This is a genomic window from Ruegeria sp. CDSA193, assembly GCF_059611885.1.
The window spans coordinates 280671-509728 of the sequence record NZ_JBXWPN010000001.1 but is presented as its reverse complement, the minus strand read 5'-3'; the positions used below and the strand labels follow the sequence as shown (position 1 = coordinate 509728).

At 56.6% G+C, this 229058-nt stretch carries 217 protein-coding genes, 2 tRNA genes and 1 pseudogene (2 of these 220 cut by a window edge); 106 read left to right on the top strand and 114 right to left on the bottom strand.

The features are described from left to right. Positions 1–24 carry the 5' end (the start) of a histidine utilization transcriptional repressor HutC gene (hutC, locus tag AC2FLG_RS02530; protein WP_142634498.1) on the bottom strand. It extends 678 nt beyond the left edge of the window, so the window shows 24 of its 702 coding nt (coding positions 1–24); it begins with the start codon at positions 22–24; its stop codon lies beyond the left edge, outside the window. Positions 25–253: 229 nt separating this feature from the next. On the opposite strand from hutC, the gene AC2FLG_RS02525 reads away from it, so the two are divergent. Beyond that, a complete protein-coding gene (locus AC2FLG_RS02525) occupies positions 254–1381 on the top strand; it encodes an aminotransferase class V-fold PLP-dependent enzyme (RefSeq protein ID WP_496704865.1) in 1128 nt (375 codons plus the stop codon). 10 nt (positions 1382–1391) lie between these two features. Here the strand turns inward: AC2FLG_RS02525 and AC2FLG_RS02520 are convergent, their stop codons facing one another. The 3 genes from AC2FLG_RS02520 to AC2FLG_RS02510 form a co-directional block, all read right to left on the bottom strand. Next, positions 1392–2588, bottom strand: coding sequence for a UbiH/UbiF family hydroxylase (locus tag AC2FLG_RS02520; protein WP_496704863.1), 1197 nt, complete (start codon positions 2586–2588; stop codon positions 1392–1394). A gap of 74 nt (positions 2589–2662) precedes the next feature. Continuing rightward, positions 2663–2911, bottom strand: coding sequence for a hypothetical protein (locus tag AC2FLG_RS02515; protein WP_496704862.1), 249 nt, complete (start codon positions 2909–2911; stop codon positions 2663–2665). A gap of 85 nt (positions 2912–2996) precedes the next feature. After that, positions 2997–3641, bottom strand: coding sequence for a pyrimidine 5'-nucleotidase (locus tag AC2FLG_RS02510; RefSeq protein WP_496704860.1), 645 nt, complete (start codon positions 3639–3641; stop codon positions 2997–2999). Positions 3642–3740: 99 nt separating this feature from the next. On the opposite strand from AC2FLG_RS02510, the gene AC2FLG_RS02505 reads away from it, so the two are divergent. After that, complete coding sequence (locus tag AC2FLG_RS02505; protein WP_142634488.1) at positions 3741–4388, top strand: GntR family transcriptional regulator; 648 nt, start codon at positions 3741–3743, stop codon at positions 4386–4388. 3 nt (positions 4389–4391) lie between these two features. On the opposite strand, the gene AC2FLG_RS02500 is transcribed toward AC2FLG_RS02505, so the two are convergent. Further along, positions 4392–6263, bottom strand: coding sequence for a glycosyltransferase (locus tag AC2FLG_RS02500; RefSeq protein ID WP_496704858.1), 1872 nt, complete (start codon positions 6261–6263; stop codon positions 4392–4394). A 73-nt stretch (positions 6264–6336) separates the two neighbouring features. Continuing rightward, on the bottom strand, positions 6337–7503 hold the full coding sequence (gene carA / locus AC2FLG_RS02495; RefSeq protein ID WP_496695060.1) for a glutamine-hydrolyzing carbamoyl-phosphate synthase small subunit: 1167 nt from the start codon (positions 7501–7503) through the stop codon (positions 6337–6339). Between the two features lie 184 nt (positions 7504–7687). Here carA and AC2FLG_RS02490 point away from each other — a divergent pair, with 184 nt between their 5' ends. Beyond that, positions 7688–8167 (top strand): GatB/YqeY domain-containing protein, encoded by a 480-nt coding sequence (locus AC2FLG_RS02490; protein ID WP_142634482.1) that lies wholly within the window; start codon positions 7688–7690, stop codon positions 8165–8167. A 21-nt stretch (positions 8168–8188) separates the two neighbouring features. Here the strand turns inward: AC2FLG_RS02490 and AC2FLG_RS02485 are convergent, their stop codons facing one another. The 3 genes from AC2FLG_RS02485 to ctaD form a co-directional block, all read right to left on the bottom strand. Next, on the bottom strand, positions 8189–8680 hold the full coding sequence (locus AC2FLG_RS02485) for a DUF2244 domain-containing protein (protein WP_496704856.1): 492 nt from the start codon (positions 8678–8680) through the stop codon (positions 8189–8191). Positions 8681–8724: 44 nt separating this feature from the next. Next, on the bottom strand, positions 8725–9324 hold the full coding sequence (locus AC2FLG_RS02480; RefSeq protein ID WP_142634478.1) for a 2-hydroxychromene-2-carboxylate isomerase: 600 nt from the start codon (positions 9322–9324) through the stop codon (positions 8725–8727). Between the two features lie 139 nt (positions 9325–9463). Further along, the gene (ctaD, locus tag AC2FLG_RS02475; RefSeq protein ID WP_142634476.1) at positions 9464–11137 is read right to left on the bottom strand and encodes a cytochrome c oxidase subunit I; all 1674 of its coding nucleotides are present in this window, start codon (positions 11135–11137) and stop codon (positions 9464–9466) included. 188 nt (positions 11138–11325) lie between these two features. Between ctaD and AC2FLG_RS02470 the strand changes: the two genes are divergently transcribed. Both AC2FLG_RS02470 and AC2FLG_RS02465 read left to right on the top strand, forming a co-directional pair. Beyond that, a complete protein-coding gene (locus AC2FLG_RS02470; protein WP_496678137.1) occupies positions 11326–12081 on the top strand; it encodes a glutathione S-transferase family protein in 756 nt (251 codons plus the stop codon). A gap of 81 nt (positions 12082–12162) precedes the next feature. Continuing rightward, positions 12163–12582 (top strand): HIT family protein, encoded by a 420-nt coding sequence (locus AC2FLG_RS02465; protein ID WP_496704854.1) that lies wholly within the window; start codon positions 12163–12165, stop codon positions 12580–12582. 15 nt (positions 12583–12597) lie between these two features. Here the strand turns inward: AC2FLG_RS02465 and AC2FLG_RS02460 are convergent, their stop codons facing one another. Next, on the bottom strand, positions 12598–13011 hold the full coding sequence (locus tag AC2FLG_RS02460; protein ID WP_281972282.1) for a MerR family transcriptional regulator: 414 nt from the start codon (positions 13009–13011) through the stop codon (positions 12598–12600). An 81-nt stretch (positions 13012–13092) separates the two neighbouring features. Between AC2FLG_RS02460 and AC2FLG_RS02455 the strand changes: the two genes are divergently transcribed. Next, entirely contained in the window at positions 13093–14019 is a 927-nt protein-coding gene (locus tag AC2FLG_RS02455; RefSeq protein WP_282021359.1) for a cation diffusion facilitator family transporter, read from the top strand. Positions 14020–14311: 292 nt separating this feature from the next. Here AC2FLG_RS02455 and lipB read toward each other — a convergent pair whose 3' ends face one another. After that, entirely contained in the window at positions 14312–14971 is a 660-nt protein-coding gene (gene lipB, locus AC2FLG_RS02450) for a lipoyl(octanoyl) transferase LipB (protein ID WP_496690741.1), read from the bottom strand. Positions 14972–15009: 38 nt separating this feature from the next. Beyond that, positions 15010–15669 carry a DsbA family oxidoreductase gene (locus tag AC2FLG_RS02445; RefSeq protein ID WP_496678127.1) on the bottom strand — a complete coding sequence of 220 codons (660 nt, stop codon included), beginning with the start codon at positions 15667–15669 and terminating at the stop codon, positions 15010–15012. Positions 15670–15811: 142 nt separating this feature from the next. Between AC2FLG_RS02445 and AC2FLG_RS02440 the strand changes: the two genes are divergently transcribed. After that, positions 15812–15898 (top strand) — tRNA-Leu (locus AC2FLG_RS02440). A 164-nt stretch (positions 15899–16062) separates the two neighbouring features. On the opposite strand, the gene AC2FLG_RS02435 is transcribed toward AC2FLG_RS02440, so the two are convergent. The 4 genes from AC2FLG_RS02435 to AC2FLG_RS02420 are packed head-to-tail and all read right to left on the bottom strand — an operon-like array spanning position 16063 to position 19175. Further along, positions 16063–16833: an ABC transporter permease gene (locus AC2FLG_RS02435; RefSeq protein WP_425471946.1), complete on the bottom strand. Its 771-nt coding sequence runs from the start codon at positions 16831–16833 to the stop codon at positions 16063–16065. After that, positions 16833–17546 (bottom strand): ABC transporter permease, encoded by a 714-nt coding sequence (locus tag AC2FLG_RS02430; RefSeq protein WP_496691035.1) that lies wholly within the window; start codon positions 17544–17546, stop codon positions 16833–16835. Before AC2FLG_RS02430 ends, AC2FLG_RS02435 begins: the two co-directional genes overlap by 1 nt. A gap of 47 nt (positions 17547–17593) precedes the next feature. Then, the gene (locus AC2FLG_RS02425; RefSeq protein ID WP_142634460.1) at positions 17594–18367 is read right to left on the bottom strand and encodes a transporter substrate-binding domain-containing protein; all 774 of its coding nucleotides are present in this window, start codon (positions 18365–18367) and stop codon (positions 17594–17596) included. 31 nt (positions 18368–18398) lie between these two features. Further along, on the bottom strand, positions 18399–19175 hold the full coding sequence (locus AC2FLG_RS02420) for an ABC transporter ATP-binding protein (RefSeq protein ID WP_282021356.1): 777 nt from the start codon (positions 19173–19175) through the stop codon (positions 18399–18401). Between the two features lie 96 nt (positions 19176–19271). Between AC2FLG_RS02420 and AC2FLG_RS02415 the strand changes: the two genes are divergently transcribed. From AC2FLG_RS02415 to AC2FLG_RS02375, 9 genes are all read left to right on the top strand, one after another. Beyond that, complete coding sequence (locus AC2FLG_RS02415; RefSeq protein WP_271946462.1) at positions 19272–19922, top strand: TetR/AcrR family transcriptional regulator; 651 nt, start codon at positions 19272–19274, stop codon at positions 19920–19922. Continuing rightward, the gene (locus AC2FLG_RS02410) at positions 19919–21106 is read left to right on the top strand and encodes a pyridoxal phosphate-dependent aminotransferase (protein ID WP_496704852.1); all 1188 of its coding nucleotides are present in this window, start codon (positions 19919–19921) and stop codon (positions 21104–21106) included. Before AC2FLG_RS02415 ends, AC2FLG_RS02410 begins: the two co-directional genes overlap by 4 nt. Further along, positions 21103–22698, top strand: a complete 1596-nt coding sequence (locus tag AC2FLG_RS02405) for a 5-guanidino-2-oxopentanoate decarboxylase (protein WP_496704850.1) — start codon at positions 21103–21105, stop codon at positions 22696–22698. Before AC2FLG_RS02410 ends, AC2FLG_RS02405 begins: the two co-directional genes overlap by 4 nt. An 18-nt stretch (positions 22699–22716) precedes the next feature. Further along, complete coding sequence (locus AC2FLG_RS02400) at positions 22717–23499, top strand: dimethylarginine dimethylaminohydrolase family protein (protein ID WP_271946472.1); 783 nt, start codon at positions 22717–22719, stop codon at positions 23497–23499. Positions 23500–23765: 266 nt separating this feature from the next. Beyond that, positions 23766–24749, top strand: a complete 984-nt coding sequence (locus tag AC2FLG_RS02395) for a glycosyltransferase family 2 protein (RefSeq protein WP_496690735.1) — start codon at positions 23766–23768, stop codon at positions 24747–24749. 5 nt (positions 24750–24754) lie between these two features. After that, on the top strand, positions 24755–25690 hold the full coding sequence (locus AC2FLG_RS02390) for a hypothetical protein (RefSeq protein WP_496704848.1): 936 nt from the start codon (positions 24755–24757) through the stop codon (positions 25688–25690). Next, entirely contained in the window at positions 25687–27705 is a 2019-nt protein-coding gene (locus AC2FLG_RS02385) for a hypothetical protein (protein ID WP_496704846.1), read from the top strand. The genes AC2FLG_RS02390 and AC2FLG_RS02385 overlap by 4 nt, the downstream gene beginning before the upstream one ends. A gap of 106 nt (positions 27706–27811) precedes the next feature. Next, positions 27812–28810, top strand: a complete 999-nt coding sequence (locus AC2FLG_RS02380; protein ID WP_271946483.1) for a glycosyltransferase family 2 protein — start codon at positions 27812–27814, stop codon at positions 28808–28810. Between the two features lie 47 nt (positions 28811–28857). After that, positions 28858–29820: a hypothetical protein gene (locus tag AC2FLG_RS02375; protein ID WP_496704845.1), complete on the top strand. Its 963-nt coding sequence runs from the start codon at positions 28858–28860 to the stop codon at positions 29818–29820. Between the two features lie 4 nt (positions 29821–29824). Here the strand turns inward: AC2FLG_RS02375 and AC2FLG_RS02370 are convergent, their stop codons facing one another. Beyond that, a complete protein-coding gene (locus AC2FLG_RS02370; protein WP_496700097.1) occupies positions 29825–30127 on the bottom strand; it encodes a DUF6476 family protein in 303 nt (100 codons plus the stop codon). Here AC2FLG_RS02370 and AC2FLG_RS02365 point away from each other — a divergent pair. The 5 genes from AC2FLG_RS02365 (at position 30126) to AC2FLG_RS02345 (ending at position 34368) form a co-directional block, all read left to right on the top strand. After that, positions 30126–31160, top strand: coding sequence for an RluA family pseudouridine synthase (locus AC2FLG_RS02365; protein ID WP_496704843.1), 1035 nt, complete (start codon positions 30126–30128; stop codon positions 31158–31160). The two genes, AC2FLG_RS02370 and AC2FLG_RS02365, sit on opposite strands and share 2 nt — an antisense overlap. A 145-nt stretch (positions 31161–31305) precedes the next feature. Next, positions 31306–32202: an RNA polymerase sigma factor RpoH gene (rpoH, locus tag AC2FLG_RS02360; protein ID WP_142634432.1), complete on the top strand. Its 897-nt coding sequence runs from the start codon at positions 31306–31308 to the stop codon at positions 32200–32202. A gap of 130 nt (positions 32203–32332) precedes the next feature. Further along, positions 32333–33310, top strand: coding sequence for a Gfo/Idh/MocA family protein (locus AC2FLG_RS02355; protein WP_496704924.1), 978 nt, complete (start codon positions 32333–32335; stop codon positions 33308–33310). 59 nt (positions 33311–33369) lie between these two features. Further along, positions 33370–33639 carry a DksA/TraR family C4-type zinc finger protein gene (locus AC2FLG_RS02350; protein WP_496704841.1) on the top strand — a complete coding sequence of 90 codons (270 nt, stop codon included), beginning with the start codon at positions 33370–33372 and terminating at the stop codon, positions 33637–33639. A 198-nt stretch (positions 33640–33837) separates the two neighbouring features. Beyond that, the gene (locus AC2FLG_RS02345; RefSeq protein WP_496690729.1) at positions 33838–34368 is read left to right on the top strand and encodes a dihydrofolate reductase family protein; all 531 of its coding nucleotides are present in this window, start codon (positions 33838–33840) and stop codon (positions 34366–34368) included. Positions 34369–34453: 85 nt separating this feature from the next. On the opposite strand, the gene AC2FLG_RS02340 is transcribed toward AC2FLG_RS02345, so the two are convergent. The 3 genes from AC2FLG_RS02340 to AC2FLG_RS02330 form a co-directional block, all read right to left on the bottom strand. Then, positions 34454–36274, bottom strand: a complete 1821-nt coding sequence (locus AC2FLG_RS02340) for a M3 family oligoendopeptidase (protein WP_281972269.1) — start codon at positions 36272–36274, stop codon at positions 34454–34456. A gap of 102 nt (positions 36275–36376) precedes the next feature. After that, entirely contained in the window at positions 36377–37318 is a 942-nt protein-coding gene (locus AC2FLG_RS02335; protein ID WP_281972268.1) for an alpha/beta fold hydrolase, read from the bottom strand. Then, a complete protein-coding gene (locus AC2FLG_RS02330; protein WP_142634424.1) occupies positions 37318–37608 on the bottom strand; it encodes an SCP2 sterol-binding domain-containing protein in 291 nt (96 codons plus the stop codon). Before AC2FLG_RS02330 ends, AC2FLG_RS02335 begins: the two co-directional genes overlap by 1 nt. A 69-nt stretch (positions 37609–37677) precedes the next feature. On the opposite strand from AC2FLG_RS02330, the gene AC2FLG_RS02325 reads away from it, so the two are divergent. The 5 genes from AC2FLG_RS02325 (at position 37678) to AC2FLG_RS02305 (ending at position 42667) form a co-directional block, all read left to right on the top strand. After that, positions 37678–38247 (top strand): tetratricopeptide repeat protein, encoded by a 570-nt coding sequence (locus AC2FLG_RS02325; RefSeq protein WP_496704840.1) that lies wholly within the window; start codon positions 37678–37680, stop codon positions 38245–38247. A gap of 22 nt (positions 38248–38269) precedes the next feature. Then, entirely contained in the window at positions 38270–41089 is a 2820-nt protein-coding gene (locus AC2FLG_RS02320) for a helicase-related protein (protein ID WP_496704839.1), read from the top strand. Between the two features lie 6 nt (positions 41090–41095). Beyond that, positions 41096–41461, top strand: coding sequence for an RNA-binding S4 domain-containing protein (locus AC2FLG_RS02315; RefSeq protein ID WP_496704837.1), 366 nt, complete (start codon positions 41096–41098; stop codon positions 41459–41461). 66 nt (positions 41462–41527) lie between these two features. Further along, entirely contained in the window at positions 41528–41866 is a 339-nt protein-coding gene (fdxA, locus tag AC2FLG_RS02310) for a ferredoxin FdxA (RefSeq protein WP_085821728.1), read from the top strand. A 282-nt stretch (positions 41867–42148) separates the two neighbouring features. After that, entirely contained in the window at positions 42149–42667 is a 519-nt protein-coding gene (locus AC2FLG_RS02305; RefSeq protein ID WP_142634416.1) for a CarD family transcriptional regulator, read from the top strand. 83 nt (positions 42668–42750) lie between these two features. On the opposite strand, the gene cobS is transcribed toward AC2FLG_RS02305, so the two are convergent. Then, positions 42751–43515 (bottom strand): adenosylcobinamide-GDP ribazoletransferase, encoded by a 765-nt coding sequence (gene cobS, locus AC2FLG_RS02300; RefSeq protein ID WP_281972265.1) that lies wholly within the window; start codon positions 43513–43515, stop codon positions 42751–42753. A 79-nt stretch (positions 43516–43594) separates the two neighbouring features. Here cobS and cobT point away from each other — a divergent pair, with 79 nt between their 5' ends. Next, positions 43595–44608 carry a nicotinate-nucleotide--dimethylbenzimidazole phosphoribosyltransferase gene (cobT, locus tag AC2FLG_RS02295; protein ID WP_496704835.1) on the top strand — a complete coding sequence of 338 codons (1014 nt, stop codon included), beginning with the start codon at positions 43595–43597 and terminating at the stop codon, positions 44606–44608. A 28-nt stretch (positions 44609–44636) separates the two neighbouring features. Here cobT and AC2FLG_RS02290 read toward each other — a convergent pair whose 3' ends face one another. Together AC2FLG_RS02290 and AC2FLG_RS02285 are read right to left on the bottom strand one after the other, a co-directional pair. Beyond that, the gene (locus tag AC2FLG_RS02290; protein WP_142634410.1) at positions 44637–46517 is read right to left on the bottom strand and encodes a monovalent cation:proton antiporter-2 (CPA2) family protein; all 1881 of its coding nucleotides are present in this window, start codon (positions 46515–46517) and stop codon (positions 44637–44639) included. A gap of 19 nt (positions 46518–46536) precedes the next feature. Then, the gene (locus AC2FLG_RS02285; protein WP_142634408.1) at positions 46537–46992 is read right to left on the bottom strand and encodes an Lrp/AsnC family transcriptional regulator; all 456 of its coding nucleotides are present in this window, start codon (positions 46990–46992) and stop codon (positions 46537–46539) included. A gap of 146 nt (positions 46993–47138) precedes the next feature. Here AC2FLG_RS02285 and hppD point away from each other — a divergent pair, with 146 nt between their 5' ends. Next, on the top strand, positions 47139–48236 hold the full coding sequence (gene hppD, locus AC2FLG_RS02280; RefSeq protein ID WP_142634406.1) for a 4-hydroxyphenylpyruvate dioxygenase: 1098 nt from the start codon (positions 47139–47141) through the stop codon (positions 48234–48236). A 43-nt stretch (positions 48237–48279) separates the two neighbouring features. Here the strand turns inward: hppD and AC2FLG_RS02275 are convergent, their stop codons facing one another. Then, positions 48280–50157, bottom strand: a complete 1878-nt coding sequence (locus AC2FLG_RS02275; protein WP_496704833.1) for a hypothetical protein — start codon at positions 50155–50157, stop codon at positions 48280–48282. A 164-nt stretch (positions 50158–50321) separates the two neighbouring features. Here AC2FLG_RS02275 and AC2FLG_RS02270 point away from each other — a divergent pair, with 164 nt between their 5' ends. Next, on the top strand, positions 50322–51017 hold the full coding sequence (locus AC2FLG_RS02270) for an SIMPL domain-containing protein (protein ID WP_282021349.1): 696 nt from the start codon (positions 50322–50324) through the stop codon (positions 51015–51017). Here the strand turns inward: AC2FLG_RS02270 and AC2FLG_RS02265 are convergent. From AC2FLG_RS02265 to AC2FLG_RS02255, 3 genes are all read right to left on the bottom strand, one after another. After that, positions 51014–51730, bottom strand: a complete 717-nt coding sequence (locus AC2FLG_RS02265) for a GNAT family N-acetyltransferase (protein ID WP_496704831.1) — start codon at positions 51728–51730, stop codon at positions 51014–51016. The two genes, AC2FLG_RS02270 and AC2FLG_RS02265, sit on opposite strands and share 4 nt — an antisense overlap. A 3-nt stretch (positions 51731–51733) precedes the next feature. Continuing rightward, a complete protein-coding gene (locus AC2FLG_RS02260; RefSeq protein WP_271946534.1) occupies positions 51734–53026 on the bottom strand; it encodes an O-acetylhomoserine aminocarboxypropyltransferase/cysteine synthase family protein in 1293 nt (430 codons plus the stop codon). A gap of 72 nt (positions 53027–53098) precedes the next feature. Then, complete coding sequence (locus tag AC2FLG_RS02255) at positions 53099–54094, bottom strand: GT-B fold glycosyltransferase domain-containing protein (protein WP_496704829.1); 996 nt, start codon at positions 54092–54094, stop codon at positions 53099–53101. A gap of 171 nt (positions 54095–54265) precedes the next feature. Between AC2FLG_RS02255 and AC2FLG_RS02250 the strand changes: the two genes are divergently transcribed. From AC2FLG_RS02250 to preA, 3 genes are all read left to right on the top strand, one after another. After that, complete coding sequence (locus tag AC2FLG_RS02250) at positions 54266–54898, top strand: cupin domain-containing protein (RefSeq protein WP_496704828.1); 633 nt, start codon at positions 54266–54268, stop codon at positions 54896–54898. Positions 54899–55055: 157 nt separating this feature from the next. Continuing rightward, positions 55056–56390 (top strand): NAD(P)-dependent oxidoreductase, encoded by a 1335-nt coding sequence (locus AC2FLG_RS02245; RefSeq protein ID WP_496704827.1) that lies wholly within the window; start codon positions 55056–55058, stop codon positions 56388–56390. 45 nt (positions 56391–56435) lie between these two features. Then, positions 56436–57740, top strand: a complete 1305-nt coding sequence (gene preA, locus AC2FLG_RS02240) for an NAD-dependent dihydropyrimidine dehydrogenase subunit PreA (RefSeq protein WP_496704825.1) — start codon at positions 56436–56438, stop codon at positions 57738–57740. Positions 57741–57992: 252 nt separating this feature from the next. Here preA and AC2FLG_RS02235 read toward each other — a convergent pair whose 3' ends face one another. Further along, positions 57993–58601: a TetR family transcriptional regulator C-terminal domain-containing protein gene (locus AC2FLG_RS02235; protein ID WP_142634388.1), complete on the bottom strand. Its 609-nt coding sequence runs from the start codon at positions 58599–58601 to the stop codon at positions 57993–57995. A 169-nt stretch (positions 58602–58770) separates the two neighbouring features. Between AC2FLG_RS02235 and AC2FLG_RS02230 the strand changes: the two genes are divergently transcribed. From AC2FLG_RS02230 to AC2FLG_RS02190, 9 genes are all read left to right on the top strand, one after another. Beyond that, on the top strand, positions 58771–60021 hold the full coding sequence (locus tag AC2FLG_RS02230) for a Zn-dependent hydrolase (protein WP_496704824.1): 1251 nt from the start codon (positions 58771–58773) through the stop codon (positions 60019–60021). A gap of 93 nt (positions 60022–60114) precedes the next feature. Continuing rightward, entirely contained in the window at positions 60115–61569 is a 1455-nt protein-coding gene (gene hydA / locus AC2FLG_RS02225; RefSeq protein ID WP_496690715.1) for a dihydropyrimidinase, read from the top strand. 54 nt (positions 61570–61623) lie between these two features. Beyond that, positions 61624–62418 (top strand): ABC transporter ATP-binding protein, encoded by a 795-nt coding sequence (locus AC2FLG_RS02220; RefSeq protein ID WP_271946553.1) that lies wholly within the window; start codon positions 61624–61626, stop codon positions 62416–62418. Then, positions 62411–63343, top strand: a complete 933-nt coding sequence (locus AC2FLG_RS02215) for an ABC transporter permease (RefSeq protein WP_142634380.1) — start codon at positions 62411–62413, stop codon at positions 63341–63343. Before AC2FLG_RS02220 ends, AC2FLG_RS02215 begins: the two co-directional genes overlap by 8 nt. Beyond that, positions 63340–64185 (top strand): ABC transporter permease, encoded by an 846-nt coding sequence (locus tag AC2FLG_RS02210; RefSeq protein ID WP_142634378.1) that lies wholly within the window; start codon positions 63340–63342, stop codon positions 64183–64185. The genes AC2FLG_RS02215 and AC2FLG_RS02210 overlap by 4 nt, the downstream gene beginning before the upstream one ends. Before the next feature lie 60 nt (positions 64186–64245). Beyond that, complete coding sequence (locus AC2FLG_RS02205; protein WP_496704822.1) at positions 64246–65235, top strand: ABC transporter substrate-binding protein; 990 nt, start codon at positions 64246–64248, stop codon at positions 65233–65235. A 153-nt stretch (positions 65236–65388) separates the two neighbouring features. Next, positions 65389–66102 (top strand): ABC transporter permease, encoded by a 714-nt coding sequence (locus AC2FLG_RS02200; protein ID WP_281994749.1) that lies wholly within the window; start codon positions 65389–65391, stop codon positions 66100–66102. Next, entirely contained in the window at positions 66095–66829 is a 735-nt protein-coding gene (locus AC2FLG_RS02195) for an ATP-binding cassette domain-containing protein (protein ID WP_496704821.1), read from the top strand. The genes AC2FLG_RS02200 and AC2FLG_RS02195 overlap by 8 nt, the downstream gene beginning before the upstream one ends. Before the next feature lie 18 nt (positions 66830–66847). Then, a complete protein-coding gene (locus tag AC2FLG_RS02190; protein ID WP_496704820.1) occupies positions 66848–67663 on the top strand; it encodes an ABC transporter substrate-binding protein in 816 nt (271 codons plus the stop codon). Positions 67664–67665: 2 nt separating this feature from the next. Here the strand turns inward: AC2FLG_RS02190 and AC2FLG_RS02185 are convergent, their stop codons facing one another. The 10 genes from AC2FLG_RS02185 to AC2FLG_RS02140 all read right to left on the bottom strand — a co-directional run bounded on the left by AC2FLG_RS02185 (position 67666) and on the right by AC2FLG_RS02140 (position 76847). After that, positions 67666–68538: a substrate-binding domain-containing protein gene (locus AC2FLG_RS02185; protein WP_496704818.1), complete on the bottom strand. Its 873-nt coding sequence runs from the start codon at positions 68536–68538 to the stop codon at positions 67666–67668. Then, positions 68539–68664 carry a hypothetical protein gene (locus AC2FLG_RS02180; protein WP_271946568.1) on the bottom strand — a complete coding sequence of 42 codons (126 nt, stop codon included), beginning with the start codon at positions 68662–68664 and terminating at the stop codon, positions 68539–68541. Between the two features lie 13 nt (positions 68665–68677). Continuing rightward, complete coding sequence (locus tag AC2FLG_RS02175; RefSeq protein ID WP_496704817.1) at positions 68678–69940, bottom strand: c-type cytochrome; 1263 nt, start codon at positions 69938–69940, stop codon at positions 68678–68680. Continuing rightward, the gene (locus AC2FLG_RS02170; protein WP_496704816.1) at positions 69941–71122 is read right to left on the bottom strand and encodes a formate dehydrogenase subunit gamma; all 1182 of its coding nucleotides are present in this window, start codon (positions 71120–71122) and stop codon (positions 69941–69943) included. It lies immediately after the preceding gene. A gap of 121 nt (positions 71123–71243) precedes the next feature. Next, positions 71244–71837 (bottom strand): formate dehydrogenase FDH3 subunit beta, encoded by a 594-nt coding sequence (fdh3B, locus tag AC2FLG_RS02165; protein ID WP_085821701.1) that lies wholly within the window; start codon positions 71835–71837, stop codon positions 71244–71246. An 11-nt stretch (positions 71838–71848) separates the two neighbouring features. Further along, positions 71849–74743: a formate dehydrogenase subunit alpha gene (locus AC2FLG_RS02160; RefSeq protein ID WP_496704814.1), complete on the bottom strand. Its 2895-nt coding sequence runs from the start codon at positions 74741–74743 to the stop codon at positions 71849–71851. Positions 74744–74850: 107 nt separating this feature from the next. Further along, positions 74851–75039 carry a ubiquinol-cytochrome c reductase iron-sulfur subunit N-terminal domain-containing protein gene (locus AC2FLG_RS02155; RefSeq protein ID WP_281994743.1) on the bottom strand — a complete coding sequence of 63 codons (189 nt, stop codon included), beginning with the start codon at positions 75037–75039 and terminating at the stop codon, positions 74851–74853. Positions 75040–75098: 59 nt separating this feature from the next. Next, on the bottom strand, positions 75099–75710 hold the full coding sequence (locus AC2FLG_RS02150; protein WP_496704813.1) for a TorD/DmsD family molecular chaperone: 612 nt from the start codon (positions 75708–75710) through the stop codon (positions 75099–75101). 4 nt (positions 75711–75714) lie between these two features. After that, positions 75715–76296 (bottom strand): DUF3306 domain-containing protein, encoded by a 582-nt coding sequence (locus tag AC2FLG_RS02145; RefSeq protein WP_496704812.1) that lies wholly within the window; start codon positions 76294–76296, stop codon positions 75715–75717. Beyond that, positions 76293–76847: a DUF3305 domain-containing protein gene (locus AC2FLG_RS02140; protein ID WP_142634353.1), complete on the bottom strand. Its 555-nt coding sequence runs from the start codon at positions 76845–76847 to the stop codon at positions 76293–76295. The genes AC2FLG_RS02145 and AC2FLG_RS02140 overlap by 4 nt, the downstream gene beginning before the upstream one ends. Positions 76848–77078: 231 nt before the next feature. Between AC2FLG_RS02140 and AC2FLG_RS02135 the strand changes: the two genes are divergently transcribed. Continuing rightward, positions 77079–79031: a 4Fe-4S binding protein gene (locus AC2FLG_RS02135; protein WP_496704810.1), complete on the top strand. Its 1953-nt coding sequence runs from the start codon at positions 77079–77081 to the stop codon at positions 79029–79031. Here AC2FLG_RS02135 and AC2FLG_RS02130 read toward each other — a convergent pair. Beyond that, positions 79025–79753, bottom strand: a complete 729-nt coding sequence (locus AC2FLG_RS02130; RefSeq protein WP_496704808.1) for a hypothetical protein — start codon at positions 79751–79753, stop codon at positions 79025–79027. The two genes, AC2FLG_RS02135 and AC2FLG_RS02130, sit on opposite strands and share 7 nt — an antisense overlap. Before the next feature lie 110 nt (positions 79754–79863). Between AC2FLG_RS02130 and AC2FLG_RS02125 the strand changes: the two genes are divergently transcribed. Genes AC2FLG_RS02125 through AC2FLG_RS02115 form a run of 3 tightly spaced genes read left to right on the top strand, consistent with a single transcriptional unit; the run spans position 79864 to position 82096 of the window. Further along, positions 79864–80925 (top strand): Mrp/NBP35 family ATP-binding protein, encoded by a 1062-nt coding sequence (locus AC2FLG_RS02125; protein WP_142634347.1) that lies wholly within the window; start codon positions 79864–79866, stop codon positions 80923–80925. Then, the gene (locus AC2FLG_RS02120; protein ID WP_496704806.1) at positions 80922–81617 is read left to right on the top strand and encodes a biotin/lipoate--protein ligase family protein; all 696 of its coding nucleotides are present in this window, start codon (positions 80922–80924) and stop codon (positions 81615–81617) included. Before AC2FLG_RS02125 ends, AC2FLG_RS02120 begins: the two co-directional genes overlap by 4 nt. Continuing rightward, entirely contained in the window at positions 81617–82096 is a 480-nt protein-coding gene (locus tag AC2FLG_RS02115) for a DUF6505 family protein (protein WP_496690706.1), read from the top strand. The genes AC2FLG_RS02120 and AC2FLG_RS02115 overlap by 1 nt, the downstream gene beginning before the upstream one ends. Before the next feature lie 3 nt (positions 82097–82099). On the opposite strand, the gene AC2FLG_RS02110 is transcribed toward AC2FLG_RS02115, so the two are convergent. The 8 genes from AC2FLG_RS02110 to acs form a co-directional block, all read right to left on the bottom strand. Further along, a complete protein-coding gene (locus AC2FLG_RS02110; RefSeq protein ID WP_496690705.1) occupies positions 82100–82600 on the bottom strand; it encodes a flavin reductase family protein in 501 nt (166 codons plus the stop codon). A gap of 88 nt (positions 82601–82688) precedes the next feature. Continuing rightward, positions 82689–84101, bottom strand: coding sequence for a 3'-5' exonuclease (locus tag AC2FLG_RS02105; RefSeq protein WP_142634338.1), 1413 nt, complete (start codon positions 84099–84101; stop codon positions 82689–82691). A gap of 1 nt (position 84102) precedes the next feature. Then, entirely contained in the window at positions 84103–84621 is a 519-nt protein-coding gene (locus tag AC2FLG_RS02100; protein WP_142634335.1) for a hypothetical protein, read from the bottom strand. Positions 84622–84647: 26 nt separating this feature from the next. Next, positions 84648–86471: a DUF294 nucleotidyltransferase-like domain-containing protein gene (locus AC2FLG_RS02095; protein ID WP_496704803.1), complete on the bottom strand. Its 1824-nt coding sequence runs from the start codon at positions 86469–86471 to the stop codon at positions 84648–84650. Positions 86472–86582: 111 nt separating this feature from the next. Then, the gene (locus tag AC2FLG_RS02090) at positions 86583–88367 is read right to left on the bottom strand and encodes a sodium:solute symporter family protein (protein ID WP_142634331.1); all 1785 of its coding nucleotides are present in this window, start codon (positions 88365–88367) and stop codon (positions 86583–86585) included. A gap of 6 nt (positions 88368–88373) precedes the next feature. Then, positions 88374–88658, bottom strand: coding sequence for a DUF4212 domain-containing protein (locus AC2FLG_RS02085; protein WP_142634329.1), 285 nt, complete (start codon positions 88656–88658; stop codon positions 88374–88376). A 184-nt stretch (positions 88659–88842) separates the two neighbouring features. Further along, a complete protein-coding gene (locus tag AC2FLG_RS02080; protein WP_496704801.1) occupies positions 88843–89526 on the bottom strand; it encodes an adenylate kinase in 684 nt (227 codons plus the stop codon). A gap of 7 nt (positions 89527–89533) precedes the next feature. Then, positions 89534–91498, bottom strand: coding sequence for an acetate--CoA ligase (acs, locus tag AC2FLG_RS02075; protein WP_142634325.1), 1965 nt, complete (start codon positions 91496–91498; stop codon positions 89534–89536). Positions 91499–91926: 428 nt separating this feature from the next. Between acs and AC2FLG_RS02070 the strand changes: the two genes are divergently transcribed. The 3 genes from AC2FLG_RS02070 to AC2FLG_RS02060 all read left to right on the top strand — a co-directional run bounded on the left by AC2FLG_RS02070 (position 91927) and on the right by AC2FLG_RS02060 (position 95045). Further along, positions 91927–92943, top strand: a complete 1017-nt coding sequence (locus tag AC2FLG_RS02070) for a C4-dicarboxylate TRAP transporter substrate-binding protein (RefSeq protein ID WP_496695146.1) — start codon at positions 91927–91929, stop codon at positions 92941–92943. 65 nt (positions 92944–93008) lie between these two features. After that, the gene (locus AC2FLG_RS02065) at positions 93009–93638 is read left to right on the top strand and encodes a TRAP transporter small permease subunit (protein ID WP_142634321.1); all 630 of its coding nucleotides are present in this window, start codon (positions 93009–93011) and stop codon (positions 93636–93638) included. Between the two features lie 3 nt (positions 93639–93641). Further along, complete coding sequence (locus AC2FLG_RS02060; RefSeq protein WP_496690699.1) at positions 93642–95045, top strand: TRAP transporter large permease; 1404 nt, start codon at positions 93642–93644, stop codon at positions 95043–95045. Between the two features lie 67 nt (positions 95046–95112). On the opposite strand, the gene ocd is transcribed toward AC2FLG_RS02060, so the two are convergent. Genes ocd through rocF form a run of 3 tightly spaced genes read right to left on the bottom strand, consistent with a single transcriptional unit; the run spans position 95113 to position 98003 of the window. Continuing rightward, positions 95113–96153: an ornithine cyclodeaminase gene (gene ocd / locus AC2FLG_RS02055; RefSeq protein WP_142634317.1), complete on the bottom strand. Its 1041-nt coding sequence runs from the start codon at positions 96151–96153 to the stop codon at positions 95113–95115. A gap of 9 nt (positions 96154–96162) precedes the next feature. Then, complete coding sequence (gene ctlX / locus AC2FLG_RS02050) at positions 96163–97083, bottom strand: citrulline utilization hydrolase CtlX (RefSeq protein WP_142634315.1); 921 nt, start codon at positions 97081–97083, stop codon at positions 96163–96165. Continuing rightward, positions 97083–98003, bottom strand: coding sequence for an arginase (rocF, locus tag AC2FLG_RS02045; protein ID WP_496700147.1), 921 nt, complete (start codon positions 98001–98003; stop codon positions 97083–97085). Before rocF ends, ctlX begins: the two co-directional genes overlap by 1 nt. A gap of 86 nt (positions 98004–98089) precedes the next feature. Here rocF and AC2FLG_RS02040 point away from each other — a divergent pair, with 86 nt between their 5' ends. Continuing rightward, positions 98090–98518, top strand: a complete 429-nt coding sequence (locus tag AC2FLG_RS02040) for an Lrp/AsnC family transcriptional regulator (protein WP_142634311.1) — start codon at positions 98090–98092, stop codon at positions 98516–98518. A 98-nt stretch (positions 98519–98616) separates the two neighbouring features. After that, positions 98617–101226, top strand: coding sequence for a bifunctional lysylphosphatidylglycerol flippase/synthetase MprF (mprF, locus tag AC2FLG_RS02035; protein ID WP_496704799.1), 2610 nt, complete (start codon positions 98617–98619; stop codon positions 101224–101226). A 3-nt stretch (positions 101227–101229) separates the two neighbouring features. On the opposite strand, the gene AC2FLG_RS02030 is transcribed toward mprF, so the two are convergent. The 6 genes from AC2FLG_RS02030 to AC2FLG_RS02005 all read right to left on the bottom strand — a co-directional run bounded on the left by AC2FLG_RS02030 (position 101230) and on the right by AC2FLG_RS02005 (position 105982). Beyond that, entirely contained in the window at positions 101230–102792 is a 1563-nt protein-coding gene (locus AC2FLG_RS02030; protein ID WP_142634308.1) for an efflux transporter outer membrane subunit, read from the bottom strand. Between the two features lie 11 nt (positions 102793–102803). After that, a complete protein-coding gene (locus AC2FLG_RS02025) occupies positions 102804–103949 on the bottom strand; it encodes an HlyD family secretion protein (protein WP_142634305.1) in 1146 nt (381 codons plus the stop codon). A 21-nt stretch (positions 103950–103970) separates the two neighbouring features. Further along, on the bottom strand, positions 103971–104333 hold the full coding sequence (locus AC2FLG_RS02020) for a DUF3302 domain-containing protein (RefSeq protein ID WP_142634304.1): 363 nt from the start codon (positions 104331–104333) through the stop codon (positions 103971–103973). A gap of 34 nt (positions 104334–104367) precedes the next feature. Continuing rightward, positions 104368–104937 (bottom strand): disulfide bond formation protein B, encoded by a 570-nt coding sequence (locus tag AC2FLG_RS02015; protein WP_142634301.1) that lies wholly within the window; start codon positions 104935–104937, stop codon positions 104368–104370. A gap of 9 nt (positions 104938–104946) precedes the next feature. Continuing rightward, positions 104947–105102, bottom strand: a complete 156-nt coding sequence (locus tag AC2FLG_RS02010) for a DUF5993 family protein (protein WP_271946630.1) — start codon at positions 105100–105102, stop codon at positions 104947–104949. Positions 105103–105199: 97 nt separating this feature from the next. Beyond that, positions 105200–105982, bottom strand: a complete 783-nt coding sequence (locus AC2FLG_RS02005; RefSeq protein WP_496704796.1) for a DeoR/GlpR family DNA-binding transcription regulator — start codon at positions 105980–105982, stop codon at positions 105200–105202. A 203-nt stretch (positions 105983–106185) separates the two neighbouring features. Between AC2FLG_RS02005 and glpD the strand changes: the two genes are divergently transcribed. After that, positions 106186–107763: a glycerol-3-phosphate dehydrogenase gene (gene glpD / locus AC2FLG_RS02000; RefSeq protein WP_496704794.1), complete on the top strand. Its 1578-nt coding sequence runs from the start codon at positions 106186–106188 to the stop codon at positions 107761–107763. A gap of 38 nt (positions 107764–107801) precedes the next feature. Here the strand turns inward: glpD and AC2FLG_RS01995 are convergent, their stop codons facing one another. From AC2FLG_RS01995 to metG, 3 genes are all read right to left on the bottom strand, one after another. Continuing rightward, on the bottom strand, positions 107802–110939 hold the full coding sequence (locus AC2FLG_RS01995; protein ID WP_496690692.1) for an efflux RND transporter permease subunit: 3138 nt from the start codon (positions 110937–110939) through the stop codon (positions 107802–107804). A 3-nt stretch (positions 110940–110942) separates the two neighbouring features. Continuing rightward, positions 110943–112121, bottom strand: coding sequence for an efflux RND transporter periplasmic adaptor subunit (locus AC2FLG_RS01990; protein WP_496704792.1), 1179 nt, complete (start codon positions 112119–112121; stop codon positions 110943–110945). A 289-nt stretch (positions 112122–112410) separates the two neighbouring features. Continuing rightward, entirely contained in the window at positions 112411–114129 is a 1719-nt protein-coding gene (metG, locus tag AC2FLG_RS01985) for a methionine--tRNA ligase (protein ID WP_496704791.1), read from the bottom strand. Positions 114130–114385: 256 nt separating this feature from the next. On the opposite strand from metG, the gene AC2FLG_RS01980 reads away from it, so the two are divergent. Together AC2FLG_RS01980 and AC2FLG_RS01975 are read left to right on the top strand one after the other, a co-directional pair. After that, positions 114386–115102: an OB-fold-containig protein gene (locus tag AC2FLG_RS01980; protein WP_496687695.1), complete on the top strand. Its 717-nt coding sequence runs from the start codon at positions 114386–114388 to the stop codon at positions 115100–115102. A gap of 34 nt (positions 115103–115136) precedes the next feature. Continuing rightward, positions 115137–116807 (top strand): flotillin family protein, encoded by a 1671-nt coding sequence (locus AC2FLG_RS01975; RefSeq protein ID WP_496704789.1) that lies wholly within the window; start codon positions 115137–115139, stop codon positions 116805–116807. Between the two features lie 33 nt (positions 116808–116840). Here AC2FLG_RS01975 and AC2FLG_RS01970 read toward each other — a convergent pair whose 3' ends face one another. The 7 genes from AC2FLG_RS01970 to AC2FLG_RS01940 form a co-directional block, all read right to left on the bottom strand. After that, complete coding sequence (locus tag AC2FLG_RS01970) at positions 116841–118064, bottom strand: MFS transporter (protein ID WP_496704788.1); 1224 nt, start codon at positions 118062–118064, stop codon at positions 116841–116843. A gap of 70 nt (positions 118065–118134) precedes the next feature. Continuing rightward, the gene (locus AC2FLG_RS01965; RefSeq protein WP_496704787.1) at positions 118135–118731 is read right to left on the bottom strand and encodes a YceI family protein; all 597 of its coding nucleotides are present in this window, start codon (positions 118729–118731) and stop codon (positions 118135–118137) included. Further along, entirely contained in the window at positions 118728–119942 is a 1215-nt protein-coding gene (locus tag AC2FLG_RS01960) for an MFS transporter (protein WP_282021326.1), read from the bottom strand. Before AC2FLG_RS01960 ends, AC2FLG_RS01965 begins: the two co-directional genes overlap by 4 nt. A gap of 61 nt (positions 119943–120003) precedes the next feature. Then, on the bottom strand, positions 120004–120630 hold the full coding sequence (locus AC2FLG_RS01955; RefSeq protein WP_496704785.1) for an ImuA family protein: 627 nt from the start codon (positions 120628–120630) through the stop codon (positions 120004–120006). Positions 120631–120678: 48 nt separating this feature from the next. Next, positions 120679–121260: a retropepsin-like aspartic protease family protein gene (locus tag AC2FLG_RS01950; RefSeq protein ID WP_142634277.1), complete on the bottom strand. Its 582-nt coding sequence runs from the start codon at positions 121258–121260 to the stop codon at positions 120679–120681. A 40-nt stretch (positions 121261–121300) separates the two neighbouring features. Continuing rightward, the gene (locus tag AC2FLG_RS01945; protein ID WP_142634274.1) at positions 121301–121921 is read right to left on the bottom strand and encodes a MarC family protein; all 621 of its coding nucleotides are present in this window, start codon (positions 121919–121921) and stop codon (positions 121301–121303) included. After that, entirely contained in the window at positions 121918–123771 is a 1854-nt protein-coding gene (locus tag AC2FLG_RS01940; protein ID WP_496704784.1) for an ABC-F family ATP-binding cassette domain-containing protein, read from the bottom strand. The genes AC2FLG_RS01945 and AC2FLG_RS01940 overlap by 4 nt, the downstream gene beginning before the upstream one ends. 106 nt (positions 123772–123877) lie before the next feature. Between AC2FLG_RS01940 and AC2FLG_RS01935 the strand changes: the two genes are divergently transcribed. Together AC2FLG_RS01935 and ndk are read left to right on the top strand one after the other, a co-directional pair. Further along, positions 123878–125080: a multidrug effflux MFS transporter gene (locus AC2FLG_RS01935; RefSeq protein ID WP_496700815.1), complete on the top strand. Its 1203-nt coding sequence runs from the start codon at positions 123878–123880 to the stop codon at positions 125078–125080. A gap of 116 nt (positions 125081–125196) precedes the next feature. After that, the gene (gene ndk, locus AC2FLG_RS01930) at positions 125197–125619 is read left to right on the top strand and encodes a nucleoside-diphosphate kinase (RefSeq protein WP_142634270.1); all 423 of its coding nucleotides are present in this window, start codon (positions 125197–125199) and stop codon (positions 125617–125619) included. A 54-nt stretch (positions 125620–125673) separates the two neighbouring features. Here ndk and AC2FLG_RS01925 read toward each other — a convergent pair whose 3' ends face one another. The 10 genes from AC2FLG_RS01925 to AC2FLG_RS01880 form a co-directional block, all read right to left on the bottom strand. Then, complete coding sequence (locus AC2FLG_RS01925; protein WP_496687709.1) at positions 125674–126021, bottom strand: TfoX/Sxy family protein; 348 nt, start codon at positions 126019–126021, stop codon at positions 125674–125676. Between the two features lie 74 nt (positions 126022–126095). Beyond that, positions 126096–127466 carry a sensor histidine kinase gene (locus AC2FLG_RS01920; RefSeq protein WP_496704782.1) on the bottom strand — a complete coding sequence of 457 codons (1371 nt, stop codon included), beginning with the start codon at positions 127464–127466 and terminating at the stop codon, positions 126096–126098. Then, positions 127459–128139 (bottom strand): response regulator transcription factor, encoded by a 681-nt coding sequence (locus AC2FLG_RS01915; protein ID WP_142634264.1) that lies wholly within the window; start codon positions 128137–128139, stop codon positions 127459–127461. The genes AC2FLG_RS01920 and AC2FLG_RS01915 overlap by 8 nt, the downstream gene beginning before the upstream one ends. A gap of 183 nt (positions 128140–128322) precedes the next feature. Next, complete coding sequence (locus AC2FLG_RS01910; protein ID WP_282021323.1) at positions 128323–129759, bottom strand: Do family serine endopeptidase; 1437 nt, start codon at positions 129757–129759, stop codon at positions 128323–128325. Between the two features lie 753 nt (positions 129760–130512). Then, positions 130513–131112 (bottom strand): nucleotidyltransferase family protein, encoded by a 600-nt coding sequence (locus AC2FLG_RS01905; protein ID WP_496704779.1) that lies wholly within the window; start codon positions 131110–131112, stop codon positions 130513–130515. A 31-nt stretch (positions 131113–131143) separates the two neighbouring features. Next, the gene (locus tag AC2FLG_RS01900) at positions 131144–133561 is read right to left on the bottom strand and encodes a GcvT family protein (protein WP_496704777.1); all 2418 of its coding nucleotides are present in this window, start codon (positions 133559–133561) and stop codon (positions 131144–131146) included. 93 nt (positions 133562–133654) lie between these two features. Continuing rightward, the gene (locus tag AC2FLG_RS01895) at positions 133655–134962 is read right to left on the bottom strand and encodes an HlyC/CorC family transporter (RefSeq protein WP_142634257.1); all 1308 of its coding nucleotides are present in this window, start codon (positions 134960–134962) and stop codon (positions 133655–133657) included. A gap of 63 nt (positions 134963–135025) precedes the next feature. Next, positions 135026–135979 (bottom strand): site-specific tyrosine recombinase XerD, encoded by a 954-nt coding sequence (locus AC2FLG_RS01890; protein ID WP_496677775.1) that lies wholly within the window; start codon positions 135977–135979, stop codon positions 135026–135028. A 2-nt stretch (positions 135980–135981) separates the two neighbouring features. Further along, on the bottom strand, positions 135982–137505 hold the full coding sequence (locus AC2FLG_RS01885) for a hypothetical protein (protein ID WP_496690678.1): 1524 nt from the start codon (positions 137503–137505) through the stop codon (positions 135982–135984). After that, positions 137495–137644 carry a hypothetical protein gene (locus tag AC2FLG_RS01880; RefSeq protein ID WP_185956616.1) on the bottom strand — a complete coding sequence of 50 codons (150 nt, stop codon included), beginning with the start codon at positions 137642–137644 and terminating at the stop codon, positions 137495–137497. The genes AC2FLG_RS01885 and AC2FLG_RS01880 overlap by 11 nt, the downstream gene beginning before the upstream one ends. A gap of 79 nt (positions 137645–137723) precedes the next feature. Between AC2FLG_RS01880 and AC2FLG_RS01875 the strand changes: the two genes are divergently transcribed. Both AC2FLG_RS01875 and aroB read left to right on the top strand, forming a co-directional pair. Further along, positions 137724–138311, top strand: coding sequence for a shikimate kinase (locus AC2FLG_RS01875; RefSeq protein ID WP_281972216.1), 588 nt, complete (start codon positions 137724–137726; stop codon positions 138309–138311). Beyond that, the gene (aroB, locus tag AC2FLG_RS01870) at positions 138312–139418 is read left to right on the top strand and encodes a 3-dehydroquinate synthase (RefSeq protein ID WP_496700826.1); all 1107 of its coding nucleotides are present in this window, start codon (positions 138312–138314) and stop codon (positions 139416–139418) included. Here aroB and AC2FLG_RS01865 read toward each other — a convergent pair whose 3' ends face one another. Together AC2FLG_RS01865 and ssb are read right to left on the bottom strand one after the other, a co-directional pair. Next, entirely contained in the window at positions 139419–140489 is a 1071-nt protein-coding gene (locus tag AC2FLG_RS01865; RefSeq protein ID WP_496695193.1) for a site-2 protease family protein, read from the bottom strand. It abuts the gene before it with no gap. 18 nt (positions 140490–140507) lie between these two features. After that, on the bottom strand, positions 140508–141005 hold the full coding sequence (gene ssb / locus AC2FLG_RS01860; protein WP_142634245.1) for a single-stranded DNA-binding protein: 498 nt from the start codon (positions 141003–141005) through the stop codon (positions 140508–140510). 207 nt (positions 141006–141212) lie between these two features. Between ssb and AC2FLG_RS01855 the strand changes: the two genes are divergently transcribed. After that, positions 141213–141791: a lytic transglycosylase domain-containing protein gene (locus tag AC2FLG_RS01855; protein WP_142634243.1), complete on the top strand. Its 579-nt coding sequence runs from the start codon at positions 141213–141215 to the stop codon at positions 141789–141791. A gap of 141 nt (positions 141792–141932) precedes the next feature. Here the strand turns inward: AC2FLG_RS01855 and AC2FLG_RS01850 are convergent, their stop codons facing one another. The 5 genes from AC2FLG_RS01850 to miaA all read right to left on the bottom strand — a co-directional run bounded on the left by AC2FLG_RS01850 (position 141933) and on the right by miaA (position 149638). Continuing rightward, the gene (locus AC2FLG_RS01850; protein WP_142634241.1) at positions 141933–144020 is read right to left on the bottom strand and encodes a dipeptide ABC transporter ATP-binding protein; all 2088 of its coding nucleotides are present in this window, start codon (positions 144018–144020) and stop codon (positions 141933–141935) included. A gap of 92 nt (positions 144021–144112) precedes the next feature. Further along, positions 144113–145576: an ABC transporter permease gene (locus tag AC2FLG_RS01845; RefSeq protein WP_142634239.1), complete on the bottom strand. Its 1464-nt coding sequence runs from the start codon at positions 145574–145576 to the stop codon at positions 144113–144115. 13 nt (positions 145577–145589) lie between these two features. Continuing rightward, positions 145590–146636: an ABC transporter permease gene (locus AC2FLG_RS01840; RefSeq protein WP_142634237.1), complete on the bottom strand. Its 1047-nt coding sequence runs from the start codon at positions 146634–146636 to the stop codon at positions 145590–145592. A gap of 117 nt (positions 146637–146753) precedes the next feature. Beyond that, a complete protein-coding gene (locus AC2FLG_RS01835; protein ID WP_496690672.1) occupies positions 146754–148424 on the bottom strand; it encodes an ABC transporter substrate-binding protein in 1671 nt (556 codons plus the stop codon). 320 nt (positions 148425–148744) lie between these two features. Next, positions 148745–149638 carry a tRNA (adenosine(37)-N6)-dimethylallyltransferase MiaA gene (miaA, locus tag AC2FLG_RS01830; protein ID WP_496700175.1) on the bottom strand — a complete coding sequence of 298 codons (894 nt, stop codon included), beginning with the start codon at positions 149636–149638 and terminating at the stop codon, positions 148745–148747. A gap of 95 nt (positions 149639–149733) precedes the next feature. Between miaA and pyrH the strand changes: the two genes are divergently transcribed. From pyrH to AC2FLG_RS01760, 14 genes are all read left to right on the top strand, one after another. Continuing rightward, positions 149734–150486, top strand: coding sequence for a UMP kinase (gene pyrH / locus AC2FLG_RS01825; protein WP_271946712.1), 753 nt, complete (start codon positions 149734–149736; stop codon positions 150484–150486). A gap of 250 nt (positions 150487–150736) precedes the next feature. Continuing rightward, positions 150737–151963 (top strand): aminotransferase class V-fold PLP-dependent enzyme, encoded by a 1227-nt coding sequence (locus tag AC2FLG_RS01820; RefSeq protein WP_496704775.1) that lies wholly within the window; start codon positions 150737–150739, stop codon positions 151961–151963. A gap of 48 nt (positions 151964–152011) precedes the next feature. After that, positions 152012–153436, top strand: a complete 1425-nt coding sequence (locus AC2FLG_RS01815) for a cryptochrome/photolyase family protein (RefSeq protein WP_496704773.1) — start codon at positions 152012–152014, stop codon at positions 153434–153436. Between the two features lie 69 nt (positions 153437–153505). Further along, complete coding sequence (locus AC2FLG_RS01810; RefSeq protein ID WP_496687748.1) at positions 153506–154714, top strand: class I SAM-dependent methyltransferase; 1209 nt, start codon at positions 153506–153508, stop codon at positions 154712–154714. A 16-nt stretch (positions 154715–154730) separates the two neighbouring features. Then, complete coding sequence (locus AC2FLG_RS01805; protein WP_142634225.1) at positions 154731–155171, top strand: TrgA family protein; 441 nt, start codon at positions 154731–154733, stop codon at positions 155169–155171. Positions 155172–155199: 28 nt separating this feature from the next. After that, on the top strand, positions 155200–156318 hold the full coding sequence (locus AC2FLG_RS01800) for an NUDIX domain-containing protein (RefSeq protein ID WP_496704771.1): 1119 nt from the start codon (positions 155200–155202) through the stop codon (positions 156316–156318). Positions 156319–156384: 66 nt separating this feature from the next. After that, on the top strand, positions 156385–157419 hold the full coding sequence (locus tag AC2FLG_RS01795; RefSeq protein ID WP_142634220.1) for a cysteine synthase A: 1035 nt from the start codon (positions 156385–156387) through the stop codon (positions 157417–157419). Further along, entirely contained in the window at positions 157419–159845 is a 2427-nt protein-coding gene (locus tag AC2FLG_RS01790) for a DUF3772 domain-containing protein (protein ID WP_496690667.1), read from the top strand. Before AC2FLG_RS01795 ends, AC2FLG_RS01790 begins: the two co-directional genes overlap by 1 nt. An 88-nt stretch (positions 159846–159933) precedes the next feature. Next, positions 159934–160023, top strand: a tRNA-Ser gene (locus AC2FLG_RS01785). 363 nt (positions 160024–160386) lie between these two features. Then, positions 160387–161346 (top strand): glycosyltransferase family 2 protein, encoded by a 960-nt coding sequence (locus AC2FLG_RS01780; protein WP_271946727.1) that lies wholly within the window; start codon positions 160387–160389, stop codon positions 161344–161346. After that, entirely contained in the window at positions 161343–161729 is a 387-nt protein-coding gene (locus tag AC2FLG_RS01775) for a GtrA family protein (RefSeq protein WP_496704769.1), read from the top strand. The genes AC2FLG_RS01780 and AC2FLG_RS01775 overlap by 4 nt, the downstream gene beginning before the upstream one ends. A 9-nt stretch (positions 161730–161738) precedes the next feature. Then, positions 161739–162488: a methyltransferase domain-containing protein gene (locus AC2FLG_RS01770; RefSeq protein WP_282021316.1), complete on the top strand. Its 750-nt coding sequence runs from the start codon at positions 161739–161741 to the stop codon at positions 162486–162488. Further along, positions 162485–163894, top strand: a complete 1410-nt coding sequence (locus AC2FLG_RS01765) for a hypothetical protein (protein WP_496704767.1) — start codon at positions 162485–162487, stop codon at positions 163892–163894. The genes AC2FLG_RS01770 and AC2FLG_RS01765 overlap by 4 nt, the downstream gene beginning before the upstream one ends. A 40-nt stretch (positions 163895–163934) precedes the next feature. Then, positions 163935–164612 carry a YrbL family protein gene (locus tag AC2FLG_RS01760; protein WP_496700182.1) on the top strand — a complete coding sequence of 226 codons (678 nt, stop codon included), beginning with the start codon at positions 163935–163937 and terminating at the stop codon, positions 164610–164612. A gap of 3 nt (positions 164613–164615) precedes the next feature. Here AC2FLG_RS01760 and AC2FLG_RS01755 read toward each other — a convergent pair whose 3' ends face one another. After that, positions 164616–165494 (bottom strand): LysR family transcriptional regulator, encoded by an 879-nt coding sequence (locus tag AC2FLG_RS01755; RefSeq protein WP_496704764.1) that lies wholly within the window; start codon positions 165492–165494, stop codon positions 164616–164618. A gap of 211 nt (positions 165495–165705) precedes the next feature. Here AC2FLG_RS01755 and AC2FLG_RS01750 point away from each other — a divergent pair, with 211 nt between their 5' ends. Both AC2FLG_RS01750 and AC2FLG_RS01745 read left to right on the top strand, forming a co-directional pair. Further along, positions 165706–165954, top strand: coding sequence for a hypothetical protein (locus tag AC2FLG_RS01750; RefSeq protein ID WP_142634203.1), 249 nt, complete (start codon positions 165706–165708; stop codon positions 165952–165954). Between the two features lie 43 nt (positions 165955–165997). Next, positions 165998–167002, top strand: a complete 1005-nt coding sequence (locus tag AC2FLG_RS01745) for a GlxA family transcriptional regulator (protein WP_496704763.1) — start codon at positions 165998–166000, stop codon at positions 167000–167002. Positions 167003–167009: 7 nt separating this feature from the next. Here the strand turns inward: AC2FLG_RS01745 and AC2FLG_RS01740 are convergent, their stop codons facing one another. The 5 genes from AC2FLG_RS01740 to AC2FLG_RS01720 form a co-directional block, all read right to left on the bottom strand. Further along, on the bottom strand, positions 167010–167570 hold the full coding sequence (locus tag AC2FLG_RS01740; RefSeq protein ID WP_496704761.1) for a sarcosine oxidase subunit gamma: 561 nt from the start codon (positions 167568–167570) through the stop codon (positions 167010–167012). Beyond that, positions 167563–170508: a sarcosine oxidase subunit alpha family protein gene (locus AC2FLG_RS01735; RefSeq protein ID WP_496704759.1), complete on the bottom strand. Its 2946-nt coding sequence runs from the start codon at positions 170506–170508 to the stop codon at positions 167563–167565. Before AC2FLG_RS01735 ends, AC2FLG_RS01740 begins: the two co-directional genes overlap by 8 nt. Continuing rightward, positions 170505–170792, bottom strand: coding sequence for a sarcosine oxidase subunit delta (locus AC2FLG_RS01730; RefSeq protein ID WP_496690657.1), 288 nt, complete (start codon positions 170790–170792; stop codon positions 170505–170507). Before AC2FLG_RS01730 ends, AC2FLG_RS01735 begins: the two co-directional genes overlap by 4 nt. A gap of 14 nt (positions 170793–170806) precedes the next feature. Then, positions 170807–172057, bottom strand: a complete 1251-nt coding sequence (locus tag AC2FLG_RS01725; RefSeq protein ID WP_496695231.1) for a sarcosine oxidase subunit beta family protein — start codon at positions 172055–172057, stop codon at positions 170807–170809. A gap of 85 nt (positions 172058–172142) precedes the next feature. Further along, a complete protein-coding gene (locus AC2FLG_RS01720; protein ID WP_496704758.1) occupies positions 172143–172991 on the bottom strand; it encodes a LysR family transcriptional regulator in 849 nt (282 codons plus the stop codon). A gap of 108 nt (positions 172992–173099) precedes the next feature. On the opposite strand from AC2FLG_RS01720, the gene AC2FLG_RS01715 reads away from it, so the two are divergent. The 6 genes from AC2FLG_RS01715 to AC2FLG_RS01690 are packed head-to-tail and all read left to right on the top strand — an operon-like array spanning position 173100 to position 178788. After that, positions 173100–173699 (top strand): amino acid synthesis family protein, encoded by a 600-nt coding sequence (locus AC2FLG_RS01715; protein ID WP_496690654.1) that lies wholly within the window; start codon positions 173100–173102, stop codon positions 173697–173699. Next, positions 173671–174450: an alpha/beta fold hydrolase gene (locus AC2FLG_RS01710; RefSeq protein WP_496704756.1), complete on the top strand. Its 780-nt coding sequence runs from the start codon at positions 173671–173673 to the stop codon at positions 174448–174450. Before AC2FLG_RS01715 ends, AC2FLG_RS01710 begins: the two co-directional genes overlap by 29 nt. Next, positions 174447–175355: a flavin reductase family protein gene (locus AC2FLG_RS01705; RefSeq protein WP_496700855.1), complete on the top strand. Its 909-nt coding sequence runs from the start codon at positions 174447–174449 to the stop codon at positions 175353–175355. The genes AC2FLG_RS01710 and AC2FLG_RS01705 overlap by 4 nt, the downstream gene beginning before the upstream one ends. A 12-nt stretch (positions 175356–175367) precedes the next feature. After that, positions 175368–176402 (top strand): LLM class flavin-dependent oxidoreductase, encoded by a 1035-nt coding sequence (locus tag AC2FLG_RS01700; RefSeq protein WP_496704754.1) that lies wholly within the window; start codon positions 175368–175370, stop codon positions 176400–176402. 8 nt (positions 176403–176410) lie between these two features. Next, positions 176411–177889, top strand: coding sequence for an aldehyde dehydrogenase (locus AC2FLG_RS01695; protein ID WP_496704752.1), 1479 nt, complete (start codon positions 176411–176413; stop codon positions 177887–177889). Positions 177890–177921: 32 nt separating this feature from the next. Then, positions 177922–178788 (top strand): urea carboxylase-associated family protein, encoded by an 867-nt coding sequence (locus tag AC2FLG_RS01690; protein WP_496704751.1) that lies wholly within the window; start codon positions 177922–177924, stop codon positions 178786–178788. Here the strand turns inward: AC2FLG_RS01690 and argE are convergent. From argE to AC2FLG_RS01675, 3 genes and pseudogenes are all read right to left on the bottom strand, one after another. Continuing rightward, positions 178785–179942 (bottom strand): acetylornithine deacetylase, encoded by a 1158-nt coding sequence (gene argE, locus AC2FLG_RS01685; RefSeq protein ID WP_496704749.1) that lies wholly within the window; start codon positions 179940–179942, stop codon positions 178785–178787. The two genes, AC2FLG_RS01690 and argE, sit on opposite strands and share 4 nt — an antisense overlap. After that, positions 179939–180184, bottom strand: a pseudogene (locus AC2FLG_RS01680) (ectoine hydrolase DoeA); the annotation flags it as partial. The pseudogene AC2FLG_RS01680 and the gene argE, both read right to left, overlap by 4 nt. Before the next feature lie 70 nt (positions 180185–180254). Next, positions 180255–180455: an aminopeptidase P family N-terminal domain-containing protein gene (locus tag AC2FLG_RS01675; RefSeq protein ID WP_465160558.1), complete on the bottom strand. Its 201-nt coding sequence runs from the start codon at positions 180453–180455 to the stop codon at positions 180255–180257. A gap of 86 nt (positions 180456–180541) precedes the next feature. Between AC2FLG_RS01675 and AC2FLG_RS01670 the strand changes: the two genes are divergently transcribed. The 6 genes from AC2FLG_RS01670 (at position 180542) to AC2FLG_RS01645 (ending at position 188387) form a co-directional block, all read left to right on the top strand. Continuing rightward, positions 180542–181585: a pyridoxal-phosphate dependent enzyme gene (locus AC2FLG_RS01670; RefSeq protein ID WP_496704747.1), complete on the top strand. Its 1044-nt coding sequence runs from the start codon at positions 180542–180544 to the stop codon at positions 181583–181585. 576 nt (positions 181586–182161) lie between these two features. Continuing rightward, positions 182162–183253 (top strand): ABC transporter ATP-binding protein, encoded by a 1092-nt coding sequence (locus tag AC2FLG_RS01665; protein WP_496700864.1) that lies wholly within the window; start codon positions 182162–182164, stop codon positions 183251–183253. Between the two features lie 101 nt (positions 183254–183354). Beyond that, on the top strand, positions 183355–184443 hold the full coding sequence (locus tag AC2FLG_RS01660) for an extracellular solute-binding protein (RefSeq protein WP_142634172.1): 1089 nt from the start codon (positions 183355–183357) through the stop codon (positions 184441–184443). Positions 184444–184513: 70 nt separating this feature from the next. Beyond that, positions 184514–185788 (top strand): ABC transporter permease, encoded by a 1275-nt coding sequence (locus AC2FLG_RS01655; RefSeq protein ID WP_142634170.1) that lies wholly within the window; start codon positions 184514–184516, stop codon positions 185786–185788. Between the two features lie 5 nt (positions 185789–185793). Then, a complete protein-coding gene (locus AC2FLG_RS01650) occupies positions 185794–187005 on the top strand; it encodes an ABC transporter permease (protein WP_496704745.1) in 1212 nt (403 codons plus the stop codon). A gap of 161 nt (positions 187006–187166) precedes the next feature. Continuing rightward, positions 187167–188387, top strand: a complete 1221-nt coding sequence (locus AC2FLG_RS01645) for an aminopeptidase P family protein (RefSeq protein ID WP_496704743.1) — start codon at positions 187167–187169, stop codon at positions 188385–188387. 21 nt (positions 188388–188408) lie between these two features. On the opposite strand, the gene speB is transcribed toward AC2FLG_RS01645, so the two are convergent. Beyond that, the gene (gene speB / locus AC2FLG_RS01640; protein ID WP_496704741.1) at positions 188409–189383 is read right to left on the bottom strand and encodes an agmatinase; all 975 of its coding nucleotides are present in this window, start codon (positions 189381–189383) and stop codon (positions 188409–188411) included. A gap of 132 nt (positions 189384–189515) precedes the next feature. On the opposite strand from speB, the gene AC2FLG_RS01635 reads away from it, so the two are divergent. From AC2FLG_RS01635 to AC2FLG_RS01625, 3 genes are all read left to right on the top strand, one after another. After that, positions 189516–190358 (top strand): glycosyltransferase family 25 protein, encoded by an 843-nt coding sequence (locus AC2FLG_RS01635; RefSeq protein WP_496704739.1) that lies wholly within the window; start codon positions 189516–189518, stop codon positions 190356–190358. Between the two features lie 94 nt (positions 190359–190452). Further along, a complete protein-coding gene (locus AC2FLG_RS01630; RefSeq protein ID WP_345741800.1) occupies positions 190453–190854 on the top strand; it encodes a group I truncated hemoglobin in 402 nt (133 codons plus the stop codon). Beyond that, on the top strand, positions 190851–191909 hold the full coding sequence (locus tag AC2FLG_RS01625) for an adenylate/guanylate cyclase domain-containing protein (protein WP_496695256.1): 1059 nt from the start codon (positions 190851–190853) through the stop codon (positions 191907–191909). The genes AC2FLG_RS01630 and AC2FLG_RS01625 overlap by 4 nt, the downstream gene beginning before the upstream one ends. A gap of 5 nt (positions 191910–191914) precedes the next feature. Here AC2FLG_RS01625 and AC2FLG_RS01620 read toward each other — a convergent pair whose 3' ends face one another. The 8 genes from AC2FLG_RS01620 to guaA form a co-directional block, all read right to left on the bottom strand. Next, positions 191915–192529 carry a TetR/AcrR family transcriptional regulator gene (locus AC2FLG_RS01620; RefSeq protein WP_142634158.1) on the bottom strand — a complete coding sequence of 205 codons (615 nt, stop codon included), beginning with the start codon at positions 192527–192529 and terminating at the stop codon, positions 191915–191917. Between the two features lie 104 nt (positions 192530–192633). Continuing rightward, positions 192634–193503 carry a polyphosphate kinase 2 gene (ppk2, locus tag AC2FLG_RS01615; protein ID WP_496695258.1) on the bottom strand — a complete coding sequence of 290 codons (870 nt, stop codon included), beginning with the start codon at positions 193501–193503 and terminating at the stop codon, positions 192634–192636. Positions 193504–193552: 49 nt separating this feature from the next. Continuing rightward, entirely contained in the window at positions 193553–194512 is a 960-nt protein-coding gene (locus AC2FLG_RS01610) for an alpha/beta fold hydrolase (RefSeq protein WP_496704923.1), read from the bottom strand. Next, positions 194496–195413 carry a homoserine O-acetyltransferase MetA gene (gene metA / locus AC2FLG_RS01605; protein WP_496677757.1) on the bottom strand — a complete coding sequence of 306 codons (918 nt, stop codon included), beginning with the start codon at positions 195411–195413 and terminating at the stop codon, positions 194496–194498. The genes AC2FLG_RS01610 and metA overlap by 17 nt, the downstream gene beginning before the upstream one ends. A gap of 39 nt (positions 195414–195452) precedes the next feature. Further along, positions 195453–196325: an ATPase gene (locus AC2FLG_RS01600; protein ID WP_496704738.1), complete on the bottom strand. Its 873-nt coding sequence runs from the start codon at positions 196323–196325 to the stop codon at positions 195453–195455. Positions 196326–196558: 233 nt separating this feature from the next. Further along, positions 196559–197683 (bottom strand): OmpP1/FadL family transporter, encoded by a 1125-nt coding sequence (locus AC2FLG_RS01595; protein ID WP_142634147.1) that lies wholly within the window; start codon positions 197681–197683, stop codon positions 196559–196561. 125 nt (positions 197684–197808) lie between these two features. Next, the gene (locus AC2FLG_RS01590; protein WP_142634145.1) at positions 197809–198708 is read right to left on the bottom strand and encodes a DMT family transporter; all 900 of its coding nucleotides are present in this window, start codon (positions 198706–198708) and stop codon (positions 197809–197811) included. 96 nt (positions 198709–198804) lie between these two features. Next, entirely contained in the window at positions 198805–200364 is a 1560-nt protein-coding gene (guaA, locus tag AC2FLG_RS01585) for a glutamine-hydrolyzing GMP synthase (RefSeq protein WP_281994698.1), read from the bottom strand. Between the two features lie 276 nt (positions 200365–200640). Between guaA and AC2FLG_RS01580 the strand changes: the two genes are divergently transcribed. Beyond that, the gene (locus AC2FLG_RS01580) at positions 200641–202185 is read left to right on the top strand and encodes a trimethylamine methyltransferase family protein (protein WP_142634141.1); all 1545 of its coding nucleotides are present in this window, start codon (positions 200641–200643) and stop codon (positions 202183–202185) included. Here AC2FLG_RS01580 and AC2FLG_RS01575 read toward each other — a convergent pair. After that, the gene (locus AC2FLG_RS01575) at positions 202178–202486 is read right to left on the bottom strand and encodes a DUF6477 family protein (protein ID WP_496704736.1); all 309 of its coding nucleotides are present in this window, start codon (positions 202484–202486) and stop codon (positions 202178–202180) included. The genes AC2FLG_RS01580 and AC2FLG_RS01575 overlap by 8 nt on opposite strands. 241 nt (positions 202487–202727) lie before the next feature. On the opposite strand from AC2FLG_RS01575, the gene AC2FLG_RS01570 reads away from it, so the two are divergent. Then, a complete protein-coding gene (locus tag AC2FLG_RS01570; protein WP_496704734.1) occupies positions 202728–203834 on the top strand; it encodes a DUF6456 domain-containing protein in 1107 nt (368 codons plus the stop codon). 52 nt (positions 203835–203886) lie between these two features. Further along, positions 203887–204807, top strand: a complete 921-nt coding sequence (locus AC2FLG_RS01565) for a hydrogen peroxide-inducible genes activator (RefSeq protein WP_496700205.1) — start codon at positions 203887–203889, stop codon at positions 204805–204807. 46 nt (positions 204808–204853) lie between these two features. Here AC2FLG_RS01565 and AC2FLG_RS01560 read toward each other — a convergent pair whose 3' ends face one another. Further along, a complete protein-coding gene (locus tag AC2FLG_RS01560; protein WP_496704732.1) occupies positions 204854–205402 on the bottom strand; it encodes a peroxiredoxin in 549 nt (182 codons plus the stop codon). A gap of 265 nt (positions 205403–205667) precedes the next feature. Between AC2FLG_RS01560 and lipA the strand changes: the two genes are divergently transcribed. Then, the gene (gene lipA, locus AC2FLG_RS01555) at positions 205668–206618 is read left to right on the top strand and encodes a lipoyl synthase (RefSeq protein ID WP_496704730.1); all 951 of its coding nucleotides are present in this window, start codon (positions 205668–205670) and stop codon (positions 206616–206618) included. Continuing rightward, a complete protein-coding gene (locus AC2FLG_RS01550) occupies positions 206615–207757 on the top strand; it encodes an amidohydrolase (protein WP_496704728.1) in 1143 nt (380 codons plus the stop codon). Before lipA ends, AC2FLG_RS01550 begins: the two co-directional genes overlap by 4 nt. Before the next feature lie 4 nt (positions 207758–207761). Here the strand turns inward: AC2FLG_RS01550 and AC2FLG_RS01545 are convergent, their stop codons facing one another. Next, positions 207762–208121 (bottom strand): hypothetical protein, encoded by a 360-nt coding sequence (locus AC2FLG_RS01545; protein ID WP_496700207.1) that lies wholly within the window; start codon positions 208119–208121, stop codon positions 207762–207764. A gap of 131 nt (positions 208122–208252) precedes the next feature. Then, complete coding sequence (hpt, locus tag AC2FLG_RS01540) at positions 208253–208795, bottom strand: hypoxanthine phosphoribosyltransferase (RefSeq protein WP_142634125.1); 543 nt, start codon at positions 208793–208795, stop codon at positions 208253–208255. A gap of 72 nt (positions 208796–208867) precedes the next feature. Here hpt and AC2FLG_RS01535 point away from each other — a divergent pair, with 72 nt between their 5' ends. Both AC2FLG_RS01535 and AC2FLG_RS01530 read left to right on the top strand, forming a co-directional pair. Continuing rightward, on the top strand, positions 208868–209314 hold the full coding sequence (locus tag AC2FLG_RS01535; protein ID WP_142634123.1) for a type II toxin-antitoxin system RatA family toxin: 447 nt from the start codon (positions 208868–208870) through the stop codon (positions 209312–209314). Between the two features lie 38 nt (positions 209315–209352). Continuing rightward, positions 209353–210648 carry an MmgE/PrpD family protein gene (locus AC2FLG_RS01530; RefSeq protein WP_496704726.1) on the top strand — a complete coding sequence of 432 codons (1296 nt, stop codon included), beginning with the start codon at positions 209353–209355 and terminating at the stop codon, positions 210646–210648. On the opposite strand, the gene pyrC is transcribed toward AC2FLG_RS01530, so the two are convergent. Then, complete coding sequence (gene pyrC / locus AC2FLG_RS01525; protein ID WP_496704724.1) at positions 210645–211682, bottom strand: dihydroorotase; 1038 nt, start codon at positions 211680–211682, stop codon at positions 210645–210647. The genes AC2FLG_RS01530 and pyrC overlap by 4 nt on opposite strands. 161 nt (positions 211683–211843) lie before the next feature. Between pyrC and AC2FLG_RS01520 the strand changes: the two genes are divergently transcribed. Together AC2FLG_RS01520 and AC2FLG_RS01515 are read left to right on the top strand one after the other, a co-directional pair. After that, positions 211844–212752: an AAA family ATPase gene (locus tag AC2FLG_RS01520; protein ID WP_271946832.1), complete on the top strand. Its 909-nt coding sequence runs from the start codon at positions 211844–211846 to the stop codon at positions 212750–212752. Then, positions 212752–214008 carry a vWA domain-containing protein gene (locus tag AC2FLG_RS01515; protein WP_496704723.1) on the top strand — a complete coding sequence of 419 codons (1257 nt, stop codon included), beginning with the start codon at positions 212752–212754 and terminating at the stop codon, positions 214006–214008. The genes AC2FLG_RS01520 and AC2FLG_RS01515 overlap by 1 nt, the downstream gene beginning before the upstream one ends. 3 nt (positions 214009–214011) lie before the next feature. On the opposite strand, the gene AC2FLG_RS01510 is transcribed toward AC2FLG_RS01515, so the two are convergent. Beyond that, positions 214012–214512, bottom strand: a complete 501-nt coding sequence (locus AC2FLG_RS01510) for a hypothetical protein (protein ID WP_246097135.1) — start codon at positions 214510–214512, stop codon at positions 214012–214014. A 225-nt stretch (positions 214513–214737) separates the two neighbouring features. Here AC2FLG_RS01510 and AC2FLG_RS01505 point away from each other — a divergent pair, with 225 nt between their 5' ends. From AC2FLG_RS01505 to AC2FLG_RS01485, 5 genes are all read left to right on the top strand, one after another. Further along, positions 214738–215706 (top strand): XdhC family protein, encoded by a 969-nt coding sequence (locus AC2FLG_RS01505; RefSeq protein WP_496704721.1) that lies wholly within the window; start codon positions 214738–214740, stop codon positions 215704–215706. Next, entirely contained in the window at positions 215703–216704 is a 1002-nt protein-coding gene (locus AC2FLG_RS01500) for a molybdopterin-binding protein (RefSeq protein ID WP_142634111.1), read from the top strand. The genes AC2FLG_RS01505 and AC2FLG_RS01500 overlap by 4 nt, the downstream gene beginning before the upstream one ends. A 147-nt stretch (positions 216705–216851) precedes the next feature. Further along, complete coding sequence (locus tag AC2FLG_RS01495; RefSeq protein WP_142634109.1) at positions 216852–217337, top strand: (2Fe-2S)-binding protein; 486 nt, start codon at positions 216852–216854, stop codon at positions 217335–217337. 54 nt (positions 217338–217391) lie between these two features. Further along, positions 217392–219752 carry a xanthine dehydrogenase family protein molybdopterin-binding subunit gene (locus AC2FLG_RS01490; RefSeq protein ID WP_496704719.1) on the top strand — a complete coding sequence of 787 codons (2361 nt, stop codon included), beginning with the start codon at positions 217392–217394 and terminating at the stop codon, positions 219750–219752. A gap of 94 nt (positions 219753–219846) precedes the next feature. After that, positions 219847–220638: an FAD binding domain-containing protein gene (locus AC2FLG_RS01485; protein WP_142634105.1), complete on the top strand. Its 792-nt coding sequence runs from the start codon at positions 219847–219849 to the stop codon at positions 220636–220638. A gap of 52 nt (positions 220639–220690) precedes the next feature. Here AC2FLG_RS01485 and AC2FLG_RS01480 read toward each other — a convergent pair whose 3' ends face one another. Then, positions 220691–221590, bottom strand: coding sequence for a MurR/RpiR family transcriptional regulator (locus AC2FLG_RS01480; protein WP_496704717.1), 900 nt, complete (start codon positions 221588–221590; stop codon positions 220691–220693). 84 nt (positions 221591–221674) lie between these two features. Here AC2FLG_RS01480 and AC2FLG_RS01475 point away from each other — a divergent pair, with 84 nt between their 5' ends. The 3 genes from AC2FLG_RS01475 to AC2FLG_RS01465 all read left to right on the top strand — a co-directional run bounded on the left by AC2FLG_RS01475 (position 221675) and on the right by AC2FLG_RS01465 (position 224218). Further along, entirely contained in the window at positions 221675–222442 is a 768-nt protein-coding gene (locus AC2FLG_RS01475) for a beta-keto acid cleavage family enzyme (protein ID WP_496704715.1), read from the top strand. Further along, positions 222439–223755: an aspartate aminotransferase family protein gene (locus AC2FLG_RS01470; RefSeq protein WP_496704713.1), complete on the top strand. Its 1317-nt coding sequence runs from the start codon at positions 222439–222441 to the stop codon at positions 223753–223755. The genes AC2FLG_RS01475 and AC2FLG_RS01470 overlap by 4 nt, the downstream gene beginning before the upstream one ends. A 73-nt stretch (positions 223756–223828) precedes the next feature. Continuing rightward, a complete protein-coding gene (locus tag AC2FLG_RS01465; protein ID WP_496704711.1) occupies positions 223829–224218 on the top strand; it encodes a hypothetical protein in 390 nt (129 codons plus the stop codon). A 48-nt stretch (positions 224219–224266) separates the two neighbouring features. Here the strand turns inward: AC2FLG_RS01465 and infC are convergent, their stop codons facing one another. The 6 genes from infC to AC2FLG_RS01435 form a co-directional block, all read right to left on the bottom strand. After that, positions 224267–224848, bottom strand: coding sequence for a translation initiation factor IF-3 (gene infC, locus AC2FLG_RS01460; RefSeq protein WP_246097134.1), 582 nt, complete (start codon positions 224846–224848; stop codon positions 224267–224269). Between the two features lie 123 nt (positions 224849–224971). Beyond that, the gene (locus AC2FLG_RS01455; protein ID WP_496700434.1) at positions 224972–225805 is read right to left on the bottom strand and encodes a ferredoxin--NADP reductase; all 834 of its coding nucleotides are present in this window, start codon (positions 225803–225805) and stop codon (positions 224972–224974) included. 109 nt (positions 225806–225914) lie between these two features. Further along, complete coding sequence (locus AC2FLG_RS01450; RefSeq protein ID WP_496695306.1) at positions 225915–226322, bottom strand: DUF934 domain-containing protein; 408 nt, start codon at positions 226320–226322, stop codon at positions 225915–225917. Continuing rightward, positions 226319–227080, bottom strand: a complete 762-nt coding sequence (locus tag AC2FLG_RS01445) for a phosphoadenylyl-sulfate reductase (protein ID WP_496691317.1) — start codon at positions 227078–227080, stop codon at positions 226319–226321. Before AC2FLG_RS01445 ends, AC2FLG_RS01450 begins: the two co-directional genes overlap by 4 nt. Then, a complete protein-coding gene (locus AC2FLG_RS01440; RefSeq protein WP_496704709.1) occupies positions 227070–228734 on the bottom strand; it encodes a nitrite/sulfite reductase in 1665 nt (554 codons plus the stop codon). The genes AC2FLG_RS01445 and AC2FLG_RS01440 overlap by 11 nt, the downstream gene beginning before the upstream one ends. Positions 228735–228799: 65 nt before the next feature. Next, positions 228800–229058, bottom strand: the 3' portion of a protein-coding gene (locus AC2FLG_RS01435; protein WP_142634089.1) for a DUF2849 domain-containing protein. Its footprint extends 56 nt past the window's final position; only the last 259 of its 315 coding nucleotides appear in the window; its start codon lies off the right edge, out of view; the stop codon is at positions 228800–228802.

Below are 229058 nucleotides of genomic sequence, written 5' to 3'. Positions count from 1 at the left end.
ACTGATCCGCTTATGCGCAGTCACGAGTGAAAATACCTTTCTTCTCCAAAGTGTATGTATCTGGTCAGAAACACGTAGGGGTGTAAAGGGTTGCTGACACTGTTTGGCGTCATTAGTTGTCGATAGGGCCTTTGAGGCGTTAAAATTTTCTTAGGAAACCGGGTTCCGTCGGGTCAATTTTCAGTAATAACTGAGAGGCAGTGAGCGAAGTTGCGAACACCCGCTCGTTTCGTGAAATTTGAAAGGAATACCAATGCCCCCGCTTTTGGACAAAATTGACCCCAATGGGTTAGAGGAGTTTTCGGTCGTCTTCACCGATCGCTCGCTTAATCACATGTCGGTTCAGTTTCAGCATGTGATGCGCGACATCTCTGAGATGCTGAAAGGCGTTTACAACGCTGACGGTGTGGCCGTTATCCCGGGCGGTGGTACCTATGCAATGGAAGCAGTCGCGCGCCAGTTTGCCCGCAATGCCAATGTTCTGGTGGTCAGGAATGGCTGGTTTTCCTATCGGTGGAGCCAGATCATCGAGTCCGGTGGGTTGACGGCGTCGGCAACAGTTCTGAAGGCGCGCCAGACCGGCAACTCGGCAACGTCCCCATTTGCGCCTGCTCCGATCGAGGAAGTAATCGAAACGATCCGCGATGGGCGCCCGGATGTTGTCTTTGCGCCGCATGTCGAAACGGCGGCCGGGGTCATTCTGCCCGACGACTATATTTCGGCGATGGCAGCCGCAGCCCACGAGGTTGGGGCGCTGATGGTTCTGGATTGCATCGCTTCGGGCTGCGCATGGGTGGATATGAAGGCGACGGGTGTGGATGTCCTGATCTCGGCCCCTCAGAAAGGGTGGAGCGCATCGCCTTGCGCGGGTCTTGTCATGCTGTCCGAACAGGCTGAGGCAAGGCTGGAGGAGACGACTTCGGACAGTTTTGCCATCGACCTGAAGAAATGGCGTCAGATCATGCAAGCCTATGAAAATGGCGGTCACGCCTATCACGCCACGATGCCAACAGATGCGCTGAAAGCCTTCCGCGACACGATGGCTGAGACTCGAGACTATGGCTTTGACAAACTGCGTGACGCCCAGTGGGCATTGGGGGACGGTGTACGGGCAATGCTGAAGGAGAAGGGCATTGTTTCTGTCGCTGCCGATGGGTTTGGTGCGCCGGGTGTGGTGGTCAGCTATACCTCGGATCCCAATATCCAGAACGGCAGCAAATTCGCCGCCTTGGGCATGCAGATCGCTGCTGGTGTACCCTTGCAATGTGATGAGCCAGACGGGTTCAGCACCTTCCGTCTGGGCCTGTTCGGTCTGGACAAGCTGTACGATGTTGACGGCACAATCGCGCGTCTAAAGCGCGTGCTGGACCAGGTTTTGTGACCATCGGGCTTTAGCGGACGCCGAGACCCATCTGCATCAGCGTCTTGCGCACGGTCGGCAGCGAATACAGCGCGTTCAACCCCATTGCACGTATGTCCCGTAAAGGCCGCGCTTCGATCATCGAGGCGCGGTTCAGCAAGTCGATACCCTTGACCCGGGCCTCGATCTCGGCATGACGCGCTTTGTGATAGGCATCCAACATCTGCGCGTCACCCAGGCCCTCGGGACGGGCCTGTGCCAAATCCAGCAGGCATCGCAGATCACCCAAGGACATGTTCAGCCCCTGCGCACCGATGGGGGGCACGACATGGGCGGCTTCGGCCATCAGGGCCACGCGTTCGCCCGACAGACGCTCTGCCGATTGGCTGATGATCGGCCAGATGGTCCGACGAGAGGCCAGTTTCAACGGACCGAACAACCCGCAGGACCGTTCGGTCATCAGCGCTTCAAAGCTTTCCGGATCGGTGTTCAACAGCTCTACCGCGCGCGGGCCACGCTCCATCCATACAATCGCGGACGAGGGCTGACCCTGCCAGTCGGGCAGGGGAACGAGCGTGAACGGGCCGCCGGACCTGTGAATCTCGGTCGAGACGTTCTGATGCGGGATCGAGTGTGTAACCGCGAAGGCCAACGCCTTTTGCCCATAGCGCGTGGTGTGCACGTTGATCCCGGCGGCCTCTCGCATGGGCGAGTTGCGACCATCTGCGGCGATCACCAGTTTACAGCGGATGCGCGTCCCGTCGCTCAGGCCAACGCGGGCTTCGGCTGTACGGGTGAACAAGCTGACCGTGCCCGTTCCGGGGCGAAAATCGACATTGGGCAGTTCAGCGAGACGGGCCACCATTTCACGCCGCAAGAGCCAGTTTGGCAGGTTCCAACCAAAGGGCTGGTCCGAGATATCCGCGGCATTGAAGTCGCGCACAACGCGCGGCTCGGGCACATCGCCGCCTGCATCCACAATCCGCATGATCTGAAGAGGGGCGGCATGCGCGTCGAGTTTTTCCCACAGCCCGCATTGTTCCAAAAGACCGTGGGCTGGTTGCAAAAACGCGGTGGTCCGTAAATCCGATCCGTCCACGTCCCGCTGGGTCACAGGTTGGGTAGGATCAACACAGACCACATTGAATCCAGCCGCGCCAAGGGCCGCCGCTGCGGTCAAACCGGCAATTCCGCCGCCGGAAATCAGGATGTCACACTGGTCGTTCATGGCGCCCTCTTTGGTTCTGAGCCGACCCTAGAGCGGTTCGACTTCCCGCGCCAAGTGACATCCTGTCTCGCAGGTCAGCCGCGCGAGATCAGGATGAGGATCAGGAATATCACGGGCACCATCACGACGGCGGGGATATACAAGCCCGGCAAGCCAAACAGCATCACTGAACAGCCCCACATGCTGAAGATGGCGGCGGCGGTGTAATACCAGTCGTCCCCATCTGCATCGGCCGCATCGCGCGCCATCCAGCCAAACAGAGGAACAGCAAATAGCAGGCGCTGCCAGATGGGTGAGCGCGCGGGTATTTCGATTGCGGACATCTGGGTCTCCGTTCTGTTCGTCGCAGTTGGGATATAGGGGCGGCGCCTGGGTCGCAGTACGTGCAGATCGTCGCAGTGTGACAGCCTATCGCAGGCGGGCCAGAAAGGCGGTCAGGTCGTCTGTATGATGGTGGATGTGATCGGCCATGTGCGGTTCGGGCGCGACATGAACTGTGCGCATCCCCATCTCATGCGGGGCCGCCAGATTGCGCGGATCGTCTTCGAACATGGCCGCTTTTTCTGCCTTGATTCCGTCTTGCGCAAAGATGGCCTGGAATGCGGCCTTTTCGGGTTTAGGACGGTATCCCGCATGCTCAACCCCATAGATGGCATCGAACAAACCGCTGAGGCCACGCGCCGCAAGGACGCGTTCGGCATAGGGCGCGCTGCCATTGGTATAGACAATGCGGCGACCGGGCAGAGCACGAATATGTGCCGCCAGATCCACGTCCGGGTCCATATGGCTCATATCCACCTGATGCACGGCATGCAGGTAAGGGTCGGGATCCAGATCATGTTCGGCCATCAGCCCGGCCAGCGTGGTGCCATATTTGCGCCAGTAATGGGATCGCAGCCGGTCGGCTTCGGCCCGGTCGACGCCGATGGCCTGGACCACATAATCCGTCATCAGCACCTCGATCTGATCGAACAGGCGCATATGCGGCGGGTACAGGGTGTTGTCCAGATCGAACACCCATTGGGAGACATGGCTGAAGGCAGGTTTGACCATGCCTGCCGTTTAAGCCGCGCGGCGCAGGTTTTCAATGCAGTACTTGATTGTGCGCACTGCAGACGGATAGACATGTCCGAACGAGGAGAAAAACAAAAGATGCCCCAATCCAAGCAGTCCAACAGCGACGCCTACAGCCTTATTCTCGAAGCGATTGATGTGGGCATCTACAAGCCCGGTGACAGGCTGGTCGAAAGCGAGCTGGCCGAAAGGTTCGGTGTTTCGCGCACGCCAATCCGCGAGGCATTGCAGCGGTTAGAGACCCAATCCTTGCTTGAACGCGACGGGCGTTCGCTGATTGTGGCCTCATTGGACCACAATCAGATGGCAGAGCTATATGTCGTTCGCCGTGAACTTGAAGGTCTCGCTGCAAGTTTGGCCGCCAAGCACGCGACCGAGGAAGAGATCAAGGTGCTGCAGGAAATGGTTGCCGAAGATGATGCGCTGGTGGACAATCCAAACGCCCTGTCTCGGGCGAACCGGCGGTTTCACGAACAGATCCATCTGGCCTCGCACAACCGCTATTTGGTGCAACAGCTGAACCTTGTGCACCGTACAATGGCCTTGATGGCAACGACATCGCTTGCGGTTTCCGGGCGCGGTGAGATCGCGCAAAGTGAACACAAAGGCATCGTCGAGGCTATTGCCGCCCGTGACGAGCAAGCCGCGGAACGTGCGTTGAAAGAGCATATCTCGGTCGCTTTCATGACGCGTCTCAAGCAGGATGCGGTTCGTCGCGAAAGCTGACGGTCACATGTCGAAGGCTTCTTCACTAGCTTGACCGTGTTGGGTTTTGTCCCAGAAAAACGGGTTGATAGCCAATTCCCAAAGGGCTTTGTAAGCTGCCAGCACACCCAAGGGGAAATACAACGGCATTGTCGGCACCCACGGCATCAGAAACCGTCTTTCACGGGCAGAGACAGCCAATATCCCGATGGTCACATTCGTGATCTCTGCAAATACGAACAGAGCTATCAGTATGGTCATGACCTTGCCCGGAATGACGGGATCCAGCGGGCTGGCCAATCCGAATGTGGTAAGCCAGAACAGCCACAAAACCGGGGCCAGCAGGAATTGTCCGACGGTGCCCAGAAAAAACGCCTGAAGCCCAAGGAAGCGCAGCACACCCAGCTCTTTCAGCAGATGGATCGGTGCGCGCATGTGGACAAGATATGTGACCATAAAGCCCTTGAGCCATCGTGAACGCTGTTTGACCCAAGGCCAGGCCCGAAAGTTTGCTTCTTCGAAAGTGGCGGTATCAACCATCTCGGTCCGATAACCCGCGCGGCTGAGGCGGACGCCCAGATCCGCGTCTTCGGTCACATTATGGGCATCCCAACCGCCCAGTTCCAACAGCTTTTCGCGACGAAAGAAAAAGGTTGTACCACCAAGTGGAACCACCAGTCCCAACCGGGCAATGCCAGGCAGAATGACCCGAAACCAACTGTTATACTCGATGGTAAAGCAGCGAGACCGCCAGTTGGTGCGCGGGTTGTAATAATCCAGAACGCCTTGCAAGCAGACGACGTCTTCACTGGCTTGGGTGAAATGTCCGACGACGCGTTCGATTTGATCGGGAAGAGGGGCGTCCTCGGCATCCCAAACGCCTAGAATGTCACCACGACAGAAATCCAGCGCATAGTTCATCGCGCGCGGTTTTGTCGTCAGCCCGCTTAATGCCGGTACTTCGATCGTGCGGATCCAACAGGGCAGCTCGATTTTGGCCAGGGTTGCACGGGTTACCATATCCGTTTCTTCCAAAACCAGAATGACGTCCAAAAGAGCTTTGGGATATGTCAGACGCCGCAATCGACGGATCAGAGCGCCAGCAATCTCTCGCTCTTTGTACAAAGGGACCATGATGGAAACGCGAGGCAGTCGAAGAGGAAGCGTGGTGGCGGTCTGACTATGGCGTTTTTCTTTGTAACACAGAAACGAGAGCAATCCCGCCAGTCGCAATGTCAGGAATAATACAAGCGACGTAACGGCCAAAACGACCAGAGCCAGCAGCCCCGGAATGGGTTGCGCCAGGAACAGTGTGGCGAGGCCAAGCACTATGGCAATCGGCCCAATACGCGAGTGCCGAGTCCAGGATCGGCAACTCTGAGCTATTGCCACACGGGTTTCAGCCTTTTCAGCAAGGCTTTCCGAGAAAATTCTGGCGATCGCGTCGTCGATCCGGTCCGCATCGGCAAGCACGGGTATGATCGTTTGCTTTTCCTTTGCCAACTGCTTGCGAACTGCGTCGAACTGATCGGGATTGGCGGTAGCGACCAGCAGAATGGGACCGATGCGCATCCAGGGAATGATGTTGTGATCCAGCCAAAAGCTGGCGGGGCGGGTTTTGCAAAGGTCCGGATTTGGTGGATGCAGATCCAGGTCCGCGATCTGCAATCCTGTTTGTTCAGACAGCGCCGTCAGAACCTCGGACCGATCTACCCAGCCTTCGCCGACCAGGATTTCGCCCAGTGCAACATTTTGTCTGGATTGCAGGTGCAGGGCTTTTTGCAACTGATGGTTCGAAAGTAGCCCGCGGTCGATCAGGCAAGCCCCCAAAGGCTTGCGCACCGTTGTAGAAATCGGCGCGGCCGATGCGAAATGCTGCAGGTTCAGTTCAACCATTCAATCAACCCAGACGTGGTAATCTGCGTCAGGGTGGAGCGATTAAGGTTAATAGGCCGTTAAGACTGTATGATTATGCCTGTGCCTTCCGGGCGGCCATCGCATGCGAGAACCGCTCGAACAGGTAGAAGCTGTCTTGTGGACCTGGAGATGCCTCTGGGTGGTACTGTACCGAATAGACCGGTCGATCCGTCATGCGAATTCCGCAGTTTGAACCATCAAACAACGAACGATGAGTCTCAACGACACCGTCGGGAAGGGTTTGAGCGTCTACCGCAAACCCATGGTTCATAGACGTTATTTCCACCTTCCCAGTCTCGAGATCTTTTACCGGGTGGTTCGCCCCGTGGTGGCCGTGATTCATCTTGACAGTCTGACCGCCAAGGGCCAGCGCAAGCATCTGATGACCAAGGCAAATCCCGAATACGGGTAGGTCGGTGGTGTCCAATACCTCTTTGATCATCGGTACTGCGTATTCACCCGTAGCCGCTGGATCACCGGGGCCATTGGACAGGAATACGCCGTCGGGACTATGGGCCAGAACCTCAGCCGCGGTTGCTGTTGCGGGCAGCACAGTGACATCGCACCCGGTCGAGGCAAGGCATCTCAGGATATTGCGCTTTGCCCCGAAATCCAGTGCCACAACCTTATGTACTGGGGCCTCTTGCCGTTTATAGCCATCTGGCCAGGCCCAACGCATCTCATCCCAGCGATAGCTTTGCGCACAAGTCACTTCCTTGGCCAAATCCATACCTTCAAGCCCGGCAAAGCCACGCGCAGCCGAAACCAGAGCTTCGATGTCAAAATTGCCCTCAGGATCATGGGCCAATGCCACATGAGGTGCGCCTTGCTGGCGAATTGCGCGGGTCAACCGGCGGGTATCGACACCGCCAATGGCAATACGCCCACGCTGGGCAAGCCATGATTTCAGCTCTTCTGCAGACCGCCAGCTGGACGGTTCGGTTGGGTCCCATTTGACGACCATTCCGGCCGCGACAGGATCACCGGTTTCGTCATCCTCGGGGTTCACGCCAACATTTCCGATATGAGGGAAAGTGAAGGTCACGATCTGCCCGGCATAAGAAGGATCGGTCATGATCTCTTGATAGCCAGTCATTGCGGTGTTGAAACACAGCTCGGCCACGGTCTGGCCTGTGGCGCCGAAACCGACCCCGTAGAACAGTGTTCCATCGGCCAAAGCCAGACATGCGGTGGGCTTGGACGGGGCGTTCTGGGCCATAGCGCGACTCTCCTGCAGGGTAAATCGGCGCATACCTAAGGGGGTTATGCGCTTGGGTCAAGTGTGTTCAATTTTTGGGCTATTGAGCAATATCAATGACTTAGATGTTGAGGCCCCCGGTTGTATCACGCTTTTTGTTTCGATATGGTCGGGGTTCCTTTTGTCATGGGGATGGACAAACTAAATGGATATGCGATCACGGGTGAATTCCGCCCTGAAGCAAGCAATGAAAGACAAGAACGCCGAGCGTCTGTCGACCCTACGTCTGATCAATGCAGCAATCAAGGACCGGGATATCGCGTCTCGTGCTGCGGTCAACGAGGAAGCCAAGGGTTGCGGTGATGCCGAAGTTCTTGAAATTCTAGGGAAAATGTCCAAGCAGCGTAAGGAAAGTGCGCGTGCTTACGAAGAGGGTGGACGCCTCGATCTGGCGGAGCGTGAACTGCGCGAGATAGAAGTCATAGAAGAATTCCTGCCCGAGCAACTGGACGACGATGAGGTGACGAAAGCCATCCAATCAGCGATTACGGCCACTGGTGCCGGGTCGATCCGGGATATGGGCAAGGTCATGGGCGAGCTCAAGACACGCTATACTGGCCAGATGGACTTTGGGAAAGTTGGGCCCATGGTCAAAGATCAGCTTTGTGCGGCTGCCAGCGGCTGACTGCCATGACATGCTGAGAGTTTACTGCGCGGCTGGTTCGCGCAGTTTTTCTTTGAGGTCATCATATAGCGCAATCCGCTCTTCCTCGGACAGGAATGCGCCGATTTCGACTTCGCGACCTTCACCCTTGAGGGTGACGTAGTTCGGAACCGGGCCGCCGCTCTGATGGATCTCGGGGCGGGCCCAATAGCGATTACAGGCCCATTCCTGCTGCCCCCGTCGCGGGTCATGATGTATCAGATGCGCCTGTGTTCCGGTCAGCGTCAGGACTTCGAATATGCTGCGGGCCCGATAGTTCGACCGGATCGCCAGCCAAAGACCCGTGACCGTCAGCAGCAGGAACGGCAGCAACCACCAAAGCAGGGCCGAGCCGAGCACCGCCAAAAGCGGGGTCAACCCGAACAGAAAGACACTAAACACAACCCGAACTGCCCAATGACGCGGCAGCGAGTTATGCGGCCACAAGCGCAGCTCAAGTTCTGATGTGGTGGTTTGATTCCATCTGTAGGGCATGGCCGGAAGATAGCTCAAAGAGTGTCCGAGTCGACGCTGAAAATTCAGATGACGTGCCCGACGCGGGCCCACGAAAGGGCATCGTCCAGCCGATCATCCCCCCAAAAGACTTCGTTCCCCACAACCAGGCTTGGGGCGCCAAAAATGCCCAGCTTGATTGCGCGTAGTGTTTCCGCCTCAAGTGCGGCGACAATGTCGGGGCTGCGCGCGCGGGACAGGATCAGTCGGGGATCCTGCTGACTGCGATGTAGCGCTTCGGACAAGGCGGTTTCGCTGCCGGCCTCTACACCTTCTTCGAACCAGATCCGATATAGAATTTGCGTAAAGTTCTTGCCCCAGCCTTCTTCCATTCCCAACAGCGCTACTTGATTTGCCAAGGCAAGGTCAGAAATGGGGTAGGGCGCAGGAAGCTGGGCGTGCATATGGTACTTGGCCGCCCGACGCTCAATATCGCGCCACATATAGGCGGATTTGACGGGTTTCCCTGCAAAGGGGATGTTCTTCTGCTGCGACATCACTGTGCGTACATTGAACGGCCGCCATGTGACGGAGGCATCGTGCTCAGAACACCAATCGTCCAGGCGCATGATCGTCAGAAAGCTGTAGGTGCTTCCGATAGAGTACCAGAAATCAAGATCGGGCATATGAACCCTCGGGGTTGCCGATTGTTTTGCCTTTACCAGAGTACCCTATTTTGACCGATCTGGCGAATTTCCGGTGGCACGCCACTTAGAAATGAAAAACCCCGCCAAGTTGGCGGGGTTTTCTGTTGGTTCAGAGGGATCAGTGCGCGTGGCCCTTGTCCCAGTCTTCTTGCTTGGGCAGCTGCTCGAACGTGTGTTCGGGCGGCGGCGAGGGCAGGGTCCATTCCAGCGTATCCGCGTATTCGTTCCACGGGTTGTTCCGGGTCTCACGTGCGCCACGGAACAAGGCGTAGAACACGATACCAAAGAACAGCAGGAACGAGGCGAAGGATACAAAGGCACCAATCGACGAGACATAGTTCCACTGCGCGAACGCTTCGGGATAATCGATGTAGCGACGTGGCATGCCCTGACGGCCCAGGAAGTGCTGCGGGAAGAAGGTCAGGTTGGCGCCGATGAAGAACAGCCAGAAGTGAACCTTGCCCCAGAACTCTGAATACTGACGGCCTGTCATCTTGGAAAAGTAGAAGTAGATTCCGGCAAAGATCGCAAACACAGCGCCCAGCGACATCACATAGTGGAAGTGTGCAACCACATAATATGTGTCGTGATAGGCGCGGTCGATACCAGCCTGCGACAGAACCACACCGGTCACACCGCCAACGGTGAACAGGAAGAGGAAGCCGAAGGCAAACAGCATCGGTGTCTTGAACTCGATCGAGCCGCCCCACATGGTGGCGATCCACGAGAAGACCTTAACGCCGGTAGGAACCGCGATGACCATCGTTGCCAGCATGAAGTAGGCTTGCTGCTGGACCGACATGCCAACTGTGTACATGTGGTGTGCCCACACGACAAAGCCCAGTACACCGATCGCAATAAGTGCCCAAACCATCGGCAGGTAACCGAAGACTGGCTTGCGCGAGAAGGTCGCGATGATGTGGCTGATAAGGCCAAATCCAGGTAGGATCACGATGTACACTTCTGGGTGGCCAAAGAACCACAGGATGTGCTGATACAGAATCGGATCACCACCACCGGCCGGATCAAAGAAGGTGAAACCAAAGTTGCGGTCCATTAGCAACATGGTGATCGCACCTGCCAAAACCGGCAGCGACAGAAGAATCAGCCACGAGGTGATGAAGATCGACCAGCTGAACAGCGGCACCTTGAACAGGGTCATGCCCGGGGCACGCATGTTCAGGAAGGTGGTGATCATGTTGATCGCGCCGAGGATCGAGGAGGCGCCCGATACGTGCACGGCAAAGATCGCAAGGTCCATGGACATGCCGCCCTCGCTCGTCGACAGCGGCGGGTACAAAACCCAGCCGACGCCCGAACCAAGCTGGTCGTTACCACCGGGGCTCAGCAGCGAGGCCACGCCCAGCGAAGTACCGGCGACATAGAGCCAGAAGGACAAGTTGTTCATCCGCGGGAACGCCATGTCCGGCGCGCCAATCTGCAACGGCATGAAATAGTTGCCAAATCCGCCAAATAGGGCAGGGATGACCACGAAGAACATCATCAGAACACCGTGATAGGTGATCATCACGTTCCACAAATGCCCGTTCGGAGTACAGAGCTCGGCACCGCTGCCGAACAAGCGGAACCCTTCCATGCACATGTGCTGTACCCCGGGCTCCATCAATTCGATCCGCATGATAACAGTCATCAGAACCGAGATTAGACCGGCCAGGGCCGAGACGATCAGGTACAGAATCCCGATGTCCTTGTGGTTGGTCGACATGAACCAGCGGGTAAAGAACCCGCGCTGGTCTTCATGGTCGTGACCATGAATGGCTGCGTCTGCCATTAGGTGCCTCCTGTTGCAACTACACCGCGCTGTCGGACCTCTCCAACGCGCGGGATTCCTGCTGGTTTTAGATTGCGTGGGGGCGACCTTCAATGGTCGAGTTTGATCTGGATCAAGATTAATTGTCGCGGGTGCCGGTTGCAGGGCTTCGAAAAAGAGCACAACTTTCGGCAAATGGAGGAGACCGGATGGTTCTGAACTACGTGACGACCGAAAAGGCTCAGGCGGCCACCGGGCTACGCATGATCGTTGTCGGAGGTGTGCCAAGCCCCTGGAGCGAAGCCGCAAAGAGTATTTTTCACGTAAAACGTCTGCCTTGGCTGCCAGTTTATCTGGACCATCAGGACCGGGCGCAGACCATCTGGGCGCAAACGGACAGCGCACCGGTTGTGTTCTGGAAAGATGAGGCACCGCTTTCCGAAACGGCCGATATTGTCGCCTTGGCACAACGAATCGCGCCTGAACCAGATTTGTTGCCAGCATCAATGGCGCCCGACATTCTCGCCTTCATTGACTTACTGGCGGCCCCCAATGGATTGGGCTGGCAAAGGCGGCTTCAGAAAATCCATGCTGGTATGCGAGGCCAAGAAGGTGGGTTCCATCCCAAGATTGCCGACTATCTTGGCAAGAAATACGGTTATGATACAGAAGCAGGTGAAATGGCTGCCGGTCGCGCTGATGGAATATTGAAACGCGTCAGTAGCAAGCTCGCAGAAAGTGGTGATTTTCTGTTTGGCAACACGCTCACTGCAGCAGATATCTATTGCGCTGCCTTCATGGCTTTGTTCGCACCGTTGCCGGAAGAGTTGTGTGCTATGCGGCTGAGTACCCGAAGGGTTTTCGAGCATATATCCGATCCTGTACGGGATACTCTTTCGGCAGGTTTGCTGTTGCATCGGGACAGGGTATACCGCGATTTTCTGGAAACACCTTTGTCGCTCTGATCGCATGTGCATTGCGTCTTGACCGCCAAGGTGCGGCACCGCACAAACACCTCATGAAAAACGTCCAAACGGAGGCCGAGTATGCCTGCCTATGATCCCGATAACATTTTCGCCAAAATCCTGCGTGGTGAAATCCCTGCAAACCGGGTTTATGAAGACGACGACACACTGGTCTTCATGGACATCATGCCGCGCACGGACGGGCATCTGCTGGTGATCCCGAAAACGCCTTGTCGCAACGTGCTGGATGCCAGCCCAGAACAGCTTGCTTCTGTGATCTCAACGGTTCAGAAGATGGCGCAGGCGGTGAAAGCGGCCTTTGACGCGGATGGCGTCACCATCCAGCAGTTCAACGAGGCTGCAGGTGGGCAAGAAGTGTTTCATCTGCATTTTCACGTTCTGCCGCGGCACGACGGCGTTTCGATGCGACCACCGGGCAATATGGGTGATTTTGACCTGATCGCCAAAAACGCCGGTAAAATCAAAGACGCGCTGGCCTGATCACCCGCTACAGGATCAGTGCGATCCAAGGCATTTGCTATGGTCGCCAAACGCGTTCAGCACTTCACATACATGGTCGTGGGTGCCGTCACAGGCGGCTGTGATGCGTTCCAGTTCGGCCTCAAGGCTGCGCAGCAATGTTATCCGGTTGCGCAGTTCAGTCAGCTGACGATCCGCGATTTCATGAACATGGTCCAGATCCGCCCCCTGCGCCCCTTCCAAAGAAAGCAACGCCTCGACATCCGGCAAAGGCAGGCCCAGATCACGCGAGTGGCGGATAAATTGGAGGCGTTTCAGAGCAGTCTCGTCATATCTGCGCTGATTGCCCGCCGTCCGATACGGTTTGGCCAACAAGCCTTTTTCCTCATAGAAACGGATCGTGGGCACCTTGACCCCGGTTTGCCGCGACAAATCTCCGATTGAGTACATTTTGTGCTTTTTGCCTCTTGAACCTCTAGTGACTAGAGGAATTACATAAGATGGCAGTTCTAAACAAGGATCTGATCTGCCATGTCACATAACCACACCCACTCTCACATTGATCCGAATGCCGGTGACCGGAGGGTGGTCGGAGCGATCGGCGTCAATATGGTATTGACGCTTGCACAAATAGTGGGGGGCATTTTGTCTGGCTCACTGGCCTTGATCGCAGATGCCTTGCATAATTTTTCAGATGCCATCGCGCTGATCATCGCGTTTTTCGCTCGTAAGATTGCGCGACGCCCGGCAGATCCACGGATGAGCTTTGGTTATGGTCGGGCAGAGGTTGTGGCCGCTCTTGTTAACTACACCACTCTTGTCGTTCTTGCCGTTTATCTGATGTACGAAGGTGTCATGCGGTTTATCGAGCCCGAACCGGTGAATGGCTGGATCGTCGTCTGGATCGCAGCGCTGGCCCTGATCGTCGATCTGATCACGGCTGCCCTGACCTATTCGATGGCAAAGGACAGTATGAATATCAGGGCGGCCTTTCTGCACAATGTGGCAGATGCATTGGGCTCGTTGGCAGTAATCGTCGCCGGAACCTTGGTCATCGTGTTCAACTGGACATGGGTGGATCCCGCCGTAACTATTCTGATCTCGGTCTACATCCTTTGGCATGTGAAATCTGAAATTGGCGAAACCATTCACGTCTTGATGTTGGGTGCACCATCCGACCTTGACCCAGAAGAGGTCGCTTCGATGATCGAGGCCACCGAGGGCGTTGTTTCGGTCCATCACGTTCATCTGTGGAGTATGCAGGAGCATGAACCTGCCCTGACTGCACATGTGGTTGCGACCAGCCACGCAGACGAAGATGCCAGGTGGCTTTCCACAACCATCAAGAATGCGCTGCAGGATCAGTTCGGGATCGGCCATGCAACGCTTGAAATTGAAAGTGGGGAAGAGGTTTGTGGCCATCCGGCCCGGTTTGGACATGACAAACACGAGCACTAAAAAAGAAATTGCCGTTCCGATTTGGGGTCGGAACGGCAGACTCGTAACCAAAACACTTACCTGTTTTCCCAGGGGATACCTGCGATCACCGGCTTAACACACCACTCACTCTAGAACGGTAAATCCATACTAGGCGTTAATGGGACCCAAGTATTCATATTTGTGAAATTTAACTAGATTCCGTCGGAAACCAGACGGACCAATCGGGAATTGTTTCCAAATTTTGAAACAGAGCGGATCTGACGGCTGGATTGTAGTCGGTGCCGGGCTGTTTTTCGATTCGTGATCCGAGTTAATCCGCCCCCGCGGGTCCAAAAACCTCAGCGAAGGTTTTTCTAAGCGCGTTGTCCACATCATCCATCGCGACCGGAAGACCCAGATCGACCAGAGAAGTCACACCATGGTTCGAGATGCCGCAGGGTACGATCCCAGAGAAATGGCTCAAATCCGGTTCGACATTGATCGAGATGCCGTGAAAGCTGACCCATTTACGCAATCGCAGGCCGATCGCCGCGACTTTGTCCTCGGCTTTTTCGCCTGCTGGCGTCAGCGGCTTGTCATCCCGTTGCACCCAGACACCAACACGGCCGTCGCGGATTTGCCCGGTCACGTTGAACTCGGCCAAAGCTGCGATCACCCAATTCTCAAGCTGCTTTACAAACTTGCGCAGATCCCTGCCGCGTTTGTTCAGGTCCAGCATGACATAAGCAACGCGCTGCCCCGGACCATGATAGGTGTATTCACCACCGCGTTTTGACGTATAGACTGGAAATCTGTCCGGGTCTTTCAGGTCTTCGACCTTGGCTGAAGTGCCCGCTGTGTACAGGGCAGGGTGCTCAAGTAGCCAGATACACTCATCCGCCTCACCCGCCGCGATATCGGCCACGCGCGCCTCCATAAAGGCGATGGCCTCATCATAGTCGGTCAATCCGTCAGTAATCTTCCATTCCATGTCGGCTCCTTAGCGGCTGGATGCATGGATGGAAAGACCTAGGCTGCTTCGGTCAAACAGCGCTGCAGGACCTGCGCATAGGTGTCCGCCCCCTGCGCCCCAGTCAGCAGATACTTTCCGCCAAACACCATTGCGGGAACGCCGGAAATACCACGACCGGTCCAGTATTGCTGCTTCTCTCGAACCGGCGCGGCATGAGCACCTGATTCAAGCACCCTGCGCGCAGCATTCCGATCCAGACCGGCAGTTTCCGCGGCCTCAAGCAGAACTTCAATATTCGAAACGTCCATTTGCTTGGTGAAATAGGCCTCGAACAAAGCCAGTTTCAGTGGATGCTGGCGACCCTGAGCCTCAGCCCAGTCAAGAAGCTGATGTGCAGCAAATGTGTTTACGATGCGACTTTCTTCATCAAAGGCGAAGGTAAAGCCCAAGTCAGCCCCGATTTGCGTCAATCGATCCCGCATCGCTTGGCTTTGTTCCGTCGAGGAGCCGTATTTCTCGGCAATGTGCTCACGCAGGTTCTGACCCTCGGACGCCATGTTTGGGTTCAATTCGAACGGATGCCAGCGCAGCTTTGCCAGAATATTTTGCTGTTTGAGCGCCAGATCCAACTGCCGGAATCCAACAATGCACCAGGGGCAAACCACATCCGAGACTATGTCGATCTGAACGATGGGGCGAGGGTCGGGCGAGGTCATGGCGGGGCTCCTGACGGGGTCATTTGGACGACAACCTGTTAAAGATAAGAGCGCCGAATGGGAATTCAAACCAACGTGATTTTTGCCTCTTCACATCTTGATCATCAAGGTCTATACGCCCCACTACCAAGTCACTAACAGTGCGGTCGTGGCGGAATTGGTAGACGCGCAGCGTTGAGGTCGCTGTGGGGTAACACCCGTGGAAGTTCGAGTCTTCTCGACCGCACCAAGTCATTGGATTTCATTCTTTTTAGGCCGAAATTCGCGACGCCTTCGGTGCGTTCAGTCGACGTGTCAAAGCCGGTCGCCAGCCGCCCGCTGTTAAGCAAGGTAAAGGCGCTGGCAGCCAGGATTCTGACCAGGTGTCAGGTTTCTTAGGTGTCCGGCGTTGCGTTACCGGGCAGGGACCTGCAGCTCAATACGGCGGAAGATCAGTGTGATAATGCCTGCAATGATCAGATAGATCAGTGCCAACAGCAGCAGCGGCTCATAGACAACAAAGGTGTCCGCTCGAATTCTTGACGACACAGCGTAGATCTCAACCACTGTTATCGTCGCCACCAGCGGGGTTGCTTTCAGCTGTAGGATTGTCTCACCGCCTAGTGTCGGCAGCACGCTGCGAATGGCCTGAGGCAGCCAGATCCTGCGGAACATGGTAAACCGAGGCATGCCAAAGGATTGCGCCGCTTCGAGTTGACCCTTCTTAACGCTGGCAAAGGCACCGCGCATGATTTCGCCCTCGTAGCCTGCGTACGACAAGGTCAGGGCCAGAACCGCATAGGGCCAAGCCTGTCGCAGATAGGGCCACAGCTCGCTGCCGCGTATCCATGGAATCTGAGGGAAAAGCGATCCAAGCCCATAGTATAGCAGCCAGATCTGCAAAAGGATGGGCGTGCCACGAATGATCGTGCAGAACACCCGCGCCGGTGCCGACAGATACCAGGGCCCAATCGCCTGAGCGAGGCCCAGCGGAACAGCCAGCAAGAACCCAAGCACACAGGTGACGGCCAACAGCCAGATGGTTCTCCACAGACCTTCAAGTGCCAGGGGCGCATAGGTTGGAATCCAATCCCAGCGCAGTGAGACGGCGCACCAGATAACGAAAGCAGCAAAAAGTGCCATCAGCACGATCCGATGCGGCTGCATGAGTGCTCGCCAGTCCATTATCGGCTTCCTCCCTTCAACGAAGGCTGCCCACGACGGGCCCATTTCTCGATACGCGCGAACACGACACCGGAACAAAGCGTGACGATCAAGTACAAGGCACCTGCAGCAAGGAAGAAGGTGAAATAGGCGCGGGTGCTGGCCGCGGCCTGACGGGTCTCCAGCGTCAATTCGCTAAAGCCGACAATGGCCAGCAGGGCCGTATCTTTAGTTGCAATGAGCCACAGATTGGCCAATCCAGGCGTGGCAAAAGACATCATCGCGGGAATTGTCACCCGCCGCATCAGCAGCAGCGAGGGCATGCCATAGGCGCGGGCGGCTTCGATCTGTCCGGTTGGAACCGCTTTGATTGCGCCCCTGAGAACCTCGGTCGCATAGGCGCCCTGAACGATGCCCAAAACCCAGATGCCGGCAACGACGCCGCTGATTTCGACGCGGTCATACCCCATTGCCTGCGCGGCCTGATTGATCAGGTCGGTCCCGACGTAATACAGGATCAGGATCAGCACCAATTCAGGCACGGCGCGCATTACAGTCGTATATATGCCGAGCAGGTCACGTGTGACCGGCCCGCCATATAGTTTTCCATAGGCCCCGAAAAGCCCGATGATCAACCCGAACCCGAACGCTCCAAAAGCGATCTGCAACGAGTTAGCGAGGCCACGCAGAAGGTTGCCGCCCCATCCCGGAGGACTAAGGGCAAGCAACTCCATGCTTTGGGCCAAACCCAGGCTTTCGAGGATAGCTTCCACGGCGAACCTTACTCGCTATAGATGCTGGCTGTGAAATAGCGCGAGGTGATTTCGTCATGCGTGCCGTCGGCAAGAATTGCCGCGATACCCGCATTCAGCTTTTCACGCAGCGCGTCATCGCCCTTGCGGACACCCGCGCCGACGCCGCGACCTAGGATCGAGACGTCATTTTCGACCGCGCCTTTGATTTCACAGCAGGCACCGGTGTCAGATGAGACGAAATCCGCCATGGCGATGCTGTCGGCCTGGGTCGCGTCGATACGGCCGGCGAACAGATCCTGGTTGGCTTCGTCCTGAGTCTGATACACCCGGATTTCTGCGGCATCTTTGAAATGCTCATTGGCATAGGCCTGATGGATCGTGGACGCCTGAATGCCGATGATCTTACCGGCCAGAGATTCTGGTGTCGGTTCAATGTCCATCGACTTGTCGGCGACGATAACGGCCGGAGTGTTGTAGTAAGGATCGCTGAAATCGATCGTTTTCATGCGCTCTTCGGTGATCGACATCGACGCCATCAGGGCATCAATCTGCTGACCGGTCAGTGATGGGATGATCCCGTCCCACGCAACCGGAGTGATCACACACTCAAGCTCGGCGGCGGCACAGACCGCATCAATAACCTCGATCTCCCAACCGACCCATTTGCCAGAGGCATCCAGCGATGCGAAAGGCGGATAAGGCTCGGCTGCGATCCCGATCTTGACTTCATCTGCGCCAGCCGTTCCAGCCGAAAGCACAGCAGCAGCCAATGCGGCCACGATTAGCTTTTTGTTTTTCATTGATATTCTCCCTGTTTGATATTTTGTTTGTTCAGCCGACTGATTTTAGGAATTGTTGCAGCCTTGCGGATTTCGGATTGTCGAAAAGTTCGTCGGGTGGCCCCTGTTCCTCGATCTTTCCTTCGAAAAGATACACAACATGGGTCGCAACCTCGCGCGCAAACTTCATCTCATGCGTGACCAGCAACATGGTTCGGCCCTCGGCCGCCAGATCGCGAATTACGGTCAGTACTTCACCAACAAGTTCTGGATCTAACGCGCTGGTTGGCTCGTCAAACAACATTACGCTGGGATCAACGGCAAGAGCACGCGCAATCGCAGCGCGCTGTTGCTGACCGCCTGACAGAAAGGAAGGGAAGGTTTCCGCCTTGTCGCCAAGCCCGACGCGCTCCAGCAACTGGTGCGCGCGCTTGATCGCCTCGTCCCGCGGCACTTTCAGCACGTGAACGGGCACCTCGATGACATTTTCCAGCAGCGTCCGGTGGGTCCAAAGGTTGAAGGCCTGAAACACCATTGCCAGTCGGGTGCGGATGCGTTCCAGCTGACGCCGGTCCTTAGGCGTGCCATCCGGGCGCATCTCAATCGGCTCGCCGTTTACGACGATTTCTCCGGAACTGGGCGTTTCAAGGAAATTGATACAGCGAAGGAACGTGGATTTCCCCGAACCACTGCCTCCGATGATGGCGACGACATCACCCTGATGGGCAGTAAGTGAAACGCCTTTGAGAACTTCGAGCGAGCCAAAAGACTTGTGCAAGTCAGTGACCCGAATGGCTTCATCCGGCGTGGTTTCTGGGTCAGCGTTCATTTTGCAGTTTCATCCCTCTCAACCGTTTTTTTACTTGCAGCTTTAGCAAATCCCTACAATTATGCAACTGTATAATTATAATTTCTGGAAAGATAGATGTCGGATCACGCAACAAAATTCAAGCGAGAACCCGCGGAGCAGCGCAAAGAGGCGTTGATCCAGGCCACGCTGTCTTTGATCGCCGAGCAAGGTTTGCAAGGTGCGACCGTTCGGGCGATTGCCGAGCGGGCCAGTGTAACTCAGGGTCTGATCCGGCACTATTTTTCTTCGAAAGAAGATTTAATTACAGCAGCTTATGACTTTCATATGCGGCGACTGACGGATATGACGTCGGCCCCTGCTGACGGAGATTATAGCACAGCCAGATTGCGGCTGGCGACGTTTGTAACGACCGGGCTGACCCATCCGGTGGTCGATCCGGGGTCAGTGTCCCTATGGGCGGGCTTTTTGAACAAAGTTCTGGCGGACGACAAAATGCAGGCGATCCATGAACAGACATATCGGGATTTTCGTGACCGCTTGGAATCACTCATTGCAGATGCGCTGAACGAGGTAGGCATACCAGCCAGCCCGGCGGAACTGCGCAGGTTGGCTATCGCATGCAACGCCGTGGTCGACGGCTTGTGGATGGAAGGCGGCGCCCTGCCATACGCCTTTGAGCCGGATGAGCTGCCCGAGATTGGGCTGGCATCGGTTGGGGCAATTATCGGTGTTGAATTGACGGATCTTGAGCAGAGGCAGACATGAAGAAAACAGCGATTACCGAACGCCTTGCCGGCCTGGGTGGCGCCAAATGGGAAGTTTATCTCAAGGCCAAGGAACTTGTCGAGCAGGGGCAGGATATCATCGAATTGACCATTGGCGAGCCGGATGTGCCAACGCCTACCGAACTGGTGGAAAGCGCTGTGGACGCTTTGCGCGCCGGGCGTACCAACTACTCCAATGGGCGTGGTGAGGCTGGACTGCGCTCTGCACTGGCCGACCGTTATTCGGCCAGATACGGGCGCACGATCACGGATAATCAAGTGTTGTGTTTTCCAGGCACCCAGACCTCGCTTTTTACCGTCCTGATGGGCGTGGCCGAGGCGGGTTGTGAGGTGCTGGTGGGCGATCCAATGTATGCAACCTATCAAGGTGTGGTACGCGCAAGCGGTGCGGATATTGTGCCGGTTCCATTGCGGCCGGAAAACGGTTTTCGTATTTCTGCGGATGATATTGCGGACAGGATCACCGCGAAGACCACTGCGCTTTTGTTAACCACACCGCATAATCCTACCGGGTCGATCCTGACACGCGAAGACATAGATGCAATCGGCAAGCTGGCTATCGAGCATGATCTATGGATCATTTCTGATGAGGTTTATGAAGAACTGATCTTTGACGGATCTGTGTTTACCTCACCCCTGTCGCGGTCCGAGTTGGCGGATCGGGTAATCGTCGTCTCGTCGATATCAAAATCCCATGCCGCCCCCGGATTCCGCAGCGGTTGGTGCATTGGTCCCGAGGAATTTACCGCGCGCCTTTTGGCGCTGTCGGAAACCATGCTGTTTGGAAATCAGCCCTTCATCGCCGACATGACCGAGACGGCTATTCGCAACGGTTCAACCGTGGCTGAAGGCATGGCGCAACGGTACGCCCGCCGCGCCCGGATGCTGAACGACAGGCTGCCGAACGAGACACATCTGCGTGTGCATCTTCCACAGGCAGGTATGTTTGCGATGATTGATGTCTCGGCCACAGGGATGAACGGAAACGAGTACGCCTTTAATCTGCTCGAACATGGCAAAGTCGCGGTGATGCCGGGGCCGTCTTTCGGTGACACGGTTGATGACTGGGTCCGTATCGCGCTGACGGTGGACGACGCGATCTTTACCGAAGCCTGTGACCGGATCGTTGCCCACGCGACCCAACTGCAACTGGAAAACGCATGACGAGCATTGGTGAGGCGCTGGTTGATCAACTGGTCAGGCGCGATGTGGATACCGTGTTTGGCATCCCCGGCGTGCATACGGTCGAACTGTACCGCGGGCTGGCCGCATCGGGCATTCGCCATGTCACCCCACGACACGAGCAGGGGGCAGGGTTCATGGCTGATGGCTATGCCAGGGTATCCGGCAAGCCTGGCGTGGCCTTTGTGATTACCGGCCCCGGTCTGACCAATACACTCACGGCGATGGGGCAGGCTCGGGCAGACAGCGTTCCGATGCTGGTTGTGTCTGGGGTCAACACGTTGTCCAGTCTTGGCAAAGGGCTTGGTCACTTGCATGAGTTACCGGATCAACGAGCGATGGCGCGAGCAGTCGCTCTGTCATCGGACCGAGTTGAAAAGTCAGTTGAACTAGCAGCCGCGTTGGACCGCGCCTTCGCCCCGTTTCAATCCGGTCGCCCAGGGCCAACACATATCGAAATCCCGCTAGACGTTGCGGGGGACGAGTTTGCTGGTCCGACCGATGCTGCGAAAGGTCCTGTCGATAAGTCTCTTGATCCGGCGCTTCTTGACCGTGCGGCCAAGCTACTGGGGTCGGCAAAAGCGCCGGTCATTCTGGTCGGCGGCGGTGCGCGCAGCGCGGGCAGGCCGATCCGGCAGCTGGCCGAAGCGCTGGACGCGCCGGTTGTTCAAACCGTGAATGCGCGCGGGTTGATGTATGATCACTCGTTGAGCGTGCCTGCAAGCCCAAGCCTGAATTCAGTGCGTGCTTTGATCGAACAGTCCGACGTGGTTCTGGCTTTGGGGACTGAGCTGGGCCAGACGGACTACGATATGTACGCCACCGGCACGATGGCTGAAATGCCATCCCTGATCCGTGTGGACCTATGCCCCGATCAGCTGAAGCGCCACGCGGCGGACATTGCCATTGTTGGTGATGCGGCGATGGCAGCGGCCGAGCTTGTGGATCGGTTTGCCGCATCGCCCAAGTCGGCAAACGGTGTCGCGCGCGCAGCTACTTCGCGGCAGAACGCGGTCGAAGAAATCGGGCCGGAAATGCAGGCGTTACTGGCTGTGCTGAACGCCATGCGCGATGCAGTCCCTAACGCGATCATGGTGGGCGATTCTGCTTATCCGATCTATGCAGGAAACCTTTACTACGATCATGATCGGCCCGGCGGGTGGTTCAACGCCGCGACCGGGTTCGGAGCGCTTGGATATGGCATACCCGCCGCGATCGGCGCTGCATTGGCGGACCCTGACGCTCCGGTCATTTGTATCGCAGGCGACGGCGGGGCGCAGTTCAGCCTTCCTGAGCTGATGTGCGCCGTTGATGAAAAACTGCCGATCACCTTCGTGATCTGGAACAACCACGGTTATCAGGAAATCGCCAAGTCAATGCAGGCGGTCGGTGTGACTGTGCTGGGATGCGATCCGACCCCACCGGATTTTGAAAGCGTCGCCCGGTCGTGCGGCATGCCGTTCTGGCGCACTGGCCCCGACCCGTTGGACGTGGCCCAAGCTTTGTCGTCTGCACAATCCCAAGATGGCCCGCGGCTTGTTGAAATCCGCGCGCCAAACCAATCACACTCTTGATTAAAAGTGAGACCGAAAATGACTGACCCGACCTATGAATTCTCGCGCGCGATCACCCGTCGCCCAGCAGCGTCCATCACCGATGGTCTGCGTGCAGAAGATATCGGTACGCCGGACCTAGACCGAATGCTTGCATCTCATGCGCATTATGTTGAAACCCTCAAGAAAACCGGAGCAGAGGTTATCGAACTGGCTCCCCTTGAGACGTATCCGGATGCCGTCTTTGTCGAAGATACCACACTGTGTCTTCCTCAGGGTGCGGTGATGATGCGCCCCGGTGCACCCAGCCGCATGGGTGAGGTGGCCGAGATGGAGCCGACAATCCGCGGCGTTTATGACGAGGTTCGGCAGATCGCTGGGCCCGGCCATATTGAAGGCGGGGACATTCTGGTAACGGGTCGCGAAATTCTGGTTGGCCGGTCAGATCGGACCGATGCGGCCGGTGTCACAGAGCTGACCGAAATCGTTTCCGACTGGGGCCACACCGTACGCGAGGTTTTTACACCACCGGGCGTGTTGCACTTCAAAACGGATTGTTCGTTGCTGGATGGGGAAACCATCCTGTCCACGAAGCGGCTGGACGCATCCGGCTGCTTCGAAGGGTATCGGGTTCTGCATGTGGCAGAAGGCGAAGAAGCCGCTGCAAACTCGATCCGGTTCAACCAATTTGTCCTGGCTCCGGCCGGCTTCCCGCGTACCACCGAGATGTTGCGCCAGAACGGTTATGATGTGGTCGAAATCGACAATGTGGAATGCGCCAAATTGGATGGCGGAATGTCATGTCTGTCGCTGAGATTCTGACCTGGTTCACGACGATTCAGAACCGACTAACCTTGAACCAGCCAAATGCGTCCTGCTGCAACCAAAGAAAGAGTGGGCGCATTTTGGCGTGATTAAGGTTAGCCGCTTCAACCACTTGGATATTCATTCGAACTAGTATGATCCCTACCCAGTGGGTGTAGCTTTGCACCAGTTTCGCGCAGTATTTCTTTTGCACCCAAATCCCATCTCGCCCGTGCTTGCCGGGTTGTGTATGACTTGGGCAAAGAAGTTATGGCAGGAAATACATGTCTCAGGCGCTCACCGTATTCACGACGATGAAGAACGAAGGCCCCTATATGCTGGAATGGGTCGCATTCCACAAAACACTGGGAGTCGATCACTTTGTGATCTTCACCAATAGCTGTGAAGACGGCACGGATGCCATTGCCCGCAGGCTGCAGGAATTGGGTCTTGCCACACATGTCCCGAACGAGGTCAAAGAAGGGGGAAACCCGCAGCATCAGATGCTACGGCGCGCGCGGCGTCAGCCCAAAGTGAAAGAGGCCGACTGGCTGATGTGTCTGGATGTTGATGAATTCTGGAACATCCGCTGCGGTGACAACAGCTTTGCGGCGCTGATCGCAGAAACCGAACAGCGGGCCGGAAAGCCGGTGGATGCGATCTCATTCGCGTGGAAATTGTTTGGTAGTTCGGGGAATATCAGCTTTGAAGACAAACCTGTGACCGAGTCCTTTTCGATGGGGGATCAGGAATTCCCGTATCATTCCGGCCGGGCCTATGGTCTGAAAACCCTGTTTCGTAACAACGGAAAATTTACGCGGTTCGGCCCGCATCGCCCGAAAGGGGTCGAAGAAGGGAAAGAAAGCGAAATCGCTTGGTCCGATGCCGGTGGCAGGCTGTTTCCGTCCGAGAAGGTCGGGTGGCGCGCATGGAGGAAATTTGATCATTCGCTGGGGCGGATTCATCACTATTCCGTCCGGTCTTTGGATGGGTTTCTGGTCAAAAGGGATCGGGGCCGGACCAATCATATCCGCGTAGACCAAGGGCAAGCCTATTGGCAGGACATGAATGCCAACAAAGAAACAGATCACTCGATACTGCCAGCAGCGCATCGCGCGGCCCCATTGCTGGCCGAACTGAAAGCCGATGAAGAACTCGGCTGCCTGCACGCGAAGGCATGTGACTGGCATCGCACCAAGATATCAGAGATCAAGTTGCGGCCTGACTGGGTGGATTTCCGCCTCTGGCTTGCGGAAAATCTGGTCTGATCACTATGGCAGAAGACCTTTCAAAAGAGCAGCTCAAGCCTGATCACCCCGATCGTAAGACGGGGTATGAACGGATTCTGACAGACCCTGCGCCCCCTTGGTTTGTCGAGCTGTATCCAGGTGGGGACGGGACCGGGTTTCTGCAAAAGCTGAACAGACACTCGGTTTTGTTTCATCAAAGGTCTGCGTCCCGGCTTGTGGTCAGCTTTGACAACATTGCCAATGCCAACGACCTGTCTTTTTCCCGCGAACCTTGGGGCTGGAAGTTCTTCCGTGACGAAGGCTGGTCCCATATGGGGATATTTGCGCGGACCAAAGCCTGGTACCGCGATCCCGAGATCATCTCGTATTTTCAGACCCAAGCGGATCAGGGTTTTTTTGCACAGTTTGATCAGGTTGTGTTTGCGGGCGCTTCGATGGGCGGATTTGGAGCGCTGACATTCTCGGCCCTTGTTCCCGGCGCCAATGTCATCGCTTTCAATCCGCAGACAACGCTGGATGAACGGCTGGTCCCGTGGGAGACCCGGTATCGGTTCGGGCAGGTGCAAGACTGGGATCTTCCCTTTAGCGATGCCACGCAAACCGTTGAAAATGTGGGGAAAGCATACGTTTTCTATGATCCCTTTTTTGATCTTGATCGCCAGCAGGTGACTCGATTGAAAGGCGATAATGTCGTGCTGCTGAAGACATGGTTTTCAAACCATTTCGCGGCCCCGATGCTGCGCAAATTGGATATACTGAAGCCGGTTATGCTCGAGGCGATGGACGGCACACTGGAACCCCAGGCCTATTACCGAATGATGCGGGCACGGCGGCGACTGCCTTTGTATATGCGCGGGATCGAGGCGATTGGCGGCGAACGTCACCCACAGCTTGTTACGCAAGCAAGGCAGAGGTTCCGACGGCTGCGGCGCGCAGCCTTGGCCGAAGCAGCCTCATGAAGCCCGAAAAGGGGGTCTTTATCGGCCAGCGCAAAGACCGGATGGGTGCCCGGTTGCTGATGATGCTGACCTGCATCCGGTTGGCCGAGGATTTTGACACCAGCTATCGGGTCAACTGGTTTCCCAAAGGTGCGGATGCGCCAGAGCTGGACCAGCCGCAAGAATTGTTCTCACAAGAGTGGATGGATGCTCATTTCCTGAGCACCGAATCCTTTGATGCTCTAGGCGAGAACGCCCTGCCGATATGGTCGTTTCAGGGCGATGCGACACCGGATCGGCTGATATCCCATCTGAATTCCGGCCGCTCTGTTGTCGTCGAGGAAGGCTTTGAGGTTCTGGCCTTTCAATGGGAAGATGTCGAGCAGATCCGCCCCCGGTACCGAGAGTTCATCCATCAGATCGGGTTCACGGATGAAATCCGGAACATTATGGAAAAGGCAGATGCCAAACTAAGTGGCAAGGGGGTGTCGGCCTATCACATTCGCCGTGGCGACATCCTGAATGGTCTGCCGTGGAAGCATACGACCTGGCCGGCAAAGATCGAACCGGAAGAACTGTATGCAGCGCATCTTGAAAAAAACGCAGGGTGTGCCGCGATCATGTTTTCAGATCAGCCCGAGCTTGTGGCCCGATTCCAAGTGCAGTTTCCGCACCTTATGCAAATGTCAGATATCGCGGATCTTTCCAGTCTGACCCGCGCACAACGAGACTTTCTGGAGCTCTATACCATGTCGCGCGCGGATCAGGTGATTGCACCGTTTATCTCGGCGTTTTCCATGGCAGCAGCGCGGATTTCCGGGCAACAAAGGAAGGTTTTTCGGGATGTTTTAGCGGAAAAGGACATCAACCAGGCCAACGAACAGATGATTGAACGGTTGCGCCTTGGCCCGGAAGAATTTCTGAATCTCTCAGAAGCCGCTCATATCTATTCCAAAGCGTCCTTTTATCTTCATGGTTTGGGCGCTGGAGATCGGGCTGAAGAGGCATTGGAACTCGTTCAGCCGCTGATGGATGCAGGTTCTGATAATGCTTTTGTGCCGCTGCTTCAGGCATTGAATTACTTTTACCTGAACCGATGGGCTGAAGCGTTGGAATTGACGGAAGAGGCCCTGAAGAACCCACATATCTGGCCGGAAGATTTTGCAGTCGCTACGGCACTAAAGGCAGCAATCTTGGGGGGGCAGAAAAAGCGCTGGATGGCAGCGCAAGTGCTTAGCCGGGCGTTCTGGACCAAGCCAATGCGCCCGGATGTCATCATATTTGGCTCTCGGCTTTTGTATCGCGATCAAATCGCCCATCGCGCTATGCCGCCGATAGATTGGGCAATGCAAAAGATTATTCGGAGACCTTGGTTCAACTATAATTCCCACGTTGCCCAAAGAAAAGTTCTGGTGCGCTTGCCCTGTAATTTTGACCTGATCCTATTGGATTGGGCTAGTCTGTCCGTAGATCAAAGGGCGCGCCGTCTAACCTCCAACAGATCCCGTTTGCAGACTTTGGCTGACGGGCTAGAAAGCTCAACTCAGTTGCCCGAGGACGTTCGCATTTCACGCGAAGACCCGCGCTTTGAAGGGGTCCAATCTTTGCTGCGTTTGCATTTGGGAGATACATCTTTGGCGCAGTCTTTGGATATTGCGCGGAAAGTGGCCAAGCGCCTTCCGGATAACCCGTTATACTTAAAGCGACTGGCCGAACTGTATGAGAAAGATGGAGATTTTGCAAACGGAAGGCTGGCCATGGCAGATGCGTTGGCCTGTGATCCGGGCAACCCATTTCTGGTTTTTGCGATGGGGCAATACCTTGAAAGGAACGGGGCTGAAGAACAGGGGCAAAACCAAATTATTCAGGCTGCGGAACTGGATGACAATACAGCGGCGATTCAAGGCGAGGCCGGCAGGATATATCTGCAACGAGGTGAAAAGCAGAATGCGCGCGTTCATCTTTCCAAGGCCCACGCGCTGTGCCCAACCCTAAAACGATATTCCAATCAGCTGAAACGTGCGGGTGGAAAATAGACGGAATTCTCTTGGTGACCGGCTTGAATACCGGTAGTTTGCGGTCAAAATCTTAAACAAATCTCCGATACCACCGGGGCAATGAAAACAAGCAGGGCAGTCAGGTATGGCCGAACAGGATCCTCGATATATCAGCGTTACCCCTATGAAGAACGAAGGACCATTCGTTCTTGAATGGATCGCCCATAATCGTGCCATTGGTGTGGACCAGATTGTGGTCATGACCAATGACTGTACCGATGGTACAGATGCCTTGCTGCAGCGATTGCATGACCTTGGCATTGTCACGCATGTCGACAACAACTCGAGACGTCAGACCAGCCCGCAAAAACGCGCCTATAACGCCTTTCTGAAAATGGAAGTGGCCCGTCCACAGGATTGGGTGATCGTTATCGACGCGGATGAACATATTAACGTCAGAACCGGCGACCATACATTGCGTGCGCTGACGGGTGCCATGCCGGATGCAAAAACGATTTCAATGACTTGGCGTCTATTCGGAAACGCCGGCATTGTTCGGTACGAGGACCGTTTCCTGTCGGATCAGTTTCGCCAAGCTGCACCTGAGCGTATTTTTCGACCGCCGCAAGCTTGGGGCTTTAAGACCATGTTCCAACGCGGCCTGTGGGATGCGCTCGGTGTCCATCGACCGAAAAGGCCGACCGTTGAAACGATGGAAGAATGCCATTGGTACAACGGATCCGGTCAACCGATGCCCGAAAGGTATTTTACTGCCAGTTGGCGATCGGCGCGGGACTCCGTCGGGTACGAGCATGTTCAGATCAATCACTATGCTTTGAAATCCTGTGAAAGTTATCTGGTCAAGAAAATGCGTGGTCGGGCCCATCATCTGGGGGAAAGCCTTGGGATGGAATATTGGAACATGATGAACCAAAACGCCGAAACTGAGACCTCGATCGACACAATCCTCGATCGGAAACGGGCTTTGTATTACGAAATGCTGTCAGACGCTGAGACGGCCCGCCTGCACCATATGACCTGCGATCTGCATCGCCAACAGGTTGCCCAGTTGCGCGAACAACCCGAGATGCAAGACCTCATGCGTCAGATGACCGCCGGGTTCTCAGCCAAGGCCGAGACCTGAGGTCGCTTGGCGAATAGGAACGTTTCATGCTCTGGCTACACATAGGAATGCCCAAGACTGGGTCGACTGCGTTACAGGGGTTTGTTCGCAAAAACGGTCAAGTGATGGCTGGGGCCGGATTACACTATATGGAAACGGGCCGCAGGCGAACCGAGGGGCAGGGGCGTCTGGCCAGCAGTCATAACCTGATTGCCTTCCACATGAACCAAACCGAACAGCCGGTCACCGCCCTGCGCGAAGCGATGGCAAGGGAATATGTTGAGCATGAGGATAAGGCATGCTTGGTATCGTCTGAGATGTTGTATTCAGTCGATCTGCACAAACTGGCCGAGATTTTCGCTGAGATCCCCGCGCGTGAGATGAGGATTGCTTTCTACTGCCGTAGATATTCTGACTTTTTCGAAGCCGACTACAAACAAAGGGCAAAGAACGGCAGGCTTGCCGGGGGCGGTTCTGAATATATTCGTACCCAGCTGGACGAGATACGTGCGCATCCTGAGCGTTTCAGCTTTGCCAGTGCTGCGGCTCGGATAAGGTCAGCTTTTCCGGGCGTCTCGTTGGTGCCTATGCTGTATGAGCGCTCTGAAATGGCTAATGGCAACATTATCGATGATTTTCTGAATCGCATCGGCGTCCAACTGCCCTTGGACAGCAAGACCGAAACATCGTCCAATCCTTCGCATTCAAGAGCCGCGTGTGAGGCGTTTGGTGTGGTCACTAGGGCTATGGGACGCAAGAAAAGTCGCCAGTTGCGACGTCGGGCTGTCGATGATCCCGTGATGATGCGTAAGAATGATGTGCTTGAACCGGATGAACGCGCCTGGCTGGACGCGTTTATGGCAAATGAAGATGTGAGTTTTCATCAAGAGTTTTTTCCCGACCGGACGCAGCTTTTTGCCCCTGTCAGGTTGAGCATGCATGATCAGTCGTTTCGCCGGGACACAGCTGCGGAATATCAGGCGCTGCGCCAGGCATCCGAGATCGTGTTTCGCATGGCGCTAGAGGGTTAAGCCCTTATTCGACGGTAATTTCCTGGCGCTGCCGGCCAGTGGTTTTGTCAAAGATCAGGATGCGATTGTCATCAGTCACAACCGCAAACCAGTTGTTTCCAATGGTGACCGCCTGCGCTGTTGCGCCATCGGGCAACTCAACCTGATCGGGCAGGGTGGGGGTCCGGTCCGATAGCCGGATGACAATCAGTGCGAATGTCACTAGAACCCCGCCAATCATCACCGCGGTCAGCAGCATGACCATTCTCCGCAGCAGGCGAAGCTGCGGCGTTTCCTGCGGTTCTTGGGGTTCGGAAGGGACAGTCATGGGCACTCGCCAGATTGAGTTTCAAATCGCGGCCGATCCGCCGCCCCGCCTTGATAAGGCGCTTTCCCGCGATGTGCCAGCGGGGGAAAGCCTGTCGCGGACCCGATTGGGGAAGCTGATCGAAGACGGGGCCGTGATGATCAACGGAACCGCTGCCCGCGACCCCAAGGCCCAGGTGGCCGAAGGCGCAGTGGTGGCGATCACTGTGGCCGAGGCCGAAGACAGCCATATCGGCCCGGAAGACATCCCGCTGGAGGTCGTATTCGAGGATACCGACCTGATCGTGGTCAATAAACCTGCGGGTATGGTCGTGCATCCTGCGCCCGGCTCTCCGAACGGGACATTGGTCAATGCGTTGCTGCATCACTGCGGTGATGACCTGTCTGGCGTAGGCGGCGTAAAGCGCCCCGGCATCGTGCATCGTATCGACAAGGAAACCAGCGGGTTGCTGGTGGTGGCCAAATCCGACGCGGCCCATCACGGGCTTGCCGCACAGTTCGAAGCACACAGTGTCGAACGCTATTATCGCGCCATTTGTTACGGTGTCCCGGATGCCAATGATCCCCGGTTGCGCGGCGTCAAAGGTGTCAGTTTTGAACCCGGAAATATTATGCGGATCACCACTCAGCTGGCCCGTCACAAGACAGACCGGCAACGACAGGCTGTGCTGTTTCACGGTGGGCGCCACGCTGTCACGCGCGCCCGTCTGGTCGAAACGTTTGGGGCCCCGCAAGGGCTGGCTCTGATCGAATGCTGGCTGGAAACAGGTCGCACGCATCAGATTCGGGTTCACATGACCCATGCCGGTCATGGTCTGGTCGGTGATCCGGTCTATGGGGGCAAGCGGAAACTCGCAGCTAAAGCCTTTAGCGCGTCTGCCGCCGAGGCCGTACGAGACTTTCCTCGTCAGGCGCTTCATGCTGCGGTTTTGGGTTTTGAGCACCCGATATCGGGTGAAAACCTTCGCTTCGAGGCTGTGTTGCCGGATGATATGGAAAATCTGATTGAACAGCTGCGCACACCGCTGACATAATAAGCAAAGTTACGTGAATAACGTTTTCTTAGGTTTCCTTTATCAAACGTTAATTTCAAACTGTTAACGGTACCTCTTGAACGGATCGGGACGACCTCCCATATCCATGTTAACGACTTAAACATTTGTCGGAGGGACAAGAAACATGGCCAATTACGCAAATCTCCCCGCGCCGACGCCGGAAGGCGGGCTGAACCGCTATATGCAGGAAATTCGGAAGTTTCCCCTGCTGGAGCCAGAAGAAGAATACATGCTGGCCAAAAGCTGGGTTGAGAAGCAAGATACTGAAGCTGCACATAAAATGGTGACCTCCCACCTACGGTTGGCGGCCAAGATCGCTATGGGTTATCGCGGTTATGGGCTGCCACAGGCCGAAGTGATCTCCGAGGCCAATGTCGGTCTTATGCAGGCCGTGAAACGGTTTGATCCGGAAAAAGGGTTCCGGCTGGCGACCTATGCCATGTGGTGGATTCGCGCCTCGATTCAGGAATACATTCTGCGGTCATGGTCTTTGGTCAAACTGGGTACAACCTCGGCGCAAAAAAAGCTGTTTTTCAACTTGCGCAAAGCTAAGGCACGCATCGGTGCGCTGGAAGAGGGCGACCTGCGTCCGGAAAACGTGGCCCGGATCGCAAATGACCTTGGTGTGACCGAAGCAGAAGTGATCAGCATGAACCGCCGGATGTCCGGTGGCGACGCCTCTCTGAATGCGACCGTCGGGTCCGAGGGCGAAGGCACCATGCAATGGCAGGACTGGCTTGAGGACGAGGATGCCGATCAGGCGGGCGACTATGAGGCCCGCGATGAGCTCGACGCCCGCCGCGAGCTGTTGGCGGCTGCTCTTGAAGTTTTGAATGACCGGGAAAAAGACATTCTGACCCAACGCCGCCTGATGGATCAGGCCGTCACACTGGAAGAGCTGAGTACGCAGTACAATGTCAGTCGCGAACGCATTCGCCAGATTGAAGTCCGCGCTTTTGAGAAACTTCAGAAGAAGATGCGAGAGCTTGCCCGCGAAAAAGGGATGCTGGCCACAGCCTGACCTCTTCGTTTATTGAACGGGCCCGGTGCGACATTGGTCGTGCCGGGTTTTCTATTTGTGTTAGCGCTAATGACACTCGGACTGAGGGCGATTACAACAGACCGGATCAAAGCCATAAGGGGTGTCCATGATGCAGAATCCAGTGAATTGGGGCGTATTGGGAGCTGCGAAATTCGCGCGGCAATATATGGCCCCTGCAATCCACGCAGCTGAGGGCGCGCGTCTGGCAGGCCTTGCGACGTCCGATTCCGCCAAAGGCGAACCGTTTCAGGCCTTTTGCCCGGATTTGACGGTCTATGACAGCTATGATGCGTTGCTGAACGACCCGCAGATTGAGGCCGTTTACATCCCGCTGCCCAACCATTTGCATGTCGAATGGAGCCTCAAGGCACTGGACGCCGGTAAGCATGTGCTGTGTGAAAAGCCGATGGCGATGACGGTGTCCGAATTTGCCCCATTGATCAACAAACGGGATGAGACCGGATTGTTGGCGGCCGAGGCTTATATGATCGTCCAACACCCTCAATGGAAGTTTGTACGCAAGCTGATTGCCGACAAGGCGATCGGGAATTTGGCCCATGTGACGGGTGCGTTCAGCTTTGACAGCCGGGCGGATACGGCAAACATTCGCAACCGGGCTGAGACCGGCGGAGGTGGGCTGCGTGATATTGGCGTCTATGTGATTGGCAGCGCGCGCTTTGTCACCGGGCAGGAGCCGATTCAGGTCGAATCCGCCATCCGGTGGGAGGATGGGGTCGACGCTTTTACCGAGATTCGCGCTCAGTTCCCGGATTTCACCTATTCCAGCTATGTCTCGATCCGAATGCATCCGCATCAAGAGATGGTGTTTCATGGCGACCGCGGCATGATCCGGCTGACTGCGCCGTTCAATCCGCGTGTATTCGGAGAGGCGCGTGTCGAATTGCACCGCCCCGGCCTGGAAATACAGGTCACACGTTTCCCCGCAGACGATCACTATAAGCTGCAGGTCGAAGCTTTTTGTCGGTCGGTCCGTGAGGGTGCCGAATATCCGTGCCCGCTTGAGTTTTCACGCGGCACGCAGGAAGTGATTGACCGTGTGCTGGAGAATGCAATGGCGCTGCCATGACTTGCCACGCTTCTTGAACCGCTGCAAAATCGGCTAACACCTTTACAGGAGGCATCCCGATGGCAGGTGGCTGGGCGCGCGACGGAGCAGTAAGCGAACAGATCGAGGCATCCATTTCGGATGAGCTGGCCCGAATGCAGGCCCAGAAACGGCCCGTAGGCGAAAGCCTGACCCAATGTGCCGAATGCGAAGAACCAATCCCCGAAAAGCGCCGCACAGCACTGCCTGGCGTGAAACTGTGCCTCGAGTGCCAGCAAGAACGTGACGGGGCGCACAAAATGCGCGGCGGTATCAACCGGCGCGGGTCGAAGGACAGTCAGTTGAGGTGAGTTTATTATGTTTGCTTTGAGCCCAAAGTAGAGGATGCTGCTTTTTGCTCGAATGCCCATTTGACGCAACGTTGACCAGACCACGAAACTCATCTAGTGACGCGTTCAATCTGAGGAGTGCCCTGTCAGTGATCAAGTAATTTCCACCCTGCACGAAGCTAACTGGCTTCATTGGAAATCATTGTACAGGAGCAGCAGATGCATCCCATTATTTATGACGTCGCCGTATCGCTTGACGGGTTTATCTCTGGTTTGTCTGGCGACATTTCGAAATTCGCCCATGAAGGGCCCGTTGTCGACGACTATGCCAATCGGCTTGAAGGCTACAAGACAGCAATCATGGGCCGGAAGACCTATGAGTTTGGCTATGAATACGGACTAGAACCCGGACAGAACCCATATCCGCACATGAACACGATTGTGTTCTCAAACACGTTTCAGTTGCCTGAGAAATCCGAGGTATCGGTTCTAAAGCGGCCAGATCCAGACGATATTAGGCAGATAGCCCGAGAATCTGATGGCCCGGTATATTTGTGCGGCGGAGGAGAGTTCGCAGGATGGATGCTCGTCGAAGGATTGATCGACAGGCTGATCCTCAAGCGAGCGCCGTGTATCTTGGGAACCGGAGTTGGATTGTTTGGCAGCAATACATCGGCCTTGAGCCTGTCTCGGACCAAAACCGAAATATATGAAAACGGGTATACTCTGGAAGAATTCGTAGGTTTCTGACTTCTTGAAGCGGACATTCGGACTATTTGTTCGTTTGTCCGCTTTGTCCGCGAAGCAGACATCACAGTCTCCGCTTCAGGCGGCTTCAGCCCTCCATCGCCTCCAACTCGTCAATAAAGCCCGAGATCATCGACAGGCCTTTGTCCCAGAACTTGGGATCGCTAGCATCCAGACCGAACGGGGCCAGCAGCTCTTTGTGGTGTTTTGACCCACCGGCGCGCAGCATGTCGAAATACTTGTCCTCGAACCCGTCGGCGCCGCTTTCGTAGACGGAATAGAGCGCGTTCACGAGGCCGTCGCCAAAGGCATAGGCGTAGACGTAGAAGGGCGAATGCACGAAATGTGGGATATAGGCCCAGAACGTCTCATACCCTTCCATGAATTCAAATGCGGGGCCGAGGCTTTCGGCCTGAACGCTCATCCACAAGGCGTTGATGTCGTCCGGGGTCAACTCGCCCTCGCGGCGTGCGGCGTGCAATTTGCATTCGAAGTCATAGAAGGCGATTTGGCGCACGACCGTGTTGATCATGTCCTCGACCTTGCCAGCCAGCAGAATCTTGCGCTGCTCAGGGGTTTCGGCCTTGTCCAGCATTTTGCGGAAGGTCAGCATTTCACCAAAAACCGAAGCGGTTTCGGCCAGCGTCAGCGGGGTGGAAGACAGCATCTCACCTTGATCGGCGGCCAAAACCTGATGAACGCCATGGCCCAGCTCATGCGCCAGGGTCATCACATCGCGGGGCTTACCAAGATAGTTCAGCATCACATAGGGGTGGACGTCAGTTACGGTGGGATGCGCAAAGGCGCCCGGCGCCTTGCCCGGTTTCACCGCGGCATCAATCCAACCCTTCGAGAAGAACGGCGCGGCGATCTCACCCATACGCGGATCAAAGGCCTCATAGGCATCCATCACGGTTTTCTCGGCGTCATCCCAGCCGACAATCTGCGTGTCTTCCATCGGCAGGGGTGCGTTGCGATCCCAGACCTGCATCACGTCCAGACCCAGCCATTTGCGCTTTAGCTCGTAATACCGGTGGCTCAGCTTGGGGTAAGCGGCCACGACCGCCTCGCGCAGGGCCTCGACGACCTCGGGTTCGACGTCATTCGACAGATGGCGACCAGTCTGCGCGGTCGGCATATTGCGCCAGCGGTCGACGATTTCCTTTTCCTTGGCCTGCGTGTTGTGAACGCGCGCGAAGGTCTTGACGTTGTCCTGAAACACGCGGGCCAATTCGCGAGAAGCCGCTTCGCGTTTGCTGCGGTCCTGCTCGGTCAGCAGGTTGAGTGTGCCTTCGATGTTCAACTCTTCTCCGTCAACATCAAAGGTCAAGCCTGCGATGGTCTCGTCGAAAAGGCGTTCCCAGGCATCGCCAACAACGCCCAGATCGTGCAGGAATTTTTCAAGCTCGTCAGATAGCTGATAGGGTTTCATCGCGCGGATGCGGCGGAATACGGGCTCGTAACGGGCCAGATCGGTGTTGGCGTCGAAATGCGCTTTTAGCGCGTCGTCGTCGAGGCGATTGATTTCCAGCGTGAAGAACACCAGCGGCGTGGTAAAGACAGTGATCTTTTCCTGCATGTCCGAGAGGAACTTGGCGCGTTCGGCGTCGGTTGTCAGCTGATAATAGCGCAGTCCGGCAAAGGACATGATACGCCCGGCGATCGAGTTGATCTTTTCGTTCCGCAACACGCAGGTCAGCAAGCCCTGGGCATCAAGATCCGCCAAATTGCCTTCGTAATCTGCGGCAAAGGCGGCGCATTCGGTTTCCAACCAGTCCAGGTCACGCGCAAGCTCGGCCGCGTCTTCCGAAGCATAGAGATCCGTCAGATCCCATTCCGGCAGGTTGCCAAGATTATCGGCCCCGCCGACCGCGTTTGCGTCACGTAGTGGAAAAGGAAGGTCGCGCATGGATCACCTCGAAAATCTGCTTTGGCAAACATCTAGGCGCGACCGGCGAGGATCACAAGCGGACAGTCAAAGAGAAAGCGCCGGTTCCAGGGGGTGATCCGTCTATGCAGCTTTGAAATGCGCGGCGATTTGGTCAAATGCAGGGTCGCGCACCTCTGGCGGTTCCATCAGGACTTCGTGTTCACCGTCTGGAATTTCGATCAACGTGCTGTTCGGCCAGTTTGCCATGCGTGCGCGGATGGCCTTGCGGTCCACAATCTGCTCGTGGGAGCCAAGATATGTCAGGCATGGGACGGCTGGGGCAGTCTGCACCATCAACCAGTCGCATTCATCTAATGCCTCGCGCAGCCAGATCGTCGACGGTGCACCAAGGGAAAGTTCGGGATACTTGGCCAGATGATCCTGCATCATTTTGTACATGGCAGGATCGCGCGTCAGGCTATTGCCTTCGAAAGGCTGTGTCAGAACATAGCTGTCCAGTGAAGTGGTCGGGGGGGTCTTTTCGCCAAACCCCAGACGCGGGGCCCAATTTGCGGTCAACCGGCTGATGGGTTTCATAAGGGGCGTAAAGAAAATCCCCCACATCGGACCGGTAAAAACACAGGTAGCAAAACAATCGTTTTCCAAAACTGCCCGCAATCCAATGGCACCACCCATAGAGTGGCCGATAACATGCCAGGGCCTGGGCAGATCAAGCTTTGTGGCCAGCTCTAGCGACACATCTACGTCTTGCTGATAGTCAGTGAATTTATTGACATGGCCAACCCGCGGATCGTCAAGCAACCGGTCTGCCAATCCCTGACCCCGCCAGTCGATCACCAGCACGGCAAAGCCACGCTTGACGAATTCACTCGCTGCATCACCGTATTTTTCGATGTATTCAGTGCGACCGGGAAACAGCATGACAGTCCCGTTCGCTGTACCTTCGGGGCGCCAATGCGCCACGCGAATTCGGGTACCGTCGGCGGTGTTCAACCAATGTGCAACACCGCCAGCGGGGCCGCCAGCCACGTCTTCGAACAAAGGGGCCGACGGGTATTCCATCAGGCCAGGGCCGAGGCGAGTTTCATTGCCGCGCCCATGTCGCCGTCAATGCTCAGTTTTCCGGCCATGAAGGCGCTTGTCGGGTCCAGATCACCATTGAGAATTTGCTCGAACGTGTCCGCATCAGCGTTCAAAGTCACGTCCGTTTCTTCATCGCTGATGCGCGCGCCGCTTGCATCAACTACGATCGCGCCCAAATCCGCGATGGCAAATTTAGCCGATGCGTCGAAATCGCCGCCCGACAGTTTCTCATTCAACACTGCTGCGGCTTTTTCCAATGAATCGCTCATGATCTTCCTCATTTTGTTAGTACGCCGTGAATGGACATCCTCGGTCGCAACGCTACACTGACACTTGTTATGAGCAATGCAATCAACAATCTCAAAGGTACCGTTGCGGCACTTTCTGTCCTAGTCATGTTTTCCTCCACTTGCCTTGCGCAGCAGGAGGATTCCCGCGACGAGGCCGAGTTGTTGCAGAACCTTGCGCAGGCCACACCGGACCTGGCGACTGGAATCGACCGCCAGTTACGGGCGCTCTGGTCGCAATCTGGTTCGGCCTCCGCCGATCTGCTGCTGGAGCGTGGGCGCGAAGCACTGGATGATGGTGACACCTATGCCGCGATCGAGCATTTGACGGCCCTGACAGACCACGCGCCTGATTTCGCCGAAGGCTGGCACGCGCGGGCCTCTGCGTTTTTTGGGATCGAAAGGTTCGGGATGGCTGCCGCAGATCTGGAACATGCCCTGACGCTGAACCCGAACAACTATGAGGCCATCTACGGGCTTGGATTGATATTTGAGATTCTGGGTCAGCCCGAAAAAGCATTTGCGGCCTATTCCCATGCCTTGGCTATACATCCCCATTACGAAGAAGTAACCAATGCAGTGAATCGACTGAAAGCCCAGGTCGAGGGCTCGGCCCTCTGAGAACCGGGGGCAGGGGGCAAAGGTGAGCGGGTCATCCCGAATCGTGGCCGTACTTGGCCCAACCAATACAGGCAAAACCCATTACGCAATCGAACGTATGCTGGGGTACCGCACGGGGGTGATCGGCCTGCCGCTGCGCCTGCTTGCGCGCGAGGTATACGACAAAATCGTCGCCATTCGCGGACCGTCGGTGGTGGCGCTGATCACCGGGGAAGAACGTATCGTACCGCCACGTGCTAAATATTGGGTCTGTACGGTCGAGGCGATGCCCGAAGGCATGGGTGCCGATTTTGTGGCTATCGACGAAATCCAACTCTGCGCCGACCCGGAACGCGGCCACGTCTTCACCGACAGGTTGCTGCGCGCGCGCGGCACTAATGAAACCCTGTTTCTGGGATCCGATACCATGCGCGGTCCCATCGCGGCACTTGTGCCCGAAGCACAATTCGTCCGGCGAGAGCGGATGTCGCAACTGGTCTATGCCGGCTCCAAGAAAATCAGCCGCATGCCACCGCGCAGCGCCATCGTCGGGTTTTCGGTCGACAACGTCTATGCCATCGCCGAGCTGCTACGCCGTCAAAAGGGTGGGGCAGCTGTGGTCATGGGGGCGCTTAGCCCGCGTACACGGAATGCACAGGTTGAGCTCTATCAGAATGGTGAGGTCGACTATTTGGTTGCCACCGATGCCATCGGGATGGGGTTGAACCTGGATGTGAACCATGTTGCGTTCTCGTCCCTGACCAAATTCGATGGCCGGCGGATGCGGCCCCTGGCCCCGAATGAGCTTGCCCAAATTGCTGGCCGCGCAGGGCGCGGAATGTCCGATGGAACCTTCGGCGTGACCGGCGAGGCGCCGCCTCTGGACGATGGTGTCGCGCAGGCCATTATGGACAGCCGCTTTGCGCCGATGAAAAAACTGAATTGGCGGAATGCCGCCTTGCAGTTTGGTTCGATTGACGCTCTGATCCACACGCTCGAGATTAGCCCGGATAGCGAACACCTGATCAAAGCCCGTCCGGCAGATGATCTGAATGTGCTTAAATCCTTGTCGCAAGTTGCCGAAATTGCGGCCCGTGCCAGTGATCCGCAATCCGTTCGTTTGTTATGGGATGTGTGCCGAATCCCCGATTTTCGCGGCATCAGCCATGCCGAACATGCCAGCCTGCTCGAAGTGATTTTTGGCCACCTGCATGAAGGTGGTTCGATCCCAGATGACTTTATGGCGCGGCAAATCCGCCGGATCGACCGAACGGATGGCGATATAGATGCACTGTCAAAAAGGTTGGCATATATTCGCACCTGGACTTACGTTGCGCAACGAAATGGTTGGGTGCGTGACGAATCCCATTGGCGTGATGAGACGCGCATTGTAGAAGACAGGCTGTCAGACGCTCTGCATGACCGTTTGACTCAGAGATTTGTGGACCGGCGCACATCCGTTTTGTTGCGCCGGCTCAAACAGAAGGAGGCCCTTTTGGCCGAAGTAAATGACAAGGGTGAAGTGACCGTCGAAGGTGAATTCGTCGGTCGACTGGAAGGGTTCCGGTTCAGTCCGGACAAAAGCGCGCAAGGAGCCGAGGCGAAAGCCTTGAAATCGGCGTCCTTGCAAGCCCTCGCGCCGCAATTCCATCTGCGTGCCGATCGCTTCTATAATGCGCCCGATACCGAAATTGATTTTACCGATCAGGGTGGCCTGATGTGGGGTGAATATGCCGTTGGCAAGCTGGTTGCCGGGGCAGAGCCTCTCAAGCCGCTGGTCGAGGTTTTTGTGGACGAGGCCGCGGGCCCCGATGTTGAACAGAAAGTTCAGCGTCGCCTGCAGCATTTCATCGACCGTAAAGTGGCCGCACTGTTCGAGCCGCTGCTGAACCTGTCGCGCGATGAAGAACTCAATGGGCTGGCCAGGGGCTTTGCCTTCCGCATGGTTGAGGCGCTGGGCGTATTGCCGCGCGCAGGTGTCGCGCAAGACGTCAAGGATCTGGATCAGGACGCCCGTGGCGCGCTGCGCAAACACGGTATCCGCTTTGGTCAGTTCACCATTTTCATGCCGCTGCTGCTGAAACCGGCCCCAACGCGTCTGCGTCTTGTTCTGTGGGCCTTGGCAAATGGCCTGCAGGAATTTCCCGACGCGCCGCCTCCGGGTCTTGTTACTGTGCCCATCGCCAAAGGCGCACCTGACGGTTATGACACTATGTGTGGTTATCGCGATGCGGGCGAACGCTCGATCCGGATCGACATGCTGGAACGTCTGGCCGACATGCTGCGCGCTGAAGACAGCCGTGGTGGGTTCGAGGCCAAGCCTGACATGCTGTCGATCACCGGTATGACGCTGGAACAATTCGCCGACCTAATGCAGGGGCTGGGCTACAAGGCCGAACGCGCCGAGCGTGAAAAGGTTAAGCCCGCACCGGCAGAGCTACCTGCCGCAGAGGCCACGGAAGCAGCTGCCTCCGAGGAAGTGCCCGCACCAGAGGGAACCCCCGAAGAGGTCGCCGCGCCCACCGAGGCGTCAGCCGAGGCCACCGAAAGCACCGAGGCAGCAGCCGAGGCCACCGCGCCGACAGCCGCAACAGATGAACCCGAAGTTGAGGTCTTTTATACCTTCACTTGGGGCCGTCAGCGTCAGGCCAACCAAGGCCCACGCCGCGAACAGCGACAGGGGCAGGGCAAAGGTAAGCCGCGCGGTAAGCCTCAGGATGGCCGGGGCAAGCCGCAGGGCAAGAAAGGTGGCAAGCCGCAGGGTGCCAAGACCTTCTCGTCTCGTCCGCCGAAAAAGGAAAAGCCCATTGATCCCGATAACCCGTTCGCGGCCGCGCTAATGGGTTTGAAGGAAGGCAATTAACGCCTGATGACCGAGGCCCGGCTTCGGATCGATAAATGGCTGTGGCAGGCTCGGTTCTTCAACACCCGAAGCCTGTCCGCCAAACAGGTCAGTGGCGGCCATGTCCGCGTCAACGGAAACCGGATCCTGAAACCGGCGCAGCCTGTGGCCCCCGGTGATGTTCTGACCTTCCCTCAGGGGCGGATTGTGCGCGTTGTGCGTATCGAAAAACTGGGTGATCGGCGCGGACCGGCAACCGAGGCGCAGACACTATATACCGATTTGACCGAAAAGCAGGACACGCAGCCGCGAAATCCAGGGTTTGAGGGAAAAGGTCGTCCCACCAAGAAGGATCGGCGTGTACTTGATCTTTCTCGCAATCAAGATAGCTGAACATATCTTGAAGCTGACGCCATACTGATTTAGCTAGACGCCCAAACCGCAAACGGGAAATTCACCATGACCTATGTTGTCACTGAAAACTGCATCGCCTGCAAATACACCGACTGTGTCGAAGTGTGTCCGGTGGATTGTTTCTACGAAGGTGAGAATACACTGGTCATCCATCCCGATGAATGCATCGATTGCGGAGTATGTGAACCTGAATGTCCCGCTGATGCGATCCGTCCGGATACTGAGCCGGGCATGGATCAATGGGTCGAGTTTAATCGCAAGTTCTCCGAGCAGTGGCCGGTGATCGTGACCAAGAAAGACCCGCTGCCTGATGCAGAAGAGCGTGATGGCGAAGAGGGTAAGATGGAGAAATACTTCTCTGAGGCCCCCGGCGAAGGCGGCTAAGCGATTCGCGCTCTGAACTTGTCAGTTCAGCAGTGGGATGGCGCCTTATCTATCTGTTTCTTAACACCTTTCTTTCATGTGGAAAGGGGCAGCCTTTCGAGTGTCTCAATTTTGTGATATACTCGGAAATTGAACGTTGATTGAGATGGGGATGACTCCGTAAGTATGCTCGCTTTGGAGTTCTGATTAGTTGAAAACACAGCAACCTGACCGGGCCGTACTGGCACGGGGTGGGTCGTTTTGTTGTCTGTCCCGCGCTCTCGTAACCAAGGAAGAACCTGTATGTCTAAGTCGAAGAAGCTTGAGTTTCGCCCCAACGACTATGTTGTTTACCCGGCCCATGGTGTCGGTCAGATCATTTCGATCGAAGAACAGGAAGTTGCGGGATACTCGCTCGAGCTGTTCGTCATTTCCTTTGAGAAAGACAAAATGACCCTGCGCGTGCCGACCAACAAGGCGACCGAGTCCGGTTTGCGCTCGCTCAGCTCGCCAGATGTCATCAGCCAGGCCATGAAGACACTGAAGGGCAAGGCCAAGGTCAAGCGTGCCATGTGGTCCCGCCGGGCACAGGAATATGAACAAAAGATCAACTCGGGTGATCTGATCTCGATTGCCGAAGTTGTCCGCGATCTGCACCGCACCGATGATCAGCGCGAACAGAGCTATTCCGAACGTCAGCTTTATGAAGCCGCGCTTGAGCGTCTGACCCGCGAAGTCGCGGCAGTATCCGGCGCAGGCGAAGTGTCTGCGGCCAGGCAGGTGGATGAGGTTCTGACCTCGCGCGCGGCAGCGGCGGCCTGAACCTGCTAAAATCAAAGTTTTAAGGCCATCCCCGCAAGGAGGTGGCCTTTTTATATTGCAGTCACCTATTGAAATCGGGGCCACTAAACCTGCGTAGCTACGGCCATAAGAAACCCTATCTCGGCCAGTTGTTGAGTGGCGCCCAGTATGTCACCGGTCTGACCCTCGATCTTGGCCTTGGCTAGCATCGCCATTGCCACCGCAGACAAAGCGGCAATCAGCGCAGGGAAAACCACCTGCAACCCGATCATTGGCAGAGTGAGCAGCAGCGCCATGGCCCCGCCGAGTATCACCGCGGTCGATCCGGGTGCGCCCACTGAATGGCTAAGGCCCGATTGGCGGGCATTTGGAAGGACGGACATAACAACAGGCATCATAGCCCGCGAAACGATGCATGCGGCCAATATGGTGGCAAAACCCGCATTCGAAAGGATCGCAGCAATCAACGACACGCGCAGCAGTTGCGAAGAAATCAGGGCAAGGACGCCATAGGTGCCGATGTGGCTGTCCTTCATAATCTCTAGCCGCCGTTCAGGCGTGAAACCGCCCCACAGCCCGTCAGCGGTATCTGCAAGCCCATCCTCGTGCATCGCGCCGGTGGTGATGGTCAGGACAAGAACGACAAGTATGGCACACGCTATCGACGGCAGCCCCATAGCCGTCGCCATCCATCCCACGGCACCGGCCAACATGCCGACAACAAGCCCCGCCAATGGAAAGGCCCAAACGGCGCTGGCCTGACGCGAGAACACTCTGTCAGGCAGCCGCGGCACGGGCAAACGCGTCAACAGGACCAAAGCCAGCGGAATATCCCAGGCAGAAATGAGCTTGGTGTCGTTTTTTAGCACTCCTGCGCCTTTCAGGGTCTTGTCGGTTTGATCGCTTCGGTTAAACACGCAGGACCACTCTGATGCAACGAGGCTTTGGATGCTGCCCGAAATTAACAATCTGAATTCTTTCCGCGAAGCTGTCCGGCAAGCCTCCGGGCCCGATGATGCCGCTGCGCAAGGGGCGACTGACCGTAATGGGCAGCTGACCAAACCTCCGGGCGCGCTTGGTCGGTTGGAAGACCTGGCAATCTGGTATGCAGGCTGGCGCGGGGATGCCCGCCCGCAGATCACCTCGCCGCAGGTTATCGTGTTTGCCGGAAACCACGGTGTCACAGCACAGGGTGTTTCGGCCTTTCCGCCGGAAGTGACCGTGCAGATGGTGTTGAACTTTGAACATGGCGGGGCGGCCATCAACCAGCTGGCCAAGGCGGCTGGGGCAACGATGGATGTCCACGCGCTGGAGCTTGAACGACCGACCGCGGATTTCACATCAGGTCCAGCTATGTCAGAGGACGACCTGTTGCAGGCGCTGCGCACCGGGTGGACTGCGGTCAGACCAGACGCCGATCTTCTTGTTGTTGGTGAAATGGGTATCGGCAACACAACCCCCGCAGCGGCGATTGCTTGCGCCTTGTTCGGAGGTGAGGCGGGCGATTGGACTGGTCGCGGAACAGGTGTCGATGATGCGGGATTGGCAAACAAAACCCGTGTGGTGGCCGAAGGTGTTACGCTACATGGCGGTTCGGGCGATGGGCTAGAGATTCTGCGCCGTCTGGGCGGACGCGAGATCGCCGCTATGGCCGGAGCCATTGCCGCCGCACGCGCGCTGCACATTCCGGTTATTCTGGATGGCTTTATCTGCTCAGCGGCCGCCGCGTGTCTGTCTGACCTTTCAGAGAGTGCGCTGGATCACACGATCGCCGGGCACCAGAGCGCGGAAGGTGCGCATGGCGCTGTGTTGGCCAAGCTCGGAAAAGAGCCTTTGCTGAAGCTGGGGCTGCGACTGGGTGAGGGCTCTGGCGGGGCGCTGGCGATCAATATCCTCAAAAGCGCTGTTGCCTGTCATTCCGGCATGGCGACCTTTGCCGAAGCTGGCGTCTCGGACGGTTGATCCGCGCGGCCTGACCGTCAGTTGAAGGTCAGGCCGATTTTTTGTCGTTTTCTTCTGCCAATTCCAGCAGTTCGGTCTCAAGGTCTTTTTCCAGCTGCTGCGCACGCTCAATGTATTTTTTGTTCTCGGCGGTGGGCAGCCCGGGAATCCAGAGCTCTGCCAGTTCACGAACCGACATGCGATCATGGTGGTAGAAAGTCTGTTCGGCCTGCGCTGCCTCGTATTCGCTGAGACCCACATTCTCGAGCACATATCGCCCGGCCCGTAATGAGCCATCGAATGTCTCGCGCACAATGTCGTTCGCGCCGGCTTGATACAGCTCGTACACGTGGGTCCGATCCCGTGCCCGCGCGACGATGTGTAGGTCTGGGCGCTGGCGGCGCGCATAGCCGACAAGACGCGTCACCTTCTTGCGATCATCCATCGCAGCCACCAGAACAGATGCTTTTTCAAGGCCGGCCGCGCGCAACAATTCCGGACGGGTCGGATCCCCCAGGAACCCTTTTACGCCAAAGCGACGCATCAGCTGGATGGTTTCGATGTTATGGTCAAGAACGATGGTTTTGAACCCGCTTGCCTGCACCAGACGATTGACGATCTGACCAAATCGCCCGATCCCGGCGATGATGACCGGGCCTTTCTCGTCGATCTCATCCGGTTCGGGTGCCGGTGTGCCATCCCCCATCCGGCGCGAGAGAAGATCATAAATGATGAACAAAAGCGGCGTGATCAGCATGGTCAGCGCAATGATCATCAGAAGTTTTTGTGACAGATCCCCTGGAATCACATTCTGCTGGGTCGAAAACGCCAGCAGGACAAAGCCGAACTCACCCGCTTGCGCCAGCCCCAGTGTAAACAGCCAGTGATCGCGCCCGCGCAGTTTAAAGGCGCGGCCAACCAGGAACAGAATGATCCCTTTGACCAAGATTACCAACAGTGCCAGTCCGATCAGGTCGAAGGGGTCGTCAAAGAAATAGGCGACATCGATGCCCGCGCCAACGGTGATGAAAAACAGACCAAGGAAAAGGCCTTTGAACGGCTCTAGGTCGCTCTCCATTTCGTGCCGGAACTCGGAACTGGCTAGCACCACACCTGCAAGAAACGCGCCCAGAGCGGGTGACAGGCCAACCAGCGTCATCAGGAAGGAAATGCCAACCACAATCATCAACGCCAGCGCCGTATACATCTCGCGGAGGCGGGTCGCATGAATAAAGCGGAACAAGGGCCTGGTCAGGTACACTCCGGCGAGAATGACGAAACCGATCGCGGCAATGGTGACAAGCGTTACCGCCCACCCTGGCAACCCCTCGACCAATGACAAGCTATGATGCGCCGCGCCGTGGTGCCCCGTGGATATGCGGTTGATAGATCCGTCATTTGCAATCTGGGGAATGGCAGGCAGAGCCAGCAGTGGAAGCAGTGCCAGGATTGGTATGACCGCGATGTCCTGAGTCAGCAGTACTGAAAAGGTCGCCCGTCCTCCATTCGTTTTCATCAAGCCCTTTTCCGACAGGGTCTGCAAAACAATCGCAGTTGATGACAGGGAAAGCGTCAACCCCACTGCCAGGGCTACGGACCATGGATGATTTGCATACATGGCGACGCTGGCGATCACTGCGGTCGATAAAAGCACCTGGAGGCCGCCAAGCCCCAAAAGCCTGTCCCGCATATCCCAAAGAGCGCGCGGTTCCAGTTCAAGTCCGATCAGGAACAGCATCATGACTACGCCGAATTCAGCCACATGCTGCAGGTTTTCCGTTTCCGCACCCACCAATCCGAACAACGGCCCTATGACAAGGCCCGCGGCCAGATATCCCAGTACAGAGCCCAGTCCCAGACGCGCCGAAAGCGGCACGGCGATCACAGCCGCAGCCAGATAGATCGTCGCCTGGTAAAGGAAGTTGTCCATGATCGTCCTTTCAATGCGCTCAGGTGGGCAGGGGGGCGTCGCGTTTGAGCTGATCCATAACGATTTGGCTTTGTATCCGAGCCACTGCAGGATGTGGAAGGATTACCTGATGAAGCAAGCGATTAAGCGCGGATAGATCGTCGCAATAGACATGTAGTAAATAATCGGCCTCACCTGTCATTGTCCATGCGCTGGTGATTTCGGCGCGTGTTTCGACCATACGGGCAAAGCCTTCAGATTGCTCGGGGCCGTGCGTACTCAGATGAACCTGAACAAAACCCTGCACCTGCAACCCTAACTTTAGAGGATCGAGGCGAGCGACATAGCTGGTGATATACCCTTCAGCCTCCAGCCGTTGGCGCCGGCGACCAGCCTGACTGGGCGACAGGTTCAACATCTCTCCAAGTTGGTGTGCTGTTAGGTGGGCGTTTTTCTGCAGCGCTGACAGCAGGCGCGTATCAGTGGAATCAAGCATGTGCGGAAAAACTCCGTGATTGGCCAATCTTATGCGCAATTTACGCGCGCCCCTTTAAGTTATTGGAAAACTATGCGCGAAAAAAGTGCCGATTAAGACGTATTTTGAAATCAGCAAATAAATTCCTGTATTAACGGAGACGCGCCATGGGTCCTTTCCCTCACAACGCCCCGAAATCAATCATATCGGATGAAAACCCCGCCGGAACCGATGGGTTCGAGTTTGTCGAGTTCGCACATCCCGAGCCGCAAGAGCTGCGCGATCTGTTCGCAAAGATGGGATTCGCGCTGGTAGGTCACCACAAGGACAAGCCTGCGATTGAGTTGTGGCAACAGGGTGATGTGACTTACATCCTGAATGCAGATCCCGACAGCTATTCTGCCCGGTTCGTGGGGGAGCATGGCCCTTGTGCTCCGGCGATGGGATGGCGCGTTGTGGATGCGCAGAAAGCCTATGAGCACGCTGTAGCGAAAGGGGCTGAACCTTATGACGCGGCAGACAAGACACTGAATGTGCCTGCAATCAAGGGGATTGGCGGATCGTTGATCTATTTCATTGATCAATATTACGAAACATCGCCCTATAATCAGGAATTCACATGGATCGAACAGTCCAAGCCCCGGGGGGATGGGTTCTATTATCTCGATCACCTGACCCACAATGTTTACAAGGGCAATATGGACAAGTGGTTCAAGTTCTATGGTGATTTGTTCAACTTCCGTGAAATCCGTTTTTTTGACATTCAGGGCAAATTCACCGGTCTTTTTAGTCGCGCGCTGACGTCTCCATGCGGGCGTATCCGCATTCCGATCAACGAAGATCGCGGTGAAACCGGGCAGATCGTTTCCTACCTGAAGAAATACAAGGGCGAGGGCATCCAGCATATCGCTGTGGGCAGCGAGGATATCTATGCCTCGACCGATGCGATTGCCGAAAAGGGGCTGAAGTTCATGCCCGGCCCGAACGAAGCCTATTATGAGTTGTCTAAAACCCGCGTGGTCGATCATGAAGAGCCGTTGGACCGGATGATGAAGCACGGCATTCTGATTGATGGAGAGGGCGTTCTGGACGGTGGTGAGACCCGGATTCTGCTGCAAATCTTCTCGAAAACGGTCATCGGACCGATTTTCTTCGAGTTCATTCAGCGCAAAGGCGACGATGGGTTTGGCGAGGGAAACTTTAAGGCGCTGTTCGAATCCATCGAGCGAGAGCAGATTGAAAGTGGAGAAATTTCAGCAGCTTGATGCAAGAAGGTAATCCTGCGTGGTCACTCGCGCAGGCCGCCCCTTAACCACGTGGCATCTTGAGAACCACGTTTCGCCCGCGTTTCTGATAGCGCAATTCATTGTCGCTGATAGCAATGACATTGCCGCCGTCAAGCCTGTCCCCGATCTTAAGCTTTTTGTACCTGCCACTGGGCAGCCGAACCAATGCGCGGCGATTGGATGGGCTGCCGTAAACCCCGATCAGGTTCAGTTTCCGCAGGTTGATTGCATTGTCGATTGTGGCCTGCCGTGCAACCGAAGCCGAGGATGGGATTTTGGGCGCTGTGGTTTTGGGCTGGAACGTTCCGACCTCATTGTTGAGCTGTTCAATTCCAGCTGCCGAACCCAAAGTCGCAGTACCTGCACTGGCCTGCCGGGTCAGTCCGGCCGGTCGGAGTTTGGGGCGCGGCACCCTCATTTCCGCAAGGGGCTCAGTCGATTCCGGGGGCGGCGGGGCACGCAACAGGGATTCCGGGCGCGGTTTCGGGCGAATTCCGGACAATTCCTTCAATGTACGCCCTTGAAGCCGTTGCCGTTCAAAATTTTCGGTCAGGTTCTCGGGCCTTGGTTTTGGTCGCAATGTCGCCAGCCTGTTGTCGACCACTTCCTCAACAGGTGCCTTTTCCAGCCGGACCAAAGCCGATGGAGGGGGAGTTTTCGAAGGTGTTCCCAAATAGACAACCACCCCGTCCGGGTTCAAGACGCCTTCTTTGGTTGGTATTACCAACCCGCGCTCATCAAGGCTGAACCTAGCCCCGGCAGCGGTTGAAAGTGGTTCGAAATCAAATGGCAGGTCGGTGTCGTATGTGTGTACTGGCGGCAAGGCGATTGCATCACGCGACAGATTCGAGTCGTCTTTGGAGGCCAGATACAGCTCAATTTGCGGATCCTGCGCTGGCGCTATCAAAATGCCCGGTGACGTGATTTCGATCTCCGGCTGTGTCGGAACTAACTGAGGTTCAGGCTCAAGCTCGATTTCGTCTACCAACGCGGGCGCAACGCTCAGCGCCTCAAGAATGGCCTGGTCGGTTGCAGACAGCTCGGACTCTGATTCAGAGGTCGGTGCCATTTCTGGCTCTGCGGTCTCGGGCACTGTGACTTCTGCCTGTTCTGCGGGTGTCTCTGCGGGCTCGACAGGTCCAGAACTCGGTTCGGGTTGGGATATTGTTTCGTCCAGCAGGGCCAGTTCTGAATCGGCAGGGGCAGGGCTGTCTTCTCTGAAAAGACTCCATATGCCACCGGCCACCAACATCAAAGCCACCGCCGCTGCAATTCGCACTGATGGCAGAGAGGTCCAGTTAGGTGCGGCCACTTTTTGGACAGGCCAAAAGCTGGTCGGAGCGGTAGAATCGGCGATCGCGTGAACAACCGGACTATCCTGCGCGGGGTCTGTGGCGATCACTTTGGGCGCGTTTGTGGTCGCAGGCGCGCCCCCAAGCGGGAAAAACGGTTCGGTCGGAAAGTCATCTGTTTCATATGCAGCGCTGAACGCGACCGGAACGAATCCGTATCCCAGCACAAACCCCCGAGCTTCCTCCAGTGTATCGCGTGGAACGACGGCGACGCATGTGGTCGCCCCGTCATGTGCCGTGACATATATCAGCTCTGTCAGGTCATAAGGGGTGGCATCGGATACAGCGTTTTGCACAGCCTGTTCGGTGTCTTCGAAGGATGATCCGGCGGTATCGACTTTGATGAATTTGACCTGATCCCTTGGGATGACGACCTTGCTACTCAGGTCATTTTCAAGTGCAAACCCCTTGTCCCGAAGCGCTTTCAGCTGCTCTTCCAAGTTGGAGGCATCCAACGACACCTCACCTATGGCGAACCAGTCGCCATCGGAATTGTGGTGCAAAGAAATTCCGGTTGTAGAAATGGACAGCGCAAAAGCGGGTTTCATAATCCGGAGGAACCATAATTGTCAGTTGCAATGCAAACGATGCCTCGTCCGCAGACCGACATTAAAGCAGGATCTCGCCGAGGGAAAGAAAAAGCCTGCGTCTCCTCTTGCCTCGTGACCCGGTGCAGCCCCATGTTGAAATCAGGAAAATTGGAGGGAAGATATTGAAGAAAATCGCTTTTCTGGCCGCTGTGCTGGCCATGACGTCGGTAGGGATGGCAACTGCGGAAGAACGTCGCATCATTGTTGATGCGGTAGGCATGGTGCATGTGGCCCCGGATATGGCCACCATTACCCTGGGTGTAACAAACGAAGATGCACAGGCATCAAATGCGATGCAAGCGACTTCGGACGCGGTGGCCAAAATTCTAACTCGACTGGATGAGATGGGGATCGAAACCCGTGATGTGCAAACACGTGATCTGTCTTTGTCGCCGGTATGGTCTGGGCGGAACAGTTCTAGCGGAGAGCGGCCCGAGATTTCCGGCTTTGTCGCATCCAACAGCGTCGTGGTGCGTGTTCGCGATCTGTCGCAGCTGGGTACCATCATGGATGCGGTCATTGACGACGGGGCCAACAATTTCGGCGGGCTGAGTTTCGGAATTCAGGACCCTGCACCGCTTGAGGCACAGGCGCGGGCCAAAGCTGTCGGTGAGGCGCGGGCAAAGGCCAACCAACTGGCACAGGCGGCCGAAGTCACGCTGGGTCCGGTTCAGATGATCCGCGAACAGGCCGGAGGGTTCAATCCCATGCCGCAAATGCGTGCAATGAACATGGCAGCTGAGGGCGGCGTTCCGGTTTCCGGGGGTGAGATTTCGGTCTCGGTCAACGTGTCGATGGAATTTCTGATTTCCGACTAGGATGTGTCGCTGGTTCGGGCCATCAGGGATTGCCGCTGCTGGCCCGACTGATCAAAATTTTCTGGTGAAAGCCAGGCCTCGAAAGCAGAGCGGATGCGCGGCCATTCTGTATCGAGGATCGAGTACCAGGCCGTATCGCGGTTGCGCCCCTTATAATGGGTGGCCTGCCGAAAGATGCCCTCGAAGGTAAAGCCCAGCCTTTGGGCCGCACTGCAGGACGGGGCATTCAGCGCGTCGCATTTCCATTCGTAACGGCGATACCCCAGCTCGTCGAACACGCGGCGCATCATCAGGTACATCGTCTCGGTGGATTTCGGGCTGCGTTGCAATAGCGGTGAGAAATGGATGTGCCCAACCTCGACCACACCGGCCGCAGGTTCAATCCGCAGGAACGAGGCCATGCCAATCGGGGTGCCATCACCGTCTAGCACTGTGTGGAACATGGGATCGGCATCCATACAGGACGCGCGGGTCCAGGCGGCGAAATCTTCTTCGCTGTCGAATGGGCCATAGGGCAGATAAGTCCAGTTCCGCCCATCAGTGTCATTGGCAAACGCCCGGTACAGACCGGGCGCATGCCTGTTCACATCAAGGGGCACGACCGAGCAATAGTGACCTTCCATCGGCGTATAAGGCGGCGTCGGGCGCGGAAAATTGCCCGAAACCGGCCGGCCGATGGGCTGGCCTAGATCGTTGGTATCGTGCCCAGCCATTTGTCAGGCCGTTGCCTTGGCCAGCGCCTGATCCAGATCGGCGATCAGATCGTTGGCGTCTTCGATACCGATGGACACCCGAACAACGCCGGGACCGGCACCTGCGGCCTCTTGCTGTTCCGGGGTCAGCTGACGGTGGGTGGTCGAGGCCGAATGAATGATCAACGACCGCGCGTCGCCCAGGTTGGCCACATGGCTGAAGATCTCCAGCGCGTTCACCAGTTTGACACAGGCGTCATAGCCGCCCTTGACCGCAAAGGTGAACAGCGCACCGGCCCCTTTGGGGTAATGCGTCTTGACCCGGTCGTGATAGGGCGACGACGGCAAGCCCGCATAGGTCACATATTCCACGCGGTCATCGGCCTCTAGCCAGGCTGCGATCTTTTGCGCGTTCTCTACATGACGCTCCATTCGCAAAGACAGGGTCTCGATTCCCATCAGCGTGTAGTGCGCCGCCTGTGGGTTCATCGTCATGCCCAGATCACGCAGGCCGATGGCGATGCCGTGGAATGTGAAGGCCAGCGGACCGAATGTCTCGTGGAATTTCAGCCCGTGATAGGCCGGTTCCGGCTGGCTGAGCGAGGAAAATTTGTCATTCGCGGACCAATCGAACTTGCCCGAATCCACGATACAGCCGCCGGTGACAGTGCCGTTGCCGGTCAGGTATTTGGTGGTTGAATGCACAACCAGCGTCGCGCCGTGCTCAATCGGGCGGCACAGATAGGGTGTGGCCGAGGTGTTGTCGACGATCAGCGGAATGCCGGCGCCATCCGTCACATCCGCCAGTGCGCGGATATCGGTGACATAGCCGCCCGGGTTGGCGATGGATTCGCAGAACACCGCTCGTGTATTTTCGTCGATCGCGTCCTTCACAGCATCCAGATCGTCAGTATCCACAAACTTGGCAGACCAGCCGAACCGTTTGATCGTCTGGCTAAACTGAGTGATTGTGCCGCCATACAGCCGGGTCGAGGCCACCACGTTGCAGCCAGGTCCCATCAGCGGGAACAGTGCCATGATTTGGGCGGCATGACCGGACGAGCAGCAAACTGCTCCAACGCCACCCTCAAGCGTTGCCACGCGTTCCTGCAGAACCGCCACGGTGGGATTGGTCAGGCGGGAATAGATAAAGCCGACTTCCTGCAGGTTGAACAGAGCCGCCGCGTGGTCTGCATCGCGAAACACATATGCCGTTGTTTGATAAATCGGCGTCTGACGCGCACCTGTTGCCGGGTCAGGGCGTGCGCCTGCGTGAATTTGAAGCGTGTCGAAACCGTAGGTGGGGCCGTCAGACATGGTGAAAATCTCCTGTTGAACTATGAGTTGCAGAATCTCTAGGCGATTGGACGCGTGCGCACAACATTGCTGTCAGCGCATCCATAGACCTTTGCTTTTGATCTTGTTGCGAATGACCTGCTCGCGCTGAGGCAGGTTTTCGCGATCGAACATCTCGCGTATTTTGTGCCCTTTGCGCTGGAGCACCAGTTTCTTTATTGGGTCATAGCCCTTGAGCACTTTCTTGAACTTGTTGGGCGCAACCACAGTTTCCAGAACCTCGATCACATGGTCGCTTTCGCGTGCATACAGCAGAGGAAACAGACGGTAGTGGCACGTGACCGACCCGTCCAGCAGGCCAGTGGGCAGTGCGTCGCGGCCGCCGCCAAGGGCATGGATAACCAGCGGCAATGCGACCTGATCCAGCCATGGGTCCAGTGTTTGGCCCGCGAGTTCCGGGATATCCTCATCCCGGATAGTGCAGGCATATTCCAGGAACCGTTCGCCGAACTGGCGTGGGCATCTGTAAAAGAAATAACCCGCATTGAAATACAGGTAGCGCCGCCAGTATTCGGCCGGTTGGGCCTTGTCCAATGAGCTGTCGAAATCCAGTTCGAACCGCTCATACAGGGCGCGCCAGATACCGTCATACCCCGGACCATACAGGGTCGGGCGCGGCCATGTTCCCTCGACTTTCAGCGAGGCACCGGGGCGGTCAAAATCGAAGGGCACACTATTCAGGTCTCCGGTGACAAGCGTATCGCTGTCGAAAAAGACAAACGGTTCCCCCTCGGGCAGGGCCAAGAGCGCCTCGATCTTGTTTCCATAGGGATAGCTTCTACCGAAAGCCCGGTTTTCAAACGGTAGAATTTCGGCCCCAAGCTGATGTAGCGCTTTCAGGACATCCTCATCCTGAATGCTGGGATCCTGTGACCATCGGGCCCCCGGTTGAGGAACGGCAACAAACAGGCGGCCAGCGAAATCGGGACAGCTGTGTCGTAACGAGGCTGCAAACAGCAGTGCCTCGTATTGCAGCCGATTGTTTTGGCCGATGACCACGATATTGAATTTATTGTTGGCGGTCTGCATCGGGCGTCTCTCGGGTTCGTGGCGTTGGGCCAGCACTGCTCGAATTTTGGTTGGGCGTACACTAGGTAGAGACGTGGCACAAAACCAGATGTGATCATAGATCATGCATCTGAATTTTGAATTCAGGACTTGCGCAACCATCTAGAGACCAGACCCAACAGGAGAAGCCGCATGAGGGTTAACGCAGATTTTACAAAACGTGTTGCTGTGCATTTCGACAGGAATGACTGGATTGCGTCACCTGCCGCAGGGGTCGAGCGCAAGATGTTGGACCGGATCGGGGAAGAGGTCGCCCGCGCCACCACGATTGTCCGCTTTGCCCCAGGAAGCGCCTTTGCCGCCCATACGCATGATGGAGGAGAGGAGTATCTGGTGCTGGACGGTGTGTTTCAGGACGAGACCGGTGATTTTCCTGCAGGTAGTTATGTGCGCAATCCTCCGACATCTTCCCATACGCCTTCGGCAAAAGAAGGCGCGACGATACTAGTCAAACTGCACCAGTTTGACCCCGACGACAGGACGGAAATTCGTCGGTCGATTACTGGGGATTCGAATCTTCAGCTTTTCAAGGACTCACGCGAAGATGTTCGCGTATTGAATCTGTCACCTGGCGAAAAGCTGGATCTGGATGCAGTCGATGGGTTGGAGTTGTTTGTCATCGCAGGTTCGGTGCAGGAATCCGACGAAGAATTTTCGGTCTGGGACTGGTTGAGATTACCGCCAGGTGCGCGTTCCACTGCTTTGGCCGGAGCAGAGGGCGCGCGAATTTGGATCAAATCTGGGCACCTGTCACAGATGATCTGAGCGGTTCCGGCCCAAAAAACCAGCAATGTACAGTAAAAAACCGGGTGTTTCGGCCTGGTTATTCATTTTTTGACCATTTGGCAAAATTTACCATTTGATAAAAAATCAGATTGTGCCAAGCTGAGGCCATAACAACATATCTACAGGGAGTAGAGCGATGGCACAGGGCCAGATGGTCCCCGGCATAGTCTCCGGGAGGCTTTCCAGCGATGAGCTGACCTCGAATTTCACGGATCTGCATCCACCACTTGCCCCGCATGAGGCCGCAGTGGCCGCGGATCGGTGCTATTTCTGCTATGACGCGCCGTGTGTGACGGCCTGTCCGACAGACATTGATATTCCATTGTTCATGCGCCAGATTCAGGCCGGTCAGCCTGAAGCTGCGGGTGAAACCATCCTTGGTCAGAATATCTTGGGTGGCATGTGCGCCCGTGTTTGTCCGACCGAAACGCTGTGCGAGGAAGTCTGCGTACGCGAAGCCGCCGAAGGATCGCCAGTCGAGATCGGGCGTTTGCAGCGGTTTGCTACTGACAGCGTTATGGCATCGGGCGACCATCCGTTCCAGCGCGCCGCATTCACCGGCAAAACGGTGGCCGTGATCGGGGCAGGGCCCGCAGGGCTAGCCTGTGCGCATCGGCTGGCGATGCTGGGGCATGATGTGGTCATTCACGAAAGCCGCCCAAAACCCGGCGGTCTGAATGAATATGGAATTGCCGCCTATAAATCGACCAATGATTTCGCTCAGGCTGAGATCGATTGGTTGCTGAGGATCGGCGGCATCACCATCGAGACCGGATCGGTGCTGGGCGAGGGCCTGTCGCTGGATGGCCTTGTTGACAACTACGATGCGGTTTTCCTGTCCATCGGTCTGACAGGTGTGAATGCATTGCGAGCGGGCGGCGAGGATCTGACCGGCGTGCGCGACGCGGTCGACTTTATCTCGGATGTGCGTCAGGCAGCCGATCTGGCTGAGCTGCCCGTTGGGCGGAATGTCGTCGTCATCGGAGGCGGCATGACCGCGGTTGACGCAGCTGTAAAGTCGAAATTGCTGGGCGCGGAAAACGTCACCATCGCCTACCGGCGCGGACGCGAGGCGATGGGTGCCAGCCGCTATGAGCAGGATCTGGCCGCATCGCACGGTGTCAGGATCATGACCAATGTTCAGCCCGTAGCCGTACACGGCAACGGGGCAGCCGCCGAGATCGAATTGGAGTATACTGCCAGCCATGACGGTCAGTTGAAGGGCACCGGCGAGAAAACCCACCTGCCTGCCGATCAGGTGCTGAAGGCGATAGGTCAGACGCTGGAAGGAGCGCCCGAAGGGCTGACGTTGGACGGGAACAAGATCGCCGTCACGGGCCCCGGGCGCACGTCGGTACAAGCGGTCTGGGCCGGAGGCGACTGCGCCGCAGGCGGGGATGACCTGACCGTGACCGCAGTGGCCGAGGGGCGCGATGCCGCGATGGATATCCACGCAGGTCTGATTGCGTGAAACTCAATGATCAAGATGCCTGCAAGCATCAGGGAGGCCGGATAAATGGCTGATTTAAAATCGAACTTTCTGGGAATTGAAAGCCCCAACCCATATTGGCTGGCATCTGCGCCGCCGACGGACAAGGAATATAACGTCCGCCGTGCCTTTGAGGCCGGATGGGGGGGGGTCGTGTGGAAAACACTCGGGTCCGAAGGTCCACCGGTCGTCAATGTTAATGGCCCTCGGTATGGGGCGATCTACGGTGCAGACCGTCGGTTGTTGGGTCTGAACAACATCGAGCTGATTACGGACCGCCCATTAGAGGTAAACCTTGAAGAAATGGCGCGGGTTAAGGCTGATTATCCAGATCGCGCCCTGATCGCCTCGATTATGGTGCCGTGTGAGGAAGAAGCCTGGAAGGCCATTCTGCCGCGTGTTGCCGAAACCGGTGCCGACGGGATCGAACTGAACTTTGGCTGTCCGCACGGGATGAGCGAGCGCGGGATGGGGGCTGCCGTAGGGCAGGTGCCGGAATATATCGAGATGGTGACGCGCTGGTGCAAGAAATACTATGACCGACCGGTCATCGTGAAACTGACGCCGAATATCACTGATATCCGCAAGCCGGCAGAAGCCGCAAAGAATGGTGGTGCGGATGCGGTATCGCTGATCAACACGATTAACTCGATTACCAGTGTCAATCTGGATAGCTTCAGCCCTGAACCCTCGATTGACGGCAAAGGCAGCCACGGCGGCTATTGTGGCCCTGCGGTGAAACCGATTGCCCTGTCGATGGTGTCCGAGATTTCGCGTGGACAGGCAACGAACGGAATGTCGATCTCGGGTATTGGCGGTGTGACCACCTGGCGCGATGCAGCAGAGTTTATGGCATTGGGTTGCGGCAATGTTCAGGTCTGCACGGCGGCGATGACCTATGGGTTCAAGATCATTGACGAACTGACGGCGGGCCTGTCGAAATGGATGGATGAAAAAGGGTATCAGGACGTCTCGGAAATTGTCGGTCTTGCGGTTCCGAACGTGACCGACTGGCAATATCTGAACCTGAATTATGTCGCCAAGGCCAAGATTGATCAGGATCAGTGCATCAAGTGTGGTCGTTGCTATGCCGCCTGCGAAGACACCAGCCACCAGGCCATTTCAATGTCCGAAGAGCGCGTATTCGAGGTTATGGATGACGAATGTGTGGCCTGTAACCTGTGCGTGGATGTGTGCCCGGTCGAGGGATGTATTTCCATGGTGCCGATGGACGCTGGCGAAATCGACCCGCGCACGGGACAGGAAGTGCAGCCCGAATATGGCAACTGGACAACCCATCCCAACAATCCAATGGCGAAAGCCGCCGAGTAGTCCAAGAAAATTCGTCGAATTTTCTTAGAGCAGGATGTCGTTGGGGGGCGTTGTGGCAGTTTGCGACATTTTGGGTGGCGGTGCGGATCAGATGATATCCGCGCCTCCTCACTTCGTCTTGGAACGCCTTATGTCCCACTTCTCGCTCTACCCACCCAACGAAAGCCTTACCACGGCACCTGTGTGTGGACAGGGAAGAAAAGAGTAGCGTCATCCTAGGCTCAGGGTGAGCGGGTTCCGGCTAACGAAAACCTAAGGCGCCAGCAATTTGCGGTAGAGCGTGTCGATAAACGGTTCAGCACCTTCATACGGGTCTTCGTCGCCAAGAATGGCCCGAACCTGGACATCGAAATCCGCATAATGCTGTGTCAAAGCCCAGATGGAGAAAATAAGGTGGTAGGGGTGGAGGCGCGCGATTTTACCCTGTTCCATCCAGGCCGTAAGGATTGCGGTCTTCTCATCCATCAAAGTTTTGAGATCATTGGACAATGCATCGTGTATGCGTGGCGCACCCTGGACCAGTTCATTGGCAAACAGACGGCTTTCGCGCGGAAGTTCCCGGCTCATTTGCAGTTTGCGATGGATATAAGCGCGTATCTCTTCCAATGGGTCCCCGTCGGCGTCGAGATCATGGAGAGGGGCCAGCCAAATCTCGAGAAGGCCAGATAGAAGGGCCGTGTGAATCGCTTCTTTTGAGGGGAAATAATATAGAAGATTCGGCTTGCTCAACCCGGCCTCGGCAGCAATCTGGTCGACGGTGGCACCGCGGAAACCGTAGGCAGAAAACACGTTCAAAGCGGCTTCTAGAATTGCAGCGCGGTTTTTTTTCTGAATTCGTGTTGGTGCGCGGTCTTTGGACATGTCTTTGCCTGTCTGATTTTTGGGCTCGCAAGTGCGGAATGTGCCAAAAATTCCCACCGAGCTCTGCTATTTCTTGACTGATGTCGAACCCGTGATAGCGTGAGTTTGACCAGATGGTCAAATCAAGACACCAAAAGCGAGCAAATCGCAAGCAACAGGGAAGACTAGGATGGCAGCTCCGGCGCAGAACCTCAGGATCAATGGCGACAGGTTGTGGGACAGCCTGATGGAGATGGCCAAGATTGGCCCGGGTGTTGCGGGGGGCAATAATCGTCAGACCCTGACGGATGAAGATGCGGCAGGCCGCGCGCTGTTTCAGAAATGGTGCGAAGAGGCCGGGTGCACCATGGGGCTGGACCAAATGGGCAATATGTTTGCGCATCGAGAGGGCTCGGACCCCGAGGCATTGCCGGTCTATGTGGGTTCACATCTGGATACGCAGCCGACAGGCGGCAAATATGACGGTGTTCTGGGTGTATTGGGCGGGCTGGAAATTATCCGCACGCTCAATGATTTGGGAATCAAGACCAAACATCCAATCGTTGCGACCAACTGGACGAATGAAGAAGGCACGCGCTATGCACCTGCGATGCTGTCCTCGGGGGTTTTTGCCGGGATGCATACGCAGGATTGGGCTTATGACCGTGAGGATGCCGATGGTAAGAAGTTCGGAGATGAGCTGAGCCGCATTGGCTGGCGCGGTGACGAAGAGGTTGGTGCTCGAAAGATGCACGCCTTTTTTGAGCTGCATATCGAACAGGGCCCCATTCTTGAGGCCGAAGGGAAGGATATCGGCGTCGTCACCCATGGTCAGGGTCTCAGCTGGACCCAGATTACAGTTACCGGAAAGGACGCCCATACCGGGTCTACGCCGATGCCGATGCGCAAGAATGCCGGATTGGCGATGGCGCGTATCCTTGAAAAGGTTGACGAGATTGCTTGGTCCCATGCGCCCCACGCGGTGGGTGCGGCAGGACATATTGATGTGTTTCCGAATTCGCGTAACGTGATCCCGGGGAAAGTTGTGTTTACTGTCGATTTCCGTTCGCCCGATCTGGACGTGATCACCGATATGGAAAATCGTCTGCGCGTAGCGGCCGAAGATATCGTGGATGAGATGGGCCTACAGATCGAATTCGAGAAGGTCGGCGGATTTGATCCGGTGCAATTTGATGAAGGCTGCGTGGCAGCCGTGCGCGATGCGGCTGAACGGTTGGGTTATTCTCATACAGATATCATTTCGGGCGCCGGTCATGATGCCTGCTGGATCAACCGGGTTGCACCAACAGCGATGGTGATGTGCCCTTGTGTGGATGGGCTAAGCCACAACGAAGCCGAAGAAATCAGCAAGGATTGGGCTGCCGCCGGGGCGGATGTTCTGTTTCATGCGGTCGTAGAGACGGCTGGGATTGTGGAATAGGGGGCTCTGCCCCCGTCGTCCGTTGGGCGACTCCCCCCGAGGTATTTGTAGCCAGATGAAGCAAGCGGCGCAGACCGCATCAGGGAGATTGATATGAGCACTGTTATCAAGAACGGGACCGTCGTAACCGCGGATTTGTCTTACCATGCGGATGTGAGGGTCGAACATGGGGTGATCACCGAGATTGGGCCGGGCCTGAAAGGTGACACGGAACTGGATGCGACGGGCTGCTATGTGATGCCTGGCGGGATCGACCCGCATACGCATTTGGAAATGCCGTTCATGGGCACCTATTCCAGCGATGATTTTGAGAGCGGAACCCGGGCGGCATTGGCCGGAGGAACCACGATGGTGGTTGATTTCGCTCTGCCCAACCCAGGGGAAAGCCTGCTGGATGCGCTCAAGCGCTGGGATAACAAGTCGACACGTGCAAATTGCGACTATTCTTTCCACATGGCGGTGACCTGGTGGGGCGAGCAGGTGTTTGATGACCTCAAGACGGTGATCGAGACACGCGGCATCAACACGTTCAAGCATTTCATGGCCTATAAAGGCGCGTTGATGGTCAATGACGATGAAATGTATGCTTCGTTCAAGCGTCTTGCCGAGCTGGGTGGAACGGCCATGGTGCATGCCGAGAATGGCGATGTTGTTGCCGAGCTCAGCGCCAAGCTGTTGGCCGAAGGCAATACAGGACCCGAGGCACATGCCTATTCCCGTCCGCCGCAGGTCGAGGGCGAAGCGACTAACCGCGCGATCATGATCGCGGATATGGCCGGAGTGCCGCTGTATGTGGTGCACACTTCGTGCGAAGAGGCGCATGAGGCCATTCGGCGTGCCAAGATGCAGGGCAAGCGGGTGTGGGGGGAACCTTTGATCCAGCATCTGACCTTGGATGAGAGCGAGTATTTCAACCAGGATTGGGACCACGCGGCGCGGCGGGTCATGAGCCCTCCGTTCCGAAACAAGCAGCATCAGGATAGCCTGTGGAACGGATTACAATCTGGTTCGTTGAGTGTCGTGGCCACCGACCATTGCGCCTTTACGACGGATCAGAAACGCTTTGGCGTGGGGGATTTCACCAAGATCCCGAACGGTACCGGAGGGTTGGAAGACCGGATGCCGATGCTGTGGACTCATGGGGTGAACACTGGTCGGCTAACGCCAAATGAATTTGTGGCAGTCACTTCAACAAACATCGCCAAGATATTGAATTGTTATCCAAAAAAGGGCGCAGTTCTTGTAGGTGCCGATGCCGATTTGGTGGTGTGGGATCCTGAGAAAGGCAAGACGATCAGCGCGAAATCGCAGCAATCTTCGATCGACTACAACGTGTTTGAGGGCAAAGAGGTCAAAGGCTTGCCGCGCTTTACTCTGACCCGTGGGCAGGTTGCAGTGCATGACGGAGAGATCAGGACTCAGGAAGGCCATGGCCAATTTGTTGAACGCGAGGCCAATACAACCGTCAACAAGGCGCTGAGTACTTGGAAAGAGCTGACAGCGCCGCGACCGGTGGTACGCACGGGTATTCCAGCAACCGGTGTATGACAGAATATGTGGCAGATATCACGTCTTATTACGGTTTAAGTTCAAGGGGATGGAATGAATATTGAAACCGCTGCACCGCCTGTAATCGAGGCGCGGCAACTGGATCTGACCTTTCAGACCAATGACGGGCCGGTCCACGCTCTGAAGGATGTGAACCTGACCATCGAAAAGGGAGAATTCGTCAGCTTCATCGGGCCCTCCGGCTGTGGTAAGACCACCTTTTTGCGGTGCATCGCTGCGTTGGAAACACCGACTGGCGGGACATTGACCGTCAACGGTATGACTCCGGATGAGGCGCGGCGGAAACGGGCCTATGGTTATGTATTTCAGGCCGCGGGTCTGTACCCTTGGCGCACCATTTCCAAGAACATCAAGCTCCCGCTTGAAATCATGGGGTTTACAGCTGCCGAGCAGGAAGAACGCGTAAACAAGGTTTTGGAACTTGTTGATCTTGAGGGGTTTGGTGGAAAGTTTCCCTGGCAGTTGTCGGGTGGAATGCAGCAACGGGCCAGCATCGCACGGGCGTTGGCCTTTGATGCGGATATCCTGCTTATGGACGAACCTTTTGGCGCGTTGGATGAGATTGTCCGCGATCACCTGAACGAGCAGCTTCTGGCACTTTGGGCGCGGACTGAAAAGACCATTGGGTTTGTCACCCATTCCATCCCTGAGGCCGTCTATCTGAGCACCAAGATCGTTGTAATGAGCCCTCGGCCCGGACGGATCACTGACGTGATCGACAGTCCGTTGCCGAAAGAGCGGCCGCTCGATATTCGCGACACGCCGGAATTCATCGAAGTTGCCCATAGGGTGCGAGAAGGGTTGCGCGCGGGGCATTCGGATGAATAGCAGCGGGTTCAAGGCATTCTGGGCTGTATTGACGGTACTGGCCGTCATAGTAGCCTTTTGGTACGCCGCTTGTATTCCGATGAATATCAAAGGTGTTCTGACCGAACAGGAACGGGCCGGCGCCACAGTTCAGCCACCCTCGGCAAAAGATCGTCGCGATCTGTCCGAATTCAGCCTGGTTCTGGACAATAGCTTTGCCATTCCAGCCACGTGGGAACAGGATCGTCCACGGTTGCCCGCTCCGCATCAGGTGGCCGTTGAGATATGGAAGACAACAGTTCAGAAGAAAATCACCTCAAAGCGCTCGCTGGTTTATCACGGCTGGGTGACGCTGAGTGCGACGATACTGGGTTTTGCCATTGGCACCGGTCTGGGAATTCTGCTGGCTGTTGGGATCGTACATAGCCGGGTCATGGACCTGTCGGTCATGCCCTGGGCGATAGTCAGCCAGACCATCCCGATCATCGCTCTGGCCCCGATGATCATTGTGGTCCTATATTCCGTTGGCGTGCAGGGGATCATCCCCAAGGCGGTCATATCGGCCTATCTCAGCTTTTTTCCTGTCGTGGTCGGCATGGTCAAAGGTTTGCGCAGCCCTGATGCGATGCAACTGGATTTGCTGCGTACCTATAGCGCGAGCCACGCGCAGGGGTTCTGGAAACTGCGTTTGCCGGCCTCGATGCCGTATCTGTTCACATCGCTGAAGATAGGCATTGCGGCTTCATTGGTAGGGGCCATCGTGGGGGAATTGCCCACCGGGGCAGTTGCGGGACTGGGCGCGCGCCTGCTGGCAGGCAGCTATTATGGTCAGACCGTGCAAATCTGGTCGGCCCTGTTTGCGGCGGCGATTCTGGCGGCCTGTCTTGTGGGGCTTCTGGGGCTGATTGAAAAGTCGGTCCTGAAACGGATGGGGATTGCGCAATGATACCAATTCTGGGCGCACTCGGTGTGTGGCTGTTGGGATGGTGGTTGAACAGCCGCTTGGCCAGCGGACCCTATGCTGATACGCGGATGGTCCGGTTTCTGGCTCCGCTGATCTTTGGTCTGACTATCATCATCATCTGGGAGCTTTTGGTGCGCGGCCTTGAGGTGTCTTTGGTCATACTGCCCGCTCCATCGGTTATCTGGATTCGGTTCTGGGACAGCTTGCCAACGCTTTGGATGGATTTCGTGCAAACCATCATCAAGGGCGCGCTGAGCGGTTACATCATCGGCTGTGGAGCCGCCTTCCTGATGGCGATTGCAGTGGACCGATGGGATTTTCTACGCCTTGGGCTTTTGCCCGTGGGCAACTTCGTGGCCGCTCTGCCGATTGTTGGCACCGCGCCGATTCTGGTCATGTGGTTCGGGTTCGACTGGCACTCCAAAGCGGCGGTGGTTGTCGTGATGGTCTTTTTCCCAATGCTGGTGAACACCGTCGCCGGGCTGCGCGAGGCGACAGCAATGCAGCGCGACCTGATGGAGACCTATGCCGCCACCTATTGGCAAAGCTTTCTGAAGCTGCGCTTGCCTGCCGCGATGCCATTTGTTTTCAATGGTCTCAAGATATCCACCACCCTTGCATTGATCGGCGCTATCGTGGCCGAGTTCTTTGGCTCACCGACGCTTGGCATGGGTTTTCGGATATCAACCAGCGTGGGGCAGCTCTCACTGGATATGGTCTGGGCCGAGATCGTAGTGGCGGCTTTGGCCGGGACATCATTTTATGGTCTGGTGGCCATGATCGAAAAGGCGGTGACCTTCTGGCACCCATCGCAGCGCGGATAAAAATTCAACAGACCCCAAAAATGAAAAATGGGGCGCCAACTGAAACTAGGAGATATGAAGATGAAAAAGATACTCAGCGGGGCGGTTGCCGCCTTTAGCCTGGCCGCCAGTGCAGCCTGGTCGGCGGATGAGGTGACATTGCAGTTGAAATGGGTCACGCAAGCTCAGTTCGCAGGTTATTACGTAGCCAAAGACAAAGGGTTCTACGAAGAAGAAGGTCTTGATGTCACCATTCTGCCAGGCGGCCCGGACATAGCGCCGACACAGGTCATTGCCGGTGGCGGCGCTGACGTGACGGTCGAGTGGATGCCAGCTGCGTTGGCCGCGCGCGAAAAGGGCCTGCCGCTGGTGAATATTGCCCAGCCTTTCAAAAGCTCGGGTATGATGCTGACCTGCTGGAAAGATGCCGGTATTTCCGCACCAGAAGACCTTAAGAACCGGACACTGGGCGTCTGGTTCTTTGGCAACGAATTCCCCTTCATGAGCTGGATGAGCCAGCTGGGCATTGATACCGGTGGCAAGAGCGAAAATGGCGTCGAGGTTTTGAAGCAGGGCTTTAATGTCGACCCGCTGCTGCAGCGTCAGGCTGATTGCATCAGCACCATGACCTATAACGAATACTGGCAGGTCATAGATTCCGGCGTCAGCCCCGACGAACTGGTCACATTCAAATACGAAGATCAGGGCGTCGCGACGCTGGAAGACGGCCTGTACGTTCTTGAAGAGAACCTGAACGACGCGGCATTTGTCGACAAGATGGAACGTTTCGTGCGGGCGTCGATGAAGGGGTGGAAATATGCCGAGGAGAACCCAGATGAAGCGGCCGATATCGTGCTTGAAAATGACGCGACTGGCGCCCAGACCGAAGCGCATCAGAAACGTATGATGGGTGAGATTGCCAAGCTGACCGCGGGCTCAAACGGATCGCTTGATCCGGCGGATTTTGAGCGCACTGTAGAGACGCTGCTTGCCGGTGGTTCTGATCCCGTTATCACCAAACAACCCGAAGGTGCCTGGACGCATCAGATTTCGGATGCAGCACTGAACTGAGTCAGGTTCACGATGGAATATGGCGCGGTCCCAAATGGGGCCGCGTTTTTTGTTGGAAGCGTCGAAAATGTGACTGAACTTGTATGGCGTTTGTCATAGTAATTACCTGTAAATTATAGCAAACTGTTCAACATGGGAGATATCAGGTAGATAATGCAGGATTTTACAACAGAATTCAGGTCGGCGCTTGCTTTGATCCTTCATTGGGATCCGGAGCTGTGGGCGATTGTTCTGTTGTCCCTGAAAGTCTCTGTTTTTGCCGTTCTGATTTCTGCCGTTATCGGGATGCCCATGGGCGCGGCTTTGGCCGTTGCGCGTTTTCCAGGGCGGCGGATTCTGATCGTCTTGATGAATGCCTTGATGGGCTTGCCCCCGGTTGTGGTTGGTTTGCTGGTCTATCTGATGCTGTCGCGTTCCGGCCCGTTGGGGGTCCTTGAATTGCTCTACACACCGACGGCGATGATTATTGCTCAGGTCGTTCTGGTGACCCCGATCGTAGCCGCACTGACACGTCAAGTGGTCGAAATGCTGGCCGAGGAATATTCCGAGCAACTCCGCTCACTCGGCCTGTCGCGGATGGCATCGATTCCGGTGCTATTGTGGGATGCGCGGCTGTCTCTTGTTACGGCATTGCTGGCGGGGTTTGGCCGTGCGATTGCCGAAGTTGGAGCGGTTATTATCGTTGGCGGCAATATCAACCACGTCACGCGGGTTATGACGACGACGATCGCCCTTGAAACGTCCAAGGGAAATTTGGCGTTGGCGCTTGCGCTTGGGGCCATCCTGATTGCCATAGCCATCGCAGTAAACGCCATGGTCAGCACGCTTAGCCTGCGGGCCGAGAAGGAAGGGTTGCGCCATGCGTGATCTGGTGCCCGAGATGGTGAAATGTCTTTCTGTTCACAGTTTACAGATTTCCCGCAAGGGAAAGACACTGCTTCAAGTACCAGAGCTATCCCTGAAGGGGCTGGGACCAACTTTGATCCTTGGGCCGAACGGAGCGGGCAAGAGCCTGCTTTTGCGCTGTTTGCACGGGCTTATTGTCCCGGATAGCGGCAGGGTTCAGCAGGACGGGATTGCCCTGAATGCGTATCACAAATCACGACAGGCGATGGTGTTTCAAAGACCGGTTCTGTTGCGCCGGTCCGTGTCAGCCAATCTTGATTTTGTGCTAAAGCGTCAGGGCCTGTCCCGTGCAATTCGCAAATCCCGGATCGACGAATTGCTGGCCGAAGGTGGGCTTGAGGGTAAGGCGCGCCAGTCCGCCAGATCGCTGTCCGGGGGCGAAGCGCAACGGCTGGCCATCCTGCGCGCGCTGGCGCTGGACCCGGAGACTTTGTTCCTGGACGAACCTACCAGTTCGCTTGATCCTGGTGCTACGCAGATGATCGAACGGATGATCTTGCGCGCTTCGAACCGAGGGGTTCGCATTGTCATGGTATCCCACGATATCGGTCAGGCACGCCGTCTGGCAGCGGATATCGTCATGATGCAGGCCGGACACGTGGTCGAACACGGTGCTGCCAAACAAGTGCTGGATGCCCCGACAAGTGACGCCGCGCGCCGGTTTGTTGCCGGTGGTCTGGTAACCTAATCAGAATATGGAGTTCAAATGATCCGCAAATTCGTCGGGGCTGCAGTAATAGCGCTTGGCCTGAACACTACAGCCGCATTGACCGAAACCCCATTTATTGTAGTCCAATCAACCACGTCGACGCAGAATTCGGGCTTGTTCGACCATATCCTGCCAGGCTTTGAAGCCGAAAGCGGGATTGATGTCCGCGTGGTGGCTGTTGGTACAGGGCAGGCGATCCGCAATGCGATCAACGGTGACGGGGACGTCTTGCTGGTTCACGCCAAACCTGCCGAGGAGAAATTTGTGGCTGACGGTTGGGGCGTTGAGCGGTCGGACGTGATGTACAATGATTTCGTCCTTGTGGGGCCAAAATCCGATCCCGCCAAAGTGAAAGGGGGAACTGACATTATCGCGGCGCTGACTGCGGTCGCTGAGGCCGAGGCGCCCTTCGCCTCGCGCGGGGATGACAGCGGGACGCATAAGGCGGAACTGGGCCATTGGGCCACCTCCGGCATTGACCCGACGGGCGCCTCGGGCACCTGGTACCGGGAAACCGGGTCCGGCATGGGGGCAACACTGAATGTGGCCAGCGGGATGGGGGCTTATGCGCTGACGGACCGGGCGACCTGGCAGAGCTTTGGCAATAAGGGAAACCTAGAGGTCATGGTTGAGGGCGATCCGCGCCTGTTTAATCAATATGGGATTATTCTTGTGAACCCTGACAAGCATCCCAAAGTGCGGGCGGCCTCGGGGCAGCGCTTTATTGACTGGTTGACCGGGCCCGAAGGGCAGGCGGCAATCGCATCTTACACGCTGGACGGCCAGCAGCTGTTCTTTCCCAACGCCCAATAGGGTCAGCCGCTGGCTCCATTGTGATGGATGGTTCCCAGATCCGACAAGTCATACCCGCCGAATTCTTCTGCCCGGGTGGCAAAGCGGTCGGATTGCACAAAGCCGAGCAACCGAAGCATCGGGCCATCGAAATAGGCGCGCCTCCAGATAGCAAGGTCCAGGCGTTCGGTATGGGTCGGGGCAAAGCCCAGATTGTACAGCCCCGCAAGCGCACCCAGGCCGAATCCGGCATCGGCTTTGCTGTCATGCAGGGCTATGGCCAGCTCTTCTTCGGTACGTGCGCAGGTCGGCAGGGTATCCAGATCGTCTTGGTTCAGGCCGTGCGCCTGCAGTTGCATGTCGAACAACCGTTGACTGGCGGCACTGTCTTGACGAAGAAGAATGCGACGGCCCCTGAGGTCAGAAAAGTCCGATATCCCAGTCACACCGGGGGCCATCAGTAGCCCACGCTGGCGTTTTGCCAGTTCGAACAGAATGACGGGTGCCTCTCCCAGATGGTCCTGCAGAGATTGCGTGTTGAATCCGTCTGTCTCGTGGATATGCAGCGCCGCAGCCTGCGCTGATCGTTCTTTCAGACGATTCAAGCCGTCAAATGAGCCGTCATAATAAGTTGCCAGGCCCGACCCGCTTTCCCGCAGAGCCCAATCCAACAGCGGATCATGACTGCCCGCCACGATCGGCGGCAGCGACGGTTCTGCGACCTGCGGTCCGCGACGTGATGCGTTCAGCCAGGCAATGACTTCAGCCCTTGGAAACAAGAGTTTGCCCATGGCACGGACACAGGGGACCTCGCCGGATGAGGCAAGGTCATAGGCTTTACGCTCGCCAATGCGCAGCAGGTCCGCCAGTTCTTTGGTGGTCAGGTATTCTGACATTCAGTCGAGGCGCACGGCCGAACCCGCGCTGGCATTCGCCGCGCTGAATCCGAATTGGCCTAAGGCAAATGGCGCAGCGACGGCAATTACAGCCATCGTGGCAACTGCGGCTAGAAAGGCTTTCATATTTACCTCCGGTTCAGTTTTCCGGTGCCGTGACGCGGCGCAGAAAGGCGATCAAATCTTTGCGGTCATCCGCTTGTGTAATCCGTTGCATGGGCATCTTCGATCCCGGAATGTAATGGTCTGGTCCTTGGTCGAAAAGGGCATTTATCGTCTCGTCATTCCAAATGATATCAGAGTCTTGCAGCGTGTCCGAGTAGAAATATCCCGGTAAGCTGCCCGCCCGGCGACCAAACACACCAGAGAGCGTAGGCCCAGCACGTCTGTGCCCGTCCGCCGTCAGGCTGTGACAGATCGAGCATTTGCGCACGAATTGGCGTTCGCCATTGTCCATCTGGTCAGGGTTCTTCAGAAAACTCGGTTCAGTCGCGGCCATCTGTTGTTGGTCGCCAAGGTCAGATACCGGCCAGCTATACATCGCCTCATCTATACCACCTGCATAGATGTTTTTACCATCGGTTGAGAAGGCCAGCGCCCAGACCGGGCCGCGCAATGTGGCCCGGAAATCCTGTGCGATGCGCCAGTCGATGGTATCGACCAACATGATATGACCCTCACCATCCCCCACCGCCAGCAAGCTGCGGTCCGGGCTGAGAGCCAGCGCAAGGATTGGACGGCGGTCCAAGGTAAAATCATGCTCATCGCCTGTATTCAGATCACGAATGCGCGTGACGCCATCGACGGCCCCATAGGCAATCCAGTTTTCATGGGGATTCAGGACCAGTTCGTTGATGCCGAACCCGTTATCAACCAGTCGCAGTTTTTCCTGACCGGTTGCGACATCCCAAAGACGAACCGCACCATCAACCCCGCCGGTATACAGCGCATCCCCGTTTGGTGTGAACACAACAGCATTCACACCGCTGCCTGTGGGCCCTAATACCCTTGGCTCTGTCCCGTCAAGCGGCCAAACCCCTATCGTGCCGTCCCAACTGGCAGTGGCGATGTAGGAGTCTGAAACAGCAATATCGACGATCTTGCCTTTGTGCCGCCCGAGGATTTGGCCATCCGGCCACCGGCGCAGGGTAAAGTCGTCACCCGCGGAATAGATCGCTGTGCCGCCAAAGGCGACGCTGTTCACGGCAGCCTCGTGCCCTTCAAGCCATTGCGGCGTGCGGTCTGACCACAGGCCGACGGAATTGTCGAAGCTGGCCGTCGCAATCCGGCCGTCCGGCGCGGAGGCAATCCCCATGATCGGCCCGCCATGACCTTTCAGCGTGAAAAACTCGGCCAAAGCGGGCAGGGGGGTCAACACCAGTGCAAGGATTAGACCGCGCATCTATTCCGCAGGCGAGGCCACTGCCTTATTGGCCTCTTTTTCCTGGACCTCCTCCAGCCAAAGCGAGTGGTGCTCACGCGCCCATTGTTCCTCGACCTCGCCGGTGCCCATCGCGTCGAAAGCGCCCTCCATGCCCACCGAACCCAGGTAGATATGCGCGATGATGATGGCGATGAAGACATAGGCGACCATCACGTGCCAAACCTGAGCATATTGCATCTCTTCTTGGGGGGACATCTGCACTGGAAGGTTCATACCCAACATCTGCGGGATGCTGGTGGCATTTGCGATTGAGAAGGTCTTAGCAAACAGCGGCATCTCAAACGGGAACAGCAGAGACAGGCCAGACAGGCTGATCGATACGCCCAGCAGGATACAGGCCCAGAAGATGATCTTTTGACCCGCGTTGAATTTTTTGGCCGGGGGATGGCTGCCTTTCGTGAACAACCCGCCGCCGGCGGCCAGCCATTTCAGGTCGGTGCGGTTGGGGATGTTGTGGGCGATCCAGTTCACAGTGACCATGATCAAACCAAGTATGAAGGCCCAGGCGAGGTTGTTATGCAGCCATTTGCAGCCCTGTGCTATGGCCGCAAAGCCTTCTTTCCCGAAGATCGGGATCAAAAAGTCTCGACCATAAAGGGTCAGCAAACCGGTCAGGCCAAGGATCAGGAAAGAGCCCGCGAACAGCCAATGTCCGAACCGCTCAAAGCCCGAGAAACGCGTAACTGTGCGTCCCGTCTTTTCACCATCAATGCGGATTTTACCCCGGATCAAGAAGAACAGCAGCAGGATGCCAAGCATCCCGGCCAGAATATACGTGCCGTAATCGCGCAACGGGCCTGTTCGGAAATTCAACCACCACATGCCTCCGTCCTGTATCAAGACGCTGGCGGCGGGGCCATTCGACGAAACGGTCACATCTGCCGAGCCATAGCGCAAAGCGCGATAGACGTCGCTGTCAGATGCTACGCCGCGTGTGCCCAACTGGCCCATCAGTCCTTCGGCGTTGCCTTGACCGGTGTTACCTGAGCGATAACCGTTATCGACCGTCTCGCCACGCTGCCGGGCCAAGATATCCTCGAGCGTGGTCGCACCACCCGTCGAATTGCGATCCGGAGCATCCTGAGCAAGGGCAGGAACAGTCAAAACAATGAGACAGAACAGAAGTCGCAGGAAAGTCATATGAACCTCGTGACGCGGTCATTGGCGTAGGCCCTTTTCCGGGCGGGCAGAGATTTTTCGTCGAAAAATCTTAGTGCTCCCCGGCACACGGTTTGCGCGCCGGGGAAGGTTTGGCCAAGGATCAGCCGTCTTTTTGGTCGTAGGCTGTGCCCCACCCCCAGGCGCCAGACCCGAAACCGCGCGCCACGACGCGTTCGCGGTAGATGGCCGACACCACATCGCCGTCACCGGCAAGCAGGGCCTTGGTGGAACACATCTCGGCGCAGATGGGCAGTTTGCCTTCTGCGATCCGGTTGCGACCGTATTTGGCGAACTCTGCGGTCGAATGCGTCTCCTCGGGGCCACCGGCGCAGAAGGTACATTTGTCCATCTTGCCGCGTGATCCGAAGTTGCCTGCCTGTGGGTATTGCGGCGCGCCGAACGGGCACGCATAGAAGCAATAGCCGCAGCCAATGCACAGGTCCTTGGAGTGCAGGACGACCCCTTCTTCGTTCTGATAGAAGCAGTCAACCGGGCACACCGCCATACAGGGCGCATCCGAGCAATGCATACAGGCAACCGATATCGAGCGTTCGCCCGGGTCGCCGTCATTGATCGTCACCACTCTGCGGCGGTTGATGCCCCAGGGCACCTCGTGCTCGTTCTTACACGCGGTTACGCAGGCGTTGCATTCGATGCAGCGTTCAGCGTCGCAGAGAAACTTTGCTCTAGCCATTGTCGTCCTCCTTACGCTGCTGAGATCTTGCAGAGAGTCGCTTTGGTCTCCTGCATCTGGGTTACTGAATCATAGCCATAGGTCTGGGCGGTGTTCGAACTTTCTCCCAGCACATAGGGATCAGCGCCTGAGGGGTATTTGTCCCGCAGATCCTGACCCTGGAAATGGCCGCCAAAGTGGAATGGCATAAAGGCCACGCCGGCACCGACCCTGTTGGTCAGCATCGCCATCACCTTGACCTTGCCGCCCTCAGGCCCTTCGACCCAGACCTGAGCCCCATCGCGAATGCCCAGGTTGTTGGCATCACGGGGGTTGATCTCGACGAACATGTCCTGTTGCAGTTCGGCCAGCCACGGGTTCGACCGGGATTCCTCACCTCCGCCCTCATACTCGACCAAACGACCTGACGTCAGGATTATCGGGTAATCCTTTGAAAAATCGTTCTTCTGGATCGAGGCATACAGGGTTGGCAGGCGATAGGACTGACGATCCTCATAGGTCGGATAGTCTTCTACCAGATCACGCCGGTTGGTATAAAGCGGCTCGCGATGCAGCGGGATCGGGTCCGGGAAAGTCCAGACCACGGTGCGGGCCTTGGCGTTGCCAAAGGGCGCACAGCCATGTGCAATCGCAACCCGCTGGATGCCGCCCGACAGGTCGGTTTTCCAGTTGGTCTTTGGCCCCGCAACGGCGTCGATGGCCGCACGTTCTTCGGCCGTCAGATCGCCGTCCCAACCAAGATCCATCAGCATCTGCATCGTGAATTCGGGATATCCGTCCTGAATTTCCGACCCAACGCTATAGACCCCTTCCGCCAGCAGGTTGTCACCATCACGTTCCACGCCAAAGCGCGCGCGGAAGGTCAGGCCACCTTCGGCCACCGGTTTGGACATGTCATAGAGGTTTGGTGTCCCCGTATGACCCATCTCTGGCGTTCCCCAGCACGGCCAGGGCAGACCGTAGTATTCGCCGTCGTTTGGTCCACCTATAGCTTGCAGCGTGGTTCTGTCGAACGTGTGCTGATTGGCCATGTGGCTTTTCAAACGCTCTGGCGACTGGCCGGTATAGCCGATGGTCCAGAGGCCCGAATTGAACTCACGCGTGATGCTTTCAACATTCGGGGTCTCAGGGTCCTCCATCTCGATATTGCGGAAGAACCGATCCGCCCAGCCGAATTTGTTGGCGAACTTGGCCATGATGACCTCGTCCGGCAGGCTTTCGAACAGCGGTTCGACCACCTTGTCGCGCCACTGCAACGAGCGGTTCGAGGCCGTGACCGAGCCACGGGTTTCGAACTGCGTACAGGCGGGCAACAGGTAAACGCCATCGGTCCGATCATGCAGAACGGCGGAAACGGTGGGATACGGGTCGATCACGACCAGCATGTCCAGCTTTTCCATCGCCGTCTTCATTTCCGGCCCGCGGGTTTGCGAGTTCGGAGCGTGCCCCCACAGAACCATGGCGCGGACATTGTTGTCCTGATCCATGTTGGCGGGGTCTTCCAGAACACCGTCGATCCAACGAGAGACCGGGATGCCGCGCTCGTTCTGCAGCGGTTTATCCTTGCCCTCCTTGTCCTTGATCGAGGCGAACTGGCCGGACAGCCATTCAGGGTCTTCACCCCAAACGCGCGCCCAATGGCCCCATGCCCCTGCGGACAGGCCATAATAGCCGGGCAGGGTATGGGACAGAACACCAAGGTCCGTCGCGCCCTGTACGTTGTCATGGCCACGGAAGATGTTGGTGCCACCGCCCGACGTCCCCATGTTGCCCAATGCCAACTGCAGCACGCAATAGGCGCGTGTGTTGTTGTTACCATTGGTGTGCTGGGTGCCGCCCATGCACCAGATCACAGTGCCAGGACGGTTATTGGCCATGGTGCGCGCCACGCGCTTAAGCTGTGATCCGGGTACGCCGGTCACACGCTCGGTTTCTTCCGGGTTCCAGTTGGCGACCTCTTCACGGATCTGATCCATGCCCCAGACACGGGTGCGGATGAACTCTTTGTCCTCCCAGCCGTTGTCGAAGATGTGCCAGAGAATACCCCAGATCAGCGCCACGTCAGAGCCGGGGCGGAAGCGGACATATTCATCCGCATGCGCCGCAGTGCGCGTAAAGCGCGGGTCGCAGACGATCAGGGGCGCGTTGTTCTGCTCTTTTGCGCGCAGAACATGCAGCAGTGAGACGGGGTGCGCCTCGGCCGGGTTGCCACCGATGATGAAGATAGCCTTGGAGTTGTGGATGTCGTTATAGCTGTTGGTCATGGCGCCGTAACCCCATGTATTCGCAACACCAGCAACAGTGGTCGAGTGGCAGATACGGGCCTGATGGTCCACGTTGTTCGTGCCCCAATAGGCGGCGAACTTGCGGAAAAGATAGGCCTGTTCGTTGTTATGTTTCGCGGAACCAAGCCAGTACACACTGTCCGGTCCGGATTCTTCGCGGATGTTCATCATGCCGTCGCCGATCTCGTTGATCGCCTCTTCCCAGCTGATGCGCTTCCACTCGCCGCCTTCCTTTTTCATCGGATATTTCAGGCGGCGTTCACCATGGGCGTGCTCACGGACCGAGGCCCCCTTGGCGCAGTGCGCACCCAGGTTGAAAGGGCTGTCCCAGCCGGGCTCTTGCCCGATCCAGACGCCGTTTTGCACCTCGGCGACGACGGTACAGCCGACCGAGCAATGGGTGCAGATGGATTTCACGTTTTCAACGGCTTGGTTCGCCGCTGACTGGGCACTGGCTGGCGTCACGGTTCCACCCGTGGCGCTGATCGCGGCCAATCCGCCGATCGTCAGGCCCGACCCGCGCAGGAATGCGCGGCGATCGACGGTTTTCTCGCCGACCTGGGACAGGATACTTGTCCGCTGGGAGCGTCTCGCAACCCCGTTGGTCTTTTTCCTAAGCATTTCTTTCCTCCCTTGCTGGCCATGTTTTCCATGGCTGGCTTGGTCCTGTTGGTGCCGACGTCAGGGCCATTCGCAACCGTCAGTCGGGTGGTGACATCGTCCGGGGTTCAGAACCGGGCGCTGTCCAGATATGCGCGCGTATGCGCGGTGTCCTGAATGCGGGTTTCATCCGTTGGCAGCTCGGCTGCTTCGGCTTGTCCGCTCAGGCTGGCGGCGGCGACTGCAGCGGGCGCTGCGGTTCCGGCCAGTTTCAAGAAGTCACGGCGCGTGGCGCCTTCTTCCTTGGTTTTGCTCATGGGATCCTCCTTTCCCAATTGCGATCTAGCGCCTTTTGGGGCGCTGGCGAATGGCGGGATCATCCCGCCGTCATTCGAAAGGCTTCACGCTCAATTTCCATGAAAACCCGACCGGCGGTGCCGACCGAGGCATAGAAAACCGAGCTTTCCGCAGCTTCCAAATCTGAATAGAAATGTGCGGCCCAGGGACCGATATGCTTGTTCCAGAACGCTTTTTGATCTTCCAGCGAGGCGGGTGAACCAAAGCGTCCGACGATCATGCCCGCCATCATCTCCATCAACGAGGCGATATTGTCTTCGGGTTCAAACACGTTCTGCGCCCGTGTGATCTGTCGAACCGCCATGTCGTTGCGCAGTTGCGCCAGCGGTTTTTCGTTCAGGAAACCAGTCAGGTAGAAACTGGCATAGGGCAGCAGTTCCCCGCGCCCCAGCCCGATGAACAGGGCATTGAATTCGCGTTCGGCAGCCGCGGGTTTGGTCACCTTGGCGACCCGCGACATGGCCTTGATAGCCTGACCCAGATCGGTTTCATCTCCGGTCAGACCAGTAACCTGAGACAGCAGCATCTGATCCGGAGGCGCCGCAAGCAGCAGCCCAAGGAAATTATAGAAATCCGCGCGCAGACGATCCTCGGCTGAGACGTCCAGGTTTTGCGCGTTGCTTGCGGTCATACGGTTATCCTTCGTATTCAAACTTCATGCGGCGTGGGGCAGGCGTAAGCTCTGCCTCTTCCGGGTCGTCGATTTCAGAAATCACTACAGGCTCTGACGATTGCATCTCGGGTACCTCGGGCAACTCAGGCTCTTGCGTGGGTTCTTCAACCTCAGGGATCTGGTCGGTGTCTTCCTCTTCGGTCTGAGCGGCCAAAGCCTCGATATGGGCCAGCATTCCCTTGCCGACCTGATAGGCGGTCTGGATATTTTCGATCACGCAGGCGGCGTCGGTATAGTCCTCGCCGTAATCCACCAGCCCATCGACATTGGCCAGAACCGGGTTTAGGCGCCAGAGCTGCCGAAGGGCGCGGCGGCGCAACCGGTCAGGCACTGCCTTGGCCATAAAGCCCGAGACGTCGTCACCAACTTGCAACTGATCAGGATCGGGCAAATCGAATTCCGCCAGAATTTCAGCGTCAGTCTTTTCTTCCAGCTCGCCCCGCTGTTCAGCGAAAGCCTGTTCTTGTGCTGCTACAACCTCGGCTTTGGCCTCAGCCTGAACGGCTGCCTTGCGGCGCGACCAGAAATCGCGGGTTTCGGTCATTGCACGATCCTCCGCGGGGCGCGGAAGACATCCGAGTCCTGCCGGATGCGTACATCCCCTTTGCCGTCCTCGACCAGATCGGTGCGTTTCTTATCACGGCGGCGCTTGACGAAGACTTCGTTGCGATGGTGTTCCAGAGCAAAGTCACGTACCCAAGCGATCAGCCCATCAGTCATTGGGATTTTCTCGACAAGCTCTTCGCCGGTATCGGCGTAGTCCTGTCCTTCGAAGGGTGAGGCGGTCACCAGCACAGCGTCCATCGGCTGTGTTCCATCTAGCGCATCGCGCAGGACCAGATAGATCGAGGGTTGCCCGTCCGACAGGTTGACCATGTAGGCTTCGGCCTCATCTGACCACAGGGTCAGGGGCAGGGTGGCTGCATGGTATTCGACCGCTTCGCCCTCGCGCCGCATCTCCAACCAATCGGCTGGTCCAGCGCCAGGCAGCACGGCGACGGCGCGCCAGTTCCATTGCGCCCAGCGTGTAACCCCGGGTGTTTTGCGCACGACGACGCCGATTGGCATTTCAATCTGGCTGGCGGCCTTGGCCACTAAGTCCTCCCTGGAAAGCTCTCCCCTGCCTTCCCTTGGGTCTACTATGGTACACAAATCAACCATCTGCCAAGCCCCTAGGCGTCTGAACCTCCGTCCCTCACCGTTTGTTTACAGCATTCAGGGCCCTTGTCGGGCCTTGTTCGCGAGTTCCCAGTGGCGCAGGCATTGCTACTTTCATCAGAGGTTCTAAGCTGACCGCGAAATGGGGAGGACATCCGGGGGGAGCTTATGGGAACAAGATTGCTGCTATGTGACTGCGCGGGATCGCAAGCCGTTGACGCCGAGAAAATTTCGTCAGCTTGCGATGTCGCCTGCTCCAGAATTCACACCGCATTATGTACGAAAGAACTGGAATCCGCCGCCAAGCCGCTGCAAGAGGGCAACGTCGTCATTGCCTGTATGCAAGAGCAGGATGTTTTCCTGGCATTGGCCGATGAGTTAGGTGTCGAGGTGCCAGGGTTTGTCGATCTTCGCGATCGTGCCGGGTGGTCTGAACAAGGGCAGGATGCTGCCCCCAAAATGGCCGCGCTGGCTGCTGAGGCGGTGTTGCCTCAGCCGATCACACCCAGTGTCGATGTGGTCAGCGAAGGGACGTGTTTCATAGTCGGGCCCGGCGCAGTAAGTTTGGAGTTGGCTGAACGCCTCTCGGACATATTGGCCGTGACAGTTTTGACCACTGATGACACCGAACCCATGTCGCGCCGCTTTGATGTGATACGCGGGCGCGTTCGTTTGGTGACCGGTGCGCTGGGCGGGTTTTCGATAAAGCTGAATGCGTTACAGCAGCTTGAACCCGGAGGACGCGGGGCCTTTGGTTGGACCGAACCACGCGACGGGGCGAACTCCTCATGCGATATGGTTGTGGATCTGACGGGCGGCATGCCTCTGGTGCAGGCCCCGTCCAAGCGCGAGGGGTATTTGCGGGCAGATCCCAAAGATGCGGTGGCCGTGGAGCGTCTGTCGTTCGAGGCCATGCAACTGGTCGGGACATTTGAAAAACCTCTCTATGTCCGGTTGGAAGAATCCCTCTGTGCGCATTCCCGTGCCGAACAGGTCGGGTGTACGAATTGCCTGGATATCTGCCCGACGGGGGCGATCACCCCTGCGGGCGAACATGTAGCCATCGACCCTATGGTTTGCGCGGGATGTGGAGAATGCGCGGCGGTGTGCCCTTCGACTGCGATCACATACGAGGATCCGCCCGTTTCTGCGCTGCTGTCACGGATGCACATTCTGTCGCGAACCTACCGGCGTGCAGGCGGGCAAGCCCCCCGACTGTTGGTGCATGACGCGCATGGGGCCGAAATGATCCGTCTGTCCGCCCGTTTCGGACGCGGGATTCCAGCGGATGTGATCCCGCTAGAACTGAACGTGATCTCGGGCTTTGGCCATGCCGAGATGCTGGCCGCGCTGGCACATGGGTTTGCGCGGGTTGATGTGCTGCTGGCCCCAACAACCGAAAGGGATGCCTTGGACCGCGAACTGGCGCTGGCGCAGGCGATCGCTGGCGCGGGCGGTCTGGCACTGATCGATGAGGCTGATCCCGATGCGCTGTCCGACCTGCTATATGCGCAGGAGGTGCCGCCCCCCTTGGCCGACCCGGTTCTGCCGCTGGGAAATCGCAGGCAGATTACGCGACTGGCCGCACAGGCGCTGAACCCGCAGGCCGCAGCCCCGTTGCCCTTGCCCGAGAATGCACCCTATGGGGCCATCGCGGTGGATACGGACGCCTGTACATTGTGCCTCAGCTGCGTGTCCCTTTGTCCGTCAGGCGCTTTGGCCGACAACCCGGATATGCCGCAGCTGAACTTTCAACAGGATGCCTGTCTGCAATGTGGTCTGTGCCGGACAATCTGTCCCGAGAATGCAATAACTCTGGTTCCGCAACTGGATTTAAGTGATGCGGCCCTGTCTCAGGACGTGTTGAACGAAGAAGATCCTTTTGCATGTGTGGAATGCGGTGCTCTCTTTGGTGTCAAATCGACCGTCGAACGTATCATGGAAAAGTTGTCTGGTACGCATCCGATGTTTGCGACATCCGAGCAGGCGCGCATGATCCAGATGTGTGACAACTGTCGCGTGAACGCGCAGTTCCAACACAAGGACAACCCGTTTCAGTCAAACCCGAAACCCAAAGTCGTCACGACCGAGGACTATTTCTCGAAAAGAAAGGATCATTGAAGCTGTAGCGGCGCGCCCAGATCTGCTGCCTTGATGGCCGAGACAAAGGCTAGAATGGCCTCTAACTCCTCCAGCGTCATCTCGACCGGGTGGATTGGAGGGGGACGCAGAGGATCGAAGGGTGGGGTTATGTCCTCGATCTGCGTGAAAGCGGGATGAGGGTTCAGGGCAAAGAAGGCCTCGAACCGTTCGGACCAGTCCGGCATAGCCCGCAGCACGGCGAAAGAGGGGGTGGAGCCAAGTCCGTTCATTTGGTTCTGTGGGCCGATCACATGGCACCGCCCGCAATGGGTCATCGACAATTCCGCACCCAGGACAGCGTCGCCTTCGATCTTCGGACCCTCTGTTGCGACTTCGACAGTGAAACTGGCCGAATAGGACGGGCCGCTATCGGGGCTAAAGCTTTCAACGGTGCGTTTGCCGATGTCAGAAAGCAGCCACTCCCGAAACCGAATCTGCCTTGGGTCGTCGACGATGCGCAGGTGATAGGTGACGCCATGACGCTCGAATACCGGATCACCTGGCGGTGAACCGCCCAAAGCCATAGCGCCGGTATCGTCTGCAACGACGCGTATCCCGGTCTTGAGAGAAAAACGCGGAAGAATATGTTGCAACAGACCAGAGTCTGTAACCTCATCCGGGGCGGCAAGCCCCAGCGCCTCTTGCGACCAAGAGGGGGTAGCAGAGAGCAGCAAGCTCAGGCAAAAGAACGTAACCCGCATGAAGGCAGCTTATCGGCCTGCGCCCGAATGCGTCAAATGAACGAAAAAAAGACGGAGACACATGCAATGAAACGTATCCCAACGACCGGGCAAACCAAAAGGGTAATGGCATGAGTGTTCGTGACGCGGTTCTGGCGAACCTGAAGAAAATCACCGATCCGGTTTCAGGCCAGGATATCGTCAGCGCCGGAGTTGTCCGCGCGTTGAATGTCGATGGCGATACTGTGCGCTTTGTGCTTGAGATTGATCCGAAACAGGCAGAGCGGATGGAGCCGGTGCGCGCCGCCGCCGAGCAGGCTGCGCAGTTGGTGGAGGGGGTCGACAAGGTTTCCGCCATGATGACTGCGCATTCCGAAAAGGCCCCGCCTGAACTGAAGCCCAAGCCGAAACCATCTCAGACAGGTCCGCAGGCCGTTCCGGGTGTCGATCGGATCATCGCCGTTGCATCCGGTAAGGGCGGGGTCGGTAAATCCACCGTATCCGCAAATCTGGCTTGTGCTTTGGCTGCAGAAGGGCGGCGTGTCGGGTTGTTGGATGCTGATGTCTATGGCCCATCACAGCCTCGGATGCTGGGTGTCTCTGGCCGCCCGGCCAGCCCGGATGGCAAAACGATCCTGCCCCTGCGCAATCATGGCGTCACGATGATGTCGATGGGACTGATGACCAACGAAGGTCAGGCGGTCGTCTGGCGTGGTCCGATGCTGATGGGCGCGCTTCAGCAGATGATGGGGCAGGTTCAGTGGGGAGCATTGGATGTATTGATTGTCGACCTACCGCCGGGCACCGGCGATGTGCAACTGACGCTCAGCCAGAAGTTCAAGGTGGACGGGGCCATCGTGGTGTCGACCCCGCAGGACGTGGCCCTGATCGACGCGCGCAAAGGGATCGATATGTTCAATCAGCTCAAGACGCCGATTATTGGAATGATCGAGAATATGTCGACCCATATCTGTTCGAATTGCGGTCATGAGGAGCACGTGTTCGGCCATGGCGGCGTCGCCGCTGAGGCCGAGGCGCTGGGCATTCCGCTGCTTGGTGAGATTCCGCTGCATCTGGATATCCGGGTTGCGGCGGATGGGGGCGCGCCCATCGTTGTCAGCAAGCCGGACAGCGCACAGGCCGAAGCTTTCCGCAAGATTGCCCGCGACATGATCACCAAGGGCAATGCATGACCCTGCCGGTCTTTCCTCCGTTGCTAACTGGACATGGCGTTCAGGGCGGGGAAGACCCGTTCGAACGCGCCCAGGCGTTGGCAGCGCTGGGCTGTGATGCCGGAACGGTGGTCTACAACATTCAGGCCAACCATTTGCGCGTTGCCATTGTATTTGCACCTGAGGTTCCGTTGCAGGACGCCATGGTGATGTTGCCGCTTTGCGGAGTTGGGTTTCAGAATGCGCTGGGCGCTCTGGCCCCGCCCGAGGTTGCCGTTCATCTGGACTGGGGCGGCCCTATCTGTGTGAATGGTGCGACCTGCGGCAAGTTTCAGGTTGCTGCGTCGACTTCAGACCCTCAGATTGAGCCCGACTGGTTGATTGTCGGCTGGGAGCTGGCCTTGCTACAGACCAGCACTGCGCCAGGCCAGACCCCGGATATCACAGCGCTCTATGATGAAGGGTGTGCCGAGGTCCAGCCTGTCCAACTGATTGAAAGCTGGTCGCGCCATATGCTGACATGGCTCAACCGCTGGCAAGAAGACGGAAACGCGCCGTTGCACAGCGAATGGTTGGGCCTGCTGCGTGGTGTTGGCGAACCCTATGGCGAGATCGGGGTCTTTTTGGGCACTGATGAACGTTTTGGCATGCTTATCCGCAATGGTGCGGACACCCGCCTGCACCCGCTGACTAACTTACTGGAGAACGGATAATGAAATTGGCCCGTGCGATCCATTTCGATGAAAGCGACATGAATGTGTTTCATTCTCCGGCGAGAACGGGTGAGTGGTGCATTTCCGGCGGGTTCGAGTTTTCGAATTGGGGCGAAGGCGATTTGGAGGGTAAAGCCCGCCAGGCCTTTGCGAATGGTTGGTTGGGGGTTGAGACATTCGGCCGGGTGACCTTTGTAGCGGTGACGCAGGTTGAACAGGCCGAGATCGACCAGATTGCCCGGAATTTGGCGGAACATTTCGTGCAATTCTACGGAGCCCCATCGGTCGAGGCCGCCCTGGGTGTTGCGCAGGAAGAGATCGCGCATATGGCAGAGCTATGCGATGATCACGCCGCCAATACTCTGCTGACGGTCGCCCGTGAGCTGTCTGAAACCGGGGTGCTTGAGGCGTTTCGCATCATCACACCGCAGGAAACCCAGCTTGAGGCGCTGGCCGTCCACGGATCGCTGGACGAATAGGGCTTAAAGAAGATCGGCAAACCCACCGAATTGACCGCGTTTGAAGATCAGGCCTTTGCCGGTGCGGTACATGGCATGTTCGACCTCACCCACGATGATCAGATGATCCCCTGCCTCGTGCCGGGCATGAAGCTGGCAGTCGAACCGCGCCAGACAATCCGCCAGACGAGGGCGGCCACGGTGATCTGCGGCCCAGTTGGCATGTGAAAAATCCGCACCCTCGCGCGCGAATTTTAGGGCCTGTTCCTGCTGTTCCTCAGCCATCACATGGATCGAATAGTGATCGCAGTCTTTGAAAGCGTCGAACCGGTTTGAATCCTTCGCCAGGCACCACAGCACCAGCGGGGGCGTCAGCGAGACCGAGGAAAACGAATTGACCGTGATTGCGCGGGGCCCCAGCGCTGTTTCGGTGGTGACGACCGTGACCCCGGTTCCAAAACACCCCAATGCCTCGCGAAACGCGGTGCTGTTGTCCGGGGTTGGGGTGAAGGTGCGGTCCGTCATCTCACGCTCATTCTGTGGCCGCGCCTCAGGTGCCACGGCAAGTCGGGATTGTCCATGAAAAGCTGCGCCTGAGGTGCATATTTCGCCCTCAGTTCAGGTCCTCAAGCAGACGACCGTGCCGGCGGGTTGCTTCGATGACCTCGCCAAACGTATTCATCCCGCGCGCTTGCAGCATCGGAAGCATCCGAACCAGCGCCTCGGCGGTGGCAACTGCATCACCCAATGCCGTATGGCGCAGCTCATGCGGAATTGTAATGTCCAGCCGTTCGCACAGCGCGTCCAAAGTGTGCGTGTCGCTGGCGCCGAACAGGACCGCTGATAGCAGGACCGTATCCAGTACGGGATGCGTCCACTCAACTTTCATACGGTCGGCGTGGCGTCGTAGAAACGCCATATCAAAAGGTGCATTATGAGCCACGATTACAGCATTTCGCGCGAATTCGTGAAAGATACGCCCGGCTTCGGCGATTTCCGGCGCGCCTTCGACCATTCGATCCGTGATCTTGTGAACCTTGGTCGAGGCGGCAGGGATCGGCATGACCGGGTTCACCAGCATATCCAACCTTTCGCCTTCGACCATCCGTCCATTTACCACACGGACTGCGCCGATCTGGACGATCTCGTCTTTGTGCGGCAGCAGGCCTGTGGTTTCGGTGTCGAAGACAACAAAACAAAGCTCGCGCAGAGGCAATGTCTCGAATGATTGGTCGGTGGATGTGTTCAGCAAACCAAAGTCATAGACCAGAGGTCTGGCAGCCTCAGGCGCTATATTGGCGGCGCTGTCATCTAGGATTAGCATATAGCCGGAAGTTTCCCCCAGCGGTTTCATGCGGGCTGAATAGGTCTGCGCCCCATCAATGCTGGTCAGCGAACAGGATGCCTCCATCCCGGTCTTGGCCAGTTTGGCATAGGCTTTCTGCAGCGCGTCTGGCTGGAAGTAATCGAACAGTGGCGCATTCAGGCGTGGATGCGAAATCTGTGCCAGTACCTCGGCCGCCTGTCCGTCATACAAAACGAGCCTGTGAGAGGGGCTAGCCAGCAATATGGCTACAGGAATTTCAGTCAAAAGCGCCCTAAGCCTTTGCTGTTCCACAGCCAGATGCTCGGTTTCAGCAGCGACAGCCTCTGCCACGCCCATGGTCTTGTCGGACAGTTGGTTGGCCAGACCGGCAGCCGCAGGGGCCAGGTCGCCAAGATACCGCGCGGCTTGCAGATCGAGGTCGCGGCTGACACCGGCATGCGCTCGTGCGCGCAGTTCAGCGGAAAGCCTTTCGATCGGCTTGGCGACATTATCGTCGAACAATAGCCAGACAGCGGCGATCAGGGCCAGCAGACCGAACCCGATGACGATCTCTGCAAAGATGAACGCGTCGAAAAGGGCCGGATCCGCCGCTCGCCTGTAGCTGACCCAAAGCGCAACCGAGCTGACGGCAACCCCGCCGACCGCCAGCAGGCAGAAGAAGAGGAAAATCCGCAGGCGCAGGCTTAATCGGGTCAGCATGTTACACTCCGCAAGTGGCCTCGATGATCGGATCGTTCGTAGAGCCTGTTACCCAATCGGCGTTCAGCAACTGGCCGTTGTCACCAAACTCTGCCCCATCCGCCAGATTGGCGCGTTGGTTCTTATCGCAATCCACAGCGACCGGCAATTTTGAAACCGGTGCCCAGCGGCCAAAGAAATACAGTTCAACGAGGCGTTGTTCAGGCACTTGGTCATTGGTGCGCACAGATAGGGTGTCGATTGCGGCAAAACGATCAACAAAGGGCATCGCATAGGTCCAGGGACGGTACAAAGCGCGGCTTTCGACCTCTTGAATGATGATCAGACCATCTGGAAGCGTATCGCGCGTGCGGTCAAACCATGAATACTCGCTGTTGATCGTCATCCCGATCATGCCAATGCCCGCCGCGACTGGTGCGGACCAACGAGGCAGGCGTCCACCTGTCAGTTTGTTGATCACCATCACGATGCCGGCTAGGGCGACGCCTGCAAATATCGTGCCGATCAGTTCTAAGAACATGAATACTCTCCAAGGTTCCTGAGGGTTTAGCCCAGCATTCCTTTACCGTGGCCGACCGCCGATTGCATTGTTTTTACCACGACAAAGGCATCTCGCAGATGACTTCGCTCAAAGTCCGAAAGATCGGAAGGGGGCAGGAAATTGTCCGGCTTCTTGTTGCCTTTCACCAGGCGGGCCTGATGGTCCAGCCGCGTTTCGGCGATCAGATCGTAAGCGTCCAGCAGGTCGCGGGTACCTGAGGGGCTGAGGACGCCTGCCGCCCCAGCTGCTTTCAGGCGGGCACGTGTATTGGCCTGGGACAGTTGCCCCTGAAGGCTGTATATCCGGGCCAGGTCAACCACAGGCACGACGCCATTATGCTTTAGATCCAGCGTGTTGCGATGTTCACCCGAGCGTACCGTGGCAAACCCGCGTAACAGGCTCAGCGGCGGCGTGTGCTTTAACGAGTTCGAGATCATATGCGCCACAAAGATTGAATTCGCTTGGGCCGCGGCCAGCGTTTCGGCCTGCAGGTCATCGAACAGGTGAAATGCGCCGCCAATGGGGCGCAGGTCGAACATGACCGAGGCCAGCATCTGCGCCTCGGGGTTTGGTTTGGCGATCCACCCGCGAAAATAATCACGCCAGACACTTACCGGTTGGCACCAGCGTGGATTTGTCGCCATCATGTCGCCCGGGCAATAAAAGTACCCACATTTATCCAGCCCGTCCGAAACGATTTTTGCCAGTGCCTGGAAATATAGCATGTCGTCATCGGTTATTTTGTCATCCAGCATCAAGCAGTTGTCCTGATCCGACACCCCGGTTTGTTCCTGTCGTCCCTGCGATCCACAGGCCAGCCATAGGTAAGGCACAGGTGGTGGTCCAAGCTGTTTTTCCGCCATTGCCAGCAAACGTCTGGTGGCTGTGTCGGCGATATCGGTAATCAGGCGTGTAACGATCTCGTGGCGATTTCCGGCAGCGACAAGCTGGACCAGAAGCCGGGGAATCTCTTCGGTCACTTCTGCCATCTGCTGCGCGGTTTGCGCAGTTGCTATCCGGCGCACCAACTCGGCGGAATTGACCGCCTGATAGTGGGTCAGGTCTGTCTGGGTGACAATTCCGACCAGACGCCCAGCTTCGGATACCGGAATATGGCCGATGCCGCGCTCCATCATGATGTGAAGAACATCCGATCCGATATCAGACGGCGACAGCGTCACCGGGTTTGCCGTCATTATTGCCGAGACAGGCGTATCCACAGACATCCCATCGGCAACGTATTTGCCCGAGATATCTCGTAAGGTGGCGATCCCCAAAAGAATGTCCCCCTCGGTGATGCAGAGAGAGGAAATATGTTTGTCCCTCATCATCTGCGCCGCTTCGCGAACGGTGGTATTAGGGGGGCAGGTTGTGGGGTTATGTGCCATCAGAACATCGATAGCGCTGGTTGCAAGGCTTTGGGGGCTGGAGCGTTCCGTGCGGGTCCGATCAAAGAATTTGGCGACGATTTCATGTTCGTCAATGAGGTCTCGGATCAGGTTGGGCGGAATCACAAAAAAAACCGAGTTTGCGTGTGCCTGCGCTTTGGTCGCGGCTTTACCGTCTTTCAGTAAACCGCGTTCCCCGAAAGAATTGCGCAACCCCAGATGAGAGACAATCGCACCGTTCCTGTCAGTGATTTCAACCTGTCCTTCGTAAATCACGAATACGCCGGGCAGGGGCGCGCCCAGTTGATACACCGGGGATCCTTCTTCGACCTCCCAAACTTCGATCTGATCAGACAGCGTTGCCAGATCATCGGCGGGCAGGGCGTCATAAGGGTGAACGGATTTCAGAAACCGCGTGATCTCGGCTTGGGGCAGGGGCATCGGATACTCCTCGGTTTCTATTCGAAAAATCCCGCCCGGTGGAATGCCGGGCGGGAGTAGTCAGTCGAAAGACACGGCCTTTGGCAAGGTGCTCAGGGGCCGCATCTCTACTCAGTGATCCTGAGCGGCACCCGCGCCACGGGGAATGCGGACGCTTTCGACCAGATCCTTGATCTCTTGCGGGGTTTCTTTGGTCATGCCAGCCACCACATAGGCGACAGTGAAGTTGACCAATGCACCGATCGCACCGAACGAAGTCGACTTGATCGTACCCAACAGAGGATCAGCATCCGTGAACGAGTTGGTATCCGGAATGAACAACCAGCCCTTGTGCAGGAAGATGTAGACCAGGGTCACAGTCAGACCAGCCAGCATACCAGCAACCGCACCGGTGTTGTTAATGCGGGTCGAGAAGATCCCCATCATCAGCGCCGGGAAGATCGAGGCAGCTGCCAGACCAAACGCCAGGGCAACGGTCTGCGCTGCAAAACCCGGAGGGTTCAGGCCCAGATATGTCGCCACAACAATGGCCACGCCCATTGCGATCCGCGCCGACAGAAGTTCGGATTTTTCCGAAATCTGCGGGTTGATCGCGCCTTTGATCAGGTCGTGTGACACCGCGGACGAGATTGCCAGCAACAGGCCCGCAGCGGTCGACAGAGCAGCCGCAAGACCACCGGCAGCGACCAGACCGATCACCCAACCAGGCAGGTTGGCAATCTCGGGGTTGGCCAGAACCAGGATGTCGCGGTTGAACTTGGTCAGCTCGTTTCCGACCCAGCCCTTCTCTTCCGCAAGCGCCTGCATGTCGGCATTCTTGTCGTTATAGTACTGGATCTTGCCGTCGCCGTTCTTATCTTCCCAGTCCAGCAGGCCGGTTTTCTTCCATGTGGCCATCCAATCATAACGGGCGTCGTTGTCGATATCTTCGACGGATACGGCGCCACCTTCGATGCCGCCATTTGGCCACATCATGTCACTGATGTTTAGACGGGCCATTGCGCCAACCGCGGGGGCGGTCAGGTACAGCAGTGCGATGAACACCAGCGCCCAACCGGCAGACCAGCGGGCATCAGCCACTTTCGGCACGGTGAAGAAACGCATGATAACGTGCGGCAGACCGGCCGTACCGATCATCAGCGACAGCGTGAACAGCACCATGTTCAGCGTGTCCGAGTGGTGGGCGGTGTATTCGTTAAAGCCCAGCTCGGTCACGATCGCATCCAGCTTGGTCAGCAGCGGTTCACCGCTGGCGGTATCACCAAACAGACCCAGAGCCGGAACCGGATTGCCAGTCAGTTGCAGGGAAATAAAGATGGCTGGGATTGTGTAGGCGGTGATCAGCACGCAGTACTGAGCGACCTGTGTGTAGGTCACGCCCTTCATCCCCCCAAACACCGCGTAGGCGAACACAACGGCTGCACCAATTAACAACCCGGTGGTGTTTGACACTTCAAGGAAGCGGCCAAAAGCTACGCCAACGCCGGTCATCTGGCCGATCACGTAGGTCACAGACGCTACGATCAGACAGATCACCGCCACGATACGCGCGGTCTGGCTGTAAAAGCGGTCGCCGATGAACTCTGACACGGTGAACTTGCCGAACTTACGCAGGTAAGGGGCAAGAAGCAGCGCCAGCAGCACATAACCACCGGTCCAACCCATCAGGAAGGACGAGTTGTCATAGCCGGTAAAGGCGATGAGGCCCGCCATCGAGATGAACGAGGCCGCAGACATCCAGTCTGCCGCTGTCGCCATACCGTTGGTGACCGGGTGAACGCCGCGACCGGCGGCGTAGAATTCTGATGTGGACCCAGCACGGGCCCAGATCGCGATGCCGATGTAAAGCGCAAAGGACGCGCCCACAAAAAGCAGGTTGATGGTAAACTGGTCCATAGGGCCTTACTCCTCCTCAACGCCGTATTCAGCGTCTAGCTTGTTCATCCGCCAGGCGTAGTTGAAGATCAGCAGCAGAAAGACCAAGATGGATCCCTGTTGCGCGAACCAAAAGCCGAGATCGGTTCCGCCGACGGAAATGCCGGACAGAAGTGGACGCAGCAAAATGCCGAATCCAAACGACACCAGCGCCCAGATCACCAGGCTGATGTAGATAAGACGCAGGTTGGCCTGCCAATAGCCCTTATCGGCTTCGGCAGTCTGCGCGGAGTGTGTTGATTGATCCGCCATCGCGGGTTCCTCCTTCGCTTCCTCTTTGAGCGGCCCGTTGTCCTAACCCTCCAGCGCGCGGGGCCACTTTTCGATATGCTTGATGCCAGGTGGCATCAGGCAAGACTTCTCTGGTCCGCCAGAGCGGGTCCTTTGAAGTTTTCCTTTAGGAATTCGGCCCTTATTGAGGGCGGGCCATATTCCCCTAGTTCATTGTGTCGCTGACGATCCGTTCCAGATTGCCGGCGATGTCTTCGATATTGCCCATTGCGTTCAGACCTTTCAGAACGCCATGGTCTTGGTAATAAGTGATCAGCGGCGCGGTCTGCGTGTGATAGGCAGCCAGCCGTGAGGCGACGGTTTCAGCATTGTCATCTGCGCGGCGCTTGAACTCGGTCTTACCGCATTTGTCGCATTTGCCTTCGACTGCGGGCGTTTTGAACCGATCATGAAACCCTTCGCCACATCCGGCACATGTGTAACGGCCGGAAATACGGATCACCATTTCAGCGTCTTCAACCTCAAGACTGATGGCTGCGTTGATCTTCTGACCGGTCTCTGACAGCAGCGCGTCCAGCGCCTGTGCCTGAACCGTGGTGCGGGGGAAGCCGTCCAGAATGACGCCCTTGGCGCAGTCCGGTTCGGCCAGACGATCCCGCAGGATTGCAATTACGATATCGTCACTGACCAGATCACCCGCCTCCATGACAGCTTTGGCGGCTTTTCCGGCTTCGGTTCCCGCGGCAACTGCCGCCCGTAACAGGTCACCCGTGCTGAGTTGGACAAGCCCGAACTTGTCTTCGAGCATACGGGCCTGTGTACCCTTCCCGGCGCCCGGGGGGCCGAGAAGGATCAGTACGGTGGGTGTAGTGATCGTGGCAGCGTCCATCACATCCTCACTTGCTTGCGCGGTTTTCGATCAAGTTGTCGACCACGGACGGATCAGCCAGGGTCGATGTGTCACCGAGCGATCCAAAATCATTCTCGGCGATCTTACGCAGGATACGGCGCATGATCTTGCCCGAGCGGGTTTTTGGCAGGCCAGGAGCCCATTGGATCACATCCGGGCTGGCAATCGGTCCGATCTCGGTCCGAACCCAGGTGCGCAGCTCTTTCACAAGCTCGTCCGAGGGTTCGCGATCATTCATCAAGGTGACATAGCAATAGATGCCTTGCCCTTTGATATCATGGGGATAGCCCACAACCGCGGCCTCGGCCACGGCAGCATGTGCCACCAGAGCGCTTTCGACCTCGGCCGTACCCATGCGGTGCCCCGAGACGTTGATCACATCGTCCACACGTCCGGTGATCCAGTAATCGCCATCCTCGTCCCGACGGCAGCCATCACCGGTGAAGTAGTAGCCTTTGTAGTCCGAGAAATAAGTCTTCTCGAACCGTTCATGATCGCCCCAGACCGTACGCATCTGGCCGGGCCAGCTGTCCTTGATGCACAGCACGCCTTCGACTCCGTTGCCGTCGATCTCGACCCCCGATTGCGGGTCAAGAACAACGGGCTGAATACCAAAGAAAGGCTTCATGGCCGAGCCGGGCTTCATCGCGTGGGCGCCGGGCAGGGGAGTCATCAGGTGACCACCGGTTTCGGTTTGCCACCAAGTGTCGACAATCGGGCAGCGTCCTCCGCCAACAACGTCATTGTACCAGTTCCAGGCTTCCGGGTTGATCGGCTCACCCACAGTGCCCAGCGTGCGCAGATCGCTCAGATCGCATTTCTCAACCCATTCATTGCCTTGCCCCATCAGGGCGCGCAAAGCGGTAGGGGCCGTGTAGAATTGATTGACCTTGTGCTTTTCACAGACCTGCCAAAAGCGGGATGCATCCGGATAGGTCGGAACACCTTCGAACATCAGCGTGGTCGCGCCATTGGCCAGCGGGCCATAGACGATATAGCTGTGGCCCGTCACCCAGCCGACATCGGCGGTACACCAATAGACGTCGCCTTCATGGTAATCGAAGGTGATCTCATGCGTCATTGCCGCATAGACCAGATATCCGCCGGTCGTGTGCACGACACCCTTCGGCTGACCGGTCGAACCGGAGGTATACAGAATGAACAGAGGGTCTTCGGCGTCCATTTCCGCAGGCGCGCAATAGTCATCCGCCTCGAGCGCCATTTCGTTATAGTCGTAGTCGCGCCCGTCGATCCATGTGGTCTGGCCGTTGGTACGCTTGACAACCAAGCATTTCACTGTGTCCTTGCAGTGCAGCAGGGCCGCGTCTGCGTTTGACTTCAACGGTGTCTTACGGCCGCCGCGAGGGGCCTCATCAGCTGTAATCAGAACCTTGGCGTCGCATCCGTTGACGCGTGCAGCCAGGGCATCGGGGGAAAACCCTGCAAAAACAATAGAGTGGATTGCGCCGATACGTGCGCACGCCAGCATGGCATATGCAGCCTCGGGGATCATCGGAAGATAAATGACCACACGGTCGCCTTTGCGCACGCCCATGGAAACCAGGATATTTGCCATCCGGCAGGTACGGCGGTGCAGTTCGGCATAGGTGATGTGTTGGGCGGGTTCATTCGGGTCATCAGGTTCCCAGATGATCGCAGTCTGATCGCCGCGTGTATTCAGATGACGATCCAGGCAGTTGGCTGAAACGTTCAGAGTGCCATCCGCATACCAGTTGATCCCGACCGAGCCCAAATCATAGCTGACGTCTTTCACTTGGGTATAGGGTTTGATCCAGTCAACGCGTTTGCCTTGTTCGCCCCAGAATGCAACGGGGTCGTTTATAGAAGCCGTGTACATTTCGCCGTATTTCTTGGCATCGACATGCGCACGCGCTGAAATTTCTGCGGATGGCGGATAAACTTTGGCATCTGCCTGAGCAGCGGTTGTCATTCTGAGGTTCCTCCCTCTGGACTTAAATTCACTGGGACAATCTTGCCCGCTGAACAGGCAATGTCGACCTGTTTCCTCCCGATGCAGGATAATACGGAGATCAGAAAACAAAGAAATAAATTACAGAAATAGCAGGGTTTATTTGTTAATAAATTTCATTCCCTCTGGGGGATTTGTAAAGGAAATCGTAAGATAGTAAAAAAACATATTTAAAACAGCAATATAGATGTTAACCACATTTTCACTGTTTTCAAAGTGCTTGCCCGTGAAATTTACACATTTCATATACACCTTATGATTGTTAGCGCTGGCGGGCGGTTTGCAGATTTTTGTGGGTGGTCTGGCAGGGGTTGGCACATATCGATGTTGGCGCTAGCTTTACGCGCAAGCGACCCAAAAAAGGGGGCGCATCAATGGGAGAATTCACTATGACTAAAATGTTGAGCGGTGCCGCCGTCGCCGCCCTGACTGTTGCATTCGTTACCGAAGCTGCAGCAACAGAATGGAATGCTTCGGTCTGGGGCAAACGCCGGGCCTTTACCGAACATGTCGAGAAACTGGCTGAACTGGTCAGCGAAAAAACCGGTGGCGAATTCACGATCAATGTCAGCTATGGCGGGCTGTCAAAGCCGAAGGAGAATCTGGACGGGATTGAGATCGGTGCATTCGAGATGGCGCAGTTCTGCGCAGGCTATCACCGCGACAAAAATCGGGCGATCACTGTACTTGAACTGCCGTTCCTGGGTGTGAACAATTTGGAAGAAGAGGTGGCCGTCAGCCACGCTGTATATGATCATCCCGCCGTTAAGGATGAGATGGCTCAGTGGAATGCCCGGATCATCATGACGTCGCCAATGCCCCAGTATAATATCGTTGGAACCGGTGATCCGCGCTCAACGCTTGCCGATTTTGACGGCATGCGTGTACGTGCGACCGGCGGGCTGGGTAAGGCGTTTGAGGCCGTTGGCGGTGTTCCAACATCGGTGCCCGCGACCGAGGCGTTTAATGCGATGGAATCCGGTGTTGTTGATACAGTGGCCTTTGCTCAGCACGCACATTTGTCTTTCGGCACCATCAACGAAGCCGACTGGTGGACGGCCAACCTGAACCCCGGCACTGTAAACTGTCCGGTTGTGGTCAATATCGACGCCTACGAAGCGCTGCCTGCAGAACATCGCGAAGCGCTTAACAGTTCTGTCGACGAGGCCATTGCCCATTATCTCGCCAATTACGGCGGTCTGCTGGAGCAGTGGGATGGTGTGTTGACCGAAAAAGGCGTGCAGAAAGTTCAGATCGACGAAGCCGTGCTGGAGGAATTCCGCACCAAGGCTGCTGATCCGATCCGCGAGCAATGGATCGCTGACATGTCCGCGCAGGGTCTGCCTGCGCAGGATCTATATGATCTTGTTCAACTGACGCTGAAACAACAGCGTGGCGGGAACTGATCACGCGTTCCGGGTACCCAGCGCGGTACCCGGACACTGATTCCAATACAGAAAGGGCCAGCGGAATGGCAGGACAGGCGACGGTGCTTGCGGATGATAGCCGTCTGAGCAGGCTGGACCAGCTGCTGTTAAGGGCCGAGCGTACGCTTGCACTGATCAGCGGAATTGCCGTGTTCGGGTTAATGGTGCTGGCAGTTGTCTCGGTGAGCGGGCGCAACGCCTATAACGCGCCATTGCCGGGCTATGTCGATTGGATCGAGCAAGCCATGCCCTTGATTGCGTTTCTAGGTATCTCTTACGTACAACGCGATGGGGGCCATATCCGGATGGATATTGTCATTTCGCGGCTACACGGACGGGCTTTGTGGCTGTTCGAGTTGATTTCGGTCGTTCTCATCCTGGTGCTCATGTTGGCATTGGTCTGGGGCAGCTGGTCCCATTTCGACAGATCATTCGACTTTGGCGCACCTCTGTGGAGCCGGGACAGCTCGATCGACATTGGCATCCCGCTCTGGCCTGCCAAGTTACTGGCACCTATTGCGTTTTCGGTACTTTGCTTGCGGCTTGTGCTGCAAATCTGGGGTTATGGACGGGCCTTTGTGCTGGGCCTACAAAACCCAGTTGCGGTGCCGATGATACAGGACGCTGCTGCGCAGGCTGCCGCTGAAGCCGAACAATTCGAAGGGCAGGACTAGTAAATGGACTCGATTGAGATTGGCCTTTGGGTCACCGGTGGTCTGCTGGTTCTGGTTATCACCGGAATGCGTGTGGCTTTTGCCGCGGCTTTGGCGGGGCTGATCGGTCTTGTTTGGATATTCTGGGCCAAATTCGGATATGATCCTGACCGATTTGGCAAGGCGCTGACCGTTGCGGTAAAAACCGCAGGGCAAGTGCCGCATTCCAAGGTTGCAGCCCATACGCTCAGCCTGATCCCGACCTTTATCCTGATCGGTTACCTTGCCTACTACGCAGGCCTGACGCGCGCGCTGTTCGAGGCAGCCAAGCGCTGGGTGGCCTGGGTTCCGGGTGGGCTTGCGGTCGCAACCGTGTTCGCCACCGCTGGGTTTGCTGCAGTCTCGGGGGCATCGGTCGCGACATCTGCGGTATTTGCCCGGATCGCGATCCCGGAAATGCTGAAGGTAGGGTACAACAAACAATTTGCGGCGGGCGTAGTCGCTGCAGGTGGCACTTTGGCCTCACTGATCCCACCTTCTGCGATCCTTGTGATTTATGCGATCATCGTAGAGCAGGATGTGGGCAAGCTGTTGCTCGCCGGGTTCATACCGGGGGCCTTTTCGGCGGTTATTTACGGGTTGCTGATCGTCGGTATCGCGGTGGTGTTCAAGAATGTCGGCCCACCGGTCACTGGCTTTACCTGGAAACAGCGTTTTGCTTCTTTGCCTGGCGCTCTGCCGATTGTGGCGGTGATCCTGATCATCATCTGTTTTGTCTATAACCCCTTTGGTGAGAAAGCCTGGGGCACACCAACCGAAGGCGGGGCAATAGGTGCCTTCATCGTATTCTGTTTCGCCTTGTTCCACGGCATGAGATGGGCAGAGTTGAAATCCGCACTGCTCGAGACAGCCAAATTGACCGCAATGATCTTTTCGATCATCTGGGGTGTGCTGATCTATGTCAGGTTCCTGGGATTCGCCGATTTGCCGAACGCGTTTTCCGATTGGATCACATCGCTGACGATGTCACCCATGCTGATCCTGATCTGCATCCTGCTGGCCTATGCGGTGCTCGGCATGTTCATGGATGCCATCGGGATGCTGCTGCTGACTCTGCCGGTTGTCTATCCGGCAGTTATGGCGCTGAACGGGGGCGAGGCCGTCACCGCTGCGGAAAGTACGTTTGGGATGTCCGGGCCGATGTGCGCCATCTGGTTTGGTATTTTGGTGGTGAAAATGGCCGAGTTCTGCCTGATCACGCCACCGATCGGTTTGAATTGCTTTGTCGTTGCCGGCGTCCGCCCTGATCTGAGCGTTCAGGACGTGTTCAAGGGCGTGACGCCGTTTTTCATCGCCGACGCCGTGACGATTGCGCTGCTGGTCGCCTTTCCGGGCATCGTTCTGTACCTGCCTTCGCTGGCCGGGTAATTGGCATCTGGCGAAGTCAATCTTTGGTGATACCTGCCCCCGGCTGGCGCACGGGGGCAGGGTATCTCTATTTCGCTCGCATCAGCATTCCGTACAGATCGCGCGGGTCGTCAGGGTCTGCCAGCATGTCCAGGGGTTCGTAGTAATCTGTGCCCCGGACTGCGGACTGGATGTAGCGCAGGGCTGAAAAATCCTCGATCGCGAAGCCTACGCTGTCAAACAACGTGATCTGACGATCATCTTTACGACCCTCGGCCTGACCCGTCATGACCTGCCACAACTCGGTGACGGGATGATCGTCTTCAAGGGCCTGAATCTCGCCCTCAATACGGGTTTGTTCCGGGTATTCGACGAATATTTCAGAGCGTAGCAGGATATCTCTGTGCAGTTCGGTTTTGCCAGGACAGTCGCCGCCGATCGCGTTGATGTGGACGCCTGGGCCGACCAAGTTATCGGTCAGGATCGTGGCATTTTTCTTGTCCGCCGTGCAGGTCGTGATGATATGCGCGCCTTCGATGGCGTCCTCAGGGGATTTGCATTTCACGACCGAGAGGCCAGAGCCCGCCAAGTTGGCCGCACATTTTTCGGTAGCAGCCGCGTCGGTATCGTACAAGCGAACAGTATCAATCCCGCACATGGCCTTGAAGGCGAGGCACTGAAATTCGGATTGCGCGCCATTCCCGATCATTGCCATGGTCGAGGCCGATTTGGGCGCAAGATAGCTGCCGACCAGAGCAGAGGTTGCTGCGGTGCGCAATGCAGTCAGCATGGTCATTTCGGTCAGCAGGGTCGGATAGCCTGTGTAGACGTCTGCCAGCAATCCAAATGCGGTAACGGTCTGTAGGCCCTCGGAGGTGTTCTTGGGGTGGCCGTTGACGTATTTAAACCCATAGGCCTCACCGTCTGAGGTTGGCATCAGTTCAATAACCCCATGCGGCGAGTGGGCAGGGATGCGGGGTGTTTTGTCAAAGCTTTCCCACCGTTTGAAATCAGCTTCGATTTGCGCCGCAATATCGGTGATCATACGTTCGACGCCGATGTGGTGGACCAGTCTCATCATATTGTCGACAGACACAAACGGCACCAGGGCCTTTTCAGATGGTTGCATTAGGGGCTCCTATCGACGGGACAGGTGGATGCCCGCAATCATGCAGCGCACGGATCCACCGGCAGTTTCAATGGTGGGAATCGAAAGCGGCAGAGGTGTCGCGCTGGCTTCGATTGTAACGATTTGTTCCGGGGTCAGGGCGGCAAGTGCCCGGCTGGACAGCGCCAGCACGGGACCATTCTGGCCGCTCAGTTCGATGGCGTTGCCAGCAAATTCAGCGATCTGATCATGCGTCAGGTCAATGACCGTGCGACCGGATTCTTCCAGCCTGGCTTTCACTGTCGCGCGGCGTTCGGGGTCCGCGATCATATCAAGACAGATCAGCGCGTATTTGGAGCCGATGCCCATCAGAACATTCGTGTGATAGACATCACGTCCTGCGGCATCATGCGCCTCGAATGCGATGGGCTCATAGTTGAAATGGGTGCAGAAACGCTCCAACAGAACGGGGTCGGCGCGGTTGGATTTGACCGTGTAGGCCACGCGGCCAATGTGGTCCAGAACCATCGCTCCGGTGCCTTCCAGCGCCAGTCTGTCCTGTTCAAGCCCGGAATAATCGATCACGTCCTGAACACGATACTCCTGTTTCAACATTTCTATGACGTCGGCGCGACGTTCGCGCCTGCGCGACGGCACAAACATCGGATAGATAGCCACATGCCCGCCGGGATGGGTCGAGAACCAGTTGTTCGGAAATACGCTGTCTGGTGTGTCGAGGTCTCCGAAATCGTCGAAGACATGAACCTTAACACCCGCATCGCGCAGCAGCGCCACCGCCTGATCATGTTCATCGCGTGCTTGGACAGACGTGGCCGCTGCCGAGCGGTTGGCCAAGGTCTGGAACGCATTGTCGTCGCGTGTCTCGGGGTTCGAAGCAAACGCATGGGGCCGGATCATCACAACGGCTGGTGGGGCTTGTAGAGATTGCATCAGAAGCTCCGGGTGGGGCGGTCAAAGATGCGGCGGCCCAGCAATGAGGCGGCCAGATCGACCATCAACTTTGCAGTGCGGCCGCGTTCGTCCAGAAACGGGTTCAATTCTACCAGATCCAGCGAGCAGACAAGACCGCTTTCGTGTAGCAGTTCCATCACTAGATGGGCCTCGCGTTCGGTCGCGCCACCTGGAACTGTTGTGCCAACTGCAGGAGCAATGGACGGATCAAGGAAATCCACATCCAGCGAAACATGAAGGATGCCATCCGCTGCCCGGACCCGCTCCAGAAAGGCCATCAGCGGTGCTTTGATGCCGTTTTCGTCGATGCTTCGCATATCGGCCAGCATTGCGCGATCCTGTTCCAGCCGAGCCCGTTCGGCTGGGTCGACCGAGCGCAGACCGATCATGCCGACCCGGTCGGTCGGAACTGGCGATGAAACCGGTGGGAAGTCGTCAAATCCGGGCTGTCCGGTGAAATAGGCTACGGGTGTCCCGTGCAGGTTGCCGCTATCGGTGCTCTCGGGTGTGTGGAAATCGCTATGCGCGTCCAGCCAGAGAACGAACAGTGGGCGTTCGATCCGCTCGGCGTGCTGTGCCATGCCCAAAACCGTGCCCATCGAAAGCGCATGATCGCCGCCCATGAAAATTGGCAGGCCTTGTGGGGCGACATCCTGCGCAACACGGCTGAGAGCTTTGGTCCAACCGACACACTCGGGCAGGGCGAAGAGATGCGAATGTTCGGACATATCCGGAATGTCAGGTGTGATATCGCCGAGATCCCATAGGTGAAGACCGAGATCGGAAAGAGCTGATTGAAGCCCCGCAACCCGATAGGCATCGGGGCCCATCCGGCAGCCCTGTCGACGCTTGCCCGAATCCATCGGGGCGCCAACCAGAATTACGTTGTTTGTATCCATATGTACTACTACTCCGGCAATGTGGCTTGCGGATAGGGATCAAAATGCTCAAAATGGAACCGCAAGTGACATAACGGAAGTACTGAATGGACGATTTGGATGGCAAGCTTCTCAGCGCTCTGCACCGGGATGCCCGTGCTTCACTCTCGGAACTGGCTGAAACACTGGGGGTCACACGCACAACAGTGCGCAGCCGTCTGCAACGTTTGAAGCAATCCGGCGAGATTGTGGGCTTTACGGTTCTGACACGGCAGGATGTGGCGCAAAGCCCGGTCAGAGGGTTGATGATGCTGGAAATCGAAGGGCGCGGCACCGAGCGCACCATGGCCCAAATTGCTGCCATGCCGCAGGTGCGGGCTGTCCATTCGACAAATGGCGGTTGGGACTTGATTGCCGAGATTGGAACCGAAACCCTGGCCGAACTGGATGAAATCCTGTTTCGCATCCGCAGGATCGAGGGGATTACGCGATCTGAAACCAACTTGCTTCTTTCTACTCGGAAAGGCCGCGTCTGATTGCTGTAGTGCTTTGAGCAGCAAGGAATATGTGTAAAAGTTGCGATGCGTTCGCCACCTGCGCAAAGGCAGCTGCGAACCTGAAACAGGGAAATCACATGACTGATCAGGATACAGGCAAAGAACTCTGGGCCATCCGACTTGCCGAAAGAGTATCCGGTTTTCTGGAACGACCCCTGGTCAGAATCGCCATTCCCGTAATCGTCATGCTGGTCGCCCTGACCGTGCTGCATGAACTGTCTGCACATGTGAAATGGTCATCCGTTCAGACGGATGTGGCGAACACCTCTTGGACGCTGTTGTTCATCGCCCTGTGCTGGACCGCTTTTAGCTTTGTTTCCCTGTCTTTATACGACGTCTTTGCAGTCCAGAGCGTTGCCGACGGTGAGGTCCCTTTGCCGGTTGCGGGCATGGCCGGGGCCTGTGGTTATGCGGTGTCAAACTGCCTTGGGTTTTCCTACATCACGGGCACGGCGATCCGGTATCGGATCTACGCATCTTTGGGGCTGGATCTGGGGCGCGTCGCTGGGGTTATTGCGACCTCGTGGATCGCTTTCTGGTCTGGCATGACCTTGCTGTTGGGGGCTTTGCTGACCTTTCATCCCGACGGGATATCGAAGGTTTTGCCAATCAGCGATACGGTCGAGACGGTCATAGGATTGGGCCTTTTGATCGCTCTGGCAACGCTGTTCATCTGGCTGTCGAAAGGTGGGCGCAGGCTGGCCTATGGCGGGGTTGGATTTAACCTTCCCGGCGGCAAACTGGCCGGGTTGCTGACGCTGGCGGCCTTGGGCGATGTTTTTGGTGCGTCGATGGTTCTGTATGTGCTGCTGCCGACAGACCTTGGGATCGGCTACCCCTATTTCTTCACCATCTTTATTGGCGCGATTGCGGTCGGTATCCTCAGCCATGCGCCGGGTGGAATTGGCGCCTTCGAGGCGACTATGATCGCGGGACTTGGCGCGTCAGGCCGGTCGGATGTCATTGCCGCGCTGTTGCTGTATCGCCTTGTTTATACGTTTCTTCCCTTCCTCATCGCCACGCTTTCAATCGCTGTGGCATCAGCGCTGAGCCACCGGCGACATATTACTGGTGCAGCCACTTGGGTTTATCGAGTGATCCGTCCGATCGTGCCCATGGTGGCTGCAGGCGTGGCCGCAGTGGCCGGTGTGATACTTCTGGTCTCCGGCGCGTTGCCTGCAAGCAGCGGTAACCTGGGTGTGCTACGGGATTTCCTGCCCCTGTCCTTTGTCGAAGCGTCCCACCTGGCCGGGAGCGCGGTAGGGGTCTTGCTGATCCTTGTGTCACGGGGGCTGTTTCGCAAGCTTTACCGGGCTTGGGTTGTGGCCATGCTGTTGATGCTGGCCGGTTTTGTCGCTTCGCTGACCAAAGGGCTGGATACGCACGAAGCGCTCAGCATGGTGGGTAGCATCGTTCTGCTGGCCATGTTCCGGGATGCGTTCTATCGGGTTAGCGGCGCGTCGATCTTCAGGTTGAACATACCTTGGCTGGTCAGCGTTCTTGCATTGCTTGCCGTGATCTTTTGGGTGGGTCTGTTTGCTTATTCCCATGTCGAATATCAAAATGCCCTGTGGTGGGAGTTTGCCTGGAACGGCGACGCTTCGCGGTTCCTACGATCCAGCCTTGTGGTTGCGGTCATCCTTGGGGTGGTTGCCGTTAGCTCACTGTTCGGGCGCGAGATTCCTGTTCCAGTCCGCACAGAAATCCCCGAAGTAGTCGAACGTCTGGTGATGGAAAGCGAAGACACAGAATCCCAGATTTCTTTGACCGGGGACAAACAATTCCTGATCGCGCCGGATGAAACCGCTTTTCTGGCTTATGCCGACACCGGCAACGCACTGGTCACCAAAGGTGAGCCAGTAGGGGATAAAACCGCCGGTAAACAGCTGATATGGCAGCTGCGCGAGATGGCGGACCGTGAGGGTAAACTTTGTGCCTTCTACAGCGTTTCCACCAAATACCTGCCGACCTTTCTAGACCTTGGCCTGTCGATCCTGAAAATTGGCGAAGTAGCGCGGGTGCCGTTGAAAGATTTCTCGCTGGACGGAAAATCCCGCAAGCGGTTCCGTCAGGCCAAGAACCGGGCCGAACGCGAAGGGTATGTTTTCGAGATTATTCCAAAACAGGAACTAAACCTGATCCTGCCCGAGTTGCGCAAGATTTCGGATGACTGGCTGGCCCAAAAGGCTGGGGCCGAGAAAGGTTTTGCACTTGGCGGATTTGATGAAACATATCTGTCCTATTTCGACCACGCGGTGCTGCGGAATGGCGAAACAGGTGAGATCGTCGCGTTTGCTAACCTGTTTCAGGGCGGGCAAAAATCAGAACTGTCGCTGGATCTGATGCGGTATGAACCAGATAGCCCAAGTTTTGTTATGGACGCGCTGTTTGCCGAGATGATGTCATGGGGTGCCGAGCAGGGGTTCCACTGGTTTTCGCTAGGTGCGGCACCGTTTTCCGGGATCGAAAACCGGCAACTGGCATCACTGTGGAACCGCATTGGCGGCTTTGTCTATGAACATGGCGAACAGTTTTATCACTTCGAGGGGCTGCGCTCGTTCAAGCAGAAATTCGAACCAGAATGGAGCCCGAACTATTTGGCCAGCCCCGGAGGACTGGCCGCGCCGCGTATTCTCTACGAGGTCAACATTCTGATTTCGGGCGGCTTGCGCGGTCTGACGAAATAGCGCTCAGTTCAGGCTGGCTTGGATCGGAGCCTGTTGCAGCAGGTCTCCCCAATCGGTGCGATAGGCCATTTCGGCCAGCACGGTTTCCGGCAGGAACTCCTGATTTTGCCGGATTTGCCAACCACCGCCTAAACCTTTGTAGACTGCAACCAGATTGCTCGAGACCTGCTGGCGGGCTTCGATCAGGTTGGCCTGTGATCGCAGCAATGCGGTTTGCGTGTTCAGAACGCGGGAATAGCTGGCGATGCCATCCCGGTATTGGTTCACCGCGATCTCGGCAGCTTTGCGCGATGCGGTGACGCTGTTTTGGTAGAATGTCACTTGTTTGCGTGACTGCGTATAGGCGACCATGGCGCTTTCGACCTCGGAATAGGCGGTCAGAACGGTGTTTTGATAGTTCGCAATCAAGGCCTGATAAGCTGCGTCCTGGGCGCGGACATTATTCTTGATCCGCCCATAATTCAGCACATTCCAGACCACTCCGGCACTGGCTAGCCCAGTATTGCTGGCGGATGAAAACAGGTCCTGACTGCCCGAGGCCTGCAGGCCGATCGAACCGGACAGGATGAACTGGGGATACAGGTCAGCAATCGCGATCCCAACTTGCGCAGACTGTGTGGCAGCGGCCAGTTCTGCGGCGCGTACATCCGGGCGTCGGCGCAGCAATTCCGCTGGTACTCCAACGGCGACGTTGGATCGGGCCGAAGGGATACGACCGGAATTACCCAGCAACCCGGCCATGCGCGAGGGTGTTGTTCCCAGTAAAACAGCCAAAGCATTCTTGGTCTGCTGAAGATCGCTTTCAATTTCCGGCACTAGCGCCATGGTATTGTTCAGCAGGGCGGTGGCCTCTTGCACATCCAATTCAGTGGTGACGCCGTTGTTGAAACGCAGCTGGGTCAGATCAACCGAATCCTGCTGCAGCTTGATATTTTCTCGTGCCACGAACAGGGTTTCTTGCAGCGCGCGGAAGCTTACATATAACGCTGCTACATCGCCGGTCAGCGTGACCAAAGCGTCATCGTAATTAGCGACCTGAAGTGCCAGATTGGATCGTGCGGCCTGCACACCCCGGCGTTGCTGCCCCCACACATCCAATTCCCATTGGGCGTCGAAGCCAACCTGCGAGGTCGAGAATTCGGTATCCAGAGGGATGATCCGATTGATATCGGAAATCGGCCCGATATTATCGCTGATCTGGCGCCGCTCGATCGAACCTCCGATGGCCTGCGATTGGGGGTAAAGCTCACCAAAGGCAATCCCAAGCTGTGCGCGGGCCTGTAATACGCGCGCACCGGCCACCTGTAGCGCCAGGTTCTGGGCATAGGCTTCGGCGATCAACCGGTTCAAAGTGGCGTCGTTGAAGGTCTCCCACCATTTTGCCACAGGGGCACTACGCGAGGTGAGGCCGCTGGCACCGACTGAAGGGTTGTTTACCTCGATCCATTCCTTCACGACCGGAGAGTTCGGTCGCACAAAATCAGGACCGACAGGTGCGCATCCCACCAGCAGCGCGGCACACAGGGCTGTGCCCATCAAACTGCGGTTTAGCCTGGCCCGTGTCATACAGCGTGTCCTTAAATGTCCAGTGGTCGGATGAAGTTTGCGAAGGAATAGAGGCGGATATTGATGCGCCGCAGGAACTCAAAGCTTTTGCCCTGGCCGGTATAGATTGCCACCGCGGCATGTCCACCGGCGGGAAAAACGTGGCCATCTGGAATATCGACCGAAATCTGCACGGCAATATGTCCAGGAATTTTTGGCAGTTCAAATCCGGGCAGGCGGCCTGATGGCAGATATTGACCCTGGCGGGTTGCCCACCAGATTGCCTCGACTTTGCCGGTCAGGATTTCTCCGGGATATAAGTCCAGCGCGACCTCAACCTGTTGCCCGGGTTTCACAAATTTCAGGTTTTGCTGCCGGTAAGTGGCGAGAATATAGGGATTTTCTTTGGTCACAAAGCTGGCGATTGCGCCCAATCGGATGTCACCGACAACCAGACCCGGGCGTGCCTGTTGTGAAACGATCATACCATCTTCGGGCGCGTAGATCGTAGTATTGTCCAGAAAGTACCGGGCCTTTTCCAACTGAGCCTGAGCTTGAACGATTCCGGTATTGACCCCGTCGATCTGCGAATCCAGCGCCAGCTTTGCCTTTTCCAGATTGGCTTCGGCCTCTTTTATCTTGGCCTGATCTTCCGTGACCTGCTCGTTCCAGCGATCCAGCTCATCCTCGCGGGCACCACCCGCAGGGACAAGGTTTTCATACCGTGCTTGCTGGGTCAGCGCATATGCCAGTTGCGCGTTGGCTCGCTCGACGGCTTCACCCGCGACGATCACATCCTGTTCCAGAATTTTGGCGTTCTGCTGGGCTGCAACCAACTGTGCGGATGCCTCTTCGAATTCAAGCGCAAAGACGGTGTCGTCGAACCGATACAGCGGATCCCCTTTCTTCACCTCTGTATTCGGCTCGACCAGAACCTCGGACAGGATGGTTGGTTCAGTCAGGCGCGGTACGATCTGTATGGTTGAGCGGACTACGTGGCTGTCGATCGAAAATGGCTGGAAGAACCGCAGCGCAACCATAAAGATCAATAACAGATGAGCACCCACCCAGAAGGAAACGATGCCCCAGGCGATACTAAACTTAAGCCATTGTAGTTTGAAGAAGATCAGCCAGACAAAAATGATGTAGAAAAGCGTAATGCCAAGAGCGACAAACATATTGTGGGACTTCCTTTAGCCTTAGCTTTTTTGTGTTTCGTCCGGGTCCAGTGGATCGCGATATTCTTCGGTCAGATCACCGCCTAACCGTTTGATATCCTTCCGTATCGCATCGCGTTCATCATCAGGCATACGGCGGATATCGACAGTGGCTGCATCGTGGAAAGCCCACATAAAGGCGTGAATCCAGGGAACGACAGCCAGAAACCCCATCCAGCCCATGATCTTGACTGCCTCGGCATGGGGATGGTTGCGTTTGATTGCGATGCGGCCGGGCAGTCCCATTATGAACAGAAACAGCGCCATTACAGCGGCCAGCAGCAGTATAAGTGCGATAAATGTCAGATAGTCATAATAGCCTAGCGGCTGCCCCAGTAGTCCCATTCCGATGCCTCCATGAGGGAAGGTTTATCCATCCTCAGTTGTTGGTGTCCAGTTCGTCAATCAATTTGTAGCTTGTCGGCGGGTCAGCGCAGATACCTGGGCCACATTCCAACAAGGTCGCCCCCGCATTCAGCGCGGCCAGCCCTAGCATTACAAAGAACGCGGTTTTGGCCAGCATATTGCCCCCGAACCGTGGTTGATCGACGGTTGTGTCCTGATATTGACGGTCGAAAAGCAGCATGATTGCCGTGCCCAGCAGGATCAGAAAAAAGCAGATCGCGGCCCATGTGTAGTAGTGATACCCAAAAACAGGCGAACCATAGTGGCCGGTACCCGGTACGATATGCAGCAAGATCTGGCGAACGGAAACGCTGATCCCAAACAGTGCCGCAAGCAACATCAACGCATAATGCTGCGGCCGGGCTCCGTATAGCAGGTTCAGGCCCAAACCAACGCCCACCGCTACGAACCCGACCCGTTGCAATAAGCAAAGCGGGCAGGGCAGTTCGTTCAGCGCCAGCTGGTATCCGAAGGCCAGCACAAGAACGAGGCTGACCGCCAGGGTTCCCAACGCGTTCAGGGTGCGGGAAAGCTCGGGTGTCATTGTGGCCTCCTACAGCTGAATGGTCAGTTGGCTGGTGGCATGAAACTTCAGCCAATAAACACTTAGGGCCATGGTAATGAAGAACACAACATTGGCCGCTTTGGTTTTTCTATAATAATTCAGCCCCATAGTGGCTGTGAGTAACGCAAATAAAAGCGCGATCATGGCCCGGATCTCCCCCTTGCCGTGCACTGATTGCAATATGTTGCGATACTGTCAGGGCCGGTCGCCTATGACAAGAACCACGTTTGGAATTACGCGTTTAATGCGAATCTCCGGTGGTTCGGCCGCTGTATACGACCCGCGTTCCCCATTCCTTACATTTACGTGCAAGCCCACTTGGAAGAGGTTGATCTGTAAAGAAAACGTCAACTTCGGACATCGAGGCAATACGGGCAGGGGCCGAGCGCTGAAATTTCGAATGATCGGCAACCAGAAAGCTGTGTCTGGCCTGTGCAATGATAGTCTGGCTGACACGGACTTCTTGGAAATCGAAATCCAGAAGATCACCATCGGCGTCCAGTGCGGAACACCCGATTACCGCATAATCGAACTTGAATTGTTCAATCGTTGAATTGGTCAGGTTGCCGATCAGACCACCGTCCGACCGGCGCAGAACACCACCGGCGACGACGATCTGGCAGTTCGTGTTTTCCACCAGGATACGCGCGACATTCATGTTATTTGTTACCACCATAAGATCTTTGTGGTTTAGCAACTGATGCGCGACAGCCTCGGTCGATGTACCGATGTTCAAAAAAAGCGATGCACCATCCGGTATGTTGGCAGCGCAAACCTGTGCGATACGGGACTTGATTTCAGCATTCAGGGCGCGCCGGTCCTCGTAACCGATATTCGAAACGCCGGATCGCAGGACCGCGCCGCCATGAACCCGGTCCAGCTTGCCCAGTTCCGCAAGCTCGGAAAGATCGCGCCGGATCGTTTGGACCGTGACACCAAACTGCAACGCCAGATCCTCGACCATGACGCGACCATTCTGCTTGGCGATTTCTATTATGTCTGACTGGCGGAACGAAAGAGACAAGGGAAGCTCCGGTTATTGGGTTCTTTCGTTTTTGTTCCTTTTTTCGCAATATTGCAACCGGCAGAAATCAAACATCGTTTGGACAACAACAAAAAATCGCTATTCTTGTTCGTTACGCGAAAAAAAACGAAAATCCACATTGACGAACCGAGTATCGAACGGGTTAATTGCCGCACGTTTTCAGCAAAAGGACTGACCTGCAAATGGCACAGCAGACTGGCCAGGTTACTGACCTATTCATCATCGGTGGCGGTATTAACGGTTGCGGGATCGCGCGTGATGCGGCCGGGCGGGGACTGTCGGTGACATTGGCCGAGATGAACGACTTGGCATCGGCCACGTCCTCGGCCTCGACCAAACTGTTCCACGGCGGCCTGCGGTATCTGGAATATTTTGAGTTCAGGTTGGTCCGCGAGGCGCTGATTGAGCGGGAAACGCTGCTGCGGGCAATGCCTCATATCAGTTGGCCGATGCGCTTTGTGCTTCCCTACCACGATGGGATGCGATTTGACTCGGACACGCCGACCTCACGGCTGCTGAGTACAGTGATGCCTTGGATGCGTGGTCGTCGTCCAACCTGGCTGATCCGTCTTGGCCTGTTCATGTACGATCACCTTGGAGGGCGGAAAATTCTACCCGGGACCTCTGCGCTGAATTTGCGTTCCGCGCCTGAAGGTGTCCCGCTGCAAAACAGGTTCGAAACCGCCTATGAGTATTCCGACTGCTGGATCGAAGATTCCCGTCTGGTTGTTCTGAATGCCCGTGATGCCGAGGCCCGTGGCGCCGATATTCTGGTTCGGACCGAAGTTCTTTCAGCCGAGCGGGTGGATGATGTTTGGCATGTGACGATCCGCGATAACCAAAATGACGAAACCCGTATCGTCCTGGCAAAGATGTTGATCAATGCCGGTGGGCCCTGGGTTGGCGATATCATCCAGGAAAAAATCCACGTGAACTCGCGCGAGGGGGTTCGGTTGGTCCGCGGCAGCCATATCGTAACCCACAGGTTATTCAACCATGACAAATGCTATTTCTTCCAAGGTGAAGACGGACGCATCATCTTTGCCATTCCCTATGAGAGAGATTTCACCCTTATTGGAACAACTGATCAGGATCATCCAGACCCATCGGTTCCTCCAGTCTGTACTGAGTCTGAACAGGAATATCTGTGTGCGTTTGCGTCAAAATATTTTGAGCAGCCTGTGACCCGCGAAGACATCGTCTGGACCTATTCCGGTGTGCGCCCTCTGTATGACGATGGGGCCAGCAGCGCAACGGCCGCGACCAGAGACTATACTCTGAAGGTCAATGGGCTTGGCGGCGCTCCGGTTTTGAATGTTTTCGGCGGCAAGATTACGACCTATCGCAGATTGGCCGAAAGTGCGCTTGAGAAAATCGCTGAGTACTTCCCGGATTTGCCCGGTCCATGGACCGCTGGTGTTTCTTTGCCGGGTGGCGATTTCCCCGTTAGCGCAGTGCAAGACCTAATTGCCGGTCTGGAATTCGACTATGCCTTTTTGAATCGCACATGGGCGGAACGGCTGGTGCGCGCCTATGGAACCGAGGCGCGCGCTATTCTGGCCGATGCAAAGACCGCTGAGGATCTGGGGGAAGAGTTCGGGGCGACGCTGACCGAACGCGAAATGGAATGGCTGGTCACCAAGGAATATGTGCGCTGCGCTGAAGATGCCATCTGGCGCAGAAACAAGCTGGGCCTAAGGCTTGATGCCGATCAGATCGCTGCCATCCAGCGCTGGATCGAAAAGCGCCTGGCCCATTAAAGAAAAGCCCCGCGTTATCGGCGGGGCTTTTTTTTGATTTATGCGGCTTCTTCCGAAGGGTCGGGGTCGTTCTTTGTCCCTTTGAGCCATTCCCTCAGCCCCTGCATCAGGGCGTAAAGTACCGGCACAAGGATAACGCCAACCAGAGTCGCCGCCAGCATTCCGCCAAAGACGGCGACACCGATGGCCTTCTGGCTAGCCGCTCCCGCGCCGTTCGCGGCAAGCAACGGTACAACACCCAACAGGAAGGAGAGGGCGGTCATCATCACCGCGCGGAAACGTTGATGGGCGGCTTCGGCTGCAGCATCTTTGATCGAAAGGCCATTGGCACGCTGTTCCATTGCGAATTCAACGATGAGGATACCGTTCTTCGACGCAAGCCCCACCAGCATGATCATCCCGATCTGCGTGTACAGGTTTATGTCGCTGCCCACGATGGCCACCGCCGCAACCGCCCCGAATAGGGCAACAATAACCGATAGAAGAATGGACACCGGCATCGACCAGCTTTCGTATTGCCCCACCAGGAACAAATAAGCGAACAGGACAGCAAGCCCGAGGATAATGATCACAAGGCTGCCGGATGCAAGCTGCTGTTGCGCGGTACCTGTCCATTCAAACGCGTATCCCGAGGGTAGGGCGTTGGCGGATTCTTCTGTCATCACAGTGATAGCGTCGCCACTGGACAGCCCTGGCGCAGGTACAGCTGTAACAGTTGCCGAACGGAACAGGTTATGCCGTTTTAACAGGACTGGCCCCAACACGTTTTCCACGTCGATCAACGTACCCAGTGGAACCATATCGCCCTTGGTCGAGCGCACATACAGGTTCGAAATATCTTCGACCTTGTTCCGATAGCTCCCCTCGGCCTGAATCATCACGCGGTAAACGCGGCCGAACAGGTTGAAATCGTTCACATAGTACGATCCTAGCTGGGCTTGCATCGTCTGGAAAATCTCAGCAACAGACACTTCCAGGGTTTTCGCTTTCTCACGGTCCAGATCGACAAATAGCTGAGGAACATTGGCCCGGAACGTTGTATAGGCCTGACCAATCTCGGGTCGCTGGTTTGCAGCATAGACGAAGGACCCAACGGCCGAGGCCAGATCCTGAGGCGTACCCCCCCCGACTTGCTGAACTTCCATTTCCACACCGGCTGACATGCCGAGGCCCTGAATCGGTGGTGGGTTGAAGGCCACGATCGAAGCGGCGGATTCGCCATTTGCAATCGCCAGAACCTTGCCCAGAATGGCATCGGCAGACAGGTCGGGATCTTGCCGCTCGTCCCAGTTGTCGAGGTTTACAAAAACGGTCGCTCCATTTGTGGTTGTGCCGTTCAGCAGCGAAAATCCGTTGATCAAAACTGTACTGGCGACCCCCGAGATATCGCGGATTTGGTCGTCGACCCGACCTGCGATAGTCTCGGTTCGTTCCAGTGTTGCCGCATCTGGCAACTGGATGTCCACAAAGAGATAGCCGTTGTCTTCAAGCGGAATAAAACCGCTTGATGTGTTCGACATGATCGTCCCTGTACCCATGGCCAGAACAACGATGACGCCCAGTCCGGCGACTGGCAGAATTAACAGTTTTCGGACAATGACAACATAACCGTCACGCAGCGTTCCGATGAAACGCTCAAACAGGGCCAGAATACCCTTGGGCGGACCCGAGCGCGCGCGCAGAACCAGTCCGCAAAGCGCCGGAGACAAGGTCAAAGCGTTGATTGAAGAAATCACGACCGCAGTCGAGATGGTGACTGCAAACTGAGAATACAGTCGCCCCGAGATGCCAGGCATAAAGGTCACGGGCACAAAAACGGCCAGCAGAACCAGAGTGGTTGCGATGACGGGTCCGGTGATTTGGCCCATTGCTTTCCGTGTCGCCTCAGGCGGGGACAACCCTTCGTCGGCGATAATGCGTTCAACGTTTTCAACCACCACGATGGCATCATCGACCACGATCCCGATTGCCAGTACAAGCGCGAACAAAGAAATTGTGTTCAGGGACATCCCAAACGCCAGCAGGAACGCGAACGTCCCGATCAGCGAAACAGGAATAGCAACCGCCGGAATGATCGTGGCACGCCAACTGCCCAAAAAGACAAATACGACCGAAATCACTAAAACGAACGTCAGCATCAGGGTGGAAACCACGTCGTTCAGAGATTGTTCCACGAAGTCGGTCGTGTTGAACGGAACCTGATATTCAACATCTGTCGGGAACGAACGCGACAGCCGGTCTAATTCGGCCTGAACACGATCTGAAACAGCCAACGCATTGGCACCGGGGGCTTGATAGATACCGATAACCGTTGCGGGTTCTGCCTGGAAATAACCCGAAGCCGAATAGAACTGCGCTCCAAGTTCGGTTCTGGCAATGTCCCTTATGCGTACGATTGCCCCTGCATCACCAGTACGGATGACAATATTGCCAAATTCAGCGGCCGAGGTCAGCCGGCCCTTGGTCTTGATCGTATATTGAAATGTCTGTCCCTCAGGGACTGGAGGCGAGCCTATCGAACCGGCAGACACTTCGATATTCTGTTCTCGGATAGCGTCTATGACATCACCCGGTGAAATCGACAGGGCGGTCATCTTGTCGGGATCCATCCAGATCCGCATTGCATATTCAAGGTTAGTCAGAACATCGGCTTTACCAACACCCTGTACCCGTGCCAACGCATCTTTCAGGTTGATCGAAGCGTAGTTCGACAAGAATACACTGTCATAGGTGCTTTTGGGTGAGGTCAGCGTGACCAGCATCAGCATATTGGTCGATGCCTTCTGAGTAACGACACCCGACGAAGTCACCTCTGACGGAAGCGAAGACATGGCCTGCGCAACGCGGTTCTGCACGTTAACGGATGCAATGTCGGGGTCGGTGCCGACTTCGAAGGTAATATTCAACGAATACGAGCCGTTATCCGAAGAGGTGGACGTCATGTAGATCATGTCATCCACGCCGTTGACCTGCGCCTCGATCGGCGCGGCGACGGTGTTCTCGACCGTTTCGGCATTGGCACCGGTATAGGTGGCGGAAACGCTGACGACCGGTGGCGTAATATCAGGAAACTGGGCGACCGGCAGAACCATATAGCCGATCCCGCCCATGATCGTCAGGACAAGCGAAATAACTAGGGCCAGCTTGGGCCGGCTGATGAACAGGGATGAGAACATCTGTTACTCTCCCGGCTGCTCGGATGCGGTGACAGCATCCACTGCCACACCCGGGCGCACGCGCTGAAGGCCCTCGACGATCACGCTTTCTCCTTCGCGCAGGCCGTCCAGAACGATCACAGCAGTTCCGACATTGTCGCCGGTGGTGATATAGCGCTGTTCGACCATTTGCTTATCGTTAACGACCAGAACGAAATCACCGCGCTGATCACGTGACAAGGCCGCCTGCGGGATCAGAACCTGCAAGGTCGGTTCCAGCGCTTCGATATGAACGCTCAGGAACTGACCATCGAGGATCAGCCGGTCGGCATTTGTGAATTCGGCCCGCATTGCAATCGTTCCAGTCAGCGGGTCGATACGGTTGTCAACGAAAACAATCGAACCTGTTTCGCCCAGATCCGATCCATTGGGCAGCGTTACATGCACATTCGGGCTTTTGGGGCTTTCAGCCAGCGACGATGCATTCTCGCCATATTGTTCAAGAACCGAGGTAAACTGTTTCTCGTTCAACGAGAAATTCACATACACTGGTGCCTCGCTGACGATATTCACCAATGGTGGGTTGTTCGGGCCGACAACGTCCCCGACGCTGATAGCGACCCGCCCGATACGGCCGGTGAACGGTGCGTGGACCTTAGTGTAGCTCAGATCAAGTTCGGCCTGTTGGATTGCGGCTTTCGCGGCTTTTACTTCGGCAATGGCCACAAGTTCGTTGGCACGGGCGATATCCCGTTCGCTTTCCGGAGTGGCATCGCGTTTGTAAAGTTCTTCCTTCCGGGCCAGATCAACTTTGGCGAGCTCAAGATTTGCTTCGGCACGGTCCAGATCGGCATTCCGTGCATCTAGTGTCGCCTGATACAGGTCCGGCTCGATCGTGAACATAAGGTCGCCTTCATTCACCATCGCGCCGTCTTCAACATTCTGACTGTCCAGAAAACCGCTGACCCGGGCGACGATATCGGCCTTGTTCAGCGCCTCAGCTCGACCGATGAAAGTCGCCTCGTCCGTGATTTCTTGTGTGTAGGCCGCTGCGATGGACACTTTGGGCGGTGGGGCGTCACCTTTATCCTGCGCGGCAGCTGGCACCACCAACCCACATAGGGCCAAAGCTGCGGCATACCAAACGGATTTGGCTATGGGGTCATTCGGTCGAAAGCTGAAAAGTGTTGATGCAAGGATCATGGCAGAAGCCCCATTGAAACAAAAACTGGACACAACTCGGGTCGCCGCCAGCGGTCCGAGTCGCCTAAACTCTTTGTGAGGATGGCTGGTTTTGGTAGGTTTCTCAAGCGTGTTAGCCCGTAGGGCAATCGCTTACCCAAGGATATTTTTCTGTAGGGCGGCAGGTTTACGAAAATCGGCCAGGGCTAGTTTCCTGATCTGGCAAGGGCGTTTCCGGCAATCTGGATCAAACGCAAAATGAAAAATGGGGGCCGTTAAGCCCCCTGTATTTTTTTCCCGGTCGGGTGTCTTAGGTGCGGACACCTGCAAAACGGTCCTGCCAGTCTTCGCGCTGTTCGTCGGTGATCTTGGCGAACAGAACATCAGGAACGGCAAAGTCGTGGCCTGCGGGCAGGGCGGACAGGGCCGCCGCAACATCGTCAGGCCAGCCGGTATCCAGCGTGTTCATCGCGCTCAGCATACGGGCGGTGGTTTCGGGAATGAACGGCGCACTGAGCACGGCATAGAGCCGGATCAAGTTCAGACCCAGACGCACCTGTACCGCGGCCTGTTCGGGATCTTCCTTGAAGGTCGACCAGGGTGCCGCGGATTGAAGATACTCGTTCCCGGCAACCCAGATGGCGCGCAATTCCTGCGCGGATTTGCGAACTTCCATCGCCTCCATGAACCCTTCATAGGCGCGGACGCGGCGGGTCAGCTCTTCGATCAGGGCCTGCTCGCGCTCGCCATAGGTGCCGCCTTGGGGCACCGCCTCGCCGAATTTTGAGCGGCAGAACTTGGTGATCCGGCTGACGAAGTTGCCCAACACATCGGCCAGATCCTTGTTCACCGATTGCTGGAAGTTCTCCCAGGTGAATTCGCTATCGCTGCTTTCGGGCGCATGGCTCAGCAGCCACCAGCGCCAGTAATCGGCAGGCAGGATGTCCAGCGCCTGATCCATGAACACGCCGCGACCTTGGCTGGTTGAGAACTGGCCGCCGTCATAGTTCAGGTAGTTGAAGGATTTCAGATGGTCGACCATCTTCCACGGCTCACCCGAACCTAGAATGGTCGCCGGAAAGGACAGGGTATGGAAAGGCACATTGTCCTTGCCCATGAATTGAACATAGCGCACGTCATCGGCACCTTTGTCAGTGCGCCACCAGCGCTCCCACTCGGTATCCGCTTTTCCGGTCGCATCGGCCCATTCCTTGGCGCAAGCGATGTATTCGATCGGCGCGTCGAACCAGACGTAAAAGACCTTGCCCTCCATGCCGGGCCAGTCCTGATCGCCTTTCTTGACCGGCACGCCCCAGTCCAGATCGCGGGTAATGCCACGGTCTTGCAGGCCGTCGCCGTCATGCAGCCATTTCTTGGCGATCGAGGTGGTCAGGATCGGCCAATCGGTCTTGGAGTCGATCCAGGTGTCCAGCTGATCCTTCATCGCAGATTGACGCAGATACAGGTGCTTGGTTTCACGCACCTCAAGGTCGGTCGAACCGGAAATGGCCGAGCGCGGCTCGATCAGGTCGGTCGGGTCCAGCTGTTTGGTGCAGTTTTCGCACTGATCGCCGCGCGCCCGGTCATAGCCGCAGTTGGGGCAGGTGCCTTCGATATAGCGATCCGGCAGAAACCGTCCATCGGCGTGGGAATAGACCTGCTTCTCGCTCACTTCGCGGATCAGCCCGGCATCTTCCAGCTTGCCCGCGAAATGCTGGGTCAACGCTTTGTTCTGGGCGCTGGACGAGCGGCCAAAGTGATCAAAGCTCAGGCCAAAGCGCTGTGCGATATCGGCCTGCACACTATGCATCTCGGCACAGTAATCAGCGACCGGCTTGCCTGCCTTGGCGGCGGCCAGCTCGGCCGGAGTGCCGTGTTCGTCGGTGGCGCAGAGAAACATGACCTCATTCCCCCGGCCGCGCTGATACCGCGCATACAGGTCGGCGGGCAGTTGCGAGCCGATCAGATTGCCGAGGTGCTTGATCCCGTTGATGTAGGGGATCGCCGAGGTGATGAGAATCCGAGCCATGTTCCGTTTCCGCGTATGTAACTGCAGGCCCGTCTATCTTATGTCACAGCCCAGCAAAAGCCCGGCTTTTGCACGGATGCAACTTTCCGGCCCCATGCACGGAAAAATCCCCTGAAAACTGATTTCACGACTGCCCCAAAGGCACAGTGTCAATTACCCATAGGTTGAAATATAGGATCACAACCTCTTGAAACTTTGTCATGACTCCCCATATTTACTGCATACCATCGTATACAATAACGGAGACAGCCCACTGATGCTCAGTTTTCTACTCGAGGGTGCATTTGTGCCCTTTACCATTGCGATTGCGTTGTTGTTTGGCCTTTTGGGGCTGGAACTGGTGGCGCTGTTGCTGGGTGGAAGCCTGATGGCGGGTGAGGGCGAGGTTGACCTTGATGTGGTTGACGCTCCGGAATTGGACATTGGTGATTTCGAACTTGATCTGGACGCGGATGTCGATCTGGGTGAGTTCGAGCTGGCCGAGGTCGCGGCGGAAACGCCGGTTGTGGCCTCGGACGGTCCTGCAAGCTGGCTGGGCTTTGGCAAAGTGCCGTTCATGATCTGGCTGGTGGTTCTGCTGGCTGGCTTCGGCCTGTCGGGCATCGGTCTGCAGCTGGGCCTGCGTGATGTGATGGGCTTTGATCTGCCCTCATGGATGGCCGCGATCCCGGCCGGGGCCTTTGGCATCTGGTTTGCGCGTGGCTTTAGCGCGGTCTTTGCCCGCCTGCTGCCGAAAACCGAGACCGAGGCGATGTCTGAACGGATGCTGGCCCGCCGTCGCGGTTTCATCTCGCAAGGGACAGCATCGCGTGGCCGCCCGGCCGAAGTGCGGGTCATGGATCGCTTTGGCAATGCGCATTACCTGCGCGCCGAGCCCCTGCAGGACAAGGATACGCTGGAACAAGGCACCGAAGTGCTTGTCTTGCGCGACCGACGGCAAGACCGGTTCGTTCTGGTCGGCTTGTCAGACTAACTAAATTTCAAACCCCAATCTTGGAGGATTTTGCATGGGACTTGAACTCCTGATCATTATTGTTGCGACCGTTTTATCGATACTAGTGTTAATTGGATTGGTTTTGAAACGGTTGTACCGACGGACCACCCGCGAGATCAGTCTTGTTAAGACTGGTGCTGGCGGCAAGAAAGTTATTATGGACGGTAGCGCTTGGGTTATCCCCCTTCTGCACGAAGTCAGCCCAGTAAACATGAAAACGCTGCGCCTTGAAGTTCAACGCAGCGCTGAGGCTGCCCTGATCACGAAAGACCGGATGCGTGTCGATGTAGGTGTCGAGTTTTATGTCTCGGTGATGGCTACGGACGAAGGCATCGCACGTGCCGCCCAAACCCTGGGCGCCCGCACATTCGATATCGAACAACTGCGTGAGATGATCGAAGGCAAACTGATCGACGGTCTGCGCGCCGTGGCCGCGCAGATGACCATGGACGGTCTGCACGAAAACCGCGCTGACTTTGTGCAAGAGGTGCAGAATGCGGTCTCCGAAGACCTGTTGAAAAACGGCCTGTCGCTGGAATCGGTCTCGCTGACCGCGTTGGACCAGACGCCGTTCGAAGCGCTGGATGAGAACAACGCCTTTAACGCCGTGGGTATGCGCAAGCTGGCCGAGGTGATTGCGACCTCGAAAAAAGAGCGCGCGCAGATTGATGCGGATGCCGAGGTAGAAGTGCGCCGTGCTGCCATGGAAGCTCAGCGTCAAAAGCTGTTGATCGACAAGGACGAAGAGCAGGCCCGCATCGAACAGACGCAACAGATCGAAACCCTGCGCGTGGCGCAAGAGGCCGAGATCGCCGCGCGGACCGAGGATTCGGTGCGTGAAACCGAACGTGCCCGGATTGCCCGTGAAGAAGCCATTCGTGGCGCCGATATCGAGCGCGAGCGTAAAATCCGTGAGGCCGAGATCTCGAAAGAGCGCGAATTAGAGGTTGCCGAGCAAGAGCGTCAGATCATCATCGCGCAGAAATCCGAAGAGGAAAGCCGCGCCCGTGCGTCTGCCGATCTGGCCCGCGCTGAGGCGACCAAAGCGACCGAAGCAGTGGTTACCGCCCGTCAGGTGGCCGAGGCCGAGCGTCAGAAGCAGATCGTGCTGATCGAAGCGACGCGTGAGGCTGAACGTCAGGCCACAGCCATCCGTCTGGCCGCCCAGGCCGAGAAAGAAGCTGCCGCCGACCGCGCCGAAGCCCGCCGTGAAGAGGCGCAAGCCGAAGCGGATGCGCTGAATATTCGCGCCGAGGCCAAGAAGAACGACATGCTGGCCGAAGCGGAAGGTAAGCGCGCGATTGTCGAGGCTGACAATGCCCTGTCCGTTGATCAGATCCGCCTGAAGGTTGATCTGGCCCGGATTGAAGCGATGCCGACGATCATTGCGGAAATGGTCAAACCTGCCGAAAAGATCGACTCGATCAAGATCCACCAGGTTGGCGGGATCGGTGCCGCCGGTGGTGGCGGAGGCGCCAATGGCGACAAGCCGGTGGTGAACCAGGCGCTGGATTCGATCATGGGTATGGCCGTGCAGATGCCCGCGCTGAAAAAGCTGGGCGAAGAGCTGGGCATGTCGATGGAGAACGGTGTGGGCGGTATCGTCAACGGCGCGCTCGAGCCGACGGTTGATCCGGTGGAAGAGGTCGAGGTGGTCGACAAGGAACCACGAACCGAACACTAAAGAGAAAGGGCCGGGATTTTCCCGGCCCTTTTTCTATCGTTCCTCGCGGGATCGTTTCAGCAAGCGCCCGATGGTAAACGAGGTTCGCGGTGAATAGACATAGCTGGTGCGTTCCTCGGGTGTTGGCCGCGACCGCATCCGCGCCAGACCAAAGATGATCAGGAACACGTGGCCAAGCGCTACAAAGGCAAAAAGCGCGCCGGGTCCAAAGGATTGAATCAAAGTGGATGACACGTAAGGCGAGGCAATCGCACCCAGCGCATACCAGAACATCAGCGCGGCAGAGAGCTCGACCCGCTGTTCGGTTGTGGCAAAATCGTTGGCATGTGCGGATGAAACTGAGAAAATCGGGAAGGTCGTAAAGCCGAACAAACACGCGGCCAGCATGACGCCGACGGTTCCGGTGTTGCTGGCGGCCATGGTCACACCGCAGCTTAGGACGGCGGCAACCGAAAGCCAGATCAGTACCCAGCGCCTGTCGTATTTATCGGCCAGCCATCCCATCGGATATTGCGCCAACGCGCCGCCCAGCACGAAAGACGCCAGGAAAAACGCGATCTGATCGACGCCAAGCCCGACCTCTTGCCCGTAAACAGGGCCGACCATCCGAAAGGACGCCGAGCTTAACGCGGCAACCACCACCCCGGCCACCGCCAGAGGAGAGCTGTTCCAGGCCAGTTTCGGGCGCAAGCGCGGGGCGTCGGGCGTTTCGGGCTGGCTGGCGCGGGTCAGTGTTAGCGGCAACAGGGCAGCGCAGCACAGGATCGCCAGCAAGTTATACGAGACATATGATGCTGGTGGCAGAACTGCGATGATCAGCTGGGCGCAGAGGGACGCGCCCATATCGACGATGCGATAGGTGCCCATGGCGCGCCCGCGCGTCTCATTCGTGACTTTTGCGTTCAGCCAGGCCTCGATCACTGTGTAGCACCCGGCGACACAGGCGCCTGACGCGATCCGAAGGGCCGCCCAGATATAAGCGTTGTCCGTCAGGGTGTGCCCCAGCAACCCCATTGCGCCCAAAGCTGTGCAAACGGCAAATGCCCGCGAATGGCCGACGCTTCCCATCAGGCGCGGGGCCCACCAGCATCCCACAAAGAAGCCAACGAAATGGGCCGAGCCCAACAGACCAATTTGCCCGGTGGTGAAATTCAGGGTCAGGCCGGAAATCGCATCCAGCGGGCCAACGCCACCGGTGGACAGTTGAAGCAGAATGACGGAAAGAAATAGGGCGGCAAAGGAAATGATCGTGCGCATGATGGGCTCAGATTGCGATATTTCCAGCGCGGTGCGCGCGGCCTATCGACTTTGTGGCGTCGTTTTTGATCTATCCAGTCTTTTTGATCTTGGCCCGGATATCAAGGCCAACAGTTTCCTTTACGAGGTCGGAATAACCCGAGGCGCCAAATTCGTGACGGTTCAGTGAACCGCTGAGTTGGATGGAGAGGTTATTCAAGTTGTCTCGGGCGCTGCCGGGCGGGCGAAAAATATTGGCGCGCAATGTGATTGGTCGCGTTACACCACGCAAGGTCAGGTCTCCTGTGATCTCTGCCCCGTTCGAGATACGTCCACCGTTGCCAAGCTGAATATCGGTCGAGGTGAAATGAATTGTGGGAAATCCTGTGGCGTCTAGAACCCCAGCGCTGAGCATGGGTTTGCGGGCAAAGGGCAGGTTGGTTCGCGCCTTGGCAACGTTCAGCGAAACATCCACCCGGCTGTTGGCCAGGTCGGTCATGTCAATTCGGATATCTGCAGATCGTATCGGCATGGTTCCGGACTGTGTGATTCCGGACAGCTCGAACGTAAAATCTACGGAAGTGCCATTGCGGACCAGTTCATAGGGACGCAACCCGGCCAGAGCCGGGTGCGCAAATGGAAGGGCGGTCAACCCGGACAGTATAGCGCGCCTTGTCAGTTGGGTCATATCATGACCTCCTGCCTGCGGGGCCGCGATCGCCTTAGCAACATCAGCAGGATAGCGATGTTCAGCCCGTTCCAGAGGATGCCATTGATAAAGGCCAGTTGATAATTTCCGGTTAAGTCGTATATCCACCCGGACATCCATCCGCCCAGTGCCATGCCCATGATGGTCATCATCATGACAAAGCCAACGCGTGCTCCGGCCTCTTGCGGGGGCATATATTCACGTACGACCAGCGCATAGCTGGGGACAATGCCGCCCTGCGCCAGACCGAACATGAGGCTGATAATGTAAAGTGAGGCCATCCCGTCATAGGGCAGGAACAGAAATAGGGCGATACATTGCAGGAAAGAGCCGACCAGCAATGTCATCAACCCGCCCAGCTTGTCGGCGACCAACCCCGAGATCACTCGGCTGACCACGCCGCCCAGCAACATCAGCGAGAGCATCTCGGCCCCGACCGCCGGGCCATATCCGAGCCCGACGCAGTAGGATACGATATGGACCTGCGGCATCGACATGGCCACGCAACAGCCAATTCCGGCCAGACCAAGAACGTATTGCAAGCTGCGCGGCGATATTCCCACGCTGCGCGCGTTGATCTGCGCATTGGCGGCGGCGGTCCGATGGGCCTCGATCGGGACTTGCCGGCGCAGCAGCAGAGACAGGGGTATGACAACGAGCAGCGTTATGACCGCCAGCGTCAGATAGACCTGCTGCCATCCCTCACGTGCAAGGATGCCTGACAGAAGCGTTGGCCAGATCGCCCCGGACAGGTAGTTTCCGCTGGCAACCAACGCCACCGCAATCCCGCGGCGTTTCATGAACCAGTGTGAGATATCCGCGATCAGAGGGCCAAAACCAACAGCCGTGCCCAACCCCAACAGCAGATGGGCCAGTGACAAGAGCAGCATATTCGGCGCCCATGTTGCCAACAGATAGCTGACCGCGCTCAGAAGGGCGGCACCGATCAGTGCCTTGGTCACGCCCAACCGATCAACCAGTTGCCCCAGCCACATGTTCCCCAGTGCAAACCCGATCATCGACAAGACATAGGGAAATGAGGCTTCGGCCCGACCGGCGCTGAATTGCGCCTCGATCGCGGGCATCACGACGATTACCGCCCACATGCCCACATTCGCCACCGTAGCGATTGCGAGGGTGATCAGAAGGCGAAGCCAAGAATAGCGGCTGTCATGGATTGGATGGCTCATACCGGAACGCTAGGGGTGGATGTGGCACTTGGCTAGTCACAAGTGCCGTGAGCCGCGTAACTTATTCACCCCAATACACATCTTGGGCCTTGATCCGCGTCAGGTTCAGTCCGGCATGTGTCTTGGTCTGGGTGGCCTGCCAGCTGACCGGGGGCAGGGCGCGGGCGCGACGGCGGGTCAGGGTCCAGCAGGGAACCCCGGCGTGATGATCCGCAGCCATGTGCCAGCGGGTTTCAACCCCCTGTGCGCCGCCATCGCCAGGGGTCAGTAGCAGGCCAAGCGGGGCTGGCCCCATCGTGCCGCCTTGTTCCGCGGCCAGATGCATCCGTCGGACCGGCGTCAGGCCGGGTGCCTCGGGCAGATCGCAGATCACCAGTGGGGTTGCCCCGCTGCGCAACGCTTCTTCCATGCACCACAGCAGGTCCTCGGCATGGTTGGGGCGGGCAAACAGGAACCGAGCAGGATCGGCAAAGGCCATCATCCCGCCTGGGTGCAACTGGCTGGCCTCCCACGCGGGGGAAATCCACAACACCGGCCCCTGTGCCTGACCGGCCAACCACATGGCAAAGCTGCGCCGGGCGGGGCCGCAGGCCTCGTGCACGCGGGCCAGTTGCAGAGTGATCTGCGGATGGAGCTGCAGCCCCGCCATTTGTCGTGCAGGCTTGCGGCCAAGAAGATGTGTGGACATGCTATTACTCTAGCATGTTCTCATTATGTTCTCAATATCGAGAGGGCATCAGCGCGACAGGATCAGACGCCCATCCGCGAATTGAATATTCGAGAACCGGTGCAGGTAATCCATGCCCAGCAAGGACTGATCCAGCGCCCCTTCATTCACCCAGGCCGAGACATTGCGATCCGTGATTGGCCCCAGTTCAAGGCTGTCCAGCCGTATCGGGGCGGTGCGCACCTCGCCATTGGCCGTCAGGGCCCGCCCGAAATAGTTCAGCTGATCGGGGTCAACACCGATGCGTCTGGCATCCGCCTCGTTCAACACAATCTGGCTGGCGCCGGTATCGACCAAAAAGGTGATGGGTTCTCCGTTGACCAGAACCGGTAGATAGTAATGCCCGTCATAGGCGCGCGGCACTTCGATGCTTTCGCCGGTCACTGTCATCTGCGGGGCAGGGCCAACAGTGCTGCGGATATCGCCCCATAGTCCATAGGCGGCAATGATGCCGATAAAAATAAACACCCAGGCCAGAGCCTGTTGCAACGTTTTGTTCAGGCTTTGCCGGTTCTGAGAGATAAACCAGGCCACGACCGCTGCGCCCAGCAATCCAAGATAGGCCAGATTTGCAATGCTGTCGCCGTCCATACCGATACCTTACTACGTCACTCGAATCCAATATGGGGATTTATGACGCAAATCCAAAGGCTTTTAGCCCATCCAAGATAAACTGAACTGACAAGGCCGCCAGCAGCATGCCCAGCAGGCGGGTCAGCACATTCAGCCCGGTCTTGCCCAGAATTCGTGCCACCGCGCCTGAAGACAGGTAGGTGACGAACACCATCGCCACTACGATCAGCATCATGCCGATCACCACGGCCAGACCCTCTATGCCCGGATGCTGCCCGGCCAGCAGGATCATTGTGGCAATCGCGCCGGGTCCTGCAATCAGGGGAATACCCAGCGGAAATACCGAAGGATCGGGATGCTCTTCTTCTTCGGCGCTGTTTTCGCGCCGCTTGGTGCGCCGTTCGAACAGCATGTCCAGCGCTGTGAGGAACAACAGAACGCCGCCCGCAACGCGGAACGCCTCCATCGAGATGCCAATAAAGCCCAGAACCGCCTCGCCGAATGCGGCGAACATGGCCAGAATTCCAGCCGCCGTCAGACAGGCGCGCACCGCTATTGTATAGCGCGCATGCCGGTCCATGCCTTGTGTCAGGGCCACAAAGATCGGCGTTTGTGCTGGCGGATCAATGACCACAAGCAATGTTGTAAACGAGGTTATGAGAAAGGCTGTATCCATCATGCTGCGGTCTCTGCCTGTTCCAACCGCTCTGCTGCAACCACCCAAAGTGCCTCGGCTTTTTGCATGGCCTTGACCACCTCGGCAAATTTCCGGTTCCAGATTGCCAGGTCGTTGATCTTGTCGTCTTCATACAAACTGGGGTCTGCCAGTTTGGCCGAGAGCTTTTCGTGCATATCCGTCAATTTCTCGATCCGTTCCTCGCATTTGCGCAGATCGGCGCGCAGGGTCAGAACCACCTCGCGCGATGGGCGTTTGGGCTTGGCCGTCAGCGGCTTTTCCTTAACAGATTTGTCGCGGCCCAGCAGAAGGGACCGATAGGATTCCAGATCCCCGTCAAACTGTTTGACGGATCCGTCCGAGACCAGCCAGAGGTGGTCCGCCACCAGCGACAGTAGGTGCATGTCATGACTGACCAGCACTACGGCCCCGGAATAGGCGGTCAATGCCTCAACCAGCGCCTCGCGGCTTTCGATGTCCAGATGGTTGGTCGGTTCGTCCAGAATCAGCATATGCGGGGCGTCGATGGTGGCCAGCAGCAGCGACAGGCGCGCCTTTTGTCCGCCGGACAGCCGCCCGACCTTGGTTTCTGCCTGATCGGCATTCAATCCGAACCCGGCCAAACGCGAGCGCCACTTGCCCGGTGCTTCATTCGGGCGCAATCGGCGCAGATGATCCAAGGGCGTCTCGTCCACATGCAGCTCATCCACCTGATGCTGTGCAAAATAGCCGATGCGCAGCTTGGTGCTGCGGCTCATCTTGCCAGCCATCAACGGCAGACGATCAGACAGCAGCTTGGACAGGGTCGATTTGCCCTGACCGTTCTTGCCCAGCAGCGCGATACGGTCATCCTGATCAATGCGCAGGTTCAGTCTGCGCAGCACCTCGGTCTCGCCGTATCCCGTCACACCGCCTTCGATCTGAATGATCGGGGGCGACAGTTCTTCGGGTTCTGGGAAGGAAAAAGCGCGCAGAGCAGCCTCTTGCGGGGTCGAGACCAACTGAATGCGTTCGATCATCTTCAGGCGCGACTGGGCCTGAACTGCTTTGGACGCCTTATAGCGAAAGCGATCCACGAAGCTTTGCAGATGCGCGATGCGCGCCTTCGCCTTGGCGTTTTCCGATTCCGCCTGTGCCAGACGTTCAGCACGGCGTTCGGCGAATTTGTCGTAAGGCACCGCGTAATAGGTCAGCTTGCGGTCTTCCAGATGCAGGATCGACCCCACAGCGCGGTTCAGCAAGCCGCGGTCATGGCTGATTATGATCACCGTGTGCGGATATTTCGCCAGATAGCTTTCCAGCCACAGCGCGCCTTCCAGATCCAGATAGTTGGTCGGTTCGTCCAGCAGCAACAGATCAGGCTGCGAGAACAGCACCGCTGCTAGCGCGACGCGCATGCGCCAGCCGCCGGAAAAGTCCGAACAGGGTTTCAGTTGATCCTCGTCATCGAACCCCAACCCTTTGAGGATCGAGGCTGCGCGCGCTTCGGCCGACCAGGCGTCTATATCGGCCAGCCGGGTCTGAATATCGGCGATGCGTCCGGGGTCCGTGGCACTATCGGCTTCAGTCATCAACGCGCTGCGCTCGGTATCGGCGGCCAGAACGGTATTGATCAGTGAGGCCTCGGACGAGGGCACCTCTTGCGCCACGCCACCAATACGCGCCCGTTTCGGGACAGCGATACTGCCCGATTCCAGCGCCAGTTCCCCCCTGATCAAGCGAAACAGGGTGGTCTTGCCGGTGCCATTGCGCCCCACTAGTCCAACCTTGTGGCCATCGGGGATGGTTGCGCTTGCGCCCTCGAACAAAGGGCGGCCTTCAACGGCATAGGTGATGTCTTGAATCCGTAACATATGCTGCTCTTAGCAGAGCCGTTATGCCGCCGCCAGCAGCTTGCATGTTCAACCGGCATTCAATGTGTTAGCGCTGTTTTGCCTGAAGTTTTCACACGGTTCCATCATGCATACAGCCCGAACACCTCCGTCGTTGGTCACGCTGGTCTTTGCCACGGCGTTGTCGGTGCTGACGCTGAATATGTTCCTGCCATCGCTGGCGCATATGAGCGTGGACTTTCAGGTGGATTACGGCCTTATGAATCTGGCGGTTGCGGGATATCTGGCGGTTTCTGCTGTGCTGCAACTGATTATGGGTCCTCTGTCGGATCGATATGGGCGCAGGCCGGTCCTGTTGATCTGCATGTCGATCTTCGTGGTCGCATCCATCGGCTGCGTGCTGGCTGGGTCAATCTGGGTGTTTCTGGGTTTTCGCCTCATTCAGGCTGTGGTCGTCGCCGGGTCTGTGCTGTCCAGCGCCTCAATCCGCGACCGCTATCCCCCCAACGAGGCGGCCAGCAAGCTGGGCTATGTCGCAATGGCTATGGCGTTGGCGCCAATGCTGGGGCCGATGTTGGGCGGCGCGTTGGACATGCTGTTTGGCTGGCGCTCGGGGTTTGTTCTGTATTCCGTACTTGGCACCGGTCTGCTGGCTTTGCTGTGGTTTGATATGGGAGAGACCAATATAAACCGCGCCCCAACATTCGCGGCGCAGCTGAAGGAATATCCGCATCTGTTCCGCGCCCGAAGGTTTTGGGGTTATGCCCTATGCGCGGCATTTTCGATCGGCGGCTTTTTCAGTTTTATCACCGGTGCACCGTTGGTTGCAGCTGCTTGGTTTGATCTGAGCCCCGCGATGCTGGGTCTTGGGATCGGCATTATCACCGGCGGGTTCATGGTCGGGAATTTTGTCACTGGCCGATTGGCGGCGCGGACGCAGTTAACAACGATGATCCTGATAGGGCGGAATGTGGCCACGGCAGGGCCGCTTTGCGGGCTGCTTCTGTTTTGGGTCGGGCTTGGTACGGTTTGGGTCTTTTTCGGCTCGGCCATCTGTGTCGGTTTCGGCAATGGACTGACCAACGCCAATGCATCGTCGGGCGTGATGTCGGTTCGTCCCAAACTGGCAGGCAGCGCGGCGGGCCTGTCAGGTGCAATGATCGTTGCGCTGGGGGCGGTTCTGACCACGATCACCGGCGCCTTTGTCAGCCCGGAAAACGGACCCTTTCTTGTGCTTGGCATGATGTGCGGGTGCAGCTTTATCGGCCTTCTGGCCGTGCTCTATGTTCGTAGGATCGACCGTCTGGACCCGTTGCCCGGCACATTGTGACCGGCAAAGCGCCGGAGCAGGGCATCATAACACTTTTCATAAGCTACAGACCATGATACGCGGCCCGCGATGGATTTCGGCGCGGGCCCCGCGCCCTATTTTAAGGAGAGGCCGACATGGCACTGGAACGCACATTCTCGATCATCAAACCCGATGCAACCCGCCGCAACCTGACTGGCAAGATCAACGCCAAGTTTGAAGAGGCCGGTCTGCGCATCGTAGCGCAAAAGCGCATTCACATGACCAAAGCACAAGCTGGCAAGTTCTATGACGTCCACGCCGAGCGCCCGTTCTATGACGAACTGTGTGAATTCATGTCGTCCGAGCCGGTTATTGTACAGGTTCTGGAAGGCGAAGGCGCCATTGCCAAGAACCGCGAAGTCATGGGCGCAACCAACCCCGCAGATGCGGCCCCCGGCACCATCCGCGCTGAGTTCGCTGAATCGGTTGGCGAGAACTCGGTCCACGGTTCAGACGCACCGGAAACCGCAGCGGTTGAGATCGCCTATTTCTTCTCGGGCATCGAACTAGTCGGCTAATCTGTTTTAAGATCAAGCCTATAAAGCCGCTCCCGGGGTCGGGGGCGGCTTTTTCTATGCGGGTTTCAAGTCGTCCGAAGATATCCGGACGCCGATCGCATCCAAGTCGGCGATCATCTTCGTTTGCGGCGCAGTGCTGTTGCTGGCTTTGATTGCGTCGAACCTTTGCCGCAGGGCTTTTTTCTCTTCGCCTTTGCAATCGTTCCAGGGGCGGCCTTGCAGCCCCATCACCAAAACATAATAGCCGATGAAATGAGGGCGCGATCCTGCCTGCAAGAGTTTTGCGTAGGCCGCGTCGGGGCCTATCTCGCGCAGTTGCTGGGCCGAGTGGATACCGGCACGCGCGCAAGCCTGTTCATAGGCCGGGCCGAGATTACGGATAGTTGAGATCGGGTCAGACATAATCGACGTTTTAACCGGTGTCAGAATTACTGTCACCCGATCCTTTTTTACCTTTGCGGTTCATGATTACCGGATCAGGGTTTGCGCGACAGACGAATAGTGGCTTCAAGGCCCGGATCACAGTTGCGGGCGTCGAACATGCCTTTGTGCATATGCGATATCGCTGCGACCAAAGCTAGGCCCAGACCTGCATTGCGCTCGGTCCGGGCGGGATCGAGTGTCACAAAGGGCATCTGCAGACGGGCCAGATCGTCCTGTGGTACACCGGGGCCGCGATCCCGCACGCTGAGGTTGGTATACAAGCCGTCATCCGCAATATTGATCGTGACAGTCGTACCATCAGGCGCATATCGCAGGGCATTTTCTAGCAGATTGGACAAAGCCTGAGACAAAAGGGGTCGGTGGCCGGGAAGGGGGGTGGTTGACCCGGTAACCTCAAGCATTACGCCCTGATCAGCGGCAACCGGATCATACAGCTCGACCACGTCGGCCACCAGTTGCTGCAGGTCCAGATCTTCGAACTGCTCACGCCCGACACCCGCCTCGGCGCGCGAAATCTCGGTCAGTTGACCCAGAACCCGCAGGACATGATCAACCTCGGTCGTCGCGCGCGCGATGTCGATTTCGCGATCCTGTTCGGATTTGCGGCTATCTGACAGGGATTCGACCCGCTGTTTCAACCGCGACAAAGGAGAGCGTAGATCATGCGCGATCGAATTCGAGGTCGTCCGTAGATTGCTGACCAACTCCTCGATCCGGTCCAACATCGTATTGAGCGTACCTGAAACTTGATCGAATTCATCACCGGTCCCGCGCAAGGGCATCCTGCGCGACAGGTCGCCTGAAACGATATTTTCTGCGGTCGAGGCGATGTCAGACAAGCGCGAAAAGACGAGCCTGGTAAACAGCCAGCCTGTCAGGACGCTCAGCGCCAGCGCGATTGCCAGCGCGAAGCCGACCGAGCGTAAAAGAACACGGTCAAACTGCTGTCGTGCCAACGCATCCCGCCCGACAAGCAGGCGTTCTCCGCCCGGCAGACGAATGGATGCAGCCGAGATTGGCACCAGCTGTTCGCTGTCCGAGCGTCGCAGCTCAAGTTGGACCCAACCACTTCCGGCAGTGATGTCATCGGGCCATTGCCTCAGGTTGCCAGCCAATTTCGTCCCGTTGCGGTCGGTCAATAAGTAAAGGGCATCCCGTTCAGAGGCGGTGGGAATACGGCGTTCGATGGCTGTCAGCAAACCGATGAGCCCGCGCCTTTCGTATTCATCGGCCAGACCGGTCAATTCCGCGGAAACCACCGAGCGGGTTTCGCTTTCGATACTGCGATTTGCGGTGACATAGACAAGGGCCAGCACGGTGGCTGTCAGCAATGTGCTCAGAACCATGCTGGCCAGAACCAAACGTGTTCTGGAATTATTGAACGAAAGCCGCAGGTTATCCATCAGATATCATGTAACCTGCGCCCCGGACTGTTTCAATCAACGGGATCTCTCCGCCTTCATCCAATTGGCGGCGCAGTTTCGAGATATGGACGTCAACCACATTGGTGTTCGGGTCGAAATGATAATCCCAGACACCTTCCAGCAACATAGTGCGTGACACCACACGGTTCTTGCGTCTCAGGAAGAATTCCAAAATCTGAAATTCACGCGGTGTCAAGGTAATCTCTCGCCCGTTGCGGGTGACTTTGCGGGTCAGCAAATCCATATCCAGATCGCGGCAGGTCAGGGTCGGGTTTTCCTCAGATTCCTGCGGGCGTCTTAACAGAGCCTCGATCCGCGCATGCAGTTCCTGAAAAGAGAACGGTTTGACCAGATAATCATCTGCACCGGCCCTCAGGCCTTTGACTCTCTCATCGACCGCGCTCATTGCGGTCAACATCAGAACCGGAGTTTTCAGACCCGCGGCGCGCATGGATTTGATCAGTGACAGGCCGTCTAGACCGGGCAGCATTCGGTCCAGAACGATGGCGTCAAAGCCACCATCTGTGGCGTGATACAGCCCTTCGCGCCCATCCGCGGCCTGTTCGACGACATATCCTTCCTCGCTGAATCCTTTTGCTATGAATTCCCGGGTGTCTTCATCATCTTCAACGATCAACAGGCGTCGGCTCATGATCTGAAATCCTTTCTACCGGAACTTAAACACAATTTTTCAAACAAAGTACAAGATTTGACCGGTTTAGATGCCGGGTGCGTCGTTGCGCACCCGGCTGCTCCGGCAGATTGCGGACAATTCAATCATGCCAGAGAGGCGCCCGCCAGATCTCCCCATCACGTGGCGCGCGCAGGTGTTCGATCAGGCGATTTCCACCGCAACAAAGATCTGGTTGCCGCCACGGTTGATCAGGACAAGCGCGGGATCGGTTTTTTCGCTGTCCAGCGCGTCTTTCAGTGCGTCAGGAGTGGCCGTATCCTGGTTGCCTAGCTTCACGATCACGTCGCCACGCTGAAGACCGGCTTTGGCTGCAGGGCTGTCCGGTTTCAGGTCCGTGACGATCACACCGTCAATATTCTCGGCCACGCCCAGTTCCGCACGGTTGGTTTCTGTTAGTGGTGCAACGGTGACGCCCAGGGCGGTGCCCGAAATGCCTTCATCCACTGACTTGTCCATTTCGGCCGATGCGGACTGATGCTGTCCAATCGTCAACTTTATGTCTTGCTCACTGCCGTTACGCAAAACTGTAAGCGTGCTTTCTGTTCCAACCTTGGTAGTTCCGACAAGGATCGGCAGGTCGCTGCTGGACGCGACGGGTTCGCCGTTAAAGGTCAGGATGACGTCGCCCTGTTCCAGGACGCCTTCGGCAGGGCTGTTGGCTACAACGTCCGAAACCAATGCGCCGTTTGAGGCATCAATTCCCATCGCCGCAGCGATCTGAGGGCTGACATTCTGGATTGACACACCCAGCCAACCGCGGCTGACCTGGCCATCATCGCGCAGATCCGCGGCAATATGGTCCACAATGTTCGACGTGACGGCAAAACCCAACCCGACCGACCCACCGCTCGGGGAATAGATGGCCGAGTTCACGCCGATAACCTCACCATCCATGTTGAACAGCGGGCCACCGGAATTGCCTTTGTTGATGGCCGCATCCGTCTGGATGAACTCGGCATAAGGTCCCTGCGAAATATTGCGGTCCTTGGCCGATACAATCCCGGTCGTCACGGTCGAGCTGAGGCCAAACGGGTTCCCGATGGCGACAACATCCTCGCCCACACGGATCACATCGCTATTGCCAAGCTCTACGGCCTGAAGTGGCTCGCCCGCGTCGATCTTGAGAACCGCGATATCGGTCAACGGGTCGGTACCGATCACCTCAGCCTCAAAAGTTCGGTCATCATTCAGGCGAACGGTCACGGTCGCTGCATCGTCGACCACGTGATGGTTCGTAATGATGTATCCGGCTTCATCCAGTACAAAACCTGACCCCAAACCCTGAGAAGGACCACGACGGGGGGCATCGAACCCTTCAGGCACGCCAAAGCGTTTGAAGAATTCACCGAATGGTTGGCCTTCGAAATCAAACTGCTGTCCGGTTTCCGGGCCCTTGGCGGCGTTTTGTTCCGCGATGATGGTCACGACAGAAGGTGACACGCTCTCAACTAAATCAGCCAGCGCTTCGTCAGCTTTCGAGGGCAGGGCGGTCGTCGCCAACAATGCCGCACTCAGCGCTGAGACGCCTATCCAGTTTGATGTGCGTGGCATAAGAAGAGAGGATTTACGGATGCTCATTTTGGTCTCCTGATTGAAGCACGCGACACTGGCCGCGCCTTGGATCAAGAGATGCTGCATCAGTCTGTGACTTTCCTGATTGGTTGGTTAATAAATCTTAATTTTGCCACAAACGAGAGGCTCTATCCCGGCGTCGGGTGGCAAAGATTCGCGGAAATCTTCCGAATCATAAGGTGAGAATCGGTGGATTGTTGCCTGTTCGGCAGTCAAATGATGATTTTAGTTGAATTAAATCTGTTTGATAAACAAAACGAGCTCTCAGAAATTGATGGATTTATGACACAGCCATTGGTTGTGAGTGGATCTGGTCTCATAGGCTGAATTTGCCGGAAACATATCATATTATGAACATGTTATATATATGGTCTGTGATAAATTGAATGTACTTGCTTTTAGATTTTCACGGACGAACAACCTATAGTAGAAACACATTGAGAGAGATGTTGCGTAAAAACCAAACTGAAACATCAGAAAATGCAAGTTTAGGCCAATTTTACGTTGTTTGAGAGCATCTGATAGGTGACGATGGTCTTGCCCAAGCGAAGGGAAGTCGGCGGCACTAGGGGGTGCCAACGGCTTGTCACAGTCTCTGGAAGCGCTGAGCGGCATGTTAACGAGGGGGTCTTGTTTAGGTTCGGTTGCGGAATATTCGGAATGCCTAGTGTGTTCTGGACGCGCTTTCAGGATCAGTGAAAAGTGGTAGTCCTTAATTGGGTAACCGGCCCGGTCTTCATTGACCGGGCCGTACTCGTTTTAACTGTTGCGATTTTTGGTCCAGATATCCCATGCTTCGGGCGTGTCCAGATCCAGCACGGCATGTTGGCCGGGGAGCACACATAGATGGACCTTGTCCTGATGGTCCCGAACCACTGATTGTGCGCCTTCGTCTCCGGTCAGGCGGCTGATTTGATCAAACAGGAGACGGCTGAAAATCACAGGGTGGCCAGGCTGTCCTGACGCGGTCGACCCGCGCCAGATCAGCTTATCCGGATACGCCTTAGTCGCCTTGATCAGCGTCTGAAGGTCATCCAGCGTGATTTCAGGCAGGTCAGATAGCAGAACCATGACGGCTTCGGCCTCTGGCCCAACAGCGGACAGAGCCCCTCGTAAGCTTGCATTCATACCTTCCTCCGCATCTGCGATTTCGACCAGATGCAGGTCCAGCCCCTGCAACACGTCGTACCTGGGATGAGGCTTGGACGGCAGGGCAACAATAACCGACGATGCGGCCCGTGCTGTCTGGGCGGAACGGAGCAGCAGCGGGCAGCCATCAATCTCTTGCAGCAGCTTATCTGCGCCTCGCATACGCCGGGATTGTCCGGCGGCCAGAAGGATGATGGGTATTCGCGTCATGCGCCGACAATGCAGGCGTATGAAAGCAGTGTCATCCCCTCATACGCGCGCCATCGGCGTCGAATAACGGTTCTGAGATCACACGTGCCTTGCACAACTGGCCAAGTATTTCGATTTTTACTTCCAGCCCGTCCACAGCGCGGTCTGTTGGCAGAAACCCCATGGCAATGGACTTGCCTGCATAGTGTGAATAGCCACCCGAAGTGCAGAACCCGGCGACTTTTCCGTCCAGCCAAATCGGCTCATACGCGTTGACATCAGCGTCCTCGGCATCGACCTCGAACGCGACCAGCCGACGGGCAGGGCCTGAGGTGCGTTCCGCCTCGGCAGCTGCGCGGCCAATGAAATCGGCGTTCTTAGAGAATGAAATGAACCGATCCAGACCGGTCTCTGCGGCCGTGTAATCGGGCGAGAACTCTCGCATCCAGGAGCCAAAGAATTTGTCCAGTCGCAGGCTCATCATCGCGCGCATACCAAAGGGGACGATGCCGTGTTCTTGCCCGGCCTGCCATAGCGTCCACCACAACTGCCTTTGTGCCATGGGATCGCAGTAGATCTCGTACCCGAGATCGCCGGTATAGCTGACGCGCTGGACGATACAGTCGGTCATCCCAACGGTCATGCGGCGCAGATCGAGGAACCGAAATCCGCTCAGGTCATCACGGGTGCAGGCCGCCAAAACCTGCGTGGCTTTTGGGCCTGCGATCTGGAACCCGTTCTGCCGATCGCTGATGTTTTCGACAGTCACGCCATTCTGCGCATTTTGCAGGAACCAGCGCATGTGAAACGCCTGAGAGCCGTAGGAGGCGGTCAGACGGAACTCGGTCTCATCAAGACAGGAAACGGTAAAATCACCGATCAGCTTGCCCTTTGGAGATAGCATCGGGGTTAGCGACACGCGGCCCGGTTTGGGGATTCGGCCCGCCATGATCCGATCCAGCCAATCACGGGCAGCAGGTCCAACAATGCGGTATTTACCAAAATTGTGCACTTCGTTGATGCCAACACTTGATCGCACGGCCCGAACCTCGCGCCCGGTGGCATCGAATGCGTTGGATCGGCGGAACGAGGGCGTTTCAAAGCCCGGTTCATCCCCCTGGGCGAAGTAATTGGGCACCTCAAGCCCGTATTGCTGACCCCACACAGCACCAAGATCGGTAAAGATATCATACATCGGCGTTGTGCGGGCTGGGCGAGCTGCCGGCAATTCCTCGTTCGGATAAGAGACGCTGAACCGCTTCTGATAGTTCTCGATGACCTTTGGACGGGTATAGCCTGGGCTGATCCAATCCCCGAACCGCGCCACGTCCATCGCAAAGACGTCGCGCTCTGGCTCACCCTCAATCATCCATTGCGCCAGTGTCAGACCAACGCCGCCGCCCTGGCTGAACCCGGCCATCACGCCGCAGGCCGACCAATAGTTGCGCAACCCCGGAACCGGCCCGACCAGAGGATTGCCGTCCGGTGCAAAGGTAAACGGCCCGTGGATCACCGATTTCACACCAGCCTCGGCCAGAACAGGAAAGCGGCGATAGGCGAATTCAATACTATCGGTGATCTTGTCGAAATCATCGGGAAGAAGCTCGTGACCGAAATCCCACGAGGTGCCGTCGACAGCCCAGGGCCTGCAGGTTTGTTCATAAAAGCCGATGCACAGACCGCGTCCCTCTTGCCGCAGATAGCTTTCGCCGGCGGGATCCATGACATGGGGATGTTCGCCGCCTGCGTCGATAATTGCCTCGATTTGGGGGATCGAGTCGGTGACCAGGTACTGATGTTCCATCGGATGCAGCGGGAAATAGACACCGGCCATGGCGCCAACCTCGCGCGCCCAGAGCCCACCAGCGTTGACCACATGTTCGGTGTGAATCGTGCCCTTGTTGGTGACCACATCCCAAGTGCCATCGGGGCGCTGATTTGTTTCGTGCACCATGCAATGGGTTTCGATTGTTGCGCCGCCCATCCGCGCCGCTTTGGCATAGGCATGGGTGGTTCCGGACGGATCAAGATGCCCGTCCAGCGGATCATAGAGCGCGCCGATGATGCCGTCGGTATTGGTGATCGGTGCGATTTTCCTTATCTCTTCAGGGCCTACGATTTCGGTCTCTAACCCCATAAAGCGGTGCTTGGCACGTTCGGCCAGGAGCATGTCAAACCGGTCGCGGTCGTCGGCCAACGTTATGCCGCCAACGTGGTGCAGGCCACAGGACATGCCGGTGATCTCTTCCAGCTCTTTATACAGCCGGATCGTATAGCCTTGCAGTGCGGCCATATTAGTGTCGCCGTTCAATGTGTGGAAACCACCCGCCGCGTGCCAGGTCGAGCCACTGGTCAATTCGGATCGCTCCAGCAGCATCACATCCGACCAGCCCAGCTTGGTCAGGTGATAAAGAACCGAACACCCGACAACGCCGCCACCGATTACAGCTACCTGAGTTGTTGTCTTCACGTCACAGTCTCCCCTTGCGATATAGTCAAAGCCTGCAATCGCAGAACCAGGGATACTGTTCCGTTCACGACATAGGCTGTCGCGGCGAGAGGATCAGAGGGGACGGATCTTCAGCTCTGTGATCCTGTTGCCTTCGCGCGCGACGACTTCGAATCTGAAACCGTGGAACGAGAATACCTGACCCGTGATCGGGATCATCTGCGCTTCGTGGATGACCAGACCGGCCACGGTATTGGCCTCTTCGTCGGGCAAAGACCATTCCATCGCGCGGTTTACATCGCGGATCGTCATGGCGCCTTCAACAAGGTACTGGCCGTCTTCGGTTCGCGTTACCGGGACGTCCTCATCAATATCAAACTCATCAGCAATCTCGCCGACGATTTCTTCGAGGATATCTTCAAGCGTGATTAGACCCCTGAGTGAACCATATTCGTCGACCACCAGCGCAAAATGGCTATGCATCCGCAGGAATTCCCGCATCTGATCGTCCAGAGTGGTCGTTTCAGGCACAAAATAAGGGGCGTTCGCTACCTTTGAGACATCGAACTCTTTCAGTCGGTTGTTTTCACGTTCGCTGCTTCCTGCATGAGCATACATAGCGCGGAACAGGTCTTTGGCGTGAACAACCCCAACGATGTTTTCTGGTTCGTCCCTAAAGACAGGCAGGCGTGTATGGGGGCTTTCAAGGCATTGTTTCAGGATCGCCTCGGGAGCGTCATCCGCATCAACCATCTCGATATTCGAACGATGGAGCATGATCTCTTCAACCGCACGTTCACCCAGATCCAAAGCGCCAAGAATGCGGTCACGGTCTTCCTTCTCGACCACGCCTTCGGAATGGCCCAGATGCAGGGCCCCAACGATTTCGTCGCGCACGGCCAGAATGTTGCTATCCGGGTCGATCTGTACACCGAAGAGGCGTAAAACTCCCCGTACCAATAGGCGTACGGCCGAAACGACCGGTGAGAATAGGGTGACAACCACGCTGATGATCGGAGCAACGGCGGATGCCGCTTTTTCCGAATTGGTTATGGCATAAGTCTTGGGCAAAACTTCAGCAAAAATCAGAACCAGCAAGGTCATGACCAGGGTTGCCAATGCTACGCCGCTTTCGCCAAAGAGGCGCGTGAACATCGCTGTGGCCAACGAGGCCGCAAGAATGTTGACCAGGTTGTTGCCCAGCAAAACCGATCCGATCAGCCGTTCGTTGTCGTCGGTGATGTCCAGCGCCTTCTGCGCCCCGCGCGACCCTTTGTCCGCCTGCGCCCGCAGCTTGCCGCGTGACGAGGCCGTCAGAGCCGTTTCAGAACCCGAGAAAAACCCCGATAAGAAGAGCAATAGCAATATGGCACCGGACGTAAGCCAGAATGTGCCGTCGATCAGAGAAGTTGAGGGTTCCATCGGTCCTTAGCTGCTTGTGTTTCTGCGTCTGTTATGGGGGCGCGGCTTGACTGGATCAAGGAGTTAGCCCTTTTCAACTGGATCTTTAGCTAATGGGTGATGCTGCAACACCAGTTCAGCCAGCCGTTCTTCCAGGACATGAGTATAGATTTCTGTGGTCGCCACATCCGCGTGACCAAGCAATGTTTGGATCGATCGCAAATCGGCACCGTTGGCAAGAAGATGTGTCGCAAAAGCGTGACGCAAGGTGTGAGGTGTAACCTTTTCGGGCGAGACCCCACCGTGAACCGCCAGTTCCTTGATCAGATGATAGAACATATGCCGTGTCAGATGCCCGGCCTTGCCACGTGAGGGAAAAAGAAATCGGGAACTCTGCCCACCCTTTGTAACACGCTTTTCCTCAGTCTCATCCCGAGCCGCCAACCATGCCGAAAGCGCCTGTCGAGCCGGAGGGGACAGTGGAACCATCCGCTCTTTGCCGCCTTTTCCCAATACCAAGAGCATCCTCGGATCGCCGCGCGCCGATGACACCGGCAACGATACCAGTTCAGTGACACGCATCCCGGTGGCATACAGGATTTCCATCAGGCAGGTATTGCGCAGCTTTTCGATGTTGTTTCGCCCGCTTTCGCGCGCAGCAACCAATAACCGGTCCACCTCGGATACATCCAGAGTTTTCGGCAGCCGCTTTGGCCGTCCTGGGCCTTTGATCTTGATCGCGGGGTTTGTCGAACGCCAGCCTTCCTCGAATGCGAACCGATAAATCTGTTTTATGGCAGACAAACGGCGGGCGCGGGTGGATTGAGCCAATCCCTGTGCGTCGCAACTGATCAGGTAATCCTCAACCTGCTTGGCGTCGGCCTCGGCAAACCCAATTTTCCGGCGCCGCAGCCAGGCCGCAAAATCCTTGAGATCGCGGCCATAGGCAACAAGCGTATTTTGGGCAGCGCCTAACTCGGCGGCCTGTGCTTCCAGAAAGGTCGAAATCCAGATTTCGTCAGAGCCCGGAGACGTCATGATCACTTGCCCTGCAGGATCAGCAGGTTCAGCGCGGCGCGGCGCGCGGTATCTTCTAGACCGACCCGGCGCAGGGTTGCCATGGCAGCTGTCAGGTCGACCAGATTTCCCCGCGATCCATGGGCAAACAGGACCATCGTCTCCAGAAGCGCCTCACCGAGGCGGCCTTCGTCCAGCATGTTGCCAATATCGGTTGGCACCGGCGCCGCCCATGCAAACCCCTCTGCAACGGCATCCGCCAGCGGCGAAGGGGAGGGCGCGCGCCCCGGATCACCCTGAGCCAGCGCAGCCAGAAACTGACTTTCTTCAGAATTGTCCGGAGCCGACAACGCCGCTGTTTCATATAGATCTGACAGCAACAGAATGCGCCACCGCAGATCCTCGGCCGCGGGTTTCTGTAGTTTGACCTGAGAGAGGCGCCCGGCGAAAAGTTCAGCGAATGGCACTTCCAGGCCGATATTGCGCATCTGGTTCCAAACCACCGGCAGAGCTTTGGCGATCTTTGCCGAATTGCCAGAATCCAGTGCTTTTTCGAACCGCTGTATCGACGATACCCGGTCCCATACGGCTCCAGACGCAGCCGGAGACCGTTCTGTATAGAGCCCCAGCAGTTGATTTGGCGTAAGCGCCCCAACGCGGGTCAACCGTTCTGCGGCTTCGACCTGAGCCTTCCAGCCCGCAACATCCCGCAGATCCGCATTTGCGAAGACGCGAGGCAAAGCAGCCGAGGGCAAACGTTCGCCAATAGCTTCGAACAAGCGGAACATCAGGGGCGACGGGTCGTCCGGTTGCGGCAGATACTCGGCATCTTCGTACAGTTCGGGGCTTAGAAACCTGTCCAGAACCTCCAGCTCTTGTGGTGCCAGAACCTGTAGGGCATGGGCTGCCTCAAGCGTGAGAGCGGCCGAGTCCCAATCCCCACGCCGGGCCTTGCAGAAAATCTGAGCGGCATAGTCCCGTGACAAATGCGGCTGAGCAATCAGCGCCGTGCAACTGCGATCTTCATCCCCGGTCAGAAGGGTGGCGTCGAACCAGCGTTGAAATCGGTCAAGACTGTTCGTCGGGCCTGCCAGCTGTACCAATGATTGCGTGGGGTCTGCAGCGCCAAGATGCATGAGGCGGTCGAGCCGCGCCAAAAGCAAAATCTCTTCCCCTTTACTGGACGTCGGTGCCCGAGCTTCGGTTAAAAGCAACGTGAACAGCAAACGCTGCATTGCAGGGTTATACTTGACCGGGACGCTTTCGATCAGTTCGGACAGGCGTTGGGGATCGCTGTTCTGCCACATGTCGACAGGCAATCCTGTGACAGTCGAAGCAACCAGGCCCAGGGGTTGTGACAATGCCTGAAGTGGGGTCACAAGAACATCGGGCTGACCGCCGGGCTGCGCCACGGGTGGCTCAAGCAAAACCGTCCCCGGAAGATTTTCCGGAGGATTGGCCAGCCATTCAATAACAGAAAGGGGTTCCTGCTGCGCCTGCGCTGTTCCTGCAAGAAACAGCGCAACCACCGCCACTTTATTCGACATTCAGTATTACCGGCTCCCTGACCTCGCTTTGCGGCGCAGAGAAATCTGCACCAAAAAACTCACCCAGGTAGACATATCCCACCAGCCCGATGAAACACAGGCAAATCAGATATATCAGGAACTTGATCAGACGGCCCATGGTCAAACGCTGCCTCAATTTTCTCTTTTGACCAAGTTATAACTGGCATTTTTCCTAAGATCACGTCATTCACGATGAAATGAGCGAAATTAAGCATAACACCCATGCGGCATCTGCCGTTTCGGACTATACACTGCACAAAACAGTGGTGCTTGTAGGTATGATGGGGGCCGGAAAGACCGCCGTAGGCCGCGCTTTGGCCGCTCGGTTGCGGGTTCCTTTCCTCGATAGCGATGCCGAAATCGAATCAGCGGCCAACATGACCATCCCCGAGATATTCGAGCGTGATGGCGAAGCCTTTTTTCGCAGCAAGGAAAGCCAGGTCATCGGGCGGCTTTTGGTCGAGGAAAAAGGTATCCTTTCTACTGGCGGCGGTGCCTTTATGACTGAACAAAACCGCGACATGATCACTCAACGCGGGGTGTCCGTTTGGTTGCGCGCCGATTTGGGTGTGTTGTGGAACCGCGTTCGTCACAAGGATACGCGCCCGCTTTTGCGCACCGAAAACCCGTTTGCGACCCTTCGTGCATTGTACGATCAGCGTGTTCCGATCTATGAACGCGCCGATCTGGCGGTTTCGTCCGACGGGGATGTCTCGATTGAAGATATGGTAGAGCGTGTCGTCAAAGCTCTGATGACGCGACCTGATGTTTTGGAACGGAATTAGATGCACCAAACCGTACATGTTGAGCTTGGGGATCGGTCCTATGATGTCGAGATCGGCCCCGATCTGCTTACGCAGGCCGGTCAGCGCATAGCGCCTTTGCTGCCGCGACCCAAAGTAGCGGTTCTAACCGATGAAAACGTGGCGAGCCTGCATCTTGACGCGTTGCGGGATGGGTTGGCCAGCGCAGGGATCGAAATGTCCGCATTGGCGCTGCCCGCGGGCGAAGCGACCAAAAGCTGGCCGCATTTTGAGCGTGCGGTCGAATGGCTGTTGGCCGAGAAAATCGAGCGGCGTGACGTGGTGGTTGCGTTCGGAGGTGGGGTTATAGGTGATCTCGCCGGATTTGCCGCGGCCGTTTTGCGCCGGGGCGTACGGTTTGTTCAGATACCAACTTCGCTGCTTGCGCAGGTCGACAGTTCGGTTGGCGGCAAAACCGGGATCAACGCACCGCAGGGCAAGAACCTGATTGGCGCATTTCATCAACCCTCACTGGTGCTGGCGGATACTTCGGTTCTGGACACAATGACCGACCGGGATTTCCTGTCCGGCTATGGTGAGGTCGTAAAATACGGGCTGTTGGGGGATGCGGCATTCTTTGAATGGCTCGAGAGCAATGGCCTCGATGTCTCGGGCGGGGATATGGCCGCGCGGGTTCGGGCCGTCACCCGATCCGTTCAGATGAAAGCCGACATCGTCGCTCGTGATGAGACCGAACAGGGGGATCGCGCCCTGCTGAATCTCGGGCATACGTTCTGTCATGCGCTTGAGGCTGCGACCGGGTATTCTGATCGTTTGCTGCATGGTGAAGGCGTTGCGATTGGATGCGCACTGGCATTCGAACTGTCGGCGCGACTTGGTTTATGTTCGCAAGAGGACCCAAGCAGGGTTCGGGCACATCTGCGTGCGATGGGCATGAAAACCGACATTTCCGATATCCACGGGGATTTGCCCGACGCCGAAGCGCTGGTCGAGCTGATGGCGCAGGACAAGAAGGTTATCGATGGCCAGCTGCGTTTCATTCTGGCCCGAGGCATCGGGCAGGCATTTGTCACGTCGGATGTTCCGCGGGATGCGGTTTTGAGTGTCCTCAAGGACGCGCTGGGTTGATCAACGCCCGCGAATGATCATTAACTCGCCAATATTTTCACGGGTAATATAGCCGACCATTTGATCTGACCGCGTGCAGACGGCAACTGCGGGGGCACCCCCGTGGAACTGTTTCAGAACCGCTTCCAACCCGCTGCTCAGGGTCACTGTCGGGATATCCTCAACCATGATTGAACTGGCCAATTCTGACCGGGGAATATCTTTGGCGAGGGCAGCAAACAGCCGGTCGCGCGTGACAAAGCCCTGCAGTTTCCCTGTTGCATCCAACAATGGAAATTCATGCTGAGTGGTGTGAATAACTGCTTGAGCGGCGGTCGCAAGCGTGTCGGTTGGCGATAGGGCGTGAAACTCGGTGATCATGGCGTCGCGGGCCAGAACCTGACGCGCCACTGATCGCATTGCGACGTCCTGGCTTTCTGCATTGGCGGCAACGAATACAAAAACCGCGATCAGAACCAACAACGGATTGCCTGTGCTTAGCCCCAGAAACCCCAATCCTACTGCCACTATCTGACCGGCAAATGCGGCAATGCGCGTGGCTTTGACCCGATCCATCCTCAGGCAGAGCAGCGCGCGAAAAACGCGTCCACCATCCATCGGGAATGCGGGGATGAGATTAAAGGCGGCCAGAAGAAGGTTCACATAGGCGAGGCGGTTCAAAAGCCCGGTCTCGGGTGAATCAATATTGGCGAGTGTTTCAAATGGCATTCCTGCGCCCAAAAAGACGAGGATGATCCAGATGATGACGTTTACTGCAGGACCGGCCAAAGCCACCGATACCTCTTGCATGGGGTTCTCTGGCATCCGTTCCAATCGGGCAAGACCGCCGATCGGCAATAAAGTAATGTCCGGAGTTTTTATGCCATAGCGCCGCGCCATCAGCGCATGACCAAACTCATGCGCGACCACACATGCAAAAAGGGCAAGCACGAAAATCAGGTTCCCGATCGCGGCCTGCATCCCTCCGGTAGAATAGGCAGCGAATCCAACCCATGCCAACAAGAGGAAAAAAGTGACATGGACCTTCAGTTCCGACCCCAATAGTCGGCCGAGCGAGAAGGACCATGTCATGATGTGTCTCCGGTGTGCCTAGAACGGAATCTCGTCGTCGTCTATTCCACCAGATGCGGGTGCCGGGGCGCTGGATTGTCCGCCATAGGGGTCACCATAGCCACCACCTGCCTGGCCGCCACCGTAACCGCCGGATTGACCACCGCCACCGCCGCCGCCTTCTCCACGCGCATCCAGCAAAGTCAGCTCGCCGCGATAGGGGCGCAAAACCACCTCAGTGCTATAGCGGTCCTGACCGGACTGATCCTGCCACTTGCGGGTTTCCAGCTGACCTTCGATATAAACTTTGCTGCCCTTGCGCAGATATTGCTCGGCAATGCGGGCCAATGGTTCTGAAAAAATCGCGACCGAGTGCCATTCTGTCCGCTCGCGGCGTTCGCCGGTGTTGCGGTCTTTCCAGGTCTCGGAAGTGGCGATGCGCAGATTGCAAACCTTGCCACCGTTCTGGAACGACCGTACCTCGGGATCGCGCCCCAGATTTCCTACCAGAATGACCTTGTTGACAGAACCCGCCATGTATTTCCCCGTTCTTAACTGACTTGAGTGCGCCCGAATCTGGCGCTGTGTATTTCTGAGACCCTATACGCCCTGAACCATGGTTGGAACATGGATCATGAGAAATGAACTGGTCGGGAGTTTGCACAGAGAAAATTTACCATGCTTTCATTATTGGCTGAAATACATATACTCACTCGGGTTCGTGACAGTGCGGGACAGGCATTAATGCGTTTCAGATTTTGTTTTTTATCGGTTCTATGCTTTGCGTTGACCTGTGGACTCGCTGCGGCGGATACGCTGTCTACCAAAAGCCGTAAGGACATTTTTCTGAAGCAATCCAAATATTTGGACGGCCGTGCGGCCACCCAGTACCGCGATTCAGATCGGTTGAAGCCTAAGACGCCTCAACCACAATTCAGTAAGCGATATTCCGGCAACTATCGGGGTGAGTACCTGACGATGGCGCGGCAAGCGGCTCGTAAACACGATGTTCCCGAAGAGCTGTTCCTGCGCCTTGTTCAGCAGGAAAGTGGATGGAATCCGCATGCCGTGTCACATAAAGGCGCGTTGGGTCTGGCCCAGTTGATGCCCGGGACCGCGCAATTATTGGGCGTGAACCCGCGCGACCCGAAACAGAATCTTGAAGGTGGGGCCCGGTATTTGTCCTGGCAATACCGCAAGTTCAAATCCTGGCGGCTTGCGCTGGCCGCCTATAATGCCGGACCTCAGGCTGTTGAAAAACACGGTGGCGTACCACCCTACAAGGAAACCCAGAATTACGTGAAGGTGATTTGGGGCGGTTAGGCCGCCCGATGAATTGCCGGATCAACAGGTGATGCGGCTTGGCCAAATCAGCGCGTTCAGTGACAGGCTGCTCGAGGTCGTGTCGCTTAATTAGGGCGCCGGAACCACCTTACCGACGCCCTTGTTGCGTACCCAATCCCATTACTCAGCGGCGATTTTTATGACGGGTTCCATACGTGCCAGGATGTCGTCTGCCAGATGGCATTTGACCTGATGACCGTCTGCCAGGGTTTTCACGGGTGGGACATCTCTTTCGCAAAGACCGTTGGGGACTTCGGATTTCCAGCGACAGCGGGTCTGAAACGGACAGCCAGGAGGCGGGTTCATCGCTGATGGGATGTCGCCTTCCAAGACGATGTGCTGCTTCTCGACCGAGGTATCGGCGATGGGGACCGCGCTCAGCAGGGCTTCTGTATAGGGGTGATAGGGCGGCGCAAACACCTGATCAGTGGTGCCCAGCTCGACCACATGGCCCAGATACATCACCATCACCCGGTCGCTGAGATAGCGCACGATCGACAGGTCGTGGCTGATGAACAGCAGTGTGGTTTTGTGCTCGCGTTGGATCTCCATCAGCAGGTCGGTTACCGCCGCCTGCACCGATACATCCAGCGCCGAGACCGGCTCATCCGCCACCACGATCCGCGCATCCCCGGCAAAGGCCCGGGCGATGCCGACACGCTGTTTCTGACCACCCGACAGCTGTCGAGGCATCCGCTCGGCAAAGGCGCGGGGCAGTTTCACCAAGTCCAACAGTTCGAGCATCCGCTTCTTGCGCTCGGCTTCGGACTTACCGACGCCAAAGATTTCCAGAGCGCGGATGATCTGACGGCCCACGGTCATCGAAGGATTCAACGTGTCGAATGGATTCTGGAACACCATCTGAACCTCGCCCACCGTCTTGGCGTCGCGCTCTTCGATGGGCACGTCCTCGATATTGCGGTTGTCCAACAGGATCTGCCCGTCCGTTGCCGTCTCCAACCCCATAAGAACTTTGGCAAAGGTGGATTTGCCGCAGCCGGATTCGCCCACAATGGCGAGTGTCTCGGATTCATGCGCCTCAAAGCTCAGAGTTTCGTTGGCTTTGACTACCTTCGCTTCGCCGCCGCCAAACAATGCATTTGCCGCAACCTCGTAGTATTTCTTGAGATTTTCCATCTTTAGAACAACGCGGCCAATCTCACCTTTTTCCTTTTGCTCGGCCAGGGTGATGGGCGCGTTCCAGTCGATCTCCTGAAATTTCAGACAGCGGGTATGATGCCGGTCATTGCCTGGCACGGCCTCCATCAGAATGTTCTGCGCGTCACAGCGACCTTCCTCGAAATAGTCGCAGCGTGGGCCAAAGTTGCAGCCCGGAGGGCGCTCATGTGGCAGGGGGAAATTGCCCGGAATGGCCACCAGCGGGCGCGCGTTCTTGTCCGCACCCGGCAGTGGAATCGACCGGAAGAGCGCCTGCGTATAGGGGTGCTGCATTTCGTCGAACACATCCTTGATCGAGCCGCGCTCGACCGCTTCGCCGGAATACATCACGCACAGCCGGTCGCAGGTTTCCAGCACCAGCCCCAGATTGTGGCTGATGAACAGCATAGAGGTGCCGTATTTCTTGCCCAGATCCTTGACCAGCTCGACCACCGCGGCCTCGACGGTCACGTCAAGCGCGGTGGTGGGCTCGTCCAGGATCAGCAACGATGGCTTGGACATCAGCGCCATCGCGATCACGATGCGCTGTTGCTGGCCTCCCGACAGCTGGTGGGGGAAAGAATTCAGCATCCGTTCAGGGTCGGGCAGGCGCACATCGGTGACCACTTCCAGCGCACGGGCATAGGCCTCGTCCTTGCTGACGCCCTCGTGGATCATCGGTACTTCCATCAGCTGCCGACCGATCTTCATCGCGGGGTTTAGGCTGGCCATAGGTTCCTGATAGATCATGGCTATTTCATTGCCGCGAATATCGCGCAGCTCTTCGGCCGTCATCTCGGATAGGTCACGACCCTTGAACTTGATGGATCCGCCAACAACACGCCCGTTCTTGCCCAGATCCTGCATCACGCCCAACGCAACGGTGGATTTCCCGCACCCCGATTCCCCAACCAGCCCCACAGCTTCACCAGGCTGCACGCTGACCGAAAAATCCATCACTGCAGGGATCTCGCGCAACCGCGTGAAAAACGAAATCGACAGCTTGTCGATCTCCAATATCGGGCCCTCATAGGACGCAAGTTTGGTCATCTGTGTTGCTCCTCACCAGATCCCGGGGATTCCCTTCATCTGGCCAAAAATACCTCGGGGGTCCGGGGGCAGGGCCCCCGGCCGCTCATACATCAGTCCTTCAGACTTTCTTCGCGCAGGCCATCAGCCAACAGGTTCAACCCAAGAACCAGTGTCAACAGCGCCAGCGCAGGTGGCAGGGCAGGGTGCAGATAGATCGACAAGAGCTTGCGCCCTTCATTGATCGTCGACCCCCAATCGGGACTTTCGGGTGGTAGCCCGAGGCCAAAGAATCCCAAGGTTCCCAAAAGGATGGTCGTATAGCCAATGCGCAGACAGAAATCGACGATCAGCGGCCCGCGCGCATTGGGCAGGATTTCCCAAAGCATGATGTACCATGGACCTTCACCACGGGTTTGCGCTGCGGCAACATAATCGCGGGTTTTGATGTCCAACGCCAGGCCACGCACGATACGGAATACCGTGGGTGAGTTTACGAAAACCACCGAAACGAACACGACCAGAATGCCGCCGGGGATATTGAACAGGTCCAGATAGGTGGGCAGTCCCCAGATGTTGTAGCTGTTGGTTTCGATGATGTAGCCGTCTGTTGAAATCAGAGATAGATAGAGCCACATCGCGATGCCCAACACTCCGATCAGCAGAGGTGTGCGGAAATTGGGCCGCGTATAGAACCGCGAATTCAGCAGGACGCAAAGAAACAGGATCGGAAAGACGAACAACACGGCTGCCATATAGTTCGGCACACCGGTTGCCACGATCTCGGGCGTGACCAGCAGATAGAACAGCAGGATTACTGGGAAGGCCAGGATCAGGTTCGCCAGGAAGGACAGGAACGTGTCCAGACGTCCGCCATAAAACCCCGCAGGCAGGCCCAGAGTAATCCCGACCATGAAGGCAAATATGGTTGCCATCGGTGCGATCTGCACCACGATCCATGCCCCTTTGACCATCCGGCTGAACACATCGCGGGCCAGATTGTCCCCACCCAGTAGATACCAGGAATATGTTCCGTCCTCAGTGCTGGGCATTGGAGTTCCGGGCAACTTGTTCTTCATACCTGAAACTTGCGCCAGCGGATCATGCGTGACGATCAGGTCCAGCGCACCAAAAATGCCTGTAAATACCCAGAACATCACAAGGCCAAAACCGATCATGCCGATGGGGCTGTCAAACAGTTTGCCGTACAGGCCAAGCTTGCGCTTGAAGGCGATCGACATTGCAAACAGGATGATCAGCGACATCCAGACAGGTAAAAACTGCCGAGAGATCGCTCCGATAATCCCGGCGCTTGTCCCCATCAAAATGCCAAGCACCACATATGCCAGACACAGCGCAACGCAGGCGAAAAAGCTGTATCTCAGCGCGATCTGCGTCAGGCCGCGCAGGCCGGTATCTGCATTGATTGTGCCGTCGATATTCACGACGACCGGCGTTTCGGGCAACACGATGCTGCCCAAGATCCAGACGATGATTGATACCCCTAGTGCCACCAATGCGATCATTAGCAAGGGGTTCAGAATGGCGATAGAGCCGGTCCAGGTAAGTGGTTCCATGTTCTGTCCCTCCTTACGAAATTCGGATGCGTGGGTTGAGGTAGACATAGCCGATATCCGAGATCAGCTGCGTTACTAGCACCACAAAGACCGACACTACCGAAATCGCCAGCAGAAGCTGGATGTCGTTATTGCCTGCTGCCTGAACCAGCGCCCAGCCGAAACCTTTATAGTTAAACAGGGTCTCGACGATCACCACGCCGTTCAGCAGCCAGGGAAACTGCAGCATGATGACTGTGAACGGTGCGATCAGCGCGTTTCGCAGCGCGTGCTTCATAACGATATTCGGGAAGGAAACACCTTTGAGCCGCGCGGTACGGATATATTGCGCCGTCATCACCTCGGTCATCGAGGCGCGGGTCATACGCGCGATATAGCCCATCCCGTAGAGAGCAATAGTCAGTACCGGTAGGAAGAAGTTTTCAAAGGTTGGGTTCTCCATCGCCTGTGTCGCGGTGCCTTTGAACCATTTCAGGCCAACGGCGGACGAAGTGAAGATCGCGATAAAGATCACGCCCGAGACATATTCCGGGGTCGCTGTCGTCGTGATGGCGAATGTTGAAAGGGTCCGGTCGGTGGCCGATCCTTCCTTCATACCCGCAAGCACCCCAAGGATCAGCGCCGAAGGGACCATCAGCAACATAACCCAAAGCATCAACCGACCGGTCAGAGCCAACCGGGTGCCAACAACTTTCGAAACTTCCTCTTTGAAAACGGACGAGTATCCCCAGTATCCCTGCAGGATGCCACAGAAGCTTGGCGAGCTTTCTGCGGTTTCACCGGGCAGGATACATCTTCCTTGTACGCTGCCGTCTTCGTTGGTGTGCCGATAGGATGGCAGCACGCCCAACCACTCGCCGTATTTGATCGGCGTCGGCTGCAGATACCCGTTTTTCAGAAGATAGCTTTCAACCTGTTCGTCGGACATCCGAAAATTGCCCTGCGTTTTCGCAAGCTTTTCGAGGTTTGGATACAGGTTGGTGAGGAAGAAGACCAAGAATGTCAGGCACAAAGCTGTGATGAGCATGATGCCGACACGCTTTAGAATGAATAGTCCCATATTAGCCCCTGTTGGTGGCCAGTGCAGGTGTCAAAAGCCCCACACTTCGCTGTTTTTTGGTCGCCACGATACGGACGAAAAAGCCGCGCCCAATCGGCGCGGCTTGTATATGTCGGCTTAGGAAAGAATGCCGAACTTATAGATTTGTGGCAGGTCGGCGATGTGCTTTTCAACCCCAACCATATTGTCCCGGTGGTGACGCATCGCCGTCCGCCAATAGGGTTGGATGGTCACGCCTTCTTCGATCATGATCGCCTGCAGCTTGGCCATGACTTCGCGACGTTTGTCGACATCCGCGATCGAGTTTGCCTCGGCCAGAAGCGCGTCGAACTCGTCATTGGCGAAACCAGCCTCGTTCCAGGCTACGCCCGATTTGTAGGCCAGCGCCAGAACCTGCGTGCCCAGCGGGCGGTGGTTCCAGTTGGTCGACGAGAAGGCGTATTTCGTCCAGTCGTTCCAGAAGGTCGAACCCGGAAGAACTGTATGACGTGCCTTGATGCCAGCATCGTTCAACTGAGCGACCACGGCCGCGGTCGTGTTGCGGCGCCAGTCGTCGTCGATGGACTGAACCTCATGCTCGAAGTCACCCATTCCGGCCTCGTCCATCAGCGCTTTGGCCGCTGCGGGATCAAAGGGCAGGCGGGTCACAGCCGAGTCATATTCCGGGTGCATCGGGCCAACATGGCAGTTGTCGGCAGGAATGCCGTATCCTGACATGCCCAGCTCCAGGCAGACGGCGTTGTCGACGGCCATGGCCAGGGCCTGCCGCACACGTTTGTCGGCGTAGATCTTGTTGCCGTCGGCATCTTCGGCCAGCTGGTTCGGGCGGATGACGATGGTAAAGCCCGATGGGATCTCGGACCGTGTCAGACCGATGCTGTCAAAGATGTCTACGAATTCGCCGACCGACTCCCAGTTCATGTCGATCTCTTCGGCCTCATAAGCAGCCAGGAAGGCCGCAGGGTCGGTGCCGTAGTCGATGAATTCGATCCGATCGATATAGCCACCCTTGCCCGCAGCATATCCCCACCAGTCGTGCTCTTCATTGCGGACCAGTACACCCTTTACGCCCACTTCGTGGCTTTCAGGGATCATGAAGCCAGTGCCAATCGGATTGGCCAGCATATTGTTGGGATCGTGGCTGCTGTGCACGATGGCTGCCGGATAGTCGGCCATACCTGGAATGATCGTGATATCGGGCGTGTTGCAGGTCAGCTTGACCGTGTGATCATCGACCACAGTGATTGCACCTTCACCCGCTTTCTGGGTTGCCTCGTCAACCAGGGATGACATGCGCGATGCCATCGAGTTCCCCTCGACTGCCGCGTCACACCACATTTCGATGTTGCGGGCGACATCCGCTGCGGTGAAGTCATCACCATTGTTCCACTTGACGCCTTTGCGAACGTTCAGCGTGTGCTCAGTCGCGTCATCGTTGGATTCCCAGCTTTCCAGCAACATCGGCTTGAACGAACCGTCATTGTTGTATTCGACCAGATATTCCAGCCAGCCAGCCGTGAAGGTCGCAATTTGCGTCCAGTCATAAGTACGTGGATCTTTCAGGCCGCGCACTTCCATCTGATAGCGGATAGTTCCACCGCGCGGTGGCTCTTGTGCTTGTGCCGGAGACGCCAGGCCGATCATTCCATAGGCGGCGGGGACGGTAACCCCCAATGCCGTCACGCGCGCCAAAAACTCGCGGCGGCTTAGTTGCCCGTCGCGGTACTCTTGCGCGTGCATTTCCGCGGCACGATGGATCGGCGCTCCGGTAATGGTTTGGTGTTTCATTAATGTCTCTCCCTGTGACATCGATTTTGATGAAGTAGCTCTGAACCGCTCAGACCAGTTGGTGCCAGGCAGCAGGTTCGTGTGTTCTTTTTTGGATAAGCAGCATCCCCATGGCGTCATTCGGCACCAGATTTCCCATGAGGTCAATGTCGGAAATCGTCATCAACTGCACAAAAGCGACATGCTGGGGCCGAAGTTTCCGTCATCGCGGATGCTTAATCTGTGCTCTAGGTAATTCGAATAAGTGACCGCCAATCAGATTCGATCACTTCGAATCTTCGGTTGGTGTCCTGAAAATGGGTTTGTAACGACCTTAAGTATCACTTTGATAAATCAGCGCGAATCCAGTTTCTCATGCGAGCGCGAAACCACGTGCGCTGACGTTTGGCAAATTGACGGGTCGAGATTGTGGCGCGCTCGCGCGCGTCATCCAGTGTGATACGGCCTTCAAGATAGGCTACCAACTCGGGAACGCCGATGGCCTTGAAAGACGGCAGCGAGGCGTCATACCGGTTTCGCATCGCCTCAACTTCTTCCAAAGCACCACTTTCCAGCATCAGGTCAAACCGGCGCCTGATCCGATCCAATAGCCATTCTTTGTCGACATCAAACACAATGGGCACGGCGTCTTGCGGGTTCAGAACCGGAGGAGGGGTGTCAGCTTGCCAGTCCCGCAAGCTGCGCCCGGTGGCTTGCTGAACTTCCCACGCACGTTGAACGCGGGCGCGATTCCGGGTGTCAATCCCGGCCAGGGTTTTGGCATCGACCCCATCAATCAGTGTAGCTAGGTCCAGTTGATCCGCGGCAGCCCGAACTTTGGTCGGAGTCGCCGGGATATCGGCCATACCTTCGGTCAGGGCAGAAAAATACAAACCTGTACCGCCCACAATGATGGGGCGCTTTCCGCCGGACAGCAATGGCTTGACCTCGCGCAACCAGTGGCCAGTCGAATAGTTCTGATCATAAGGCACATGACCATAAAGCAGATGCGGCGCGCGGGCTTCTTCCTCGGCGGAGGGACGCGCCGAGATCACGCGCCAGCAATCATAAACCTGGCTTGCGTCTGCATTGACGATCACGCCGCCGAACGTTTCGGCGATCTTCAGCGCCAATGCTGATTTCCCCGATGCGGTGGGCCCGGCGATCAAGACGGGTTTGTCGTCAGGAATAGGGGGAAGGCGGTCCCAAAACTGCGTCATCTTGGCATTGGCCATTCAGGTTGCCTCATTCCTCATCATCCGCATTGAACCCGCGGAGCTTTTGCTTCATTTTGCGCCGGAATTAAACCCGTGCCAGCCCGGAGCGCAACATGACCCTTTCCCCCACAACCGACACTGTCGATACAACCAAGGCGAAATACAGCCGAGTGATGCTGAAGATTTCGGGCGAGGCGCTGATGGGAGATCAGGGTTTTGGCCTGCATCCGCCCACCGTTCAGCGCATCGCGCAAGAGGTAAAGTCAGTTCACGATCTAGGGGTCGAGATTTGTATGGTCATCGGTGGTGGCAACATCTTTCGCGGTCTCAGCGGTTCAGCTCAGGGGATGGAACGGACGACGGCGGATTACATGGGTATGCTGGCTACGGTCATGAATGCGCTTGGCATGCAATCGGCGCTTGAGGAGGTTGGCGTGTTTACTCGTGTGATCTCGGCCATTCGTATGGATGAGGTTTGCGAGCCTTACATCCGCCGCCGCGCTGTGCGGCATCTGGAAAAGAAACGGGTCTGCATCTTTGCCGCTGGAACAGGGAATCCGTATTTCACCACAGATACCGCAGCGACACTGCGCGCCAATGAGATGGCTTGCGAGGCGATCTTTATGGGTAAGAACGGCGTGGACGGTGTCTATGACAAAGACCCCAAAGAACATGCGGATGCGGTGCGTTATGACTCGGTCAGCTACGATGACGTGTTGGCAAAGCGGCTGAAAGTCATGGATGCATCGGCCATTGCGCTAGCGCGCGACAATAACCTGCCTCTGATCGTATTCGGATTGGATGAGCCGGGCGGTTTCCGCGGTATCCTGGCCGGTGAGGGAACCTACACAAAAGTTCAGGGCTGACACCCGAACGATACTCATTTTCAAGGCCGGGCATAATTGCCCGGCTTTTTCTTTGGTTCAGGGCACAGTGTTCTTGACGATGGCAAAAGCTGTGGGCAATTTGTCGGCGTACTTGCGCGGCAAAGGCGCAGGTTCTGCGGGCACCTGAACGTGTCGGCTGGGCTGGAAGACCTGCCATGATTTCTGAGGGTTCCGAAATCATGCTCGGGCACCTCTTGGATAGGCAAGCATGATCAAGGAGGCACGTGCCATGAGCACTCTGGATATCAATTTTGTTCGGTCGCAGTTCCCGGCTTTTTCCGAACCCAGCCTGCAGGGGCAGGCATTTTTCGAAAATGCTGGTGGATCATATACTTGCAAGCCGGTGCTTGATCGTTTGACGCGCTATTACACCCAGCGCAAGGTACAGCCCTATGCCCCCTATGAAGCCAGCCGTCTGGCCGGAGAGGAAATGGACGAGGCCCGCGCCCGAATGGCTGCGATCATGGGTGTGGATGCAGATGAACTGAGCTTTGGCCCGTCGACCACGCAGAACACCTATGTTCTGGCGCAGGCATTCCGACAGTGGATGCAGCCGGGTGATGCGATTGTCGTGACAAATCAAGATCATGAGGCCAATTCGGGGCCTTGGCGCCGTCTTGCAGATGAGGGCATAGAGGTTCGAGAATGGCAGATAGACCCCGAATCCGGGTCTCTGAACCCGCAGGATCTTGAGGACATTCTGGATGAAAAGGTGCGTCTGGTCTGTTTTCCGCATTGTTCGAACGTGGTCGGGGAAATCAATCCGGTTACCGAGATAACTGCGATTGCACATGCGGCAGGCGCGTTTGTCTGCGTCGACGGTGTCTCTTACGCGCCGCATGGATTTCCGAATGTCGGTGATCTGGGTCCGGATATCTATCTGTTTTCGGCGTATAAAACCTATGGCCCTCATCAGGGATGCATGGTGATCCGCCGGGCATTGGGTGAGCTGTTGCCCAATCAGGGGCACTATTTCAACGGCGATGTTCTTTATCAACGCTTTACCCCTGCAGGGCCGGATCACGCACAGATCGCCGCCAGTGCGGGGATGGCGGATTACGTCGATCTTTTATGCGAACATCATGACGGACCCGGAACTGGTGCTGCAGCGCGGGGGGCGTTTGTCCACGACCTGATGCGCGGGCACGAGATCGCCCTGCTACAACCGGTTCTGGATGCGGTTAAAGATCGCAATGCAGTCCGTCTGATCGGAACCTCTGATGCCTCGCGGCGTGCGCCAACGGTCGCGCTGGCGCTGAACCGAAATGCTGAATCTGTTGCTGCCAGTCTTGCATCGCATGGGGTTATGGCCGGTGGCGGAGATTTCTATGCCGTGCGTCCTTTACAGGCCATGGGTGTGGATCTGGATCAAGGTGTTTTGCGAGTCAGCTTTACGCATTACACATCGAAACGGGAAATTGATCAGCTTTTGAATGCGTTGGACGCTGTTTTGTGATCCAGTTCTGGCACTGCTGCGTAGAAAGGTAAACAATACGGAGCAGTCATGGGACCCAAGAGCCCGCCGATAATTATGTGGTTCCGACAGGATTTGCGACTGTCGGACCATCCTGCACTCAGCGCTGCTTCGGCAACGGGGCGGCCAATCATTCCGGTCTATATTTTCGACGATCTCGGGCAGGCCTTGGGTGCGGCTCCTAAATGGCGCCTCGGCAAGGGCCTTGAGGTGTTTGACCGCGCGTTGGCGCAGTTGGGAAGCCGTCTGATCTTGCGGCGCGGGGATGCGTTGGAGGTTATGCAAAACCTGATCAAGGAAACCGGATCCACCGAGGTCTATTGGTCTCGGGCTTACGATCCGGACACGATTGCCCGAGATACAAGGATCAAGACGGCTCTGACCAAACTGGGCGTACAGCCCAAATCGTTTTCCGGGCACCTGCTTTTTGAGCCCTGGACCGTCCAGACCAAGACCGGAACGCCTTTTCGCGTGTTTACACCAATGTGGCGATCGGTACAGAGACGCGAGGTTCCATTTCCACATGCGCGACCCGCCGCGCTGGCCCCGCCGAAGGAATGGCCGCATACAGATACTCTGGAGTCGTGGGGATTGGCCGCGGGAATGAACCGCGGGGCATCAGTTTGCGCCCGCTATGTACAGCCAGGGGAAGACGCAGCGTTCAAAACGCTCCATCGGTTCTTGGAACGGCTTTCGGGGTATCCCGAAGCCCGGGATCAACTGGCCGAGGATGGAACGTCGGGCATTTCCGAATATTTATCGCTGGGTGAGATTGGACCGCGTAGCGTCTGGCACGCCCTCCAGGGCGCAGAGATGTTCGGCATGTCCGGTACCGAAGCCTATTTGCGGCAGTTGGTTTGGCGTGAATTTGCCTATCATTTGATGTTCCATACGCCTCATTTGTTAAGCAACAACTGGAAACCGGAATGGGATCAGTTCCCTTGGGGCCAGAACGTCTCTAGCCCCGAGATCATTGCTTGGAAGCAGGCAAGGACAGGCATTCCCGTGGTCGATGCTGGGTTGCGACAGATGTACGTCACAGGTCGCATGCACAATCGCGCACGGATGATTGTCGCCAGTTATTTGACCAAACATCTGATGGCGCACTGGAAAATCGGTATGGGCTGGTTTTCCGATTGCCTGACCGATTGGGATCCGGCCTCAAATGCGATGGGTTGGCAATGGGTTGCTGGGTCCGGCCCAGATGCGTCCCCGTTTTTCCGTATTTTTAACCCCGAGGCGCAGCAAAAAAAATATGATCCCTATTGCGACTATGTGCGGAAATGGGTGGCCGAAGGACAATCAAACCCGCCCTCAAGCGCACTTGATTATTTTGAAGCCATTCCCTGCAAGTGGGGTCTTGATCCGTCCGCGCCATACCCAAACCCTGTTGTGGGTTTGGCCGAAGGGCGCGCGCGCGCCTTGTCGGCCTACGAGGGCCGAAAAAGCCGGTAAAGAACTGAAAACTTGCCAGAAACACAAACTCGTTTTAGCCTTCTACAACAACCGCACAGGGGAGAGCGGATGGTTCTAACTACAATCGAAGGGCAGACAGACCTGCCAAGATATTTTGCACATGTTCTGAATATGCTGAACCAGATGGAGCAGGGGCAGCTTGATATTGCCTTGCCAGACGGTCGTGTATTTCGAACCGAAGGCAAACGCCCTGGGCCTGTCGCACGGGTCGATATTCACAATCCGGACGTATTTGCACGACTTATCCGGGAGGGTGAGCTGGGGTTTTCAGACGGATATCTGGAAGGCGATTGGAGCACACCAGATCTGCGTGCCTTCATGGATCTAGTGCATCTGGGTACCGAGACCGTGTACGACGATTTCACCGGGAAATTTCTGGTACAGGCCTATGAACGCCTGCGCTTTTGGTTGCATCGAAACAACCGTCGACAGGCTAAAAAGAATATCTCTTATCATTACGATTTAGGTAATGAATTCTATGGGTTATGGCTAGATGATACCATGACCTATTCCAGTGCCTTGTTCGAAACCGGACAGGAAAGCTTGGAAAAGGCACAAACCGCTAAATACGCCAGTCTGGTTGATGAAATGGGTGCCAAACCCGGTGACCATATTCTGGAAATTGGCTGCGGATGGGGTGGTTTCGCCGAATATGCAGCAAAAGAGCGTGGCCTGCGGGTCACAGGCTTGACGATCAGCAAGGAACAGTTGAGCTTTGCCCGTCAACGCATTGAAAAAGAAGGACTTACAGATTTAGTTGATCTGAAGCTGCAGGACTATCGTGACGAACGGGGCCAATATGACGGGATCGCCTCTATTGAGATGTTCGAGGCGGTTGGTCAGAAATATTGGCCGGTCTATTTCGACACTATCCGTGATCGCTTAAAACCTGGCGCACAGGCAACCTTGCAAATCATTACCGTCGGCGATCATCGCTGGGATGTGTATAAGAATGGTGTTGATTTCATTCAGAAATATATCTTTCCGGGGGGGATGCTTCCGGCTCCGACAATTCTGCAGGAGCAGGTGGAGAATGCGGGTCTGACCGTGGTGAAGTCAAAAGAATTCGGCAAAAGCTATGATCTGACACTGCGCCGCTGGTACGAGACGTTCAATGACAAATGGGACGAGATTTCGGGAATGGGGTTTGATGAGCGTTTTCGCCGCATGTGGAATTATTATTTGACCGCTTGCGGCGCGGCCTTTGACACCGGCAACTGTGATGTGACACAGATCACCATAGCGAAACCTACTTAGTAAACGGACCTTTAGAATGCCCAGCGCCTCACGTCTTGTCGCAGCCCTTTGTCTGGCGGTGGTGGCATTTCTGGTTTCCAGCATGATCATAGCAAATGGTGAAGAAGGCAAAAGCTATGGCTACTTCACTGTCGTCAACATGGCCCTTGGGGTCGCGTGTGGTTGGAAAATCATGGGTAAACGGACCGGCAAGGGGTGGACCGCTGCCGTCAATAACGGACTGACAGGCATTGCCTCGCTGGTGTTTTGGGGTCTTTTCGTTCAGGGCACCTATGAGATGTTCCGCTTGGCCATGCGCCACCGCTATGACGGCCCGTTCGAGGCCCTTATGGCGATATTCAAGATTGGCGTTGGCTATGGCGAACAGTTGTTAGCTCCGGAAATTCTGTGGACTTTGGCTATTGGCGCTCTTATCGCCGGTTTGGCGACGGAAGAAGCAAGCCGCCGCTGGCGCTAGCGCCCAAACACCAACGCGAGATACCCTTGTGAACGATCTGTTTTTCTATGGCACGCTTCGGCATCTGCCACTGCTGCAACTGGTGCTTGGCCGTTCGCTGTCATGCCTGACTTTGTCGGAGGCCAAGCTGAAGGATCACGCGGTTTACGGCGTGCGCGACGAGGCATTTCCGATGATCAAGCCAGAACGTGGGGCCGTTGCGGATGGCCTTCTGGTTCAGGGCCTCGAACCCGAGGATTTCAAGCGACTGATTTTCTATGAAGGGGGGTTTGATTATGATCTGCAGCGGCAGCCCGTTGAATTGCCCGATGGCTCTGTTGTCGAAGCCAGCGTGTTCTTTCCCGAGCCTGACCTGTGGTCGCCCGGTGAGCTATGGTCCTTGCAGGACTGGGCAGACGCGTGGGCGGATCTGACCCTAACCGCCGCGCAAGAGGTCATGGGCTATTACGGCAAGGCCGATGCCGTCAAGATCGCGCGCAGTTTTCCGTCGATCCGAACCCGCGCCTGGGCCAAGCTGGGTGCACGCAAACGCGGAACCGGTGACGCGCGTGATCCGAAGAAGGATGTGATCGTACACGAGCATACCCATGCCTATATTGACTATTTCGGCATGCAGGAGGTTCAGCTTCAACACCGAAGGAATGACGGCACGATGGGGTCGGTGCTGAACCGCAATGGATTGATGCAGGGCAGTGCTGTGGTGGTTCTGCCATATGATCCGGGGCGTGATGCGGTGCTTTTGGTTGAACAATTTAGGACGCCGGTTTTCCTGATCGAAGACCCCGAGCCGTGGATGTGGGAACCCGTTGCAGGCATGATTGACCCCGGTGAAACGCCGCAACAGGCTGCGCGGCGTGAGGCGATGGAAGAAGCCCAGATCAACCTCAAGTCGCTTGAATTTGCCGGAGAGGCCTATTCGTCCAGCGGATCGTCCACCGAATACGTCTATCTTTACGTAGGGTTGGCCGATCTTGAGAAAACGATAGACGATGGCGGGTTGGCCTCGGAAGGTGAGGATATCCGCACCAAAATCATTCCCTATGCTCAGTTCATGGATCAAGTCGACGGGCATGGGTTCAAGGATTTGCCGCTATTGTCACTGGCGCATTGGCTGGCTCGACACAGAGACAGGCTGCGTGGGGCGTGATCGCGGCTTGTGGTTGTTGCGCAGCATCTGTAAATCTTCGTTGATACGTAAAGAAATGAGGGCGCCATGCGCATTGCGAAAGACCTTGCCGACGCAGTAGGGAAAACTCCGTTGATCCGGCTGCGCCGTATCAGTGAGGAAACCGGGTGTGAAATTCTTGGCAAGGCCGAGTTCATGAATCCTGGTCAATCGGTCAAGGACCGTGCCGCTCTTTATATCATTCGCGATGCCATAGCACGGGGCGACCTGAAACCTGGGGGCACCATCGTTGAAGGCACCGCTGGAAACACCGGTATCGGTCTGGCGCTTGTCGGGGCGTCGATGGGCTTCAAGACCGTGATCGTGATCCCGGAGACCCAGTCCGAAGAAAAGAAAGACATGCTGCGTCTTGCGGGTGCACAGTTGGTTCAGGTCCCGGCAGCGCCGTATCGCAACCCGAACAACTTTGTACATTACTCTCGCCGTCTAGCTGAAGAACTGGCGCAGACGGAACCCAATGGCGCAATCTGGGCCAATCAGTTCGACAACGTCGCCAACCGTCAGAGCCATGTCGAGACCACCGGCCCCGAGATCTGGGAGCAAACCGGCGGTAAGGTCGACGGCTTTGTCAGTGCGGTTGGTTCAGGTGGCACGTTGGCCGGTGTGGCCGAGGCGCTGCAGCCCAAAGGCGTCAAGATCGCATTGGTCGATCCGATGGGGGCCGGGTTGTATTCCTATTACAAAACCGGTGAGATCGCGATGGAGGGAAGCTCGATCGCGGAAGGTATTGGCCAGGTGCGGATCACCAAGAACCTTGAGGGGTTCAAACCGGATTTCGCCTATCAGATGACGGATAACGAAGCGTTGCCCTATATCTTTGACCTTCTGCGCGACGAAGGTCTGGTCATGGGCGGATCGACCGCCATCAACATGGCTGGCGCCGTGCGCCTGGCCAAGGATCTGGGTCCGGGCCATACCATTGTTACGATTCTGTGTGATTATGGCACGCGCTATCAATCTAAGCTGTTCAACCCGGAATTCCTGCGCGAAAAAGAATTGCCTGTTCCTGATTGGATGACCGAGGCGCCGCGTAGCATTCCGGGCGTTTTCGAGGACGTATGATGTTGCGGCAGGTCCGCCTGTTTCTGGCCCTTGTTTCACTTTTGTTTGCAGTTCTGTCTGGTCCTGCAACGGCCCAGCTTTCGGATCGGCAAAGTGACTACTATCAGGGTTGGGTAAAAACGGCGGATCGGGCCGAAGATGTGATCGAGGCCAATCGGGCCTCGAACGCTTCGCTGGAAAACCTGCGATCGGAAATTCATACCTATCGAGATGTTTTCAACAGCGCGCGTGGTGCAAATACCGAACGTATTCAGACCCTGGAAAGCCAGATCAAGGCTTTGGGTCCCGGACCGGAAGGTGATGCAACCGAACCGGAAGACATTGCTACGCTGCGTTCACATCTTGAAAACCAACTGAACGCACTGCGGGTGCCGCATATCATTTCCGACGAGGCCTTCAGTCGCGCCAACGGACTGATCGCAGAAATTGACCAGATCCTGCGAAATAGGCAGAAAAAAGAGCTGTTGGAGCGCGGCCCATCGCCACTGAACCCCAGCTATTGGCGACCAGCCTGGGTTGATCTGACTGAAGCGGGCCGAAGCCTTTTCAACGAGGCTGTGCAGAACTACCAAACAGATGTGGTGCATGAGCAGCTTCGCAAACAAGGGCTTGGAATTTTATTGCTGGTCTTCGTGGCCATTGTTTTGCTGGGCTATGGAAAACGTTGGTCCGAGGCTGCTGGGAACTATCTGCGTACCATAGGGGGGCAGGGAACTGGCGTATGGACATTCCTGACATCGCTGTTTCGGATAATTCTGCCATGGCTGGGTGTTTTGTTGCTGGTAAAAGCCGTCGTCCTGACGGGGATATTGGGATTGCGGGGAACCCTTCTGATACAAAACGTACCGTTCTGGGCGGCCATTGTTCTGTACTACGACTGGATTGGACGTCAGGTCTATGTAATGCAGCAGGCGCAGGGTTTCAGAAAGCTCTCGCCAAAGCGGATCACCGAGCTTCGAATCTACCTGGATCTGCTTGCCGTTTTTCTCATTTTGCACGATCTTGGGAACCTTTTCGAACAGATCGAGAATACTTCGGATGCGACGCGCGCGGTTGTGGGCTTCCCAGTTATTCTTGCAACTGCTCTGGTTCTGTTGCGTGCGCGGCAGATACGGCTTGCCGAGGTGCAGGCAGAACCTGATGGCAATGCCCGTGGAACCGGGGTCATCCAGCTGGTCGAATTCTTGCGCCGAGCATTGTTCCTGTTGGGAGTTGTCAGCCCAGTTCTGGCTGCCATCGGTTATAACAACGCGGCTGAGGCCATTGTTTTTCCAGCGGTAAAATCGTTGATCCTGATTGCCGCACTGATCATCCTTCAACGATTCCTGACTTCGGTTTATGGATTGATAACCCGCAAGGGTGAGGCAGCCCGGGACACATTGTTTTCGGTTCTGATTGGCTTTGCCATGGCCATTTTGGCCCTGCCGGTTCTGGCGCTGATCTGGGGCGCACGCGAGACCGATTTGTTAGAGGCATGGTCGCGGCTCCTTTTGGGGTTCGACATTGGGGGCGTGACCGTCTCGCCCAGTAATTTCTTTACTTTTCTGGTGGTTTTCCTGATCGGATACGGACTGACACGCGCCCTGCAGGGTGGGTTGCGGACCTCTTTGTTGCCAAAGACGAGCATTGATCCTGGTGGTCAAAACGCGATTGTTTCAGGGACGGGGTATGTCGGTATCTTCCTGGCAGCCTTGGTCGCCATCATGGTTGCGGGTTTCGATCTGTCGTCTCTGGCCATCGTGGCCGGGGCGCTATCTGTCGGGATCGGATTTGGTCTGCAAACCATTGTCTCGAACTTTGTGTCCGGCATTATCCTTTTGGTCGAACGCCCGATCTCAAAAGGCGATTGGATCGACGTAAACGGGATGATGGGTTATGTGCGCGACATCTCGGTACGCTCGACCCGGATTGAGACCTTCGATCGAACAGATGTCATTGTCCCGAACTCGGACCTGATCAGCGGTGTTGTCACCAACTATACCCGTGGAAATACGATCGGACGCGTCATTGTCCCGGTCGGGGTGGCCTATGGTACCGATACCCGCGTGGTTGAGACAATCCTGGGCGAAATCGCCAACGCACATCCGATGGTATTGGCGAATCCGGCACCCAGCGTAGTGTTTCAGGGGTTCGGTGCGGATTCTCTGGACTTTGAAATCCGCGCCATTTTGCGGGATGTGAATTGGGTTCTTTCGGTGAAGTCCGACATGAACCATGAGATCAATCGCCGCTTTGTCGAAGAGGGGATCGAGATACCGTTTGCTCAGCGTGATGTCTGGCTGCGAAACCCCGAGGCCCTTCAATCGTCAGGTAACGCGCAAATGCCCCCATCTGAGCCTGTTTCAGAGACAAAAGCGCCTCCGGCCTCTTCGCCCGCCGAATTGACCGAGGCTGATCTTTCCGACGGAGATGGTGACGAACCCTGAGGCAAGTTCGGACCTGAAACGAGCCAGAGAATTTTACGCTAATCGGGCCTTGCAAATCCTCAGGCGATAGTCCAAATAACGCCCGCACGGAGAGGTGGCCGAGTGGTCGAAGGCGCACGCCTGGAAAGTGTGTAGGCGGGAGACCGTCTCCAGGGTTCGAATCCCTGTCTCTCCGCCACAACACCAGCTCTTGTCTTGGACGCTTAGGTGTTTCACATCTCAGACATTGTTTTGGAACCCCCCAGCAAAAAAGGCTCGGTAAGCGATTCACATAACCCATGTTGAGCGAATTCATCCAATTTAGATGGCCCAGAATTACTGTTTCTTGCAGGCAAGGGAATTTCAGGATGCGAGGCAGTCAAACTGTTGGGTAGGGCCTATTCCTGTGTCGGTTGGGTAACTACAGGTGAAAACTCGGCGCTCGGCTTGTTCGCTGATGCGTCTGTTGAGATATCAATACATCTACAACGCCAAGTGAACGCTATTCCTTGGCTGGTCCGTTTTGCGATAGGTGCGCCGTAAAATCGCGCCCGGAGGTTAGATGTTACTGTCTGTCGTCATTCCATGCATGAACGAAGAGGAGTCGATCCCCTTACTGGTGGAGCGCCTGATCGCTGCGACTGAACAATGGAACGCCGAATCCGAGATTATTCTGGTGGATGATGGGTCTAATGACGAAACATGGCGCGCAATCTGTGCCCAAAGCGAGTTTCATCCGCGTATTCGCGGTTTGAAGCTATCGGGTAACCGCGGTCACCAGATCGCTCTGACAGCGGGGCTGAATGCAGCCCAAGGGCAGCGGATTTTTATGTTGGATGCCGATCTGCAAGACCCGCCGGAGCTTTTGTCGGACATGATGGCGATGATGGATCAGGGTTATGATGTGGTTTATGGGCGTCGGAGTGAGCGAAAAGGCGAAAGTTGGATTAAGAAAGTAACAGCTCATGGTTTCTACCGCATATTGAACCGGCTTTCGGACGTACCCATTCCAAATGACACGGGCGATTTCCGGCTTGTCAGCCGTCGGGCGCTGGATGCGGTTCTGAGTATGCCGGAACGCGCGCGGTTCGTTCGGGGCATGTTCGCTTGGGTTGGTTTCCGTCAAATCGGGATCGAATACATCCGCGACCCACGGATCGCGGGCGAGACCAAATACCCGATGTCCAAGATGATCCGCTTTGCGCTTGATGCACTGGCGAGTTTTTCGATCAAACCGCTGCAGATCGCCACACGAATGGCCTTTCTGACACTAATTATCGCCGCGCTGATGGCGGTCTACGTCTTTTGGTCCTTGATCCTTTACAACGCAGTTGCGGGTTGGGCTTCGACGGTTCTGGTGATCAGTTTCTTCTCGGGTATCCAGCTGTTGACGCTTGGAATCATGGGGGAATATCTCGGACGTCTGTATATCGAGGCCAAAAACCGACCACTCTATTTTGTAGATCAAGAGACCTCAGAGATTTCGGACACCATAGTAGAAGAGAAGACCGCGCAGAAATGAGCGAACGGCGCCGCATAATCCGGTTTGCCATCGTGGGCTTAGGCGTGGCTGGTTACTACATGCTGGCTTATCTGGGCCTGTTGGGCGTGTTTCATTCGCCCTGGATCGCCAATGCATTGGCTTTTGGGTCCGCAATCCTGATCCAATATATTGGGCAAACAGTCTGGACCTTCGGGCAGGCGCTGGTGGTTCCTGCACAGTTTGGGCGGTTTCTTTGCATGGTCGGAATTGGGCTGCTGGTTTCAGCTGCGATTACTGGACTGGCCGGCCCTCGTTTTGGCCTGAGCGAAGTTGTCTCGGCCGCTGTCGTTGTAGTTGTTCTACCTGTGATCAACTTCGCGTTCCTACGGCTGTGGGTCTATAAACCGCAGAATTCAACCTAGAGATTGGCAATGTCGCATATCTATTCAAACGAGTTCTTTGACTATATTGACCAGGGCGCCCGGCGGTCCGCAAACAGGCTAATTGCTTGCCTTCTAGGAAAAATCTCTGCGGACAGTGTCGTGGACTTTGGCTGCGGGCGGGGTGTGTGGCTGTCGGAGTGGCAGGCCGCGGGTTGCAAGGATATTGCCGGTGTCGATGGCGACTATGTGGATCGTGACAAGCTTGCGATACCGGCTGAGGCGTTTATCGGTGCAGATCTGTCCAAACCGGTCGAGCTTGGACGCCAGTTTGATTTGGCTCAGTCGCTTGAGGTCGGTGAACACTTGCCGCATGACGCGTCGGCCAGCCTGGTTCAGAGCCTGACCACACATAGCGATCTGGTCCTGTTCTCAGCCGCCGTTCCGGGGCAGGGCGGCGAGTTTCACATAAATGAACAGCGCCTGTCCTTTTGGCAGGGTTTGTTCGCTGAACGGGGATACACGGCCTATGATTGTTTGCGGCCTGAGATGTTCGGGGATCAATCGATCGAACCCTGGTATCGGTATAATTCTGTCCTCTATGCGAACCAGTCAGGGGCAGCCCGGCTGTCTCAGGACGTGCTGGATACCAAAGTCGCGCCCGGCGCGTTGAAAGAGGTCGGCAGTTTAGGCTGGACCCTACGCAAGCTGGTTGTGCGTGCCTTGCCCCGGTCGGCTGTCACCGCGATCGCGCAGGTCCGGGCCTCTGTTATTGCAAGGTCATATGGCGACAAATCATGACGGAAAAAACACCTCGGCAGGAGTTTCTTTTTCTGTCCCTGCTTTGCACCGCTGCGTTGTTCCTGATCAACTGGCCACAGCTTTTCGACCCTTTCGTACGTCATGATGATTTCCCGGCGCTGCTGGGCTGGACCGAGATTGCCTACCACAAGGCCTTGGATGAAGGTCGTTGGTTGAACTACTGGTGGCAGTTCCGGCCATTTCTATGGCCCTCACAAATAAGCATGTATCTCTATAACATAGCCTGGGGCTTGTTCTCGGCTGCGGCGGCAGTCGCGATCATGGAGCGTTCGGACCCGATCTGGTACAAAGGTTATCTTGCGCTATTCATTGCGTTTTCGGTTCCAGCATTCCTGATTTCATACTGGTTCAACACGTTGCTGCCGGGGATCTGGGTTATCACCTTGTACAGCCTGGCAGTTCTGTTTCTTCCGCATCGTGTGTCGCTGGCCCTGTTGGTTCTAGTAGTGCCCTTATCCTTCATGGCCTACACGACCTATCCGTTCCTGTTGCTGACACTGATCCTGCTGTCAAACAAGGCACCAAAAACCTATACAAACGTCGCTGTTACGTTGATCATTTTCTTTGTCAGCCTGGTTCTGGCGCTCCTGTGTGTTTACACCCTGAACTACTTCTACCATGGCATATTCGGTATTCCGGTTGCTGAATGGCGTGGGCCGAACGAAGTAAATTCGGTCGATGACCTGCTGCTGAACCTTACCAAGGTCAAAGTATTCCTCCGATCCATCATCTATACAATGGGCGGAGGGACAATCAGCTATGGCTTGATGCTCTTGGCCCTATTTGCAGGCGCCTGGGGGTTCCTGTTTACCCGAAGACGGCTGTTTGCCGTCGCGATCCTGATGGCTGCACTTGCTGGCCTGGCACCGCTTATCCTCAAGGCGATGATGTCGGGGGTGCAGGTCCCTGTCCGGGCATTGAACTGGCTTTGGATCTTGTTTGGGGTCGTGCTCACCACGTGTGGGGTTCAGTTTCTGCAGTCTTCAAAAAGATGGTTAAGTGTTTCGCGTATCTTGTTGATGTGCGTGTTGATGATCAATTTGATGCTCATTGGCAAAACATCGTTTATGTTCATCCCGCCTTGGCAAAAAGCAACGCGCGCATTGGCGCAAAGCCTGCCTGAACAGGCCGAAACCGTGTATATCTATGGGCATTTTCTTGGCGTGAATGGTGCGGCAGACGCCAGAGTTCAATTCGAACGGGGGCTGCGGTTGCGGTTAAACTATCTGACCGGGGCCGAGATCATCATGTGCTGGAAGCAGCCCGATAGATGCGATGGGATTACACCTCCGTTCGATCCAGGCGACTGGGTCTCGACGCCTGTTGTCGTATCAACTGGTGACCAGGCCTTTATCCTTTTGCCGCGTCCCAATCTTGGGCCCTGATCAAAAGGTGAGTTGTAACAGGTTTGAGAAAATTCTATGAATGCGCCCACTTGGGCTGTCCGGCATTCAAGGACACATACCCCAACCCCTGTTGGAACACCCGGACATGATTGACCTGAGCGACCACAAACCCCTGCGAAAAAGTCGCAACTATCTGATTTATCAGCACCCCGAGGTCGAAGGGGCGCTGCTGAAAGTGCGGGTGGACGAACCTGTGCGTAGCCATTTTCTGCCGCGTTATGCCGAATGGCGCTATGGCAATCTGCGCCAATGGAACCGCGAAGCAAACGAATATCTGGCGGCGCTCAACCGTGGATGCCCCGAGATCGAGAGGTTGGCGCAATTCATGGGATATGCGCCAACATCAGCGGGCCCGGCGATAGTGGTGGAAAAACTGACCGGCCCGGACGGAGATCTTGCGCCAACCCTGCATTCGGAACGCGTCGCGCTGGCCAAAGATCACGCCGGACGTGAACGTCTTCATGCTGAATTGATGGAACTGTTTGACGATCTCGAAAGTGGCCGGATCATTGTGGGTGACATGGGGTTCGAAAACATCGTTCGTGCGCAGGAAAGAGGTGGCAAGCTGACCGTGATTGACGGCGTTGGCGAGAGGGTTCTTTTTCCGCTGTCACTGGTCAGCGAAACAGCGTTCCGCAAGTCAATCGATCGTCGGCGACAGAGGATGTCGAGTGGCTTTGGTTTAATGAAGACCTGACCACTAAACTGCTACGCGCAGGGGAAACGCGCGTTCGACCTCTTTTGCTATCTCCGCAATCAGCGCTTTTGTCACGGCGTTGCGGTTGTTCATCTGAACCCGTGCGACATAGGCAAGCTCTGGAGGGGTAGGAAAGACATCGTTGATGACTTCCATGTCTGGTGTAATGTGCATCCCGTTCAATAGCGCTATGCCCAGCCCAGATCGAACAGCCGACTGGATTCCTGCTGCACTTGGACATTCCAGGATATTGTCAAAACGGTGGTCCTGCTGCTGACTGTCTTCCATTCCCCATCTTCGGTAGAAACACTGTGTGTCAAAGGACAGAAACGGAACCGGTTCTGACAGATTCAGACGATAGTCGGGTGATTTGACCCAATGAAGGGAATCCTGAAACAGGATCAGATCTTCGGGCTGCACGTCGTTGCGAAATATCTGAATCACCGCCAAGTCTAATTCACCAGCCTTCAACCAATCCTGAACATTCAGGCTTTGACCAGTGCGGGTTCGTACGCGAACATCGGGGTACAGCCGTGTGAAACGTCCAAGAATTTGGGCGATCCCGCTGGTTGTCGCATCCTCGGTCATGCCAAGCCGCAAGTGGCCGGTGAGCGGCCTGTTACCAAGTGAGGCCACCGCTTCGTCATGCAGAGTGGTAATTCGACGGGCGTATTCACAAAGACGCAGCCCGTCTTCGGTGAACAGGGGGGCACCTTTGCGACGAGTCAGCAGTTTGCAATTCAGTACGCGCTCTAAACGGCCGATCTTATGGCTGACTGCCGATTGCGAAAGCGCGAGATGTCGGGCCGCACGGGTTACACCACCATAGGTCGCGATTGCGAGCAGCGCGCGCAAGGCGTCTATTTCCAAACGTTCGTTCATGATTTCCCATGACAGATTTTGATCATTGAATGATAATCATTCATTTGCGGCAAAGGCAAATGTCAGATTAGGTATCGCGAACACAATGTACGCGGAGCTTCGAAATGAACAATCTATACCCGGAGGATATCACAGACTTCGAACATCAGTCGGAATGCAAATCTGGCCCGCTGACGCTGTCTTCTTCTTTCGGCAAAGGTAAGTGTAATTGATGACGGAAGACAGAACAGCTAACCGCCGCCTGACAACACTGTTTGAGATCACCGGATCGGTTCTGGCTATGGCTTATGCCTTGCTGATTGCTTCGAATATTGGCGCTGAGATTCTTGGATTCTCCCTACTGTTGGTGTCGTCGGCACTGTTTGCCGCATGGGCATTGATTGATCGGCGCTGGACGTTTTTGCTGTTGCAGGCGTTCTATGCGACCTCTGCCATTATTGGACTGATCCGTTGGGCATAAACTTGGTGTAGGGTTGCCGCCAGGAACTTGTTAGGACGGATCTATGACGGATCAGGACAGAATCGATATCGGCTTTCTGCTGTTTGATGGCTTTCCGATGGCTTGTTTGACATCGGTGATCGAACCCCTGCGGGCGGCCAATGAAATCGCAGGTCATCAAGCGTTTAGATGGTCGCTGGTTTCTGAACGTGGTCAAAAGGTTCAGTCAAGCGCAGGGGTTGGGTTCGAAGCAGATCGCGCGTTGGCGGACTGCAGGAATATCGACATTCTATTCCTGCTCAGCAGCCCGTCTTCGGTCTTTGACAACGCTGTTAGCGGCAATGCCTTGCTGCGTGGTCTTGGGAGGCACGGAACAGTTCTGGGCGGGATCAGCGGTGGCGTATTCCCTCTTGTGCGATCCGGTGCAATGGCAGGTCAGCCGGTCTCGGTCCACTGGTGCTATGAGGCGGCTTTTGAGGCCGAGTTTCCCGATATGGACGCCCGGAGCGAAGTGATCGTGCGCACCGTGACGCGCTATACCGCCGCCGGTGCAGCGGCAGGGTTCGACCTGGCACTGCATTTGGTTCACGATCGCTTGGGCGGTGACATTGCGCATGAGGTTGCGTGCTGGTTTCAACATCCGATGATGCGCGGTGCGGCAGTGCGTCAGCAGGTGCCCAATGCGACAGCGCCGAAAACGGGAGACCGCCTTCCACCGCTTGTTTCACGCAGCGTTGAAATGTTTGCCGCCAATATTGGTCAAGCGATCTCGATTGCCGAAGTTGCGAAACAAATGGGCGTCACACCTCGTCAGATCGAGCGGGCATTCAAACAGGCAACCGGACACAGCCCCAGCCATTATTACCGCACAATGCGGATGAAAGCGGCGCGTCAGATGGTGGTTTATACCAAAGATCCCATTTCCCAGATCGCGGCCGCTGTCGGCTATGGATCTGTCGCGCCCTTGGTGACGCATTACCGGTCGGCTTTTGGCCTGAGCCCCAGCGAGGACAGGCGCCGCATCAACCGTTTCCGGGTTGAGGATAACGCCCCTTTGCCCTCGGTCTAGGCGCTGACTAGAGCGCTGATCGCATCGCCGTCAGCATCGCATGGTGCAGAGATTTGGCGGACGAGCGCGGACCGTACAGGCTGTAGTGATCCGAACCACGACAGAGCACGAAACAGCCAATATGGTGGATCGAGCTGCGCGCCGCCGTTCCCTTAGTCAATATGCGCAGATCCAACTGGCACAAAAGCTCCAGCACTGCTTGAATGTTCGCACCAGCCAGGTCGAAACGCACCCAAGCATCGGTCTGTTCAGTGACCGAGGCCGCAGACCCAACCGCAGATTTCACCTGCGCGGCAAGGTCCTCGTGCGTGTCATGCGGTGCTTCAACCATCCATTGCTCTGGCCCCGCCCAAAAGGCGGTGATTGCGGTTCCTTCAAACCTCTGGACCTTTGGTGCCTCAGCGCCGATTAGTTTCTTCAATGCGGCTTTGGCCGCTGTTTCCTGACCGAGCCGCGCCGCGACTGATGCCAACGCCACGTCCGGTATCTCGGAACAGGTGACAGGCCCAACCGTGTCTACCCGAGGGTCAGCCGCGCCGAGGGCGGTTATCGCAACCAGATTATCCACGCAGACGTTCTCCTTCCGGGTCAACGAAATGGGCCGAGACAATTTCCACCTCGACCGTCAGGTCCGTCAGCGGAGAGACAAGGCGCATTTTTTCGCCCAGCCTGTCGCCGCCGTTTTTCAACAATCCCAGCCCAATGCTACTGTTCAGAATGGGTGAGTAGACGGCTGAGGTGACATAGCCCTGATCATGGGCCGCATCGACCGGGCCATCGTTCTTCATCAGGTGGCCACCGGCGGTTACCTTGTTTTCAGGCTCCAACGGTTTGATCCCCACCAGCATCAGTGCATCGGGTTGGTTCAGTGCCTCGCGTTCCGACAGGGTTGATCCGATGCTGTCCTTCTTTTTGGACACCATGCGGCCCATTCCCAGGTTCAGGGCGGTTGTGGTGCCGTTCAACTCGCTGCCTGCAGCATGGCCTTTTTCGACCCGCATGACGCCCAGTGCTTCGGTGCCATAGGGGACAACGTCGAACTCTTCGCCCTCGGTCATCAGCTGCCGCATCAGCGAGTCGCCATAGCGAGAGGGAACCGCGATTTCGAATGCCAACTCGCCAGAGAACGAAATCCGGAACAGCCGCGCCCGATGGCCGCCACACACGGTGATGGTGCCGCAGGCCATGAAAGGGAAGCCCTCATTCGAGATGTCGAATTCCGGGTCGACGATCTTTTGCAACAGCTTGCGCGAGTTGGGCCCGGCGACCGCATATTGCGCCCATCCCTCGGTGGTGGAAATCAACTGCACGTCCATGTCCGGGCACAGGCACTGGCGCACGAACTCCATGTGGCGATAGACCAATACGGCATTTGCGGTCGTTGTGGTTACGACGAAATGATCCTCGGCCAGTCGCGCGGCGGTGCCGTCATCCATGGCTATGCCATCTTCGCGCAGCATCAGGCCATAGCGGGTTTTGCCGACTGCCAGCTTGGCGAAAGCATTGGCATAGACGCGGTTCAGGAACGCTGCCGCATCGGTGCCCTGGACGTCGATTTTGCCCAATGTCGTGCAGTCGCACACCCCGACCGAGGCACGCGTCTGACGCACTTCACGGTCCACGCTCTCGCGCCAATGGGTCTCGCCGGGCAGGGGGAACCACTGCGCACGAAGCCAGTTTCCAACCTCGACAAACACCGCGCCGCGTTCTTCGGCCCAGTGATGTGAGGGCGTCAGGCGGGTAGGGTGGAACTCTTTGCCCTTCATCCGGCCTGCGAAAGTAGCAATCGGAACAGGAGTGTAGGGCGGGCGGAAGATGGTGGTACCGGTCTCGGGGATCGACTTACCGGCCAGCTCGGCCATGATCGCCAGCCCGCCGATATTCGAGGTCTTGCCCTGGTCCGTGGCCATGCCCAGCGTGGTATAGCGTTTCAGATGCTCGACCGAACGGAAGCCCTCCTGATAGCTGAGACGGACATCCTTGACCGTCACATCGTTCTGCTGGTCAAGCCAGGCGCGTTTGCAGCCCTGCACGTACCAGAATGGGGTCTGCGCGATGGGTGCGTCCTCGGCCTCGGGCAGATCGGGTTTGGCGCTGGTCAGGTCCAAAGCGGCGATTGCGGCCTCGGCGCCAGAACGCAGCGCGCCGTGGGTGGACATATCGCCGTTTGCCGCACCGGCGACGGACATGCCAACCGGCAGGTCTGCGCCGGGAACAAAGGCGGCCAGCGTCTCATCCCAGGTGGGGCGGCCGCGTTGATGACAGGTCATGTGGACGTTGGGGTTCCACCCGCCAGAAACGCCCAAGGCACCACATTCCAATGTCCGGGTTGAGCCATCGGGCAGGGCGACTTCGACAAAACTCAGCCCCAGACGGCCCTTGGTATTTGTGACCTCAGCGCCCTGTAGAACTTCGTAATCGTGGCTGATTGGTGCGTCCTTGCGTACATCGATCACCGCGGTGATTTTAACACCTTTGGCGTGCAGATCAGCTGCGGTGCGGTGGCCGTCATCATTGTTGGTAAAGACCGCGACGCGCTGCGATGCCGCTGCTCCAAACCGGTTGGCATAGGTCCGCAGGGCGCTGGCTGTCATGATGCCGGGGCGATCATTGTTCTCGAATGCAATCGGGCGCTCGGTCGCGCCTGCGCACAGCAGCGCCTTTTGGGTATAGATACGCCACAGGATTTGCCGGGGTTTGCCTGCGGGCAGACTGGGCAGATGATCGCCCGTACGCTCGACTGCGCCATAAATTCCGTGGTCAAACGCGCCGATGACCGTGGTGCGCGGCATCAGGCGCACATTGGGAAGCGCGGACAGCTCGGCCACAGCCTGCGCCGCCCAGTCAGACGCCGCAGCATCGTCAATGATGAGTGTTTCGCTGTTCAGGCGACCGCCAAGGGCGAAATCCTCATCCGCCAGAATGACGTCCGAGCCCGCACGACCAGCGGTCAAAGCGGCCATAAGCCCGGCTGGTCCGGCACCGATGATCAGCAGATCGCAATGGCGAAAGCCCTTGTCGTATTCGTCCGGGTCCTCTTGCATCGAAAGCGATCCAAGCCCGGCTGCGCGACGGATTGTAGGCTCGTACAGCTTTTCCCAGAAGGCTGCAGGCCACATGAAAGTCTTGTAGTAGAAACCCGCAGACAGGAAGTTGGAAAACATGTCATTCACGGCCAGCGCGTCGAATTTCAGGCTGGGCCAGCGGTTCTGTGATCGCGCCTCAAGCCCCTCGAACATCTCGATGGTTGTTGCGCGGGTATTGGGCTCTTTGCGGGCACCCGAGCGTAGTTCGACCAGGCCGTTCGGCTCTTCGGATCCTGCGGTCAGCAATCCGCGCGGACGGTGGTATTTGAAAGACCGCCCGATCAGACGCACATCATTGGCCAGCAGGGCAGATGCCAAAGTGTCGCCGGGATGGGCGGTATAGCTGCGCCCGTCAAAGCGGAAGTTCAGCGTTGTATTGCGGTCGATCTGTCCGCCATTCAGCCGGTTCACCTGCGTCATTTGGAGCGCCCCCGTTCGCGGGCCACATCGCGGGCCAGTTCCACCTTTGAAATCTCGTGGGTCAGCGTGTTGCGCGTGACTACCAGCCAGGATCGGTCACCTGTTTCGTGGTACCAAAGTTCACGGTGCTCGCCTGCCGGGTTGTCACGCAGATAGGCATAGTCGTGAAAGACCTCGGCGGCATTTTCCGCCTGCCAATCGGGGCGGTCAATCAGCGCGGCGTCGCCCAGATAGGTGAATTCCGATGCGTCGCGAGGCCCAAGAAGGGGGTGGTTGATTATCATGTCTGCTGTCCCCTTTAATGCAGGTTGGGCTGATTGCCCGCGCCTTTTTCGTCGATCATCCGGCCGGTGCGGAACCGGTCCAACCGATAGGCCGTTGCGACAGGGTGCGGTTCGTCCTTCGCAAGCAGATGTGCAAAGCAATAGCCCGAAGCCGGAGTTGCCTTGAACCCGCCATAGCACCAGCCCCCGTTGAAATAGAGGCCCTCGACCGGCGTTTGGTCAATGATCGGAGAGCCATCCATCGACATGTCCATCACGCCACCCCACATCCGCAGCAACCGGGCGCGTCCGATCATCGGCATCAATGCCATGCCACCTTCGCAAACATCCTCGACCACGGGCAAGTTGCCGCGTTGGGCATAGGTGTTATAGCCGTCAAGATCGCCACCAAACACCAGCCCGCCCTTGTCGGACTGACTGACATAAAAATGCCCCGCGCCATAGGTGATGACACTGGGCAGGACAGGCTTTAGCCCCTCAGATACAAAGGCTTGTAGAACGTGGCTTTCGATAGGCAGGCGCAGTCCGGCCATCCCCATAACGCGCCCCGAACTGCCCGCAACTGCGCATCCGACTTTGGAGGCGCCGATAAAGCCCTTAGTCGTTTCGACCCCAAGACATTTGCCATCTTCGATCCGCAGCCCGGTAACTTCACAGTTCTGGATAATATCGACGCCATGCAGGTCGGCTGACCGGGCATAGCCCCAGGCCACTGCATCATGGCGCACGGTGCCGCCGCGCCGTTGAACAAGGCCGCCCTTGATCGGAAAGCGAGCGTCGTCGAAATTCAGATAAGGGTGTTCGCGCCGCACCTGATCTGCGTCCAGCAATTCGGCATCGGCCCCGTTCAGGATCATCGCATTGCCACGTCGCGTATAGGCGTCACGCTGTCCGTCTGTATGGAACAGATTGACGATACCGCGCTGACTGACCATTGCGTTATAGTTCAGGTCCTGCTCGAGCCCTTCCCACAGCTTCAGCGAGAACTCATAGAACGGCTCATTCCCATCCAGCAGGTAGTTCGAGCGAATGATCGTGGTGTTTCGGCCCACATTTCCGCCACCGATCCAGCCTTTCTCGATTACGGCAACATTTCGTTGGCCGTAGATTTTGGAAAGGTAATGCGCGGTTGCCAGACCATGCCCGCCGCCGCCGATTACGATGATGTCGTAATGGGCCTTAGGTTCAGGTTCACGCCAAACCGGTTTCCACCCTTTGTGGCCGGTTAGCGCCTCTTTGATAACTCGAAAGCCGGAATATCTCATGAATCGGACCTTTTCTTCCAAACTTCACTATTTTCGGGCGCGGCGATATCCCCATATGCGACATGGGTGTGTCTGAATCAGACCCTCAGGCACAAGAAATAAGGCCGGAAAACCAATCGGTGAAATCCGATACCTCGGCTGAGTTGCGAAGGACGGATAAAAAATAGCCCTCACTGGCGGGTGCGGAATCTTTGCTGGCAAGGCGGACTTTGCCCGATTTCAGGGCTTGCTCTGCGATGATAGAATTCACCAGCGCAACGCCGCTGCCTGAAACAGCAAGTTGCAGGGCGAGGCCATAGGAATCCACAAAATATGATGGCTTGCGCAGTTTCTGGCCGGTGATTTCACCCCATGACGCCCAACTGTCCGATGTGCCAACGGATTCGATCAGAGGCAGATCAAGCCAATTGCCGCTTAGATTCGGCGACACCACCGGGACAAGGCGATTGGGATTCAACGGTTTCGCATTTTTCCCGACTTGTTTTTCTGAACCAAAGCGTACCTCAATATCGGCGCGCGATGCTGCGTATTCGTCAGGCCAGATCGTGCTGACAAATCGGAGTGAGGTTTCGGGGTGCTGGGCCTGAAATTCCGGCAAAGCCGGAGAGATGACCCATTCGATAATACTGATAGAGGCTGCGACCGTGATATGGCGTGCCTTTTCCTCGGCCAAATAGGGCGAGGCGGCGGAGTGCAACATATCCAAGGCTGCCTCGACCTGTGGCAGCAGCTTCCGCCCTTCATCCGTCAAAGAAAGACCGCGCGCGTGGCGGTGGAACAGAACGACGCCCAGACGGGTTTCCAAGGCTTTGATTTGTTGGCTGACTGCGGATTGCGTCAACCCGATTTCATCCGCTGCAGCAGTTGAACTAAGCCGCCGCGCCGCTGCTTCGAACGACCGGAACCACGTCAGGGGAGGGAGTGTTTTTGCCATCGGTAACCAACCTATTAGTGTTGTTAATACCTAAGGCTCAAGTTCTTTCGTTTGTCAAAAGATGTTTCTAACGGTGATATTTCCTCAAGCAGATTTGGGGAGACGGCAGTGCAGCCAAATATCAGAAAAATAGTGACTTTCGACGAAGAGGTTCTGGTTGAAGGATTTCGTGCCGCCGACCGCCCGTGGCGCATGTTTGCCGTTGCGGCGGTTGTGTCGAACCCTTGGGCTGGCCGGTATGTCGAGGATCTGAGACCGGAAATTCTGGCCTATGGGCCTGTGCTGGGGCAAATGTTGACTGACCGGATGGTCACGCTTGCAGGTGGCGGCGAGGTGATCGAAGCCTATGGCAAAGCGGCGGTTGTAGGGCTGGATGGCGAGGTCGAACATGCCTCGGGCCTGATCCACACGCTGCATTTCGGGAATTACTATCGTCAAGCGGTTGGGGCCAAGTCCTATCTGTCCTTCACCAATACCCGCGGTCCGGCGAACACTCCGATCATGGTGCCCATGATGGACAAGAATGATGCCGGGCGTAGATCGCATTATCTGACGCTGCAGTTTGCAATCCCCGACGCACCGCGCGCGGATGAAATTGTGGTCGTGCTGGGTGGCGCAACCTCGGGCCGTCCCCATCATCGGATCGGCGACCGTTATCAGGACCTCAAGGATTTGGGCCATGACGTGGACAACCCGGCCTCGGTCTGAACTCAGCACCCTGGCGGTGATTGATCAGGGCCAAGGGCCGCTGGTTATTCTGCTGCACGGGGTTGGTCTGCGAGCCGAGGCGTGGGGTGCGCAGATCGACGCTCTGGTCGCGGCGGGGTATCGTGTCTTGTGCCCGGATATGTCAGGACATGGTCAGTCGAGCTTTGATCATCCGACTGGCTTGGAGGCATACGTGCACCGCACGGCGTCCGTGCTAACAGAACCCGCTGTCTTGATCGGCCATTCAATGGGCGCCCTGATTGCGCTCCGACTGGCGGCGGATGTGCCAGATAGCATTCTTGGCGTTGCGGCATTGAATGCGATCCATCGACGTCCGGTTGCCGCGCACAAAGCCATCGTCGCACGTGCCTCGGCCTTGGACGTGTCGGGGCCAAATGATCCCACGGTCACGTTGCAACGTTGGTTTGGCGAAGCCTCGTCCGCCGAGCGACTGGCCTGCATGCGCTGGCTGACTGAGGTTGATCCGGCGGCCTACAAATCCGCGTATACCGCTTTTGCCGAAACGGACGGTCCTTCCGATGATGAGCTGGCCCGTATCGCTTGTCCCGCCCTGTTTATGACCGGCGCGGATGAGCCGAATTCGACGCCTGAAATGTCTCGGGACATGGCGCGTTTGGTTCCCTCGGGACAAGCGGCAATCATCGCAGGTGCCGCACATATGTTGCCGATGACTCATCCCGCCGAAGTAAACGCACAGCTGTTGGAATTTGTGGGGGGGTGCCAGCCATGACAAGTATGGACCCCCGAGCTTTGCGTGACGCCTTTGGCAGCTTTATGACCGGGGTGACAGTGGTGACGGCACGGGATCCGCAGGGCGCGCCAGTTGGGTTCACCGCAAACTCGTTTTCGTCCGTATCGCTTGACCCGCCATTGCTGCTGGTGTGTCCGGGGAAGTTTCTGTCCAGCCACGATATTTTCGCCAACTGCACCCGGTTTGCGGTGAATGTGCTTGCAGATGGACAGCAAGAGATATCGAATACTTTCGCTGGGTATAAAGGGGACCGGTTTGCAAAGGTCGCGCACAGCAATGGTCTTTATGATCTGCCCCTGATCGACGGTGCGCTGGCGCAGTTTTGCTGCAAAACCCATCGGGTCCTTCCCGCCGGTGATCATACCTTATTGATCGGTGAAGTGGCAGAGTTTTCGCACTCGGTCGGGCAGGGTCTTGGATATGTCGGCGGGTCGTATTTCAGTCTGGGGCTCGAACGTGAAATAGACGCCATGGTGCCCACGATCTGCGGTGCGATCATCCGCAATGGCGACAGCGTTTTGCTTGAGCAGAGCAACGGTGCCTATCGTCCCATTCAAATCGCCGGGGTTGAACGCGGTGGGCAGCGAAACCGGTTGACCCAGGGCCTGTCCGAACGCGGGCTGAAGGTGCAGGTCGAACAGGTCTATTCCTCATTCGACGATGCGGAAACAAAGCAGCATTACACCTATTTTCTGGCCAGCTGCCCCCGACCAACGCCGCTTGAGGGCGCCGAATGGATCAGAACGGATGACCTTCCGAACCTGAAATACGTGTCCGGCGGTGTCCGCCATATGATGACCCGCTATGCGATGGAAGCCAAAGAGGGGGATTTTGCTCTCTACCTTGGTGACGCCTCGCAGGGCGACATTCACAGCTTACGATAAAGGAGCAGGTCAATGGAATTTTCCCTGTTTGCCCATATGGAACGTTTGTCCCCAGATCAGCCGCATGACGTTCTGTATGACGAATTCGTCAGCCTTGTGAAAATGGCGGACGAGGGCGGGATGCGCGCCGTCTGGACGGGTGAGCATCACGGGATGGAGTTCACCATCGCGCCCAACCCCTTTATCTCGCTAGTCGATCTGGCTCATCACACCCGGAATGTACGGCTGGGGACGGGTACGGTAGTCGCTCCGTTCTGGCATCCGATCAAACTGGCCGGAGAGGCAGCCGCGGCAGATCAGATTACCAAAGGCCGGATTGAACTGGGGATCGCACGGGGCGCATATTCCTACGAATATGAGCGCTTGATGCCGGGGATGGATGCCTGGGAAGCGGGCCAACGGATGCGCGAAACAACCCCTTTGCTTCCGCAAATCTGGCAGGGCGATTGCGCGCATGAGGGAGAGTTCTATTCCTTCCCGGCCACCACCTCTGCGCCGAAACCGTTTCAGAAAAACGGTCCGCCGATCTGGATCGCGGCGCGGGACCCCAATAGTCATGAATTCGGTGTCCACAACGGGTTTAACATCCAGGTCACCCCCCTGTGGCAGGGCATGGAAGAGATTGAAACGCTGATGGACCGCTTCAATGCAGCCTGCGACAGCAATACCGGACCGCGCCCCAAAATCATGCTGTTGCATCATACATATGTTGGCAAGGACACAGACGATGTTGCGCAAGGCGTTCAGGAATTGCGCCGGTATTACAACTATTTCGGTGCCTGGTTCATGAACAAACGCCCGGTCGCACAGGGTTTGATCCAACGGATCACCCCGGACGAGATGGATGCCAACCAGATGTACACAAGTGATAAGCTGGCGCGCGACCTGACGGTTGGTACAGCGCAGCAGGTTATTGACCGGATCAAACGTTATGAAGATTTGGGCTATGATGAGTTTTCGTTCTGGGTCGACAGCGGGATGACGAACGAGCGAAAACGTGCCTCTTTGGCGCGGTTCATCGACGATGTCATGCCAGCCTTTCAGTGAGGAACACTATGGGAAATCTACCGCATTTTCAGCTTTTCATTGATGGCGCCTGGTCTGAGGGGGCGACGTCTCAGGTCATGACATCTGCAAATCCCGCAACTGGGCAGGGGTGGGCTACGTTTTCCTGTGCGGCACTTGAGGATGTCGACAGGGCAGTCGCCGCCGCCAAACGTGCGCTTGATGATCCGCAATGGTGCGACATGACGGCCACCGCGCGCGGCAAGCTTCTTTATCGCCTGGCCGACCTAGTTGCCGAAAACGCTGCACGGCTTGGAGAATTTGAGACAACAGACAGCGGTAAACTGCTGGCAGAAACCTCGGCGCAAACTGGGTATGTCGCGGATTACTACCGCTATTTCGCAGGGCTTGCGGATAAGGTTGAAGGGACGGTTCTGCCCATCGACAAGCAGGATATGCATGTGTTTACCACGCGCGAACCCATTGGTGTTGTCGCGGCTATTGTGCCTTGGAATGCACAAATGTTCCTGACAGCGACTAAGTTGGGCCCGGCGCTTGCGGCTGGGTGTACCGTCGTGCTGAAGGCATCCGAAATTGCGCCGACCCCGATGCTGGAGTTCGCGCGTTTGATTGAACAGGCAGGATTCCCCGCGGGCGTTGTCTCGGTCATCACCGGGGATGCGGAAAACTGTGCAATTCCACTGACCCGCCATCCCGATCTGGATCGCATCGCCTTTACCGGTGGCCCCGAGACAGCGCGCCATGTGGTCAGGAATTCTGCCGAAAACTTCGCCGTCACCTCGCTGGAGCTTGGTGGCAAATCACCGATACTTGTTTTTGAAGACGCGGATCTGGATGGGGCCGCAAATGGCCTGATCGCCGGAAACTTTGGCGCGTCGGGGCAAAGTTGCGTTGCGGGCACGCGCGGGCTTGTGCAGCGATCCGTTCTGCAAGGCCTGATCGGCCGCATCAAAGAAAAGGCGGGTGCAATCGTTCTGGGTGACCCGCTGGATGCCGGTACCCATGTCGGACCGCTATGTACCATGGCGCAAGTGAACAAGATCGAAGAGACCCTGGCCAAGTCAGCGGAGCAGGGGGCCGTGGTCCATTTCGGCGGGCAACCTGCGGATCGGCCCGGCAATTACATGAACCCAACACTGGTCGAGTGCATATCGCCCGAGACCGAGACGTTGAAAGTTGAGATGTTTGGCCCGGTTATGTCTCTGCTGCCCTTCGATACCGAAGAAGAGGCCATAGCATTAGCCAACAGCACGGTCTTTGGGTTGGGGTCTGGCGTGTTCACGCAGAATCTGGCGCGGGCGCATCGGGTGTCCAAGCGGATCAAGTCGGGGATTTGTTGGGTTAATACCTATCGCGCGATCTCTCCTATCGCGCCGTTTGGCGGATTCAATCAATCAGGGTATGGCCGTGAAGCCGGGGTTGAGGCGATCCTGGATTACACCCGGACCAAGACCACCTGGATCAGCACCTCGCAAGAGCCGATGGCGAACCCGTTTGTGATGCGCTAGGCCTGTTGTCAGACAGATATCGGAGCGCGGTCATGAAGTTGAAACATCCGAATTTTGAACCTCCGGCAGACGCAAATGACCGGAGGGCGATCCCTCCAGTCATTTGCTATCCGCCCGAAACGATACCGCAACCTGATCTGGCTGCGTTGACTGACCTGAGGCAGCGCGCGGTGAAAACCGCCGAAGTCATAGCAGCCCCGCGTGATGCGGCCTGTATTGAAGTGCCCGCGGGGGCCTTTATTCGGGTGGTGTCGGTCGATGGCGCGCAGGTCGGTGATCTGAACATGTGGTACAAGCACGACCTGACCGAACGGTTCTATTCCGGCAAAACCCGCGCGCTGCATGGCACGCATCTGTCGACCGGGGATCGGATGTGGTCAAGTTTTCCGAATATGCGGCCCATGGCGACCATCGTTACGGATACTCTGGATTGGTATGGGTTCGATTCATACGGCGGATCCGTGCATGACGTAATCGGGACCCGCTGTGACCCCTATACCGGGCGACTGCTGTCTGGCGATGACTACCATTATTGCTGCCATTCCAACCTGACACGGGCATTGGCCAGCCATTGTGGCCTGCCGCTGCATGAGGCCGAAATGCACGTCCACGACGTGTTGAACGTCTTCATGTGCACCGGATTTACGCAGGACACAGGCCAATACTTCATGAAGGCAAGCCCGGTGCGTCCGGGTGATTATCTGGAATTCTACGCCGAGATTGACCTGATCGTCGGCCTTTCAGCTTGTCCCGGGGGCGATTGCTCGTCCGAGCATTCCTCGGACGCAGCCGCCTGTTATCCATTGGTTATGGAAGCCTATGACCCCGGTGAAGACATCCGAAACGCGCATATTCAGCCCAAGCGATCTGCTTATGATCGCACTCATGGGGCAGGTTAAGAGGTCAGGCGTTGCCCAAGCCGGTCCAGCATCCGACAGCATAGGTCGAGCTGTTCGATCTCGACGTACTCATCTGCTTTATGGGCCTGTGTGATCGAGCCGGGACCGCAGACAATCGCGTGGGTGCCAAGCTGCTGAAACAGGCCAGCTTCAGTGGCGAATGACACAACACCTGTTCCGTTCGCCCCGGTCAGCTCGGCAACCAGTTTGCGGGCGGCGTTTTCTTCCATTGGCTCAAGGCCTGCAACCTCGGCGGTGATATCCTGCGTGATGCTGGCCTCACTGTGGACGGCTTGCATTTCGGGCAGCAGGCTGTGGGTCACATAGTCTGACAGGGTTTGCTTAACGAAATCCGCATCGCTGGCTTGAACCGGGCGCATTTCCCACCCGACATCGGCTTTGCTGGCAATGACGTTATGGGCGACGCCGCTATTGAAGAACCCCACGTTTATAGTGGTCCAGGGTGGCTCGAAGGGGCTGTTTGTTGGCGCGCGGGATTTCAATATCTGGCGCAGTTCCAGAAGTTTTCCTACATAGCGTGCCGCGTATTCCGCCGCATTAACCCCATCATCGGGGGCCGAGCTGTGTCCTTCGAGCCCGACAAACCGGGTGGTGTATTCAAAGCACCCCTTATGCCCTTCGATCAGGCACATTTCGGTGGGCTCTCCGATTATTGCGATATCTGGCACTATTCCTCGTTCGGAAAGATCGTTCACCATGTTCTGCGCGCCCAAACATCCGATTTCTTCATCATAGGTGAAGGCAAAGTGCAGCGGTTGGGTCAGTTTTCTGGCATCCAGCGTTTCGGCAAGTGCAAGTGCGGCGGCGATGAAGCCCTTCATGTCACAGGTGCCACGTCCGTAAAGCCTGCCATCTTTCTCGGTCATCAAAAACGGGTCTGATGTCCAGTTCTGATCCGCGACGGGAACTACGTCCGTGTGGCCGGATAACAGGATGCCGCCGGGAATGTCTGGGCCTAAGGAAGCAAATACATTGGCCTTGGTGCCAGTATCATTTCGGGTTTCGATGCAGCGTGCACCCAAGGCCTGCAACCTGTCCCTTAGATAGCTGATGATCTGAAGATTGCTGTCTGCAGATACCGTTTCAAACGCGATCAGATCGGCGAGGATATCTTGGGTTCTTTGCAGGGTCATGGCTTTACAAACAGCTTTCTTGGGCGGTTACAGAAACATTCGGCAGGACCGGTATCGGTGATCAGGATCGACACGGTGATCTCTAACCCCCAGTCATTCAACCAGAGGCCAGGCATAAAGTGAAACGTCTTGCCAGGTTCCAGGATTGTCTCATCCTCGGGACGCAGAGATACCGTGCGCTCACCCCAGTCCGGGAGATAGCTCAGACCTACTGGATAGCCGCAGCACGCGCGGCTTTCAATGTGGACGTATCTGACAATCAGGCATCCACACTGTACGTCGTTCCCCATTAGTATCCTGATTGCGTCCCCACTAGATCGGGTCTGCGTCATGAAAGACCAAAACGCCTTGATGGACGTAGAACGACCACCCCTCGTATCCGGTTAGCCACGTCATGTTCGAAGGATCTTCGAAGAACAGCGCGTCCAGCCCGACCTCGGTCACGGCTTTTCGTGTTTTGGACAGCCGACGGTCAAATTCCCCCCGCATGAATGCCGGATTCACTTGGCTCATCGGATCCTCGTGTCGTGATTAGAGACGTGTTGACAGAACTTTACGAATCCGATCACGTCAATGGACAACTCAGGAAGGAAATACTGTTGAAACTCAGTTCAAACCCACACCGCGGCAAGGAAAAATTGATTCCTGATGCTCCATTTCCTTCGATAAACGCGGCTCGCGTAGCTGATTTGTTAACAGTATGCCCTGCAGCAGCAGAAACCAATCTGGTTGAAGCCAAGGATTTGGCCAATGTCGCCGATCTATGGGTCAAAGATGAGCGTGGGCGCATGAACCTCGGGTCATTCAAGGCTTTGGGGGCTGCCTATGTCATCGCCCGCCACGCTGCTGATCTGGCGCAGACACCGGATAAGTCTACTTTACGCGGGAAAACCTATGTCACCGCTAGCGCGGGTAACCACGGGATGAGTGTAGCAGCAGGTGCACGGATATTTGGGGCTGATGCAGTGGTCTATATCGCCGAAACCGTACCTGAAAGTTTCGCGGAACGCCTTCGTGCGCAAAAAGCCAGGGTCGTTCGTCAAGGCACGGATTATGCCGCCAGTATGGAGGCTGCTGGCAAAGCGGCGCAGGCTAACGGTTGGACATTGCTATCTGACAGTTCGTGGGACGGGTATTACGAGCTGCCGCACACCCTGATGGAGGGATATCTGCAGATGGCTGCAGAAGCGGTGCGCCAATGCCCAAATGCGCCCACGCATATCATTTTGCAGGCCGGGGTAGGTGGGTTGGCAGGGGCGGTTGCAGCTTATGCGCGCCATGCCTGGGGTGATGGACCCAAGATCATTGTCGTGGAACCCGAAGCGGCCCCTGCGTTGCAAGCCAGTATCGAAGCAGGTACCTGCGTCTTTGCGGATGGGCCTGACAGCATCATGGGACGGCTGGACTGTAAAGAACCCTCGCTGATCGCGCTGAATGGTCTGGCGCGGGATGCAGACTGTTTTCTGACGCTCTCGGATGACGACGTGGTGCGGTATTTACCGGCTATGGCAGAGGCTGGGTTGGCGACAACTGCTTCGGGCGGGGCGGGCGTCGCAGCAGCGATGAATGCAGATGTCTGCGAGGCCGTGAACATTGGGAGCGATGCCCAAGTTCTGTGCATTTTATCCGAAGTGCCGGATTGAAGAAGGTCAAGAAACATCTGAATCTTGCCCCGGAATAAGCGCAGGAAGCCGCAAGTTAAGAGGGTGCAACTGCCCCCAAAGGCAGAATCCGATTGCGCCTGAAAACGGGAGGTGCGCAAATCCGCACCTCCGCCCTATCAAAATGAGATTTATTGCCCCCCAAAGCGCGGTTTTTAGATTGGATTGCGCCAGATAATTTTGGCGTTTTCCAATCGGTCGAGGAATTTCGACATGCGAATCTCTCAGCACCTCAGTATCGATGCCGAGGTCTGGGCTGTGAGATGTGGTGGTTTAGGTTGTAATTATAACCTATTAAAAATATTATATTAATGTTGTGGGTGAGGAAGTTAAATAGAGGCGAATGAAGCAAGTTAATTACGCTATTCAAGGCCTTGCGTTGCGGGCGAGATATCGAAATATCAGTTGAGCAGAAGTGAATTTCAGGATTCTTTGTCGCCTAGCTGTAACATTTATGGTTGCGTGGTTGGTCCCCCATGTCCTTAAATAGGGTGGACTGGTCTTTGAGATCCGGATGAACCGGGCAAGCAAAGACCGCACAGGGGAGCCAAGTTGGTAATGTCAAATGACGCAGCGTTCGTCGAATTTCAGCGTGTTCAAAAATCTTATGACGGCGAGATACTCGTCGTAAAAGATCTTAACCTCTCAATGCCAAAGGGTGAGTTTCTGACAATGCTGGGCCCCTCTGGGTCTGGCAAGACGACTTGCCTGATGATGTTGGCTGGTTTTGAGACCGCTACCCATGGCGAAATCATGTTGGACGGGCGCCCGATCAACAATATTCCACCTCATAAACGCGGGATCGGCATGGTGTTTCAAAACTATGCATTGTTCCCGCATATGACTGTGGCTGAAAACCTTTCGTTCCCGCTTGAAGTGCGCAACATCGGCAAAAGCGATCGGGAAGAAAAAGTGAAGCGTGCGCTGGATATGGTCCAGATGGGCGCCTTTGGCAGCCGCCGTCCGGCGCAACTGTCCGGCGGTCAGCAACAGCGGATCGCCTTGGCCCGTGCCTTGGTGTTCGAGCCCGAGCTGGTCTTGATGGACGAGCCACTGGGCGCGCTGGACAAGCAACTGCGTGAACATATGCAGTTCGAGATTACCCGTCTGGCGCATGAGCTGGGGATTACGACAGTTTACGTGACCCACGACCAGACAGAGGCGCTGACGATGTCGGATCGCGTGGCCGTGTTCGACGACGGACGCATCCAGCAGCTTGCGCCGCCGGATCTGCTCTATGAAGAGCCCGAAAACAGCTTTGTTGCCCAATTCATTGGCGAAAACAACACGTTGGAAGGCGTTGTTAAATCAATCAGCGGCGACTCCTGCGTGGTTGCACTGGATGATGGATCAGAAATTGACGCCAAACCGGTCAATGTCAGCGCTGCAGGTGAACGGACCAAAGTTTCAATCCGCCCCGAACGGGTGGAGTTCAACAAAGATCGCCTGCATGCCGATGCGCATACGCTAAAGGCGACTGTCAAAGAATTCATCTATATGGGTGATGTCTTCCGGTTCCGTCTATCTGTGGCGGGCAATGAAGACTTTATCATCAAGACCCGAAACGCTCCCGATGCGGTTCGGTTGTCGCCCGGCCAGGAAGTTGAAATCGGTTGGTTGGCCCATGATTGCCGGGCACTTGACGCCTGATGAAGAACGTCCCCTGGTGGATCGCTGGGGGGTAAATGGCGGCCGGGTTGCCCCGTGATCCGGTCTGTTCAGAAATTTACGGGTATAACAGGGAGTTAACAATGAAAGTTAAGACCACTTTGATGGCAAGCGCCATTGTTGCCGTGGCCGGAGGCGCCATGGCCGAGGAGATGACGATTGTCTCGTGGGGCGGAGCCTATTCCAAGTCACAGCTGAAGGCGTATCACGAGCCCTATTCTGAAAAGAGCGGCATCACTATCCTTAACGATGACAGCTCGGCCGAAGCGGTTGCCAAGCTGCGCGCGATGAACGAAGCGGGCAACATCACCTGGGACGTAGTGGATGTTGTTGCTGCGGACGCAATTCGTCTGTGTGACGAGGGTCTGGCGATGGAGATCGACCCCGACACCATGCTGGCCCCGGCGCCCGACGGCACTTCGGCTGCCGATGATTTCGGTGACCTGCTGGTCAGCGAGTGCTTTATCCCGCAGATCGTGTATTCGACTACATTCGGCTATCGTACAGACTTGGTAGGTGACACACCTCCGACCGATGTCTGCGCCGTATTTGATCTGGAGGCCTATCCGGGCAAGCGTTCACTGGAAAAGCGCGCCATCAACAACATGGAATGGGCGCTGATCTGTGACGGCGTCGCCAAAGATGACGTTTATGACGTTCTGGCGACTCCAGAAGGTCAGGATCAGGCGTTGGCGAAACTGGGAACCATCAAGGACAACGTCGTCTGGTGGTCCGCGGGTGCCGACACGCCGCAGCTTCTGGCCGATGGCGAGATCATCATGGGCTCGACCTATAACGGTCGTCTGTTCAGCGTGATCGAAGAGCAGAAGCAGCCCGTTGCCATGCTGTGGGACGCGCAGATCTTTGACCTGGACGGTTGGATCATCCCCGCCGGCCTGAGCGAAGAGCGTCAGCAGCGTGCGCTGGACTACATCATGTTCGCAACGGACACGCAGCGTCTGGCGGATCAGGCCAAGTACATCTCGTACGGTCCGGCCCGTGCCTCGTCGGCTCCGCTGGTTGGTCAGCATGCCGAGCTTGGCATCGACATGGCGCCGCACATGCCGACCGATCCGGAAAACGCCAAGAACACGTTCCTGTATAACTACGAGTTCTGGGCGGATTACCGCGATGACATCGAAGCGAAATTCCAGGCTTGGCTTGCGAAATAATCGTTTGATTTCATGAAACAGTCGGGGGCGGTGCGCCGCCCCCAGACCCAAGCAGAGTCAAGGGGCACAGATGACTGACGCAAGCCAAAATGCGGGGCCGATGCTGGCAGCGGACGGAACGCCGCTCAAGCAATCGCTGGCACGTTCACTGCGGCGGCAGAAGTTACGAGCATTGATGCTCGTCGCTCCGCTTCTGCTATTTGTCATGTTTTCCTTTATCGTGCCGATTGCTTCAATGCTGTTCCGCTCGGTTGAAAACAGCATGGTTTCAGAGACCCTCCCGCTTACTGTGGAAGCCCTGCAAAGCTGGGACGCCCAAAGCGGTGAGCTTCCGGACGAAGCAGTATACGACGCATTCGTTCGCGACATGGTCGTTGCCGTTGATAGCAAAACCCACACCCGCCTTGGCTCGCGTCTGAACTACGAAGAGACTGGCATGTCTTCTTTGTTCCGCCGCTCTGGCCGGAAAATGGGCAAGCTTGACCCTGAAACCGATGGACCATTCAAGGACCAGATCATAGAGATTCACGAGGGCTGGGGCGATCCTAAGACGTGGGCAGTGATCAAGACCCATTCGCCAACGGTTACCAATGGTTATTTCCTGAACGCGGTCGATATGCGCCGCACGCCCGAAGGCGCGCAGTCGCAGCCTGAAGACAAGCAGATTCTGATCAAGCTGTTTGGCCGCACATTGTTCATGTCGCTGGTGATTACAGTGTCCTGTATCCTGCTGGCCTATCCGGTTAGCTACCTGCTGGCGACCCTACCGATGCGGGTGTCGAACCTGCTGATGATCCTTGTCCTCTTGCCTTTCTGGACCTCACTTTTGGTGCGAACCTCGGCGTGGAAAGTGATGTTGCAACAGCAGGGCGTGATTAATGAAACATTGGTCTGGCTTGGACTTGTGGCCGATGATGCACGACTGGTGATCATCAATAACCAGATCGGCACGATCATTGCGATGACGCATATCCTGCTGCCGTTCATGATCCTGCCGATGTATTCAGTGATGCAGACGATCCCGGTGACTTACACGCGGGCGGCGAAATCCATGGGCGCGACCAACTGGACGACCTTCTGGCGCATCTACTTCCCACAATCCATTCCGGGTATCGGAGCGGGCTCTATCCTCGTGTTCATTCTGTCGATCGGATACTACATCACGCCTGAAATCGTTGGCGGCACAAAGGGTGTCTTCATCTCGAACCGGATCGCCTATCACATCTCGTCCTCGCTGAACTGGGGACTGGCTGCGGCCTTGGGTACGATCCTGCTGGGTGTCGTCATGCTGCTCTACTGGGTCTACGACAAGATCGTGGGCATTGATAACGTGAAGTTGGGATAATCGACATGGCTGCACTTACACCGATATCCCGCAAACCGCTCTCCATGGTTCTGCCCAGTGTCGCCTTGGCGGGTGCCTTCGCCGGCGTCTTTGTCGGCGCGGGCAACGGCTCGATCCTTTTGGGCATTCTGGGTGGCGCAGCTCTGATCGCCGCGCTGGCCTGGGTCTACATCAACGTTCTGAAGAACGAAAAACTGGCGCGCTGGATCAATATCCTGGGTTTCGGCGTCATCGGTTTCCTGTTGTCAGGTCCGATGGGTGGCATTCTGGGCCTGTTGGGCGGTTGGTTTTTTATCTTCTTTATCTATTGGCTCTATGAAGGCCGGTATCGCCGCAAACTGCTCAGCTATCTGACGCCAAAACAGGTGTTCTATCACTATCTGTTTCGGGTTATCTGCGGTGCGATCTTCGTGTTCCTGATCACCCCGATCCTTGTGGTTCTGCCGCTGTCGTTCAACGCGCAGGACTTCTTTACCTTCACCCCTGAGATGCTGAGTCTGGACCCCGAAGGGTATTCGCTAAAGCACTACCGCGATTTCTTCACCAACAATGAATGGCAGCGCAGCTTCAAGAACTCGCTGATCATCGCGCCGATTGCGACGATCATCTCGGTCTCGCTGGGCACGTTGGCGGCCATCGGCCTCAGCCAGAGCCACGTACCCGGCCGCCGCGTCATCATGGGCGTCCTGATCTCGCCGATGATCGTGCCGTTGATCATCTCGGCCACCGGTATGTTCTTCTTCTACAGCGATATCGGTCGCTTCATGGAAGGCACGCTGGGCATGAACAAGAACTTCGTGGGCTATGTGAAAGTTGTCCTTGCCCACGCCGTTCTGGGCATCCCTTTCGTCATCATCACCGTGACTGCGACGCTGGTGGGCTTTGATCGCTCTCTGACGCGGGCGGCGGCGAATATGGGCGCGGGCCCGGTGCGGACGTTTTTCAAGATTCAGATGCCCCTGATCCTGCCGGGCGTGATCTCGGGCGGCCTCTTCGCCTTTATCACCTCGTTCGATGAGGTGGTTGTGGTGCTGTTCGTTGGCTCTGCCAGCCAGAAGACACTGCCATGGCAGATGTTCACCGGCCTGCGCGAACAGATCAGCCCGACCATTCTGGCAGTAGCGACCATCCTTGTGGTGATCTCGATTGCGCTGTTGACCACGGTAGAGCTGCTGCGGCGGCGGTCTGAACGCCTGCGGGGGCTCAGTCCCGCTTGACGCGACTCACAAGGTGATTTAGCGATTTCACCATGCACCCCGGTCACGATGGCGTCGTGACATCTAGGCGGGTGCATGGCTCTCGGTTCCCGAGGCCGCTTGTCCTGAACGCCGGGACTTGTGGCCGGGCTTTGCCTGTCCGGCATCGAGGAGAGACCAAGATGAATGATCTAAACAATCGCCCCGAATTCTTTACCTGCCACAACGGTGACAAGGCGCCTTTGCCCTTTAGTAAGGCGGAATATGCACGCCGTCTGGCCAGTTTGCGCGCCACGATGGCCGCCCGCGATATTCCAGCAGTTCTGCTGACTTCCATGCAAAACATCGCCTATTACTCGGGCTTCTTGTATTGCTCGTTCGGGCGTCCCTACGGTTGCGTTGTCACTCAGGACAAATGCACCACCGTGTCGGCCAATATCGACGCCGGCCAGCCTTGGCGTCGCTCGGTTGAAGACAACGTGATCTATACCGACTGGAAGCGGAACAATTACTGGCGCGCGGTGGCTGATCTGATCGGATCTGCACGGCGGATCGGGATCGAAGGCGATCAGATGACCCTGGCAATGCGCGACACCGCACTGGATATGCTGGGCCAGCCTGAACTGGTTGATATCGCACCTGACACAATGGCCGCACGCATGGTGAAATCCGCCGAAGAGATCGCGCTTATCAAAGGCGGCGCACACACTGCAGATGTGGGCGGCGCAGCCATTCACGCGGCGATCCGCCAAGGCGCGACCGAGATCGAAATCGCCATGGCGGGCCGTGACGCGATGGAGGCCGAGATTGCTCGTGCTTATCCAGAAGCCGAGTACCGCGACACCTGGGTCTGGTTCCAATCCGGCCTGAACACTGATGGCGCACATAACCCGGTCACCAAGCGGGCGCTGCAAAAGGGCGATATCCTGTCGCTGAACACATTCCCGATGATCTCGGGCTATTACACTGCGCTGGAACGCACCTTGTTTCTGGGCGAACCCGACGCCGATAGCCTGCGCATCTGGAAGGCAAACGTCGTCGCGCATGAGTTGGGGCTGAGCCTGATCAAACCGGGCGCGACCTGCTCTGGGATCACGGCTGAGATCAATCGATTCTTTGCTGATGAGGGCCTGCTGCAGTACCGCTCATTCGGCTATGGGCACTCATTCGGCATCCTCAGCCACTATTACGGTCGTGAGGCGGGTCTTGAACTGCGCGAGGATATCGACACGGTGCTGGAGCCGGGCATGGTCGTGTCCATCGAGCCGATGCTGTGGATTCCCGAAGGACAGCCCGGTGCCGGTGGCTATCGTGAGCATGACATTCTAGTGGTCGAAGAGGCCGGAGCTGAAAACATCACCGGCTTCCCCTATGGGCCTGAACACAACACGATCAGCGCCTGATCGTATGGGCGGGAAGGGCGTTCAGCCCTTCTTGCCCCGTTCGTGAAAGATAAACCCGATAAAGTTCAGCAGCACCTGTGCCGCCAGAATCTGCGTGCTTTCGGTTGGGTCGTAACTTGGGGCGACTTCAACAAGGTCGATCCCGACCACGTCACCGCGTTTCGCCAGCCCCTGAAGAATTTCCAGCACATCGTAATACAAAAACCCGCCATGGCTGGGCGTCCCGGTGCCTGGCGCGATCGAGGGGCAGAACGCGTCGATATCAATCGTAACGTAATACCGCGCGCCTTCGGGAATGCGTTCAACCACGCCCTCGGTGCCCAGTTTGCGCACCTGCCGCACTGACAGGATGTCTGATCCGCGGGCGCGGGCATCCTCATACCCTTCCTTAGCGGTCGACGACACGTTGCGAATGCCCAGCTGGGTCATGCCCGAGACGTACGGCTTTTCAATCGCCCGCCGCATCGGATTGCCGTGGCCAATAGTGACGCCATGACGTTCGTCAACGAAATCTAGATGCGCGTCGATCTGGACCACATGGATCGGACCGTTCTGCGCGCAATCTGTGGCAAAGGCGTTGATGCAGGGGATATTCACCGAATGATCGCCGCCGATGGTGACGGGCAGGGCGCCTGCGGACAGAATACGTTCGACGCCGTATTGAATATTGGCGTGGCTCTCATCTGTCTTGGTGTGGATAATATCGGCATCCCCAATATCGACCATCCGCACCGATCCATCCAGATAGGTAGCGTCATCCTCATGGTCATAGGCCCCGGCATGGCCAAAGCTGAACAGGGTCGAGGCCTCGCGCACCGCACGCGGCCCAAAGCGCGCGCCGGACCTCCATTGAGTGCCAAAGTCGAAAGGCGCCCCTATGACTGCGACATCCGCGTCGATATTGTCCCAATCCTCGACATACGGCGCTTTGCCGAAGGTCGAAATGCCGACAAAAGGCAGATTAAGCCGCCCACCGCTATACCCATGTGATGACATGGCGAGTTTCCCGTTTCTTGCTGTTCAACGGCAGCTTAGACAGGAATTCAAAGCTGCGATAGGTGGGGGCTGTGGGCTTGATTGTCCGATTGTGCGATGTGTATCTGGTGCAGGCATTAAAAAGGAACAGCCGTGGGCCATCATGAACTGCCACCGGGAACGGGTGTCTATTATATCAATCTGGATCGGGTACCCGAGCGGCGCAACTTTATGGAGGCGCAGTTCGCCCATACCGGGCTGATTGGGGCCGCGCGTTTCAGTGCGACCGACGCGCAACAAGAAGGCGCACTGGATGGTCACGGCTATGTTGCCGGTTCTGGCAGCCGCTGGGGTCTGAAACAAAGTGAAGTCGCTTGTTTCGAAAGCCATCGCGCCGTTTGGAAGCGTGCCGTTCAGCAAGACCTGAAGGCTGTTGCGATCTTTGAAGACGATGTCGAAATGTCGACCCAAGCTGGCGGTGTGATTGCCAGATTGCTCGAAGCAGGGTCAGGGTTCGACTTCCTAAAGCTGGACTATTCCCCTCGGTCGCTGAGGTTTGGCCCGGAACAGCAGATATCCGGCGTACCGGTTCGCCCGATGCTGGAAATGGCACCCAGCGCGGCCGCATATATCCTGTCGCAGGCGGCCTGCCGTAAATTGCTGAAGTGGTCCGAGAAATACTCGGATCACCTGGATGATTTCGTATCTATCCCCCGCCCGGATTGGCAAATGTATCAGTGTTTTCCAGCAGTCGGCGTTCAAATGATCTGGTCGAAACAGCAGGATCAGGCTGAAGATTCCGTGAAAGTCAGTGAACGTTCACAAAACAGAAAGACCAATAGCGGTCTGGATAAGGGACCCCTGTGGTTTCGCATTCGTCGCGAATTGCAGGCCGCGAAACGCAAGTTGTATTGGCGCCAGAGAGGCGAAGCCCGATTGCTTGAAAGCGGGGGGTATGTCGGATTTATCCCCTGTGCCGAAGACCTGAGGGTTTAGTTTATATCATAGGCTGATCACGGCTTTCCAACCAAGCAAAAATAGTAATTCTCGATAAGCGTTAACAAAACTGTCAAATTGATATAATCTTCCAGTGTTGTTGGTGTTTTTCCGGTTTGGGGTTGGTGTGGGTCAGACTATCTATGAGCATTATGGCGGTTTCAAAACGATCAGCCGGATCGTTATGACCTTTTACGAAATGGCACTGGAGTCTGATCAGATCGGTGACCATTTCGAAGATATCGACATGCCAAGGCTGATTGATCACCAGACCAAGTTCGTATCGTCTCTGATCGGTGGCCCGACATCTTTTAGTGATGATCGAATTGAAGCGGTTCACAGAAATCTGAACATCTCGCACGCAGATTTCGACGAAATGGCAGATCTGTTTGGTGAAGCGCTGGCGTTACATGGAATGGAAGATCGGCACGTAAAGATTGCCTTGGGAGCGATCGAATCCAAACGTGCAATTATTGTTACGCGCGATGCGGCATGAGCATTCTTGCGATCAATGAACAACTGCTGCGCGCGATCGGTGTTGGTGTCGCAGTGGTTCGGGCTTCGGATCTTACATTCGTATTCTGCAACGGCCCTTTTCAGGAATGGTTTGGCCCTCCGGCTGATGGACAGACATTGTTGGATATTTTTCCTGACCTTGATGCGCGTGAACTTGAAGACGTAAAGCAATCTGGGCTCAGATACTCGGTCGAATTGCAGATCAAGCCGAAACGCAGGACACTGGTTTTCGCAACGGCAGTTTCTCTTGCAAACGGTCTTTCGGAACAGGTTCTGGTCATCGAGTTTCAGAACATCACCAAAATCCGCGAACTTGAAAGCATGATTGACAGCTACTCGACTATGGTCGAACGCAACACGCGCGAGTTGGAGCGTGAGAAGGAGCGGGTTGAAAGGCTGTTGCTGAACCTGATGCCGCGCGCTGTTTATGAAGAATTCAAGACATTCGGTGTGGTCACGCCGCAGCTTTACGATCAGGTGTCAGTTGTGATGCTGGACTTTGTGGGGTTCACGGATTTTGCCGCCAAAACGGACCCGACGGTTACCCTAAGCGAGTTGAATGACATCTTTACGGCCTTTGACCGGATCGTCGAACAGTTCGGATGTGAGCGGATCAAGACTATTGGCGATGCTTATCTTGCGGTGTCAGGCATGCCGGATGCTACGCCAGATCATGCGACTGCTGCTGCCCATTGTGCAGTCAGGTTCCTTCGCTATCTTGAGCGGAGAAATGAAAGCCATCCGCACAAGTGGCAGGCACGTGTGGGGCTGGGTATGGGGCCAGCGGTAGGATCTGTGGTTGGTATTCAGAAATATGTCTATGATGTTTTCGGGCCCGCCGTGAACATCGCTTCCCGGTTACAAGTCTTTGCAAACCCAATGAATATTGTTGCGCCTGAAGAAATGAAATACGCGCTGATTGACGAGTTTCAGGTCTCTGATATCGGGCGTGTGGACATCAAGGGTATGGGTGAGATGGATCTGATTAATGTCACATCCGGTCTCAGCATTCCGCAACGGAAACCGGTGTTCTGACGGCCTTATTCGTCCGGAGGCACCAGCCCTAGTCCCCGCAGATAAATACCGATCCCCGTTTCCAAAAGATCTTCGGGCGGGAAGGGTGCGGTGGCGCCGGTGTTACGGGCAAACAATTCGACTACACCGTGACTCAGCGCCCAGATATGTGCGCTGAACATTGAAGCCGGCGGACGTTTTTCCGGCGGAATATGTTGCGACAGATCGGCTGCAGCTTTTTCTAGAACATCTCTGGCCCGGTTTGCAGCCAGGGCAAGTTCTGGGGTGCGGTTGACGGAAATCCCACTTTCGAACATCGCGATATAGTGGCCAGGATTCTTGCGAGCAAAGGCCAGATAGGCGCGCCCGGTTGCTTCGAATGCAGCCAGCGCCGAAGGCTGGCCTTTGTCATAAGCGAATTGAATTAGATCGGCGAACATCTCGAACCCCTGACGCGCCGCCTCGGCGATCAGGTCCTCGCGCCCGTGATAGTGGCGATAAACAGCTGCAGGCGTGACGCCTGCCGCTTTTGCAGCCTCTGACAGGGTGAACCCGGTCGGACCCTTTTCCTCGATCAGGGACAGAGCTGCGTCGATCAGAGCCTGTTTCAGGTTGCCGTGGTGATACCCGCGTTTTGTCATCCCTGATTCAGACGCCTTTTTTGTTCAATTCTTGAGGAACTAAGACATAAACCGGTAGCACGTATTCGTCCAATCTTTGTGATGATATTGGCCGGCAAGAAAGATCAGGTATCCCAGATATCTGGCCCGCCACATATCTTGGTGTCGATATCGCCAATCGCATTTTTGTCCTTTTCATCATAGTCCAGCGCATGAAGCACGGTTTGGATTGCTGCCAGCCTTGCCCGTTTCTTGTCGTCGGAACGAACTATGGTCCAGGGGCAGGCTTCGCTGTGACTGCGTGTAAGGGTTTCGGAAATCGAAGCAGAGTATTCATCCCATTTGTCCAAACCAGCGATATCGATAGGGCTCAGCTTCCAGTGTTTCAATGGGTCCGTTTCGCGCGCAAGAAACCGGTTCAACTGCTCGGCCCGTCCGACGTTCAACCAGAACTTGAACAAGCGGATACCATCGTCACACAGGCCGGTCTCTAACGGCAGAACCTGGCGGAAGAAGCGTTCACGCTGTTTTGTGTTGCAGAACCCAAACACATTTTCCACCACGCCGCGGTTATACCAGCTGCGGTCAAAAAACACGATTTCTCCGGCTGCGGGCAGATGTGGGATATAGCGCTGAAAATACCATTGGCTGCGCTCTTGATCCGATGGCTTGCTGAGCGCAACGTTCCGAGCCCCACGCGGGTTCAGGTTCTCACGGAACCGCTTGATCGTCCCGCCTTTTCCAGCGGCATCGCGGCCTTCGAAGATAACAGCGACACGCTGGCCAGTTTCCTTCACCCAAAGCTGCATTTTCACAAGCTCGATCTGCAGGGACTGCATTTGTTTCTCATACGCCTTACGCTTCATGCGTTCGTCATAGGGGTATGTAGGGTTCAGAATGTCATCCTTATCGGCCTCTTTGATCTCGTTCCGGACTTCTTCTGGTGCACGTTTTTTGTAATATTCCTCGATGGTGCCTTTGCCAGTTCGTGTCATGAGTCACCTCGCGATAAAATCCATATCTTACTATGGATTAGCCTCGGAATTAACGCAAACCCGCCCGCTGAGCAGCCCGGATGACTGCGGCCGCTACTTCGGGTGCGGCCACGATCTGTGGCATATGGCCAATTCCCGGCAATTCGATCAGTTCAGCGCCGGGGATTTGGTCGATCAGGGGTTCCGCATGCCATTCCAACCCGACCGTTGTGTCGGCGGTGCCATGCACAACCTCGGTCGGGACCGAAATATCCTTATAGCGCGGCTGCAGCGCACGAACTTCGTCCAACAGATTGGCGCGTTGCATTGCGTTGGCATGCATCGAAGCCGGGCGCATGGTCAGCCCGGGGCCGAAATGTTCGGCATAGCCTTCGGGTGCAGTTTGGGGGGAAAAGACACCGTCTAAGGCCTGCTCGACATACCAATCGGGGACAAAGGCATTGATCAACGGCAGCACAAGCGCGTTTCCGGGCTTGGTCGCGGCCATTCGGTTGAAACCATCCAGCGGCGTTTCCCAAGGGATCGCGGCGGGGGCAATCAACACCAGCGCCGAGATGTGTTCGGGCTGTGTAACCGCCCAGGCCAGCGACACCGACCCGCCATAGCTTTGCCCTGCAACAATGGGTTTGTCCGCGCCCAGCTTGACAGCTGCACGGCGTAGGATTTCGGCTTGTTCTTCAAGGGTTTCGCCGTCCGGATTGAAGCTGTCGGAATACCCCAGTCCGGGCCGGTCAAAAACAATGACACGGAAATCTTCTGCCAGAATTGGTGCGAGGGCAAAAGTCATGTCCCGAGTGTTGCCACTGGACCCGTGGATCAGCACGACATCGGGCCCGTGCCCCATGACTACGGCATGAACGCTGACTCCATCGACGTCGATCAGCTGACCCTCGGGTGGGAAACTGGCCTCGGCTACAGCTTCGTTCCGTGACACGCGCCAAGTTGTTACGGTTGCCAGGCCAGCAATCAGCAGGGCAAGAGCTATGATGGTTTTAAGAACCAATTTGATCCATATCGAATGGAGTTGTCTGATAGATTTCGTTAATCCAGTTGCCATAGAGCAGGTGCGCATGGCTGCGCCATCTGTTCTGAGGCCGGCGCGAGGGGTCGTCGTCTGGATAGTAGTTCATCGGCACGTTTATCGGTGTGCCGTTGTCGATATCGCGATCATATTCCTGCTTGAGCGTATCACTGTCATATTCAAAGTGGTTGAAGATATAAATCGCACGATGGTCCTTATCTTCGACTAAGCAGGGGCCTGCCTCATCACTACCCAGCAAGGTGGTCAGGCCCGTAGCGTTGTCGATTTCGGCCTGCTTCATCTCGGTCCACCGGCTGACCGGGATGACGCAATCATCGGAAAACCCGCGCAGAAACGGTGAGGAGGGAGCCAGATTGCGGTGCCGGAAACATCCGAAAGCCTTGGCGTCCAACATATGCTTACGCACCCCATGGAAATGGTTGATCATCGCCATTCCGCCCCAGCACACGCCAAAGGTCGAATGGACATTTGTCTGGGTCCAGTCAAATACTTCGCTGATCTCTTCCCAATAGGTGACATCCTCGAATTCAAGATGTTCGATAGGGGCGCCGGTGATGATCAGGCCGTCAAATTTTTGGTCCCTTACCTCCTGAAACGGGCGGTAGAACTCGGCCATATGCTCGGCTGCGGTGTTCTTGGTCCGATGTTCGGTCATACGGATCAGCGACAGGTCGATCTGCAGAGGGGTTGCACCGATGAGTCGCGCGAACTGGTTTTCGGTCTGAATCTTCTTGGGCATCAGATTCAGCAACCCAATCCGAAGGGGGCGAATATCCTGACGCATTGCCTGATCCTCGGACATGACCATGACGCCCTCATTGGTGAGAACGTCATATGCGGGCAGGTCAGAGGGAATCTTGATCGGCATCGGATGCAAGCCTTTGGTTTAAGAGTGTAAGTGCCGTAGTTAATCGCGCTTTGGCCGGGTCTCAAGTGCACGTTCGATCAACTCATCGAAATCACCGTCGTCGCGAATACTGTGCATGTCGCTGGCAGCGATCGTCAGACCCCAGTTGTCGGCCATTGCCCTGTATCTCGGTTGCCGGTGCGCAAGAGCTTTGGCATAGGTCCAGCGAATGAATGCGTTGGGATCGACCTGTTCGGCGGAACAGCCTTGTTGGGTCAGATATTCGTCCCAGACACGTGTCAGGAATTCGGGCTGATAAGACATGGGCTTGGGCGCACGGTCAAAGCGCCTGATCAGCTCGTACGTGTGGTCGTCATCACCTTTGATCCAAATCATCAGCGTTTGGCGCGACAGCTCAGTCAGGACCTGATCCCGCGGATCATTGGGGTCAACCCATTCGCATATCGAACCGCCAGTATCGCAAATGAAATGCGGGTATTGGTACAATCTCTGCGCCCGATCCACGAAATACTCGGTATCCAGCAGAGCGTGAATTTCTGCCAAACGGAATTGTTCCTGACGGCGTTTATACTCTGTCAGCTCCATGCCGCCCTGTGCCGGGTTGCCCGGTTTTCCCAGATAAGCGGCGACAGGGGTCAAGTTCTCGAACGAGATATTTGATCCGATGTAAATGGAATCAGACAACAGCAGGTCACGCAGGAAAGGGACCTTCATGGCCTCGGCCTTGGCGTTGTCGATGATATACTCGCCCATGTATCGCGTGCCGATCCGGTAATCGACCGAATAGTGGAACCAGTCCCCGGAATCGCGCAGAACGTTGGACACATAGGTCTTTCCCAGGCCTGACATGCCAAAAAACAGCACCTTTTTGCGCGCGGCTTCCCGCCAGTCTTTTGCCGAGTTGTAGATCATTGTCCACTATCCCTTTTCCGACCTTGCTAAAACGGGCGGGGGGCGGCGTCAATCGCGCGTGCAGCGGTTGTTTAGAACCAACAGTCTTGGGCACAGGTTTCGTTATGCCAGAATGGGAGTAGATATCTGTTCCTCGCCACGCAGGACCGCATCATCTCAATTCGTGATCATGCGGATCTATGCAAAAAAGGCTCCGCCGGAGGGCGGAGCCTTGTGAACAGTTTTGCCGCTGATCAGTTCAGAGAGTAGGTCAACTGAAGGCCGACGCTCCAGGCAGAATTGCCGCTGAATTCACCACCCGTGGTGGTTGTCGCATCGCCAATGTCCGTATAACGGACACCGCCCGAGATCTGAGCATTTTCCACGGTGTAAGTACCGCCTACGCCAATGCTCCAGAAACCGTCAGTCGGCCCCAAGTTTGATACTTCGGTACCATTCGACTTTTCGTAAGATGTGGATATCGCGCCAGAAAAAGCCTCTGAGAACTGATATCCCATTCCAAGAGTATAGGTGAATGTGTCGTCGTCAAAGTCGACGAGGTTGTCCCCAACGATCCCGACATAGGCGGCAGGTGCCACTACTGTCTGAGGCCAGTCAACCCAGCGGATCGATCCGAACACCAGCGTTTTTGGGGCAACCCCGGTCTGGAAATCCAGGTTGATGGATTGCGGTGTCTCGACCCTGGTCGTGTCATCGATTGTTTGCAACCCGGCGGGGACGGGCGGCACTACGTTGAACGATTCGGTCGACGACAGATCGTGAGTGATCTTGGAGTTGTAGACCAGCGAAACCCGAGCTGCGATTTCAGGTTTTTCCCAGGCAACCCCGACGAGATAACCAAAGTCAGTATCGGCATCCGCATCAAATTCGTATCCGGCTGCTGCCGGTACAACGACTTTTGCGCTAGCACGTTGCGCGCGAATACCGCCAATGGCGCTGAAGCCACCGTCAAGCTTGTAGCGCAGCAATGCGGTGAGGGAGTCGACATCAGCGCTGGCTCTCAGAATCCCGCTGCGTCCTCCAAACGCTGCAGTTGGATTCTGCGACAGGGGATAGTCGGCGGAATACCCAATATCCGCACCGAATGGTTCGTCATAGATCAGCGCAAAGTCCAGTTTGTCAGTAAATGAACGTTTGTAAGCCAGGCCCGGTGAGAAGAAAGCATTCGACACATCACCTGATTCTACGCCATTTTGTTCACCGCTTACGTCGGGTGACGCATATCCAAGACGAAGTTGGACCACGGATCCCTCTTCGAAAATGATATTGATTCCCTGTCCACTACGGTCCAGACCACCGGCTTGAATGCTTGTTGCGCCCACGCACAAAGCACACGCCTGTAGAAGCGTCTTCTTCATCCATTCCTCCCAATTATATCGCTAAGTTGCGCGAATTTGTGGTGTCTGCGCACAACCGAGTTATTCTTACAGGTGGATTTCACTCTCTCAACAATAGCTGGTCAACGGGTGACTGAACGTTACCCTTAGTGAGTGTTGCGAGAATCTGTTGCTAAACTGTTACGGTTTTCCGACTGAACGTTAAGGAAGATACCCACAAAAATGACAGCAGCCCCCACGAGCGTCCACTGATCGAGAGCCTCATGATAGAAAAGCATACCGACAATCGCGATTGTAGGAAGGCGCGCAAAATCGAATGGGATCACAACCGTAGCCGGTGCGATTGAGAGTGCATTCGTAATGCAGAAATGCGCTAATAGGCCTGCAAGCCCTACAAGCAAAAGCCAAGGCGCGGTTGCCATCGTTGGTAACGCAAGTTCTCCGTCGATCGCAGAGGCTGCCAGCCCAAGACCAGCCTGTATAACGGTCAGCCAGAACATGATGCACCCGATGCTTGCAGAACGCGTGAGTTTTTTGGTGGAAATTGTAGTCAAAGCGAAGAACACCGCCGACATCGCGGCGGCGACAATTCCTGCGCTTAACGGAACAGCCCCCGGTCGTGCGACTATAAGGATACCAGCAAAACCGATAAGTGCTGAAAGGACCCGCACGACTGTCAACCGTTCGGCCAGCAGCATCGGGGACAGCAGGATCACCCAGATCGGTTGCGTAAACTCAAGTGCAAAGACCTGTGCCAGTGGTGCCACGGAAACAGCGTAGAACCAGAGATTCTGACCGGTGAAATGCAGGGTATTTCGTACCCCGTGGAGGCCAATCCGTTCGGTCGATACCTGATGCCACTTTCCCGTAACCGTCAGGACAAGGCTGACCACACACATGCCGACCAGGCTGCGATAAAACATGATCTCAAAGGTGTCATGGGTGACGCTCAGCTCACGTCCGGCCACGGCCATAGACGTAAAAGATGCGATTGCCCCGATCATCCACAGCGCGGCTTTGCCGATTTGGGGTTTGCTGCTTTCCATTGAGTTGCCCGCGCATTAGGAGTTCTACGATGTTGATTGGTAACCAAATATTTGTGTCGCAGAAACAAAAAAGCCGGGCGCTGGCCCGGCTTGTTTTTATTCCCACTCGATTGTGCCCGGAGGCTTCGACGTGATGTCATAGGTGCATCGGTTGATGCCTTTGACCTCATTGATGATCCGGGTGGCGGTTTCGCCCAGGAATTCATGACTGAACGGGTAATAGTCGGCGGTCATTCCGTCGACTGAGGTAACTGCCCGCAGGGCGCAGGCATAGTCGTACGTGCGGCCATCGCCCATGACACCGACGGTTCGAACCGGCAGGATCGCCACGAAGGCCTGCCAGATATCATCATAAAGCCCATGTTTGCGAATCTGGTCGATATAGATCGCATCGGCTTCGCGCAGGATATCTAGTTTTTCGCGGGTGATTTCACCGGGGCAACGGATTGCCAGACCAGGGCCGGGGAAGGGGTGGCGGCCGATAAAGCTTTGGGGCAGACCCAGCTCGCGTCCCAATGCGCGGACCTCGTCCTTGAACAGTTCGCGCAGCGGTTCAACCAGTTTCAGGCCCATTTTCTCTGGCAGACCACCAACATTGTGGTGGCTTTTGATCGTGACCGAAGGCCCGCCCGAGAACGAAACGGATTCGATCACATCAGGGTAGAGGGTACCTTGGGCCAGGAATTCCGCCCCGTCGATCGTGTCGGCATGTTTCTGGAATACGTCGATGAACAGCTTGCCAATTATCTTGCGCTTGGTTTCCGGGTCGCTTTGCCCCTCAAGCTCACCTAGGAACAGATCGCTTTCATCCGCGTGGATCAGCCGAATATTATAGTTGTCGCGGAACATGCCGACGACTTCGTCTGCCTCGTTCTTGCGCAACAGGCCGTGATCAACGAACACACAGGTCAGCTGGTCGCCAATCGCCTCGTGGATCAGGATCGCCGCGACCGAACTATCGACACCTCCGGACAGACCGCAAATCACTTGTTTATCGCCCACTTGTTCGCGGATCGTCGCGATCATCTGCTCGCGATAGGCACCCATGGTCCAATCGCCGCTGAACCCGGCGAGCTTTACAAAATTCTCATAAAGCTTGGCGCCCTTTGGTGTGTGGTGCACCTCGGGATGGAACTGAACTGCATAAAAATGGCGGGACGTGTCTGCGGTGATCGCAAACGGTGCGTTGGGCGAGGTGCCATAAACCTGAAACCCCGGCGCGATTTCACTGACATGGTCGCCGTGACTCATCCAGACCTGTTCATCGCCGTCAGTGAACCAGCCATCGAGAATATCCAGTTGGCTTTTGGGGGTCACAAAGGCGCGGCCGAACTCTGCGGTGCCATGGCCGCTTTCGACCTTGCCGCCCAACTGGTGCATCATCACTTGCTGCCCATAGCAGATACCAAGGATAGGAACGCCAATGTCAAAGATTTCCTGCGGGACCCGCGGAGACCCTTCTCGTGTCACGCTATCGGGACCGCCCGAGAAAATAACGGCCTTTGGGGCCATTTTCCGAACGAAGTCCGTCGTAACATTCTGATAAGGATGGATTTCACAATAAACATTCAGCTCACGCAGGCGGCGCGCAATCAGTTGCGTTACCTGGCTGCCGAAGTCGATGATCAGAAGGCGGTCATGGGTGTCTTGGGTCATGGGTCTGCTACTAGGTTGCGAAGATGATAAGCGCAAGGGATTTCAAGTGGTATAGACACGCCAGTTGGTCGCGGTTAGGGCCCGCTAGTCTGGTGGACGGTCCCGAAACGAATGACGAAGACCCGCGCGACTTTAAAAACATGTGCTGGGTCATTTGTGGCGGTTGTCCCCGACATTTTGTCGCTTTTTCCCCTATAGCGCCGTTATCCACGACTGCCATTGCGGCGGGTTCCTGTAACACACATGTAAATTCAACAACTGATACGGGATTTTCTCATGACAGAGGCAAACACCCGGCGCAGGGCGAGAGGTGGCGGTGGCGCTGCCCGCCGGGCCGAACGTACAGCGGTTCGTATCGAGACCGCAAAGTACATCGAACGCAATATTCCGAATTTCGAGGTTCTCAACGAAGAAGCGTTGCAGATCATCGAAACAAATGCGGAAACGCTTCTGGCCGAAGTCGGCGTCAATTTTGTCGACAACCCTGCGGCGCTGGAACGTTGGAAAGACGCGGGCGCCGATGTGGATGGCGAACGGGTGCGCATCCCACGCGGCCTTGCGCGCGAGTTGATCAAAACTGCGCCAAGCGAGTTCACGCAGCACGCAAGAAACCCTGAAAAGTCCGTGGTCATCGGCGGTCGCAATCTGGTTCTGGCGCCGGTCTATGGCCCTCCGTTCGTGCGTGATGCGCAGGGTGGCCGTCGCTATGCGACCATGGACGATTTCAACAAGTTCGTGAAACTGGCTTACATGTCAAAGTGGCTGCACCACTCGGGCGGTACTGTGTGCGAACCCACAGACGTTCCTGTGAACAAGCGTCACCTGGACATGCTGATGGCGCATATGACCTTATCGGACAAGCCATTCATGGGCTCGGTCACCGATCCCAGCCGCGCTCAGGATTCGGTGGAAATGTGTGAGATCCTGTTCGGCAAAGAGTTTGTTCAGGAAAACACGGTCATGACTTCGCTGACCAACATCAACTCGCCGATGACCTTCGACGATGTGATGATGGGGTCGCTGGAAGTCTACGCCAGGAATAATCAGGCCTGCATCATCTCGCCGTTCATCGTCGGTGGTGCGATGGCGCCGGTTTCGATAGCGGGGACATTGACACAGGTTCTGGCCGAAGTTTTGGCCGGTGTCGCGTACAGTCAGATCATCCGCCCGGGAGCGCCTGCTATCTTTGGTGCTTTCGTTTCGTCGATCGACATGAACTCAGGCGCGCCAACCTTTGGCACACCCGAGGCGTCAATGGTTACCTATGGCGCGGGACAGCTGGCGCGGCGTCTGGGTCTGCCGTTCCGCTCAGCCGGGTCGTTCTGTGGCTCGAAACTGCCCGATGCGCAGGCCGCTTATGAGACCGCGAACTCGCTGAACATGGGGCTGATGGCGGGTGTGAACTTCATGCTGCATTCCTGCGGCTGGCTTGAAGGCGGCCTGGTTGCGGACTTTGAAAAGTTCGTCATGGACGCAGATCAACTTGGCGTTCTGCACGGTCTGGCCAAGGGTGTGGCCTATGATGAGAACGCTCAGGCCATGGACGCAATCCGCGAGGTCGGCCCGGGTGGCCACTATCTGGGATGTGCCCATACGCAGGCAAACTTCAAAGAGGCGTTCTGGAAGTCCGACCTGCTGGACTACAAACCTTACGAAACCTGGGAAGACGAGGGCGCGCGCGATACGCGGCAGTTGGCCTCGTCTCGGGTCGAGCATTTGATTGCCAACTACAAGCAACCGGAACTCGACCCGGGAATTCACAGCGCTTTGACCGAATATGTTGAAAAGAAAAAGGCCTCTATGCCGGACGCTTTCAGCTGATAACTGAAAACTGTGAGGCGCGGCTGGCTTTGTACAGCTGCGCCTCACCCAATAGCGCGATCAGAAGGTCCAAATGACGGACCAGCGAATAGCCTGCATCTTCTGCCAGCCTCTGCGCGTTAACCTCTCGTTCAATATCCATCAAACGCATCAGCGCCGCGCCCGACCCAGGCAGCGATCCGTATCCGAGTATGCGTTGCAGGTGGCGGTCCCGATCATAGTCCTGCGCCCCGTGCCTGGCTGCCCGTGCCAATAGGCGGGGGCGGCGGAGGGCGGAAATCATGGTCATCAGGTCCTGCATCTTTGGGCTCCACTTGTCGGATTAATGTTGCCCAATTTGTTGCACAACCTAAGCGGGTGTTGCCTTAATCGGGTTCTCCCCGAACTCTCGCTTCATGAGTGTTTATGAATTTGAATGAAATCTGGTCATCACCTCCGGCGATTAACGAACGAGTAACGAAAGCGACTCTAGTTAGAATTGGTTAACAAAGTCACCGGGGGCGATAGAGAACAGATTGTTTCGTCGATGAGGGCACAGAACTATGGAAAACAACATGGCTTTCACCATTCCGGCTTGGGTACCTGAGGGGGCACAGCGATACCTGGCCCACACAGAAACCGGCCAGTCGATCCGCGATATTGCGCGATCTGCGGGGTGCCATGCTTCGACCATTCTTAGACAAATCCGCCGAATTGAGATGCGCCGTGACGATCCATTGGTGGATGCGGCTTTGCAGTCGTTGGCCGAAGAACATTTTTCGGTCAATGATATTTCTGATCGCACGGTTTCAGCCTTCAGTCATGATTCACACGTCGAAAAAGAAGAGGAATTCAACCACGAGGCCCTAAGGGTACTGCGCAGACTGTGTGAGACCGGTTCGGTCCTGGCTGTCGCTGAAGAAATGAACAAAGCAGTGGTCGTGCGCGATACCGGCGACGCCGCCGCGACCAGGACTGCAGTGGTTGATTGCAGGATCGCACAGGCATTGGCGTTGAAGGATTGGATTTCCTGCGACAACCCAGGCCGGATATCGCGCTACCGGATTACCAGCGCGGGCCGTACGGCACTGAGCCAGTTAATGGCCGACTTCGAGAACCAGGCAAGGTCTCGAAACGAACATGGAATGGCAGACGCGCCTGCTTCGTTTCATGGGGCGCCCTCTCACGCGACGACAAATCGCGCCCATCCAGAACGTTCCAGAAGAATGCGCTATAGCGCCGCGGAAAGCCCGCTTATCGCGCTGGCCAGACGCCGGGACCGGGATGGAAAGCCGTTTTTAGATGAAGCACTTGTCGGGGCAGGAGAGCGCCTACGTGAGGATTTTGAACTGGCTCAGATCGGACCTCAGGTTGCACAGAACTGGGACCATTTCCTGACTGCCGGTGGGCGCGGAAGTTTTGGAAGCGACGACACTGGCAACCGGGGTTCTTCAGAAGCGCGCGACCGCGTAGAGCGTGCATTGTCTGACCTTGGACCGGGGCTGAGCGACGTGGCTTTGCGCTGCTGTTGCTATCTGGAGGGGTTGGAATTGGCGGAAAAGCGAATGGGGTGGTCAGCGCGGTCCGGCAAAATCGTTTTGCGTATCGCATTACAGCGCCTGAAACGTCACTACCAGGATCAGGAAGAGCGAAGCCGTATGATCGGATAACACTTTGATCGGTTTTGGTTGCGGTTTCAGGGTGGAGTGATAGCTAGGGGTTATGAACTTTACCCTTCGACAGCTCCTATACTTTAACGCCGTTGCGCAGCAGCGCAACTTTGGGCGGGCGGCGCAGATGTGTAACGTTTCGCAACCGGCATTATCGGTTCAGATCAAGGCGTTAGAAGAGACCCTCGGTGGTGCCCTGTTCGAGCGTAAGGCCCGTGACATATTGCTTACCCCTTTGGGGCGGGATGTGCTTGAATATGCACGTCAGATACTTGGTGCCTCGGACAGGCTCGACCAATTTGCCAAGGATCACTCAAGCGGGCATCGGTCTTTGTCGATCGGAATAATCCCGACGATTGCGCCCTATGTTCTGCCAGGTGTTCTGGCGGGGTTAAGGGCGGCCGATGTTTCTTTGAGAGTGCAGATACGCGAAGCGCGGACAGAGCGCCTGTTGACGATGCTGCGCGCTGGTGAGATCGACGCAGGTGTGGTCGCGCTGCCCTCCGGGGGAAGCGAATTGTTCGAACTTCCCTTGTTCGAGGATCGGTTCTTATTGGCTGGAAGTTCGGCACGGTTGCGCAATTTTTCCAGCGATACAGAGCGTTTGCGCCCTTTGGACCTTCAAAATGCACAGCTTATGCTACTGGATGATGGGCACTGCCTGACGGATCAGGCCCTGGAGGTTTGTGGTCAGGACCGCAGCAGCGGTCTGATTAACATGGGTGCCTCGTCTTTGGCGACATTATCCCGTTTGGTTGCCGAAGGGTTTGGATTGACGCTCATGCCAGAGCTTGCCGCCCGTTCCGAATCCGACGCGGTACCGGGTCTTGAGCTGATGCGATTTGCCTCGCCGCAGCCGGCAAGGACAGTGGGGCTAGTTCGTCGATCTTCTACCTCGCAGGAAGATTGGTTCGAAAGCCTGGCGGATACCATTCGCACCGTCGGCGAGAGCATTGTCACGCAAACGCGCTAGTCACAAAAAAGCCCGCCTGAAGCGGGCTTTTCTGTTGAGGACGAACTCAAGCCAGTTCCGGCTCTTTGACTTCGTTTAGATGTTTCATCAGGTTTTCCGGTGACGAAACGCCATAGGGGTCCTCGGGGCAGTTATCCATCAGTCCGGGCTCTTCGAACCAGGCTTCGACGACGCCGTCATTGATGATGGCCGCATAGCGCCAGGACCGCATACCAAAACCCAGATTGTCCTTGTCGACCAACATACCCATTTTGCGTGTGAAATCGCCCGAGCCATCAGGGATGACTTTGACGTTTTTCAGGCCCTGATCCTGTGCCCATTTGTTCATGACAAAGCTGTCGTTCACGGACATGCAGTAAATCTCATCGACCCCAGCGGCCTGGAAATCTGCGTATCCGTTTTCGAAACCAGGCAGCTGATAGGTCGAGCATGTCGGGGTGAATGCGCCCGGCAGCGAGAACAGAATTACGCGCTTGCCCGAGAAGTAATCCGCCGTGGTTTTGTCTTCCCAGCGGAACGGGTTTGGTCCCTCGATTGCGGCGTCGCGGACGCGGGTGTGAAAGGTCACTTCGGGCAGTTTGGCGCCAGATTTCATGATCGAACTCCTGTGAATCACATGCGGTTTTCGTGGACTTAAAAGGATTCTAAATCGGCTTCAATGGCCGATGTTCCAGCTGCGTCAGAATCGACCCATGAACGCGTAAGTTGCAGTTAATCATAGGAAATTATTTAGAATTTTGGCCCTGAGACGTCAAAGTCTTTCACCCTGATGCATAGCGGCTATGCATGGGTGGTGTAATAGCAGAGGTCAGTTTATGTTATGGGTAAACCGAATTGACCCAAAGTCAGAAAGACCGGCCGTGCGCGATCTGAACATTCCCGAACAAAGACACCCAGAAAAGGCTCATCGGCCCGACAATTCGCAGCCGAAAAAGCCCAGTTGGATACGCGTCAAAGCACCCGGTGGTCAGGGTTATGCCGAGACGCACAAGATCATGCGCGAGAATAATCTGGTCACTGTCTGTGAAGAGGCCGGATGCCCAAATGTTGGCGAATGCTGGAGCCAGGGCCACGCCACCATGATGATCATGGGCGAGATCTGCACGCGCGGCTGTACCTTCTGTAACATTGCAACGGGACGTCCGGACTCGTTGGATGCGTTTGAACCAGGGCGCGTGGCACATGCGGTCGAAAAGCTGGGTTTGAACCACGTCGTGATTACATCCGTTGACCGCGACGATCTGAAAGACGGCGGTGCCGATCATTTCGCGCAGACGATACGCGCGGTGCGGCACCGGTCGCCGAAGACGACCATTGAAATCCTGACACCTGATTTCCTGAAATGTGACTCTTCCGTTCTTGAAACTGTCGTCGAGGCCAAGCCGGACGTGTTCAACCACAACCTGGAAACCGTACCTGGCCTGTACCTCGAAGTGCGTCCCGGTGCGCGCTATTTCCACTCGCTGCGGCTGTTGCAGCGCGTCAAAGAGCTGGATCCGTCGGTCTTTACCAAATCCGGGATCATGGTTGGTTTGGGTGAGGATGGTCAGCAGGTCCGGCAGGTCATGGATGATATGCGCGCCGCTGAAATTGATTTCCTGACCATCGGTCAGTATCTGCAGCCCACGCCCAAACACCACGGAGTCGATCGGTTCGTAACGCCGGAAGAATTCGCATCCTATGAAAAGGCAGCTTATGGCAAAGGGTTCCTGATGGTATCGGCCACACCTTTGACCCGGTCGTCTTATCACGCCGGAGACGATTTTGCCCGGCTGCGTGAGGCACGCCAGAAAAAGCTGGAACAGGGGTGACACCCGAAGCGCATGCGCGGCTGACACGCCTGCGCCACGACCTGCATCAATATCCCGAACTATCCGGGCACGAGCGTGAGACCGCTGCCCGCATAACAGATCTTTTGCGGGGGTTCGGTGCGGACCATGTGCTTACCGGACTGGGAGGGCATGGCGTTGCCGCGGTTTTTGACAGTGGGCAGGCTGGGCCAACCGTTGGTATCCGGTGCGAATTGGATGGGCTGCCGATTCAAGAACTTGGCACGCACCTATATGTGTCGAAGGTTTCGGGCAAAGGGCATCTGTGTGGCCATGATGGGCACATGGCGATGGTGCTTGGCGTTGCCGAAGACCTGGCGCGTCACCGACCCCAAAAGGGTCGGGTGGTTTTGATCTTTCAACCGGCTGAAGAAACCGGGCGGGGCGCCATCGCCTTTCGCGCGGACCCTCAATTCGCGAAGATCGCGCCGGACTACGTGTTCTCTCTGCACAACCTGCCGGGGTTGGAACTTGGCGCTGTTGAGTTGTGTCAGAGTTCGGCTAACTGCGCCTCGCGCGGGATGAAAATCATCCTGACCGGCAAGACGTCCCATGCGGCTGCGCCTCAGGATGGGATTTCCCCGGCTGAGGCGATGTCCGAACTGGTTTCGAAGCTGGCGAGTTTAGGCGCAGGCGGCGCGTTGGATGCCGATTTTGCGCTGACAACTGTGACGCATGCCCGTTTGGGAGAGCCGACTTTCGGCGTCGCTCCGGGACAGGCCGAGATCTGGGTAACCTTGCGCACCGTTTCAGATGCCCGGATGCAGACGCTGATGACCGAGGCCGAGGCACTGGCGCGCCGCGCCGCATCCGCCGACAGTCTGGAGGTTGAGATCACCTATGACGATGTCTTCGAGGCCTGCGTCAATCACAGCGACGCGGTGAGCATCATCGCAACGGCCTGCGCCGAGCGTGGAGTACCGTGCCATTCAACAGAGACGCCGCAAAAGTTCTCAGAAGATTTCGGGCAATTTGGGAAAGGCGCAAAAACGGCCATGTTCTGGCTGGGGTCGGGGCAGGATCATCCGCAATTGCATAACCCTGACTATGATTTCCCAGACGCACTTATCTCGGTAGGAGTAGACGTATTTGTTGCCGCAATTCGATCACTTAATGGCTGAAACTTCAGTTTACGAGATCGCTCACTATTCCAACGGCATCAATGACTGTCTTAGTTTCATCAGATATCGACAGGATTTCGTCATCCACGCGGATATATCGCTGACCGGCGGGTAGGGGCTTCAACTTCCAGCCGTCCAGGTCATCAAGATAGTCAAAATTCAGATCGTTAGGGAGTTTCTGACCTCGCGTATAACGCTTGATCTGTCCGGGCGGTACACCAACGCCATTATTGGTCTTTATCGACTTTTCGATTTTCGACTTGTCTGGACCTTTCCCTTTGCCCTTGTTGTCTTTTGCGTCCGCAAGACCAACCGTTGCGGCGACTGCGCAAGTCGCCAGAAGCCCAATAGACATTACTTTCATAAGCAGAATCCTCCCAAGATGATTGGAGGGTAATCTGTTGTTGAGGGCGTTGTCCAATGGTATTCAATTAAGTGAATGCAAAGGTGCGCAGCAACTTTGACTATTGGAATCTGGGTCTATTTTTACCCTTCTCAGTCTTCGATAAAACGAACCTTACCAATAAATGGCAAGTTGCGATTGCGCTGTGCGTAGTCGATCCCGTAACCCACAACAAACTCATCAGGAATTTCAAACCCGATCCAGTCCGAACGGAAATCGACTTCGCGCCGGCTGGGCTTGTCCAGTAGTGCGATCGAGCGAAGTTTTCCAGGATCGCGGCTTTGCAGCAGATGAGTAACATGGTTCAGCGTGTGCCCGGTGTCGACGATATCCTCGACTACCAGAACGTCGCGACCCTCAATAGCGCCGCGCAGGTCTTTTAGAATGCGGACTTCCCGGCTGCTTTCCATCGCATCCCCGTAGGATGACGCCTCAAGGAAATCCACTTCAATGGGCAAGTCCAATTCGCGCACCAGATCGGCGATAAAGACAAAGCTACCACGCAGCAGGCCGACAACAACCAGCTTGTCGGTTCCGTCGAATTCGGCAGTGATTTCGCGGCAAAGTTCTTCGATCCTGGCGGCAATGGCCTTTGCCGAGATCATCTCATCAATCACATATCCGCGCTGGCTCATCACTGCCCCCTTGATCTTTGGCGCGCAACATACGACATGACGCGCCATTGTCACCTGCAAAAACCGGACGCCATGCCTATACATTCGGAAACGCGACACCTGCCTTACACTGCGCAACAGATGTACGATCTGGTTGCCGATGTAGCAAAGTATCCCGAGTTTTTGCCCTGGTGTGCGGCTGCACGTATCCGACGCTCATATGCAGCAGGAGAGGCACAGGTGATGGAAGCTGACCTGATCATTTCGTTCAAAGTGTTCCGCGAACGCTTTGGCAGCCGGGTTACCCTGTTTGCCGAACAACGCCGGATCGACACGGAATATCTGGATGGGCCCTTCAAATACATGAAGTCGGACTGGCATTTCGAGGACGCGGCAGAAGGCGGGTGCAACGTTTCGTTCCATGTTGATTTCGAATTCAAGAATGCCATTCTTCAGGGTATCATCGGAGTGGTCTTCAATGAGGCGATGCACAGGATCGTGAGGGCGTTCGAGGGCCGGGCAGAGGAATTGTACAGCTAAGTCTTTACCCGAAACCGGCGCTTGCTAGACTGCGCCTCATGACTGATTTTACCACAGCATTGGCCGATTTTGCCTCGGGGGCTGTTGCGACCTCGTCAGAGGCCCGTCTCGTAACCTCTCTGTCTGCGCTGGATTGGGTGGCTGTTGGCCGCGTCGGTGTTAGCGAACCCGTATCTCAGACCGTGCGCGCACTGGTTCTGGATGAAGGAGGCAACCCGCAGGCCCATCTGTTTGGCGGGGGGCTGGCTCCCGTCAGGTCAGCAGGTTTGGTTAACGGAACCATTTCCCACGCTTTGGATTATGATGACACGCATTTTGCGCATATCGGGCACCCTTCGGTCGCGGTTATGCCTGCGGCCTTTGCCCTTTGTGATTGGGACGACCGGATTCTTGTCGATGTCCTTGAGGCCGCTCTTGTCGGGATGGAGGTTTCGATCCGCGTAGGGCTTTGGCTGGGGCGTGCGCATTACCAGGGCGGGTTCCATCAGACCGCGACGTCAGGTGCCTTTGGTGCGGCGGTCGCCGCTGGCCGGGTGCTGCGGTTCGATACGGAAAAGATGCGCCGGGTTCTTGGTCTGGCTGCCACCCGCGCCGCAGGGCTGAAAGCTCATTTCGGCACGATGGGAAAGCCCTATAATGCCGGGCTAGCTGCCGCTGCAGGGGTTGAGGCTGCGCTGTTGGTGTCCAAGGGGTTTGATCCCAACTCGGATGCGCTTGAGGGGCCCTATGGTTTTGGTGCAACCCATATGGGTCAGTCCGAAAAGGCCGCTGCTCTGGATGGAATCGGAGAGACGTGGCTGTTCAAAGATGTAAGCCATAAGTTTCATGCATGCTGTCATGGGTTGCACGCCGCATTAGAGGCTGCACGTGACCTGGATATTGCTGAACCCGAAGTAGCCGAGATCAGGATCAGGACCCACCCGCGCTGGATGACAGTGTGTAATCAAACCTCTCCGACCACCGGGTTGGGGGCCAAGTTTTCCTACCGGACGGTTATTGCTATGCAAGCGTTGGGATATGACACAGCCTTGCCAGACAGTTTTTCGGATAAGGTATGTGCGGATAGGCGCCTGCAATCGCTGCGGGACCGGATTTCAGTCGAAGCCGATGAGTCGCTGTCTGAAACTCAAGCGGATCTGTCTTTGCTGCGCCGCGATGGGGCACGTAAACAGGCCAGCCACGATTTGCTTGGCCCTATGACATTGGCCGACCGGGAAGACCGGGTCAGAAGCAAGGCGGCCAAGCTGATCGGTGCCGAGGACGCAGACGCGATCTGGTCGATGCTGCGTACCGGTGGCCGCACCCGTGATCTGGCGAAAATGCTGGCGCGTTAGACGACGCGCCAGTGCAAGGGGAACCCGGGTTCGAATACTGTTACCGGGCCGTCGTCAGTTTCGATCTTGTCGGGATATTCAACGGGGTCGCCCTTGGTAAGGGTGATGGTTTCTTTATTCACCGGCAGGCCATAAAACGCAGGTCCGTTCAATGATGTGAACCCTTCCAGCTTGTCCAGCGCATCCGCTTTGTCAAACATCTCGGCCACCAGGGACATGGTGTTTGTGGCGGTGAAACATCCCGCACAGCCACAGGCCATTTCCTTGTTTGCATCTGTGTGTGGCGCGCTGTCGGTGCCAAGGAAGTAGCAAGACATCCCAGAAGTTGCGGCGCTCAACAAAGCCTGGCGATGGGTCTCGCGCTTGGCCACGGGCAGGCAGTAGTAATGCGGTTTGATCCCGCCCACCAGGATGTGATTGCGGTTGATGATCAGGTGATGGGCTGTGATTGTTGCAGCAAGATCATCTCCACCGGATTGCGCATAAATCGCACCCTGAGCCGTCGTGATGTGTTCCATCACGACCCGCAAACCAGGAGTCGCCTGGCGCAGTGGATCAAGTATCGTATCGATAAAAACCTCTTCGCGGTCGAAAATGTCGACCTCGGCATCGGTGACTTCACCATGGACACACATCGGCAGACCGATCTCAGCCATTCTCTCAAGCACCGGGCGGACCTTGTCGAAATTACGCACGCCCGAGGCGGAATTGGTGGTTGCGCCTGCGGGATACAGCTTTACGGCCTTGATCAGCCCGCTTGCATGGGCTGCGGCGACATCCTCGGCGTCGGTGTCTTCGGTCAGGTACAAGGTCATCAGCGGCTCGAACGGCATGCCTTCGGGCAGGGCGGCCAGAATGCGGTCGCGATATGCGGCGGCCTGATCGCCGCGCACAACTGGCGGAACAAGGTTCGGCATTATGATCGCACGGGCAAAATGGCGTGCGGTTTCGGGCAGAACGGCCTGCAACATGGCGCCATCGCGCAAATGCAGATGCCAGTCATCGGGGCGGCGAATGGTCAGCGTATCAGTCATGCGCACCCGCTAGCACAGCCTCGGCCAAAGACCAACCAAACCGTGAGGATCTGGTGCAAAAACTTCACCTCTCTGCCGCGATGGCGTCTGGGTGGCGGGGCCGGGGCCTTGACGCCCCCGCGCTTGCATGACCTGTTAAGCAACGAAAGAAAGAGGGTTCCATGACGCAGCAAGATTCCATTGATACCGTGCAGCAAATGCTGGGCTCACAGGGTTACGTTTGCGGTCGGGCCTTGGCGACAGTGGTGTTTTTGTCGCTTAAACTGGGCCGCCCGCTATTTCTAGAAGGTGAGGCAGGCGTCGGAAAAACAGAAATCGCCAAAGCACTGGCCGCTGGTCTGAACCGTCGCCTGATCCGCCTGCAGTGTTATGAAGGGCTGGACGCCTCCTCGGCGGTTTACGAATGGAATTTCCCGGCGCAAATGGTTGCGATCCGAACCGCCGAAGCCTCGGGCGGCGCTGACCGGGGTTCGTTGCAGACCGAATTGTTTTCTGACGACTACCTGATCGAGCGTCCGTTGCTGCAGGCCATGCGTCCGGATGAAAACGGGGCACCCGTCCTGTTGATTGATGAACTTGACCGCACGGATGAACCGTTTGAGGCCTTCCTGCTGGAAGCGCTCAGCGATTTTCAGGTCACCATCCCCGAATTGGGCACTGTCAAAGCGCCGGAGCCACCGATTGTCATCGTTACATCGAACCGAACGCGAGAGGTGCATGACGCCCTGAAACGCCGTTGCCTGTACCATTGGGTCGATTACCCGGATTTTGACCGTGAAATTGAAATTCTGAACGCCCGCGCACCCGAGGTCGCCGAGGCGCTAAGCCGAGAGGTCGTCGCCTTTGTCCAACACCTGCGCACAGAGGATCTGTTCAAGAAACCAGGCGTGGCCGAGACGATCGACTGGGCCAAATGCCTGCTGGCGCTGGACGTCATCAACCTTAGCCCCGAAGTGATCGGCGACACGCTGGGAGCGATCCTGAAATATCAGGACGATATCCAGCAACTGCAAGGGTCCGAGGCGAAACGCATTCTGGATGAAGCCAAGGCGTCGCTGGAACCTGCCTGATGGCTGAACAGCTCCCTCTCGAAATCCCCGACAACCCAAAACTGGCGCAGAATATCACTCATTTCGCGCGGGCTTTGCGCAAGGCAGGGCTGCCGATTGGCACCGGGCGGGTTGTGGATGCGATCCGGGCGGTTCAGGTTGCGGGCTTCTCGGAAAAGCGGGATTTTTACTGGACGTTGCACGCTTGTTTCGTGACCCGACCCGAACATCGGGCAGTATTTGCGCAGATTTTCCGCATGTATTGGCGCGACCCACGTTACATGGAACACATGATGTCCATGATGCTGCCCGCGATCCGCGGCGTTCAGGAAGAGCGCAAGGCCGAAGCTGCAGAGAAACGCGCGGCCGAGGCTCTGCTGGACGGCGTCGAACGGGACTTGCCTGACAACACTGACATCGAGGAAGAAACTGAGCTGGAGATAGATGCGTCGCGGACCGCGTCCTCGGAAGAACGGTTGCGCAATCTAGACTTTGAGCAAATGAGCACCGAAGAAATTGCTTTGGCCAAGCGCATTCTGGCACAGCTCAAATTGCCGGTAAAACCAATCGAGTCGCGCCGAGACCAAGCCAGCCATCTTGGGCATCGGATCGACCGCGCCCGCACGCTGCGCGCATCCGTGCGGCAGGGTGGTGAACTGCGGGACATCGCGTATTTGAAGCCGAAACAACGGTGGCCGAACCTTGTCGTTCTCTGCGATATCTCAGGATCTATGAGCCAGTACTCTCGTATCATCCTGCATTTCCTGCATGCGGTTTCAAACGTCAAGGGCGCGGGGTGGGCCAAGGTTCATGCGTTTACCTTCGGCACGAGGTTGACGAATATCACCCGGCACCTGCGCCAACGCGATGTAGATGCTGCCCTGTCGGCGGCAGGGGCCGAGGCGCAAGATTGGGAGGGTGGCACGCGGATCGGGGAATGCCTGCACGCTTTTAACCGTGACTGGTCGCGTCGGGTTCTGGGGCAGGGTGCGGTGGTGTTGTTGATTACGGATGGTCTGGATCGGGGCGAACCCGAGGTGCTTGGAAAAGAAATCCAGCGCCTGCATCTGTCAGCCCGCCGTTTGATCTGGCTGAACCCTTTGTTGCGTTGGGATGGCTTTGCGCCAAAAGCGCAGGGGGTGGCGGCGATGCTTCCCCATGTTGACAGCTTTCGGGCCGGTCATTCCATTGCGTCGCTGGAAGATCTGGCCAAAGTCATCTCAAAACCGGATGACATGGGTGAGAAAGCGCGGTTGATGGCCGCGCTTTCGAAGTAGTTCTCAACCAAGCTGTTCTTCGTTGCACTTACGCGCCATTTCCATCGCTTTGTACGTACCGGTCAGATCAACGGTGAAGGCGAATTCCTTTTCGGGGAACACAACCATAACTTTCTGTTTGGCAAGGTCTTCGGCAAACTTGGGGTCATCCGACAGCACATAGCCACCCGAATAGCCTTTGGTGATGTTGCCCTTCATGCCGGTGGCTTCTCCAAGATACAGGTTTTCGCCCAGCAGGATCGCCACAGCCTCGGTTTCGCCACGCTTGATGTTGGTTTCAGCTTTGGTGAATACGCCAACATATCCCACGCCGCGGTCTTCGGTCAGGCCCATTTGAACCACGTTTTCCGCGTCATCGACAGCTTCGATCAGGCAGGATTTCTTGTCTTCGTCGATGAAGATTTTCCATCCGTCCACTTCGCCATAGCGCAGGAAGGTATCTGCGCTGGCCACTGTCGCCGCTAGCATTCCCAATACTGATCCGAGTGTAATAATGTGTTTCAAGTCTCTGTCTCCTTTTGAAAATAATCTGCGTCACAGCTGCGCATGATCCGCGTTTAGGTCAGAATCGGGAGGGCTGGCAATCAATGCTTGGGATGTTCGGCTGAAACCCGCGGGGCTTTGCATAGCATTTGGAATTTCTTTCAAGGCCCATGAGTTAGCCTGATGGTTTACTTTTCATCCTGCCAAACCTGCCTATGTTGGTGCGGGAAACGCCAGGAGGGCGATATGGACAGATTCGACAACAGCCCCGAGACTGCTCTGGATTGGTATGAAACGGGAAAGCCAGTTGCGCTGGCTACGGTTGTTCAGACCTGGGGCAGTGCCCCCAGACGTGTTGGTGCTCAGCTTGTGATAGCAGGTGATGGCCGCTTTGAGGGGTCAGTATCGGGTGGCTGTGTCGAAGGTGCGGTTGTTGTCGAGGCGTTGGAAGCGATCGAAGAGGGTGAAGCGCGCCTACTTGAATTCGGGGTCAGTGACGAAGATGCTTTTGCGGTCGGGCTGGCCTGTGGCGGAACAATTCGGGTACTGGTCGAACCTATTGGATCGGTCCTTCCTGAAAGCATATTGCGCGATCTGGTCGCTGCACGCGCGCAGCGCGAGCCTGTGGCTTATGAAGTGAATATCGAATCCGGTCATCGTGCGTTGCAGCGCGATCGTTATCCCGAACGCATGCGCATGGACCGGTCCGGTTTCGAAGAGGATGCGAAGACATTTGTTTCGGTCCACAATCCGCCCTTGCGGTTGATAGTGGTCGGGGCCGTTCATATTGCTCAGGCCCTGGTCCCGATGGCGCGAATTGCGGGGTACGACCCTGCGATTGTGGATCCGCGATATGCGTTTGCAACCGCCGCAAGATTCCCTCAGGAAACCGTGCTGACGGATTGGCCGGATGAGGCCGTTGCAAAGCTTGGAATGGATGCGCGAACGGCTGTTGTCTTGCTGACCCATGATCCAAAACTGGATGATCCCGCGTTAGAGGCCGCCCTGAGAGCCGGTGTGTTCTATATTGGGGCGCTGGGGTCTAATCGAACGCATGCGAAACGCGTCACCCGGATGAAAGAAGCCGGATTTACTGAAGGGCAGATTTCACAGATTCACGGTCCCGTAGGCTTGGATATCGGTGCCGCCGATCCTGCGGAAATTGCGGTTTCCATATTGGCCGAAATGACCGCGGTGTTGCGGGGCAAAGCATGAAGTTTGGCTCGGTTCCTCTGCGCGAGGCCGCCGGTGCAATTCTGGCGCATTCAGTGAAAGCCCAAGACACAAAGCTGCGTAAGGGCCTTTTGCTCACGCAAACTCATCTGGATGAAATGGCCGCCGCCGGGTTGACCTCGGTCACTGTTGCGCAGCTGGAACCCGGTGATTGTCACGAAAACGACGCTGCCCGGAGTTTGGCAGAGGCTTTGGCCCCGGACCCGGCAACCGTGGGATTGCGCGTCACCGAGCCGTTCACAGGGCGCGTTAACCTCTTGGCGAGAGGCCCCGGAGTCGCTGTTCTGGACGTACAGGCGCTGGAAGCGTTCAACTTGGTTAACCCGATGATTACCGTGGCCACAGTTCCCCAATATCAACAGATGGGATCAGGCGGGATGGTGGCGACGATCAAAGTCATTTCTTATGCCGTCCCCGGCGAAGATGTGGTGCGTGCCTCGGCGCTGGCACAAGGGGCGGTGCGCCTGTCTGGCCCGGTGTTTCGCAGTGCTGGCCTGATCGTCACAGACATCCCCGGAGGTGTTTCGAACGACAAGGGTATTGCCGCAATCCGAGGGCGAGTCGAAGCCCTGGGTATGGGTTTGGATGACATTCGGGTGGTGCCACATGAGATTCAGGCGCTGTCTGCTGCATTGACGGGCGTTAAAGGGGATATTGTCCTGATCTTGACGGGCTCAGCAACTTCGGATGCACATGATGTCGCGCCGCAGGCCGTTCGTGTTGCAGGCGGTCAGGTGGATCGGTTTGGAATGCCGGTAGATCCGGGCAACCTGTTGTTCACCGGTCTGCTGGACGCCAGACCTGTAATCGGTTTGCCGGGGTGTGCGCGCTCTCCCGCACTGAATGGTGCGGATTGGGTTTTGTCGCGCGTGGCTTGCGGGATTGAAACGACAGCGGCGCATATTGCAGGCATGGGGGTCGGTGGATTGCTCAAGGAAATCCCGACCCGGCCACAGCCACGCGCATCTATCAAGCGGTAAGGCGTTTGACATCAATTTAAGGCCCAGATCAGGCCGCTTTGTTCGGCATTGTGATCTGTCCTAAACGGCGCCCTGCGAAATTTTTGTTCTCAAACAATAAGTCCCGTGTTTAACTCGACAAAGAAAAATATGACATGGGAGGAACTTATGACACAGGTCACCATGACCGTGAACGGGAGGTCTGTTAGCGGAGAGGTTGAGGGTCGGACGTTGTTGTCTGGATTTTTACGTGATCATCTGTCGCTGACCGGAACGCATGTTGGATGTGACACGGCGCAATGTGGGGCGTGTGTTGTTCATGTGAATGGTGCGGCGGTGAAGTCGTGCAACATGCTTGCGCTGGAAGCGGACGGGTCTGAGGTCGCCACGATTGAGGGCCAGGCCGCTGAGGATGGGTCTTTGAACGTGATTCAGCAGGCGTTTCAGGATCATCACGGGTTGCAATGCGGGTTTTGTACGCCGGGCATGGTGATGAGCGCCGCCGCCTTGCTGAAAGAGAACCCGCGCCCGAGCGAAGCCGAGATTCGAAAGTATCTGGAAGGCAACCTGTGCCGCTGCACAGGCTATCACAACATTGTCAAAGCGATCATGGCCGCATCGGGCCAGGACGTAAGCGGCATCGCTGCCGAGTAATACCGACGTAAAGAATTTTCGACGAAAATTCTTTTTCAGGGAGGAGAACAAGCAATGCCCAAAGACAGTGGCATCGGAGCCAGTTCCAAACGGCGCGAGGACGTGCGCTTTTTAACCGGAGCAGGCAATTACACCGACGATATCAACGTGCATGGCCAGGCCTATGTGCATTTTCTTCGGTCCGACATCGCGCATGGCCGGATCAACAGTATCGACACTTCGTCTGCCGAGGCCATGCCGGGCGTGGTCAAAGTGTTTACCGGCAAGGATTTCGAAGGCGTGGGCGGCATGCCCTGTGGCTGGGAAGTGACCGACAAGCACGGCGCACCGATGCAGGAACCTCCGCATCCCATTTTGGCACAGGGCAAAGTGCGCCATGTGGGCGATCCGATTGCTGCTGTGGTCGCCGACAGCCTGGAACAGGCCCGCGACGCGGCTGAGGCGATCGAGCTTGATATCGAGGAGCTGCCCGCCGTGATCGACATGAAGGCCGCCGCGCAAGAAGGCGCGACGCTGGTCCATGACGATCTGAAGAACAACATCTGCTATGATTGGCAGCTGGGCGAAACCGATGATGCCAAGGTCAATGAGGTCTTTGCCAATGCGGCCCATGTCACCACGCTGGATCTGGTGAACAACCGTCTGGTTGCCAATCCGATGGAGCCGCGTGTGGCGGTTGGCGAGTACAGCCGCGGCACCGAAGAATACACACTTTATACCACGTCGCAGAACCCGCATGTGATCCGCCTGTTGATGTGTGCCTTCGTTCTGGGCCTGCCCGAACACAAGGTTCGCGTGGTCGCGCCGGATGTGGGTGGCGGCTTTGGCACCAAGATCTTCCACTATGCCGAAGAGGCGTTCTGCACCTTCGCCGCCAAGGCTTGTAACCGCCCGGTCAAATGGACCTCGAGCCGGTCCGAGGCGTTCATGTCTGACGCGCATGGGCGCGACCATGTCGGACAGATCGAACTGGCGCTGGATGCGGACAATAACTTTATCGGTCTGCGCACCAACACCTATGCAAATATGGGTGCGTATCTGTCGACCTTCTCCAGCTCGGTTCCGACATGGCTGCACGGGACGCTGATGGCGGGCAACTACAAGACGCCGGTCATTCAGGTCAACGTCAAGGCGATGTTCACCAATACCGTCCCGGTGGATGCCTATCGCGGCGCGGGCCGTCCTGAGGCGACGTTCCAGTTGGAGCGGGTCGTGGACAAGGCAGCGCGTGAACTGGGTGTCGATCCTATCGCCCTTCGACGGCAGAACTTCATCACCCAGTTCCCCTATGACACACCGGTGGCGCTGACCTATGACACAGGCGATTATAATGGGACGATGGACAAGCTTGAAGCCGCTGCTGATCTGGCAGGCTTTGCCGCGCGTCGCGCTGAAAGCGAGGCCAAGGGCAAGCTGCGGGGTCTGGGCGTCAACTGCTATATCGAGGCTTGCGGCATCGCGCCCTCGAACATCGTTGGTATGCTGGGGGCCCGTGCGGGTCTGTATGATGCGGCGACTGTGCGGGTGAATGCCACCGGCTCGATCAGCGTCATGGTAGGTGCCCATAGCCACGGGCAGGGGCATGAAACGGCCTTCCCGCAGGTTGTGGCGGACATGATCGGTATCGACGAGTCGATGATCGAGATCGTGCATGGCGACACGTCGAAGATTCCGTTTGGCATGGGCACCTATGGCTCGCGGTCTTTGGCGGTCTGTGGATCGGCGATGGTAAAGGCAACTGAGAAAGTGATCGACAAGGCCAAGAAGATCGCGGCGCATCTGTTGGAGGCGTCCGAGGCTGATATCGAGCTGAAGGACGGTCAGTTCAGCGTGGCAGGGACCGACAAGTCGGTGGCCTGGGGTGATGTCACCCTGACGGCCTATGTGCCGCATAACTTTCCGCTGGAGGTCGAGCCCGGGCTGGAGGAGACCGCCTTTTATGACCCGGCCAACTTTACCTTCCCGGCTGGCGCCTATGCCTGTGAGGTCGAGGTTGACCCCGAAACCGGTCGGGTCACCATCGAAGCCTTCACCGCCGCTGATGACTTTGGCAATATCGTCAACCCGATGATCGTGGATGGTCAGGTGCATGGCGGCATCGGTCAGGGCATCGGTCAGGCATTGCTTGAAAACTGTGCCTATGACGAAAACGGTCAGCTGCTGAGCGCGTCCTTTATGGATTACGCCATGCCGCGTGCCGATGATGTGCCGTTCTATGCGGTGGACCACTCGAGCCAGACGCCCTGTACGCATAACCCGTTGGGTGTGAAGGGCTGTGGTGAGGCCGGGGCAATCGGTTCACCACCTGCGGTGGTCAACGCGGTGCTGGATGCGTTGAATTCAGGCGGCAAATCCATCGATCATATCGATATGCCGGTGAGTCCATCGCGTGTCTGGACCGCGATGCACGGGTGAGAGGTTGGGGTGCGAGGGGTCAACCCCTCGCGCTCCCCGAGATATTTATAGCCAGATGAAGGGCGGATCAGCGCCTTTCGGAAAGGAAGACGAAATGTACAATTTCGAATTTGAGAAACCCTCGACCATAGCCGACGCGGTTGCCGCTTTAGGGGCTGAGGATGCACAGGCGTTGGGTGGTGGGCAAACCCTGATCCCGACGCTGAAACAACGATTGGCGGCGCCATCGGCACTCGTCTCGCTCAGCGGAATTCCCGAAATGCAGGGAGTCTGTGTTGGGGATGACGGGTCGGTTTCTATCGGTGGCGCAACGCCGCATGCAGTTGTTGCGCAAGAGGCAGCGGGATCATACCCGGCGCTGGCCGCATTAGCCGGTCAGATCGGTGATCCGGCGGTGCGCAACCGCGGCACGATTGGCGGCTCGGTTGCGAATAACGATCCGGCGGCCTGTTACCCGGCGGGTGTGCTCGGATCCGGGGCCACGATCGTGACCAACGCCCGTCAGATTGCGGCAGATGCGTTTTTTGATGGCATGTTCTCGACCGCACTGGATGAGGGTGAGATCATCACTTCCATCCGCTTTCCGGTGCCACAGGCCGCGAGCTATCAGAAGTTCTTGCAGCCAGCCTCGCGCTTTGCGTTGGTGGGCGTCTATCTGGCCCGGTTCGCCGATGGTGTGCGTGTGGCGGTCACAGGCGCCAGCGAGGATGGGGTGTTCCGCTGGTCCGAAGCAGAACAGGCGCTGAATACTGAATTCCGACCGGACGCGTTGATGGGGCTGAACATCAACCCGGCCAACATGATCGGCGATCTTCATGGCAGCAAAGCGTATCGCGCGCATCTGGTCAGTGTGATGACCAAGCGGGCTGTGCTGGCTTGCATGTAATTAAATCGGCTTTTAGTCGCAAAGCCCCGGGGTGTGTCCCTCGGGGCTTTTTCTATTTTCGTCGAATTTTCGGAAGCTTGTTTGGCTGCCAATAGGCCCCGGTATCTTCGCGCGCCTTTTGATAGGCGTCAACGCGGTGCGCTGCTGTTTTGCCACCGGCGTCAAATAAATGGCCGATGAGGCATTCGAGCACGGCCATGACCCCGGTAAAACTTGAGGTGTGATGTTGTGACCTTGTGCTGACGGTAAAGACGACATCCGGCTCGACACCCGGCGCAATGACTTCGCTATCCGAGATCAGGATGACCCGAATCCCCTTTTCTCGGGCGAACCGTATTGATTTAATCGTTTCTGCCGAATAGGGGCTGACCGTGATTGCCAGCAGACAGTCCTTGTCATCCGCATCCAGCAGATCATCCGTGGCCGAGCCGATGTGGCGGGGGATCAGCTGAATACCCGGATGCGCCATGCGCCCGGTATAGGAAAAGTAATAGGCCAGCGCGTAACTGGCGCGGGTGGCGGTCACGAAGCAACGGCGGGACCTGAGGATATAGTCAACGGCTAGATGCGCTCTGTCGGGCCTCATCAATCGCAGCGACCTGACAACGACATTCTGTTCGTTGCGGGCAAGCTTGGCTTGAAGTTGACCATGGGCTCCTTCAGCGTGCATGTGGGTTTGCCAGGCAGGGCCAAGGAATTCTTCGTTATCCGTCGCCAGATTTTGACGGAACGGAGAGCGGAAGGCCTGAAACCCACCATAGCCCATATACTGGGCAAGCCTGACAAGGACATTTGCACTGACACCGATCTTCTCGGCAGTTACCCGTATCGGGTCGAGGCCAAAATCCGCGGGGTGATCTATGATGTATTTGGCTGCCGCCTGAAGTTTGGGCGGCATCTGGTCGATGTTTTTCCTCAGGTGATCTGTCAGCTGGCGTTGGGTCTCTGTCATGAAAAAAACATATGTTATGAAATAAGGAGGTGTAAAACATAGGCCGCTTGCATAGATGCGGCAACAGGTAATCGGGGGCAGGGAATGTCACAGCATCGGTCGAAATCTGAACCCTACATTCTGGCGGCGCCCAATGGTGCGCGCCGAGGTGCGGCAGATCACCCAGCCCTGCCTGTCACAACCTCGCAAATTCTTGAAGCGGCCAGAGCATGCCATGAGGCCGGTGCGGCCGGTCTTCATCTGCACATTCGGGACACAGAAGGCCGTCACTCTTTGGACGCGGGACAGTATCTGGAAACACTTGCCGAACTTCGGCGGCGGGTTCCGGCCCTGGACATCCAGATCACAACCGAGGCGGCAGGGATTTTTGATGTAAGCAGCCAGTTCGAATGTCTGAGGAAGGTTAGACCGGCTTGGGCGTCGATCTCGGTCCGCGAAATCGCGCGCGATAACGATCTGGCTGACCGGATCTATGGTCTTTGCGCGGATCACGGGACGCGGGTTCAGCATATTCTTTACGACGCTGAAGATGCGGCCCTATTAACACGGTGGCAAAAGCGTGGTGTTGTGCGCGAACAGCAATCCGACCGTTTGCTTGTTCTGGGGCGCTATCGGACTGATCAGGAATCAAAGCCCTCGGATCTGGATGCGTTTCCGGACGGGGATTCGCCTTGGATGATCTGTGCCTTTGGAAAGCGAGAGCATGACTGTTTGATACATGCGGCGTCCTTGGGCGGTGATGTCCGGGTCGGATTTGAAAACAGCATCGCAGACCGGAACGGAGACACTTGGGACAATAACGCCGCCTCAGTCGCGGCCCTTGTCGCCAGATTGAAAGAGGATAGATCATGAGCCACGTTTTCCCACGCCATACGAAATCTCAGCTGCCAGTCGCGGTTGGCGGCGAAGGCTGCTATCTGATCGATGCTGACGGTAAGCGGTATCTGGATTGCGGTGATGCTGCTGTGTCCTGTCTTGGCCACTCAAACCGGGCGGTGATCGAGGCGGTTCAAAGCCAGGTTGAAAAGATCGCCTTTGCGCATACCGGGTTTATGACGTCCGAACCTGCCGAAGCCCTTGCGGACCTTCTGATTGATCATGCGCCCGGGGATTTGGATCGCGTTTACTTCGTATCCGGAGGGTCCGAAGCAACAGAGGCCGCCATCAAACTGGCGCGGCAGTATTTTCTTGAGATCGGTCAGCCCGAGCGCCGCCACGTCATCGCGCGCCGCCAAAGCTATCATGGAAACACTTTGGGGGCCTTGTCAGCGGGGGGAAATGCCTGGCGCCGTGCGCAATTCGCACCGATGCTGATCGAAATGACCCATATCGCGCCCTGCTACGAATATGCCGAAAAGCAAGATGGTGAGAGCAGCCACGCCTATGGTCAACGGGTGGCCGACGAGTTGGAGGCCGAAATTTTGCGTCTTGGCCCTGAAACCGTCATGGCGTTTATGGCCGAGCCAGTCGTGGGGGCAACGCTGGGGGCGGTCCCGGCGGTCGAAGGCTATTTTAGGCGCATACGTGAAATCTGTGATCAATATGGCGTTTTGCTGATCCTGGATGAGGTCATGTGCGGAATGGGGCGCACCGGGCATCTATTCGCCTGCGATCACGATGGAATTTCTCCGGATATTCTGTGCATCGCCAAGGGGTTGGGGGCCGGGTATCAACCCATCGGCGCCATGTTGTGTACGAGCCGGATTTATGAGGCGATCCAAAATGGCTCGGGGTTTTTCCAGCATGGGCATACCTATGTCGGCCATCCGGTGGCGACTGCGGCCGCATTGGCGGTGCTGACTGAACTGACCAGCAACCAACTGCCTCAGCGCGCCGAGCTTATGGGGCAGAGACTGCAATCTGCGCTGGAAACTGCGTTCAGCGAGCACCCTAATGTCGGCGATATTCGGGGCCGCGGGCTGTTCCGCGGTATCGAGCTGGTCTCGGATCGGGCCAGAAAAACACCGTTTGATCCCTCACTTGGTTTCGCGGGCAAGATCAAGAAGGCGGCGTTGAACGCTGGTCTGATCTGTTACCCCATGTCTGGCACGCGCGATGGTCGAAGTGGTGACCATATTCTGTTGGCGCCGCCTTTCATTATCGACGACGCACAGATTGAGGAATTGGTTGATAAGCTGGGGGTTGCACTCAAAGCCGCGATCTGACGCTCTTTTGATCTGACTTTCTCTTTTTACTCAATAGGGTATCGACAAAAGGTCAATTCCTGAAGGAGCGATGATGATTGTCGACATCTGGAAGAGTTTTCGGGACTTGCCCGCCTGGGTACAGATCTGGTTGGTGGTGCTGCTCATCCCGACCAATCTGGCACCTCTGGCGTATCTGGATCAGCCAAATGGTATTCTAATCGCAGCACTCGCAATCGGTGGGATGGCATTGAATCTTCCGATCATGCTGGCGGCACGAGGGATGAGCAAAGCGATGGCATTTCCGCATCTAATATGTTGGGTGCCAATGGTTTTCGTCGTGATTGCAGTTTTTGCAAGCGAAGCCGAACTGGCGATTGGATATGCGAAATTTCTGGTGTTTCTACTGGTTATTGACCTGATTTCGCTGGCATTTGATGTGAATGACGCAAGGGTCTGGCTCAAAAGCCGAAGCGCAAAATAAAACCCCCTCAATCCGAGGGGGTTTCGAATAACTCAGTTGTCGCAGGGCTTACTTCTGCGGCAGCGGGCCGATCATCATGATCATCTGACGGCCTTCCATCTTGGGCATGTTCTCGACCTTGCCGATTTCCTTGGTGTCCACGGCAACACGTTCCAGCAGCTCACGGCCCAGATTCTGGTGTGCCATCTCACGACCACGGAAGCGCAGAGTCACTTTTACCTTGTCGCCGTTTTCAAGGAATTTGAACACGTTGCGCATTTTGACTTCATAGTCATGAGTATCGGTGTTGGGCCGGAACTTGACCTCTTTCACCTCAATGACTTTTTGCTTTTTGCGCGCTTCGGCCTCGCGTTTCTGCGTTTCGTATTTGAATTTACCAAAGTCCATGATTTTGCAAACCGGAGGGTTTGCATTCGGCGAAATCTCGACCAGATCCAGGCCGGCTTCGTCCGCGAGTTGCATGGCTTTGGCGGGATGAACCACCCCGACATTTTCACCTTCGGCGCCGATAAGGCGAATTTCGGGGGCACGGATCTTATCATTGACGCGCGGGCCGGTGTCTCTCTGAGGCGGCGCGTTGTGAGGTCTGCGAGCTATGGGTTCATTCCTTTGATGATTGCAGAATTTCAAGCCCGGAATTTAGACTGGGCTGCGGGACGATTCAAGCGGCATAAGTGACCACCAGCGTGAATTTCCCATGATATTCCCGCGTTTTTGCCGATCTGATGTCGCATATCAGACCGGCAAACCGGATTAGCCAACAAAGGCCTTTTCAATGACGAATTCCTTGGGGTCGGAATTTGCGCCTTCGCGCAGTCCGAAATCCTCGAGGATTTTTTTGATATCCAGGTTGAAAGCCAAAGACCCGCAGACCATCGCACGGTCGGTTTCCGGTTTGATGCCGCCCTCAATCGCCAGATCGGCAAATACTGTGCCGTCTTTCAACAGCTCGGTAATGCGGCCCATCTTGGGGCTCTGTTCGCGTGTGGTGGTCGGGTAGTAACGAATCTTGTCCGCAAAACCTTCGCCCATCAGCTCAGCCAGCATTTCGTCCTGGCGAATGTCTTCGATCAGCTGACGACCATATTCCAGCTCGGCCACTTCGCGGCAGGTATGGGTGATTATGACCTCATCATAATCCTCATAGGTCTGTGGTTCGCGCAGCAGTGAGGCGAAGGGTGCAAAGCCGGTGCCGGTGGCAAAGAACCACAGGCGCTTACCGGGCAGCAGGGCGTCATGGACCAGCGTGCCAACCGGCTTGGGCCGCAGGATGATCTGATCGCCTGGTTTGATGTGCTGAAGTTTCGAAGTCAGCGGGCCGTCCTGTACCTTGATCGAATAGAACTCAAGCTCTTCATCCCAGGACGGTGAGGCGATGGAATAGGCGCGCAGCAAGGGTTTGCCGTTGTCACCCAACAGGCCGATCATCACAAACTCGCCCGAGCGGAACCGCAAGGACGCGGGGCGCGACACTTTGAATGAGAACAGGCTGTCAGTCCAATGCTTGACGTCTGTCACAGTCTGGGCGTCCGGCAGAACGGGGGCCTTCACGGCGGTTGCTTCGGTCACGGGTTTCATCTCTGTCATCGTTTCACTGCCGGTGGAGTAAACCGACATCTCCGTTTAATCTTTGATCCAAGTCAGGAAAAGGGGGCTCTTGCCCCTACGTTCCTATTTGAGGCTGCGAAAGGCGATTTTAGCCGCGCAGGCGGGCCTGATAGTTGTTGTCCTGCCAGTTGGCGCGAGCCACCCATTGATCTTCGGGCTGACGATCGGCCAGAGTGTCTTCAATCTCGACCTCATCAAAGCCGCTGCGCCGCGCCATGGCATACTGGTCGGCAAGGACATGACCTTTGGCGCGCAAGCGACCGGTATAGCCTTTCAGGCGCAGGGTCCGCGCGATGGTAAAGCCGCGCCCATCCGCAAAGGACGGGAAATCGACGCGCACCATCTTGGCGCAGCCCAGCCGTTCGGCAAGCTCATCGGGATCCGTGTCTGAGCTGACATCCAGCGCGACCACATCATTGGCCGCGTCTTCCAGCGTGACATAGCCATCAGTCCAATCATCGGGGGCGAACCCCTCATCGGTTACGATAACGTTCATGTGTTCTCTCCGGCGCGCATCATCTTGCCATCTACAAAATGAATGCCGCATTCTTCCTTGTTCTGATCGCGCCAGCGTCCGGCGCGGGGGTCTTCGCCCTGTTTGACCGGCGAAGTACAGGGCGCACAGCCGATCGAAGGGTATCCTTTGGCCACCAGCGGGTGCCTGGGCAAGTTGTTCTCTTCCATATAGGCGCGCACATCTTCGGGCGCCCAATGGGCCAGCGGGTTGACCTTGATCCGGCCTGTGCCGTCCTCGACCTCAAAGAAATCAAGCGTGGCGCGGGACCCGGCCTGAAACCGTTTGCGCCCGGTGATCCAGCCATCATATCCCAGCAACGCCTGTTGCAGCGGGAAGGTCTTGCGCAGGTTACAGCACGCATCCATGTCCCGCAGACGCAGCGCGCCATAGGGGTCGTCGCGTTGAACATCCTCTTCATCCGCGCGGATGATCTTGACGTTTCGCAACCCCAACCGCTCGCTCACTTCCTGCTGATACTCCAGCGTTTCGGTGAACAGCATCTGCGTGTCGATGAACAGCACCGGGATCATCTTGTCGACCACGGCCGCCATATGCAGCAACACCACCGATTCCGCACCAAAACTTGAGACCAGAGCGAGATCATCGATCTCTTCCATTGCTCCGTGCATCACGTCATGCGCACTGTGGTGGCGGAACCGGGCGTTCAACTCACTGACCCGTTCGGTCAGTTCACGTCTATCCCGGCCCAGTTCAGTCTGGATCAGATCAAGCGGCATTCGCTCGCGCCTCGGGGTAGAGAGCCGCCTTGAACGGAGTCATTCCGACACGGCGATAGGTCTCGAGGAAGGTTTCTTCGGCGCCCTCACGCTGCTCCAGAAAGGTTTCGACGATGCGCTCAACGGCCGGAACGATCTCATCATAGGCAAAGCCCGGACCCGTACGATCGCCGATTGTGGCGTTTTCCGTGCCGTCGCCACCCAGAGTGATCTGGTAGTTTTCGACGCCCGCACGATCCAGACCCAGAATGCCGATATGGCCGACATGGTGGTGACCACAGGCGTTGATGCAGCCCGAGATCTTGATCTTCAGGTGGCCGATATCATGCTCCAGTTTGAGGTCTTCGAACCGGGTGGCGATTTCCTGTGCAACCGGGATCGAACGCGCCGTTGCCAGAGCGCAATAGTCCATGCCGGGGCAGGCGATGATGTCGCTGATCAGGCCGATATTGGCGGTCGCCAGTTCGTATTCCTTCAGCTTGGCATGGATCGCGGGCAGGTCCGATTTGTGGACATGCGGCAGGATCACGTTCTGCTCATGGCTGATGCGCAGCTCGTCATAGGCGTACTCTTCTGCCAGATCGGCCATCACGCGCATCTGTTCGGCAGTTGCATCACCCGGCGTTGCGCCGTGCTTCTTGATCGAGATGGTGACAATCGCGTGGTCTGCATTCTTGTGCGGCGCGATGTTGGTATCGACCCACGAGCGGAAGACCGGATCGTTGGTGTAGGCACCTTCAAACGACGCAACCGACGCTTCGCGGAAGGTGGGTGCCGCGAAGTGGCTCTTGATCTCTTCCAGCAGGTTCATATCCGCGCCTTTGAACTGCGGGCGGACCTGCAGGAAACGCTCGTTCACCTTGGCGCGGATGGCGTCGATGCCGTGTTCATGCACGGTGATCTTGATGCGCGCCTTGTACTTGTTGTCACGGCGGCCGATCTGGTTCCACACGGACACGGTGGCCTCAAGGTAGGCCAGCAGATCGTCAAAGGCGACGAAGTCAGACAGTTCTTTGCCGATCATGGGCGTACGGCCCAGGCCGCCACCAACGATGACACGAGCACCCAGAACGCCGTCACGCTCGACCAGTTGCAGGCCGATGTCATGTGCCTTGATCACGGCGCGGTCATTTTCAGACCCGGTGATGGCGATCTTGAACTTGCGCGGCATGAACTGGAATTCCGGGTGGTCGGTCGACCACTGGCGCAGCAATTCCGCATAGGGGCGCGGGTCGGCGACCTCATCCGCGGCGGCACCGGCGAAATGGTCGGCGGTCACGTTACGAATGGTGTTGCCGCTGGTCTGGATGGCGTGCATGCCAACCTCGGCCAGCGCGTCCAGCATGTCCGGCACGTCATTCAGCTTGGGCCAGTTGTACTGGATGTTCTGACGGGTAGTGAAATGGCCATAGCCCTTGTCCCACTTTTCAGCCAGCAGGGCCAGTTGGCGCATCTGCGCACTGTTCAGCGTGCCGTAAGGAATGGCGACCCGCAGCATATAGGCGTGCAGCTGCAGATACAGGCCGTTCATCAGCCGCAGCGGCTTGAACTCATCCTCGGTCAGCGATCCGTCAATGCGGCGCTCGACCTGGGCGCGGAACTGTCTGTTGCGTTCTGCCAAAAATGCTGTGTCGAACTCGGAGTAGCGATACATGATTAGCTGTCCTTAAGTGCAGCCCCGAACCTGGGGCCAATGTAGGGGAGAGAGAGGGCCAGGGATCAGGCCCGGGGCTGCGGGGAAGTTTCCTGTTTGCCGTGGGCATAGTTGGACGGACCAGTCCGGCGGAAGTCTTCCCGAAAATGAGTTGGTTCTGGGCCTTCGTCGCCAGCTATGGCATCCGCCAGATAGGCACCGACAATCTTGCCTGCTTGGCGTTCGGCATCCAGAAGGCGGATCTGTGCGTGGGCTTCGTCTGTGATCAGCTCTGCCTCGGATAATTCACGTGACCAGCGGTCGTCCTCGGTCAGATAGATGACG

What these genes read in the sequence shown, in the direction of transcription:
- AC2FLG_RS02525 (WP_496704865.1), top strand. Translation starts at nt 254, where the DNA reads ATGCCCCCGCTTTTGGACAAAATTGACCCCAATGGGTTAGAGGAGTTT.
- AC2FLG_RS02520 (WP_496704863.1), bottom strand. Translation starts at nt 2,588, where the DNA reads ATGAACGACCAGTGTGACATCCTGATTTCCGGCGGCGGAATTGCCGGT.
- AC2FLG_RS02515 (WP_496704862.1), bottom strand. Translation starts at nt 2,911, where the DNA reads ATGTCCGCAATCGAAATACCCGCGCGCTCACCCATCTGGCAGCGCCTG.
- AC2FLG_RS02510 (WP_496704860.1), bottom strand. Translation starts at nt 3,641, where the DNA reads ATGGTCAAACCTGCCTTCAGCCATGTCTCCCAATGGGTGTTCGATCTG.
- AC2FLG_RS02505 (WP_142634488.1), top strand. Translation starts at nt 3,741, where the DNA reads ATGCCCCAATCCAAGCAGTCCAACAGCGACGCCTACAGCCTTATTCTC.
- AC2FLG_RS02500 (WP_496704858.1), bottom strand. Translation starts at nt 6,263, where the DNA reads ATGGTTGAACTGAACCTGCAGCATTTCGCATCGGCCGCGCCGATTTCT.
- carA (WP_496695060.1), bottom strand. Translation starts at nt 7,503, where the DNA reads ATGGCCCAGAACGCCCCGTCCAAGCCCACCGCATGTCTGGCTTTGGCC.
- AC2FLG_RS02490 (WP_142634482.1), top strand. Translation starts at nt 7,688, where the DNA reads ATGGATATGCGATCACGGGTGAATTCCGCCCTGAAGCAAGCAATGAAA.
- AC2FLG_RS02485 (WP_496704856.1), bottom strand. Translation starts at nt 8,680, where the DNA reads ATGCCCTACAGATGGAATCAAACCACCACATCAGAACTTGAGCTGCGC.
- AC2FLG_RS02480 (WP_142634478.1), bottom strand. Translation starts at nt 9,324, where the DNA reads ATGCCCGATCTTGATTTCTGGTACTCTATCGGAAGCACCTACAGCTTT.
- ctaD (WP_142634476.1), bottom strand. Translation starts at nt 11,137, where the DNA reads ATGGCAGACGCAGCCATTCATGGTCACGACCATGAAGACCAGCGCGGG.
- AC2FLG_RS02470 (WP_496678137.1), top strand. Translation starts at nt 11,326, where the DNA reads ATGGTTCTGAACTACGTGACGACCGAAAAGGCTCAGGCGGCCACCGGG.
- AC2FLG_RS02465 (WP_496704854.1), top strand. Translation starts at nt 12,163, where the DNA reads ATGCCTGCCTATGATCCCGATAACATTTTCGCCAAAATCCTGCGTGGT.
- AC2FLG_RS02460 (WP_281972282.1), bottom strand. Translation starts at nt 13,011, where the DNA reads ATGTACTCAATCGGAGATTTGTCGCGGCAAACCGGGGTCAAGGTGCCC.
- AC2FLG_RS02455 (WP_282021359.1), top strand. Translation starts at nt 13,093, where the DNA reads ATGTCACATAACCACACCCACTCTCACATTGATCCGAATGCCGGTGAC.
- lipB (WP_496690741.1), bottom strand. Translation starts at nt 14,971, where the DNA reads ATGGAATGGAAGATTACTGACGGATTGACCGACTATGATGAGGCCATC.
- AC2FLG_RS02445 (WP_496678127.1), bottom strand. Translation starts at nt 15,669, where the DNA reads ATGACCTCGCCCGACCCTCGCCCCATCGTTCAGATCGACATAGTCTCG.
- AC2FLG_RS02435 (WP_425471946.1), bottom strand. Translation starts at nt 16,833, where the DNA reads ATGGACTGGCGAGCACTCATGCAGCCGCATCGGATCGTGCTGATGGCA.
- AC2FLG_RS02430 (WP_496691035.1), bottom strand. Translation starts at nt 17,546, where the DNA reads ATGGAGTTGCTTGCCCTTAGTCCTCCGGGATGGGGCGGCAACCTTCTG.
- AC2FLG_RS02425 (WP_142634460.1), bottom strand. Translation starts at nt 18,367, where the DNA reads ATGAAAAACAAAAAGCTAATCGTGGCCGCATTGGCTGCTGCTGTGCTT.
- AC2FLG_RS02420 (WP_282021356.1), bottom strand. Translation starts at nt 19,175, where the DNA reads ATGAACGCTGACCCAGAAACCACGCCGGATGAAGCCATTCGGGTCACT.
- AC2FLG_RS02415 (WP_271946462.1), top strand. Translation starts at nt 19,272, where the DNA reads ATGTCGGATCACGCAACAAAATTCAAGCGAGAACCCGCGGAGCAGCGC.
- AC2FLG_RS02410 (WP_496704852.1), top strand. Translation starts at nt 19,919, where the DNA reads ATGAAGAAAACAGCGATTACCGAACGCCTTGCCGGCCTGGGTGGCGCC.
- AC2FLG_RS02405 (WP_496704850.1), top strand. Translation starts at nt 21,103, where the DNA reads ATGACGAGCATTGGTGAGGCGCTGGTTGATCAACTGGTCAGGCGCGAT.
- AC2FLG_RS02400 (WP_271946472.1), top strand. Translation starts at nt 22,717, where the DNA reads ATGACTGACCCGACCTATGAATTCTCGCGCGCGATCACCCGTCGCCCA.
- AC2FLG_RS02395 (WP_496690735.1), top strand. Translation starts at nt 23,766, where the DNA reads ATGTCTCAGGCGCTCACCGTATTCACGACGATGAAGAACGAAGGCCCC.
- AC2FLG_RS02390 (WP_496704848.1), top strand. Translation starts at nt 24,755, where the DNA reads ATGGCAGAAGACCTTTCAAAAGAGCAGCTCAAGCCTGATCACCCCGAT.
- AC2FLG_RS02385 (WP_496704846.1), top strand. Translation starts at nt 25,687, where the DNA reads ATGAAGCCCGAAAAGGGGGTCTTTATCGGCCAGCGCAAAGACCGGATG.
- AC2FLG_RS02380 (WP_271946483.1), top strand. Translation starts at nt 27,812, where the DNA reads ATGGCCGAACAGGATCCTCGATATATCAGCGTTACCCCTATGAAGAAC.
- AC2FLG_RS02375 (WP_496704845.1), top strand. Translation starts at nt 28,858, where the DNA reads ATGCCCAAGACTGGGTCGACTGCGTTACAGGGGTTTGTTCGCAAAAAC.
- AC2FLG_RS02365 (WP_496704843.1), top strand. Translation starts at nt 30,126, where the DNA reads ATGGGCACTCGCCAGATTGAGTTTCAAATCGCGGCCGATCCGCCGCCC.
- AC2FLG_RS02370 (WP_496700097.1), bottom strand. Translation starts at nt 30,127, where the DNA reads ATGACTGTCCCTTCCGAACCCCAAGAACCGCAGGAAACGCCGCAGCTT.
- rpoH (WP_142634432.1), top strand. Translation starts at nt 31,306, where the DNA reads ATGGCCAATTACGCAAATCTCCCCGCGCCGACGCCGGAAGGCGGGCTG.
- AC2FLG_RS02355 (WP_496704924.1), top strand. Translation starts at nt 32,333, where the DNA reads ATGCAGAATCCAGTGAATTGGGGCGTATTGGGAGCTGCGAAATTCGCG.
- AC2FLG_RS02350 (WP_496704841.1), top strand. Translation starts at nt 33,370, where the DNA reads ATGGCAGGTGGCTGGGCGCGCGACGGAGCAGTAAGCGAACAGATCGAG.
- AC2FLG_RS02345 (WP_496690729.1), top strand. Translation starts at nt 33,838, where the DNA reads ATGCATCCCATTATTTATGACGTCGCCGTATCGCTTGACGGGTTTATC.
- AC2FLG_RS02340 (WP_281972269.1), bottom strand. Translation starts at nt 36,274, where the DNA reads ATGCGCGACCTTCCTTTTCCACTACGTGACGCAAACGCGGTCGGCGGG.
- AC2FLG_RS02335 (WP_281972268.1), bottom strand. Translation starts at nt 37,318, where the DNA reads ATGGAATACCCGTCGGCCCCTTTGTTCGAAGACGTGGCTGGCGGCCCC.
- AC2FLG_RS02330 (WP_142634424.1), bottom strand. Translation starts at nt 37,608, where the DNA reads ATGAGCGATTCATTGGAAAAAGCCGCAGCAGTGTTGAATGAGAAACTG.
- AC2FLG_RS02325 (WP_496704840.1), top strand. Translation starts at nt 37,678, where the DNA reads ATGAGCAATGCAATCAACAATCTCAAAGGTACCGTTGCGGCACTTTCT.
- AC2FLG_RS02315 (WP_496704837.1), top strand. Translation starts at nt 41,096, where the DNA reads ATGACCGAGGCCCGGCTTCGGATCGATAAATGGCTGTGGCAGGCTCGG.
- fdxA (WP_085821728.1), top strand. Translation starts at nt 41,528, where the DNA reads ATGACCTATGTTGTCACTGAAAACTGCATCGCCTGCAAATACACCGAC.
- AC2FLG_RS02305 (WP_142634416.1), top strand. Translation starts at nt 42,149, where the DNA reads ATGTCTAAGTCGAAGAAGCTTGAGTTTCGCCCCAACGACTATGTTGTT.
- cobT (WP_496704835.1), top strand. Translation starts at nt 43,595, where the DNA reads ATGCTGCCCGAAATTAACAATCTGAATTCTTTCCGCGAAGCTGTCCGG.
- AC2FLG_RS02290 (WP_142634410.1), bottom strand. Translation starts at nt 46,517, where the DNA reads ATGGACAACTTCCTTTACCAGGCGACGATCTATCTGGCTGCGGCTGTG.
- AC2FLG_RS02285 (WP_142634408.1), bottom strand. Translation starts at nt 46,992, where the DNA reads ATGCTTGATTCCACTGATACGCGCCTGCTGTCAGCGCTGCAGAAAAAC.
- hppD (WP_142634406.1), top strand. Translation starts at nt 47,139, where the DNA reads ATGGGTCCTTTCCCTCACAACGCCCCGAAATCAATCATATCGGATGAA.
- AC2FLG_RS02275 (WP_496704833.1), bottom strand. Translation starts at nt 50,157, where the DNA reads ATGAAACCCGCTTTTGCGCTGTCCATTTCTACAACCGGAATTTCTTTG.
- AC2FLG_RS02265 (WP_496704831.1), bottom strand. Translation starts at nt 51,730, where the DNA reads ATGGCTGGGCACGATACCAACGATCTAGGCCAGCCCATCGGCCGGCCG.
- AC2FLG_RS02260 (WP_271946534.1), bottom strand. Translation starts at nt 53,026, where the DNA reads ATGTCTGACGGCCCCACCTACGGTTTCGACACGCTTCAAATTCACGCA.
- AC2FLG_RS02255 (WP_496704829.1), bottom strand. Translation starts at nt 54,094, where the DNA reads ATGCAGACCGCCAACAATAAATTCAATATCGTGGTCATCGGCCAAAAC.
- AC2FLG_RS02250 (WP_496704828.1), top strand. Translation starts at nt 54,266, where the DNA reads ATGAGGGTTAACGCAGATTTTACAAAACGTGTTGCTGTGCATTTCGAC.
- AC2FLG_RS02245 (WP_496704827.1), top strand. Translation starts at nt 55,056, where the DNA reads ATGGCACAGGGCCAGATGGTCCCCGGCATAGTCTCCGGGAGGCTTTCC.
- preA (WP_496704825.1), top strand. Translation starts at nt 56,436, where the DNA reads ATGGCTGATTTAAAATCGAACTTTCTGGGAATTGAAAGCCCCAACCCA.
- AC2FLG_RS02235 (WP_142634388.1), bottom strand. Translation starts at nt 58,601, where the DNA reads ATGTCCAAAGACCGCGCACCAACACGAATTCAGAAAAAAAACCGCGCT.
- AC2FLG_RS02230 (WP_496704824.1), top strand. Translation starts at nt 58,771, where the DNA reads ATGGCAGCTCCGGCGCAGAACCTCAGGATCAATGGCGACAGGTTGTGG.
- hydA (WP_496690715.1), top strand. Translation starts at nt 60,115, where the DNA reads ATGAGCACTGTTATCAAGAACGGGACCGTCGTAACCGCGGATTTGTCT.
- AC2FLG_RS02220 (WP_271946553.1), top strand. Translation starts at nt 61,624, where the DNA reads ATGAATATTGAAACCGCTGCACCGCCTGTAATCGAGGCGCGGCAACTG.
- AC2FLG_RS02215 (WP_142634380.1), top strand. Translation starts at nt 62,411, where the DNA reads ATGAATAGCAGCGGGTTCAAGGCATTCTGGGCTGTATTGACGGTACTG.
- AC2FLG_RS02210 (WP_142634378.1), top strand. Translation starts at nt 63,340, where the DNA reads ATGATACCAATTCTGGGCGCACTCGGTGTGTGGCTGTTGGGATGGTGG.
- AC2FLG_RS02205 (WP_496704822.1), top strand. Translation starts at nt 64,246, where the DNA reads ATGAAAAAGATACTCAGCGGGGCGGTTGCCGCCTTTAGCCTGGCCGCC.
- AC2FLG_RS02200 (WP_281994749.1), top strand. Translation starts at nt 65,389, where the DNA reads ATGCAGGATTTTACAACAGAATTCAGGTCGGCGCTTGCTTTGATCCTT.
- AC2FLG_RS02195 (WP_496704821.1), top strand. Translation starts at nt 66,095, where the DNA reads ATGCGTGATCTGGTGCCCGAGATGGTGAAATGTCTTTCTGTTCACAGT.
- AC2FLG_RS02190 (WP_496704820.1), top strand. Translation starts at nt 66,848, where the DNA reads ATGATCCGCAAATTCGTCGGGGCTGCAGTAATAGCGCTTGGCCTGAAC.
- AC2FLG_RS02185 (WP_496704818.1), bottom strand. Translation starts at nt 68,538, where the DNA reads ATGTCAGAATACCTGACCACCAAAGAACTGGCGGACCTGCTGCGCATT.
- AC2FLG_RS02180 (WP_271946568.1), bottom strand. Translation starts at nt 68,664, where the DNA reads ATGAAAGCCTTTCTAGCCGCAGTTGCCACGATGGCTGTAATTGCCGTC.
- AC2FLG_RS02175 (WP_496704817.1), bottom strand. Translation starts at nt 69,940, where the DNA reads ATGCGCGGTCTAATCCTTGCACTGGTGTTGACCCCCCTGCCCGCTTTG.
- AC2FLG_RS02170 (WP_496704816.1), bottom strand. Translation starts at nt 71,122, where the DNA reads ATGACTTTCCTGCGACTTCTGTTCTGTCTCATTGTTTTGACTGTTCCT.
- fdh3B (WP_085821701.1), bottom strand. Translation starts at nt 71,837, where the DNA reads ATGGCTAGAGCAAAGTTTCTCTGCGACGCTGAACGCTGCATCGAATGC.
- AC2FLG_RS02160 (WP_496704814.1), bottom strand. Translation starts at nt 74,743, where the DNA reads ATGCTTAGGAAAAAGACCAACGGGGTTGCGAGACGCTCCCAGCGGACA.
- AC2FLG_RS02155 (WP_281994743.1), bottom strand. Translation starts at nt 75,039, where the DNA reads ATGAGCAAAACCAAGGAAGAAGGCGCCACGCGCCGTGACTTCTTGAAA.
- AC2FLG_RS02150 (WP_496704813.1), bottom strand. Translation starts at nt 75,710, where the DNA reads ATGACCGCAAGCAACGCGCAAAACCTGGACGTCTCAGCCGAGGATCGT.
- AC2FLG_RS02145 (WP_496704812.1), bottom strand. Translation starts at nt 76,296, where the DNA reads ATGACCGAAACCCGCGATTTCTGGTCGCGCCGCAAGGCAGCCGTTCAG.
- AC2FLG_RS02135 (WP_496704810.1), top strand. Translation starts at nt 77,079, where the DNA reads ATGGGAACAAGATTGCTGCTATGTGACTGCGCGGGATCGCAAGCCGTT.
- AC2FLG_RS02130 (WP_496704808.1), bottom strand. Translation starts at nt 79,753, where the DNA reads ATGCGGGTTACGTTCTTTTGCCTGAGCTTGCTGCTCTCTGCTACCCCC.
- AC2FLG_RS02125 (WP_142634347.1), top strand. Translation starts at nt 79,864, where the DNA reads ATGAGTGTTCGTGACGCGGTTCTGGCGAACCTGAAGAAAATCACCGAT.
- AC2FLG_RS02120 (WP_496704806.1), top strand. Translation starts at nt 80,922, where the DNA reads ATGACCCTGCCGGTCTTTCCTCCGTTGCTAACTGGACATGGCGTTCAG.
- AC2FLG_RS02115 (WP_496690706.1), top strand. Translation starts at nt 81,617, where the DNA reads ATGAAATTGGCCCGTGCGATCCATTTCGATGAAAGCGACATGAATGTG.
- AC2FLG_RS02110 (WP_496690705.1), bottom strand. Translation starts at nt 82,600, where the DNA reads ATGACGGACCGCACCTTCACCCCAACCCCGGACAACAGCACCGCGTTT.
- AC2FLG_RS02105 (WP_142634338.1), bottom strand. Translation starts at nt 84,101, where the DNA reads ATGCTGACCCGATTAAGCCTGCGCCTGCGGATTTTCCTCTTCTTCTGC.
- AC2FLG_RS02100 (WP_142634335.1), bottom strand. Translation starts at nt 84,621, where the DNA reads ATGTTCTTAGAACTGATCGGCACGATATTTGCAGGCGTCGCCCTAGCC.
- AC2FLG_RS02095 (WP_496704803.1), bottom strand. Translation starts at nt 86,471, where the DNA reads ATGCCCCTGCCCCAAGCCGAGATCACGCGGTTTCTGAAATCCGTTCAC.
- AC2FLG_RS02090 (WP_142634331.1), bottom strand. Translation starts at nt 88,367, where the DNA reads ATGGACCAGTTTACCATCAACCTGCTTTTTGTGGGCGCGTCCTTTGCG.
- AC2FLG_RS02085 (WP_142634329.1), bottom strand. Translation starts at nt 88,658, where the DNA reads ATGGCGGATCAATCAACACACTCCGCGCAGACTGCCGAAGCCGATAAG.
- AC2FLG_RS02080 (WP_496704801.1), bottom strand. Translation starts at nt 89,526, where the DNA reads ATGGACGCTGCCACGATCACTACACCCACCGTACTGATCCTTCTCGGC.
- acs (WP_142634325.1), bottom strand. Translation starts at nt 91,498, where the DNA reads ATGACAACCGCTGCTCAGGCAGATGCCAAAGTTTATCCGCCATCCGCA.
- AC2FLG_RS02070 (WP_496695146.1), top strand. Translation starts at nt 91,927, where the DNA reads ATGACTAAAATGTTGAGCGGTGCCGCCGTCGCCGCCCTGACTGTTGCA.
- AC2FLG_RS02065 (WP_142634321.1), top strand. Translation starts at nt 93,009, where the DNA reads ATGGCAGGACAGGCGACGGTGCTTGCGGATGATAGCCGTCTGAGCAGG.
- AC2FLG_RS02060 (WP_496690699.1), top strand. Translation starts at nt 93,642, where the DNA reads ATGGACTCGATTGAGATTGGCCTTTGGGTCACCGGTGGTCTGCTGGTT.
- ocd (WP_142634317.1), bottom strand. Translation starts at nt 96,153, where the DNA reads ATGCAACCATCTGAAAAGGCCCTGGTGCCGTTTGTGTCTGTCGACAAT.
- ctlX (WP_142634315.1), bottom strand. Translation starts at nt 97,083, where the DNA reads ATGCAATCTCTACAAGCCCCACCAGCCGTTGTGATGATCCGGCCCCAT.
- rocF (WP_496700147.1), bottom strand. Translation starts at nt 98,003, where the DNA reads ATGGATACAAACAACGTAATTCTGGTTGGCGCCCCGATGGATTCGGGC.
- AC2FLG_RS02040 (WP_142634311.1), top strand. Translation starts at nt 98,090, where the DNA reads ATGGACGATTTGGATGGCAAGCTTCTCAGCGCTCTGCACCGGGATGCC.
- mprF (WP_496704799.1), top strand. Translation starts at nt 98,617, where the DNA reads ATGACTGATCAGGATACAGGCAAAGAACTCTGGGCCATCCGACTTGCC.
- AC2FLG_RS02030 (WP_142634308.1), bottom strand. Translation starts at nt 102,792, where the DNA reads ATGACACGGGCCAGGCTAAACCGCAGTTTGATGGGCACAGCCCTGTGT.
- AC2FLG_RS02025 (WP_142634305.1), bottom strand. Translation starts at nt 103,949, where the DNA reads ATGTTTGTCGCTCTTGGCATTACGCTTTTCTACATCATTTTTGTCTGG.
- AC2FLG_RS02020 (WP_142634304.1), bottom strand. Translation starts at nt 104,333, where the DNA reads ATGGGACTACTGGGGCAGCCGCTAGGCTATTATGACTATCTGACATTT.
- AC2FLG_RS02015 (WP_142634301.1), bottom strand. Translation starts at nt 104,937, where the DNA reads ATGACACCCGAGCTTTCCCGCACCCTGAACGCGTTGGGAACCCTGGCG.
- AC2FLG_RS02010 (WP_271946630.1), bottom strand. Translation starts at nt 105,102, where the DNA reads ATGATCGCGCTTTTATTTGCGTTACTCACAGCCACTATGGGGCTGAAT.
- glpD (WP_496704794.1), top strand. Translation starts at nt 106,186, where the DNA reads ATGGCACAGCAGACTGGCCAGGTTACTGACCTATTCATCATCGGTGGC.
- AC2FLG_RS01995 (WP_496690692.1), bottom strand. Translation starts at nt 110,939, where the DNA reads ATGTTCTCATCCCTGTTCATCAGCCGGCCCAAGCTGGCCCTAGTTATT.
- AC2FLG_RS01990 (WP_496704792.1), bottom strand. Translation starts at nt 112,121, where the DNA reads ATGATCCTTGCATCAACACTTTTCAGCTTTCGACCGAATGACCCCATA.
- metG (WP_496704791.1), bottom strand. Translation starts at nt 114,129, where the DNA reads ATGGCTCGGATTCTCATCACCTCGGCGATCCCCTACATCAACGGGATC.
- AC2FLG_RS01980 (WP_496687695.1), top strand. Translation starts at nt 114,386, where the DNA reads ATGCTCAGTTTTCTACTCGAGGGTGCATTTGTGCCCTTTACCATTGCG.
- AC2FLG_RS01975 (WP_496704789.1), top strand. Translation starts at nt 115,137, where the DNA reads ATGGGACTTGAACTCCTGATCATTATTGTTGCGACCGTTTTATCGATA.
- AC2FLG_RS01970 (WP_496704788.1), bottom strand. Translation starts at nt 118,064, where the DNA reads ATGCGCACGATCATTTCCTTTGCCGCCCTATTTCTTTCCGTCATTCTG.
- AC2FLG_RS01965 (WP_496704787.1), bottom strand. Translation starts at nt 118,731, where the DNA reads ATGACCCAACTGACAAGGCGCGCTATACTGTCCGGGTTGACCGCCCTT.
- AC2FLG_RS01960 (WP_282021326.1), bottom strand. Translation starts at nt 119,942, where the DNA reads ATGAGCCATCCAATCCATGACAGCCGCTATTCTTGGCTTCGCCTTCTG.
- AC2FLG_RS01955 (WP_496704785.1), bottom strand. Translation starts at nt 120,630, where the DNA reads ATGTCCACACATCTTCTTGGCCGCAAGCCTGCACGACAAATGGCGGGG.
- AC2FLG_RS01950 (WP_142634277.1), bottom strand. Translation starts at nt 121,260, where the DNA reads ATGGACGGCGACAGCATTGCAAATCTGGCCTATCTTGGATTGCTGGGC.
- AC2FLG_RS01945 (WP_142634274.1), bottom strand. Translation starts at nt 121,921, where the DNA reads ATGATGGATACAGCCTTTCTCATAACCTCGTTTACAACATTGCTTGTG.
- AC2FLG_RS01940 (WP_496704784.1), bottom strand. Translation starts at nt 123,771, where the DNA reads ATGTTACGGATTCAAGACATCACCTATGCCGTTGAAGGCCGCCCTTTG.
- AC2FLG_RS01935 (WP_496700815.1), top strand. Translation starts at nt 123,878, where the DNA reads ATGCATACAGCCCGAACACCTCCGTCGTTGGTCACGCTGGTCTTTGCC.
- ndk (WP_142634270.1), top strand. Translation starts at nt 125,197, where the DNA reads ATGGCACTGGAACGCACATTCTCGATCATCAAACCCGATGCAACCCGC.
- AC2FLG_RS01925 (WP_496687709.1), bottom strand. Translation starts at nt 126,021, where the DNA reads ATGTCTGACCCGATCTCAACTATCCGTAATCTCGGCCCGGCCTATGAA.
- AC2FLG_RS01920 (WP_496704782.1), bottom strand. Translation starts at nt 127,466, where the DNA reads ATGGATAACCTGCGGCTTTCGTTCAATAATTCCAGAACACGTTTGGTT.
- AC2FLG_RS01915 (WP_142634264.1), bottom strand. Translation starts at nt 128,139, where the DNA reads ATGAGCCGACGCCTGTTGATCGTTGAAGATGATGAAGACACCCGGGAA.
- AC2FLG_RS01910 (WP_282021323.1), bottom strand. Translation starts at nt 129,759, where the DNA reads ATGAGCATCCGTAAATCCTCTCTTCTTATGCCACGCACATCAAACTGG.
- AC2FLG_RS01905 (WP_496704779.1), bottom strand. Translation starts at nt 131,112, where the DNA reads ATGACGCGAATACCCATCATCCTTCTGGCCGCCGGACAATCCCGGCGT.
- AC2FLG_RS01895 (WP_142634257.1), bottom strand. Translation starts at nt 134,962, where the DNA reads ATGGAACCCTCAACTTCTCTGATCGACGGCACATTCTGGCTTACGTCC.
- AC2FLG_RS01890 (WP_496677775.1), bottom strand. Translation starts at nt 135,979, where the DNA reads ATGACGTCTCCGGGCTCTGACGAAATCTGGATTTCGACCTTTCTGGAA.
- AC2FLG_RS01885 (WP_496690678.1), bottom strand. Translation starts at nt 137,505, where the DNA reads ATGTCGAATAAAGTGGCGGTGGTTGCGCTGTTTCTTGCAGGAACAGCG.
- AC2FLG_RS01880 (WP_185956616.1), bottom strand. Translation starts at nt 137,644, where the DNA reads ATGGGCCGTCTGATCAAGTTCCTGATATATCTGATTTGCCTGTGTTTC.
- AC2FLG_RS01875 (WP_281972216.1), top strand. Translation starts at nt 137,724, where the DNA reads ATGAGCGAAATTAAGCATAACACCCATGCGGCATCTGCCGTTTCGGAC.
- aroB (WP_496700826.1), top strand. Translation starts at nt 138,312, where the DNA reads ATGCACCAAACCGTACATGTTGAGCTTGGGGATCGGTCCTATGATGTC.
- AC2FLG_RS01865 (WP_496695193.1), bottom strand. Translation starts at nt 140,489, where the DNA reads ATGACATGGTCCTTCTCGCTCGGCCGACTATTGGGGTCGGAACTGAAG.
- ssb (WP_142634245.1), bottom strand. Translation starts at nt 141,005, where the DNA reads ATGGCGGGTTCTGTCAACAAGGTCATTCTGGTAGGAAATCTGGGGCGC.
- AC2FLG_RS01855 (WP_142634243.1), top strand. Translation starts at nt 141,213, where the DNA reads ATGCGTTTCAGATTTTGTTTTTTATCGGTTCTATGCTTTGCGTTGACC.
- AC2FLG_RS01850 (WP_142634241.1), bottom strand. Translation starts at nt 144,020, where the DNA reads ATGACCAAACTTGCGTCCTATGAGGGCCCGATATTGGAGATCGACAAG.
- AC2FLG_RS01845 (WP_142634239.1), bottom strand. Translation starts at nt 145,576, where the DNA reads ATGGAACCACTTACCTGGACCGGCTCTATCGCCATTCTGAACCCCTTG.
- AC2FLG_RS01840 (WP_142634237.1), bottom strand. Translation starts at nt 146,636, where the DNA reads ATGGGACTATTCATTCTAAAGCGTGTCGGCATCATGCTCATCACAGCT.
- AC2FLG_RS01835 (WP_496690672.1), bottom strand. Translation starts at nt 148,424, where the DNA reads ATGAAACACCAAACCATTACCGGAGCGCCGATCCATCGTGCCGCGGAA.
- miaA (WP_496700175.1), bottom strand. Translation starts at nt 149,638, where the DNA reads ATGGCCAATGCCAAGATGACGCAGTTTTGGGACCGCCTTCCCCCTATT.
- pyrH (WP_271946712.1), top strand. Translation starts at nt 149,734, where the DNA reads ATGACCCTTTCCCCCACAACCGACACTGTCGATACAACCAAGGCGAAA.
- AC2FLG_RS01820 (WP_496704775.1), top strand. Translation starts at nt 150,737, where the DNA reads ATGAGCACTCTGGATATCAATTTTGTTCGGTCGCAGTTCCCGGCTTTT.
- AC2FLG_RS01815 (WP_496704773.1), top strand. Translation starts at nt 152,012, where the DNA reads ATGGGACCCAAGAGCCCGCCGATAATTATGTGGTTCCGACAGGATTTG.
- AC2FLG_RS01810 (WP_496687748.1), top strand. Translation starts at nt 153,506, where the DNA reads ATGGTTCTAACTACAATCGAAGGGCAGACAGACCTGCCAAGATATTTT.
- AC2FLG_RS01805 (WP_142634225.1), top strand. Translation starts at nt 154,731, where the DNA reads ATGCCCAGCGCCTCACGTCTTGTCGCAGCCCTTTGTCTGGCGGTGGTG.
- AC2FLG_RS01795 (WP_142634220.1), top strand. Translation starts at nt 156,385, where the DNA reads ATGCGCATTGCGAAAGACCTTGCCGACGCAGTAGGGAAAACTCCGTTG.
- AC2FLG_RS01790 (WP_496690667.1), top strand. Translation starts at nt 157,419, where the DNA reads ATGTTGCGGCAGGTCCGCCTGTTTCTGGCCCTTGTTTCACTTTTGTTT.
- AC2FLG_RS01780 (WP_271946727.1), top strand. Translation starts at nt 160,387, where the DNA reads ATGTTACTGTCTGTCGTCATTCCATGCATGAACGAAGAGGAGTCGATC.
- AC2FLG_RS01775 (WP_496704769.1), top strand. Translation starts at nt 161,343, where the DNA reads ATGAGCGAACGGCGCCGCATAATCCGGTTTGCCATCGTGGGCTTAGGC.
- AC2FLG_RS01770 (WP_282021316.1), top strand. Translation starts at nt 161,739, where the DNA reads ATGTCGCATATCTATTCAAACGAGTTCTTTGACTATATTGACCAGGGC.
- AC2FLG_RS01765 (WP_496704767.1), top strand. Translation starts at nt 162,485, where the DNA reads ATGACGGAAAAAACACCTCGGCAGGAGTTTCTTTTTCTGTCCCTGCTT.
- AC2FLG_RS01760 (WP_496700182.1), top strand. Translation starts at nt 163,935, where the DNA reads ATGCGCCCACTTGGGCTGTCCGGCATTCAAGGACACATACCCCAACCC.
- AC2FLG_RS01755 (WP_496704764.1), bottom strand. Translation starts at nt 165,494, where the DNA reads ATGAACGAACGTTTGGAAATAGACGCCTTGCGCGCGCTGCTCGCAATC.
- AC2FLG_RS01750 (WP_142634203.1), top strand. Translation starts at nt 165,706, where the DNA reads ATGACGGAAGACAGAACAGCTAACCGCCGCCTGACAACACTGTTTGAG.
- AC2FLG_RS01745 (WP_496704763.1), top strand. Translation starts at nt 165,998, where the DNA reads ATGACGGATCAGGACAGAATCGATATCGGCTTTCTGCTGTTTGATGGC.
- AC2FLG_RS01735 (WP_496704759.1), bottom strand. Translation starts at nt 170,508, where the DNA reads ATGACGCAGGTGAACCGGCTGAATGGCGGACAGATCGACCGCAATACA.
- AC2FLG_RS01730 (WP_496690657.1), bottom strand. Translation starts at nt 170,792, where the DNA reads ATGATAATCAACCACCCCCTTCTTGGGCCTCGCGACGCATCGGAATTC.
- AC2FLG_RS01725 (WP_496695231.1), bottom strand. Translation starts at nt 172,057, where the DNA reads ATGAGATATTCCGGCTTTCGAGTTATCAAAGAGGCGCTAACCGGCCAC.
- AC2FLG_RS01720 (WP_496704758.1), bottom strand. Translation starts at nt 172,991, where the DNA reads ATGGCAAAAACACTCCCTCCCCTGACGTGGTTCCGGTCGTTCGAAGCA.
- AC2FLG_RS01710 (WP_496704756.1), top strand. Translation starts at nt 173,671, where the DNA reads ATGACGTGGACAACCCGGCCTCGGTCTGAACTCAGCACCCTGGCGGTG.
- AC2FLG_RS01705 (WP_496700855.1), top strand. Translation starts at nt 174,447, where the DNA reads ATGACAAGTATGGACCCCCGAGCTTTGCGTGACGCCTTTGGCAGCTTT.
- AC2FLG_RS01700 (WP_496704754.1), top strand. Translation starts at nt 175,368, where the DNA reads ATGGAATTTTCCCTGTTTGCCCATATGGAACGTTTGTCCCCAGATCAG.
- AC2FLG_RS01695 (WP_496704752.1), top strand. Translation starts at nt 176,411, where the DNA reads ATGGGAAATCTACCGCATTTTCAGCTTTTCATTGATGGCGCCTGGTCT.
- AC2FLG_RS01690 (WP_496704751.1), top strand. Translation starts at nt 177,922, where the DNA reads ATGAAGTTGAAACATCCGAATTTTGAACCTCCGGCAGACGCAAATGAC.
- argE (WP_496704749.1), bottom strand. Translation starts at nt 179,942, where the DNA reads ATGACCCTGCAAAGAACCCAAGATATCCTCGCCGATCTGATCGCGTTT.
- AC2FLG_RS01675 (WP_465160558.1), bottom strand. Translation starts at nt 180,455, where the DNA reads ATGAGCCAAGTGAATCCGGCATTCATGCGGGGGGAATTTGACCGTCGG.
- AC2FLG_RS01665 (WP_496700864.1), top strand. Translation starts at nt 182,162, where the DNA reads ATGTCAAATGACGCAGCGTTCGTCGAATTTCAGCGTGTTCAAAAATCT.
- AC2FLG_RS01660 (WP_142634172.1), top strand. Translation starts at nt 183,355, where the DNA reads ATGAAAGTTAAGACCACTTTGATGGCAAGCGCCATTGTTGCCGTGGCC.
- AC2FLG_RS01655 (WP_142634170.1), top strand. Translation starts at nt 184,514, where the DNA reads ATGACTGACGCAAGCCAAAATGCGGGGCCGATGCTGGCAGCGGACGGA.
- AC2FLG_RS01650 (WP_496704745.1), top strand. Translation starts at nt 185,794, where the DNA reads ATGGCTGCACTTACACCGATATCCCGCAAACCGCTCTCCATGGTTCTG.
- AC2FLG_RS01645 (WP_496704743.1), top strand. Translation starts at nt 187,167, where the DNA reads ATGAATGATCTAAACAATCGCCCCGAATTCTTTACCTGCCACAACGGT.
- speB (WP_496704741.1), bottom strand. Translation starts at nt 189,383, where the DNA reads ATGTCATCACATGGGTATAGCGGTGGGCGGCTTAATCTGCCTTTTGTC.
- AC2FLG_RS01625 (WP_496695256.1), top strand. Translation starts at nt 190,851, where the DNA reads ATGAGCATTCTTGCGATCAATGAACAACTGCTGCGCGCGATCGGTGTT.
- AC2FLG_RS01620 (WP_142634158.1), bottom strand. Translation starts at nt 192,529, where the DNA reads ATGACAAAACGCGGGTATCACCACGGCAACCTGAAACAGGCTCTGATC.
- ppk2 (WP_496695258.1), bottom strand. Translation starts at nt 193,503, where the DNA reads ATGACACGAACTGGCAAAGGCACCATCGAGGAATATTACAAAAAACGT.
- metA (WP_496677757.1), bottom strand. Translation starts at nt 195,413, where the DNA reads ATGCCGATCAAGATTCCCTCTGACCTGCCCGCATATGACGTTCTCACC.
- AC2FLG_RS01600 (WP_496704738.1), bottom strand. Translation starts at nt 196,325, where the DNA reads ATGATCTACAACTCGGCAAAAGACTGGCGGGAAGCCGCGCGCAAAAAG.
- AC2FLG_RS01595 (WP_142634147.1), bottom strand. Translation starts at nt 197,683, where the DNA reads ATGAAGAAGACGCTTCTACAGGCGTGTGCTTTGTGCGTGGGCGCAACA.
- AC2FLG_RS01590 (WP_142634145.1), bottom strand. Translation starts at nt 198,708, where the DNA reads ATGGAAAGCAGCAAACCCCAAATCGGCAAAGCCGCGCTGTGGATGATC.
- guaA (WP_281994698.1), bottom strand. Translation starts at nt 200,364, where the DNA reads ATGACCCAAGACACCCATGACCGCCTTCTGATCATCGACTTCGGCAGC.
- AC2FLG_RS01580 (WP_142634141.1), top strand. Translation starts at nt 200,641, where the DNA reads ATGACAGAGGCAAACACCCGGCGCAGGGCGAGAGGTGGCGGTGGCGCT.
- AC2FLG_RS01575 (WP_496704736.1), bottom strand. Translation starts at nt 202,486, where the DNA reads ATGCAGGACCTGATGACCATGATTTCCGCCCTCCGCCGCCCCCGCCTA.
- AC2FLG_RS01570 (WP_496704734.1), top strand. Translation starts at nt 202,728, where the DNA reads ATGGAAAACAACATGGCTTTCACCATTCCGGCTTGGGTACCTGAGGGG.
- AC2FLG_RS01565 (WP_496700205.1), top strand. Translation starts at nt 203,887, where the DNA reads ATGAACTTTACCCTTCGACAGCTCCTATACTTTAACGCCGTTGCGCAG.
- AC2FLG_RS01560 (WP_496704732.1), bottom strand. Translation starts at nt 205,402, where the DNA reads ATGAAATCTGGCGCCAAACTGCCCGAAGTGACCTTTCACACCCGCGTC.
- AC2FLG_RS01545 (WP_496700207.1), bottom strand. Translation starts at nt 208,121, where the DNA reads ATGAAAGTAATGTCTATTGGGCTTCTGGCGACTTGCGCAGTCGCCGCA.
- hpt (WP_142634125.1), bottom strand. Translation starts at nt 208,795, where the DNA reads ATGAGCCAGCGCGGATATGTGATTGATGAGATGATCTCGGCAAAGGCC.
- AC2FLG_RS01535 (WP_142634123.1), top strand. Translation starts at nt 208,868, where the DNA reads ATGCCTATACATTCGGAAACGCGACACCTGCCTTACACTGCGCAACAG.
- AC2FLG_RS01530 (WP_496704726.1), top strand. Translation starts at nt 209,353, where the DNA reads ATGACTGATTTTACCACAGCATTGGCCGATTTTGCCTCGGGGGCTGTT.
- pyrC (WP_496704724.1), bottom strand. Translation starts at nt 211,682, where the DNA reads ATGACTGATACGCTGACCATTCGCCGCCCCGATGACTGGCATCTGCAT.
- AC2FLG_RS01520 (WP_271946832.1), top strand. Translation starts at nt 211,844, where the DNA reads ATGACGCAGCAAGATTCCATTGATACCGTGCAGCAAATGCTGGGCTCA.
- AC2FLG_RS01515 (WP_496704723.1), top strand. Translation starts at nt 212,752, where the DNA reads ATGGCTGAACAGCTCCCTCTCGAAATCCCCGACAACCCAAAACTGGCG.
- AC2FLG_RS01505 (WP_496704721.1), top strand. Translation starts at nt 214,738, where the DNA reads ATGGACAGATTCGACAACAGCCCCGAGACTGCTCTGGATTGGTATGAA.
- AC2FLG_RS01500 (WP_142634111.1), top strand. Translation starts at nt 215,703, where the DNA reads ATGAAGTTTGGCTCGGTTCCTCTGCGCGAGGCCGCCGGTGCAATTCTG.
- AC2FLG_RS01495 (WP_142634109.1), top strand. Translation starts at nt 216,852, where the DNA reads ATGACACAGGTCACCATGACCGTGAACGGGAGGTCTGTTAGCGGAGAG.
- AC2FLG_RS01490 (WP_496704719.1), top strand. Translation starts at nt 217,392, where the DNA reads ATGCCCAAAGACAGTGGCATCGGAGCCAGTTCCAAACGGCGCGAGGAC.
- AC2FLG_RS01485 (WP_142634105.1), top strand. Translation starts at nt 219,847, where the DNA reads ATGTACAATTTCGAATTTGAGAAACCCTCGACCATAGCCGACGCGGTT.
- AC2FLG_RS01480 (WP_496704717.1), bottom strand. Translation starts at nt 221,590, where the DNA reads ATGACAGAGACCCAACGCCAGCTGACAGATCACCTGAGGAAAAACATC.
- AC2FLG_RS01475 (WP_496704715.1), top strand. Translation starts at nt 221,675, where the DNA reads ATGTCACAGCATCGGTCGAAATCTGAACCCTACATTCTGGCGGCGCCC.
- AC2FLG_RS01470 (WP_496704713.1), top strand. Translation starts at nt 222,439, where the DNA reads ATGAGCCACGTTTTCCCACGCCATACGAAATCTCAGCTGCCAGTCGCG.
- AC2FLG_RS01465 (WP_496704711.1), top strand. Translation starts at nt 223,829, where the DNA reads ATGATTGTCGACATCTGGAAGAGTTTTCGGGACTTGCCCGCCTGGGTA.
- AC2FLG_RS01455 (WP_496700434.1), bottom strand. Translation starts at nt 225,805, where the DNA reads ATGACAGAGATGAAACCCGTGACCGAAGCAACCGCCGTGAAGGCCCCC.
- AC2FLG_RS01450 (WP_496695306.1), bottom strand. Translation starts at nt 226,322, where the DNA reads ATGAACGTTATCGTAACCGATGAGGGGTTCGCCCCCGATGATTGGACT.
- AC2FLG_RS01445 (WP_496691317.1), bottom strand. Translation starts at nt 227,080, where the DNA reads ATGCCGCTTGATCTGATCCAGACTGAACTGGGCCGGGATAGACGTGAA.
- AC2FLG_RS01440 (WP_496704709.1), bottom strand. Translation starts at nt 228,734, where the DNA reads ATGTATCGCTACTCCGAGTTCGACACAGCATTTTTGGCAGAACGCAAC.